The sequence below is a fragment of the Psychrobacter sp. 16-MNA-CIBAN-0192 genome, assembly GCF_040309565.1.
GTDB lineage: Bacteria > Pseudomonadota > Gammaproteobacteria > Pseudomonadales > Moraxellaceae > Psychrobacter.
The window spans coordinates 1-230,686 of the sequence record NZ_JBEOOX010000005.1; the positions used below are offsets into that span (position 1 = coordinate 1).

The 230,686-nt window shown below is 42.9% G+C and carries 193 protein-coding genes, 3 tRNA genes, 1 other RNA gene and 1 pseudogene (1 of these 198 cut by a window edge); 130 read left to right on the forward strand and 68 right to left on the reverse strand.

The window, feature by feature from the left end; all coding sequences use genetic code 11:
- Positions 1 to 76, reverse strand: a tRNA-Val gene (locus tag AAEY78_RS05695).
- Between the two features lie 401 nt (positions 77 to 477).
- Between AAEY78_RS05695 and AAEY78_RS05700 the strand changes: the two genes are divergently transcribed.
- The 7 genes from AAEY78_RS05700 (at position 478) to AAEY78_RS05730 (ending at position 10,916) form a co-directional block, all read left to right on the forward strand.
- The gene (locus AAEY78_RS05700; protein WP_502943678.1) at positions 478 to 2,115 is read left to right on the forward strand and encodes a cardiolipin synthase; all 1,638 of its coding nucleotides are present in this window, start codon (positions 478 to 480) and stop codon (positions 2,113 to 2,115) included.
- Between the two features lie 118 nt (positions 2,116 to 2,233).
- The gene (locus AAEY78_RS05705; protein WP_352338063.1) at positions 2,234 to 3,688 is read left to right on the forward strand and encodes a tetratricopeptide repeat protein; all 1,455 of its coding nucleotides are present in this window, start codon (positions 2,234 to 2,236) and stop codon (positions 3,686 to 3,688) included.
- Positions 3,689 to 3,790: 102 nt separating this feature from the next.
- Positions 3,791 to 5,314, forward strand: coding sequence for a 3-deoxy-D-manno-octulosonic acid transferase (locus AAEY78_RS05710; protein ID WP_352338065.1), 1,524 nt, complete (start codon positions 3,791 to 3,793; stop codon positions 5,312 to 5,314).
- Positions 5,311 to 6,093, forward strand: coding sequence for a 16S rRNA (uracil(1498)-N(3))-methyltransferase (locus tag AAEY78_RS05715; protein ID WP_352338067.1), 783 nt, complete (start codon positions 5,311 to 5,313; stop codon positions 6,091 to 6,093). The genes AAEY78_RS05710 and AAEY78_RS05715 overlap by 4 nt, the downstream gene beginning before the upstream one ends.
- Before the next feature lie 314 nt (positions 6,094 to 6,407).
- Positions 6,408 to 7,550, forward strand: coding sequence for an extracellular solute-binding protein (locus AAEY78_RS05720; RefSeq protein WP_352338069.1), 1,143 nt, complete (start codon positions 6,408 to 6,410; stop codon positions 7,548 to 7,550).
- Between the two features lie 269 nt (positions 7,551 to 7,819).
- Complete coding sequence (locus AAEY78_RS05725; RefSeq protein WP_352338071.1) at positions 7,820 to 9,484, forward strand: ABC transporter permease; 1,665 nt, start codon at positions 7,820 to 7,822, stop codon at positions 9,482 to 9,484.
- A 172-nt stretch (positions 9,485 to 9,656) separates the two neighbouring features.
- Complete coding sequence (locus AAEY78_RS05730) at positions 9,657 to 10,916, forward strand: ABC transporter ATP-binding protein (protein ID WP_352338073.1); 1,260 nt, start codon at positions 9,657 to 9,659, stop codon at positions 10,914 to 10,916.
- A 16-nt stretch (positions 10,917 to 10,932) separates the two neighbouring features.
- Here AAEY78_RS05730 and AAEY78_RS05735 read toward each other — a convergent pair whose 3' ends face one another.
- Both AAEY78_RS05735 and AAEY78_RS05740 read right to left on the reverse strand, forming a co-directional pair.
- Positions 10,933 to 11,778 carry a methyltransferase domain-containing protein gene (locus AAEY78_RS05735; protein ID WP_352338074.1) on the reverse strand — a complete coding sequence of 282 codons (846 nt, stop codon included), beginning with the start codon at positions 11,776 to 11,778 and terminating at the stop codon, positions 10,933 to 10,935.
- 59 nt (positions 11,779 to 11,837) lie between these two features.
- On the reverse strand, positions 11,838 to 12,113 hold the full coding sequence (locus AAEY78_RS05740; RefSeq protein ID WP_352338076.1) for a hypothetical protein: 276 nt from the start codon (positions 12,111 to 12,113) through the stop codon (positions 11,838 to 11,840).
- A 395-nt stretch (positions 12,114 to 12,508) separates the two neighbouring features.
- On the opposite strand from AAEY78_RS05740, the gene gyrA reads away from it, so the two are divergent.
- The 5 genes from gyrA (at position 12,509) to AAEY78_RS05765 (ending at position 18,954) form a co-directional block, all read left to right on the forward strand.
- Positions 12,509 to 15,241, forward strand: a complete 2,733-nt coding sequence (gene gyrA / locus AAEY78_RS05745) for a DNA gyrase subunit A (RefSeq protein WP_352338077.1) — start codon at positions 12,509 to 12,511, stop codon at positions 15,239 to 15,241.
- Between the two features lie 208 nt (positions 15,242 to 15,449).
- A complete protein-coding gene (rarD, locus tag AAEY78_RS05750) occupies positions 15,450 to 16,520 on the forward strand; it encodes an EamA family transporter RarD (RefSeq protein WP_352338078.1) in 1,071 nt (356 codons plus the stop codon).
- 230 nt (positions 16,521 to 16,750) lie between these two features.
- A complete protein-coding gene (locus AAEY78_RS05755) occupies positions 16,751 to 17,419 on the forward strand; it encodes a glutathione S-transferase (protein ID WP_352338080.1) in 669 nt (222 codons plus the stop codon).
- Positions 17,420 to 17,571: 152 nt separating this feature from the next.
- Positions 17,572 to 17,808: a hypothetical protein gene (locus tag AAEY78_RS05760; protein WP_352338081.1), complete on the forward strand. Its 237-nt coding sequence runs from the start codon at positions 17,572 to 17,574 to the stop codon at positions 17,806 to 17,808.
- A 54-nt stretch (positions 17,809 to 17,862) separates the two neighbouring features.
- On the forward strand, positions 17,863 to 18,954 hold the full coding sequence (locus AAEY78_RS05765; RefSeq protein ID WP_352338083.1) for a ribonuclease Z: 1,092 nt from the start codon (positions 17,863 to 17,865) through the stop codon (positions 18,952 to 18,954).
- A gap of 25 nt (positions 18,955 to 18,979) precedes the next feature.
- Here AAEY78_RS05765 and AAEY78_RS05770 read toward each other — a convergent pair whose 3' ends face one another.
- The gene (locus tag AAEY78_RS05770; protein ID WP_352338085.1) at positions 18,980 to 19,906 is read right to left on the reverse strand and encodes an ATP-binding protein; all 927 of its coding nucleotides are present in this window, start codon (positions 19,904 to 19,906) and stop codon (positions 18,980 to 18,982) included.
- 71 nt (positions 19,907 to 19,977) lie between these two features.
- Here AAEY78_RS05770 and AAEY78_RS05775 point away from each other — a divergent pair, with 71 nt between their 5' ends.
- Positions 19,978 to 21,012, forward strand: a complete 1,035-nt coding sequence (locus tag AAEY78_RS05775; RefSeq protein ID WP_352338087.1) for a serine/threonine-protein kinase — start codon at positions 19,978 to 19,980, stop codon at positions 21,010 to 21,012.
- Between the two features lie 98 nt (positions 21,013 to 21,110).
- Here the strand turns inward: AAEY78_RS05775 and AAEY78_RS05780 are convergent.
- A tRNA-Leu gene (locus AAEY78_RS05780) sits at positions 21,111 to 21,195 on the reverse strand.
- A 378-nt stretch (positions 21,196 to 21,573) separates the two neighbouring features.
- On the opposite strand from AAEY78_RS05780, the gene rimO reads away from it, so the two are divergent.
- The 12 genes from rimO to AAEY78_RS05840 all read left to right on the forward strand — a co-directional run bounded on the left by rimO (position 21,574) and on the right by AAEY78_RS05840 (position 36,465).
- A complete protein-coding gene (rimO, locus tag AAEY78_RS05785) occupies positions 21,574 to 23,154 on the forward strand; it encodes a 30S ribosomal protein S12 methylthiotransferase RimO (RefSeq protein ID WP_352338089.1) in 1,581 nt (526 codons plus the stop codon).
- A 175-nt stretch (positions 23,155 to 23,329) separates the two neighbouring features.
- The gene (pyrH, locus tag AAEY78_RS05790; RefSeq protein ID WP_062535841.1) at positions 23,330 to 24,055 is read left to right on the forward strand and encodes a UMP kinase; all 726 of its coding nucleotides are present in this window, start codon (positions 23,330 to 23,332) and stop codon (positions 24,053 to 24,055) included.
- Positions 24,056 to 24,187: 132 nt separating this feature from the next.
- A complete protein-coding gene (gene frr, locus AAEY78_RS05795; protein WP_352338091.1) occupies positions 24,188 to 24,742 on the forward strand; it encodes a ribosome recycling factor in 555 nt (184 codons plus the stop codon).
- Between the two features lie 203 nt (positions 24,743 to 24,945).
- Entirely contained in the window at positions 24,946 to 25,698 is a 753-nt protein-coding gene (gene uppS / locus AAEY78_RS05800; RefSeq protein ID WP_352338093.1) for a polyprenyl diphosphate synthase, read from the forward strand.
- Between the two features lie 76 nt (positions 25,699 to 25,774).
- Entirely contained in the window at positions 25,775 to 26,584 is an 810-nt protein-coding gene (locus tag AAEY78_RS05805; protein WP_352338095.1) for a phosphatidate cytidylyltransferase, read from the forward strand.
- Between the two features lie 104 nt (positions 26,585 to 26,688).
- Positions 26,689 to 27,894, forward strand: coding sequence for a 1-deoxy-D-xylulose-5-phosphate reductoisomerase (ispC, locus tag AAEY78_RS05810; RefSeq protein ID WP_352338097.1), 1,206 nt, complete (start codon positions 26,689 to 26,691; stop codon positions 27,892 to 27,894).
- 124 nt (positions 27,895 to 28,018) lie between these two features.
- Positions 28,019 to 29,407, forward strand: coding sequence for an RIP metalloprotease RseP (rseP, locus tag AAEY78_RS05815; protein WP_352338099.1), 1,389 nt, complete (start codon positions 28,019 to 28,021; stop codon positions 29,405 to 29,407).
- 263 nt (positions 29,408 to 29,670) lie between these two features.
- Positions 29,671 to 32,097, forward strand: a complete 2,427-nt coding sequence (bamA, locus tag AAEY78_RS05820; RefSeq protein ID WP_352338100.1) for an outer membrane protein assembly factor BamA — start codon at positions 29,671 to 29,673, stop codon at positions 32,095 to 32,097.
- 132 nt (positions 32,098 to 32,229) lie between these two features.
- Entirely contained in the window at positions 32,230 to 33,246 is a 1,017-nt protein-coding gene (gene lpxD / locus AAEY78_RS05825; protein ID WP_352338397.1) for a UDP-3-O-(3-hydroxymyristoyl)glucosamine N-acyltransferase, read from the forward strand.
- A 109-nt stretch (positions 33,247 to 33,355) separates the two neighbouring features.
- A complete protein-coding gene (gene fabZ, locus AAEY78_RS05830; RefSeq protein WP_182405401.1) occupies positions 33,356 to 33,865 on the forward strand; it encodes a 3-hydroxyacyl-ACP dehydratase FabZ in 510 nt (169 codons plus the stop codon).
- Between the two features lie 167 nt (positions 33,866 to 34,032).
- Positions 34,033 to 34,812 (forward strand): acyl-ACP--UDP-N-acetylglucosamine O-acyltransferase, encoded by a 780-nt coding sequence (lpxA, locus tag AAEY78_RS05835; protein ID WP_352338103.1) that lies wholly within the window; start codon positions 34,033 to 34,035, stop codon positions 34,810 to 34,812.
- Between the two features lie 300 nt (positions 34,813 to 35,112).
- A complete protein-coding gene (locus AAEY78_RS05840; RefSeq protein ID WP_352338105.1) occupies positions 35,113 to 36,465 on the forward strand; it encodes a sodium-dependent transporter in 1,353 nt (450 codons plus the stop codon).
- A 139-nt stretch (positions 36,466 to 36,604) separates the two neighbouring features.
- Here AAEY78_RS05840 and tgt read toward each other — a convergent pair whose 3' ends face one another.
- Entirely contained in the window at positions 36,605 to 37,756 is a 1,152-nt protein-coding gene (gene tgt / locus AAEY78_RS05845; protein ID WP_352338107.1) for a tRNA guanosine(34) transglycosylase Tgt, read from the reverse strand.
- A 270-nt stretch (positions 37,757 to 38,026) separates the two neighbouring features.
- Between tgt and AAEY78_RS05850 the strand changes: the two genes are divergently transcribed.
- Complete coding sequence (locus tag AAEY78_RS05850) at positions 38,027 to 38,623, forward strand: SOUL family heme-binding protein (protein WP_352338108.1); 597 nt, start codon at positions 38,027 to 38,029, stop codon at positions 38,621 to 38,623.
- Positions 38,624 to 38,723: 100 nt separating this feature from the next.
- On the opposite strand, the gene asd is transcribed toward AAEY78_RS05850, so the two are convergent.
- Entirely contained in the window at positions 38,724 to 39,857 is a 1,134-nt protein-coding gene (asd, locus tag AAEY78_RS05855) for an aspartate-semialdehyde dehydrogenase (protein ID WP_352338110.1), read from the reverse strand.
- A 437-nt stretch (positions 39,858 to 40,294) separates the two neighbouring features.
- Between asd and AAEY78_RS05860 the strand changes: the two genes are divergently transcribed.
- A complete protein-coding gene (locus tag AAEY78_RS05860) occupies positions 40,295 to 41,422 on the forward strand; it encodes an endonuclease/exonuclease/phosphatase family protein (RefSeq protein ID WP_352338112.1) in 1,128 nt (375 codons plus the stop codon).
- 509 nt (positions 41,423 to 41,931) lie between these two features.
- Here the strand turns inward: AAEY78_RS05860 and AAEY78_RS05865 are convergent.
- Both AAEY78_RS05865 and AAEY78_RS05870 read right to left on the reverse strand, forming a co-directional pair.
- Positions 41,932 to 43,410 carry a peptidylprolyl isomerase gene (locus AAEY78_RS05865; protein ID WP_352338113.1) on the reverse strand — a complete coding sequence of 493 codons (1,479 nt, stop codon included), beginning with the start codon at positions 43,408 to 43,410 and terminating at the stop codon, positions 41,932 to 41,934.
- Positions 43,411 to 43,664: 254 nt separating this feature from the next.
- On the reverse strand, positions 43,665 to 46,523 hold the full coding sequence (locus AAEY78_RS05870) for an LPS-assembly protein LptD (protein WP_502943694.1): 2,859 nt from the start codon (positions 46,521 to 46,523) through the stop codon (positions 43,665 to 43,667).
- 728 nt (positions 46,524 to 47,251) lie between these two features.
- Here AAEY78_RS05870 and AAEY78_RS05875 point away from each other — a divergent pair.
- Positions 47,252 to 48,394, forward strand: coding sequence for an aminoglycoside phosphotransferase family protein (locus AAEY78_RS05875; RefSeq protein WP_502943695.1), 1,143 nt, complete (start codon positions 47,252 to 47,254; stop codon positions 48,392 to 48,394).
- 84 nt (positions 48,395 to 48,478) lie between these two features.
- The gene (gene murU / locus AAEY78_RS05880; protein WP_352338117.1) at positions 48,479 to 49,207 is read left to right on the forward strand and encodes an N-acetylmuramate alpha-1-phosphate uridylyltransferase MurU; all 729 of its coding nucleotides are present in this window, start codon (positions 48,479 to 48,481) and stop codon (positions 49,205 to 49,207) included.
- A 113-nt stretch (positions 49,208 to 49,320) separates the two neighbouring features.
- On the opposite strand, the gene AAEY78_RS05885 is transcribed toward murU, so the two are convergent.
- The 7 genes from AAEY78_RS05885 to AAEY78_RS05915 all read right to left on the reverse strand — a co-directional run bounded on the left by AAEY78_RS05885 (position 49,321) and on the right by AAEY78_RS05915 (position 59,145).
- Positions 49,321 to 49,437 (reverse strand): DUF2474 domain-containing protein, encoded by a 117-nt coding sequence (locus tag AAEY78_RS05885; RefSeq protein ID WP_352338119.1) that lies wholly within the window; start codon positions 49,435 to 49,437, stop codon positions 49,321 to 49,323.
- A gap of 61 nt (positions 49,438 to 49,498) precedes the next feature.
- A complete protein-coding gene (gene cydB / locus AAEY78_RS05890; protein ID WP_352338121.1) occupies positions 49,499 to 50,515 on the reverse strand; it encodes a cytochrome d ubiquinol oxidase subunit II in 1,017 nt (338 codons plus the stop codon).
- The gene (locus tag AAEY78_RS05895; RefSeq protein WP_352338399.1) at positions 50,515 to 52,038 is read right to left on the reverse strand and encodes a cytochrome ubiquinol oxidase subunit I; all 1,524 of its coding nucleotides are present in this window, start codon (positions 52,036 to 52,038) and stop codon (positions 50,515 to 50,517) included. Before AAEY78_RS05895 ends, cydB begins: the two co-directional genes overlap by 1 nt.
- A gap of 760 nt (positions 52,039 to 52,798) precedes the next feature.
- Positions 52,799 to 55,261 carry an esterase/lipase family protein gene (locus tag AAEY78_RS05900; protein ID WP_352338122.1) on the reverse strand — a complete coding sequence of 821 codons (2,463 nt, stop codon included), beginning with the start codon at positions 55,259 to 55,261 and terminating at the stop codon, positions 52,799 to 52,801.
- 203 nt (positions 55,262 to 55,464) lie between these two features.
- The gene (locus tag AAEY78_RS05905; RefSeq protein WP_352338124.1) at positions 55,465 to 56,589 is read right to left on the reverse strand and encodes a tetratricopeptide repeat protein; all 1,125 of its coding nucleotides are present in this window, start codon (positions 56,587 to 56,589) and stop codon (positions 55,465 to 55,467) included.
- 265 nt (positions 56,590 to 56,854) lie between these two features.
- Positions 56,855 to 57,493, reverse strand: a complete 639-nt coding sequence (gene coq7 / locus AAEY78_RS05910; RefSeq protein ID WP_502943696.1) for a 2-polyprenyl-3-methyl-6-methoxy-1,4-benzoquinone monooxygenase — start codon at positions 57,491 to 57,493, stop codon at positions 56,855 to 56,857.
- A gap of 329 nt (positions 57,494 to 57,822) precedes the next feature.
- Positions 57,823 to 59,145, reverse strand: coding sequence for an MFS transporter (locus AAEY78_RS05915; protein ID WP_352338128.1), 1,323 nt, complete (start codon positions 59,143 to 59,145; stop codon positions 57,823 to 57,825).
- Between the two features lie 426 nt (positions 59,146 to 59,571).
- On the opposite strand from AAEY78_RS05915, the gene AAEY78_RS05920 reads away from it, so the two are divergent.
- Both AAEY78_RS05920 and AAEY78_RS05925 read left to right on the forward strand, forming a co-directional pair.
- Entirely contained in the window at positions 59,572 to 63,000 is a 3,429-nt protein-coding gene (locus tag AAEY78_RS05920; protein ID WP_352338129.1) for an autotransporter assembly complex protein TamA, read from the forward strand.
- Between the two features lie 187 nt (positions 63,001 to 63,187).
- On the forward strand, positions 63,188 to 68,185 hold the full coding sequence (locus tag AAEY78_RS05925) for a translocation/assembly module TamB domain-containing protein (protein WP_502943697.1): 4,998 nt from the start codon (positions 63,188 to 63,190) through the stop codon (positions 68,183 to 68,185).
- Between the two features lie 130 nt (positions 68,186 to 68,315).
- Here the strand turns inward: AAEY78_RS05925 and hemP are convergent, their stop codons facing one another.
- Positions 68,316 to 68,474 (reverse strand): hemin uptake protein HemP, encoded by a 159-nt coding sequence (gene hemP / locus AAEY78_RS05930; RefSeq protein ID WP_502943698.1) that lies wholly within the window; start codon positions 68,472 to 68,474, stop codon positions 68,316 to 68,318.
- Positions 68,475 to 68,704: 230 nt separating this feature from the next.
- Between hemP and AAEY78_RS05935 the strand changes: the two genes are divergently transcribed.
- From AAEY78_RS05935 to AAEY78_RS06025, 19 genes are all read left to right on the forward strand, one after another.
- On the forward strand, positions 68,705 to 69,772 hold the full coding sequence (locus AAEY78_RS05935) for an NUDIX domain-containing protein (protein WP_352338135.1): 1,068 nt from the start codon (positions 68,705 to 68,707) through the stop codon (positions 69,770 to 69,772).
- 315 nt (positions 69,773 to 70,087) lie between these two features.
- Entirely contained in the window at positions 70,088 to 71,257 is a 1,170-nt protein-coding gene (locus AAEY78_RS05940; RefSeq protein WP_352338137.1) for a lipocalin family protein, read from the forward strand.
- Between the two features lie 315 nt (positions 71,258 to 71,572).
- Positions 71,573 to 73,018: a glyceraldehyde-3-phosphate dehydrogenase gene (locus AAEY78_RS05945; RefSeq protein ID WP_352338138.1), complete on the forward strand. Its 1,446-nt coding sequence runs from the start codon at positions 71,573 to 71,575 to the stop codon at positions 73,016 to 73,018.
- Between the two features lie 312 nt (positions 73,019 to 73,330).
- Positions 73,331 to 74,563 carry an Obg family GTPase CgtA gene (gene cgtA, locus AAEY78_RS05950; protein ID WP_352338139.1) on the forward strand — a complete coding sequence of 411 codons (1,233 nt, stop codon included), beginning with the start codon at positions 73,331 to 73,333 and terminating at the stop codon, positions 74,561 to 74,563.
- A gap of 187 nt (positions 74,564 to 74,750) precedes the next feature.
- Positions 74,751 to 75,920: a glutamate 5-kinase gene (gene proB / locus AAEY78_RS05955; protein ID WP_352338140.1), complete on the forward strand. Its 1,170-nt coding sequence runs from the start codon at positions 74,751 to 74,753 to the stop codon at positions 75,918 to 75,920.
- Between the two features lie 161 nt (positions 75,921 to 76,081).
- On the forward strand, positions 76,082 to 77,218 hold the full coding sequence (gene hemE / locus AAEY78_RS05960; RefSeq protein ID WP_352338141.1) for a uroporphyrinogen decarboxylase: 1,137 nt from the start codon (positions 76,082 to 76,084) through the stop codon (positions 77,216 to 77,218).
- Between the two features lie 110 nt (positions 77,219 to 77,328).
- Complete coding sequence (gene argC / locus AAEY78_RS05965; RefSeq protein ID WP_352338142.1) at positions 77,329 to 78,396, forward strand: N-acetyl-gamma-glutamyl-phosphate reductase; 1,068 nt, start codon at positions 77,329 to 77,331, stop codon at positions 78,394 to 78,396.
- Positions 78,397 to 78,726: 330 nt separating this feature from the next.
- Complete coding sequence (locus AAEY78_RS05970; RefSeq protein WP_352338143.1) at positions 78,727 to 79,674, forward strand: hypothetical protein; 948 nt, start codon at positions 78,727 to 78,729, stop codon at positions 79,672 to 79,674.
- Positions 79,675 to 79,808: 134 nt separating this feature from the next.
- Positions 79,809 to 80,219: an ATP-dependent Clp protease adaptor ClpS gene (locus AAEY78_RS05975; protein ID WP_352338144.1), complete on the forward strand. Its 411-nt coding sequence runs from the start codon at positions 79,809 to 79,811 to the stop codon at positions 80,217 to 80,219.
- Positions 80,220 to 80,908: 689 nt separating this feature from the next.
- Positions 80,909 to 83,467 carry an AAA family ATPase gene (locus AAEY78_RS05980; protein ID WP_352338145.1) on the forward strand — a complete coding sequence of 853 codons (2,559 nt, stop codon included), beginning with the start codon at positions 80,909 to 80,911 and terminating at the stop codon, positions 83,465 to 83,467.
- Between the two features lie 183 nt (positions 83,468 to 83,650).
- Positions 83,651 to 84,406, forward strand: a complete 756-nt coding sequence (locus AAEY78_RS05985) for a uracil-DNA glycosylase (protein WP_352338401.1) — start codon at positions 83,651 to 83,653, stop codon at positions 84,404 to 84,406.
- A 94-nt stretch (positions 84,407 to 84,500) separates the two neighbouring features.
- The gene (tadA, locus tag AAEY78_RS05990; protein WP_352338403.1) at positions 84,501 to 84,995 is read left to right on the forward strand and encodes a tRNA adenosine(34) deaminase TadA; all 495 of its coding nucleotides are present in this window, start codon (positions 84,501 to 84,503) and stop codon (positions 84,993 to 84,995) included.
- A gap of 171 nt (positions 84,996 to 85,166) precedes the next feature.
- Entirely contained in the window at positions 85,167 to 85,928 is a 762-nt protein-coding gene (gene cmk, locus AAEY78_RS05995) for a (d)CMP kinase (protein ID WP_352338146.1), read from the forward strand.
- 345 nt (positions 85,929 to 86,273) lie between these two features.
- Positions 86,274 to 87,965 (forward strand): 30S ribosomal protein S1, encoded by a 1,692-nt coding sequence (gene rpsA / locus AAEY78_RS06000; RefSeq protein ID WP_352338405.1) that lies wholly within the window; start codon positions 86,274 to 86,276, stop codon positions 87,963 to 87,965.
- Positions 87,966 to 88,243: 278 nt separating this feature from the next.
- Positions 88,244 to 88,549 carry an integration host factor subunit beta gene (locus AAEY78_RS06005; RefSeq protein ID WP_352338147.1) on the forward strand — a complete coding sequence of 102 codons (306 nt, stop codon included), beginning with the start codon at positions 88,244 to 88,246 and terminating at the stop codon, positions 88,547 to 88,549.
- A gap of 110 nt (positions 88,550 to 88,659) precedes the next feature.
- Positions 88,660 to 89,100 (forward strand): lipopolysaccharide assembly protein LapA domain-containing protein, encoded by a 441-nt coding sequence (locus tag AAEY78_RS06010; protein WP_352338149.1) that lies wholly within the window; start codon positions 88,660 to 88,662, stop codon positions 89,098 to 89,100.
- Positions 89,101 to 89,215: 115 nt separating this feature from the next.
- On the forward strand, positions 89,216 to 89,935 hold the full coding sequence (gene pyrF / locus AAEY78_RS06015; protein ID WP_352338407.1) for an orotidine-5'-phosphate decarboxylase: 720 nt from the start codon (positions 89,216 to 89,218) through the stop codon (positions 89,933 to 89,935).
- Positions 89,936 to 90,103: 168 nt separating this feature from the next.
- Positions 90,104 to 90,901: a metallophosphoesterase gene (locus AAEY78_RS06020; protein WP_352338151.1), complete on the forward strand. Its 798-nt coding sequence runs from the start codon at positions 90,104 to 90,106 to the stop codon at positions 90,899 to 90,901.
- A gap of 251 nt (positions 90,902 to 91,152) precedes the next feature.
- Positions 91,153 to 91,890 carry a histidine phosphatase family protein gene (locus AAEY78_RS06025; protein ID WP_502943699.1) on the forward strand — a complete coding sequence of 246 codons (738 nt, stop codon included), beginning with the start codon at positions 91,153 to 91,155 and terminating at the stop codon, positions 91,888 to 91,890.
- A gap of 211 nt (positions 91,891 to 92,101) precedes the next feature.
- On the opposite strand, the gene rpsT is transcribed toward AAEY78_RS06025, so the two are convergent.
- Entirely contained in the window at positions 92,102 to 92,368 is a 267-nt protein-coding gene (gene rpsT, locus AAEY78_RS06030; RefSeq protein ID WP_182405470.1) for a 30S ribosomal protein S20, read from the reverse strand.
- 412 nt (positions 92,369 to 92,780) lie between these two features.
- On the opposite strand from rpsT, the gene AAEY78_RS06035 reads away from it, so the two are divergent.
- The 5 genes from AAEY78_RS06035 (at position 92,781) to AAEY78_RS06055 (ending at position 100,257) form a co-directional block, all read left to right on the forward strand.
- Positions 92,781 to 93,479 (forward strand): NAD-dependent epimerase/dehydratase family protein, encoded by a 699-nt coding sequence (locus AAEY78_RS06035; protein ID WP_352338154.1) that lies wholly within the window; start codon positions 92,781 to 92,783, stop codon positions 93,477 to 93,479.
- A gap of 99 nt (positions 93,480 to 93,578) precedes the next feature.
- A complete protein-coding gene (gene rraA, locus AAEY78_RS06040; protein ID WP_352338156.1) occupies positions 93,579 to 94,112 on the forward strand; it encodes a ribonuclease E activity regulator RraA in 534 nt (177 codons plus the stop codon).
- Between the two features lie 271 nt (positions 94,113 to 94,383).
- Positions 94,384 to 98,034 carry a transcription-repair coupling factor gene (gene mfd, locus AAEY78_RS06045; RefSeq protein WP_352338158.1) on the forward strand — a complete coding sequence of 1,217 codons (3,651 nt, stop codon included), beginning with the start codon at positions 94,384 to 94,386 and terminating at the stop codon, positions 98,032 to 98,034.
- Between the two features lie 154 nt (positions 98,035 to 98,188).
- Positions 98,189 to 98,620 carry an HIT domain-containing protein gene (locus AAEY78_RS06050; RefSeq protein WP_352338159.1) on the forward strand — a complete coding sequence of 144 codons (432 nt, stop codon included), beginning with the start codon at positions 98,189 to 98,191 and terminating at the stop codon, positions 98,618 to 98,620.
- A gap of 248 nt (positions 98,621 to 98,868) precedes the next feature.
- The gene (locus tag AAEY78_RS06055) at positions 98,869 to 100,257 is read left to right on the forward strand and encodes an adenylate/guanylate cyclase domain-containing protein (RefSeq protein ID WP_352338161.1); all 1,389 of its coding nucleotides are present in this window, start codon (positions 98,869 to 98,871) and stop codon (positions 100,255 to 100,257) included.
- 93 nt (positions 100,258 to 100,350) lie between these two features.
- On the opposite strand, the gene fdx is transcribed toward AAEY78_RS06055, so the two are convergent.
- The 8 genes from fdx to AAEY78_RS06095 form a co-directional block, all read right to left on the reverse strand.
- A complete protein-coding gene (gene fdx / locus AAEY78_RS06060; RefSeq protein WP_352338163.1) occupies positions 100,351 to 100,689 on the reverse strand; it encodes an ISC system 2Fe-2S type ferredoxin in 339 nt (112 codons plus the stop codon).
- Between the two features lie 101 nt (positions 100,690 to 100,790).
- Positions 100,791 to 102,662, reverse strand: coding sequence for a Fe-S protein assembly chaperone HscA (gene hscA / locus AAEY78_RS06065; protein WP_352338165.1), 1,872 nt, complete (start codon positions 102,660 to 102,662; stop codon positions 100,791 to 100,793).
- 112 nt (positions 102,663 to 102,774) lie between these two features.
- Positions 102,775 to 103,371, reverse strand: a complete 597-nt coding sequence (gene hscB / locus AAEY78_RS06070; RefSeq protein ID WP_352338166.1) for a Fe-S protein assembly co-chaperone HscB — start codon at positions 103,369 to 103,371, stop codon at positions 102,775 to 102,777.
- A gap of 156 nt (positions 103,372 to 103,527) precedes the next feature.
- Positions 103,528 to 103,848, reverse strand: coding sequence for an iron-sulfur cluster assembly protein IscA (gene iscA / locus AAEY78_RS06075; protein WP_352338168.1), 321 nt, complete (start codon positions 103,846 to 103,848; stop codon positions 103,528 to 103,530).
- A 230-nt stretch (positions 103,849 to 104,078) separates the two neighbouring features.
- Complete coding sequence (iscU, locus tag AAEY78_RS06080) at positions 104,079 to 104,465, reverse strand: Fe-S cluster assembly scaffold IscU (RefSeq protein WP_182405488.1); 387 nt, start codon at positions 104,463 to 104,465, stop codon at positions 104,079 to 104,081.
- 162 nt (positions 104,466 to 104,627) lie between these two features.
- Entirely contained in the window at positions 104,628 to 105,854 is a 1,227-nt protein-coding gene (locus tag AAEY78_RS06085; protein WP_352338170.1) for an IscS subfamily cysteine desulfurase, read from the reverse strand.
- Positions 105,851 to 106,348 (reverse strand): Rrf2 family transcriptional regulator, encoded by a 498-nt coding sequence (locus tag AAEY78_RS06090; RefSeq protein WP_352338172.1) that lies wholly within the window; start codon positions 106,346 to 106,348, stop codon positions 105,851 to 105,853. Before AAEY78_RS06090 ends, AAEY78_RS06085 begins: the two co-directional genes overlap by 4 nt.
- A gap of 309 nt (positions 106,349 to 106,657) precedes the next feature.
- Complete coding sequence (locus AAEY78_RS06095) at positions 106,658 to 107,302, reverse strand: hypothetical protein (RefSeq protein ID WP_352338174.1); 645 nt, start codon at positions 107,300 to 107,302, stop codon at positions 106,658 to 106,660.
- Between the two features lie 528 nt (positions 107,303 to 107,830).
- Here AAEY78_RS06095 and AAEY78_RS06100 point away from each other — a divergent pair.
- Together AAEY78_RS06100 and AAEY78_RS06105 are read left to right on the forward strand one after the other, a co-directional pair.
- A complete protein-coding gene (locus AAEY78_RS06100) occupies positions 107,831 to 108,103 on the forward strand; it encodes an HU family DNA-binding protein (RefSeq protein WP_182405496.1) in 273 nt (90 codons plus the stop codon).
- A 415-nt stretch (positions 108,104 to 108,518) separates the two neighbouring features.
- Positions 108,519 to 110,393, forward strand: coding sequence for a SurA N-terminal domain-containing protein (locus AAEY78_RS06105; RefSeq protein ID WP_352338176.1), 1,875 nt, complete (start codon positions 108,519 to 108,521; stop codon positions 110,391 to 110,393).
- A gap of 114 nt (positions 110,394 to 110,507) precedes the next feature.
- Here the strand turns inward: AAEY78_RS06105 and purH are convergent, their stop codons facing one another.
- The 6 genes from purH to mrcB form a co-directional block, all read right to left on the reverse strand.
- The gene (gene purH / locus AAEY78_RS06110; RefSeq protein WP_352338178.1) at positions 110,508 to 112,088 is read right to left on the reverse strand and encodes a bifunctional phosphoribosylaminoimidazolecarboxamide formyltransferase/IMP cyclohydrolase; all 1,581 of its coding nucleotides are present in this window, start codon (positions 112,086 to 112,088) and stop codon (positions 110,508 to 110,510) included.
- 272 nt (positions 112,089 to 112,360) lie between these two features.
- Entirely contained in the window at positions 112,361 to 112,633 is a 273-nt protein-coding gene (locus AAEY78_RS06115) for a helix-turn-helix domain-containing protein (RefSeq protein WP_352338409.1), read from the reverse strand.
- Between the two features lie 192 nt (positions 112,634 to 112,825).
- Positions 112,826 to 114,094 (reverse strand): DUF3426 domain-containing protein, encoded by a 1,269-nt coding sequence (locus tag AAEY78_RS06120; protein WP_352338180.1) that lies wholly within the window; start codon positions 114,092 to 114,094, stop codon positions 112,826 to 112,828.
- A gap of 162 nt (positions 114,095 to 114,256) precedes the next feature.
- Positions 114,257 to 115,183, reverse strand: a complete 927-nt coding sequence (gene prmA / locus AAEY78_RS06125) for a 50S ribosomal protein L11 methyltransferase (protein ID WP_352338182.1) — start codon at positions 115,181 to 115,183, stop codon at positions 114,257 to 114,259.
- 107 nt (positions 115,184 to 115,290) lie between these two features.
- The gene (locus AAEY78_RS06130) at positions 115,291 to 116,013 is read right to left on the reverse strand and encodes a tetratricopeptide repeat protein (protein ID WP_352338183.1); all 723 of its coding nucleotides are present in this window, start codon (positions 116,011 to 116,013) and stop codon (positions 115,291 to 115,293) included.
- 114 nt (positions 116,014 to 116,127) lie between these two features.
- A complete protein-coding gene (gene mrcB, locus AAEY78_RS06135; protein ID WP_352338185.1) occupies positions 116,128 to 118,593 on the reverse strand; it encodes a penicillin-binding protein 1B in 2,466 nt (821 codons plus the stop codon).
- 290 nt (positions 118,594 to 118,883) lie between these two features.
- Here mrcB and AAEY78_RS06140 point away from each other — a divergent pair, with 290 nt between their 5' ends.
- A complete protein-coding gene (locus AAEY78_RS06140) occupies positions 118,884 to 121,697 on the forward strand; it encodes a heavy metal translocating P-type ATPase (RefSeq protein WP_352338187.1) in 2,814 nt (937 codons plus the stop codon).
- Between the two features lie 123 nt (positions 121,698 to 121,820).
- Here AAEY78_RS06140 and AAEY78_RS06145 read toward each other — a convergent pair whose 3' ends face one another.
- The gene (locus tag AAEY78_RS06145; RefSeq protein ID WP_352338188.1) at positions 121,821 to 122,543 is read right to left on the reverse strand and encodes a Bax inhibitor-1/YccA family protein; all 723 of its coding nucleotides are present in this window, start codon (positions 122,541 to 122,543) and stop codon (positions 121,821 to 121,823) included.
- Between the two features lie 371 nt (positions 122,544 to 122,914).
- Between AAEY78_RS06145 and AAEY78_RS06150 the strand changes: the two genes are divergently transcribed.
- Both AAEY78_RS06150 and AAEY78_RS06155 read left to right on the forward strand, forming a co-directional pair.
- Positions 122,915 to 123,916, forward strand: a complete 1,002-nt coding sequence (locus tag AAEY78_RS06150) for an NAD(+) kinase (protein WP_352338190.1) — start codon at positions 122,915 to 122,917, stop codon at positions 123,914 to 123,916.
- A gap of 66 nt (positions 123,917 to 123,982) precedes the next feature.
- Positions 123,983 to 124,294: a YeaC family protein gene (locus AAEY78_RS06155; protein WP_352338191.1), complete on the forward strand. Its 312-nt coding sequence runs from the start codon at positions 123,983 to 123,985 to the stop codon at positions 124,292 to 124,294.
- Between the two features lie 230 nt (positions 124,295 to 124,524).
- Here the strand turns inward: AAEY78_RS06155 and AAEY78_RS06160 are convergent, their stop codons facing one another.
- From AAEY78_RS06160 to AAEY78_RS06180, 5 genes and pseudogenes are all read right to left on the reverse strand, one after another.
- Complete coding sequence (locus AAEY78_RS06160; protein ID WP_352338193.1) at positions 124,525 to 124,875, reverse strand: HopJ type III effector protein; 351 nt, start codon at positions 124,873 to 124,875, stop codon at positions 124,525 to 124,527.
- Positions 124,876 to 125,078: 203 nt separating this feature from the next.
- Positions 125,079 to 125,246: pseudogene (gene csrA / locus AAEY78_RS06165) on the reverse strand (carbon storage regulator CsrA); the annotation flags it as partial.
- Positions 125,247 to 125,639: 393 nt separating this feature from the next.
- Positions 125,640 to 126,926, reverse strand: coding sequence for an aspartate kinase (locus AAEY78_RS06170; RefSeq protein ID WP_352338195.1), 1,287 nt, complete (start codon positions 126,924 to 126,926; stop codon positions 125,640 to 125,642).
- 327 nt (positions 126,927 to 127,253) lie between these two features.
- Positions 127,254 to 129,926 carry an alanine--tRNA ligase gene (gene alaS, locus AAEY78_RS06175; RefSeq protein WP_352338196.1) on the reverse strand — a complete coding sequence of 891 codons (2,673 nt, stop codon included), beginning with the start codon at positions 129,924 to 129,926 and terminating at the stop codon, positions 127,254 to 127,256.
- A gap of 158 nt (positions 129,927 to 130,084) precedes the next feature.
- On the reverse strand, positions 130,085 to 131,788 hold the full coding sequence (locus AAEY78_RS06180) for a DUF389 domain-containing protein (RefSeq protein ID WP_352338198.1): 1,704 nt from the start codon (positions 131,786 to 131,788) through the stop codon (positions 130,085 to 130,087).
- Positions 131,789 to 132,177: 389 nt separating this feature from the next.
- Here AAEY78_RS06180 and AAEY78_RS06185 point away from each other — a divergent pair, with 389 nt between their 5' ends.
- Complete coding sequence (locus AAEY78_RS06185) at positions 132,178 to 132,390, forward strand: hypothetical protein (RefSeq protein ID WP_352338199.1); 213 nt, start codon at positions 132,178 to 132,180, stop codon at positions 132,388 to 132,390.
- Between the two features lie 107 nt (positions 132,391 to 132,497).
- Here the strand turns inward: AAEY78_RS06185 and AAEY78_RS06190 are convergent, their stop codons facing one another.
- Positions 132,498 to 133,907 (reverse strand): L,D-transpeptidase family protein, encoded by a 1,410-nt coding sequence (locus AAEY78_RS06190; RefSeq protein WP_352338201.1) that lies wholly within the window; start codon positions 133,905 to 133,907, stop codon positions 132,498 to 132,500.
- A 502-nt stretch (positions 133,908 to 134,409) separates the two neighbouring features.
- Between AAEY78_RS06190 and prmB the strand changes: the two genes are divergently transcribed.
- Together prmB and aroC are read left to right on the forward strand one after the other, a co-directional pair.
- Positions 134,410 to 135,597 (forward strand): 50S ribosomal protein L3 N(5)-glutamine methyltransferase, encoded by a 1,188-nt coding sequence (gene prmB, locus AAEY78_RS06195; RefSeq protein ID WP_352338203.1) that lies wholly within the window; start codon positions 134,410 to 134,412, stop codon positions 135,595 to 135,597.
- A 64-nt stretch (positions 135,598 to 135,661) separates the two neighbouring features.
- The gene (gene aroC / locus AAEY78_RS06200) at positions 135,662 to 136,765 is read left to right on the forward strand and encodes a chorismate synthase (RefSeq protein ID WP_352338205.1); all 1,104 of its coding nucleotides are present in this window, start codon (positions 135,662 to 135,664) and stop codon (positions 136,763 to 136,765) included.
- A gap of 30 nt (positions 136,766 to 136,795) precedes the next feature.
- On the opposite strand, the gene AAEY78_RS06205 is transcribed toward aroC, so the two are convergent.
- Positions 136,796 to 138,172, reverse strand: coding sequence for a glycerophosphodiester phosphodiesterase family protein (locus AAEY78_RS06205; RefSeq protein WP_352338207.1), 1,377 nt, complete (start codon positions 138,170 to 138,172; stop codon positions 136,796 to 136,798).
- 177 nt (positions 138,173 to 138,349) lie between these two features.
- Here AAEY78_RS06205 and AAEY78_RS06210 point away from each other — a divergent pair, with 177 nt between their 5' ends.
- Positions 138,350 to 139,021 (forward strand): alpha/beta hydrolase, encoded by a 672-nt coding sequence (locus AAEY78_RS06210; RefSeq protein WP_352338208.1) that lies wholly within the window; start codon positions 138,350 to 138,352, stop codon positions 139,019 to 139,021.
- A gap of 113 nt (positions 139,022 to 139,134) precedes the next feature.
- Positions 139,135 to 139,493: a transfer-messenger RNA gene (gene ssrA, locus AAEY78_RS06215) on the forward strand.
- An 81-nt stretch (positions 139,494 to 139,574) separates the two neighbouring features.
- On the opposite strand, the gene AAEY78_RS06220 is transcribed toward ssrA, so the two are convergent.
- From AAEY78_RS06220 to AAEY78_RS06255, 8 genes are all read right to left on the reverse strand, one after another.
- Positions 139,575 to 140,729 (reverse strand): tyrosine-type recombinase/integrase, encoded by a 1,155-nt coding sequence (locus tag AAEY78_RS06220; protein ID WP_352338210.1) that lies wholly within the window; start codon positions 140,727 to 140,729, stop codon positions 139,575 to 139,577.
- A gap of 199 nt (positions 140,730 to 140,928) precedes the next feature.
- On the reverse strand, positions 140,929 to 141,561 hold the full coding sequence (locus AAEY78_RS06225) for a hypothetical protein (RefSeq protein WP_352338212.1): 633 nt from the start codon (positions 141,559 to 141,561) through the stop codon (positions 140,929 to 140,931).
- Positions 141,562 to 141,581: 20 nt separating this feature from the next.
- Positions 141,582 to 142,088 carry a hypothetical protein gene (locus AAEY78_RS06230; protein ID WP_352338214.1) on the reverse strand — a complete coding sequence of 169 codons (507 nt, stop codon included), beginning with the start codon at positions 142,086 to 142,088 and terminating at the stop codon, positions 141,582 to 141,584.
- Positions 142,089 to 142,097: 9 nt separating this feature from the next.
- Positions 142,098 to 142,514: a hypothetical protein gene (locus AAEY78_RS06235; RefSeq protein ID WP_352338215.1), complete on the reverse strand. Its 417-nt coding sequence runs from the start codon at positions 142,512 to 142,514 to the stop codon at positions 142,098 to 142,100.
- On the reverse strand, positions 142,511 to 142,711 hold the full coding sequence (locus AAEY78_RS06240; protein WP_352338217.1) for a TraR/DksA C4-type zinc finger protein: 201 nt from the start codon (positions 142,709 to 142,711) through the stop codon (positions 142,511 to 142,513). Before AAEY78_RS06240 ends, AAEY78_RS06235 begins: the two co-directional genes overlap by 4 nt.
- The gene (locus tag AAEY78_RS06245) at positions 142,712 to 143,281 is read right to left on the reverse strand and encodes an HNH endonuclease (protein ID WP_352338218.1); all 570 of its coding nucleotides are present in this window, start codon (positions 143,279 to 143,281) and stop codon (positions 142,712 to 142,714) included.
- A gap of 108 nt (positions 143,282 to 143,389) precedes the next feature.
- Entirely contained in the window at positions 143,390 to 143,665 is a 276-nt protein-coding gene (locus AAEY78_RS06250) for a hypothetical protein (RefSeq protein ID WP_352338219.1), read from the reverse strand.
- Positions 143,665 to 143,868 carry a hypothetical protein gene (locus tag AAEY78_RS06255; protein ID WP_352338221.1) on the reverse strand — a complete coding sequence of 68 codons (204 nt, stop codon included), beginning with the start codon at positions 143,866 to 143,868 and terminating at the stop codon, positions 143,665 to 143,667. The genes AAEY78_RS06250 and AAEY78_RS06255 overlap by 1 nt, the downstream gene beginning before the upstream one ends.
- 174 nt (positions 143,869 to 144,042) lie before the next feature.
- Here AAEY78_RS06255 and AAEY78_RS06260 point away from each other — a divergent pair, with 174 nt between their 5' ends.
- On the forward strand, positions 144,043 to 144,195 hold the full coding sequence (locus AAEY78_RS06260; protein WP_352338223.1) for a hypothetical protein: 153 nt from the start codon (positions 144,043 to 144,045) through the stop codon (positions 144,193 to 144,195).
- On the opposite strand, the gene AAEY78_RS06265 is transcribed toward AAEY78_RS06260, so the two are convergent.
- The gene (locus AAEY78_RS06265; protein ID WP_352338225.1) at positions 144,170 to 144,394 is read right to left on the reverse strand and encodes a hypothetical protein; all 225 of its coding nucleotides are present in this window, start codon (positions 144,392 to 144,394) and stop codon (positions 144,170 to 144,172) included. The genes AAEY78_RS06260 and AAEY78_RS06265 overlap by 26 nt on opposite strands.
- Positions 144,395 to 144,553: 159 nt before the next feature.
- On the reverse strand, positions 144,554 to 145,279 hold the full coding sequence (locus AAEY78_RS06270) for a helix-turn-helix domain-containing protein (RefSeq protein ID WP_352338227.1): 726 nt from the start codon (positions 145,277 to 145,279) through the stop codon (positions 144,554 to 144,556).
- Positions 145,280 to 145,424: 145 nt separating this feature from the next.
- On the opposite strand from AAEY78_RS06270, the gene AAEY78_RS06275 reads away from it, so the two are divergent.
- The 47 genes from AAEY78_RS06275 (at position 145,425) to AAEY78_RS06505 (ending at position 177,952) form a co-directional block, all read left to right on the forward strand.
- Positions 145,425 to 145,649, forward strand: a complete 225-nt coding sequence (locus AAEY78_RS06275) for a transcriptional regulator (RefSeq protein WP_352338229.1) — start codon at positions 145,425 to 145,427, stop codon at positions 145,647 to 145,649.
- Positions 145,650 to 145,703: 54 nt separating this feature from the next.
- Entirely contained in the window at positions 145,704 to 146,156 is a 453-nt protein-coding gene (locus AAEY78_RS06280) for a phage regulatory CII family protein (protein WP_352338230.1), read from the forward strand.
- Positions 146,146 to 146,307 carry a hypothetical protein gene (locus tag AAEY78_RS06285; protein WP_352338232.1) on the forward strand — a complete coding sequence of 54 codons (162 nt, stop codon included), beginning with the start codon at positions 146,146 to 146,148 and terminating at the stop codon, positions 146,305 to 146,307. The genes AAEY78_RS06280 and AAEY78_RS06285 overlap by 11 nt, the downstream gene beginning before the upstream one ends.
- Before the next feature lie 40 nt (positions 146,308 to 146,347).
- Positions 146,348 to 147,070, forward strand: coding sequence for a phage antirepressor KilAC domain-containing protein (locus AAEY78_RS06290; protein ID WP_352338234.1), 723 nt, complete (start codon positions 146,348 to 146,350; stop codon positions 147,068 to 147,070).
- Complete coding sequence (locus AAEY78_RS06295; RefSeq protein WP_352338235.1) at positions 147,070 to 148,098, forward strand: hypothetical protein; 1,029 nt, start codon at positions 147,070 to 147,072, stop codon at positions 148,096 to 148,098. The genes AAEY78_RS06290 and AAEY78_RS06295 overlap by 1 nt, the downstream gene beginning before the upstream one ends.
- Positions 148,095 to 148,232 carry a hypothetical protein gene (locus AAEY78_RS06300; RefSeq protein ID WP_352338237.1) on the forward strand — a complete coding sequence of 46 codons (138 nt, stop codon included), beginning with the start codon at positions 148,095 to 148,097 and terminating at the stop codon, positions 148,230 to 148,232. The genes AAEY78_RS06295 and AAEY78_RS06300 overlap by 4 nt, the downstream gene beginning before the upstream one ends.
- 40 nt (positions 148,233 to 148,272) lie before the next feature.
- Entirely contained in the window at positions 148,273 to 148,509 is a 237-nt protein-coding gene (locus AAEY78_RS06305; protein WP_352338239.1) for a hypothetical protein, read from the forward strand.
- A complete protein-coding gene (locus AAEY78_RS06310) occupies positions 148,506 to 148,661 on the forward strand; it encodes a hypothetical protein (protein WP_352338240.1) in 156 nt (51 codons plus the stop codon). Before AAEY78_RS06305 ends, AAEY78_RS06310 begins: the two co-directional genes overlap by 4 nt.
- Complete coding sequence (locus tag AAEY78_RS06315; RefSeq protein WP_352338242.1) at positions 148,658 to 148,828, forward strand: hypothetical protein; 171 nt, start codon at positions 148,658 to 148,660, stop codon at positions 148,826 to 148,828. The genes AAEY78_RS06310 and AAEY78_RS06315 overlap by 4 nt, the downstream gene beginning before the upstream one ends.
- Positions 148,818 to 149,207, forward strand: a complete 390-nt coding sequence (locus tag AAEY78_RS06320) for a PDDEXK family nuclease (RefSeq protein WP_352338244.1) — start codon at positions 148,818 to 148,820, stop codon at positions 149,205 to 149,207. The genes AAEY78_RS06315 and AAEY78_RS06320 overlap by 11 nt, the downstream gene beginning before the upstream one ends.
- Positions 149,204 to 149,449 carry a hypothetical protein gene (locus tag AAEY78_RS06325; RefSeq protein WP_352338245.1) on the forward strand — a complete coding sequence of 82 codons (246 nt, stop codon included), beginning with the start codon at positions 149,204 to 149,206 and terminating at the stop codon, positions 149,447 to 149,449. The genes AAEY78_RS06320 and AAEY78_RS06325 overlap by 4 nt, the downstream gene beginning before the upstream one ends.
- Before the next feature lie 2 nt (positions 149,450 to 149,451).
- On the forward strand, positions 149,452 to 149,658 hold the full coding sequence (locus AAEY78_RS06330; RefSeq protein WP_352338247.1) for a hypothetical protein: 207 nt from the start codon (positions 149,452 to 149,454) through the stop codon (positions 149,656 to 149,658).
- 57 nt (positions 149,659 to 149,715) lie between these two features.
- Entirely contained in the window at positions 149,716 to 150,009 is a 294-nt protein-coding gene (locus AAEY78_RS06335; protein WP_352338248.1) for a hypothetical protein, read from the forward strand.
- A gap of 40 nt (positions 150,010 to 150,049) precedes the next feature.
- A complete protein-coding gene (locus tag AAEY78_RS06340; protein ID WP_352338250.1) occupies positions 150,050 to 150,556 on the forward strand; it encodes a DUF6378 domain-containing protein in 507 nt (168 codons plus the stop codon).
- Positions 150,553 to 151,350, forward strand: coding sequence for a hypothetical protein (locus AAEY78_RS06345; protein ID WP_352338252.1), 798 nt, complete (start codon positions 150,553 to 150,555; stop codon positions 151,348 to 151,350). The genes AAEY78_RS06340 and AAEY78_RS06345 overlap by 4 nt, the downstream gene beginning before the upstream one ends.
- Positions 151,351 to 151,480: 130 nt before the next feature.
- A complete protein-coding gene (locus AAEY78_RS06350; RefSeq protein ID WP_352338253.1) occupies positions 151,481 to 152,320 on the forward strand; it encodes a hypothetical protein in 840 nt (279 codons plus the stop codon).
- Complete coding sequence (locus tag AAEY78_RS06355; RefSeq protein WP_352338255.1) at positions 152,317 to 153,897, forward strand: DEAD/DEAH box helicase; 1,581 nt, start codon at positions 152,317 to 152,319, stop codon at positions 153,895 to 153,897. The genes AAEY78_RS06350 and AAEY78_RS06355 overlap by 4 nt, the downstream gene beginning before the upstream one ends.
- The gene (locus AAEY78_RS06360; RefSeq protein ID WP_352338256.1) at positions 153,894 to 154,505 is read left to right on the forward strand and encodes an RsmD family RNA methyltransferase; all 612 of its coding nucleotides are present in this window, start codon (positions 153,894 to 153,896) and stop codon (positions 154,503 to 154,505) included. Before AAEY78_RS06355 ends, AAEY78_RS06360 begins: the two co-directional genes overlap by 4 nt.
- Positions 154,495 to 154,758: a helix-turn-helix domain-containing protein gene (locus AAEY78_RS06365; protein WP_352338258.1), complete on the forward strand. Its 264-nt coding sequence runs from the start codon at positions 154,495 to 154,497 to the stop codon at positions 154,756 to 154,758. Before AAEY78_RS06360 ends, AAEY78_RS06365 begins: the two co-directional genes overlap by 11 nt.
- Before the next feature lie 72 nt (positions 154,759 to 154,830).
- Positions 154,831 to 155,184, forward strand: a complete 354-nt coding sequence (locus AAEY78_RS06370) for a hypothetical protein (protein ID WP_352338260.1) — start codon at positions 154,831 to 154,833, stop codon at positions 155,182 to 155,184.
- Positions 155,185 to 155,317: 133 nt separating this feature from the next.
- Positions 155,318 to 155,396 (forward strand) — tRNA-Tyr (locus tag AAEY78_RS06375).
- Positions 155,397 to 155,417: 21 nt separating this feature from the next.
- The gene (locus tag AAEY78_RS06380) at positions 155,418 to 155,567 is read left to right on the forward strand and encodes a hypothetical protein (RefSeq protein ID WP_352338261.1); all 150 of its coding nucleotides are present in this window, start codon (positions 155,418 to 155,420) and stop codon (positions 155,565 to 155,567) included.
- A gap of 34 nt (positions 155,568 to 155,601) precedes the next feature.
- Positions 155,602 to 155,943 (forward strand): HNH endonuclease, encoded by a 342-nt coding sequence (locus AAEY78_RS06385; RefSeq protein ID WP_352338263.1) that lies wholly within the window; start codon positions 155,602 to 155,604, stop codon positions 155,941 to 155,943.
- Positions 155,944 to 156,067: 124 nt separating this feature from the next.
- Positions 156,068 to 156,532, forward strand: coding sequence for a phage terminase small subunit P27 family (locus AAEY78_RS06390; RefSeq protein ID WP_352338265.1), 465 nt, complete (start codon positions 156,068 to 156,070; stop codon positions 156,530 to 156,532).
- A 22-nt stretch (positions 156,533 to 156,554) separates the two neighbouring features.
- Positions 156,555 to 158,273, forward strand: coding sequence for a terminase large subunit (locus AAEY78_RS06395; protein WP_352338267.1), 1,719 nt, complete (start codon positions 156,555 to 156,557; stop codon positions 158,271 to 158,273).
- Between the two features lie 17 nt (positions 158,274 to 158,290).
- A complete protein-coding gene (locus AAEY78_RS06400) occupies positions 158,291 to 159,565 on the forward strand; it encodes a phage portal protein (protein ID WP_352338269.1) in 1,275 nt (424 codons plus the stop codon).
- Positions 159,540 to 160,388 carry a head maturation protease, ClpP-related gene (locus AAEY78_RS06405; protein WP_352338271.1) on the forward strand — a complete coding sequence of 283 codons (849 nt, stop codon included), beginning with the start codon at positions 159,540 to 159,542 and terminating at the stop codon, positions 160,386 to 160,388. Before AAEY78_RS06400 ends, AAEY78_RS06405 begins: the two co-directional genes overlap by 26 nt.
- Before the next feature lie 57 nt (positions 160,389 to 160,445).
- Positions 160,446 to 161,672 (forward strand): phage major capsid protein, encoded by a 1,227-nt coding sequence (locus tag AAEY78_RS06410; protein ID WP_352338273.1) that lies wholly within the window; start codon positions 160,446 to 160,448, stop codon positions 161,670 to 161,672.
- Positions 161,673 to 161,784: 112 nt separating this feature from the next.
- On the forward strand, positions 161,785 to 161,985 hold the full coding sequence (locus AAEY78_RS06415) for a hypothetical protein (protein WP_352338275.1): 201 nt from the start codon (positions 161,785 to 161,787) through the stop codon (positions 161,983 to 161,985).
- A 5-nt stretch (positions 161,986 to 161,990) separates the two neighbouring features.
- Positions 161,991 to 162,443, forward strand: coding sequence for a head-tail connector protein (locus tag AAEY78_RS06420; protein WP_352338277.1), 453 nt, complete (start codon positions 161,991 to 161,993; stop codon positions 162,441 to 162,443).
- Between the two features lie 222 nt (positions 162,444 to 162,665).
- Entirely contained in the window at positions 162,666 to 162,992 is a 327-nt protein-coding gene (locus AAEY78_RS06425; protein ID WP_352338279.1) for a phage head closure protein, read from the forward strand.
- Positions 162,992 to 163,474, forward strand: coding sequence for an HK97-gp10 family putative phage morphogenesis protein (locus tag AAEY78_RS06430; protein WP_352338280.1), 483 nt, complete (start codon positions 162,992 to 162,994; stop codon positions 163,472 to 163,474). Before AAEY78_RS06425 ends, AAEY78_RS06430 begins: the two co-directional genes overlap by 1 nt.
- A gap of 2 nt (positions 163,475 to 163,476) precedes the next feature.
- A complete protein-coding gene (gp17, locus tag AAEY78_RS06435; RefSeq protein WP_352338282.1) occupies positions 163,477 to 163,848 on the forward strand; it encodes a tail completion protein gp17 in 372 nt (123 codons plus the stop codon).
- Between the two features lie 10 nt (positions 163,849 to 163,858).
- Positions 163,859 to 164,311, forward strand: a complete 453-nt coding sequence (locus tag AAEY78_RS06440; RefSeq protein ID WP_352338283.1) for a hypothetical protein — start codon at positions 163,859 to 163,861, stop codon at positions 164,309 to 164,311.
- A 60-nt stretch (positions 164,312 to 164,371) separates the two neighbouring features.
- Entirely contained in the window at positions 164,372 to 164,782 is a 411-nt protein-coding gene (locus AAEY78_RS06445; protein ID WP_352338285.1) for a phage tail assembly chaperone family protein, TAC, read from the forward strand.
- Between the two features lie 29 nt (positions 164,783 to 164,811).
- A complete protein-coding gene (locus AAEY78_RS06450) occupies positions 164,812 to 165,123 on the forward strand; it encodes a phage tail assembly protein T (protein ID WP_352338287.1) in 312 nt (103 codons plus the stop codon).
- 77 nt (positions 165,124 to 165,200) lie between these two features.
- Entirely contained in the window at positions 165,201 to 165,887 is a 687-nt protein-coding gene (locus tag AAEY78_RS06455; protein ID WP_352338288.1) for a hypothetical protein, read from the forward strand.
- A 70-nt stretch (positions 165,888 to 165,957) separates the two neighbouring features.
- Positions 165,958 to 169,329: a hypothetical protein gene (locus AAEY78_RS06460; RefSeq protein ID WP_352338290.1), complete on the forward strand. Its 3,372-nt coding sequence runs from the start codon at positions 165,958 to 165,960 to the stop codon at positions 169,327 to 169,329.
- Positions 169,330 to 169,333: 4 nt separating this feature from the next.
- Positions 169,334 to 169,816, forward strand: a complete 483-nt coding sequence (locus AAEY78_RS06465) for a hypothetical protein (RefSeq protein ID WP_352338291.1) — start codon at positions 169,334 to 169,336, stop codon at positions 169,814 to 169,816.
- Complete coding sequence (locus AAEY78_RS06470) at positions 169,816 to 170,322, forward strand: DUF1833 family protein (RefSeq protein WP_352338292.1); 507 nt, start codon at positions 169,816 to 169,818, stop codon at positions 170,320 to 170,322. The genes AAEY78_RS06465 and AAEY78_RS06470 overlap by 1 nt, the downstream gene beginning before the upstream one ends.
- A 26-nt stretch (positions 170,323 to 170,348) precedes the next feature.
- Positions 170,349 to 170,672, forward strand: coding sequence for a hypothetical protein (locus AAEY78_RS06475; RefSeq protein WP_352338294.1), 324 nt, complete (start codon positions 170,349 to 170,351; stop codon positions 170,670 to 170,672).
- A complete protein-coding gene (locus AAEY78_RS06480; protein ID WP_352338295.1) occupies positions 170,662 to 173,349 on the forward strand; it encodes a host specificity factor TipJ family phage tail protein in 2,688 nt (895 codons plus the stop codon). The genes AAEY78_RS06475 and AAEY78_RS06480 overlap by 11 nt, the downstream gene beginning before the upstream one ends.
- 53 nt (positions 173,350 to 173,402) lie before the next feature.
- Positions 173,403 to 174,887 carry an SGNH/GDSL hydrolase family protein gene (locus tag AAEY78_RS06485; protein WP_352338296.1) on the forward strand — a complete coding sequence of 495 codons (1,485 nt, stop codon included), beginning with the start codon at positions 173,403 to 173,405 and terminating at the stop codon, positions 174,885 to 174,887.
- Positions 174,888 to 174,926: 39 nt separating this feature from the next.
- Positions 174,927 to 175,538, forward strand: a complete 612-nt coding sequence (locus AAEY78_RS06490; protein ID WP_352338298.1) for a hypothetical protein — start codon at positions 174,927 to 174,929, stop codon at positions 175,536 to 175,538.
- 573 nt (positions 175,539 to 176,111) lie between these two features.
- On the forward strand, positions 176,112 to 176,912 hold the full coding sequence (locus tag AAEY78_RS06495; protein WP_352338299.1) for a hypothetical protein: 801 nt from the start codon (positions 176,112 to 176,114) through the stop codon (positions 176,910 to 176,912).
- A complete protein-coding gene (locus AAEY78_RS06500) occupies positions 176,912 to 177,181 on the forward strand; it encodes a hypothetical protein (protein WP_352338301.1) in 270 nt (89 codons plus the stop codon). Before AAEY78_RS06495 ends, AAEY78_RS06500 begins: the two co-directional genes overlap by 1 nt.
- 66 nt (positions 177,182 to 177,247) lie before the next feature.
- On the forward strand, positions 177,248 to 177,952 hold the full coding sequence (locus tag AAEY78_RS06505) for a glycoside hydrolase family 19 protein (protein WP_352338303.1): 705 nt from the start codon (positions 177,248 to 177,250) through the stop codon (positions 177,950 to 177,952).
- A gap of 238 nt (positions 177,953 to 178,190) precedes the next feature.
- Here AAEY78_RS06505 and AAEY78_RS06510 read toward each other — a convergent pair whose 3' ends face one another.
- A complete protein-coding gene (locus AAEY78_RS06510; RefSeq protein ID WP_352338305.1) occupies positions 178,191 to 179,054 on the reverse strand; it encodes a DMT family transporter in 864 nt (287 codons plus the stop codon).
- Positions 179,055 to 179,197: 143 nt separating this feature from the next.
- Here AAEY78_RS06510 and AAEY78_RS06515 point away from each other — a divergent pair, with 143 nt between their 5' ends.
- Complete coding sequence (locus tag AAEY78_RS06515; protein ID WP_352338307.1) at positions 179,198 to 180,577, forward strand: aminotransferase-like domain-containing protein; 1,380 nt, start codon at positions 179,198 to 179,200, stop codon at positions 180,575 to 180,577.
- Between the two features lie 103 nt (positions 180,578 to 180,680).
- On the opposite strand, the gene rplI is transcribed toward AAEY78_RS06515, so the two are convergent.
- The 5 genes from rplI to ppsA all read right to left on the reverse strand — a co-directional run bounded on the left by rplI (position 180,681) and on the right by ppsA (position 185,781).
- Positions 180,681 to 181,184, reverse strand: coding sequence for a 50S ribosomal protein L9 (rplI, locus tag AAEY78_RS06520; protein ID WP_352338309.1), 504 nt, complete (start codon positions 181,182 to 181,184; stop codon positions 180,681 to 180,683).
- Between the two features lie 20 nt (positions 181,185 to 181,204).
- Positions 181,205 to 181,435: a 30S ribosomal protein S18 gene (gene rpsR / locus AAEY78_RS06525; RefSeq protein WP_062536005.1), complete on the reverse strand. Its 231-nt coding sequence runs from the start codon at positions 181,433 to 181,435 to the stop codon at positions 181,205 to 181,207.
- A 16-nt stretch (positions 181,436 to 181,451) separates the two neighbouring features.
- Positions 181,452 to 181,859, reverse strand: coding sequence for a 30S ribosomal protein S6 (gene rpsF, locus AAEY78_RS06530; protein ID WP_182405539.1), 408 nt, complete (start codon positions 181,857 to 181,859; stop codon positions 181,452 to 181,454).
- Positions 181,860 to 182,163: 304 nt separating this feature from the next.
- Positions 182,164 to 183,141, reverse strand: a complete 978-nt coding sequence (locus tag AAEY78_RS06535; protein ID WP_352338311.1) for an RDD family protein — start codon at positions 183,139 to 183,141, stop codon at positions 182,164 to 182,166.
- Positions 183,142 to 183,399: 258 nt separating this feature from the next.
- Positions 183,400 to 185,781, reverse strand: a complete 2,382-nt coding sequence (gene ppsA / locus AAEY78_RS06540) for a phosphoenolpyruvate synthase (RefSeq protein ID WP_352338312.1) — start codon at positions 185,779 to 185,781, stop codon at positions 183,400 to 183,402.
- Between the two features lie 465 nt (positions 185,782 to 186,246).
- Between ppsA and ppsR the strand changes: the two genes are divergently transcribed.
- Positions 186,247 to 187,143 (forward strand): posphoenolpyruvate synthetase regulatory kinase/phosphorylase PpsR, encoded by an 897-nt coding sequence (gene ppsR / locus AAEY78_RS06545; protein WP_352338313.1) that lies wholly within the window; start codon positions 186,247 to 186,249, stop codon positions 187,141 to 187,143.
- A gap of 154 nt (positions 187,144 to 187,297) precedes the next feature.
- Complete coding sequence (gene sthA, locus AAEY78_RS06550; protein WP_352338315.1) at positions 187,298 to 188,947, forward strand: Si-specific NAD(P)(+) transhydrogenase; 1,650 nt, start codon at positions 187,298 to 187,300, stop codon at positions 188,945 to 188,947.
- Between the two features lie 127 nt (positions 188,948 to 189,074).
- Here the strand turns inward: sthA and AAEY78_RS06555 are convergent, their stop codons facing one another.
- The 4 genes from AAEY78_RS06555 to AAEY78_RS06570 form a co-directional block, all read right to left on the reverse strand.
- Entirely contained in the window at positions 189,075 to 190,274 is a 1,200-nt protein-coding gene (locus AAEY78_RS06555; RefSeq protein ID WP_352338317.1) for an ABC transporter permease, read from the reverse strand.
- Complete coding sequence (locus AAEY78_RS06560) at positions 190,274 to 191,563, reverse strand: ABC transporter permease (protein ID WP_352338318.1); 1,290 nt, start codon at positions 191,561 to 191,563, stop codon at positions 190,274 to 190,276. The genes AAEY78_RS06555 and AAEY78_RS06560 overlap by 1 nt, the downstream gene beginning before the upstream one ends.
- 3 nt (positions 191,564 to 191,566) lie before the next feature.
- A complete protein-coding gene (locus AAEY78_RS06565) occupies positions 191,567 to 192,826 on the reverse strand; it encodes an HlyD family secretion protein (protein WP_352338319.1) in 1,260 nt (419 codons plus the stop codon).
- Between the two features lie 125 nt (positions 192,827 to 192,951).
- Positions 192,952 to 194,595, reverse strand: a complete 1,644-nt coding sequence (locus AAEY78_RS06570) for a TolC family protein (protein ID WP_352338320.1) — start codon at positions 194,593 to 194,595, stop codon at positions 192,952 to 192,954.
- A 395-nt stretch (positions 194,596 to 194,990) separates the two neighbouring features.
- Between AAEY78_RS06570 and glpK the strand changes: the two genes are divergently transcribed.
- The 4 genes from glpK (at position 194,991) to AAEY78_RS06590 (ending at position 199,699) form a co-directional block, all read left to right on the forward strand.
- Entirely contained in the window at positions 194,991 to 196,619 is a 1,629-nt protein-coding gene (gene glpK / locus AAEY78_RS06575) for a glycerol kinase GlpK (protein ID WP_352338322.1), read from the forward strand.
- Between the two features lie 251 nt (positions 196,620 to 196,870).
- Positions 196,871 to 197,383, forward strand: a complete 513-nt coding sequence (locus tag AAEY78_RS06580; protein ID WP_352338324.1) for a hypothetical protein — start codon at positions 196,871 to 196,873, stop codon at positions 197,381 to 197,383.
- Between the two features lie 326 nt (positions 197,384 to 197,709).
- Entirely contained in the window at positions 197,710 to 198,762 is a 1,053-nt protein-coding gene (locus tag AAEY78_RS06585; protein ID WP_352338325.1) for an endonuclease/exonuclease/phosphatase family protein, read from the forward strand.
- Positions 198,763 to 199,006: 244 nt separating this feature from the next.
- Positions 199,007 to 199,699, forward strand: coding sequence for a TetR/AcrR family transcriptional regulator (locus AAEY78_RS06590; protein WP_352338327.1), 693 nt, complete (start codon positions 199,007 to 199,009; stop codon positions 199,697 to 199,699).
- A gap of 123 nt (positions 199,700 to 199,822) precedes the next feature.
- On the opposite strand, the gene AAEY78_RS06595 is transcribed toward AAEY78_RS06590, so the two are convergent.
- The 4 genes from AAEY78_RS06595 to AAEY78_RS06610 all read right to left on the reverse strand — a co-directional run bounded on the left by AAEY78_RS06595 (position 199,823) and on the right by AAEY78_RS06610 (position 209,089).
- Positions 199,823 to 200,839 (reverse strand): hypothetical protein, encoded by a 1,017-nt coding sequence (locus tag AAEY78_RS06595; RefSeq protein ID WP_352338328.1) that lies wholly within the window; start codon positions 200,837 to 200,839, stop codon positions 199,823 to 199,825.
- A gap of 139 nt (positions 200,840 to 200,978) precedes the next feature.
- On the reverse strand, positions 200,979 to 206,249 hold the full coding sequence (locus AAEY78_RS06600; protein WP_352338330.1) for an SdrD B-like domain-containing protein: 5,271 nt from the start codon (positions 206,247 to 206,249) through the stop codon (positions 200,979 to 200,981).
- A 214-nt stretch (positions 206,250 to 206,463) separates the two neighbouring features.
- Positions 206,464 to 208,581, reverse strand: a complete 2,118-nt coding sequence (locus tag AAEY78_RS06605) for an autotransporter outer membrane beta-barrel domain-containing protein (RefSeq protein ID WP_352338331.1) — start codon at positions 208,579 to 208,581, stop codon at positions 206,464 to 206,466.
- Between the two features lie 43 nt (positions 208,582 to 208,624).
- Positions 208,625 to 209,089, reverse strand: a complete 465-nt coding sequence (locus AAEY78_RS06610; protein WP_352338333.1) for a hypothetical protein — start codon at positions 209,087 to 209,089, stop codon at positions 208,625 to 208,627.
- A 1,514-nt stretch (positions 209,090 to 210,603) separates the two neighbouring features.
- On the opposite strand from AAEY78_RS06610, the gene aceE reads away from it, so the two are divergent.
- Both aceE and AAEY78_RS06620 read left to right on the forward strand, forming a co-directional pair.
- A complete protein-coding gene (aceE, locus tag AAEY78_RS06615) occupies positions 210,604 to 213,420 on the forward strand; it encodes a pyruvate dehydrogenase (acetyl-transferring), homodimeric type (protein WP_352338335.1) in 2,817 nt (938 codons plus the stop codon).
- Positions 213,421 to 213,441: 21 nt separating this feature from the next.
- Entirely contained in the window at positions 213,442 to 215,166 is a 1,725-nt protein-coding gene (locus AAEY78_RS06620) for a 2-oxo acid dehydrogenase subunit E2 (RefSeq protein ID WP_352338337.1), read from the forward strand.
- A 163-nt stretch (positions 215,167 to 215,329) separates the two neighbouring features.
- Here AAEY78_RS06620 and AAEY78_RS06625 read toward each other — a convergent pair whose 3' ends face one another.
- Complete coding sequence (locus AAEY78_RS06625) at positions 215,330 to 215,965, reverse strand: OmpW/AlkL family protein (RefSeq protein ID WP_352338338.1); 636 nt, start codon at positions 215,963 to 215,965, stop codon at positions 215,330 to 215,332.
- An 880-nt stretch (positions 215,966 to 216,845) separates the two neighbouring features.
- On the opposite strand from AAEY78_RS06625, the gene AAEY78_RS06630 reads away from it, so the two are divergent.
- Positions 216,846 to 217,826 (forward strand): ion transporter, encoded by a 981-nt coding sequence (locus tag AAEY78_RS06630; protein ID WP_352338340.1) that lies wholly within the window; start codon positions 216,846 to 216,848, stop codon positions 217,824 to 217,826.
- A gap of 85 nt (positions 217,827 to 217,911) precedes the next feature.
- Here the strand turns inward: AAEY78_RS06630 and AAEY78_RS06635 are convergent, their stop codons facing one another.
- The 3 genes from AAEY78_RS06635 to AAEY78_RS06645 all read right to left on the reverse strand — a co-directional run bounded on the left by AAEY78_RS06635 (position 217,912) and on the right by AAEY78_RS06645 (position 222,601).
- On the reverse strand, positions 217,912 to 218,565 hold the full coding sequence (locus AAEY78_RS06635; protein WP_352338341.1) for a TerD family protein: 654 nt from the start codon (positions 218,563 to 218,565) through the stop codon (positions 217,912 to 217,914).
- A gap of 11 nt (positions 218,566 to 218,576) precedes the next feature.
- Positions 218,577 to 219,704 carry a helix-turn-helix transcriptional regulator gene (locus AAEY78_RS06640; RefSeq protein WP_352338343.1) on the reverse strand — a complete coding sequence of 376 codons (1,128 nt, stop codon included), beginning with the start codon at positions 219,702 to 219,704 and terminating at the stop codon, positions 218,577 to 218,579.
- A gap of 104 nt (positions 219,705 to 219,808) precedes the next feature.
- Entirely contained in the window at positions 219,809 to 222,601 is a 2,793-nt protein-coding gene (locus AAEY78_RS06645) for an AAA family ATPase (protein ID WP_352338345.1), read from the reverse strand.
- A 324-nt stretch (positions 222,602 to 222,925) separates the two neighbouring features.
- On the opposite strand from AAEY78_RS06645, the gene rsmG reads away from it, so the two are divergent.
- The 7 genes from rsmG to AAEY78_RS06680 form a co-directional block, all read left to right on the forward strand.
- The gene (gene rsmG / locus AAEY78_RS06650; protein ID WP_352338347.1) at positions 222,926 to 223,648 is read left to right on the forward strand and encodes a 16S rRNA (guanine(527)-N(7))-methyltransferase RsmG; all 723 of its coding nucleotides are present in this window, start codon (positions 222,926 to 222,928) and stop codon (positions 223,646 to 223,648) included.
- A gap of 143 nt (positions 223,649 to 223,791) precedes the next feature.
- Complete coding sequence (locus tag AAEY78_RS06655; protein WP_352338349.1) at positions 223,792 to 224,577, forward strand: ParA family protein; 786 nt, start codon at positions 223,792 to 223,794, stop codon at positions 224,575 to 224,577.
- A 214-nt stretch (positions 224,578 to 224,791) separates the two neighbouring features.
- Positions 224,792 to 225,931 (forward strand): ParB/RepB/Spo0J family partition protein, encoded by a 1,140-nt coding sequence (locus AAEY78_RS06660; protein WP_352338351.1) that lies wholly within the window; start codon positions 224,792 to 224,794, stop codon positions 225,929 to 225,931.
- Positions 225,932 to 225,941: 10 nt separating this feature from the next.
- Positions 225,942 to 227,726, forward strand: coding sequence for a lipid A export permease/ATP-binding protein MsbA (msbA, locus tag AAEY78_RS06665; RefSeq protein WP_352338353.1), 1,785 nt, complete (start codon positions 225,942 to 225,944; stop codon positions 227,724 to 227,726).
- Positions 227,727 to 227,893: 167 nt separating this feature from the next.
- Positions 227,894 to 228,988 carry a tetraacyldisaccharide 4'-kinase gene (lpxK, locus tag AAEY78_RS06670; protein ID WP_352338355.1) on the forward strand — a complete coding sequence of 365 codons (1,095 nt, stop codon included), beginning with the start codon at positions 227,894 to 227,896 and terminating at the stop codon, positions 228,986 to 228,988.
- A gap of 133 nt (positions 228,989 to 229,121) precedes the next feature.
- Entirely contained in the window at positions 229,122 to 229,940 is an 819-nt protein-coding gene (gene kdsB, locus AAEY78_RS06675) for a 3-deoxy-manno-octulosonate cytidylyltransferase (RefSeq protein WP_352338356.1), read from the forward strand.
- A gap of 117 nt (positions 229,941 to 230,057) precedes the next feature.
- Positions 230,058 to 230,686: the 5' portion of a DNA polymerase III delta subunit-related protein gene (locus tag AAEY78_RS06680; RefSeq protein ID WP_352338410.1), read on the forward strand. It continues 499 nt past the right edge of the window; 629 of the gene's 1,128 nt are visible here — the first part of the coding sequence; the start codon lies at positions 230,058 to 230,060; the stop codon falls past the right edge of the window.

The following is a 230,686-nucleotide window of genomic DNA, read 5'->3' on the forward strand; positions in this document are numbered from 1 at the left end:
TGGTGGGTGATGACGGGCTCGAACCGCCGACATTCTGCGTGTAAGGCAGACGCTCTACCAACTGAGCTAATCACCCTGAGAAGCATTTTAAAACTGTAGTGCAATTTTAGCTTCGCAAAAGAAAATACTTTAAATGATATTTTCTAAAGCTTCATTCAATAAAGGAGTCATTCTTTAATGAATATTTGAGATATCATAATGATAAATCTAACAGCGTAGAACTCATTAAGCTCCGTTGCTGTGGGTGTGTAGTATATAGATTTATGATGGGCTGTCAAACATTATTTTCATTATTTTATAAATAAATTAACTATTATAAAAATTCTAACAATCAAACCGTCAAAGGGATTATAGCGTTGGCGACTTGTAAGCCTACTAAAAGCCACTATACTAGGCGCACTTTTACCGTAGTATGAGTATGATACTTTTAATATAGACAGATAATAAGAGAGTTATTTTGAACCGAGTTAGATACGGATGGAGATGAGGGTAGACACATTGGCGGCTGATTCACAGATGGTTAGCTGGTCGTGGACGGATTTTGCAGGATTGGGCTTAATTCTGCATATTATTCTGATGGTGGTGCTCACGCTGCGCATTGTTTCCGTTCAGCGCAATATCGGTGTGGCCATTGCTTGGATAGCAATGCTGTTTACTTTGCCGGTTGTTGGGCTGATTGCTTATATACTGGTGGGCGAGCCGATGGTTGGTAGGCGTTATCGCAAGCGGGTGCTACAGGCACGGCAGCTGATGAATGAGATGGCGCAGCGTGAGCGCTTGGTGTTTGATAAAGGGCAAGAGTTACTGCCCGTGCACTATCGCGGCGTGAGTCAGATGGGCACGCGTTGGACAGGTTTTGGTGTGTTTCCTGAGCAGCAGATGCAACTATTAACTACCCCCGATACTATTTTTAGGCGTCTCATTGCAGATATTGAGAGAGCGCAACGCACCATTTTGATGGAATTTTATATTTTATATCCAATGGGACAGGTATTAGAGGTTGTTCATGCGTTGATGGCGGCGGCGCGGCGCGGTGTAGAATGTCATATACTGATTGATAGTGTGGGCAGTTTTAGCTTTTTTAATAGCGATGCGCATAAGGCGTTAGAAGCGTCCGGTGTTTTTGTTCATCAGTCGCTGCCAGTAGGCTTGTTTAAGACGTTATTTCAGCGCTCAGACTTGCGCAATCATCGCAAAATGGTGGCGATTGATGAGCATGTCGGCTATATCGGCAGCTTTAATTTGGTCGATCCGCAGTTTTTTAAGCAAGATAAAGCGGTTGGGCAATGGATTGATGTGGCAATCCGCAGTGTCAGTGAACATGAAGTTAGTATTACGACAGCGATGGCTAAGGTGGTCGTGACTGATATCAGTGCGGAGAATAATGATAATCTGGATGCACTAGAAAAACGCGTGAATAGCTATACGCGCAAACTTTATGTGCGTACGCCGGCTATTAATGAGATACATAGTCGAGTCAAGCTGCTCGATGAGTTGGCAGACTATTATGATCCGCCTACGATGGGAGCCACGTCCATTGTTATTCCGCAGATGCCGGTCGTCCATGGGGTGGTGGCGCAGCTGATTCCATCCGCACCGCAGCTGACAGCCCATGTGATTTACAATACCTTAGTGACGGTCATTCATCGCGCTAATACACGCATTTGCATCACGACCCCTTATTTTGTACCAGATGAGGCGTTATCAGGCGCACTGATTATAGCGGCCAAACGTGGCGTTGAGGTGACCCTCATTATTCCTGAAAAGGTCGATTCGTTTTTGGTTCAGCATGCCTCTCAAGCGTATTATCAAGAGCTGTTAGAAGCAGGTGTGATAATTGCACTCTTTAAAGGGGGATTGTTACATGCCAAAACGGTGGTGATTGATGATGACTATTGTCTATTTGGTACCGTTAATATTGATATGCGCAGTTTTTATTTAAATATGGAAGTCACGTTGGTCATTTATACACCGGAGATGGTGGCGCAAGTGGCACATTGTCAAGAAACCTACTTACAAAATTGTCGCTTTTTAGGCTTAGAGGAATGGCAGCAGCGTAGTAGTTACGAGCGCTTGTTTGATAATGTCGTGCGCTTATTCAGTCCTTTATTGTAGCGTTATAGATTTTAGGTTAAGGTGATTGGCTCAAGAACTATCTTTGTCAGCTAATCATTGTTTATTTCATTATTTATTTATCGTTGAGTCAATATTTTTATAAGGATAAGCTTGCCTTATGCCGCTTCCCTCTACTGAGCCTACGCTAATAACCTCACTTGATTATATGTCTGACGGCTACTGGCAAGATTTTTTAGCCAAGCGCTCTATTGCAGGCGGTATCGCTTATGAGTCAGCATTACAAGACTGCACCCTCGATGAGTCGTTGCTGAGCTTGCAACGGGTTGATATGCTGTTGTCGCAGCTGCGCCGTGATTTAATTCAAACGGATAAGTGGCATGAGCAGGCAATACTAGCGGATAATAGCTATCGCAATTTATTCGTATTTTTAGCGTTTTATGCTGGGCGCGTGCTGGCAAGACAGAGTGAGAATACTGCTCATTGGTACGGGAAATTTGAATTACGCGAGCGTTATCCGCAGCTGCATATGATAACTGATAATTTTTATCAGCATATGGCGTTGTCTATTGAAAGCAGCTCTTTTGATACGTCCAACAAAAATTCTCTCGCGCCTATATTTTTTGCATTAGAGCCTATTGGTATGCGCATATTTGGGCATATTGATCGTCAGTTTCATACCGTTTTTGGTGGGCAAGTTGCGGGCGGCTTGTATCAAGCCGTAACAGAATTTTTATCTGATTCTACAGTCAGCGTTCAGAGTAATTTTAATTCTGCCTTTAAATCACACTTAAGCTCTAAGCCTCAACTTGAGCCAGTAGTGAGCACAGTATCATCATTGTCACAAGTATCAAAATTGACTCAATCAACGCCTGAAATACCTATGGCAGCCACTCAGCAATCAATGATAGAGCCAGTTGCTCAAACTGTTTCGGCTGTTCCATTATCTCCAACAGTTGAACTTCCAAATGTTGAACCGCTAAGGTCTAAGAGTTTAGTAAAACCAATTATTGTCACGCCAGAAATATTTACTCAGTTGCTTATTGAGCTTGACGAAATAGAAGTCGTGCAAACCGCTGGCAATAGTGAATATCAGCAAGCGTGCAAGATTCTTGATCAGTTTGAACGGCATATTGCTAAGCAAGATAAACCTCGGGCTCAAGTGATGTTTTCTGAAACGCATCAACACGCACGCCAACGTGCCCTGCAACTATTAGTAGAAGCAGCAACCGCTGGCAATAGTGCAGCAATGGCGCGACTGGCGATGTATGAGCTGTTGGGTGAAGGGCTGACAGCGGATAAAGATGCTAGTGAGGTAGCAGGAATAGAGTGGGTCAAGCAAGCAGCTAGTGCCAATGACAGCCGTGCCCAGCGCCTGCTCAGTAAGCTGTATTATCAAGGCGTAGGCGTATCGCAAGATATGGATGCAGGTAAGTTATGGCTTGAGCAAGCCGCTAAAAATGGACATCCGGAAGCGGCAACGGTCATAGCGCAATGGCAACAAGCGCAAGCATTGATATCGGTGCAACAGAAGGAGCAGCATAGTATAAAGCGCTATCAGCTGTTGATAGCCGCTATTGCTATCGCTGCTTTATTGCTGATTATCTTCGTATAAGTTTTTTAGAATATATTGCTGTAAATAATAGCTATTTATGTCTATTCATATCTATTTATTATTTAACTACTGTCTAGCCAATTATTAATCTGAGTTTTTTACATGCCTCCTTCTTCACTACCTTTTTCATCTACTACTAAGGATGCTGCGCCTCTACAATTGTGCGCGCGCGCGGTCAGTCCGCCGCCTTGGTATTACCGGCTGATTATTGGTCTATTAAAACCCTTGTATCGTCTCCAAGTCTGGCGGCGCTCGCATCAGCGTGATAACTATCAACAAGAAGTGGCACAGCGTTTTGGCAAATCCTATCCACCGCGCCCAGTCAATAAACATACTGCTGATAGTAAAGTCATTTGGTGCCATGCCGTCTCGTTGGGTGAGACCAATACGGTAGCGCCGTTGTTGGATCAATTATTACAGCAGGGCTATCAAATTTGGCTGACCAACACCACGCAAACTGGATTTGCGCGTGGTGCTAGCCGCTTTGCCGATGCGATTGCTCACGGAAAAATGAGTCACAGCTATGTGCCGGTAGACAGTCCAGCAGTGATTAAAACGTTCCTAGCGCACGTGCAGCCTGTTGCTGTTTTATTTGTTGAAACAGAACTGTGGGCAAATATTTTATATATGCTTGCTCAGCAAAAAATCCCCAGCATTTTAGTAAATGGACGGCTATCGGCAGCGTCTTTTAGTCGCTATCAAAAAATTAGCGCAGTCAGTCGCAGTATGATGCAGAATTTAACATTGATTATTGCGCAAGATGACGATTCAGCGCAGCGTTTTCGACAATTGGGCGCTGAGACGTCGCAAGTACAAGTTGCAGGCTCGCTAAAATGGGTCATTAATGCGCCTAAGATGAATCATGGTAATGAAAAGCGACTATTGAATGATAAAAAAATAGCACCGAAGGTAAAAGGGCTAGAGCGTTTAAAACGTTCTATTTGGGTAGCTGCGAGCACTCATAGCGGTGAAGAAGAAATAGCTTTGTCATGGCAGCAGCAGTTACTCACGGTAGCGAGTGGTCAGAATCCTTTATTAATTCTAGTGCCCAGACATCCAGAGCGCTTCGATGAGGTCGCAACTTTAATTCAAGAATCAGGGTTAAGGATGGCGCGGCGTAGTATGGACGAGGCAATCACTAGCGACACGCAAGTCTATTTGGCGGATAGCATGGGTGAGCTGATGATGTGGTTTGCAGCGGCAAATGTAGCGCTGGTTGGTGGCTCATTGATCGATATTGGCGGACACAATCCGGTCGAACCTGCCAGCGTCGCAACGCCTATCTTGATGGGACGTTATACGCAGTCGTGCCAAACGGTCGTGGATAAACTCGCTGATGTGGGTGCATTATATCAACCTCACAACGATTTTTATCGACCTATAGTTGCTGATGAAATAACTGCTGAGCAAGGTAAAGCTAAACCTATTATGCAACTTTCAGCTACTGACGATAATGTCCTTATTTATGAGCAATTGCAGTTTTGGCTAAGTGAGCCGACCCTTGCCAAGCAAGCAGGTCAAGCAGGTGCAGAACTGGCAGAACAAGAGCAGTCAGTACTGCCGCGTCAGTTGCAATTAATAGAAGCCGTAATTGAGCAATCTTCGAATCAGGAGCCTGTACTGTGAACTGTCTTTTATTACCTGCCGCTGACATTACTGCGAATATTGCTCAGATTCATGATACTGGTCAAATTAAGCATATCAAAGACATATTGGGTGCGACAGTAGGCGATACACTGAAAATAGGTCAACTTGAAGGTAATTTAGGTACTGCAATCATTGCAGAAATGACCGCAGAGAAGATTCAGTTAGGCGACGTTAAGCTGACAAATGCGCCACCAAAAAAACTTGATGTGACCGTCATTTTGGCATTGCCGCGCCCAAAAGTATTACGCCGTTTAATCATGGATATGACCGCACTCGGGGTACGCGATATTATCTTAATTAATAGCTATCGCACTCAAAAAAGCTATTGGCAAAGTCCGTTACTTGCCCGCCTTAACGAGTTTGTTTTAGAAGGGTTACAGCAAGGGGTCGATACCATCGCGCCGCGAATTAGATTACAAAAACGCTTTAAGCCTTTTGTTGAAGATGAGCTGGCAAGTCTTATCACTGGGGCTGCCATTGTTGCTCATCCTTATAGCGAGCTGTCACTTAAGCAGTATTTCAACAATCTTAACGCCGTCCATAATGACCATACGGTACAACTTAATGGTCTCTGTAAAATGTCTAAGCCCATATTACCGAGTGTGGTCTGTATTGGTGCGGAAGGCGGTTGGATTGATTATGAGATTGACCTATTAACGGCTCATGGATGCCTGTCCGTCAATATCGGTAGTCGAATACTGCGTACGGAGGCGGCAGTTAATGTGATTTTAGGACAATGGTTATTGCATAGCAATTAGTAGGGTTTAATTGGTCGGATAAAGCATTATAGAACTGTCATATGACATTTATATCTATACATAAGAGCGCCTTTATCTGGCTTCTTCATACATTTAGCCTCATTTATTATCCATTAATCAGGCTAAAGGCAGGTGTTTATTCCTGTTATTAGCGCAGTAGATAAATGTATTGATAATTACTATCATTTCTATTAGTATGTTGGCTTGTGTTTTTAGCATGAATTTATCAGCAAATTTTCAGTTTTTCTTAGTCATTCGCAGTTGATTGTATCCTTCCTTCTCATTTGTTCATTGTGTTATTTACGGAGAAAACCATGTCGTTGAATGCGGTTGCAGCACCTCTATCTTTTACTCGCCCTGTTAAAGCCACGTTATCTGTAGTGGTGTTTAGCTTAATGTTAGGGTTGGTTGGTTGTAATAAAGCAGAAACGCCTGAGCAGGGTGCAGCGACTGACGCGCCAGCTGACACTACCGCAGCGGCAGGTAAAGCTGCAACTGATAGCAAAGCAACGACAGGTAGCGACCAAGTTGTGACCATTTATTCATCACGTAATGAGCAGTTGATTAAGCCATTATTGGATAAGTATACGGCAGAGACGGGCGTAAAAATTGAGCTAGTAACCGATAAAACGGGTCCATTGATGGCGCGTTTAGAAGCGGAAGGTAAAAATACGCCAGCCGATATGCTGTTGACCGTTGATGCCGGTAATTTATGGCAAGCAGCAGAGCAAGGATTGTTGCAACCAGTGGCTTCTACTGTGTTAGATGCTAACGTACCTGCTAAATATCGTGACCCTAAAGGCATGTGGACAGGACTGTCATTACGCGCGCGTACGATTTTTTATGACCCAAGCAAAGTTGATGCCGCGCAGTTGTCTACCTATGCCGATTTAGCCGATCCAAAATGGAAGGGTAAGCTATGCTTGCGTTCATCAAAAGCGGTCTATAACCAGTCATTGGTTGCCAGTATGATGGAAAACTTGGGCGTAGAAAAAACCGAGCAAGTGATTCGTGGCTGGGTTGCTAACTTAGCAACTGACGCCTTTAGCGATGACACCAGCATGTTAGAAGCCATTGCTGCTGGTCAGTGTGAAGTGGGTATTGCCAATAGTTATTACTATGGTCGCCTGCTTGATGAAAAGCCTAATTTCCCAGTAAAAATATTCTGGGCGAATCAAGACACTACTGGTACGCACGTAAATATCTCAGGCGCTGGCGTAATTGCTAACTCTGACAATCCAGATGGCGCGCTTAAATTGATGGAATGGTTGTCTTCTGATGAAGCGCAAGGTATCTATGCTAGCTCTGATAAAGAGTATCCCGTGAAAGAAGGTATTGATGAGTCAGAGATGCTAAGATCTTGGGGTCCATTCAAACAAGATGGTATCAGCGTCCAAAAATTCGGTGCCCTGCAAACTCAAGCCATTCAAATGATGGATAAAGCCGGTTATAAATAAGTAATTGATTGGTTAATTGATTAATTAATTAATAAGCGTCTATCTATCTTGCATTATTGATAGACGCTTTTATACTTACTCTTAACCTACGTTATAGTGCGCAGTCTTATTTGATGAGTATGTTTGCTAACTATATTTGCTAACTAAATTTGAGAGTCATATTTAATAATTATCGATTGCTCTAATAAATATACTCTAATAGGCAAGTACAATATAATACGGTTTTGATGCGCCTGAGATGGTAATACTTTTATGATGACAGTAATTCAATGATAACAATACCAAAAGCGTCTGTTCGTGAAGGCAATGAAGGTGAGCACGACCGTGTTGTGCCTAAAGACCATACCGTTACCAAACGTATTCTTTCAAAATCAGTCTTAGGGCTGATTTCGTTGTTTATGCTGGTGCCAATTGTTATTGTGCTGTTGTCATGGACGCAGCCAGTAGCCGATATTTGGACGCATATGCGCGAGTATATCTTGCCGCAAGTGCTCAAAAATACGGCTATTTTGCTATTAATGGTTACGGTTATTTCTGGAGTCATAGGGACGGCGCTGGCATGGGTAACGAGTATGTATCGTTTTCCCGGTCAGCGTTTTTTTGCGTGGGCGCTGATGTTGCCACTGGCGATTCCGGCATATGTGATGGCATTTGTGACGGTGGGAATCGTTGATTTTAGTGGTCCATTGCAGACCGCATTACGTGATTTTGGTATCACCACAGCTATTCCTTCGGTGCGTAACGTTTGGGGCGCTGGCATTGTGCTATCGCTAGCATTTTATCCTTATGTATATTTGCTGGCACGTCAGGCTTTTTTATCTCAAGGTCGACGGGCAATTGAAGCGGGTCAAATGTTGGGCTTAAGTCGCAGTCGGGTATTTTTTCGGTTGGCACTACCGCAATCGTTGCCTTGGGTCATTGGTGGTTTATTACTGGCAGCGATGGAAACGCTGGCGGACTTTGGGGCGGTATCGGTATTTAACGTGGACACCTTTACCACGGCTATTTATAAGGCATGGTTTGGCTTTTTTAGTTTGACGACGGCGGCTCAGTTGGCAGCATTGCTCATTGGTGTGGTATTTATTGTTGTCTTATTTGAACAATATTGGCAAGCCAAGCGCGGTCAAGGCAGCACACAAGGCAGTAATCGCCGTTTTGAAACCAGTAAACCTGCCAAGTTTGGCATGACGCTATTATGCACCGTGGTATTTTTGCTGGCATTTTTAGTGCCATTTTTACAGCTTATCTATTGGACAGCGGTAAATTTTCGCCAAGATTTTGATGCGCGTTACATTGATTTTGTTATTAATAGTCTTTTGCTGGCGAGTATGACTACGCTATTTATTGCCGTGCTTGCGATTGTTATTGCGTGGATAAAACGACAATATCCTGATAAATTGACTAAATTAATGACCACGTTAGCCAATTTAGGCTATGTGGTGCCCGGTACAGTATTGGCAGTTGGGGTATTTATCCCGATTGCGTGGCTCGATAATCAGTTTATTGCCTTTGGGTTAACGTCGCATACAGTGCTATCGGGCAGTGTGGTTGTGATGCTATTAGCATTATCAACCCGTTTTATGACCGTGAGTTTTCAGCCTGTTGATCGTCAATTGCAGCGCTTGACTGCCAATCAAGAAGCCGCAGCGAAATTGCTTAGCGACAGCCCTTTTCAGCGATGGCGTCAAGTAGTGCTACCTGTATTAAGCCCTGGCGTACTTACAGCTTTATTAATGGGGTTTGTTGAAGTCATGAAAGAGATGCCCATTACCTTAATGACGCGAAGACAAGGCTGGGATACGCTGGCAGTACGGGTATTTGAGATGACCAGCGAAGGTATGTGGGCACGTGCCGCCTTGCCAAGCTTACTTATTGTGCTGGTCGGGCTGCTACCAGTTTGGATATTGCTACGCCAAAGTGATAAAAACGGCTAGCCAAATCTGTTAAAATAAGTCATGAGTAATATGTATTAATTTGCCCATTCTTAATAATTGTTATATGAATAATTGTTATATGAATAATTTTTAGAGAACGATTTATTTTTTAATTTTTACTTGTCCTCGTTACTGTTCGCGTCATCCACCGCCTATTTTATTGGTACTGTCTATGTATACTAACCTTGTAAACGAAGCCGCAGACCAGCCCGAGCATTCGTCAACTGATACTAAAGCGCAGCATAACTTTCAGCATAATAAAGTAGCGTTAGTATCAGCCGAACTATCCACTAGTATCACGGATACCTCTTATTTTAGTATTACAGATTTGGTCGTTGGTTATGATGACACCACGGTCGTAAATGGGCTGTCATTAACGTTGCAACAAGGTGAAATTGGTTGTTTTTTGGGCTATAGCGGTTGCGGTAAAACCACGGCATTGCGCGCTATTGCTGGATTAGAGCCGACGCGTGCTGGTACGATTAGCTTAAATAATCAATGTTTAACGGAGCAGACGGCATCACAATCTTATGCGGTATCGCCACCAAAGCGCGGTATGGGCATGGTATTTCAAGACTATGCGCTGTTTGGGCATCTAAGCGTGGCTAAAAATATCGCTTTTGGGCTAAACAAATGGTCGGCTGCTGATAAAAAAGCACGGGTTGCAGAGATGCTTGAGCTTGTTGAGTTGACAGCGCATGCGGACAAGCGTCCAGCCGAACTATCCGGTGGTCAGCAGCAGCGCGTTGCGTTAGCACGAGCGCTAGCACCGAAGCCTAAATTATTGTTACTTGATGAGCCGTTCTCTAACCTTGATGTGGTCTTACGTGAGTCGCTCGCTATGAGCGTACGCGATATTTTGAAACGTACCAATACTACTGCGATTTTGGTGACGCATGATCAAAATGAAGCCTTTGCTTTGGCTGATAAAGTGGGCGTCATGCATGAAGGTAAACTGGAACAATGGGCAACCCCGACCGAGCTATATCATCAACCGGTTAGCCCGTTTGTGGCGGAATTCGTTGGTGAAGGCGCGATGATTGATGGCGTGATTAAAGAAGGTCACGTAGAAACCGCGCTTGGCGATATTTACCGCCGAATGGAATGCCATAATGAGTTGGGACAGCCACAGTACTGCGATTATGATTACCCTAATGGTACGCTGATTAAGGTGTTAGTGCGTCCTGATGATATCATTCATGATGATGACAGCACGCAGACGGCATTGGTGATTGGACAAGTATTTCGCGGAGCAAATTATCTGTATCGCTTGCAACTGGACGATGGACAAACGGTATTGGCGTTGGTATCCAGTCATCATAATCATGACGTTGGCACGCGTATTGGTATCTTTCCCATGCTTAAACATGTGGTGGTCTTTGATGAAAAAAATATCAATGCCACCACTTGGTCAGATTATGATCGTACCTAATGAATAAAAACAGAGATTAACGCGCAGCTAAAATATGTAAATAACGCCCCAACCATTTATACGGCTCTAGCTGAGAGTAACGCAGTTCCATACGAATTACCGCTTCTGGATCGTTATGACCACCACGTTTTAATGGCGCATAATCATGAAAGACACGCAGACCGCTACTGACGATGGTCTCATAATGATGCTTCTCTAACCATGATTCTACTTCTTGCTTGGCTACCGGATGATTCGGCGTCAGGCTTTTTTTATTGTCGGCTTTATAATCTGTCTTATCGAGCAGATTAAAATTGCCCATAATCAGATTACGATAATCAAAGCTTGCCGGATTATAAAAGCATAATGATAGCGCTCCAGTGTCGGTCAGATGTCGATTAAAAAAGTCCATCACATCCGCAGGTTCGGCGAGCCACTCGAGCAGCGCATGGCAGAGAATTAAATCAAATTTTTCTACCTTGTCAGCAGTAAATTGTTGCTCTAATGTTTGGTACGGGCATACATGCCAACTAATATTGTCCAATACTTGAGCTTGTTCAGCACTGATTTTTGCCTTATCAAGCATATTGGCTGAGATATCATTGATAACTACATTATGACCTTGCGCCGCAAGCTCGATGGCTATTTGTGCCAGTCCTGCGCCCACATCTAAGATACGCAAAGGACGTCCAAGCGTTTGGCTCATCTCATAAACATACTCAAAAATATCGCGACGCAATACTGCCAGCCGTATTTCACCTTTTAAACCGCCATAAACTTTTTTTTCAAAGTGATCGGCGATGGCATCAAAGCTACGGTCGGTACGCTTGTCTTCTTGTTCTATTAAATTTTGCGCGTTGCTATCTTTATTATTAATTTGCATAAGGGTTTACATCGTCTTTACTAGGTTGATATCAATTAGGTTGTTTGCTTGCTATGACTTTAGCGTCGCCGTTTGATGACCCATTTAAATACCAGCTTTGATAAGGTAATAATCACAAACACCACTGCAATAAATACCCAGATACCAGTTCCCTGCAAGTTCTTTTGATATACTTGCGCCAAATAAGCGGACAATGCCATAGCAACCAGTAGCGAGCCCCAGCGTATGAAAGGTAAGGCGCGGTTATTATGATTGGGAAAGCTGACCGCATAGTCGCTAGAGAAGCTATAAAGCACCATTGCCAACATCCAAACGATAGCTAAAATGATGTCCATAAGAATAAAAGCCTTTATGTAAGTTGCCGATTTTAAAATTGTGCTTAGTGTAGCGGGTAGAAATATTTTGTCTACAATAATTGAAAATCCGCCTAAATTACAGTCAAAAAAACTTCCTTAGACCTCATGCTTAATCGCATGCAAATGCCCCTAAATAGGCAAATTTGTGCTAAAATAGCTTCTTTTATTCAACATTACTTTTAACAAAAACAGTATCGCCATTTCCCCTTTGTTTTGCACGCTTAGCAGTGCTTTTTTATAGTTTGTATATCGATAATTGCTGCATGTTTAAGCAGCTTTATTTTTGTATAACGATGAAAATTATGGTTAATAATCATATTAATACTAGCTAAGAAGTGAGACGGTAGGAGATGGAGGCGAGTGAAGGAAGGTATATGAGCGAATCAGTCAGTCCTATTGGCATCGTCGAAGAGTTAAAACAATCCTATTTGGATTATGCGATGAGCGTGATTGTCTCACGTGCGCTGCCTGATGTGCGTGATGGGTTCAAGCCTGTACACCGCCGCGTGATGTATGCGATGCATGTGTTGTCTAATGACTATAATAAACCGTATAAGAAGTCGGCGCGTGTGGTCGGGGATGTCATTGGTAAGTACCATCCCCATGGCGATAGTGCAGTGTATGATGCGATTGTGCGCATGGCGCAGGATTTCAGCTTGCGTTATCCTATGGTTGATGGTCAAGGTAACTTTGGCTCGATCGACGATGATCCACCGGCGGCAATGCGTTATACCGAAGTGCGTATGACCAAGCTGACCCATCAGATGCTCGCGGATTTAGACAAAGATACGGTCGATTGGGAAGACAACTATGATGGCTCTGAGCGTATGCCCAGCGTCATGCCAGCGCGTGTGCCAAATCTATTGATTAATGGTGCGACTGGTATTGCCGTTGGTATGGCAACCAATATGGCGCCGCATAACCTGACTGAGGTTATTAATGCGTGTTTGGCTTATGCCAGCAATCCGCAAATCTCGGCTGAAGAATTGATGACTTATATATCAGGTCCTGATTTCCCTACAGGCGGTATTATTTATGGTCGTGCAGGCATTCAAGATGCTTATCGCACCGGTAAAGGTCGCTTGCATATTCGTGGTCGTTATCATATCGAGGCGATGGCAGATACGGGTGTCAACCGTGACCGTGAGCGCATTGTCTTTACTGAAGTGCCGTATCAAGCCAATAAAGCCAAGCTGATTGAGCGTATTGCTGAATTGGTGCGTGATAAAAAAATCGAAGGCATTAGCGAGATTCGTGACGAGTCTGATAAAGACGGCATGCGTATCGCTATTGACCTACGTCGCGGCGAAACGGCTGAAGTGATTGTTAATAACCTATTCTTACAAACGCCTCTTGAGTCTAGCTTTAGTATTAATATGGTGGCGCTCGATAACGGTCAGCCAAAGTTACTCACTTTACGTCAACTGATTGCGGCTTTTGTCCGTCATCGTCAAGAAGTGGTGACGCGCCGGACTATCTATGAGCTAAATAAAGCACGCGTGCGTGGGCATTTACTTGAAGGCTTAACGGTAGCATTGGCAAATATTGACGAGATAATCGCTGAGATTAAAGTGTCTGCTAACCGTGGTATGGCGCGTGAAAGCTTGCTAAATAACACATGGGGTTCAGGTAGCGTACAAGCGATGCTTAAAGCCGCTGGTAGCCAATCTGTACGTCCAGACTTTATTGAAGGCGAAGATCCAAAAGCACCGTTTGGTCTGATTGAAGGCGCTGAGCGTTATCGCTTATCCCTTGAGCAGGTCAATGCTATTTTAGATATGCAATTGCACCGTTTAACTGGTCTTGAGCAAGATAAATTAACTGAAGAATATCAAGATTTGCTACGTGAGATTGCTAATTTAGAATCTATTCTTGGCGATTTTGATAAGCTTATGACGATTATCTCGAACGAGATGATTGAGATTCGTGACAACTTTGGCGATGAACGTCGTACGGATATTGTTGATTCACGTACTGACTTTAGCCGTGAAGATTTGATTCCAGAGCAAACTGTAGTCATGACCGTATCGCGTACCGGCTATGCTAAAACTCAGCCAATCGATGACTATGTGGCGCAAAAACGTGGCGGTAAAGGCAAATCTGCTACTGCGATGAAAGAAGATGACGTGATTGATCATTTATTGGTCACTTCAACTCATTCAACGGTACTGTGCTTTACTGATACCGGCCGTGTGTTTAGCTTACGTGGCTTTGAGGTGCCAATTGCCAGTCGCGGTGCACGTGGTCGTCCATTAGTAAATCTAATCGGTCTGGTTGGTGATGAATCAGTCACGACCATTCTACCGATTCCACAGACGACGGAAGAGGTTACTGGGCATTTCGTATTCTTTGCGACTGCTAATGGTACGGTGAAGCGAGTTGAGCTTGAACAGTTCGCCACTATTCGTTCTAACGGTCTGATTGCAGTTGGTTTAGAAGAGGGTGATAAACTGGTCAGCGCGCGCATTACTGACGGAACCCAAGACGTGATGTTATTTGCCTCTAGTGGTAAAGCCATTCGCTTTGATGAAAATGATGCACGCTCGATGGGGCGTACGGCAAAAGGCGTTCGTGGTATGCGTCTTGCTGCTGATGATGTTATCAAGTCATTGGTCGTGATTGAAGATGATGTACGTGAAATCCTCATTGCTTGTGAAAATGGCTTTGGAAAACGTACCTTTATCGAAGAATTTAATACCCAGCATCGTGGCGGTGGCGGTGTGATTGCCATTAAAACTAGCGCGCGTAATGGTGCATTAGTAAGAGCTACTGATGTTAACCCTGAAGATGATATTATCTTGATATCGGATAAAGGCACATTAGTACGTACACCGGTTGAGCATGTTGCCAGTGCTGGTCGTAATACTCAAGGTGTCACCTTGATTCGTCTTTCAAAAGATGAAAAGCTGGTCGCTATGGCATGCGTTGAGCATGAAGAAGACGATAATGAATTAATTGATGCGTTAAAAGAAGACGGTACTTTTACCGTGGACGGTCAAGCGCAAAGTGATATCAATGATGCAGTTGATAACGTCGTTAGTGGTGATATTGATGACAGTATTGATGATAGCTTTGATAATAGTCTCGATGATACGGACGCAGAGTAAGTATCTAGATATCTGTAAATAAGCTTTTATGACTATAAGTTGATTTAGTTTTCATTGTTATTGCACCATTATTGTTATAAAAAAGCCTCCGACGTTATCGTCTGAGGCTTTTGTTTTTCCTAAATAATAGCCGCACTTATTGAGTTAAGTGTTATTTTTAAAAGTTATATTTAAGGGTTTTTTAAATTTATTTTTAAAGGCGATGGTTATGTTAACGACTAACCCAACCGTACAAGGCACGCTAGCATCGGTATCATCAAGTCTACTGTTTTCCCTGATGTTTTTATTCGGGCTATTTATGCAGCCTTTGTCAGGAACGCAGGTAGCTTCTTGGCGCATTTTAATGATGCTACTAAGTTTGGTGTTATTGGTCAGTGCCACTAAGCAATGGCAACATGTGTTTGACTATCTTAAAACGCTAAAAACCCCAAAAGAGTGGCTATTATTTGTGCTGCCAACGCCGATTTTGGGTGGGCAGATATGGCTGTTTATGTGGGGACCGGTCAATGGTTTTGGTCTTGATGTCACACTAGGGTATTTTTTATTGCCACTGGTCATGATACTGATTGGGCGGTTTTTTTATCGTGAAAGTATGAGTCGATTACAGTGGGTGGCAGCGATATGTGCCGCGATGGGCATTGGCTATGACTTATGGCAATATGGCTCGATATCGTGGGTGACCTTATTTACTTGTTTCGGTTATCCGCCTTATTATCTATTACGGCGCAAGCTTGCTGTACCACCGATTACCGGTTTGTTATCAGACTTAACATTGCTGACGCCAGTGGTGTTAATCATGCTGTACTTTAATGGCGGCTTTGGTATGGCAGCGCAATCTACTACTTTGTGGTATTTATTGCCGCTATTGGGCGGTTTTAGTGCGCTTGCGATGTCATTAACCATGGTTGCTAGTAGCAAATTGCCAGTCTCATTATTTGGCGCATTAAGCTACCTTGAGCCTATGCTGCTATTTGTATTTTCAATTACCGTGCTCAATCAAAGTTTAGACGAGGGCGGTTCTTTGTTTATGTATGTCATGATTACGCTGGCATTAGTTTCTATGATTACGGAAAGTGTCCTCGCCTATATCACGCGTAAACGTAATAATCGGCTACATGGTTATCACGAGCCCCAAGTTGATAGTTTCCCGCCGCAGCGCCGCATTAAAAAGCGCCGTATTAAAGGCGTATTGGCAGCACATCGTTTTCGTAAACTTAAACGCTATCAGCGAAAAATTGACAGAATCAATCGCAAAAATGATCAGTTGCCGTTTAAATAAATTTTTATAGTTCCTAAATATGATAACAATGCCAACAATTCTGAGCAAATGATTCAGGATATATGCTGAGCGTTTGTATTTGGTGAAACTGACTGTATAGGCACTATTTTTCGTAACCAGAACCTAGTGCAGCAGTATTAAATGCTAGGTAATTACGCTATGATTCTTTGCAAAAATCATCTGTAACGCTATGTTTGGACGATTTTACCCTTTTAGTATTAGGATCAATTATGTTACATCTTCATCATTTAGAAAATTCACGCTCATTTCGCATTTTATGGTTATTAGAAGAGTTGAATGCGGATTATAAATTAACCTGTTATCAGCGTAATAAAGCTTACCTTGCACCCAAAAGTCTCAAGAAAATTCATCCTTTAGGGCACGCGCCTATTTTAGAAGTTAATGAGCGCGCATTGGTTGAATCAGGATTTATTATCGAATATCTGCTTAAAGAGTATGATTATGCGCATCTGTTTAAACCGACCGAAGACGATACTGCGGCTTGGGAAGACTATACGTTTTGGATGCATTTTTCTGAAGCCTCGGTGATGCCTTTATTGGTCATGCGATTGGTGTTTACTAAAGTGGTTGAAAAGTCACCGATGGTTATTAAGCCAATAAGTAAAGGCATTCGTAAGCAAGTTGAAAGCAGTATGATTCGTGATAATCTGACCACCATGCTCGACATGATGGAGCACCAGCTGCAACACAATCATTGGTTTGCAGGAGCGGCGTTTAGTGGCGCAGATATCCAAATGTATATTCCAGTCGTTGCTGCCAACGCTGGCGCTGGATTGGACACTACCAAATATGCTAATCTGCTCAATTGGCTAAAACGTTGCCAAGAACGGGCTGCCTTCAAAATCGCTGTTACCAAAGGTGGGCAAGTGCGTTTTTAAGAGTAAATGGTCGATAGGATTAATAATAATATGTCAATAATGTTGATCATTCATCAACTAAAACACTAAAATAAAACCGCCTTTATTCAATAACTGAGGCGGTTTTTGTTATTATATGGCTTTATTAAGTAAGTTATCTAAAAGGCAGTATCATGAGCAATCGCAATGAGTTAGATCCTAATAAGGCAGCACCGCTATCAGAGGCACCTATTAATCCTCAGCAAGTGTCTATCAAAGCCTGGTCGCAGAAGCTACTGGTCGCTTTATTATGTGGTGCCAGTTTTTATGGTGGTTATAAGTCGTATGAGTCGCGTATGGTCAATCAATGCTTTGCCAATGGCGGGCAGATTATAGAAGCTGAAAAGACGTTATTGTGCAAAGTATCGTAAGTGACGTTTCATAAACCAAGCATGATCACTCTTAATCAAAATGAATAATACTATATGTTACAACTGACTTTTTTAGGAACATCGGCAGGTGTGCCTACCAAACAGCGCAATGTTACCGCGCTGGCAGTTGAGTGCTTAAACCCTTATATCGCAGGCGGCACGCAGCAACAGAAATCACGTCCGTGGTTACTAGTAGATTGTGGGGAAGGCACACAGCAGCAGCTTTTACATACTAAATTGTCTTTGCATCAATTGACTGCTATTTGTATTACCCATGTGCATGGTGACCATTGTTATGGTTTACCCGGTTTACTGGCAAGTGCCGCAATGTCCGGACGACGTCACGAACTTACCATTATTGCCCCAAAAGCCATTGCTAAATTACTAGAATCAGTAAAGATAACTACTGAGCTTCATTTCCCATTTGCTATCAATTTTATGGCGATTGAAGATGTGTTGATGGAACAAGATGGCACAATTACTATCGCCCTAGATAAGCAGCAACAGCTTGATATTGCTATCACGCCTTTATCGCACCGCGTGCCATCGCATGCCTTTACTGTCACGCAAACCATCAGTCAGCGTACTTTAGATACTTCGAAATTAATAGCAGATGGCATTCCAGCCAGTGCGCTATGGGGTAAGCTGCAACAAGGTCAAGACGTTGATACCGAAGAGGGTCAGCATGTACGTTGTGCTGATTATGTGCATGATAATCAACTATTGACCAAAATCATTGTCGCTGGTGACAATGACAATCCTGGCTTGCTTGCTCAAGCGGTGGTTGGGGCAGATGCTCTAGTACACGAGGCGACCTATACGTCTGACGTGTTAGCGCGTATTCAAGCTAAAAATCCTGAATTTGACCCCATGCATAGTAGTGCACAAATGGTAGGTAGATTTGCTCAAGATAATGGTATTAAAAATCTAATATTAACCCACTTTAGCGCTCGTTATCAGAGCTTTGATAATCCGCAAAGTGCAACCCCAAATATGGGACATATCCGCCAAGATGCGCAAAGTACCTATCAAGGCAATCTATGGCTAGCCGCTGATTTTGCTCAATATGTTATCAATGGCGCTAAAGAGGGTGAAGCGGATAACTGTGTACAGTATCTAGGTTCTGTACGCGATAATAAAGAATAGCTGCTAGAGAATAGACGTTTAGGATTTATAGTAGGTTATCAGCAGCTTTTAATTGAGCTTGACCAACCCAATAGCGACTAAACTGATAGGCTACACGCCCTGAACGTCCGCCACGCTCTGATGCCCAGCGTAGCGCATTGGCTCTAATATCTTCAGCAAGCTCAGCATTTTTAATATTACTGGCTGGCATTTGTTTTTGTTGAATGACTAAATAATGCTGCACGATTTGCAAATAGGTTTGCTGATTCATTGGATAAAATGACAGCCATAAACCAAAGCGGTCAGACAGCGACACGGTTTCATCAATGGTCTCGTACGGGTTTACCTCATCGGTTTGCCCATTGTAAATATTAACATTGTCTTTCATTAATTGTGGCAATAAATGGCGACGGTTACTGGTTGCATAGACGAGTAACTTGTCTTGTTCTGAATCGAGCGACCCATCCAGCACACTCTTTAACGTGCGATAGCTCTCATCTTGTCCATTAAATGCCAAGTCATCACAGTACACCACATAGCGACAATTAGAATCCGCTGGAAGCGCATTAATCGCTGCGCGGATTTTATCCAGCACCAACAAATCATCGCGGGCAATCTCAATCACTCGCAATCCTTCAGCATGATAAGCTTGCAGCAATGCACGAATCAGCGACGATTTACCCGCACCGCGTGTTCCCGTCATTAACACATGGTTTGCTGGATAGCCTTTAAGAAATTGGCGAGTATTTTGTACCAGTTTTGCCTTTTGCGTATCAATACCATGTAAATCATCCAAGCTTAAAAATAAATTAACTGACAACGGTTCTAGATGACCAGTATGTCCACCAACCCAGCGATACGCCAGCTGAGCGGGATCAATCTCAATAGTCGGTGTCACTTGTTGCTGTAAGTACTGAGTCAATAAGTCAAGTAACGGTTCAGGTAAGGCGTAAGAAGATGAAAGTTCAGACATAATGGCTCTATTAATAAATTGATATTATATTTAATGGTGATATAACGTTTTCATAAAGGTTTGACTGTAGCATGAAAAATAGTAGCAAAGACATATCAGTAGCAGAAGTAAACACCCAAAAATTGCGCACCCAAGCGGAGCAGATATTGCCAAGCATAACGACTGCGTTAACAGATTTGGGCTATTATGAATTATCCCATCAACGTATTAGTCAGCAGTTTCTTACTCAAGAACCATTCAATAAAAAAATTATGTATGAAGGTTTAACGCGTGCCGAGCATCTAAAGTTTGGGTACGTGATGATTAAATGGACGTTCGTGCATAGTAATAAAAACCTGTCTAATTTAGATATCACATCTGCTAGCTTACTTAATCATGAAGTTACTGTTTTAAAAGCTTTGAGTACCACAAAACACTTTCAAGATAGTTCTGTATCTATTGCACCAGCATTGTTAGACAGTCGCACATTACGCTGGCAAGTATTGGATAGCACTTACCAGCTTACTTTTATGGTCATGCCTTATTATAAAAACGGTAGCTTAGTAAATTATTTACCCCAACATAAAACACTATCCCATAAGCAAAAATATCAACTTATTTTGCAAAGTGCGTATCTGATTGCTCATTTACATCAACATGGCTGGCTACATAACGATATCAAGCCAAGTAATATATTGCTAGAGGATTTTGCACCCAATCATGCCGATAATAGCAAAGTGACCCCAAGATTATTATTGACGGATTTTGCTTTAGCTCAACGTTTTGATGGGGTTAAAAGCGATAAACCCGCAGGTACGCCCGCGTATCTTGCACCTGAACGCTGGCAAGGACAGGGCGCAACAGTGCAAAGCGATATTTATGCTGTTGGAATTATGATATTTGAGATATTAACCGGTAGTAGACCGTTTAAAGTGAGCGGACAAAAAAGTAATGAGGTGTTGCATGATTGGGCAATTGCACATTGTCAAAAGCCCATGCCAAAGTTACTTGAAGCATATCAGCAGTATCAAGATATCATTAATAAAGCATTAGCAAAGCGAATTGAGAAGCGCTATAAGAATATGAAAGAGGTGTTAAAAGATTTAGAAGAAATAGTAAACAAGTAAAGTAGCGTCATTTAAAGTTAAAATACTAAATTTTAGACACAAAAAAACCTGCTAAAAAGCAGGTTTTGATATTTGGTCTAAGATGTACTATCCGAAAATGGTGGGGCTGGAGAGACTCGAACTCTCACACCTTGCGGCGCCAGAACCTAAATCTGGTGCGTCTACCAATTCCGCCACAGCCCCATTTTCGTTACCTTATCATCTTCAGCGTTTAAATTCAAACCCCATTGAGATAAATAACTGATTCGGTAGTGCGTCTCAGTGGTTGGCTATTATATAGAGTTCGCAGGGTTTGGCAAGCCCTTTTTGTAATTAATTTTAATTATTTTGCTAATTTTTACTATTTTTCTTTTAACTGTTTGATAATTAAAGGTTTTTAAAGTGATTTTTTATAAATAAATTGAGGCAGCTGAGCACTATCATCCTATAGTAAGCGTCGCTTTTAGATATGCTGATAATAATATATAACTAAAAATCAATACTATAGCGCCTCAAAACTGGTGATTATGACAAAAAAAACGTACAATGCGCTCAGCCAATTTATCTCTAGCAAGGTCAGCTATGCTCAAAACGTCTACCGAATCCGCCACTATTGTTCCGCTTTCATCGTCAGCAACGCTAAAAGATACGGCGACTGTGTTTAATCCTGCGCAAGCACAAATGCAAAAACAGGAAACAAAACAGTCAGCCGTGACAGATAGCAGTGAGCCTTATCATCATAAAGCCAATCATAATGAAAACCGTAGTATTGCCCAAAGTGGCGATGCAATAGCGCAGGCAAGTGTTGTCAGCCCCACAATAAGTGCGCCAAAGATTGGATTTGTTTCACTGGGTTGCCCTAAGGCATTGGTCGATAGTGAGCGCATTATCACTGAGCTGAGCCGCGATGGTTATCAAGTTGCCAGCGATTATGAAGGTGCTGATTTGGTCGTGGTTAATACCTGCGGCTTTATTGAATCTGCTGTGCAAGAGTCGCTTGATGCGATTGGTGAAGCCATTAGTAAAAACGGTAAAGTCATTGTCACGGGCTGCTTGGGCAAAGAGGCGGATAAAATTCGTGAAATGCACCCTGCTGTGCTAGCCGTGACCGGTGCTCATGCCTATGATGAAGTCATTAGAGCAGTCGCGCTGCATGTGCCTAAGCCTGACCGTAGTTTGGATGCCAGTTATGATCCAAAAATAGATTTGATTAATGAGGCGGGTATTAAACTCACGCCCAGTCATTATGCTTATTTAAAAATATCAGAAGGCTGTAATCATCGCTGTACGTTCTGCATTATTCCGAGTTTGCGTGGTGATCTGGTATCGCGTCCGATTGATAGCGTAATGAATGAAGCCATGGCGCTAAAAAAAGCGGGCGTAAAAGAGTTGTTAATCATCTCGCAAGACACCTCTGCGTATGGTCTAGATTTAAAATATAAGACCAGTTTTTGGAATGGTATGCCGCTAAAGTCAAAGTTTTATGACTTATGCCAAGCGTTAAATGATCTGGGTATTTGGGTGCGGTTGCATTACGTGTATCCATATCCGCATGTCGATAAAGTCGTTGAATTGATGGGCGAGAAAAAGCTGCTGCCTTATCTTGACATCCCATTTCAACATGCCAGTCATAGTATCTTAAAAGCCATGAAGCGCCCTGCGCATAGCGAAAACACCTTGGCGCGTATTCATGCGTGGCGTGAGATTTGCCCAGACATCGTTATTCGCTCTACCTTTGTTGTTGGCTTTCCGGGTGAAACGGAAGAAGATTTTCAGTGTTTGCTAGATTGGTTAGTCGAAGCGCGCCTTGATCGTGTTGGTGCGTTTACTTATTCAGAAGTAGAAGGCGCGGTGGCGAATGACCTGCCCAACCACGTACCCGAAGATATTAAACAAGAACGTTACGAGCGTTTGATGACGTTACAACAAGATATCTCTGCGCAAAAACTGCAAGAAAAAATCGGCAAAACCTTAATGGTATTGGTCGATGAGATTGATGTTGAAGAGGGCGTTGCGATTTGTCGTAGTTACGCTGATGCCCCTGAGATTGACGGTCACGTCTATGTCGATGATATTACGGCAGCTGTGCAAGTCGGTCAGTTTTTAACCGTGACTATTGATGATGCCAGCGAGTATGACTTATTTGCCAGTTATCAAGGCTAAAAGTAAGGTATAGAAAAGAGCTAAGCATCTGATTTGCAATTGTAGTAAAAATTGCCCAACAGTGGGCAGTTTTTGCTACAATTAGCGCAATTTAGCCAACGCTGGTCGATAGGCTATGTTTATCTGGGTATTCACACGCATTTTAATGATAATTTAATAAGAGCAAGGTGTCTTCATGTCTGATAAAAATCCCCGCTATTCTCGTATATTACTCAAACTCTCTGGCGAAGCCTTGGCCGGTAGTAAAGATATGGGTATTGATAGCGACGTGCTCGATAAAATGAGCTTGTCTATCGCCCATTTGCGTGGTCTTGGGGTACAAGTCGGGATTGTTGTTGGTGGCGGGAATTTATATCGTGGCGCACAATTACAAAAAGAAGGCTTGGTCGGTCGTGTGACTGGCGATCAAATGGGAATGCTTGCGACTGTAATGAACGGTTTGGCAATGCGCGATGCTTTAGAGCGCCGCAATATTAAAACGCGCTTGATGTCAGCGTTGCCGATTGGCGAAGTGACCGAAAGTTACAGCAGCCGTAATGCGATTCGTTATCTTAAAAATGGCGAAGTTTGTATTTTTGTTGCCGGTACAGGTAATCCGTTCTTTACCACCGATACAGCCGCTTGCTTGCGCGGTATTGAAATTGAAGCCGGCTTGATTTTAAAAGCGACCAAAGTTGATGGCGTTTACGATAAAGATCCAAGCTTACACAGCGATGCGGTGAAATATGATGGTCTCACCTTTGATGAGGTATTAGAGCAAAAGCTTGGCGTGATGGATTTAACCGCCATTGCCTTATGCCGTGAGCACAATGTACCGCTGCAAGTATTTGATATGACGAAGCCTAATGCGTTATTAAACGTCATTATGGGCGAAAATGAAGGCACACGCGTTTTTCACTAAAAGGCACACGCGTTTTTCACTAATAAGCTATAAACCTATGCAGTTAAGTTAACAATGGTAAGCGTTATAAAAAATAGTATTAACAGCAATGAATAAATAAGATATATCGGTAACGATAAATAAGGATTGATGATGATTAAAGAGATTAAGCAAGACGGTGAAGCGCGTATGCACAAAACGCTAGAGGCGCTGGACAGCACCTTTAGTAAAGTACGTACGGGTCGTGCCCACCCAGGTATGCTCTCAGGTGTGATGGTTAGCTACTACGGTTCGCCTACACCGTTGAATCAAGTGGCGAGCGTCAACGTTGAAGACTCACGTACATTGTTGGTACAGCCTTTTGAGCGCACCATGATTCAGGCCGTCGATAAAGCCATTCGTGAAGCAGATTTGGGTTTAAATCCTATGACTGCTGACGTCATTCGGGTACCCATGCCAGCATTGACCGAAGAAACACGCCGCGATATGCAAAAAATGGCGCGCGGTGAAGCTGAAAATAGTCGCGTATCTATCCGTAATATTCGCCGCGATATGATGAATGACATTAAAGAGTTGGCAAAAGAAAAAGAAATATCAGAAGATGATGAGCGCCGCGCCAGCGATGATATTCAAAAAATTACCGATAAATTTATTGAAACCATCGACAGTCGCTTAACTAAAAAAGAAGCTGATTTGATGAACGTTTAAGTTATGGTGTTTTCTATGTTATAGCGTCAAATTGGCAGCCAATGATGTGATATCATTGGCTGTTTGTCGTTACTATTACTGGTTTAGTTTATGATTAATAGCTACACCAGTAATAGATTGATTTATTGTTTTTGATAAGTAATTTTTAGCATTTTTTCACTGAGCACCACTCACATTTTTCTCAATAACGAGCACTACAGTCCATGTCAACTTCTGCCCCTTTGATACCCAGTCCGCTTCCTCATCATATTGCTATCATTATGGATGGCAATAATCGATATGGTAAAGCGCAAGGCTTAGGGCCCGGGGCAGGGCATATTGCTGGTAAGGATGCGCTTGATCCTATTGTTGAATATTGCCGCGAAGTAGGCATTGAGGTATTGACCGTTTTTGCATTTTCGAGTGAAAACTGGCAACGTCCGCCTGCTGAGGTGGCGCTATTGATGCAATTGCTGGCATTGACCATTAATGAACAACTGCCGCGTATGCAAAAGTATGAGATTCAATTGCGTTTTATTGGTGACCGCAGTTTACTTAGTGAAGAGTTACGTGTGCTTATGGCAGATGCAGAAGCACAAACTGCGCATCATACTGCGATGACGCTAGTGATTGCTATCAGCTACGGCGGACAGTGGGATATTGCTCATGCGGCTCAGCAATTGGCACAACAAGTATTGGATGGACAATTAACCGTCGCTGATATCAATAAAGAAAAACTGAGTGAGTATGTACAGCTAGCCGATGCGCCTGCTGTTGATATGTTGATTCGTACCGGCGGTGATTATCGATTATCAAATTTTCTATTGTGGCAATCGGCATATGCCGAACTGTTTTTTACTGATACCTTGTGGCCACAGTTTAGCGTTGCTGAATTGGCTACTATGGTGACTGAATTTGGTCAACGCCAGCGCCGTTTTGGCAAAGCCAGTGAGCAAGTAGAAATGCCGTCAGTGTAGTCATTAATACGCAACTCATATTTGTTATAATCGTTTTTTAAGTAAAAATATCTCGTCATCATAAGGTCTAATGGATATGTGGCAACGGATTAAAACAGCAGTCATCCTAATTATTATTGTTGGGATTGCTCTATTTGCGAGTCATTCGCCCATCCTTTTTGCCCCTTTATTAGCAGTTGGGGTGACGATTGCGGCACATGAATGGACAAAGCTGATGCCAAAATGGCGTCAGCCGGTGGTTTTTGTGCTAATGGTATTGGCAATAACGCTGCTGTCTTTATGGTTTAAAGTGACATGGATAGCATGGTGGGTCGCATCGTTAATCATCTGGCTCATGGCTCTGTCTTGGGTGACTAAGTTTCCAACGCACACCAACTGGTATGGTCGCCAGCTGGCGTTAATGGGCGTGGTGATATTAACTGGGTCAATTACTGCCATGTTCTATTTATGGCAGCTGTCGCCATGGTGGTTGCTCTATGTGTTTTTATTGGTGTGGTGTGCAGACAGTGGCGCATACTTTGTTGGGCGCAAGCTGGGTCGACGCAAAATGGCACCGAATGTGTCCCCTAATAAGAGTATGGAAGGTCTGGCAGGTGGCTTAGTAACGGGTTTATTGGTGGTCATTGGTATTAGTGTCTTTAAATTGCAGCTGACGGGTACGGCTCTGATAGCCTTTGTATTGCTATCTGCGCTTACAATATTAGCGTCAGTGTTGGGTGACTTATTTGAGTCTATGCTTAAGCGCCGTGCTGGCGTGAAAGATTCTGGTACTATTTTGCCGGGGCATGGCGGTATTTTAGACCGTATTGACTCTTTATTGTCAGCGACACCAATATTTGCGCTTGGCTTTTGGGGATTACAGCAGCTAGGTATTTTAGTTATCTAAAGGATGCTGCTTCCTGACTGGCTGGCTGCCTGAATAATATATTTTATAATTAATCTGCTTTACTCTTTATTTTCACTGTTAATAATATATGGGCATAACTGGTTATGACGCAACGCATCGCAGTACTTGGCGCAACAGGCTCAATTGGCGACAGTACTTTGGCAATTTTAGCGACCCATTTACAGGATTATGAGGTATATGCCTTATCCGGATATCATCGTTTAGATAAATTATTGGCGTTGTGTCAGCAATTTATGCCAAAGCGCGTGTGCGTGCCGCTTGAGTCAGTTGATTTATTTGCTAAGCGCTTAGACGCTGTAGGTTTAAATATTGACGTAGTGGGTGGTGAAGCTGGACTCATTGATATTGCTATTGATAGCCAAGTCGATACCGTCGTTGCTGCGATTGTTGGTGCTGCTGGTCTACCTTCAACCTTAGCTGCTGCGCGTGCGGGTAAACGTATATTACTGGCGAATAAAGAAGCATTAGTGATGGCAGGTCAAGTGATGATTGAAGCGGTGAAGACTCATAAAGCCACTTTATTGCCAATTGATTCTGAGCATAATGCGATTTTTCAATGTTTGCCCTCGATTATTCAACAAGACAATACCCAAATTCATGACCGTTGTCATGGAGTACGCAAGTTATGGTTAACCGCGTCAGGTGGACCTTTTTTACAGCAGTCATTTAGTCAGATGCAACAAGCTGGCGTCGCAGAAGCGGTCAAGCATCCAAATTGGTCGATGGGTCAAAAGATATCGGTCGATTCAGCAACCATGATGAATAAAGGGTTAGAGTTGATTGAAGCTTGCCATTTATTTGATTTGTCAGAAGATAAAATAAAGGTGGTGATTCATCCACAAAGTATCATTCACTCAATGGTAGAATACAGCGACGGCAGCTTTTTGGCACAGCTTGGCAGCCCAGATATGAAAACGCCGATTGCCCATGCGCTAAGCTATCCGCAGCGGATTGACAGTGGCTCGCAACCGCTCGATTTATATGCGCTAAGTGGACTGGAGTTTATTAAGCCTGATTTGCAGAAATTTGCCTGTTTGCGGTTGGCGCGCGAGGCAATGCAAGCGGGGACACAAGCGACGATTATCCTTAATGCGGCTAATGAGTTGGCAGTTGCGGCATTTTTGGCAGGAAAAGTACGTTTAACGGATATTGCCGAGATTAACGAGCAAGCACTTGGTCAGGTTCAAGTGCCGCAACTGGGCTTAGATGCGGATATAGACGATATTTTAGCGATTGATACGTTAGCTCGTCGCCATACCGATGCGATTATCGCAAAAATGGCTGGCTAGATATAAAGTTGCTTATAATCAATCATGATTAAGTGCCTTTAAGAAATGAACGCAGCATAATTAGTTTGTGTACCTATCATTTACATAGCTGTTTAACCACCTGTAAGCTGAGCGAGACAAGGTAATGACGTTTTTATTAACGCTATTGGCAGCGATTTTTGTATTAGGACCTTTGGTTGCCTTGCATGAGTGGGGTCACTTTATTGTAGCGCGCTTGTGCGGGGTTAAGGTGCTTACTTACTCTATTGGTTTTGGTCCTAAAATAGCAGGTTGGACAAGTAAAAAGAGTGGTATTGATTATCGCATCTCAGCGTTACCCCTTGGCGGCTATGTCAAAATGCTTGATGAGCGTGAAGGAAACGTGGCAGAGCATGAGCAGCATTTGGCATTTAATCGGCAGCATCCGCTTAAGAAAATTGCCATTGTTGCCGCTGGTCCATTAATGAACTTTATCATTGCTATTGGGTTGTTTTGGGTCTTATTTATGACCCCCTCTGAGCAATTAGCAACTAAGATTGGCACTGTGTTGACCGATACGCCAGCAGCAATAGCACAGTTACCAGTTGGTGATAAAATCGTTGCGATTGATGGGCATACGGTGCAAACGTGGGAGGGGATTAATTATCGTCTCGCTGGACGCATGGGTGAGACCGATAATATCAGTGTGACTTTACAATCGGATAAGACTAATGCGACCGCTTCTACTGATAATTTAACAACCTATCAAGCCCCTGTGACCCAATTTATGCAAGGTGATGCGCAAGGTAAAGACGCCTTGACCAGCTTTGGGATGCTACCGTGGCAACCAGAAATCGCGCCTGTAGTCGGTGGTTTAGCGCCTGATGGTGCTGCGCAGCGTCAAGGTTTAAAGGTGAATGATCGAATCACGGCTATTGATGGTTCACCGATAACCGATTGGATTAGCGCTACTCGAATTATCCGTGATAATCCTGAAAAGTTGTTAAATTTTACCATTTTACGAGCAGGCAAAACCGTACAGCTACCAATTATGCCACAAGGTAAAAAAGATACCTTGGGTAATACTTATGGGCAAATAGGAGCGAGGGTTGCTCAAGCTGATATCGTTATTCCGGATGCTTATAAAACCACGGTGCAATATGGTGCAGGCGAAGCGTTGGTTAAATCGTTTGAAAAAACCGAGCAGCTTGCAGTGATGACCGTCAGTTCAATGGGCAAAATGCTATCTGGTATGATTGGGCTTGAGAATTTATCAGGTCCGATTACCATTGCTAAAGTTGCTAAGCAAAGCTTTGATATCAGTTGGCAAATGGTATTATCTACTGCTGCGCTTATTAGTTTAAGCTTAGCCGTACTCAATCTATTGCCTATTCCTGTTCTCGATGGTGGTCATATCGTGTATCATCTGATTGAGCTGATTCGTGGTAAACCACTGTCAGAAGGGGTTCAAATGATTGGATTAAATATCGGCTTACTCTTGCTGGCAGGTTTCATGGTGTTAGCAATTGGTAATGATATCAGTCGATTGTTTTAGAGTTATCTTGCCCATTGATTGCAGTAAGTAGCGTCATACTAACGTTTTAGCCGTGATTAATTGGTAATTAGATATTTGACACGCTGGCATGGCTAGAGTGTTGCTACTATACTAATAGTAAGTTTTAGTTTATTTTATGATACGTTTTATATAAAGTGTGTTTGGTCAGCTGGCATTAAGTCAAATCATTCTTAGGAATTCGGCTAGACAAAACACCTTTTTTACCTTAACTTAAGCAAGTTTTTTATTGACGGATAGTGTTTATGCGTACGCCTTTATATATGAGCGCGGCTGTTTTGCCGTTAGTGGTCGCGATGATCAGTATGCCTGCACAAGCGGCAAATTTTGTGGTAACAGACATCGGCTTTAATGGTCTACAACGCCTAACCGCTGATAGTCTCTATCCGGTTTTACCTATTTCGGTGGGTGATACAGTGACAGACAGCAGTCTTGCTGCGAGTATTAAAGCACTGTATGCCACTGAGAACTTTGCTAATATTCAAAGTCGCGTTGACGGTGGTAAGTTGCGTTTTGATATGGTTGAGCGCCCGATTATTGCTGAAGTCAGTTTCGATGGTAATAAACTGATTCCGAAAGAAGGTCTGCAACAAGGTCTGAAAAATGCCGGTCTTGCTGCAGGTGATGTGCTCAAACAAGCAACACTACAAGGCGTAGCCAATGAGCTACAGCAGCAATATATTAGCCAAGGCTACTACAATAGTAATATTGAAGTTGACCAAACTTTATTAGATGGCAACCGCGTTAAATTAGACGTGCGCTTTATTGAAGGCAAGCCCGCTAAAGTGGTCGATATCAATATTATCGGCAATAAACATTTTAGCGACTCGCAAATTAAAGACGTGTTTGCAGTAAAAGAGTCATCATGGACACGCCTATTATCAAAATCTGACCGTTATGCGCAAGAAAAACTGGCAGCCAGTTTAGAGAACTTAAAAGCACTCTATCTCAATGATGGTTATGTGCGTTTTTCTGTCGATAATGCGGTGCTTAATATCAGTGAAGATAAGCAAAGTGTATTCATTGAAGTCAGCTTAACCGAAGGTGAAAAATATCAGTTTGGTGACATTAACTTCTTAGGTCAGCCAAAGTTTGATAAAGAAGAGCTGCGCAAGCTGGTGTCTTTTAATTCTAAAGAACAGTATTCACAAGCAAAACTGGATGCTACTACGGCGGCACTAAAAAACCGTTATGGTAATGAAGGTTACTATTTAGCTCAAGTGCGCCCAGTGCCACGCATTAATGACGTCACTAAAGTCGTTGATGTTGATTATTATATTGATCCTGCCCGTCCTATTTATGTGCGCCGTATTAACTTTAATGGCAACTTACGCACAGAGGATGAGGTATTACGTCGCGAGATGCGCCAGCTAGAAGGCACATTGGCATCTAACGAGAAAATCCAGTTATCACGCACGCGTTTGATGCGTACTGGCTTCTTTAAAGCGGTCAATGTTGATGTAAAGCCAGTGCCTAATCAGCCTGATCAAGTTGATATAAACTATACCGTTGAAGAGCAGCCATCAGGCAGCTCGACGATTGCTGCTGGTTATTCGCAAAGTGGCGGTGTGACTTTCCAGTTAGACTTGACTCAAAACAACTTTATGGGCACAGGTAATAAAGTAAAAGCCGCATTATCACGCTCTGAAACTCGTGATTCTTATAGCTTAGGTTATACCAATCCTTATTTTACGGAGAATGGCGTATCACAAGGTGTGAGCGCCTACTATCGTGAGACCAAATACGACGACCGTAACGTTAATAACTATGTGACGGACTCGTACGGCGGTACATTAAACTACAGCTATCCTGTCGATGAAACCAAACGCGTGAGTGCTGGGTTTAACTATGATAATACTAGCGTACGTGGCGGTAATCGCTTAGGCGTATCAAGTGTACAACAGATTATCGATGGTGGCGGTACGTTTGAGCAGTATAATAATGATGATAATGAGTTCTCAGGACGTACCGGCTTTAAAAACGATTATGATAGCTATAATCTGCTCTTAGGCTGGGATTACAGCACCTTAGATCGTCCTGTATTTCCAACCAAAGGTATGAGTCATACCGTTGATGCCACCATTGGTTTAGGTGGTGATGCCAGTTATCAAAAGCTCACTTACCGTGGCAACGTGTACTATCCTTTTTATAAAGACTGGGTTGCACGCGGTTATACCAAATTAGGCTATGGTAATGATTTACCTTTTTATGAAAACTTCTATGCCGGTGGTTATGGTTCGGTACGTGGTTATGAATCATCAACCCTTGGACCTAAATCGCAAAGCTATTTTGATGCGATAAACGATGATGTGCGCTTTAAAGACGAAGAAGTTGGTGGTAATGCGCTCGTCAGCTTCGGTACTGAGCTGATTTTACCCATGCCATTTAAAGGCGACTGGGCAGATCAAGTCCGCCCAGTACTCTTTGCAGAAGGTGGTCAGGTATTTGATACCACGGATAAAGAAGACCGCACTTTCTTAGATCCTGTGTCAGGTAAAGATACTGGTGTGCGTTTATTGACGCAAGATAATAAACTGCGCTTTAGTGCCGGTGCGGGTGTGACTTGGTACACGCCTATTGGTCCAATTTCACTCAGTTATGCCGTGCCCATTGGTGATAAAGATGGCGATGAAACAGAAAATGTCCAGTTCCAGATTGGTAGCACGTTCTAATAGCTTTTACTGCGCTTAGCCTTAACACGACCCTTAATAATATGAATTATTAAGGGTTATATTTGCCGATTATTTGTATTTATAAGTCATGGTAATTTATTTAATAGTCACTAAAATATAGTAACTTAAATGATGATAACGATTGAGCAACTGATTACTCAAATTGAACAGCGCCAGCCCGTACTAAATAAATCGGAGCTTAGCGCTGCGCAGTTAAAAATACCGCTAAAAGGTATTGGTAGTTTGACTGATGCAGATTCTATGCAGCTAAGTTTTTTAGCAGATCCGCATTATATATCGAGTTTAGCAAAGAGTCAGGCAGGCGCAGTATTGGTTACAGCACCTTATCGCGAGCAAGTGCCTTCTACTTCGCTAGCATTAGTCGTTGCAACACCGTATTTGGCTTATGCTAGTAGCAGTCAGTTATTTGTCGTCACTAACTTTAATGAGGGTGTTCACCCAACGGCGGTGATTGCAGACAGTGCCATTATTGGCGAGGACGTCGTTATTGGTCCTTACTGTGTTATCGGCGAGCAGGTGCAGATAGGGGCGCGTAGCCGACTTGAAGCGCATGTTGTTATTGAGGAAAATACTTGTATTGGTGCCGATGCGGTTATTAAGCCACACGTGACCATTGCTCATGATTGTATCATCGGTAGTCATGTTCGTTTACATTTTGGTGCTAGTATTGGTGCGGAAGGCTTTGGTTTTGCACCGACACGCGACCCGAGTGTGAGTGGCTGGGAGCGTATCGCGCAGCTAGGTCGCGTGATTATCGGTAATCATGTCCGTATTGGCAGTCATACTTGTGTTGATCGCGGCGCTATTGATGATACGGTTATTGGCAATCATGTAATTATTGATAATTTGGTACAAATTGCTCATAACGTGCGTATCGGTGACGGTACGGCTATTGCGGCAAAAACCGGCATTGCAGGCAGTACCATAATCGGTAAACGTTGTATTATTGGCGGCGCTGTTGGTATCAACGGTCATGTTGAGATTACAGATGACGTGACTTTATCAGGTATGACCATGGTGACCAAAACAATTAAGGTGTCAGGCTCTTATTCTTCAGGAACGGCTGCGATGCCCACTGCGAAATGGCGACGAGCTGCGGTACGCTTTCGCCAACTTGCTAATGATTAGCATTATTTTTCATGTTGGAAGTTTTATCTTTTAGTCTGACTTGTTTTTTTAATACAACTTACCTTTACTACCATTTACAAGCCTGCACTTGCAGCAAGGAAGCCACTTTATGAGCGCCATTGATATTGATACTTTAACGGACGATGACATCAAAGCCTTATCTGACCAAGGTCTTACGCTACCGCTAACTTACCATACCCTAAAGCATTATTTACCGCATCGTTATCCATTTATGTTGGTAGATAAAATTACGGCTTGTAAGCCGGGTGAATGTATCACGGGTATCAAAAACGTGACTATTAATGAAGAGTTCTTTAATGGTCATTTTCCGGATGAGCCTATTATGCCGGGTGTGTTGATGGTGGAATCAATGGCGCAAGTATCGGGCGTATTAGGCTTTATTAGTGCCGGCTTAACCGCTGAAGATGGCTATTTATATTTGTTTGCAGGGGTTGATAAAGTGCGTTTTAAGCGTCGCGTGATTCCAGGCGATCAGCTCATTATTCGTGCCAAAACGGTCATGCAAAGACACGGTATTTATAAGTTTGATTGTACCGTACATGTAGAAGACGAGCTTGCTGCCAGTGCGCAAGTGATGATTGCTCGTCAAGAGCAATAGCCAGTAAATAATAGTATTGTTATAATAGCCCGTATAAATTATTGCCTTGTTTACAAATGATTCAGATAAGTGATTCGAAGATAAGGCAAGAAAAGTAGCAAGATGTCTGTCATAGACATCTTTTGTTTTATCATTTACCCGTATTCTATGATACCAAGGCCTGCATTATGAGTCAGATTCACCCTACAGCACTCATCTCTCCGTCCGCTATAATTGATGACACCGCGGTCGTTGGTCCGTATTGTATTATCGGTGATGAAGTGACCATTGGTGCCCATACTGTGCTGCATCGACATGTGGTGGTATCTAAGCATACGCGCATCGGGCAACATAATGAGATTTATCAATTTGCAAGTATTGGTGAAGACTCACAAGATCTAAAATATGCCGGCGAGCTAACTTGGTTAGAGATTGGCGACCATAATACCATTCGTGAAGCCTGTAGTTTTCACCGTGGTACAGCGCAAGATAATGGTTTAACTAAGATTGGCAGTCATAATCTATTCATGGTGAATACTCATGTCGCCCATGACTGTATTATTGGTGATAACAATGTATTTGCTAATAATGTCGGTATTGCCGGTCATGTGCATATTGGCAATCATATTATCGTTGGTGGTAACTCAGGTATTCATCAATTTTGCCGTGTTGATGACTACAGTTTAATCGGTGGTGCCAGTTTGATTTTAAAAGATGTGGCAGCCTTTACCATGGTATCAGGTAATCCTGCTCGTGCGCATGGACTCAATATTGAAGGGATGCACCGAAGAGAGTGGTCGGCTAAGACTATTGAGGTTCTGCGTAAAGGATATTTAACTGTATTTAGATCTGGAATGACCACCGCGCAAGCACTTATTATATTACAAGAAGATCTGCTGTTTAAAGAGCCTAAGATTCAGCTATTGATAGATTCGTTACAACGAAGTAAGCGTGGGGTCGTGCGCTAACTTTTAATATTATTTAATGTATGTCATTTAATATAATATATAAATAAAATCTTTATAAGCCATAACTATTTGTTATGGCTTTTTGTTTTTCTGATAGCTTGACTTTTAATGTGGCTTAGCAGAAACTGAGCGCTTATGAGATTGTAAGTATTTCTTTCTTAATGTTACCGAATTTCTGATAGTGCTAGTGCTCTTATATGGCAATATACCATTCAAGACCATACTAAGACGTCACATTGAAACCAGTTTACTATCAGACGACTAAATATTTCTTGTTGAGAAAGATAAGAGGACGGCGAAATGGCTATTAATAAACAAGATCATGCGCAGTGGAGCTCGAGTTTCGGCTTTACGCTAGCAGCAGTAGGCTCAGCAGTCGGGCTGGGCAATATTTGGAAGTTTCCTTATATGGTAGGAGAGAGCGGTGGTTCCGCTTTTGTTATTGCTTACTTATTCTGCATTGCGCTGGTCGGCTTTCCTATATTGGTGGCTGAGTGGCTCATCGGTCGTCGTGGACAAAAAAATCCTATTAATACTTTTAGTGATGTAGCAGCCAGTGAAGGACTGTCGCGCAGCTGGGGCATTGTTGGTTTCACAGGTATTCTTGGAGGATTTTTAATCCTATCGTTTTATAGTGTTATCGGTGGTTGGGCACTTAACTATATTACTAAAGCTGGCTCAGGTAGCTTTGCCGGTCAAGACAGTACAGCGGTCAGTGCAACATTTGATGGCATGCTAGCTTCAGCAAGCACATTGTCTATTTGGCATACTGTCTTTATGGTTATTACGGCGTTGATTGTTGGTATTGGGGTAACCCGTGGTATTGAGATGACGGCAAAAGTATTAATGCCGTTATTAGGTGTGATTTTATTCGTTATTGTTGGTTATAACGTAGTAAATGGCGGCTTTATGGAAGCCGTTAACTATCTGTTTGCGCCTAACCTAAGTAAAATAACCAGCGATGTTATGCTAGCTGCATTGGGTCATGCTTTCTTTACGCTATCTGTTGGTATGGGCATCATGGTGGCGTATGGCTCATATTTGGGTCGTGAAGTTAGTCTATTAAAAACCGCGCGTACTGTGGTGATTTTAGATACCGTGATTGCCTTAGCTGCTGGTTTGGCTATTTTCCCGATTATTTTTAATAATGGTCTTGATCCTGCATCAGGTCCGGGGCTTATCTTTGTGAGCTTACCGATTGCGTTCGGTAGTATGACTGGTGGTGCGGTCATTGGAACACTGTTTTTCCTATTGATTACCTTTGCTGCCGTGACCTCATCTATCTCATTGCTTGAGCCGTCTGTTGAGTTTTTACAAGAGCGTACGTCATTAAACCGTACCCTGTCGACCATTGTGGCAGCAGTTGTGGTATGGCTGCTAGGTATTGCAGCGCTATTGTCGTTCAATCTTTGGACTGATTTTACCATTATGGGTAATGGTATTTTTGATGCGCTTGATAAGTTAACGAGTAAGTTCCTATTACCATTAACCGGTTTGGCGGGTATTATATTTTTGGGTTGGAAGATGGATCAACGCAGTATCCAGCAAGAGCTTAATTTATCCAACGGTAGCTGGACATTATGGCAAATTATATCGAAGTTCGTTGCGCCAATTGCCGTGGTTGTGGTATTCGTAAGCAGCTTATTAAGTTAAGGTTCTTTGGTAATATTTCGCTAAGATATAATTAATCGCTTTGATTAAGAATAGCGATAAAAATTAGAAAAATAAAAAAGGCTTAAGATGTTCTTAAGCCTTTTTTATGTCAAAAGATAGGAATAACCGTCAATCAGAACTAGCGCATGCGTAGCTCAGGAACACTTTGCCCACGCTTGCTATAAAATTCAATGACAAAGGCATCAAAGTTGTCTTGCTCAATGGCGTCTCTAATACCTGCCATTAATCGTTGGTAATAGCGTAAGTTATGAATAGTACCTAGCTGTGCACCAAGCATCTCTTTACACTTATTCAAATGATATAGATAAGCGCGGCTAAAGTTTTGACACGTATAGCAGTCACATTCTGGGTCTAGCGGACGCTCATCATGACGATACTGACTGTTGCGAATCCGAACCACGCCAGCATTATCTAAATCACCAGTGACAAAATAGTGACCGTTACGCGCATTACGGGTCGGCATCACGCAGTCAAACATATCTACGCCGCGGCGTACAGCCTCAACGATATCCTCAGGTTTGCCAACGCCCATCAAATAACGGGGCTTATCCGCTGGCATAAGATCTGGAATATAGTCCAATACTTCCATCATCTCATCTTTAGGTTCACCAACGGACAAACCGCCAATGGCATAGCCATCAAAGCCAATATTAAGCAAGCCCTCTAGTGACTGTCTGCGCAAATCTTCATACATACTGCCTTGAATAATGCCAAAGAGGGCATTGGTACTGCCTAGCTGCTTGTGTTCATCTAAGCAGCGTTGTCCCCAACGTAGTGATAGCTCTAATGATTTTTTTGCTTCATCATGAGTGGCAGGATAGGGCGTACATTCGTCAAACTGCATGACGATGTCAGAATTCAAGCTGTATTGAATCTGCATGGATTTTTCAGGTGATAAAAATACCTTAGCACCATCAATGGGAGATTTAAAATGCACGCCTTCTTCAGTAATTTTACGCATAGCGCCCAAGCTAAATACCTGAAAGCCACCTGAATCAGTTAGGATAGGCTTATCCCAATGCATAAATTTATGCAAACCACCGAACTTATCAATAACGTCAGTACCCGGACGTAGCCATAAATGAAAGGTATTACCCAAAATAATATCAGCACCAATGGCTTCAATATCGCGCGGCAACATGCCTTTTACTGTACCGTAAGTACCAACAGGCATAAACGCAGGGGTTTGCACTTCGCCATGATTAAGGTGAACCGTACCACGGCGCGCTCGGCTCTCACCACTGGCGGTTTTATGTAGTGTAAATTGCATATAAGAATCGCTATCTAAGCTATGAAAATGGCGTTAATTATAGCATTGCCACGCATTTTTGGGCGCAGATATTTAGCTAGCCTTCAATAGGTGTTGTTTTGACACTCACTAAAAAATACAGACATAGCGCCTCGTTGATTGGTAAAGTGAATCATTAGTTTAGCAAACAGTAATAATCGGTTAGTAAATATCTTCTATATGCGGAGATAAATTATGAAAACCGCAATTTGTTTATCACTTTGCTTTCTACTATTCATACCGGGAATTGCTATGGCTACTGAAGAACCTCATTATACGATTTTAATGCAATCGGAAGATTTTGAACTGCGCCGTTACGATGCACAACTTGTCGCGCAGACATGGGTTAGCGGTGACCAAGATGCCGCCAGTCGTCAAGGATTTAAGGTTTTAGCAGATTATATCTTTGGTAATAACAAAACTGATAAGGGCGACAGTAGCAAAATAAGTATGACTGCACCTGTCACTATGCAACCGCAAGCGACTGCTGATAATGATACTCGTAAAAGTGAATCAGCTAAAATCGCGATGACCGCACCTGTGATGATGAAAAAAGAGGATAATAAGTGGCGCGTGCAGTTTGTTATGCCAAGTCAATATACAATGCAAACGTTACCTAAACCTAATAATCCTGATATATCCATTGTTGAAATACCAGTAAAAACGTATGCCGTGATTAAGTTCTCAGGGCTTGCAGGTAGTAACAAAGTAGAATTTAAAACCAAAGAGCTGCAGACATGGATGCAAAGTCAAAAGTTAGTGGGTACAGCAGTTCCAGAGCTGGCACGTTATAATCCTCCGTGGATATTACCATTCATGCGGCGTAACGAGATTATGATTGCCTATTAGCCACAATAAATATTTTTAGTTTTAAAATGGATTACTTATATATGTCCCATAAAAAAGACAGCTTATGCTGTCTTTTTTATATCTTGGAAGGTAAAACTGCTTAGTTTTTTGGCTCACGGATGATATTTAGCATCCGGCGTAGTGGTTCAGCCGCGCCCCATAGTAATTGGTCGCCTACGGTAAAGGCACCTAAATATTCGCCGCCCATATTAAGTTTACGTAGACGTCCGATGGCAACGGTTAAGGTACCAGTAACGGCAACGGGCGTTAAGCGATTCATACTGGCTTCTTTATCGTCTTCAACCACATCCAACCACTGATTGCCGCTATTTTTTAGCGCTGCTTCGATTTCCTCTAACGGAATGTCTTTTTTAAGCTTAATGGTCAAACCCTGAGCGTGGCAACGCATGGCACCGATACGCACACACATACCATCGATAGCAATATTATTTTCTGCATTATTGCCAAGGATTTTATTGGTTTCAACACCGCCTTTCCATTCTTCACGTGACTGTTTGTTTTCCAGTTGTGAGTCAATATAAGGAATCAAGCTGCCCGCTAATGGCACACCAAAATACTGCTTAGGGAAGTCAGCTGAACGTTGGGTTACAGCAATTTTCTTATCGATGTCAAGAATAGCGCTGGCAGGATCAGCAAGCTCATCTTTAACTGCATCACGTAGCACGCCCATACCATTAATCAGCTCGCGCATATTATTCGCACCAGAGCCACTGGCTGCTTGATAAGTCATGGCGCTAACCCATTCAACCCAACCTTTATTAAACAGCTCGCCAATTGCCATGAGCATGAGCGAGACCGTACAGTTACCGCCGATAAAATCTTTTTTACCGTCAGCGAGCGCACTATCAATCACACTGCGATTGACTGGGTCTAAAATGATGATACTGTCGTCTTCCATACGTAAAGTGCTTGCCGCGTCAATCCAATAGCCTGTCCAGCCGCTATCACGTAAAGGCTGGTGCACTGCTTGGGTATAATCGCCACCTTGGCAGGTAATAATGGCATCACACGCGGCTAGCGCTGCAATATCATGAGCATCTTGCAATTGACTTGGGCTAATGCCATCGAAACTTGGCGCTGCGCCGCCAGCATTACTGGTCGAAAAAAACACCGGAGTAATACCGGCAAAATCGTTTTCTTCGCGCATCCGTTGAATGAGCACTGACCCAACCATGCCGCGCCAGCCTACCAAGCCTACTGTTAAATTACTCATGAAGCTCTGTCCTTAATTTTGGTTATTTATTGTCATACCAACCAATAACAATGCCGGGAATGCAGATAAAATGCAAGGCATTTTGTATTATTTAAGCACATAAATACTCAATGATTACTCCTATTACCCTAACTTTAAGTTATGACGCTAAATATAACTACGGTAAATAACTACAGTCGTCGCTAATGCTTAATCAGTATAGTGTGTAATAAACCGTGAGGGACGGTAAAAACAATCTACACGGCTTCACAAAATGGCTATCGTAAATTCAGATAATTATGACTATAGTACGTAAATAATTTCATTTAACTAATAGTAATGAATAACTCGTGCATAGATAATCATTATTATTAATAACTAACCAAGATTTTTCTGAATTATTTAATCGCAACTTTTTCGTTTTCAGTTCTTCACTCAATAATAGGCTAATAACATTTATGGACTTATCCCTTGTATATTATGGCGTACAGCTACTGGCAGGGCTGGTGGCTTTTTTGACGGCTTGGGGTTGGTTGCCACTTGATAACTGGTGGGTGCGCGGCGTTGAATTCCCTCGTATCCAAATTCTAGTGCTAGGCATAATTGCTTGGGTCGGGATGGTGCTGTTTGGTTCAGAATGGGAGCTTGCGCAGTGGTTGTTATTTATCGCCCTGACGAGCACCTTGATTTTTCAGCTGCGTATGGTATTGCCTTATACCGCGCTGTGGAAAAAAGAGGTTAATAAAGCCAATATCACCGCGAAAAGTATTGATGATCAGATAAAAATCATGGTATCAAATGTCCTGACCACCAATAATAAAACCCAAAAACTGGTTGATTTGGTGCATAAAGAACAGCCTGATATTTTGATTACGCTTGAAAGCGATAAAAAATGGCAACAGGCACTTAGCGTTATTGAGCCAGATTATCCTTATAGCGTTAAAGTACCGCTTGATAATCTCTATGGAATGCATCTTTACTCAAAGCTTGAGCTCATTGACCCTCAAGTTAAATACCTCATAATTGATGACATTCCCTCAATTCATACCCAATTGCGCTTAAGAGATGATTGTATTGTTTGGTTATATTGTCTGCATCCAATGCCACCAAGCCCGACAGAAGCGGATAAATCTACCACGCGTGATGCAGAGCTGTTGATGGTAGGGCGTCATATTAAGGAAAATAATCAAATAGCAATATTGGCTGGTGATTTAAACGATGTGGCATGGTCAAAAACCACGCGTCGTTTTCAGCGCATCTCAGAATTACTAGATCCCCGTATTGGTCGACATTTTATCAATACCTTTCATGTCAGTTATCCATTTTTGCGCTGGGCGCTTGACCATATTTTTCACAGTCCCTGCTTTACACTAGTAGATATGAAACGGTTACCTTCTATCGGCTCTGATCATTTTCCTGTCTTAACGACTCTACAGTACGAGCCTGAAAAAACCCAAGAGCAAGAACAAAATGCACCAACGGCAGCACCTGAGGACATTGAAGAGACCGAGCATAAAATTGAGGAAGGTAAAAAGGAAGGTTGTAAAGTTTCAAGAGAACATTTAGAAGGGAAAACTGTTAATTAGGGATTAATCAATGATGAGGCTTTACAACATAAAATTGAGCTAGAATCTGTGTAAGCAAAAGCGTACAACAAATAGCGCTTTTAACGTCTATTCCCCAACTTAGGTTTGCCTTATAATACCCTCATCAGCACAAGGATAAGTATGGATGCAGTGTTGAGAGCATGGCTATATCAATGAATAAGCTAAAATCACTTTGGATTTGATGTGGATATGTTGTATGACTTAGAACAAGTCATCAAGGAAGATAACTAACAATAATAATATGAAGCGTCAAAAGCCCGAACCAATCGCCCTAGGTTCGGGCTTTTTATTTTTTTAATAATAAATTGTCAGTAATCATGGAGCTACAAGTACAACTGTACTAATAATAAATCATAAAGAGCAAGTGCTTAAAAACCAATACTTTTTACAAGATTAACATTCTAAGTTGATAGTAAGAAAAACGGAGCCTATAAGAATATAAGCTCCGTTTTTCTTAATTTACTGCATTATTTATATAAGATTATCTGCTATTCAAATACTTTAATATAAGCGCCAGCGCGTAACTCTTGCAGCCAATCTTCTTGCGCTTGCGGGGCTAGGCGCTGATATAACGCTTGTTTTGCCATTGCACGGCGAGATTGCTCGCTCACATCATGTTGACGTTTGCCTTCAACCTTTAGAATATGCCAGCCAAATTGTGTCTTAAAGGGTGCTGAATAATCACCAACTGCGGTATTTTTCATCACCGCTTCAAACGGTCCAATCATATCTGCTTCGCTAACCCAATCTAAATCACCACCGCGTCCTGCTGAACCGGGATCATCTGAATAAGTCGCTGCAAGTCCAGCAAAGTCTGCGCCTTGGCGCAATTGGCTGTATAAATCATTGATTTTCTGTTCAGCAAGGGCGTCAGTCTGTAGCTCATCGACTTTAATCAAAATATGACGGGTATGCCACTGCGGAATAATAGTGGTGTCGCTTGATTTTTTATTGGCAAGTTTGACGATATCAATTCCTTCAGGGGTCACCAGTGGGGCGCTAACGGCACCAACAGCGAGCTTGGTAATCTCACTGGCAAGCTCTGTCGGTAATGCTGAGGCTTTATGAAAGCCCATATCACCACCTTGCAGTTCGATAGGGTAGCTGCCGCGCGCACTGGCAATGGCTGCGGCAACGTCGACATTATCCGCTTGTAATTTTGTACGTAAAGTCTGGGCAACTTTCAAGGCTGTTGCGCGCTGGGCATCTGACAAGCGGCTGTAATCATCAATGTACGGCACGCGCACATGAATGGTTTGATATTCAGTTTGATTGAGACGTTTGGCTTCAGGTGAGGCTAAAAAAGCATCGATATCTTGCTCACTGATACGCACGCGATTAGATATTTGGCGCTGTTGTAAAGCTTGAATAGCAGCATCTTCAATCAATTGAGCACGAAAAGCAGCATAGCTACCCGCCTTATTGCTGTCCAAACGCTGCTGCAGCGCTGTTAAGCTGCTCAAACCTTGTGCTTGTGCTATCTGTGCTAAGCGCTGATTAATGGCTGCTTCGTCAGGCTTTAGTCCCATACGATTGATCAGCGATAATTGTAGCTCACGTAAAATTAGCGAGTTCAGCACTTCAGACTGTAACTGAGGTGAGTTGCTTAATGGTTGCCCAGCGGCTTGAGCACGTGCTTGCGTTTGGGCAATTGCTGCCATCAAATCACTTTTTAAAATAGCATTATCATTCACTAACGCTAGAATACCGTCTGTACTATTAGTAGGCGTCAAGCGGTTATTGATGCTTTGAGTAGTAGGCGTCAAGCGGTTATTGATGCTTTGAGTATTGGTGCTTTGAGTATCGGCACTCTGATTGCCTGTTGCCACAGTATTTTGGGCGACAACAGTTTTAGCTGGCTGTTTAACCGTGGCCGCATGGGCGCTAACGCTAAAAACAAGACCTGTGCTCATGCCAATGGCGACAAGTACCGAACGGTGGGTCTGGTGTAAAGAAAAAAATCTCATGATGCTCCTCATCAATATCATTACACTGGAAGCTAGTTAATCAACCAAGCTTACCTAATTGTAATGATATTGTGCGTAATATAGTAATGTAAATGTTCATTAGCGCTGTGCACGCAAAACGTTTGGATAAAAAGGTTTTGTATGATTCTAAAAAGAATGATTCTAAAAATACTTAAATAAAAGTATTTAAATTTTTGCCAGTTAGATGGTTTTATTGATTGCACCACATTTTTACTGGCAAAATAATATATTTACTAATCTTTCCATGCAGTTTGTACTGGCTCAAACCCTAATACTTTATCTGATAGCAAACGCGTCAAGCGACTGCTGCCACTGCCTAAGCCATTAAGTCTAATCTCTGCCATAATCGCTTGCGTCGGTTTGTCATTGACATTTAAGTCATTGTAATAACGGCGACCATAAACTGCAAAACCAAAGCAGCAATCTTCATAATCAATACCGACTAAGGAATCAAGTACCTTGTTATCGCGGTAATCATATTGCCCTTGTGCCAACACTCGCCAGTTATTATTAACTGGGAAAATAGCAGAGGCAGTTAATGCTGATAATGGCAGCTGATTGGTATTATTATCTAGCTGGCGTTTGACAAAGCCCACGTTAAACAAACTGTTTTCTGATGGCTGATAACGCAGCTCAGTGGTAATAAAGTTTAAATCATACCTATTATTAAAGGCACCACTGACATCGACCCAGACATTATTATAAGGCTGGGCGCTGGCGTTCCATACCATGCCAGAAGAAGAGGAATTAAAGACTGGCTTTTGATCCTCTAAAGTAACGCGTCCATCATTGACATAAAACTGCTCCGCAATGCTACCATCGAAACGTGTCACGCCCGTTGCGTCGATGTAACGATAGTTAACCCCTGGGGTAAAGGCATGCAAATCTTGCAAGCGATCGTGACCCAAAAACCAGCTGTCCGAAAATAACTGCTCATAGTTGATAGAGGCAATACGGGTATTAAAGTTGGGAATGTCGTTTTGGTCTTTATACGGTGAATAGGTATATTTTAAGCGCGGGCTAAGCAGTTGATAGCCGCCCATCGTGTCATCAAATGCGCCAAACGGAGAGCCGGGACGATAAAAATATAGACCGGCATCAATACTGGCTTGCGGTACAAATACAGACTGGCTGCCGTCTTCTTTATTGAGCTCATTATCCTCTAAGCTGTCTTGGTCGTACGAGGTATATAGATGCTGTAGGCTCACTTTAGGCTTAACATAACCCCATGCTGATTCGATTGGATAGGCAGCGCTTAACTTGTTATAAACCCGTATACCGCTTTTTTCATCTTCTGAACCATCATCGATAGACTTCTTAAAATAAGCCGAATCATGCACACCCGTAATGTCGAATTTCTCTGCCCACGGTAGGCGATAGTTTAAGGTCAGCTGCGGCAGGCGTGAATAAGGCTTGTCTTTATCTTGAAGGGCATCTCCTTCATTAGTAAAAGCATCAAGGGTCTGGAACGTTTCAACCTTTAGCTCACCATCGACATAATCATTGTAATAATTTAGACGGGCGCGACGAGGCAGGTTTAATGTATTGTCAGACAATCCCAATGTATCAAAATCATTGAGGTAGTCAGAGTCGGAGACATAACTGTATTTGGCATCGCCACTCAGGCGTGGGATATTCTTAGATGCCCAGTAATGGTCATAAAAAAAGCTGCTACGATTTTCGCCATCATACTCTTTATCGCTTGGTAAATAGGAGCCGTTAAAGATACCTTCGCCATAGCTTTCAGTTAAATAGCGGAACTCACCAGAGAGCATGGGATTACGATTGGTATAAACGTGAGTGTTAATTGTCGCATCGTAGTTGGGCGCTAAATTTAGATAATAAGGAATATCGACTTCAAGCCCACTTTTGCTACCAATACTGGCACTTGGCAGTAAGAATCCGCTGCTGCGGCGACTGTCGATCGGGAAGTTAAAATAGGGCAGGTAAAATACGGGAATATCGGCAATTCGGAAAGTAGTATCGTAAGCTTTGCCACGTCCAGTATCGGTATCTAAGTCGATACTTTTGGCTTCTAATTGCCATTTACGGTCTGTGGGCGGGCAGGTGCTAAACATGACATTGTCCAGCTCATACTGGCTTTCATTAGGACGATTTAGACGTTTGGCATAGCCATGCGCTTGCAATGGTACGCTGGCAAAAGCCACGCCATAAGCCGTTGACTGACCCGTTTCAGTGCTATAAGCCAAACTGTCCGCGACGCCAATTAAACCGCCTTGTGAGGTTTTTTCAACAAGCGAGGTATTGCGATTGCCACGTGCATCTTGGCTAGTATTTAATCTACTATTTAAGTTGCCATTACCCGTGTTATTAACGGCTTGATTGGTAAATAGCACTTTACCCTGCGCCCCCGCCACGCCAGTCGTGAGATCCAGCACGATTTTATCCGCTTCTATATGCTGAGAGCCTTGGTCAATAATGACATTGCCAGACAGCTCAGCATAATCGACATTGTCATAATATCCGTAATCGGATTCCGAAAATAGCGGTGCTTGATTATTAGGAATACCGTTAGGCGTTGGATAGCCGTTTTCAGCAATAGCACGCTGATAATTGGGGTTGCTGTTAGGATAAACCCATTGACCCTCACAGCGCTGGGCACTATCTATCGAGCTGGCTGCGGATCTAGGCAGTAGATTTAAGGTTGTGCCTGTTTTTGGAATTGTCTGTGCATTATGAAAACTGTTGCCAGTATTGTTATTGTCTGTGTTATTGCCAGCATTATTTTGATTGTTATCAGACTCACTTTTACTTGGTTTTAATGCGTAAAATTCTGCTAGGCGCGTTAAGCTTTCTTGAATACTCTCGTCGCTAACATTGATACGGCTGTTATCGATGGCAGGGTCGGAGGTTGCCCCTTGTGCCAAGCGCGTTTTTCTACGTTTGGTTGCACTGCCACTGTCACTATTAATCTCGGTAGACAGTAATTTGGGTGTCACGTTATTAGCCGTAATTTTGCTAATCGCCACTTTATTGTTAGCATTAGCGTTAGCAGCAGTATTAATATCTGACAGCGGCCCAGCACTTCCATTATTTCGCTCATTAATTGCGGTGATATTCTCTGGAAGCATTTCGTCAATAAGGTTAGGCTCAAAGTCAGCATTAGCATCACTGACACTATTATTAACCTGATCATTAACAGTTTTTAAAGACGTATTAGCGTGAGGCGCATTCGTCTGAACGGTGGCGGCTTTATCTTTCGTCATACCACTACTGGGCGTGATGACTGATTGGCTCGTTTTTATATCAAGGCTAGCTTGGGCGCTAATCGCTGTGACGCCAGTCAAGCTTAAGGCACCAAATAAAATCAAACGGATGCTTTGGTAAAGCGGAGAATATAACAAGGGCACACCTATGATTGCAGAGCCTAATGGGCACGCTGGAGTTTGATTGATATGACTATTATGACGATAAAAAAATCGTATTAATAGCAAAATAATGGCATCAAACCACCAGCGCACGAGCATAATCCGGCATATGATAATAACTGACGATTACTTTTAAATACTTATTAATAATGTTCGCTAAAAAAGGGTATTCATTGGCTTATGTTTATATAAAGCTATATCTAACTGGTAGTAATGACTTATCATAGTCAAAAAAAGTCAAATCAGCTACACTATTCAGTAAAATTTATCACTAAGCCACGCGTTTGTATCTTCTTAACCTGATAAGTAGAAATTTAATCCGCTATAAAAGGGATAAAAAGCATTAACCTGCTGCTATGATGGGTTATTTTACCAACTATTTGTCTGATTTATTACCTTTTTAATGATTGACCTCTCTTTCCTTATTTGCGATGCCTTTTATGACTCATCAAACCTTATCACTACCTGACGTGACTGCCAATTGTATCGACCTGCGTGAGGAAGAATTACGAAATTGGCTGGCGCAAGTTTTTGTGAACCAACCCTTTACCCTTGAGGGCTTACCCGGTGATGCCAGTGCTCGTCGTTACCACCGTATTCAGCTGGTAGCTGATAATGCGGATAATACGACAAAAATAGCGCGTTATATTGTCATGGATTCTGCTGACGAGCAAGATGCGATGCAGCAGTTTATTAATGTGGCAACGTTGATGTCGCACGCGATAAATGTACCAGAACTTATCGCGCAAGATATTGAAAAAGGCTTTTTGGTATTGCAAGATTTTGGCGCGGTAGAGTTCGCTCATCTATTGGTTGGTGCGACCTCTGGACAAGTGAATGATTATTATCAATCTGCGATGCAGACTTTAGTGGCACTGCAACAGATACCGGTAAAGACGGCAAAATCTCAATATCAATTGCCTGTTTATGATACTGAACTGCTTAACCGTGAAATGAACTTATTTAGCGAATGGTTTATTCCACATATTGGCGTGACACTTGATAAAGCCTTGTGGGAAAATCTAAAATCAGCCTTGATAGAAGAGATTTTATTGCAGCCACAAGTCATCGTTCATCGGGATTATCACAGTCGCAATCTAATGCAAGATCAGGCAGAAAATACGCGTTTAGGGGTGATTGACTTTCAAGATGCCGTGATTGGCGCGCACAGCTATGACTTGGTGTCACTACTGCGTGATGCGTATGTTGAATGGTCAGAGCCGCAAGTGACGCAGTGGATTCATGACTTTTGGCAACTGCAAAAACAAGCAGAGTTATTAACAACAGACAGTGCTGAGCAGTTTGAAAATCAGGTCAATATCATGGGCGTACAGCGACATCTAAAAGTGCTGGGTATTTTTATCCGGCTTTATGAGCGCGATGGTAAAAGTCGTTATCTAGCGGATATCCCTAAAGTGATGCGTGATTTACTATTTGAATTGGATTGGCTAGGCAGTCAAATAAATACGCAAGGCAATGCGCGCCTGCAACAAGCTGTGCTACCTTTTAATGAATGGGTAAGAGAGCATGTATTGCCAGCTTATCAAACCAAGTTTGTGCAGCAATATATTTAACGCTAATACGTTTAATGTCGATATCTTTAAAACTATTGTTAAACAGTCGCCTCTTATAAATTTCGCCAAGAATAAGGATTATTTATGTCGGTAATAACTCAAGCCATGATTTTGGCAGCAGGTAAGGGCACACGCCTGCGTCCATTGACCTTAGAGACGCCAAAACCGTTGGTGGAAGTGGGCGGTCAGCCGCTTATTGTTTGGCATATTAAAGCGCTACAAGCGGCTGGTATTACCGACATTACCATTAATGCTTCTTGGTTGGCTGATAAGTTGATGAATGCGCTTGGTGATGGCGCGCAGTTTGGCGTACAGCTGCATTGGTCACTTGAAGAAGATGAGCCGTTAGAGACAGCTGGCGGTATTTTTCAAGCGTTACAAACCGGAAAGTTAAAAGACGCACCGTTTATATTGGTCAACTCTGACGTGTGGACGTTGTTTGATTTTACTAAGCTGACCACTTATGAGCTAAGCGCAGACCAACGCGCCCATTTATTATTGATTGATAATCCTGAGCATAATAATGGTGGCGACTTTGCTGTTAATAATGGTTTGGCAAGCGAGCAAGCCATTGGTGAAGCCGATAAATATACCTTTGCTGGTATCAGTGTTGTGTCGCCACGATTGGTCGATGGCTTGGTATCAGGTCAATCTGCTGCTTTAGCGCCTTTACTCAAACAGGCTATGATAAAATTTCAAGTGACCGCAGAAGTCATAACGGATAATTGGATTGATGTAGGTACGCCTGAGCGTTTAGAGCAGATAAATAGCTTTATAGAAACCAAAGGCGCAGGCATGCATAAAGGTGCCTAAATAACACTTTGTACACTATTTAATATTTGTACTAAAAATAAAAGCCGATAAAAAACCGCAGCCCTAATTAATTAGCGCTGCGGTTTTTTATTAATAGCGAACGGGTTAGATAGTTACACACCCATTGCCAATTTAATTAGCTGCGCAATGGTAAAAATCGTTAAAAAACCTGCAAGATATAAGCCGATAAACCATGCCCATTGCGACTGCTTTTGACTAAGATTTTTCATGATATTCTCCCGAAAAATATCCTTTAGAAAACTTAGGATATAAAATGCTGCTTAATAACTATTAATACATGTGCTCGTGATCGGTTTTACCTTTGAACGTATAGTAGGCAAACGCGGTATAGCTCAAAATAATCGGTAGCATAATACCAGCACCAATCAGCATAAACGACAGTGAAGTATCCGCAGCTGCTGCCTCATAAATCGTCATTTGATACGGCACGATATAAGGGAATAATGCAAAACACACACCAATATAACCCATCAAAAACAGCGCGACGGTCAATAAGAATGGACGATATTCACGCTCACCACTTAAGTCTTTACGCATAAGGAAAAATAATGCCACGACAATAATTGGCATTGGCGCAAGATATAATAAACCTGGGAAACTAAACCAGCCTTTAAGCGCTTCAATCCCTGAGAAATACATAAAGGCAGTGACGACAATCATCGCGACTACTAGCGCTGACAACATCCAACCCGACACTTTACGCGCCCAAACTTGCAGCTTATGCTCAGTTTTGATAATTAACCATGTGGAGCCTAGTAGCGCATAACCGATAATGAGGGCGATACCGCAAACTACAGAGAATGGCGTGAGCCAGTCAAAAGGACCACCGCTATATAAGCGATTGCTCGCCTCCAGCCCTTGTACCAAAGCTCCAAGCATAATGCCTTGGAAGAAGGTAGCAACCACAGAGCCAATAAAGAAAAAAGTATCCCATACATAGCGATGTGAGGTTGCTTTAAAACGGAACTCAAATGCCACGCCGCGCATAATCAAACCGAATAGCATAAAGGTCACTGGCAAATAAAGCCCTGTCATAATGATGCCATAGGCGACTGGGAAGGCGGCAAATAAGCCGCCACCGCCCAATACCAACCAAGTCTCATTACCATCCCAAAAAGGCGCAATAGAGTTCATCATACGGCTACGGTTTTTATCGGAGCCGGCAAATGGGAATAAAATACCGCAGCCCAAATCAAAGCCATCAAGTAACACATAAACGAAGACAGCTAGGGCAATTAAACCGCCCCAAATGAGGGGTAAATCTAATACGTCACCAAAGTTAAACATTAGCGTAACCCTCCATCTTCGACGTCATCGGCAGGTTTATCCAAATCTTTTACTGAATTATCTTTAGCTGAACTGTCTTCAGTTGGGTTTGATTCCATATTCTCACTGGCATTACTATCGCCACTTAACGTACGACCTTGACCTTCAGTAATAGAATGCTCATAGAAGTTATCGTCAGCAGGATTCTCATACGGCTGTGGACCTTTTGCAATCAAGCTTAGGATATAAAAACTGCCTGCACCAAATACAAAGACATATAGCACGATAAAGCCAATCAGTGTCGTTGCCACTTGTTGTGCCGCAACCGGAGACATGCTTTCAGCCGTTCGAATCACGCCATACACTGTCCACGGCTGACGCCCAGTTTCGGTCACGAACCAACCAGCTAGTAGGGCGATAAAACCCATCGGCGTCATCAACATCCATAAGCGGTGGAACCAGATACTATCAGAGTTAAATTGCTGTTTTTTAAAGTACTTATACAGACTAAACAGTCCAACCAACACCATAAGCATACCAATGGCAACCATAATACGAAACGCCCAAAAGACAACGGGAACAAATGGTCGGTCTTCTGGTGCCCAGTTTTTGAGCCCTTTTACTTCTTTATCAAATGAGTGGGTTAAAATTAAACCGGATACATAAGGTATTTTAACTTCATAGTGGTTTTTCTCTGCTTTTTGGTCTGGAATACCAAATAATACCAGTGCAGCCCCGCGCTCATTTTCCCACAGCCCTTCCATCGCTGCGACTTTAACAGGCTGATGCTCTAGCGTATTAAGCCCATGCATATCGCCGATTAATACTTGTGCTGGCGCCACAAAAATCGCCATCACCATCGCCATACCGAGCATGACACGACCATGTTTGCGGTGCTCAACATGTTTTTTAGATTGTAGATAATACGCACCGATGCCGCCGATAACAAAGGCCGTCGTCAAGAAAGCTGCGGTCATCATATGGGCATAGCGGTAAGGAAATGATGGGTTAAAGATAATTTCTAACCAATTAGTAGGGTAAAGTAGACCGTCAGCGCCCACCATAAAGCCTTGTGGTGTTTGCATAAAGCTGTTGGCAGCTAAAATCCAAAAACCTGATATCAGCGTACCGATTGCAACAATCGCTGTTGCAGCAAGATGCATACGTTTACTGACGCGACCCCAACCAAAGAGCATAATCCCTAAGAACGATGCTTCTAAGAAAAAGGCGGTTAACACTTCATAGGCGAGTAGTGGACCTAATACGTTCCCCGCTTTATCGGAGAATACTGCCCAGTTTGTGCCGAATTGGTAGGACATCACCACGCCCGATACCACGCCCATACCAAACACGACGGCAAATATTTTTACCCAGTGTTTATAGACTTCAGCATAAATAGGTTCACCGGTTTTAAGCCAGCGAAATTCTAAAACGGTTAAAAAGCTGGCAAGTCCGATAGAAAAAGCCGGAAACACAATGTGCCATGAAATAACAAAAGCGAACTGGATACGCGCAAGCATCAGCGCATCAAGTTGGTCAATCATAAACGTAGCGAACATAAGCGGTTACCCTTATCTGTTAGCCAACTGGCGCTATATTCCATGAGACGCTCAGATAATTGTCCATCATATTATTGTATTTCAGACAATGCGCTGAAAATAAGTTCAACAATATAACGGATAATAGCCAACTATTATTGAGCGGTAAATGTACATTGGCTAAGGATTCTCATATAAGGGACTCTTTAGCTAAATTGAATAATTTATATCCATATAAACTATTAAACATTTATTAATTAAATCGCAAATACATATCATTTAAAGTTCATATATTATGCGCCACACCTAGCACGTGCGCAACAAACCTCTTATAAACATTTTGTACCTAATGGTCACTATAATTTGACGAAAATCTACAGCCATAAATTGAAAAGCTAATTTTTATTAGCAATTATTGTTTAATTTAATTTACCAATAGATTGTAGTGCTCCACTGAATCATGCATTATTTAATATAAAAATTGACAGCATAAAACCATATAAAGCTTTATTTGATTTTTAATCACAGTCTCAACTTGCTTATAACGTTATCTTTACGAATGAATGTCTCATTGTGTAGTCATTAAATGGTGTCCAAGTCATATTGTATTGCTAGGCTAAATCTAATTTGTCCTGAGATGTATGAATTTACGAGTGTTCGTAATTTTTCAGTAGGTAAAATAAGCCCATTAATCGCTTGTCATTCCCGTTTTAGAGGTATGCGATTAATGGGCTTATATGATTAAGAAGTGAGATTCAAACAAGATTTATTGTTTAAGTTGACGGTGCAAAATGCGTCGTAAGGTAAGAATGGTTTGCGGGTTGGCTTGGATACTATGACCGCCACTAATAACCGTCTCTGTTGCAGCGCCGTCCAGATGAGCGCTGGTATAAGGCACGATGCCATCTGACAGGCGTTCAGTGAGCGCTTGGCTGATATCTTCATTTACTGTAACAGCCGCAACGAGTGGCTCGTCTTTAATTTCGTCTCTATTCTCTTCACTATCTGCGGTTAATGCTTTGGACAAATCAATTTTTGCGCCATTTGGCTGCATTTGTGCCAAACCTTTGGTGATATCTGAGTCGTTATTGGCAATAATAGAGTGAAAAGTAATGCGCTTATTGATAGCGATGTCTTTGGTAAGCTGAATAAACGAAGATTTGTTGCTTAATTGACTGGCACCATTTTGCAGATATAACGCGCCTAAGGGATTATTTGCTAATTCCCCTTGAGTGGCAATGGTTGCCAAATTATCAGTAACCGTTTTAACCACACTTAACGGCAGATAAATAATACGGCGCAGAGCACGAGTAAACCAGCGGTCAGCGTAATCTGTTCCTTGAAATGGAGCGGATAAAAAGACGGCAGTATCCACTTGGGGCAAAGTTTGTAGCTTAAAGCGCATACTCAGCTCGTCACCACCAAAGGCTTGGGTAAGGCTCTTAGCAATTTCACGCTTATTGGCATTGGTTAGTAAATCCTGATCCTCAAGTGTGCTTAATTTATTGGCTAAATTATCATCAGAGAGCATCATGCGGGTAATGATAGCGCCCATGCTATGACTGATAATCACACTGTTTTTGCTGGCGCGATTTTGTCCACTCGGGTCGGTTTGCTGATAAGTGGCAGTGAGTAACTTTTGAATTTGATAACGATTTTCTAAAATTGGCAAGTTGGTGGGATAAAATATTTGCCATACTTGATAGTTATCGCGCAGCTTATCATCATTAAAAATATCGTTGGTCAAATTAACCCACGTTGCTGGGCTAGAGGCGAGACCATGTATCATCACCAATACTCTCTTATTGGGGTCATAAGGTTCAAGCATAAAGAGTTTCGGTAAACTGGCTTCTTGTCGACGCGTTAATAAACTTAAATAACCGACCCCATCAAGCTGATTTTCTGCCAGCCATAGTCCGTATCCCGCCGAAAAGTTCGCAGCCAATTGATAATCATCACCTAAAATATTCACACTTTCACTACGATAAGGGTTGTATAAATGAATGTCGAGCTGCCGACTGCCAAGCACATCAAGTACGCTTTCACCGTCAGGGATAATCAAACCAGTCATTAATAAATGTCCGGTTGGATAAATGCGGGCGCTGGTCTCGCTATCATCCATACTGCCATTGCTGGCAGCTTTGGATAACTTGCCTGACAGTGACGACACCAATAATTGCCGTATAGTAGTGGTATAACGATCATCAAGTGAGGCGACCAAACTGACCCCAAGACCGGGGCGTTTACTGATAGAGTTCAGCCCTGATAAACGCAGCTCATAAGTTGAAACCAAATCGGCTAATGCCGAAGCTTGTTTTTGTGCGTTCTGCAGATAGTTATTTTCATTAGGCAGATGGATATTAAGCTGATGATTGTCCATTTGCATGGTCATGACCTTAATTTGATCGGTCGGCTTACCACGCAGCGCGGTCGCATTAGCAAGCGTTGCCTGTGCATTATCTTCCAGCGTCTGGACGGGTGGCATATAGGTCACTTTAATATCCGCGGTCTTGCCCAGCATTTTATTATTATTGTCTTTGGATTCATATAACTGAGTGATGACATCATTACTGGCAGCGTTATAAATATCTTGGGTTTGAATATCAAGGTCATCAGGAATACGATTTGGCTTCTGACGTCTGGCTTCTTTTGCCTCAGCGCCATCAAAATCATGATCTAATTGGTCATAAAATAAATAGGTATAACTGGATTTAATCGCATCAAATAGCCGCGCTTGGTAGGTATTAATACAGACTTCGGTATTTTGGCGCTGAGACTCTGATTCTGTTTTGGTTAAACTGGCATTGGCATAATAAGGGTCGATAGGTGGGCGTGCTAGTGCATCCCGGCAGTCGGGCGTAATTGCTAATTGTTTGGCTTTGGCGTAATGCAACTCAGCAAAGATGGCGAGCGCCGAGCGGTAATGCTTATTGAGCATACTATCAGTCAGCTGATCTAAGCATAAATCAAATTGCTGCAGACAAGCTTGCTCATTCAAACCTGCTGATAATAGGGTCGATGCCGTATCACTACTTAGCGTGTTCCCCGTCACAATATTGCCACGCTGCGCCGCAATGGTTTTGGAGGAGGCTTGCTTATTTACAGAGACCGTACTACACGCAGTCATCATTAGCGCCATTGCCACAGCTATGAATGTTGCAATGACATTGACATTTGGCTTAATAGGGGTAGCTGCAATGCTAGCCGTGACACAGCGGACAGACGCCATAAGAGTCTCAGTGAAGGGTAGTTAAAAGGGAATAGGAGAGCTTAGATATGAAAATATATAAATTTAAAATAGGCAGCTGGAAAAATATTAAAACATAAAAAAACGCCATCATTTTATGAGTATATCTTACCTCACAAAACAATGACGCTTAACAGCATTTTTATATCATTAGCAAATATTATTTATGCCTTTGATTCAGCACTTTATGTTGCAGGTTTAGCACTAGTATTGGTTGATAAATCCCAAATATAATATTTGCCATCTTCAACAAGCTTAATCTGCTGCGGAATAATAGCATTGTCTGGATTTTGTTTTTCAAGACGACGCAAACGATCTAATGCTTGGCTGCGACGATCACTCAATAAGTCTGACTGTGCCAAACTTTGCTCTGCCTCTGTATAACCGAGCGCAACGGCACGGTCAAGATATTTTTGCCCTTCTTTAAATCCGCCGCCTTCTGATAGCATCATACCGTAAAGGAAATTCGCCTCAGCACTGTTAGGGTTGATTTTGATAGCGCGGTCAATATATTTGCCACCTCGCACCGTGTAATCAGAACCTAAGTCTAAGTTGCGTCCCATACCATTTAACTTAGCGGCACGTAACAGCACGTCATATGACGCATCTGATGCGCTAGCATAAGGCTCAATCCAATCAGTCAATACTTTGATTTTTTCACGAGCGGTATGGCGCTGAGTACGGTTAGGGAAATTTGGTGGATAATGACGGGCATGTGGAGAGGTGTCTTTAATAAAGTCGTCAAGCAAGCTAACATCTAGTTTTTCGATATCAGAGTTACGTTTTTGCGCAACGATAATGGTTGGCACAAAGCTAACATTGGCAATGCTGGCTTGTGGCATTGGAATATTACCCAATTGACTGTTTCTAATATCATTGCCTGCTTTAGTGCCCGTATTCGCGTTGTTTGCAATAATAACCGGTGCTGGCTGCACTGCTGAACCTGTGGTTGGCTTTTGCGCAAAAACGATAGGCAATGGTTTAAGAACCGTTACCTTTGGCGCATACGCAATGTCATCAGTAGCAGCGTCAACTACAGCGTTGCTCTCAATAGCGGTATTTACGGTCTCAGGTGTTCCAACTGCGGTAGCAGTAGTGCTGGAAACAGAACCAGCACGGCGAACCACACGCTTGCTAGAATCAATGGCGCTAGGCGCTGTACTGGTTACCGTTGTAGCGGCTGGTGCTGATGTACTTTCAGCCGCGACTGCTGGCACAGCAAACATCATAGAACAAGCAGCTGCTAGGGCAGTAACTGTCGCAATCTTATGCGATTTTTTAAAGGAAGTAGGCTGGCTAATGGTCTTCATAAAAATAATTACCTTTATTGATTTGATTAACTTAATGTAAATAATGGAATGGGACTGATTACGTATGCTGATTCTAATAAACAAATACTATTGTCTATCGTTATAAAAATTGTACAATCTTGATGACTTTATAGATAGTGACCTTAACAAATGCGTAATAATATTGGCAAGTAATTGTTAAATGACATCATTAAATAAGCATCATTAAATAAGCATCATTAACAAGCAGCGTATCCTATCTTGAATGTCTGCTATAAGTAAAATATTATAAATGGTAAGCGGTAGCTTTCATCACATTTGCCATCCAACGCATGACGAGACGTACGGGCGCAGATAGAATCGAGCCACCATTTTGCAGTGCTAATTCCCGATGATGTAATTCTTCAATATCCATTTGCGCCAGTATCTCACGTGAGCGTGTATCCTGCTTCGGCAGCTGTCCAATATGGTCTTGTAAATGTTCGCTGACTTGCGCTTCCGTTTCTGCGACAAAACCTAAGCTAAACTCATTAGAAATTGCGCCTGCGACCGCTCCTAGCCCAAAAGACATTGCATACCACAATGGTGTAAAAAGACTGGGATGGCTACTAAGCTCACGCAATCGAACCTCACACCATACCAAATGATCGACCTCTTCTTCGGCAGAATGTTGCATGGCTTGCTTGACAGCGTCGTCTTTAGCGCTAAACGCTTGCCCATGATACAAGCCCTGCGCGCATACCTCACCAGTATGATTGATACGCATCAGTCCAGCCACATGGCGCGCCTCTGTAATACTCAATTTAGGGATAATATCCGTACTGACAGGTAAGGGACGAGTACTTGGATTTGAATGCGGAATAATCGCCCGCAGCGCTCTATCGACGCCCAGTAACCAATAATCCGCCGTAGACAAGGAACGCAGCGCCATAGTTAGCTCCTAACTAAAATAATATATGACAGTAAAAATGACAGCAATAATGGAAATAAGAACAACAACAATGGGGTTTATAAAGCAACAGCAATGGGATTTATAAAGCTTAAAATTACTCAAAAGTCACGCCATTGCAAATAGTCTTCGGTAAGAAAGGCAGTAATAATCCTAATTTTAGCCGACTAATTTTGCTCTACTATAACAAACAATCTGAAATATCGGCACAAGAATTGTTAGCATACCTACCATTTAACTGACACGTCTGTAACTGAATGTCATATAAAACCTTGTAACTTTAAACTAAGTCTTTTAGCCCCACCTTATTCATCTTGCGTCTCAATAGTTGCCTGACCGATGTGACTTTTTAGCTTCAAGTATAAAAATACGCCAAAGACAATATTTAGCAATCCAGTGACTAAGAATAATTGCGGTAATGACATCTTTAAGCTGTTTAATATGACAATTGCAAAGATAGCAGAGCTGACCATAAATATGGCGTTAAAAATATTGTTCGCGCCGACAATACGAGCGCGATGACTTTTGGGCGCATAAGCCTGCATTGACGCATATAAAGGCACGATATATAAGCCGCCGCTAAAGCCTAACAAGAATAAATCGGCGAATACGCGCACCGTACCCGGTATATTAAAAAGCTGCCCAATGCCTAATAGTGAATTCTGATTTATATCAATGCTCAGTCCCGATAACGAGAAATATAAGTCAATGGCAAAGATACTTAAGCCTGCTATGCCAAAGGGCAACAGCTTGAGGCTTACCTGATTTTTGGTCAATGTTTTACATAATAGTGAACCGATGGAGACACCTACTGAAAACAGGGTCAGTAGAAAAATCACCACAGACTCATCACCATGCAAAATCACTTTACTAAATTCAGGGGTTTGCGTTAAAAAGGTCGCGCCATAAAACCAAAACCAGCTATTACCCAAAATCACAAAGAATAAAAAAGGCATCGAATATAAATAACGTACCGCTGACATACTGGTGGTAAAAATATTCCAATTTATCTTTAGGCTTGGCTGCATCGCTGGCATGTCAGGAATAGCGCGTGACGCAAGGTAGCCTAATACGGCGACTATTAATACCACTCCGCTAATCCAGTACAAGGGTTGATGCAGCTGTGTCAGCACCCCTGCGATAATCATACCAAGTAAAATAGCTAGCGAAGTGCCCATTTGGAACAAACCATTGGCACCGACCAATTCATCTTTTTTCATTGCTTGAGGCAAATACGCATATTTAATAGGACCAAAAAACGTCGATTGCGTCCCCATCAAAAATAAGGCAACAAATAACAAGGCATACCATTCAAAAACAAAACCAACGGCAGCAATCACCATAATAGACAGTTCAAGCAGCTTAGTAAAACGAGTCAATTGGGACTTCTCATACTTATCTGCCAGTTGCCCCGCCAACGCTGAAAATAAAAAATACGGCAAGATAAATAACATTGCCGCTAAGTTATTTAAGATACTTACTGCCACCCCAAGCTGGCTGGCGGCAGTATAAGTGAGCACCAATATCAGCGCTTGCTTAAAAATATTGTCATTAAAAGCACCCAAAAACTGGGTTAAAAACATGGCGCTAAAACGGCGACGCTTGAATAGTTGAAACTGGTTTGCCATGAGGGCTCCTGCAAGCGGACAATATTGATTAACTTCACTTACTAATATTAAAAAAGTAATAAAAAAATAGGTTAACGGGTTATGATTTCAAATCAGCCATAACGATAAACGAATCATAAGTTAGGCAATTGATAAGTTATTTGAGCATTCTGATAAGCGTGTCTAACGGTATTTTTACGCCCTCATGTCGACATGACGCGTTGTTATAACAAATGGGAGCATAAACGTAGCATTACTTAACATACGCTTTACAGAGATTAGACCGTATAATAGCAAGGCTGTGCCAGAAATACATGCGTTAGACCTATGATTTAGCACTTATCTCAGTTATGATTTGTAGATTTTATGCATTTATTTTCACCCCATGCCATAACACGATTCATCGGTAACTTATGATGCCGTATGCAATGATAGGAAAAAGTGCTCATGAGTTGTCCGCCTTCACCGCCATCGTACCTACAATCAGCCGTATCACACTGCGCTTATCCACCAAAGAAGTGTGACAGACGGTGGCAACAGGGTTATTCTGCCTATCCACGCCGCCATTTCGCTCATACGGCGTTATGTACTGCTATTGCCAGTGGCATGGTTGGGTTGGGTGCAGCACCAGCCATGGCATCTGAAGCTGATCCGCTCGTTAATAGCCGCCAAGCCAGCTTAGTAAAGGGTACTAAAACCGGCGGCGCTAGCGCAGATAGGTCTCAGCTCGATACCGCTCTTGATGCATTACGTTTAAAACAAGCGGTGGATCAAGGCATTATTGAGCCTTCGGTATTAGAGGAGTATAGTGCGCAAAATTTTGGGAGCGGTAGTAAAGAGAAGGGCAAGCAAGAGAAAAATGCTAAAAGAGCATCTACCAACCCAGCAGAAAATCCTTCGCAAAGTACTTTAAAGTCATTTACCGATAATTTGCATCAGCAAGCCCTTAATGTACAGCAGCAAGGTTATCAGATGCTGACGCCTGCACAAATTGAGCAAGAGCTTGCAGCAGTCAATAACGCTACTCGGCAACGTAGAAATGGACAAGGTGATAATGGCAGTAACAATAATAATGCCTTTAATGCCCCGACTGCCACAATAAATGGCAGCGCGCCCCCTATTGGCTTCGATGTGACGCTCGATGCAGCCAATCTACCAGCACCCACTAATTTGGAAACATTAGCTTCGAACAAGAGTGACACAGCAGAGATAATGGCGCGTCCTGTTAGTGTCAGCGATGCGGTGTCCAGCAGACCAGTTGATAGCAGTCGCGATATCTTGCAGCAGCCTGACGCATTGCAGGCATTAGCAGAACAAAATCGCAAGCCTACTCGTGAGCAACCGACTGTCCCAGATAAGGCGTTAAATCCAGAGGATTATCTGCCAAGTTATCAGCCAGCAACAGGAACCCAAGTCGTCGTTGGTAGCATGGTTGAGGCGTCAAAACCCAAACCACGCGCTCGTAGTAAGGGCAGCTTTATTAAACGCGCGTACAATCGTTTATTTAATGGCGGCTACAAGGCATTGCCACACGTTGAAACCACCGTTTACTTACAACAAAGTGTCCCTAATGCTGCGCCGATACTGATAAAAGCTGACAGTAGTGTCCAGCCGATTAATAACATTCAAGCCGCGCTTGATGACACCACGGTACAGTCGGTACAAGATTTTACTGCCGCCTTACCACGCCTGCGTCAAATAGCAATGGATGCGGCAAAAGCGGTCGGTTATTATGATATTACCCTGCGCTTACGCCAGCCAAACAGCGATTCAATTGACGTGATTATCGAAAAGCTTGGTGAGCCTGTTTGTGTTGATAGCAGAGTGATTGATATTCGCGGCAAGGGTAGTGAACAGGCAGAGTTCATTGCCCTTAGAGAAAAATTAGAAAAAATTAATACAGCTGATACCTGTCAACCAGATAAAAAAGGCGAAGTCTTTAATCATGGTATCTATAAAGACAGTAAGGCGGCGCTCGAATCGTTAAGCAGGACTTATGGTTACTTTGATCAATATTGGCTTAATAAATCGGTCGAAATCATTTTACCGGATAATATTGCAGACATATCACTGGTCTATAACACCGGTGAGCGTTATCAGTTTGATGATGTAGTATTTTTTACTTATGATAAGGCATCAAAAACACTTACCACAGACCCTGATAAGTTACCGGTCGAACCGTCTTTATTACGCCAGCTTTATGATTTTAATGCAGGTGACCCTTTCTATCGCCCTGACATTACCAAATTTACGAATGATTTATCGGCAACCCGTTACTTTAATACCGTTAACGTCGAAACCATTTTGCCACCTGATGGGCTCAGCGCCACCACAACATTAGCTTTCGATAATGCACCTATAGAGGCGGCGTCGCGTAGCCGTGATGATAATGATGGGGCTGATAATGCCTCTACTACCAGCAATGGCGATGACGCTGCGATTTCCAGTGCAACAGATAATGATTTAGAAGGTGCTCCTCAGGTCAAAGATAGCAGAGCGGTGAGCAATGCTGAAAATGATGAAGGTGCTAACAGTACAACAGGTGCAGATACGGTAAATGCTGCAGATATTGCGCCCATTGAGTTTGAAGTGGATGAAGAAACCTCTGAAAAGCTGGCAGCGATTAAGAAGAAAGCCGATCGCTTAAGCCGTTTGCCCAGTGATCGCGTGTTGGATGAAAAATCGGCAGACGCAGACAGTATTTTAGGCAAAATTAGTGACTCTGTAAGTAGCGTAGCCAAAAAATTATTCCCAGATGATGAGCTATTAATCGCGGACGAGAATTTTGTACCGCCAACCCTTGAAGGTCGTATTAGCCCTGAACAAGTACAGCAAACGAAGAAAGTGCCACTTTATGTCTTTGTATCAGCGGACAAGCCGCGTGATGCGCAACTGGGTATTGGTTATGGTACCGACACAGGCGTGCGCGCAACCGGCAAGATTGACTACAATTTAATCAACCGTAAAGGCTATCAGGCAGGTGCTGAGGTTGCGCTCTCACGGATTAATAAAAACGGCACCGTATATGCCAGCCGACCGTGGAAGCATCCGCTCAATGATAAATTAGAAGCACGTTTAACTTATGAAGAGGAAACGATTGACCAAGGTGAGGGTAACTTTGACTTATCCACCAAAACTTTAAAAGCAGCATTAGCCCGTAATATCCACCGTGAAAATGGTTGGGATAGTAGCTACTTTATGCGTTATCGCTTGGATCAGTTAGAGACCGGCGTAGATGCAGCCGCTTTTGAAGATTTACCTGTGCGTTTTGCCTCATCTAAACCCAAGCAGCAAGCGTTGCTATTCGGCTACGGGGTTAGTAAAACAACGGCTGATAGTGCCACCAATCCAACGCGCGGCTATCGTCAATATTATGGGATAGAGGCGGGGGCAGATAAAGCATTTAGTGATACCAATTTAGCCATCATTCGTGCTGGCGTCAGCGGTATTTATACCTTTGGCGAAGATAAAAAGCATCAAGTTTTGGGTAGCGTCAATACTGGATATATTTGGGCAGATGATTTTTATAATGTGCCGTACAAGCTGCGCTTTTTTGCTGGGGGCGATCAAAGCATACGTGGCTATGATTACAACAGCTTGTCACCAATAGATAAAGGCTATTTGTCAGGTGGGCAAATACTAGCCGTTGGTAGTGCCGAATATAACTATGAAGTGAAGCCTGGTCTGCGCGCGGCAGTATTTAGCGACGTGGGTAATGCTTATGATAAAGATTTTAAAACGGATACCAAAGTGGGCGTGGGTGTCGGCGTTCGCTGGGCGTCACCGGTCGGTGTGGTTCGTGTTGATGTGGCAGCTGGCGTGACAGAAGACGAGATTCCAGTTAGACTGCATCTCTTTATAGGTTCACCGTTATAAAGTGTATATTATGAATAATAGCGTCGCAATGACGGCGCTACTATATAAGTAGTAGCCCTATAATTACTAGTATTACAAAAACGTTAGCACCAATTGTTGATATTGTTGATGAGGCTAATTTAACAGCCGATAATACATACCGTTATTTTTAATTTATTCATACACTTTTTAAACCCAGTTGAGAGTCATATTGAATCATACGACCCCGCCGCCTGAACCGCCATTGGTTGAAGATCCTGCCCAACGAGATGCGCGCGCGGTACGCCGCTGGTATCCGCTGTCTTTTGTGATTAAATTACTCATACTAATGCTCATAGTCTTGGCTATTATGTTTGCAATATTCTTTTATATGGCAGGCACGGACGCGGGTACAAAGTTTATTTTAGATAAAATCAGCGATGAGTCCGGTATTGAGATTCAGTATGGCGCAGGCAATCTGCGCGATGGCTTATTGGTCACTGATATTGATATTAAGGTAAACGAAGATTTAGAAGTACTGGTGGATAAGGCGTATGTCAAAATTGGCTGGCGGGCAATTTTTGCCAAAGAAGTACACTTGCGTGACGCGAATATTCAGCGTATTGAGATTATCAATAAAAAACCGCCTACTGGCGAACCATTTGATTATAAAACCCTTAAGCTACCGGTAAACTTGCGCCTTGACCACGCGACCATTCAATCTATTGTCTATAAACAAGATCCGAAAGAGCCTATTATCATTCATAACATTACTGCGCGCGATGTGACTTGGGTTGATAGTCTGGTCACAGTTGGACGCGGTAATTTGTTATATGGTGATATCGTCAAAGTCAGTGCATTACAGGGCAATATTGATTTGCAAGGCGATTATCCGCTCGATTTGACCGCCATTGCTGAAGTTAGTGCTTTAGAGAAAATTTATGTCGCCCCGCTTGATATTACGGCAACCGGTAGCTTAAAGCGCACAGTAGGTAAGGTGCGCAGCCGTTATAATGAAGGCGATGTGCGCGGCGATGTGGTAATACAAGGCTTGGATGCCAATGCACCATTCCAAGCCAGCTTACAATGGGATGATATTCTCATTCCTTATGCTGATGCGCAAAACATTCGTCTAAAAAGTGGGCTATTAACCGCGGATGGGGTGCTCTCAGAAATTCGCCTGCGTATTAATACCGATATTACTGCTAAAGACATTCCTTCAGGGCATTACCGTGCGCGCGGCGTGATTGCCGACAGTCAGCTGCGGATTGATAGACTGAATGCCAATGTGCCCGCTGGGCGCTTATTTGCGCAAGGTATCTTGGACTGGAAAGACAGTTTTGATGCCAAAGTATTGGCGACAGGGACTAATTTTGATATTAGAAAGGTTATCCCCAAAGACTATGCCGACTATAAGGTGTATGCGCCGCAAAAGCTCAATGGTGATTTGTCCGTTCATTATCAACAAAAAAATAGCGCAGGCAATCTACAGTTGAATGCCGATTTGCGCCAGCGTGATGGCGAGCATGTCAATGCTAAGATTATCCGCGGTAAGACTCCAGTAAAATCGAAACAAAAAGCCCCGTGGTATATTGATGCCACTTGGCAAAATATCATCCGTAAAAACCTACCAAATATTGGCAATGTTGATAGTCCACGCGGTCAAGCCAGCGTTATTCTTAGTGGCTCGCAGCTATCGGTTGATGCCAAAGCGTTGGTAAATGAGCTGAATGTCGCGCCCAAAGGCAATTATGATGTCAAGCTGCGTAAAGCAGGCACAGTAATTGACATCAATCGTCTCAATTATAATGGTATTGTTGGCGATTTATCCGGTAGTGGACAGATTCAGCTGGCAACCAAGCAACGTCCGTTAACCTGGCAGATTGATGCAAAGACTAACGGTTTACTACCCAAAAAATATCGCAGTGATTTACCACTTGAACGTCTAACGGGTCGCCTCAGTGCACGCGGTCGCTTGCTGAATATCAGTAAAAATAAAGTCAAAGGTCAGCGCCATATTATCAGCTTTACGAATACAGATATTCAAGCAAAGCTGGATGCCAGTCAAGACAGTCGTGCTATTGGCATTACTGGCAGTGGGGATGCCAGTGTTGATATTATCGGCGGTAAGCTGTCGATGTTTGATGCGCGTTTTGATGGCAATATTGATACCAAAGACGTGCCCAAAGGTCGGTTATCAATTGATGCGGCGGGTACGCCTGAGATGGTCAGTTTCCGTAAGCTAAATTACAACGGGGAAGCAGGCGCTGTACAAGCCAAAGGCGCGCTGGATTTACGCAACAATATCGGCTGGACGTTAGCCGGACGTTTTGATAACTTCAATGTAGGTTACTTTCTGCCAGCTTATGCCGCCATTGTTAGTGGGGATTTGACCACCAGTGGACAGTGGCAACCTGCGCCCAAAAACAATCCAAAAGCTGCGGGTAAATTGCAGCAATTTGCAGTAGATTTTGATGGCGTTTTAAAAGCGGAGCAGCTGCCTGAGGGTAAACTAAGCATTGCGGCAAATGGTGATGATAAGCGTATTCGTATAGAGCGCTTTCGTCATGTGGGTGCAGCAGGTAGCATTGATGCCAGCGGCAACGTTGATTTGACCCAAGGCATTGCTTGGAATATCCAAGCTAAATTGGATAAATTTAACCTTGGCTATTTCCTCAAAGATACCCCAAGCGTGATTACAGGTTCGGTAAATACTGACGGCATTTGGACAAAGGCACAGCAAATCATTCATATAAACCAAATGAATCTAAGCGGTATTTTGAAAGGTCAGGCAATCAGTGCCCAAGGTAGTTTAGCTGCTAAACTGCGTTTGCCAGAAGATTTAGCCAGTTATTTTAAACGCTTGCAAGCTCAAGAAGCTCAAGCCCAGTATCAACAAGTTAACGCCTTAATTGACAGTTTGGTTGCAGATAATTTGGTCATTCGTTGGGGTGATAATTATGTCACAGCAAACGGTGATGCGCGCCAGCTACAAGCAAAAATTAATATTACCAACCTTGATCAGTTATCAGAGAAGCTAAGAGGTAAAGTCACAGGCGGTGCTACGTTATCGCAGCCTGCCGGACAGGCGCTACCGACCATCTATATTGATTTAATAGGTGAGCGTATCTCGCTACCTGGATTTATTTTAAGCCAAGGACGTATTCGCGGTAAACTGGTCAATCTTGCCAATAGTCCAAGCCAATTGCTCGTAGATGCTCAAGGCTTGCTGGTGGCAGGACAATCTTTTAAAGATATCTCCGCCTATTTTACAGGCACAGAGCAGGCGCATACTGTTGATATAGAAATGGCAAATGAAAAGCTGGAAGTGGCGGCGCGGCTACAAGGTGGCTTTAATCGTCAACGTCTCGATTGGTCGGGGGTCATTGGTAATGGGCGCGTACAGTCTAAATATGCCACCTTAAACCAGTTACAACCAGCGCAATTGATTGTGAATTTACCGCAAACACAAAAAGGCGCGGCAGGCGACTTAAAAGTACAATTGGCAGCGCATTGCTGGCAAGCAGAAGACCAAACAGGCAAGCTATGTTTGCGAGAAAATCTCATTGCTTCAGCAACATCAGGTCAGGTTAATCTTGCCGTGCAAAAACTGGATAGTTCGTTATTTGCAACCTTTTTGCCGGACGATATTGATTGGCAAGGTAAGATTGACGGTAGAGCCATACTTGGCTGGCAACGTGGCAAGCCGCCAACAATTAACACCACTTTGTACTCTGATAATGGCAAAATCAGCTTGATTCAAGATGGGGACAGCGTCCCTGTTACCTTGCCATATAAGCGGGTGTCACTGATTGCGTTGTCAGTAGAAAATGGCTTGAAGTTGCGTACCGATATCAATACTGGCGGCGGTGCACGCGGTTATGCCGAAGTGCTGGTCGACCCTTATAAAAATCCAAAACCTATCTCCGGAGCGCTGGTACTTAATGAGCTAAATCTGGCTATTTTTAAACCTTTCTTCCCCGGTATGCGCGTGCTAGAAGGCAATATTACCATGCAGGGCGGACTTGGCGGTACGCTCACTCAACCGCAAGTTTATGGTAATGTGAAGCTGGTCGATGGTCGCATTGCCTTGTTAGATTTGCCGGTGAATCTATCGAATGTGAATGCTGAAGCTAAGATTGGCGGTACGGAAGCCATCATTGATGGCAAGTTCAATAGTGGTGCTGGCACAGGTACGTTAGCAGGTACCATTAATTGGCAAGAAAAACTGCAAGCCAAGCTAAGCATTAACGGTGAGCGTCTGGTATTGACCCAGCCGCCATTATTATTGGCAGAAGTGAATCCAGATATTGATATCATCGTGCGTCCGGGTGATCGTTATGTCAATATTGAAGGCGCGATTAGCGTGCCTTCTGCCACTATTCGTCCGCCTGAAGCCAGCGAAGATATTATCACCCAGACGGAAGATGCCGTGGTGCTCGATCGTAGTTTAATCGGTAATATTGAAGAAGTACTGGCGATATCAAAGCCGTGGTCTATCAATGCTGATATCGGAGTTGATTTGGGCGATGATGTTAATTTCCGCGGTTTTGGTGCCGTCATTCCGCTGGCAGGTGCACTAAATATCAACCAACGTGGTCAAGGTGTCATGCGTGCCAAAGGCGTCATTCAAGTATCACGCCGTACCAATGTTAATATCTTTGGGCAAAGCTTAGAGCTCAATTATGGACAAGTACGTTTTAATGGCGATGTGATGAAGCCCAATCTTAGTATTGAGGCAGTTAAAAACATCAGCGGTAAAACTGTTGGTCTGCGCGTTAAAGGCAATGCCGAAAGTCCTAATATCGTAGTCTTTAACAATGCAGGACTTACGCAGCAACAAGCGATGAATGCCTTGGTTACTGGACGTATTAATAATACTGGTGCTACCCAAATCAGTGAGCAAGGATTTAAGTCAGAAGTCACTAATAATCTAGCAGCAGCAGGTTTGAGCTTTGGCTTAAGTGGGACGCGCAGTTTGACCAATCAAATTGGGCAGGCACTTGGACTGCAAAGTCTAACCGTTGATGCGTCAGGTACTAGTGAGGATACTAATGTCAATGTCACAGGCTATGTAACGCCAGACTTATACATTCGTTATGGTGTTGGTGTCTTTAATGCGCAAAACAGCCTGTCCATTCGCTATCAGCTCACGCGACGCATCTATATTGAAGCCACATCAGCAGCGGAAAATGCAGTGGACGTGGTATATAGTTGGCAGTTTTAGTGAAGCAATGATTTGAATCTGTTTGTGTCATTAGAGATTTTGCAAATAAAAAACGCCTTATCGAAGGCGTTTTTTATTATGCGTTTTTATTATGTAAGAGACGTATCGTCAATAACTAATGCATTAAGCGCTATTTGGTTAAAATTAAACGATTATTACGGGTTAAGCGTAGGCGATATTCTTCCCCTTCATGCTCAATACGCACCTCTTTCGTCAATGCAAATAAATGCTGAGATTGTAATGTCGGTAAACGGTTGTCACGGTGATTTAAATAACGAGAGATAACCATGCTCATAATCAATTCCTTAATATAGGCAGTATAGACAGCCAAATAATAAATAACAAAAAGATAGAATGTAAGGTCTTATTAACGATAATAATTATCATTTACATTCATATTTTTTGCAAGTCATTAATAAATTAAAAGACTGGTTTTATGTAAACTTGTGTAATTTAGCATTCCATTACTAATCCTAAATCCTCGCCGTTGTTTTCCAAATCCAAATATGGGACATTCATATGCTCAGTAACCTTAAACCTGCATCCACTAAAATTGTTAACGTTGCGATTGCTGTTATTTATTATCAAGATAAATATTTGCTTGGCTTTCGTCATCACGCGCAGCATCAAGGCAATAAGTACGAGTTTATTGGCGGCAAAATAGAAGCGAATGAAACGGCGACCAAAGCGCTGATACGAGAAGTGGGCGAGGAAGTTGGCATTGATATCAGTGCTAATGCAGTGTTCAAACTTGGACGTTTGCACCATGATTATGGCGATAAGCAAGTATGCCTACAGGTCTATAAAGTTGCTCTGACAGATACCCAATTTACCGAGAATCAGCATAAAAGCTGTGGGTTAGAAGGACAAGCGCTGATTTGGGCGGATAAAAATGAGTTACTGTCGGGAGTATACCCACTGCCGGCTGCCAATAAAACAATCCTGACTTGGTTGCAGCTGCCGACTCAGATTGTCATTACTTATCCATTAGCGCATTTTACAGCAAAACCAAACGCAACAGCGGCATGGCTAACGTATCATCAGCAACATTTACCACAACAGGCGTGGGTTTACCTGCGCATTAAATTAAATGAGTCCACAGACGTTAGTGATGAAAGTCCGCTGATAGAAAGCCAACTTATGGAGCAACTATTAACGTTGCGTCCAGACATTCAAAGTATCGTACCGCATAATAACAACGCTTCATTCGCAACCAATGCTCAATGTAAAGCCTACCATCTTACCCAAACCGAACTGATGAATAACGTGCTACGAGATTATGTTATTGATCGACCGCTCCTTATCAGTTGTCACGATGCCGACAGTATTCAAGCCGCCAACCAACTTGCAGCCAGCCGCTTAACAAAGCAGCAATCACCCGTTATTGGAATTTTTTTATCGCCCGTATTAGCCACTCAAACTCATCCTAACGAGCAGCCACTGGGTTGGAAAGCTTGGTCAATATTGGCGCAATTGGCGGATATGCCAGTTATAGCCTTGGGCGGATTATCACCTTCCATGTATCAGCAAGCTACTAATTATGGCGCTACAAGTATTGCTGGTATAAGGCAGTTTATGAGCAGTTAACTGCGCTATAAATATAGATATCAAGCGCGAAATATACAATTATGCTCGAAATAAATGACGCATATAATGCGGTCAATAGCCCATCTATAAACACAATATTATCGCATAAATAGTTGTTTTCCATATAAATTACACAAGCGTTACACTGTATGTAATCTGCTCAATTACGAGAGTATTGCTTACAAACCGTTGCGTTTTCCTACACTGCCACACTGTATTAACAGTGACCATGCCCTTAAGATAAACTATAAATTTTTAAAGTATATTTATTAAGTATCTTTCAAAATATAAATCATAGCTAACAATGGGACACCTATGAAAACCACCAAGTTACCTCAGTCAGCATGGAATGACGCACAGGCAGCCGGTTCTCAGTCGCAGTCGGTTAACCAGTCAGAATCTTATTATCCTACTTGCGATAAAAACAAGCAGACCGGTCGTGCCAGTAATGATGATCTTTATAAAAATTCGTTTGGAAAAGATTCATTCAATAAAGGTTTATTTAATAAAGTGGTTACGGTTAATATGCTTATTAATGAAACAGCACCGCCTACTATCAGTAGCGCTTATAAAAAAGCAGCCAATAAAAACGCATTTAGTAAAAAGGCGTCGCAGCAAATTGAGGGGGTATCAACGGCGGCTATGTATTCATCTAGCGCGCTATTATCTAATGAGCAATTGATGAATGACCGCGTAGCGAACAAAGCGTCTAAAATCGCTCAACCTTCATCTGATATCCATATGCCTATCAAGAACCTTAATATCGGTAAACAGCAACACGATAATATTTCGGCAGACATAACTGCCCAAATTCCGGAACGTGTTTTTATGAATGGTCTTATTAAACATACTGCGATTGCCTTAGCGATTATTATCCCGTTAGCTGCTTTTTCTGCCTATGCTGCGCCGCAAAATATGCCTATGAATGCAATAAATGAAAGTAAAAATCAAGTTATTGAACCGTCCTCAGTTATCCATAACTCAGCAAGTACGCCAACGACTGTGGATAGCGTTGATCTTGAACAATATGCTGGTACATGGTATGAGATAGGGCGTTTGCCTATGTATTTTCAGCGTAAGTGCGCAAGTGACGTGACAGCGACGTATACTGGTAAAGCAGATGGCTCAGGTATTGATGTACTGAATCAATGTCGTAAACAAGATGGCTTGATGATGAGCGCCAATGGGCTAGCAAAAGCCGTTGATAACTCAGGTAGTAAGTTAAAAGTTACCTTTTTACCGTCATGGATTCGCTGGTTGCCGGTAGGGCGCGCGGATTATTGGGTACTAGCACGTGATGCCAATTACCAAACGGCTCTTGTTGGTACGCCTGATAAAAAATATTTGTGGTTGCTGGCGCGTACGCCAAATATCAGTCAGCAAACTTATAGTAAATATAGTCAGATTGCACAGCAGCAGGGTTATGATTTAAAAGAGTTTAAATTGACGCCCCAAACTAACCAACACGTAAAACTGGTTCCTTAATAGCACAATGACTTATTTATCATTTAAACCGCTCATTCGCTCTAATATATTTGCAAGAAGAAACCTGTCATCTGCATTATTGGCAATAATAACGGTTATCACTAGCAAAATAGGGCATTTTACGCTAGAATCTAGACGATTTACACGCAACAATGCTAAGCCGTTTTTATTGCTATCTCTTGTTTATAATCAATAAAGCGCCATTTTGATTGCGTCTCTGTTTAGCCTCAGTTTTATTGATTGTTTTATTCTACTTATATTTTCTTATTCGTTTGTCATCATTTCTATTGATCTTATCTTTTACTGACTATAAGGATGTTCCTCGTGAGCAACGCTGATACCTTACGCCAATTACATCAAGACCATTTAAGCCAATATAATAATCAAGAACAACAAGCCATCGAATTGATTGGTTTATTAAATAAACTCTATAACGAGCAAGATGTTCAAGTAACCTTGTTCGGTGAGACTCTCGACACCACTTCAGTAAGCAAAGTATTGGCATTGCACCAAAAAGCTGCCATACGTGAATCAGGCGCTGAGCCGCTTGCTATTGCTGACACTTTAGATATGGTAAAAGCGATTGCTGAGCATACTGAACTTCAATCAACCAGCATTGATGTTGGTCAGCTTATTGTGAATAACAGCGACCTAGCAGCGGCATTGCAAGCAATAAATACCTCTGAGCAAGCGCAAAATGGCGCAACAGATGTTGTGCTCTATGGCTTTGGTCGTATCGGTCGTATCTTAACTCGTCTATTATTATCAAAAGCGTCAAGCGTTAAAGGCTTACAATTAAAAGCCATCGTTGTACGTCCAGCAGCAGCAGGCGACCTTGCCAAGCGTGTGTCATTGCTTGAGCGTGACTCGATTCATGGCAGCTTTTCTGGTGGCGTGAGCATTGATGATGACAATAACGGCATGATTATTAATGGTCGTTTTGTGCAAGTTATTTATGCAAAAGACCCAAGCGAGATTGACTATACTGCTTATGGTATTGATAATGCATTAGTTATCGATAATACGGGTATTTGGAAAGATGAAGACGGTTTAGGTAAGCATTTACAGTCTAAGGGCGTGAAAAAAGTCTTATTAACCGCGCCAGCTGGCGGTGAGATTAAAAACGTCGTGTATGGTGTCAACAACAATACCGTGGGCGACGACACGATTGTCAGTGCGGCAAGCTGTACTACCAACGCGATTACGCCTATGCTAAAAGTCTTAAATGATGAATACGGCATTGAAAATGGTCACGTTGAGACGATTCACTCGTTCACCAATGATCAAAATTTGATTGATAATTATCATAAAGCTGATCGCCGTGGTCGTAGTGCCGTATTAAATATGGTTATCACCAGCACTGGTGCTGCAAAAGCAGTGGGCAAAGCATTGCCAGAGTTAAGTGGTAAATTGACAGGCAACGCCATTCGCGTGCCTACGCCAAACGTTAGCTTAGCGATTTTAAACTTAAATTTAAAAACGGCGCCACAAAGTGCGGATGCGTTAAACGAATTTATGCGTAAGATTTCTAACAGCAACCAGTGGCAGTCACAAATTGCTTATACTGATTCAACAGAAGCAGTCTCTACTGACTTTGTTGGCACCACGCACGTTGGCGTTGTTGATGCTCAAGCGACTATTTTGACCGATAATCATGCTATCGTTTATATTTGGTATGATAACGAAGTTGGCTATAGCACTCAGGTTCTACGTCTAGCGACGCAAATGGCAGGTATTAACTATACTCAGGTGCCAGCTTAATCGTCTGGTTTATAATATTTTTAATATTATTGTTGATAGCAATCTGGTAAAAAAATAAGCGATATTTACTATCGCTTATTAACCACCCTTAGTAGGTAACGGTTAATCGTTAGTATCGAGTGGTTAAATGCTATACTAGTCGTCGTTAATATGACATACACTACCCGATAGTCTGATTGGTTATCGGGTTTTGTTGCCATAATGAGCACTGATATTGGCTTTATTTAAGGGTGCACTTTTCATTAGAGCATCTTTACATATAGGCAAAATTAGTCCGAGCTGTAACCCAAATTGTAAATTAAGGAACGTAACATGCGATTTATTGATGAAGCCATCGTAACCGTAAAAGCAGGCGATGGTGGTAACGGTATCGCCAGTTTTCGCCGAGAAAAGTATGTCCCACGTGGCGGACCGGATGGCGGTGATGGTGGTACTGGTGGTGACATTTATGTGATTGCTGAAGATAATACCAACACCTTAGTCGATTATCGCTACACCCGTCGCTACGATGCCATGCGCGGTGAAAACGGTCATAGCCGAAACTGCTCAGGTAAAGGCTCAGACGATGTTTTTCTACCAGTACCAGTTGGGACTACGGTTATTGATACTGAGACTGATGAAGTGTTGGGTGACATGACCGAAATTGGTCAGACCTTCCTGATTGCCAAAGGTGGCGATGGTGGTTTAGGGAATACTCACTTTAAAAGCTCAACCAATCAAGCCCCGCGTAAAGCAACATCAGGCTTTGAAGGCGAGCTAAAAGTACTCAAGTTTGAGCTAAAAGTGGTGGCAGACGTTGGACTAATTGGTCTACCGAACGCAGGTAAATCGACTTTTATTCGCCAAGTATCAGCCGCGACTCCTAAAGTTGCCGATTATCCGTTTACTACTTTAGTGCCGAACTTAGGCGTGGTTGATATTGGTCGCCATCGCTCATTTGTCATGGCAGATATTCCTGGTTTGATTGAAGGCGCCTCAGAAGGTGCTGGTCTTGGTATTCGCTTTTTAAAGCATGTGGCACGTACACGTCGCCTGCTACATATCGTTGATATTCAACCGCTTGATGGTAGTGACCCAGTACAAAATGCGCGTATTATTTTTAATGAGCTTGAGCGCTTTTCACCAGAGCTGGCGAATTTGCCCCAAATTTTAATTCTAAATAAAATCGATCAGATAGTTGATACAGATGAATTAAATGAGCTGTGCGAACATATTATTGCCGAGCTTGACTGGACAGGCGCTGTGTTCCGTACCTCAACCCTCACAGGTGAAGGTGTCGATCCGGTTAAATATCATTTGATGAATGAGATTGAGCTTGAGCGCGAGCGCGAGTTAGAATTTCCGGAATTTGCTGAAGCGCAAAGAGCACGCTTTGAGCGTTTAGAAGTAGAAGTGCGCCGTAATACCGAAGCGCAGCGTGAAGCCTATCGCGCCGCTCGTAAAGCCCAGCGCGAAGGCACTGATTTGCCAGATGATGATAGCTTTGATGGTGAAGCCTTTGACGACGATGACGATGATGGCGTGGAAGTGGTATACGCCCCTTAAATTGTCTGCTATCACTCTGACAGTTTAAGTATGATTTTGTTGGAGAGGAAGTCTGCTAGTTTGCAGTTTTCTCTTTTGATAATACTTTATTGATATCTAATTAATGAGGTACGATTTTTTTTAAATGCGTTATGTTTTAGATAATGTAATGTATTTTACACCCATCCCGCAATATACAGGAGTTTTTATGGCAGGTGACATGGAACAGACGACAGAAGCAAGGTTTGTGAAGCAAACTCGCAACTTTGATATTAAGCGCGTTATTGTCAAGATTGGCTCATCATTATTAACCAATAATGGTCGGGGTCTCGATCGAACTGCCATTTACGAGTGGGCAAAACAGATTGCAAAACTGCATAATAAAGGCGTAGAAGTATTATTGGTATCATCGGGTGCCGTCGCCGAAGGTGTCGTACGTATGAACCTTGAGGAGCGTCCCAAAAAGCTTGCTGCATTGCAAGCGTGTGCCTCTATCGGTCAGATGGGCTTGATTGAAACTTGGTGTTCAGCCCTTATTCAGCACGGTATTCAAAGCTCACAATTGCTATTGACCCATGATGATTTATCCAATCGTAGCCGTTATCTGAATACCAGTAGCGCGCTGACTCAATTGCTAGAATGGCGTGTGCTGCCAGTTATTAATGAAAATGATACCATTACCATTGATGAGATTAAGTTTGGCGATAATGACACGCTAGGCGCAATGGCAGCAGCAATGGTCAATGCGGATTTATATATCATCTTAACTGATCAAGAAGGTGTGTTTACGGACAATCCGCGTCACAATCCCAATGCAAAAATGATTCGCCAAGAGCGTGCTATGGCAGATTATTTGTTTGATATTGCTGGTGATGGCGGTAAGCTTGGTCGCGGTGGTATGTTAACCAAAATCCGCGCTGGTCGCTTAGCCGCTATGGGTGGCTGTCCGACTGTGATTGTTAGTGGCGCTATCGATGATGTGATTACCCGTGTAGTCTCAGGCGAAGCAGTCGGCACGTTATTAACCACTAATGAGCACGATAAAATTATCGCTCGCAAGCAATGGATAGCTGCACATTTGCGGATGTCAGGCACGCTAATAGTCGATGCTGGTGCTGCTCGCGCTGTCATTGATAATAATAGAAGCCTATTACCAGTTGGCGTGGTAGAAGTGCGAGGCGACTTCGATGAAGGCGATGTGGTTGAAATTGTCCATCAAGATACGGGCGAGCGCTTAGCCATTGGTCAGGTAAATTTCTCATCAAACGATGCGCGCCGTGTGGCTCGTGAACGTACAGAACAGTTTGGTAAGATTTTCGGCAATAAAGAGGAGCGGGTAGTGATGGTACACCGCGATAATTTAGCGTTGTCAATGTAAAGTCTTGTCGATGTAAAGCATTACTAATGCAATGATACATGCCTAATTATATATATAGTTATATAGCTATACCTTGTTTTAATATTCATATCGTTATTTTTATCTCACCCTATGTTTAACACTGACAATAATACATATTGTTCTATTTTGGAGATTGGTGCATGAGCTTCTCGGATACTGTTAACTCGCCTCAGCAAAATTTTGCTCCCCTAAAAAATGATAGATTGTTACGGGCGTTGCGTTTTGAGCCAGTAGATACCACTCCAGTTTGGATGATGCGTCAGGCAGGGCGTTATTTACCAGAATATAAAGCCACCCGTGCTGAAGCGGGCGACTTTATGAGCTTATGTAGAGACACTGCGCGTGCGACTGAGGTAACGTTACAGCCGTTACGTCGTTTTGATTTAGATGCCTCTATTTTATTTAGTGATATTTTGACCATTCCTGATGCGATGGGATTGGGCTTATATTTTGAAGCTGGTGAAGGTCCTAAATTTAAATACCCTATCCGTAACCAAGCAGATCTCGATAGAATACCTACTATTGATGTCAATGATTCGCTAGATTATGTCATGCGTGCAGTGACCAGTATCCGTACTGAGATTAATGGAGCAGTGCCACTGTTTGGTTTTTCAGGCAGTCCGTGGACGCTTGCTACTTATATGATTGAAGGCGGCGGCTCAAAAGATTATCGTTATACCAAAGGTATGCTGTATGGCAATCCGCAGTTTTTACATCAATTGTTAGATAAGCTTGCCATTGCCGTCATTGACTATTTAGATGCACAAGTGATTGCTGGGGCGCAAGCGTTACAAATATTTGACAGTTGGGGCGGCGCATTGGGTCATCGTCAATTTATTGAATTCTCCCATGCATATAATAAGCGCATTGTGGCGGAGTTAAAGGTACGTCATCCCACTATTCCGGTGATTTTATTCACTAAGGGCGGGGGACTGTGGTTAGATATTCAAGCTGATAGTGAAGCGGATGCGCTAGGACTTGATTGGACAATGCCAATCGACCGTGCTCGCCAAGTATTACGCGCAAGTGAGCGCCAGTTAAGTGAGCAGTATCAGCAGCCACAGCGCCGTAAAGCCGTTCAAGGGAACTTAGATCCAGCGACGCTATACGGTTCACCAGAAACCATTCGTAAAGAAGTTAAAGCAATGTTAGACAGTGCTTATGCGTGTGGCGAAAAGACAGGCTATGTGGCAAACTTAGGTCACGGCATTACCCAGTGGGCTGACCCTGAGCGAGCTAAAGTCTTTATCGATGCAGTGCATGAATATCAGCTGTAATTAAAATTATTGTAGTTAGAATCACGACCGTTATCTATGACGGTCATTATTGGCTCGTCAAATAGTTTTTGATACTATCCCAATTGGTATAATTAGTAAAAGGATGTCTTATGATTTCAGCAGCGATTGTCGGTGGCACAGGATATACAGGTATTGAGCTGATTCGATTGTTATCAGCGCATCCTAAAGTGTCCATTGATTTATTGACCTCACGTAGTGAAGCTGGTACGCGTGCTGATGAGATATTTCCAAGTTTGCGCGGTATCTCTGACTTAGTATTTAGCGATTTGGGTGATGATACCTTATCTATGCTCCAGCGCTGTGATGTGGTGTTTTTTGCCACACCGCACGGCGTAGCGATGCGACAGGCAGAAGCCTTGACCCAAGCGGGCGTTAAAGTGATTGATTTGGCAGCAGATTTTCGCTTGCAATCTTTATCAGATTTTGAGCACTGGTATCAGCAGTCGCATACCTGTCCTGAATTACTAAAAAAAGCCGTTTATGGTCTGCCTGAAATCAATCGCCATAAGCTTGCTACTGCAAACGTGGTCGGCAATCCTGGTTGCTATCCGACCACCGCTATTTTAGGGTTAAAGCCCATTATTGAGCTGCAAAATCAACAAAAAACGCAGCTAATTGATGCTCGGATTGTGATTGATGCAAAATCTGGCGTGTCAGGTGCAGGTCGTCAAGCAAGCCTTGCGCTAAACTATGCTGAAACTACAGATAATTTTAAAGCGTATGGGGTAACAGGTCATCGTCACTTACCAGAGATTGAACAAGGTATTGCGCAACTATTAAACAGTCAATTTACCCATCGCGTGCGTTTTTTACCGCATTTAGTGCCGATGATTCGCGGTATGCTAAGCTCAATCCATATGGAGCTGACTGAAGTAGGAAAAAGTATTGACTGGCAGCAAGTATTTGAAGCAGCTTATGAGCGCGAACCTTTTATCGATATTTTACCAAAAGGCATCTATCCAGACACCCGTAGCGTGCGCGCCAGCAATCGTCTGCGTATTGCTGTGCATCAGGACAATGAACGCGCTGAGCTAACAGTACTGGTAGTACAAGATAATCTTGTTAAAGGCGCAGCAGGGCAAGCCGTTCAAAATATGAATGTTATGTTTGGACTTGATGAAACCTTAGGGCTAAACGATGCGCCTATAGTTCCTTAATTAATGTATTCTGTAATCCGTGTGTTCTTCAATTCGTGACTTTTAAAATAACGGTTTCAAATTATTTTTCTTAAGGTATTGTAAAGATGGCAGTGCGATTATCATCAACTGCCTATAATCACGAATAATACGTAAATATGAAGTTATTTAACCCATTATTCATCATCATTAATCCATAAATAACCTTTAATCGAGTATTGAATAGACGGTTTAACGCTGACATATCACAGCATAGTTACTGTAAAGTCAGCATCCTGACAGCGCTGTGCTAGGTATTGACACTAAATTCCGTTATAATATTTCGCTTTACTGTTAAGAGATATTGTCTAGATGCGTGTTAAGACTGCCCCCCGCTTGCGCTTGCAACCAGCACAATTATCGTGTCACCTGCCAGCTTCTGAATCCGATACTTTGCTGGGTACTCATCAGTTGCCTGATATTAACAGTGCTGAAGACATAGATATGACTCAGAGTATCGCGAATAGTCAACGAGGTGCGGTCACAGTAACTTGGCTACTGGCACTATTTGTAGCAGCGGTACTGGTCACAGCGATTGTTGCCTTGATGCTTGGTCATAAGCTTGGGTTCCAACGTGGTTATTATGCCTTGCAAGATGAGACTAAGCTGTCGGCAGTCGATATCGAGCAGACCAGTAAATCGTTAAAAGATTTAAAAATTAAAAATAAAGTTTTGACCAATCAAGTGGCAACTGCTAAGCAAGAGTTGCTTATTAGCTTGACTAATTTAGATGAGCTGCGTGAAACTCAAAAAGAGGTTAAAGTAGAGAGTCAGCAGGTTTCTCAGTTAAATGAGCTATATGCTAAGCTAATCACCAAGCAAGGTGGTATGCCACTACAGATTCTCGGAGCTAAAATTGACCCTCTTCCTGAAAATGCATTTGAGTTTGGTTTTGATGTAGGGATGTTGAGTGAAGACGGTCAAGCAAAAAATCTAGCCGTAACCTTGACGCTACAGGATAAAGATAACTTTATAGAAGTGCCACTTGAGCCAGCGAATTATGCGATTGAAGGTATCGTTCGTATTCGTGGTCGCTTTGTAATGCCAGCAGGTTTTAAACCATTACAAGTTAAGCTGAACTTGGAAGCGGGCGAGCAAAAAGTTGAGCAGCTTTATGATTGGAATTTAGGTGCTATGGTAGACAATATGCCGTTATCATTATTAGATTTGCCAGAAGTAGATAAAAGCCCCATTGCTAGTAATGCTCCAGTCGTTACAAAAAAAGCGACTACCACTAGTAAGGCAGACAGTATCAAATAGTAAACCAGCTCCTCAGTAACTGTTGCCAATATGTTATTACTTATCTAGATTCATCGTCTATACAAAGAGATATAGTCTTCTTTTTGTATAGACACATTAGCCCTTTTTACATACCTTATTGAATACTGATTGCTATGATAAAAAATACAGTAACTGATACGCATTTAATGATTGATGATTGGCACTTTCCAGCGTTGCCAGTCGGTCATCGTGCGCAGGTCGATAATCCGGAAAGTGAAACCACGCCGCACACCGATGTACTGGTTGCGGAGCCTGAAATCGCAAAACCACCAATGTATGCGGTGGTTATGTATAATGATAACTATACGCCGATGGAGTTTGTGGTTTATATTCTGCAATCAGAATTCCGACATGAAGTTGAAAAAGCAATTGAGATTATGATGACTATTCATAATAGCAATAAAGGTATTGCTGGTATTTATCCTAAAGATATCGCTGAAACTAAAGCGAAAAAGGTCAATAGTTTGGCGCACCGTGAAGGCTACCCTTTATTGACTCAAATTGAACCGCATCAAGGTGAATAAAGAAGCTGTTTTCATATATAAAGGCTAGGCGGTCATTTTGACGTTGGCAACTCTATACTGTCAGTTGAAGGTTAAATTACTGTCCTGCTACCACTTAACTATACCCTTTTCAATTCTATATTTTTAATCCCTCATTATCTATAGTCTGCTTTTTAATACTCTATATACGTTTATTTTTATTATTCTAGTCTTGCTACCGCTGCAGAACTTGTCAAATACTAGGCTATAAATTTTACTATTTATCATTCTTTAGCGCTATAAAAAAGCCTCGTTGCTAAGTTTATATTTAGCTACCTGCGTTTATTTCCCTTATTACTTCTTATGCCTCGCTTATAAACTACTTTATACATGCATATCTTTATTCATTATGAGCATTTTTACGGCTCTATTGATAACCATTACAGTGGACTTTAAAGTTTTTCATGATGCCTATAACAGTGAAAGTAAGCCTTGATACATTTTACAACGTGTTAATGGATTGACTATCTATGTTTATCATGTTGATATGAAGTCAAGCGGTAAGTAATAACCGTGGTAATGGTAACAATGGCTATGAGCAGAGTAAGTAGGTCATTATTAGTCTTATAACCTTTGCAACTTGAACAATGTAACGCATGGCCTAATATAGTATTCATGTGATTCATCATACTATCCCAGTATTGAGATAGGTATAACCGTAGGAACTCCTTATGTTAAGTCGTCATCTTGAAGTCTCTTTGCGTTTAGCCATGACACTTGCGCGTCAAAAATCGCATGAGTATCTCACGGTTGAACACTTATTATTGGCATTGTTAGAAAATACGCATGCGGCTAATACCTTGACCGCATGTAATGCGAATGTATCCAGTTTGCGTACTGAACTTGAGGCATATATTAATAAGCATACACCAACGGTAGATGTGGATATGGAGCAGTCGCCACAGCCGACTCAAAGCTTTGATCGTATTTTGCAACGTGCAATATTTCATGTGCAGTCTATTGGCGGCGGTCGTTTGGTAGAAGGTTCAGATATCCTTGTTTCCATGTTCTCAGAGCATGATACCTATGCGGTTTATTTGCTGAAAAAGCAAGGTATCAGCCGTTTAGAGTTGACGCAATATCTATCCCATGGTCAAGATAAAGAAGAGCCCTCTGAGCCACGCGCATCTATGACGGGTGAACGTCGTAGTGCCTCTGAACGTACCAGTAAAGATCCATTAGTCGAGTTTGCTAGCAATTTAAATCAACGCGCAGCAGAAGGCAAAACCGATCCGTTGATTGGTCGGGGTCCTGAGATTGAGCGTGCCGCGCAAGTATTGTGCCGTCGCCGCAAAAATAACCCGCTATTGGTTGGGGAGCCGGGTGTTGGTAAAACCTCTATTGCCGAAGGGTTAGCGTGGTTGATTATTAATGATAAAGCGCCAAAACCATTGAGTGGTTGTGTGATTTATAGTCTTGATATTGGCGCGTTAATCGCTGGTACTAAGTATCGCGGTGATTTTGAAAAACGTATGAAGTCACTACTTGATGCACTCAAAAATAAGCCAAATGCTATCTTATTTATTGATGAGATTCATATGATTATTGGTGCGGGTTCATCTATGAGTAGTAATATGGATGTATCTAATTTAATAAAACCTGCGCTTGCCAATGGTGAGCTACGCTGCATAGGTTCGACTACCTTTACTGAATACCGTCAAGTATTTGAGAAAGACCACGCCCTATCACGTCGGTTCCAGAAAATTGATGTTAAAGAACCGAGCATTGATGAAAGTATTGACATCTTACGTGGTCTAAAATCACGATACGAAGAGTTTCATAATGTTGAATATACAGATGAGGCTTTGGTAAGCGCGGTACAGCTATCGGCTAAGCACATTCATGAACGTTTTTTGCCTGATAAAGCAATTGATGTTATTGATGAAGCGGGTGCCTATAAGCGTTTGGGTGTTGTTCCTGACGCTGATGACATCAATGCCGAAGATGCCTTGATTGAAGATTTAGAGCAAGTACTTAATGGGGATGAGCTTACTGATATCGATGTTGACATTGATAATGAAATGCAAGATGAAGTTGATGCTGCCAAAGCTAAAGACAAATCTAAAACTGATAACGATACGCGTAAAGCAAAGAAACAAAAGCCGCCAATGAAGATTGATGTGGTAGATATTGAAGCCATCGTTGCAAAGTTAGCGCGTATTCCGCCCAAGTCAGTATCTAGTGATGATAAGAGTGTTCTTGAGCATTTAGACCGCGATCTTAAGCGTTTGGTCTTTGGACAAGACGAAGCTATTGCGACGCTAGCAGATGCGATTAAGTTGTCACGAGCAGGGCTTAAAGCACCAGAAAAACCAATTGGCTCGTTTATGTTTGCAGGTCCAACCGGAGTTGGTAAAACAGAAGTGTCGCGTCAACTGGCAAATCTGTTGGGTGTTGAGTTAGTACGTTTTGATATGTCAGAGTATATGGAAGCACATACGGCTTCACGCTTAATTGGCGCACCGCCGGGTTATGTCGGTTTTGATCAAGGTGGTTTACTCACTGAAAAAATTAATCAGCATCCACATTGTGTCTTGTTGTTTGATGAAATCGAAAAAGCGCATCCTGACGTCTTTAACTTATTATTACAAGTCATGGATCATGGCACGTTAACAGATAACAATGGTCGGATTGCCAGCTTTAAGCAAGTGATTGTCATTATGACGACTAACGTGGGCGCTGAAAGCATCAGCCGCTCGTCTATGGGCTTCACCGAACAAGACCATAGCCGTGATAATAATGAGTCGTTAAAACGTGTATTTAGCCCTGAATTCCGTAACCGTTTAGACGCTATCATTCAATTCAATCCACTTGATACGTCAATTGTTGTATCAGTTGTTGATAAATTCTTAGTTGAATTGCAAGTTCAGCTTGATGATAAGCAAGTGACCTTAGAGATTGATGATGAGGTACGTGAGTATTTAGCCGAAAAAGGCTATGATCGTCTAATGGGCGCGCGTCCAATGCAGCGTCTGATTCAAGATGAAATCAAGAAGCCTTTGGCAAATATGATTTTGTTTGGTGATTTGATAAATGGTGGCGTTGTTCATCTGACACTAGAGCCAAAAGAGGAAGCAATAGCTAAAGAAGGTGTCTCCATTACTAAATCTCTTTCTGATACCTATGGTAATAGTATCAGTAGTGATAAAGGTTCAGCCGATAGCCGAATCATCTTAACGGTGGTTGAAACTCATGAGCCACGCTCAGACTCTGAATCAGTAGCCAGCTAGTATAATGCGCTCTTTATAAAAAACGGTTACTGTGTACTATGGTAGCCGTTTTTTTATGCCGTGCTTTTTGGTTTGGTTCTTTTTGGCACAGTTCGCAATGTTTATACTGAATTTATGCCTTATTTTTTGTTACTATCATTTAATATTTATAATGACTTATTATTCATAAAAAGGTAACGCATGATGCAGTTATTTGAGAATGAAAAAACGATATCTGGTACGACTACCAAAACAGCAGCAGAAAGGCAGGCAATTTTAGATAAAGTGCGCCTACCAGAAGATTGGAAGCAGGCGCTTGCAGAGGAATTGACCTCCGAAAATATGGATGCCCTACGAGGTTTTTTAAAGCTCGCTTATCAGTCTGATGTTAGTGTCTATCCACCGACACCGTTAATGTTTAATGCCTTTAATTTAACGCCTTTATCACAAGTAAAAGTAGTCATCTTAGGTCAAGATCCTTATCATCGGCCAGGACAAGCAATGGGTTTGTCTTTTTCGGTTCCCAAGGCGATTCCTAAGCCACCATCATTAAATAACGTGCTGAAAGAGATGGCAAGTGATATCGGCACCAAGCATTCTGCGCATGGAGATTTGACTTCTTGGGCGCAGCAAGGGGTATTGTTACTTAATAGCTCGTTGACGGTGAATGAGGGAGAGCCAAACAGCCATCAAAATGCAGGTTGGGAGCAGTTTACGGACACAGTCATTAATATTATTAATGAACAAACGGAGCATACCGTATTTATCCTGTGGGGTAGTAAAGCGCAAAAGAAAGGCAAGTATATCAATACCGATAAGCATTTAATTTTAACCGCTGTGCATCCATCACCACTCGCTGCCAATCGGGGCGGATTTTTCGGCTCTAAACCCTTTTCTAAAACCAATGATTATCTCGTGCAATATGGTAAAACACCGATAGACTGGCAGTTGCCACAGTAGTTTATTTGTAATAAATATAGTAATGAGTTGAGCAGTAATAAACATGCATTCTAACAACCGACTAAGACATCCGCCCCTTATCTCAACTGACAGTATGAGTGCTACTAAATTTTGGTCTAGCCAAGATGTCAAATGGATGGAATATGCGCTAGAGCTGGCAAAACAAGGTGCTAAATGTGGCGAAGTCCCCGTAGGCGCAGTGCTGATTCATGAGCAAGCGATTATTGGCGAAGGGTATAACGAGCCGATTGGGCGTTGTGATGCCACAGCTCATGCTGAAATTGTCGCATTGAGGGACGCGTGTCAACGTTTACGCAATTACCGGTTGCCGCAGCACACGACTTTATATGTGACTCTAGAGCCATGTACCATGTGTATCGGGGCGCTGATTCACGCGCGGGTAAATAGGCTGGTTTATGCGGCTTTTGAGCCGAGAGCAGGTATGGTCGGTAGCCAAATAAACTTACCGATGCAGCCTTTTTATAATCATGCGATTGAGGTGCAGCAAGGGTTATGTGCTGAGCATAGTAGCCAGATGCTAAAGACATTTTTTCGTAAGCGCAGACAACGCGCAAAAAATAAAGTATGAAAAATAAGTGGTAAATAATGAACAGACATTGGCAAACTCTTAAGATAGCGGTCGAAGTGCTAGTGATAGTAAGGTTTATTTGATATAATGGCGCTCTATTTAGCAATGCTTGATTCTGTTAGTTATTAAGTATTTGATAAATAAACCAATATTGTTTTATAAGTGCTTACTATGACCCTTGCTAGCCCTTCTTCTAATTGTCTATTGAATGCTGATAAGTTACAGTCTGCACGTTATCCTGTTATATGCATTGATGGACCGAGTGGTGCGGGTAAGGGCACTGTGTCGTGGCGTTTGGCGCAGACTCTGGGGTATCAGCTTCTCGATTCAGGTGCTTTATATCGTATTGTTGGCTTAAAGGCGTATGAGGCAGGACTGATTAGTATTGATGATCAGCGGCCGATTGATGAAGATGCTTTATTGCTATTGACGCAAAGTTTAGACATTGTGTTTAAGGCTAATATGGATTCAGGGCGGGTCGATATCATTGTTAATGATGACATTATAGGCGAGCAAGTACGGAATGAAACGGTTGGCGGCTATGCCTCACAGATAGCTGTTTTCCCAAAAATTCGTCAAGCATTATTAAAGCTACAGCAGGATATGGCAACTCGCTCAGGACTGATTGCTGATGGTCGCGATATGGGTACAGTCGTTTTTCCAGATGCCGATGTCAAAGTATTCTTGACTGCCAGTGCTGAAGCTCGAGCGCAGCGCCGTGTGACTCAGTTAATGAATGCCGGACAAACGGCTGATTTTTCCGCTATTTTAACGACGATTAAAGCCCGCGATGAACGTGATGAGAATCGTACAACGGCACCCTCAAAACCTGCCGATGATGCACTTGTGATTGATAGCTCATATCTTGACGCCGACAAAGTATATCAGCAAATTAAAGCCTATTGTCAGTCGCAAGGCATTTGTTTTCTGTAAAAACAGAGTATATTAGAAGAGCGTTATTAAAGATAAATCAGCTTTTTGAATCATAGTGGTAAGATATAATGGACAAAATCGCCCTTTATATCATTTTTTAGTATAAAATTGCGATTATTAAATAACTATCGAACAATATAGCCTTATTAGGGAATGTTATTCGATAGTTATTCAAGACATGTGTTGCTAGCAAGTGCTATTGATAAGTAGCATTAAGAGTTTGCTTATTAGCAACAACTGTTTTTTTATATGAAGATATAAGATATAAAACCAGTATCTCGTTTTACATCTTCATAAATTTGATCCGTACTGTGCTGGACAGGATACGGCTATACAAAGGTAGACATAATGGAATCATTTGCTGAACTATTTGAAGCAAGTATTGAAAATCAGGGTCTGGATATCGAACGTGGTTCGGTTATTACCGGTACTGTTGTTGCGATCGATAGTGATTGGATTACAGTAGACACTGGTCTGAAATCTGAAGGCATCGTTGCACGTGAAGAGTTTTTAAGCGACGAAGGCGAGCTTGAAGTAGAAGTTGGCGATAGCGTTGATGTCGTGGTTGAAGCGGTTGATAACGGTATGGGTAACACCTTACTGTCACGTGAAAAAGCCAAACGCGTCGAGACGTGGAATATCCTTGAAAAAATCTATGACAACAATGAAATTGTCAAAGGTATTATTTCTAGCAAAGTAAAAGGTGGCTTCACAGTAGATATTGGTACTGTGCGCGCTTTCCTACCAGGTTCATTGGTAGATGTTCGTCCTATCCGTGATACGACGCACCTAGAAGGTAAAGAGTTAGAATTCAAAGTTATCAAACTTGATCAAAAGCGTAATAACGTTGTGGTCAGCCGCCGTGCCGTTATGGAAGCTGAAAATTCAGCTGAGCGCGAAGAGCTATTGAATAAACTCGAAGAAGGTATTGAGATCGAAGGTATCGTTAAGAACCTCACTGATTACGGTGCATTTGTTGATCTTGGCGGTATTGATGGTCTGTTGCACATCACTGATATGGCATGGCGCCGTATCAAGCACCCATCTGAAGTGGTTGAAGTGGGTCAAGACCTTAAAGTTAAAGTACTTAAATTTGACCGTGAACGCAATCGCGTAAGCCTAGGTCTAAAACAATTAGGTACTGATCCTTGGGATAACGTTGGCGGCACTTACCCAGTAGGTAGTGTGGTTAAAGCACGCGTTACCAACCTGACTGATTATGGTTGTTTTGCTGAAATTGCTGAAGGCGTTGAAGGTCTAGTTCACGTATCAGAGATGGATCATACCAACAAAAACATTCATCCATCAAAAGTTGTTCAAGTGGGTGATGAAGTTGAAGTAATGATTCTTGATATCGACGAAGAACGTCGTCGTATCAGCTTAGGTATCAAACAAACTCTAGCAAATCCATGGGATGAGTTTGATAAGAAACATGAGCGCGGTGATAAAATCACTGGCACAATTAAATCAATCACTGACTTCGGTATCTTTATCGGTCTAGATGGTGGTATTGATGGTCTAGTACATTTATCTGATATCTCTTGGAACGAAACTGGCGAAGAAGCTATTCGTAACTACAACAAAGGCGACACCGTAGAAGCTATGGTATTGTCTGTAGATTCAGAAGCCAATCGTATCAGCCTAGGCGTAAAACAATTAACTTCAGATCCATTCAACGAATACCTAGTCAACAATGACCGCGGTGCTATCGTTAATGGTAAAGTAAAAGAAGTTGATGCTAAAGGTGCCACAATCGAACTTGCTGACGAAGTAGAAGCTTACTTACGTGCTTCAGAGATTCAACGTGACCGCGTTGAAGATGCAACTAAGCATTTAAATGTTGGTGATGATGTTGAAGCGAAAATCATCAGTGTTGATCGTAAAACACGTAACATCAGCCTGTCAATCAAAGCAAAAGACGAAGCTGAAGAACGCCAAGCGATTAAAGAGCTAAGCAGCAGCACTGCGCCACAAGCTGCAGCAACTGATGCACAGCCAAAAACAATTGGTGATTTGATTAAAGAGCAAATGCAGTAAGTTTCACGCTCCTAAAAACCAGTAGTAATAAAAAAAGCGACTTCGGTCGCTTTTTTTTGTCTGCTTTTTACCGATGCTTTAATCGCTAGGTAATACCAACCAACATTAGACTTAAGTACTCTCTTTATTTATTACGCGCTAATATTTGCAACCTTGCGTTACAAAATGTAAAATGATGCTAAGTGCTTGAAACATTGTGAAGTTTTAAGTATTGGCTACTAGATTTATATAATATCCTTTCGTTTTAATAATCATTAATCATTGAGGCAAGTGTAATAATGCAACAAGCTATTAATAAGTCGGATTTTATTAACAATTTGAGTGCTAATTGTGATCATATGACCGATATGGTCATTGATGATGCTGTACGTGAGATTTTAAATCTCATGACAGACACGTTGGCAAATGATGGCCGAGTAGAGGTTCGCGGTTTTGGCAGTTTTTGCTTGCATCATCGCCGAGCACGCACAGGTCGTAATCCGAAAACAGGGGAGAGTGTACCCGTTCCTGCTAAGGCAATCCCACATTTTAAACCTGGTAAGGCTTTGCGAGAAGCCGTCAATGACAATCTCGCTTTATCATAAAAGCGGATAGATAATAACTACAATTGTTCAATAGAATGAATGCTAATATTTATTACTAATCCGAGCGAGTGGCTTACTCGTTACTATAAATTTTAGGGGAGGTAATTATTATGCGCATTTTATTATTGATATTATTGTTTTTAAGCTTCGCTTATGCACTAGGTCTCGTATTGGCTAATAATACAGAAATTGGGGTTAATTTATTGTTTTCGCAAGCCCCGACAATGAATTTAGGTCTATTGTTAATCCTGTGCCTGATCCTAGGTATTATTATAGGTATTCTTTTAGCTTTATTGATATTCCGTGTATTACAGAATAAGTGGGAAATAGCAAGATTGCAAAAGCTTAATAAAAATTTGGAAGAACAGCTGACTCAAGCACATGTGGTAATTGACCGTCAGGCGAATGCTCCTACTATAGAAGAAGCGGTTTATGGTAATAATGCGGTGCCTTCTAATACGGAAGGTTTGCATTTACACGAAACCAAAGGGCAGCTGACGACTAATTATGCTGACGACCCTACGATGCTTACTAAGCGTAAACGTGACTAATAGTAATAAAAGTTATCTTAATAAGAATGATTAGAGTAAATATGAGCTGAGTGCTATTCATGGAATAGCGCTCAATAATGAAATTTTGAGATAAAATGGTAAATTCATGATAGATATGACCGCTACTAGCACAGATCGTAATAGGGTAACTTCACCTATTATCGTGGCCTTAGATAACTTAACGGTAGAAGCAGCACTGACGTTGGCTGATCATTTGGATCCTGCTTTGTGTAGGTTGAAGGTCGGCAAAGAGTTGTTCACCCGTGCTGGACCTTCTATTGTGCAAGCGCTCCAGCAGCGTGGTTTTGATGTATTTTTAGATTTAAAATTCCATGATATTCCGAATACGACAGCTCAAGCGGTGTTGGCAGCGGCTGACTTAGGGGTATGGATGGTGAATGTCCATGCTAGTGCTGGTAGCGCTGCAATGTCATTAGCGAAGCAAAAGCTGGTTACGGGTCATTATGATACCTTATTGATTGCGGTGACAGTGCTGACTTCGATGGGTCAAGAAGGCTTACCGGAAGTTGGTGTTAATGACTGTGTAGATGTACAAGTAAGCCGTTTAGCGCAGCTGACTCAGCAATCAGGTCTGGATGGCGTTGTCTGTTCTGCTCAAGAAGCTAAAGCATTAAAAGTCTTGTGTGGAGCTGACTTTAAATTGGTAACGCCGGGTATACGTATGTTAGAGGATAGCGCAGATGATCAGCATCGTATCTGTACGCCTGCACAGGCACTACAGGACGGTTCTGACTATTTGGTTATTGGTCGCTCTATCACGCAAGCTGATGACCCTTTAGCAAAATTGCAGACTATATTGCGAAGTATAGCGTAGCTATTTACTAAGTTATTAGGTATAGCAGGTAGTGACAGCAGTGCTAAAGAATGTCTTTACCTATAAAAAAGCAGCCTTGAGTTGCTTTTTTTTATTTTTTGACCGGCAGTTATTAAATGCTACACTGAGTATCCTAATTTATTAAATCCATTACCTACCCTGTATCCTATGAAAGTACAAATATTAAGTGATTTACATATTGATAGCTATGTTAGACAGTCGCATCCGATAGGTTGTATCCCGAAAACCGAGGCAGATATCGTATTGGTAGCGGGTGATACCGCAAATAGTGATAGCGGTATGGCATGGTTGCAAGAGCAAGCTGCGCGCTTAGCAGTGCCTATTGTTACTGTTGCTGGCAATCATGAGTACTTCAATGAAGATGTGCTGCATTTTGATAAAAAGCTGGCAACGTGGGATAATTATGATGCTGCGTCTAATCAAGGGCTTAGAGTACTTCAGTGCCAGCATATAGATATTGGAAACATTCGCATTCTAGGGTGCACCTTATGGACGGATTATCAATATCAAGCAGATGCGGACACAATGGAAGTTGCTAAGCGTTTTATGCGTGATTACAAGCAGATTTATGCGGGTAATGAGCTGTTCTCACCTGAATTGTCCATGCAGCTACACGCCAAGCAGCGTCATTGGTTACAGCAAGCACTAATAGAATCGAAGGAATTGGGTAAAACTACTGTGGTCATGAGCCATCATAGTATCAGCCCGTTATCGGTATCAGAAAAATATGCCAATTTGCCAAGTAATGCCGCATTTGTGAGTGATTTTTCAGCGTGGATGGCAGAGCCTTGGGCACCAAAACTATGGATTCACGGACATACGCATGAGGCATTTGACTATCGGCTGCATAATACGCGTGTGGTCGTTAATCCGCGTGCGTATCCTAATGAAGTGAGCAGTACTGCTTTAGCATTTTCTTGGGATAAAGTTGTGACTCTTGATTAAGTTTTCACATAAGAGCTCGATTACATGCTGATTGAAATAGTGGTTTTAATGCTAACCAGTTATACAAATCCATTTTAAGTTTGAATGTTCTAACGCTATAAAGTTTGTAATCTATACTGTGTGCCTAAAAATTTGCTAGTCTATCCTTTATGACAACATTCTCTACTGATTCTTCTTATGCTCTTACGCCATTTGAGCGCAGCAATGCATCAAAATTAGATGTGCCTGTACCAGCGCATTTGCCGGATAGTATGATCTCCTCGGTGAAGTTATTGCCGGAGAACAAGCGCCTTATTCTATTTACCAGACATTCTTTACGCGAGCGCTCTGACGGTAATGGCTTTGCTGGTTATCAGTTGCCGTTGACTGCTAAAGGACGTGTACTGGCGAAGGCTTGGGGACAATGGTTGTCCAGCCATCTGCCTTATTCTCTTGATGTTGATAGTCTGTCGAGTCCCATTGGTCGCTGTATCGCTACAGCGCAGCTGATGCAGGAAGGCGCAGGGCTCCAGCGCCCTATTACCGAGCAATCCTTGCTGGTTGAACCGGGAAGCTTAGTGACGGAACCCGAACTTGCCAGCGTGGTATTTAAAGAAATCGGCGTACTTAATTTTATCAATCGCTTTTTACGAGGTAATCTTGAAGGCACCAAAAATGCTTATCAAGGCGGACTTGATATCTTATCGCTGTTTTATCAGTATCAACCACAGCCGGGGCAGTTAATGCTCGCGGTCAGTCACGATACTTTGTTATCAGCTTTTTTAGCGGTCATGTTGGATGTACCTGAAATTGATTGGAGTGATTGGCCAAAAATGATGGAAGGGGTCTTCTTGTGGTTCGATGACAAACCATTTACCGAGGCAAGTGCGTATTTTGTATGGAGAGGGGTGGTTTATCAGCGCCCGATTGGTACTTTATTAGACGGTTATCGGGCAACGGGCTTTGCACCGAGTAAGCTGTTGCTGCCACCAGAAGTTAAATGGACTTAACGAGGCAGGGTTAAATTAAAGTCAGGTAATAACTAAAGGATGAGTAGAGAACGGTTAGAAAGTAACGTTAAAGAAATCATATATCTGATTATTTACCTTTAATGCCATTAAAATACTGCGTTCTAAAAGTGATGGTATAAAAGTACTGCCATAAAAAAACCTTGCCACGAGGACAAGGTTTTTTATCTAGACGAGCTAAACTTTGCTAATCTTAAGCTTGTAGCGCTTTGATTGCTTTGTTTAGGCGGCTCTTACGACGAGCAGATTTATTCTTATGAATAATACCTTTGTCAGCCATACGGTCAAGAACTGGTACTGCTTTTTTGTACGCTTCAGTTGCCGCATCATAGTCTTTAGCTGCGATGGCTGCATCAACACGCTTCAAAAAAGTACGAACCATTGAGCGTTGTGAGGCAGAATGTTGACGAAGTTTGGTGTTTTGACGGGCGCGTTTACGAGCTTGTGCAGTATTAGCCACGCGTATCTCCTTTATAAAAGACAGGTAAGAATATGAAAGTTGATTGCAATAAATAATGGATTGTACAATCATCGGTGACGAGTAGCCGTCTCGTCAAACATGATATCGATGCTAAATACTAATAAGTCATCGCTTGCGTCAAAGCTGTTTGGAATAATTAAATAGCTTTGACGTGTAAAGCCGGATATCTTAGCAAATTATTGCGCTTAGGACAATATATTTGATGAGCAATGGCTAAAGAAGTGTGGAGTTTGTGATAACAATAGGCAAACTGATAAGATATCTTACAATATATTATGAATAATCAGCGCTGTTATAGCGTACCTTTATAGTATATTCAAAAGTTAAGTCAGGCATAATCGTTATATAACGTATTCACAAGCTATTCTATAAATAAAAAAATGGGTAAGATATGCAGCGAAAAGCAATTGTTATCGGCGCAACAGGGTTGGTTGGGCAACACCTGATTAAGCAGCTCAGTGAGCTTTATGAGACTCTAATTGTGATTGCTCGGCGTCCACCTCGCTATATCAACGCCAGTATGCGCTTTTATCAGACAAATGATTTTGATAATCTACCAGAGATATTTGCTAGCGTAGGCGCTGATCGGACCACTGATGCTTTTAGTTGTTTGGGTACCACGAAAAAGCAGGCCGGAAGTGATGAAGCGTTTCGCAAGGTTGACTATGGCTATAATGTGACTTTTGCCAAATTATGCCGTGATAAAGGCGTTGAAAACTTCTTTTTACTGTCCTCTATGAATGCCAAAATCGACAGCCGTTTTTTGTATAATCGGGTGAAAGCAGAGACCGAACAGGCAATTGAAGCCCTTAATTTCGCTCAATTATTAGTTTTTCGCCCGTCATTATTGTTGGGTAAACACAAGGGTCGACCCCTTGAGAGTATCAGTCAAAGAGCATTTCAGCTGATTTCACCTTTAGTATCTGAGTCGTTGCCCCTGCATCCGATTTCTGCCCAGCGTGTTGCCGTTGCTATGGCAATGATGGCTCAAGACAGCTATGAGCGCCGTAAATATCATACTGCACCGGTGCTTGAGCGTTTAACTATTATTGAAAATAAGCAGATGCTTGCGATGACGCGAGCAAAATAGTAAGCTAGCTGACGATAAAAAAGGGTGCTAGCCATCCATAATTATTCATCATCTACCAACTTATTAACTACTAAATAAATACCAACAAGGAATGTGATCATGTCAGAAGCGACCACGATGGATAAAGAAAACTTTGTAACCTGCGATTTACTCGATGCCAATCCTGAATCTCAAGTTTGCTTGCCCAATATTGAAGGCAAATCCTTTTATAGCTTTGGTGGTAAAGATAAATTCTGCGGTGAGATCGTCACGGTCAAATGCTTTGAAGACAATAGTCGCGTCAAAGAGCTATTAAATAGTGACGGTAAAGATAAAGATGGCAACGGCAAAGTATTGGTCGTTGATGGTGGTGGTTCGATGCGCTGCGCTCTGTTAGGCGATATGATAGCTGAATCAGCGATTGCTAATGGCTGGGCAGGGGTCGTGATATATGGCTGCGTCCGTGATGTTGATGATATGGCTCAAATGGATTTAGGCGTTATGGCACTTGGCTGTATCCCGCGCAAATCCAATCGACGCGATGAAGGTCAAACCAATCTTGAAATTAGCTTTGGTGACTTGACTTTAAATTCCGGTATGTTTATTTATGCGGATAATAACGGTATGATTGCTAGCGATAAACCATTGATTTAATTTTTTATTAACCCTTATCAATAACTTTATAAGAATAAGTATGTTTATCAAATATGCTTATAAAGCAAGCCTCAGTAAATATACTGGGGTTTGGCTGTAACTATCATTTATTACGCTATTGTCTAACCATATTCTTTTAATAATATCTAAAAAATTGCGGTCATATTATGATCACTATGCCTGATGACAAACCGTTACGGCATAAATTTTGGTCAATCCTGAAATTCTTCGTATAATAACATTCTGTCCCTCAACTTCGATCCTATATGCCATGCCTATTTCTGCTTTAACTGACGCCTTTGCCCCGATTAATCAGCAGTTATTCCCCATTCCGCATACGCAGCGGCGCTGGCTGGCACCTGCTCATGGTGCAGCTGGGAGCTTATGGCTGGCAAGCTTACTACAAACCCCATTGTGGGAGGTTTCAAGCCGTCTAAAGGTAGTTGTAACGCGCGATCAAAACCAGCTCAATCAAATAGAAACGGAGTTGGCATTTTGCGGTGTGGATGCTTATGTGTTTCCAGATTGGGAAACTTTAACCTATGATGAGTTGTCGCCGCATCAGGATATTGTCAGCGAGCGTATTAATCTGTTAACTGATATGCCGACCTTCGGCGTGCTGCTGATTTCAATACAGGCGTTGATGCACCGCGTTGCGCCGCCCAGTTGGTTGATAGGTCAGCACTTTGATTTGAGCGTTGGCGATCGTTTTGATATCAATACCCAGCGTGAATTGTTGGCAAAGGCAGGTTATCGCGCGGTAGATAATGTGTTTGAGCCGGGCGAGTTTGCGGTACGTGGTAGCATTATTGATATCTTTGCGATGGGTCAGCCGTTTCCATTACGGCTGGATTTATTCGATGATGAGATTGAAACCATTCGCTTTTTTCATCCGCAAACGCAGCGTACGCTCACCGAAGAGGATTTAAAAAATCTGGTTGCAGGCAATGATAAAAGTATGGGGCAAGAGTCCTTGTCGCTACTGCACAAGCTTCCAGATATCTCAAAGTCGATTGAGCAGTTTCAAATTTTGCCAGCAAAGGAATTTCCTTTAGAAGACGGTAAAGAAACATTTCGGACGAACTTCGCCGCGATGTTTCCTAATACCAGTAGCCGTAAGTTTGAGCTGTATAAAGATGTGATGGCAGGGATTGCGGCAAGTGGGCTTGAATATTATCAGCCGCTGTTCTTTGATATGAACGATTGGACGCAAGAAAGCAGTCTGTTTGCGTATTTACCCAGTGATGCACTATTTATCACCGATGAATCTATCGCTGAGAAACAAGCAGAGTATTGGTCACAAATTCAGCGCCGTTATGAAGAACGCCGCCATGATATGGATAAACCCATTGTTGCCCCTGAGCTATTATATTTGCTCTCTAACACCTTAAATGAGCACCTAAATCAATATCCCCGTGTGATATTGAGCGAGCGTGACGAATTGGTGGTTGCAAGCAGTCAGCAACAAGGGCTGGTAACCTTGCGTGCTCAAGTACCGCCGCAGCTATTTGTTAATCATCAACAAGCCGAACCGTTAACCGCCTTATTGGATTTCCTACAATTACAAGCAGAAACGGCAACGCCAGTATTAATTGTCGCTGAAACTGCGGGTCGCCGTGAGATTTTAATTGAGCTGTTTAAAGGTAAAATCGACCTTACCACTTATAGTAATTTTAAAGCATTTTTAGCAGCCGATAAGATAACGGGCATTGCAAACGGTCGACCGCATGTTGGGCTTACTGTTGCTCCCATCGAGCGTGGCGTCTATGTCCCTGAACGTTTGGTGCTGATTAGTGAAACACAGCTATTCGGACGCCAAGTGCTACAAACGCGCCGCCGTCGTCAAAGTGGGGTCTCAGAAGAGTTCTTGGTCAAAAGCGTCACTGAGATAACCGAAGGCAGTCCTGTCGTTCATATTGAGCATGGTATCGGTCGCTATAGCGGTCTCATTATCTTGGATGTGGGCGATGGTGAGCAAGAATTTATTCTTCTAAAATATGCTGATGATGCCAGTATTTATGTGCCAGTGGCGCATTTGCAAGTGATTAGCCGCTATAGCGGTGGCGATCCGGCGCTTGCCCCTTTGCATAAAATCGGTAGTGGAAAATGGGACAAAGCCAAACAAAAAGCACTGGAGCAGATTCATGATGTCGCGGCTGAATTGCTCAATATACAAGCTAGGCGTGAAGCTAAGGTCGGTATCCATTTTACAATTGATAGCTCGCAATATGAGTTATTTGCCAGTCAGTTTGCATTTGAAGAAACGCCCGATCAAGCCAATGCCATTTATGCGGTTATGCATGATATGAAGCAAAATCAGCCGATGGATCGCTTGATTTGTGGTGACGTGGGCTTTGGTAAAACGGAAGTGGCAATGCGTGCTGCCTTTATTGCCGTGAGTGCCGGCTATCAAGTGGCGGTATTGGTGCCAACCACTTTGCTGGCAGGGCAGCATGAAGACAACTTTTTAGATCGCTTTGCTGATTGGCCTGTACGTATTGAGTCCTTATCAAGGTTTGGTGGTAAAAAACATCAAGAGATGGTGCTAGCGGATTTGGCAGCGGGTAAAGTTGATATCGTTATTGGCACTCATAAATTACTGCAACCTGATGTTAAATTTGCCAATTTAGGCTTAATGATCGTCGATGAAGAGCACCGTTTTGGTGTCCGTCATAAAGAGCGTATCAAAGCCATTCAGACCAATGTTGATAGTATGTCGATGACGGCAACGCCAATACCGCGTACCCTGAATATGGCGCTATCTGGTATGCGTGATATGTCGATTATCGCCACACCGCCGGCTCGACGACTGCCTATCAAAACCTTTGTCATGCAAAAAACCGATGCCTTAATGAAAGAGGCGATATTGCGTGAGCTATTGCGTGGTGGGCAGGTTTATCTATTGCATAACGATGTGGCGAGCATTGAACGTATGGCAGAGACTATACGTGAGTTGGTGCCAGAGGCGCGCGTTGGCGTGGCACATGGGCAAATGCAAGAGCGGCAACTTGAACAAATTATGCAGCAGTATTATCATAAAAAATTTAATGTGCTTATTTGCTCGACCATTATCGAAACCGGTATCGATGTGCCCAATGCCAATACCATTATCATTGAGCGCGCCGATAAATTTGGCTTAGCGCAACTGCATCAGCTGCGCGGGCGAGTAGGTCGCAGTCATCATCAAGCCTATTGCTACTTGCTGGTGCCCTCGATTAAAGGGCTTAAAGGTGATGCTAAGCGTCGCCTACATGCCATTGAGCGTGCCAATACATTGGGCGCAGGCTTTATGCTGGCAAGTGAAGACTTAGAGATTCGCGGTGCTGGTGAATTACTGGGTAAGCAGCAAAGTGGTAATATGCAAGCGATTGGTTTTAGTCTGTATATGGATATGCTGGAACGCGCTACTAAAGCGATTAAGGCTGGCAAAGAGCCTGATTTAAATACGCCATTATCGCTTACTAGTGAGATTAATTTACACGCCTCAGCGCTTATTCCTGAAGAATATGTGCACGATGTGCATCAGCGTTTATTATTTTACAAACGTATTGGCAATGCCGATGATAAAGAGTCTCTGATTGATATTCGTACTGAGATGATTGACCGCTTCGGTATCTTGCCAGATCAAACTAAGCAGCTCTTTGCCGTTCATGGTTTACGTCTGCAAGCTGAACCGTTGAAAATTAATAAAATTGATGCCAGTAGCAGTAGTATGACGCTAGAATTTGCTCCTGATACGCCCGTTGATGCGCTCGCTATTATTAAGTTAATACAGTCAGACAGTCAGCGCTACCGGATGAATGGCGCATCTGGTATTCGCTATAGCGATGCGGACAAGCTTGAGACTGCGCAACAGCGTGTTAAGACAGTAGAAGAGCTGCTACATTATTTTAGTAAGCACATGGTGGCAGAGACTGTTTAAGCCATGATAAGCCTTATACGATAGTTAACCTGAAGCTAAATAATGATGGCGCTATTTTATCCTATCGATACCTGATAAAATGGCGCTAACTTCTACTTTTTGTTCGCTTATTCTTTAATTTTATTGCTACTTTATAACAAGAGAAACCGTCATTATGTTCCAATTGCATCCTAAGCTTGCTGCTGATAGTTTTTTGGTGGGCGATTTTCCACTGTCAACGTGTCGCCTGATTAATGACTGCCAGTTTCCTTGGTTAATTTTAGTGCCACGTGTTTCTGGTATCAAAGAGTTATATGAGCTGTCAGAGTCGGACCAGGTACAGTTTTTGCGCGAATCGAGCTGGTTGTCTAGTCAATTGGCAAAAACGTTTCAGGCAGAAAAAATGAATGTCGCCGCGCTTGGTAATCAAGTTCCGCAGCTGCATTTTCATCATATTGTCCGCTATCAGAACGATATGCAATGGCCAAATCCGGTGTGGGGCATACCAGCGGTGCCTTATACGCAGCAAGTTTTGGCACAAATGCAACAAACACTAATGATGGCACTGCGCGGACATCATCAAATGCCATTTGATTGGCAAATGTGAAATATAAGTTAAAAAACTACTATCATATCGACTTTACTATATTTGCAACGGATTAACCTGCGCACTACTATCATCCATAGTAGTGCCATTATTTTATCTTTTCTAAAATAATAATGACTGTCATTAAGCAAAATACATAGTAAATGCTTTGTGTAATGAACTTTTAACGTATTGCTCTCAGTCTATAAAAAATTATTAACTATAGCCTTCTTTTTATCTACCTTATCTGATCTACGCGGACGCCTCGCATGCTTTTATTAAATAAATTGACGGCATTCTATAAAGTAAAAGAGGTCGGTAACAGTCGCTTTCCCTATCCCGAAACTTTTGTCTTAATCTTAACCGTATTCTTAATCGCTGTTGACTTTAATTTTAGCGCTGTTTCTATCGCTTTGATGATCGTTATTGGTTTGCCAAGTCTTATCATTTTAGCCAGTAATTATTATCAGTTGCCTAGCTTTTGGGCATCTAATGGCGTTATTGTATTGTTAGCGATGGTTATTGGGGCGCTACAGTTTTGTAGTACGGTTTCTTTAAGCCTAGTATTGTTAATTGCAACACGGATAATTGTTAGTCGTCCTGAACATCGGATTAGACTTATGATGGTTGCCGTGATTACTAGCATCATGTTTTATTACGTTAGCATCACTTTAAAGGGTGTTGAGGTACATTGTAATCAAGGGTTTCTACCGCCTGTTTTACTACTCATGAGTATCATAACGGTGTTATGGCAGTTTTGGCATACTCATCATCGTTACCTAAACCAAGATGACGCGGTGCAGCAAGCAACCGGACGGATCAATACTATGGTCTCCGTTATTAATAAGTTAACTCGATTTATTCCACTCCAAATTTGGCAACCTATCGTAAAGACCAATGCCCCTGTTCTTGTCTCTAATAAGCGGGCAAAGCTCACGATTATGTTCTCAGATATCGTTGGATTTACGGAGTTATCTGATAGCTTAAGTGCGGATAATCTTGCCGATATTTTAAACACTTATATGCATACCATGACCTTGATTGCCGATAAACATGGAGCAGTGTTAGATAAATTCATAGGTGATGGTATGGTTTGTTTTTTTGGCGAACCTAACAGTCGTGGTACGCGCCAAGATGCGATTGATTGCGTGGCAATGGCGATTGATATGCGCCGAGAAATGCGCTCGTTACGGCAAACATGGCGTTTAATGGGGTTTGAGGGCTTGTATGTGCGTATCGGTATCACAACGGGATACTGTCATGTGGGTAATTTTGGCAGTAACAGCCGCATGAGCTACACTTTAATTGGTAAAGAGGCAAACCTTGCCGCACGGCTTGAATCAGCAGCCGGAAAAGGCGAGATATTAATCAGTCAAAGTACTTATGATTATATCTGTCATGAGTATGAGTGTGCGTATTCAGGCGCATTTTCCCTAAAAGGTTTTGACAATAAGATTCAAGCGTGGCAAGTACTTGACCCAGATGATAATAAAGAACAACTGTCTAAGTGGGTCGATCATAAGCTGCCTGGTTTTAATCTCCATTTGAATTTTAAAGATATAAAAAACTATGATTATAAAGACATTAAAAATCATTTGAATTTCGCACTTGAACGTCTTGATAAAGAGCAAAAGATTAATTTTACTAAAGATGAGTAGTTTAGCTGTTTCATAGTAATTTATGTCATAAAATTGGCGCAAAAAAGCCTGTTAACATAACAGGCTTTTTATTCTCAGAATAAAGAGAAAGTATTAATGATTTTCTTTGGCATGATTAAGCGTATATTTAGGGATTTCGATTACCAAATCATCATTCTCAATAATAACTTGGCAAGACAGACGCGAATCTGGTTCCAGTCCCCAAGCGCGATCCAATAAATCGGCTTCAATATCGTCCATTTCTTCTAGACCGTTAAAACCTTTACGTACCACAATATGACAAGTGGTGCAGGCTTTCGACATCTCGCAAGCATGTTCGATTTTGATGCCTTTTTCTAATAGGGCTTTACATAAGTTGCTACCAGCTGCTAGTTCAACTTCAGCACCTTCTGGGCAAATCTCAAAATGGGGTAGTACTGTAATTTTTGGCATGGTTAAAGGGTCCATTGCTAATCAATACAAAAAAATAAAAAGAGAAACATCATTAATATTGTCGTTCAAGCCCAATATTAATAAAAAATATTCAGAGCAGCTTACCAATCTTGGGCACTGGTTCCTGCCATACTGGTTTTCACGCTTTGATTCATAATTCTAGCGGCAAACGCATTACTATACGGTTTGAGCTGAGCTTTTTGGCTGTCAATAATACTTAAGTCGTCAGCCGTTAAAGAGGTTTGCAAAGCTTGCATTGCTTCCTTCAAGGCAAGCTGTTCTTCAGCCGTCAACAGGGTAGCAAAGTCAGTAAGGGCAGAATGCAAAGCAAGCAGTTCACGTTCGGCTTCAACTTTGGTTTCAATCAACGAGCGGGTATTTTTGTCTTCCTCAGCATGCTGGAAGCCTGCAATCAGCAGCTGCTCTTTTTGCTCATCCGATAAACCATAAGCGGGTTTAATCTTAATTTCGCTCTCAGTACCGGTTGTGGTTTCTTGTGCGCTCACGGTCAATTGACCATTGGCATCAAGACTAAAAGTGACTTCAATTCGTGCAAATCCGGCTTTCATGGACGGAATACCATAAAGCTCAAAACGTCCAAGCGAGCGACAGTTATCGACGGTTTCGCGCTCGCCTTGAACCACATGAATCACCATGCCCGTTTGACCATCTTGATAGGTGGTAAAAACTTGGCGCTTCTTAACAGGAATGGGCGTATTACGTGCAATGAGCACTTCAACTAAGCCGCCCATGGTTTCAAGCCCAAGGGAGAGTGGAGTGACATCAAGTAATAATAAATCGCTATTACCATTAACCAACTGGTGTGCCGCTTGAGCCGCACCTAGAGCGACCACTTCATCAGGATTTAGACGACATAAAGGCGGTTTTGCAAAAAAGTCTGTGACCACTTGTTGAATGGCGGGCATACGTGTCGAGCCACCAACCAAAATAATCTCATCCAAGTCTTGCGCGCTTAATTTAGCATCGCGTAATACTTGCTCACACACGCTAATGGTGCGGCGGCTGACAGGCTCTGTAATGGCTTGTAAGTCTTCACGGCTTAACTGCCCTTGGAAAGACTGACCATTAATAGTAAGATTAATGTCCACTTGGGCTGAATCGGTTAATACCTGCTTATAGCTTTTGGCTTGTTGCGCTAATATCGATTTATCATGCAAGCTGACATCGTCTGGGGCAATACCCAATTGTTTAATCAACCAATTGGTTAATAAACGGTCAATATCATCACCACCAAGCGCGCTATTACCGCCGGTAGCCAGTACTTCAAACACGCCATCGGTTAGCTTTAAGATGGACACATCAAACGTACCGCCGCCCAAATCATAAATTAAATAATAGCTCTGCTGCTCATTGATATGCTTTTTATCCAAACCATATGCCACAGCTGCGGCAGTCGGCTCATTAAGCAAACGTAACACATTAATGCCAGCCGCTTTAGCGGCATCCTTGGTTGCCTGACGTTGCGCTTCATCAAAGTATGCAGGCACTGTAATCACTGCACCCTCAATACTATCTTCAGGCAAAGCACCCAGCGCGCGCTGCTTAAGGGCGGCTAAAATACGGGCGGAAACCTCTACCGGCGACACTTCACCTTGATTAGTAACAAACGCAGGCATCGCATCGGCAGCACCGCTTAACTCATAAGGGTGCGAGAACTTAATATCCGCTTGACTGCGACCCATAAAACGCTTGGCAGAGACAATGGTATTTTTTGGATCGTCGCTAAGATGTGCGAGCGCCTGCTGTCCAATGATAGGCGCACCTGTCGTTGGGTAATAGACCACCGAAGGCAATAAGGTATCTGAATCAGCATCTGCCGCTAAGACTTGCGATTTTCCTGAACGCACGACCGCGACCAGCGAGCGCGTCGTACCCAGATCGATACCAATACCAAAACGATGTTGATGAGGCTGGGCACTTTGATTGGGTTCAGCAATTTGCAATAGAGACATAAGACAACTCAAAGTTAAAATGAATAAAAAATAGATGACAATAAAAACAGGACTGGCTATAAAATTTTAGCCTAAGCAATAAAAAGACATAATAGTCATTAAAAAAGCACTATTAAACATACAAATCATCATCGTCAAGATGTGCAGCACTGGCAATATCGTCGAGACCTATTGTGATGTCGGCATTCAGCTTCACTAAAAATTTTAGCTTTTGGGTAGCATCAATAGCCACTTGCCAAGTATTGCTATCATAAGCCATTGCAAAACGATTACATTGTGATTGTAAGCGTTCAGTAACTTGTGGATGCAGTTGCTGCAATGCTGCACTATCTTTAGCTTGTATCGCATCATCTAAGTCAATGCGCATCTCCATAGCATCTTCTAAGAAGTCCAAATCAGCAATAGAATGCTCCAAGTTTTGCCCTTGTTCTGCCATATCGAGCAGGTAAGCGGCGCGACTATCAGGCGCACTCAGCGTTTGATAGGCTTGATTAATCAATGCCGACGCTTGTTCAGCATGTAGCTGGGTTTGCTTGATTTGTTGCGCGTCACTCTCAGTGTTCTGTTGTGACATATTATCAGGATGGTATTGCTTTTGCAGAAGGCGCAGACGATGATCAAGCTGTTCTTGAACCAATTCAAATTGCACAGGTTGTTCGAATAAGGCAAAGAAGTTATCAAATTGCGCTTCTTGAGTAATATTCGTCATGTCTTACGCCTTACATTACATTTGGATGTTTATCTAATGGTAACTAAGAAAGATATAATTGTTAAATAAATATTGGAATTATCCACCATTAAACTATTATAAAGCTATTTACGATATACGCCGAAAGACCTTGTATATAATGCCTTTTTCATACCTTTAGACAGTAAACGATTCACCGCAACCACATTCACCCTTTTGATTAGGGTTAGAAAACTTAAAACCTTCGTTTAAGCCTTCTTTTTCATAATCCATTAATAGCCCATCTAAGTACACTAAGCTTTTAGGATCAATAAAAATACTGACATTATGACTGTCAAAACGCGTGTCATTGTCATCTGGTATATCTACAAATTCTAAGACGTAGGCGAGACCTGAACAACCCGCTGTACGAATACCCACTCTAATTCCTGCACCCTTTCCGCGATTGTCCAAAAAATCTCGGACATGCTGAGCGGCGCGTTCTGTCATTTCAATCATGCCAACTCCTATTGCCGGCTGCTAATATAATGTTGGTGTATTCATTTTAACATTACCTTAGCGCTGCCTAAAGTATTTAATACCGCTTACTACTGGGAAACTTTATAAAATAAAAGGCGACAATCACATCAAGGTTATTGTCACCTTATAGAGCTATTAGGCTTTACTACTGCCAAAATAAGAGACAGTCACAATCAAAGCGTGTTCGCACTACGCATTTAAGTTATTACTTAAACGGCGCTGTGTTTGCCTTTGTAATCGCTAATTGCTGCTTTAATAGCATCTTCTGCTAGTACTGAACAATGTACTTTTACAGGTGGTAATGCCAATTCTTCAGCAATATGACTGTTTTTAATTTCGCCAGCTTGGTCTAAGCTTTTACCTTTTAGCCACTCAGTTACAAGTGAGCTTGAGGCGATAGCTGAACCGCAGCCGTATGTTTTAAAACGTGCATCTTCAATGATACCATTGTCATCAACTTGAATTTGCAAACGCATCACATCGCCACAGGCTGGGGCACCGACCATACCAGTACCAACGTTTTTGGCATTTTTATCAAGATTGCCAACGTTACGTGGGTTTTCGTAATGATCAATAACTTGGTCACTATAGGCCATGAGTTTTCTCCTAGTTAGATGATGAGTACGTATTACTTATCACTGTACTCATCGATAATTGGGGTCAAACACTTAATTTATAATTGTCTGATGTCTAAGTTAATACTGATATGCTGCTTAATAAATATAATTCAAAGGCTTAAGTCAAAAACTTAAATATTCTTAATGTTCTGCCCATTCTACTGAATCTAAATCAACGCCTTCTTGATACATATCCCAAAGAGGAGATAGGGCGCGTAATTTATCAACGGCTTGATGCATCTGCGTAATAACAGTATCGATATCTTCTTCAGTGGTGTAACGACCAAAGCTAAAGCGAATAGAGCTATGCGCTAATTCATCAGGGCGACCGATAGCACGTAGCACATAAGAGGGCTCAAGAGTAGCTGAGGTACAAGCTGAACCTGAAGATACCGCCAAGTCTTTAAGCGACATCATAAGTGATTCGCCTTCAACAAAGTTAAAGCTAATATTAACGATGTTTGGAACGCTGTGTTCTAGGTCACCGTTTAAATAAATTTCTTCGATATCTTGTAAACCATCCCACAGTTTTTGGCGTAATTTTGCTGCGTGGGCATTGTCTTCTTCGTAGCTGTCATTAGCTAATTTAAATGCTGCGCCCAAACCAACGATTTGATGCGTAGGTAATGTTCCTGAACGCATACCGCGCTCATGTCCACCGCCATGTTGCTCAGCTTTTAGACGTACACGTGGTTTACGGCTTACAAATAAAGCGCCGATGCCTTTAGGACCGTAGGCTTTATGACCTGAAAAGCTCATTAGATCAATTTTAGTAGTTGCTAGGTCAATTTTTACTTTGCCAACTGATTGCGCGCCATCCACATGGAAAATCACGCCCGCTGCACGAGTAATCTCACCAATAGCAGCAACGTCGGTCAATGTGCCAAGCTCGTTATTCACCATCATAAGTGACACAAGAATAGTATCGTCACGTAAAGCGGCTTTAACTTGTTCAGGTAAAATCAGACCTGTGCTTGGTTGTGGCTCAAGATAAGTAATCTCAAAACCTTCTTGCTCAAGCTCACGGCAGGTATCCAATACGGCTTTATGCTCAATCTTACTGGTAATAATATGCTTACCGCGTGATTGGTAAAAATGCGCTGCACCTTTAATCGCTAAGTTATCAGATTCTGTAGCACCCGAAGTGAAAACAATCTCGCGAGGATCAGCGTTGATAACATCAGCAACTTGACCGCGCGCGGTTTCAACCGCTTCTTCAGCTTGCCAACCATAACCGTGTGAACGTGATGCTGGGTTACCAAAGATGCCATCTATTGTCAGATATTCGCTCATTTTAGCAGCGACCGACTTGGCAACTGGCGTAGTGGCGGCATAATCTAGATAGATAAGTTTGTTATGTTGGCTCATGCTGGGTTTGCCTCGCTGGTCGATAAGGTAATAGTAGTAATGTCTTTTAACGCCGAAAGATGCTGTCGTTCGGAGATGGATTGAACATTTTCCATATTTAATAATTGTGCTAATGTAATATTTTTCAAGTACTGCTCAATATGATTTGACAGTGCACACCACAAATCATGGGTCAGACACATGGTACCGCCTTGGCAGTCGCCGCGCCCTTCGCATTGCATGGCATCAACCGATTCATCGACGGCTGAAATAATGCTCATTACATCAATCTCATCCAAAGGCTTGGCTAAACGATAACCACCGGCTGCACCACGAATACTGGTAACAAGACCACGTTTGCGTAGTTTTGAGAATAACTGTTCTAAATAAGAGATGGAGATAGACTGACGTTTGGCGATATCGGATAATGATACAGCACTGTCGTGTTGGCTGGTTTGTAGAGCCAAATCTAATAATGCGGTAACCGCATATCTGCCTCTAGTCGTTAAGCGCATAAAATATCTCCAAACTGACCAGTGATGTATCAAATATTATCGAAATCTAAAAGCGCGCTAAGCATAATAATATTAAATCTGCTTAGTCTATAACACGCAGTGTGCGCTGCAATATCTTCATTATACTCAATCCTGACTAATTTAGTCAAGATTGAAATGGGATTAAATAATTTAGCGGCTATAACGCTATGATTGGCAAAAGTCATCATAGCGTTATAGCCGCTAAAGTTTGGATTTTTATCTGTTTATTTAGCTGTATTTATTTGGATTCGTAAAGTGCATGGGCTTATTAATGAAATTATTACAAGCTTATCTAATCCATAGAGTAATTATCAAACCTATAGCCACAATAATTGCAACAATAGCGGTAATCATCCATGTTTTTTGTTTGCTTTGCAGCTCTTTTACTGTGGTTTCAAGCTCACGGTTTTTAATGGTTAATGTATTAATTTGCGTTTGCTGTTCGCTGATACGGCGCTTGTAATCTTCTTTTTTTGTCGCTAATTCTGCTTCACTAGGCTTTGATTTACCGCTGCCACCTTTGAGTTTTTTAAGCAGACCTTGGATTAAGCTGCCAAAACCCATTTGCATAATAAACTGCTTGACCAATTGAACTTGCACAGAGTCGCCGCGCATCTGTAGTTTATCTGTGGTTTCAATATCATGGCTGGTTAGGGCGCTAAGCACTTGGATGCTATAGGCATTGATAATCACATCAGGTTCGGTACGACCTACGGGCAAATTGGCATCTAATAAGACGCCTTTATAGCTAAACGTGGCGTAGACTTCGACATGCGGTAAATACATGCGCACACAGACCACTGTGCCTTGCTTAGCAAGCGGATAAGCTGCCTTGCGCAGCTCAGGGTCTAAGCGTAGCAGCAGCGTCAGAGCCGATTCAATGAACACTAAGATAATATTGAGCAGAGAATGAGACAACGTAGAACGCTTCATGTAAATAATCCATTGTTATTAGATAAGTATAGTTATTAGAGAAATAAAATTAAAAGATTGCCGTAAAAAAATTGTAGAAATAAGCATAACGAGAAATATAGGGTGGTCTCACATTTTTTTTATTACATTTTAAGATAACTATCATAGAGCATAATTAATATGTTTCCATCATAAAAACTATTCACTATGGGTGTCAGTTAGCAAATTGTTGCGCTATTGCAGTGGTTAGTTATCCATACTCAACAATTTCCTTTGCTCAGCGTAAATAATCGTAAAAATACTCTAGTAATGGGGTAAATCGCAAATTACAGGGGTTTTGCGTAATATTAAGTGTCAAATACGTAGCGCTGAGCGCCAAAAAGTGTAAAATCGCTTGCGCTCGTTATGCTGCCTTGATATAAAGGCGTTAATAACGTGCAACCCATGAATACGTGAGTCGAAAGTTGTTTTTATTGCTTAAATAATATGAGAGCGATACAATGCCTGACACTAGCGTTTATTTTAGACCTTAAACTTGAAGGAATTTTTATGAATAAGTCAGAATTAATTGATAGCATCGCAGAAAAAAGTGGCCTAAACAAAACTCAAGCTGGTGATTCTCTAAATGCAGTGATGGAAAGCATCGGCGAAGCGTTAGAAGCTGGCGAGAGCATCTCATTAGTTGGTTTTGGTACTTTCAGCGTGAAAGATCGTAAAGCTCGTACTGGTCGTAACCCTAAGACTGGTGAAGAGCTATCTATCCCAGCAAGCAAAGTACCAAGCTTTAAAGCCGGTAAAAACTTAAAAGAGCGCTTGAACTAAGCCGATTATATAGACTAACAGTTTATTGAATTGCTTTATGACTAGTAGCATAAGCGGTAGCTATAGATAGACGATAGCTACTGATAATAAGTTTTATACTTCATAAAGCAGTGATAAAAAAGCACCTTATTATGGGTGCTTTTTTGTTATATAAAATTTATAGGCTAGATGACGTGAATATTTTGAGTCTCGACACAAATTCACGTATCATAGGGCGCGTAGAACTAGCGCGCATGATTGCTTTGCTTCCATTTATTGCTTTTAGCAAAGTTTAATTACTTTTCACTAAGTCTATAAGTAATAACAGTCATTACAAAACCAGTTCTATTATTCTAACGTCCCTCACTTTCCATTGCCTGCGCTGTTAGTGTTGCAATGGTTCTTAATCAATATAGGTTAATAAGCAGAAATAATTATGGATAAAATGCGCGATTTTTTAAAAAGCTGGCCTGGTCGCCTTTTATTGATTCTATGCCTATCGCCGCTTGCTTTATTAGGTATTGAAAGCTACTTTCAAAGCGGTGTTGATCCCAATCAAATTGCGCAAGTCGGTGAGGCAAGTGTGGGATTGTCAGAGTATCAAACCGCAGTTAATAGTCGTCGCTCAGAGATTTTGGAGCAAGTTAAAGATGCCAGTTTGTTAAATGAAGATGTGCTTCATGAACAAGTGCTCAAAGGTCTGATTGATAGAACTTTACTTGAGCAACAAGCAGGCAAGCTTGGCATGACGGTATCCGATGACACGATTAATCGTCTGCTGCGCCAAGAAGACATCTTTAAAGATGAAAGTGGTGAGTTCTCTAATGACCAGTTTTCAAACTTCTTGCGTCAGCGCGGCATGACAAAAGATCAGTTATTCGCAGAATTTCGCAATCAGTTGAGTCTCGATCAGCTTAATGCCAGTATTGTAGGCACGGCAATTTATCCAATGAAAGCGGTGAATCAGCTTATTGATTTACAATTAGAAGCGCGTCAAATTTGGCTGCATCGTTTTAACTGGCAAGACTATCAGCAACAAGTTAAGGTGACGAAAGCGGATATCCAAGCGTATTACGATGCCAATAAAGCTCGCTTAAAAAGTAAAGCAATGGTTGATTTGGCTTATATTGAGCTGACGCCTGCCGCCATTAAAGTAAATAGCGTGACGAATGAAGAGTTGCAGCAACAGTATGATGCCTTTAAACAAGGACTTGCTGTTGTTGATGAGCGTAAAATCAGCCAGATTTTATTGACTGGTAACAATGCCAAAGCGCAAGCAGATAAAATAAAAGCCCGCTTAAATAAAGGGGAATCGTTTGCGGCTATTGCCAAAGCTGAGTCTGATGACCCGTCAGGTGCCAGTGGCGGTGCGATTGGTAGCTTTAACCCGTCTGTGTTTGGTAAAGACGCCGTTGCTGTTGAGAAAGCATTAAACGGTTTGAGTGTTGGTGGCATTACCGCACCGATTAAAACCAGCTTTGGCTATCAGATATTTACGGTAACAGAAGATAATGGCAGTAAAGCGCCAAGCTTAGAGAGTATGCGCGCTGAGCTGACGGCAAAAGCTAAAGAATACAAGCGTCAATCATTGTATGCGGATAAAGTAACCGCGATTAATGACTTGGCAGCAGATGGCTTTAGTATTAATGATATCGCTCAACAAGAAAATGTAACGCTAAAACGTATTAAAGGGTATCGTAAAGAAAATAACACATCGGTACTGGCGCAGCCCGCAGTCATTAAACAAGCCTTTGATGAGTTTACGATTCAAGACCAAGCAGTTACCGCAGGTATTAAAGTAGGGGACGGCATGGCATGGGTACAGCCTAGTAATTATCGCCCAACAACAACCCTGAGCTTAGCTGCCGCAACACCAAAAATCACTCAAACCTTACGTCAACAAAAAGCCAGCGCCTTGGCATTAAAAGACGCTAAGCAGTTGGCGGCTGGTATTAAAACCGTTGCAGATATCAATGCGCAGTCGGTTAAGTTTCAAGCGTTGGGCGAAGTGAATCGTCAAACACCATTGCTAACTGAAAAAGAGCGTGGCTTGGCATTTAGCAAGCAAGCGCCTGCTAATGGCGTAATGGCAGTAGCCAGTGAGACAGAAATGGGTGCGACGGTTGTGGTTGGTGGTCCTATCAAAACTCAAAACCAATCTCAATTATCGGCGGTAGAAAAAGCGCAAACGGCAGCGATTATCCGTGATAACTTAGGACAAGACCAGCTGCAAGATTACCTAGATTATCTGCGCTTGGTGTATAAAGTTGAGATTAATGAAGCCAATATGGCAGATGCAAAAGGGCGTTAATATTTAAAAGTTGTTAACCATAAAAAAGCCACTGTTATTATGACAGTGGCTTTTTTATTATTCTATAGGTTTACCAATGGTGAGATTTAGTCTTTAACAGGACGAAACCTTAGCCTAATGACGGAAATGGCGCATACCGGTAAATACCATAGCAATACCATGCTCGTTAGCAGCAGCAATGGTTTCATCATCACGCATTGAACCACCTGGCTGGATAATAGCGGAGATACCTACAGCTGCCGCATTATCAATACCATCACGGAAAGGGAAGAAGGCATCTGATGCCATAACTGCCCCTTCGGTAACCAAGCCCGCATGCTCCGCTTTAATCGCAGCAATACGTGCTGAATTGACTCGGCTCATTTGTCCTGCACCAACGCCAATGGTGCGCTGATTTTTAGCATAAACGATGGCATTAGATTTAACGTATTTCGCCACATTCCAGCTAAAGAGAAGGTCAGCAATTTGGGCTTCTGTTGGCTGCACATCGGTCACGATTTTTAACGCAGATGCACCAATAATTGCTAAGTCTTGTTCTTGAACTAACAAACCGCCATTTACACGTTTGTAGTCAAGTTGAGTCAAGCGCTCAGCCGGTAATGGCAGCTCACCGCACACTAAAACGCGTACATTTTTCTTACCAGCAGTAGCTTCTAAAACGCCGTCTTCTAAGCTTGGGGCAATAATGACTTCTACGAATTGGCTATCAATAATGGCTTTTGCTGCCGCAACTGTTAGCTGACGGTTAAAAGCAATAATGCCACCAAATGAAGACTCAGGATCGGTACTAAAGGCGGTACGGTACGCGGCTACTTGATCGTTATCAATAGCGACGCCGCATGGGTTAGCATGCTTAACAATGACACAGGCAGACGCGGTAAAAGCTTTTACGCATTCAAGCGCGGCATCAGTATCAGCGATATTGTTATAAGACAGCGCTTTGCCTTGGAGCTGTTTGGCAGTAGCAATAGACGCTTGTGGATTTTGAGCCGTATGACTGTCGACATAAAACGCCGCTTTTTGATGCGGGTTTTCACCGTAGCGTAGGTCTTCTGCTTTAACAAGATGTAAATTTAGCGTGCGCAAGAATTCTTCTGGTTGCTGCGTCTCATTCACACGGCTACCTAAGAAATTAGCAATCATGCCATCATATTGGGCGGTATGTTCAAAAGCTTTTACTGCCAAGTCATAACGCAGGGCAGTGCTTAGAGTAGTGCTATCACCAAGCGCATTTAGCACGCGCTCATAATCAGCTGGGTCAGTAATGATACCTACGTGCGCATGATTTTTCGCAGCAGCGCGTACCATCGTTGGACCACCAATATCGATATTTTCAATGGCATCATCCATCGTTACATCACTACGGGCAATCGTTTCAGCGAATGGGTACAAGTTGACCACGACCAAGTCAATACGTTCAATCGCATGCTCGCTCATTACTGCATCATCAATTCCGCGACGACCTAAAATACCGCCATGAATTTTCGGATGTAAAGTTTTGACCCGACCATCCATCATTTCAGGAAATGCGGTATAGTCTGATACTTCAGTGACCGCAACGTCATGTTCTTTAAGCAGACGATAGGTACCGCCAGTAGACAGTAAGCCAAATCCTGCCTTGATTAAGCCTTGAGCGAACTCAACAATTCCGGACTTGTCTGAGACTGAGAGTAGTGCAAGTGGTGTGGTACCCATAAATCAATTCCATAAAATAGCCTGACGTTACCGTCTGGCGAGATAATAATGACAATCAAAACGCATATAAAAATACGTCATTAATTGCCGCCCATCAACTACATCATCAGCACAAAGGCTGATTTAAAAAATCACTATTTAGAATGTTGCTTATCATTATCTAGCACGATAAACGAGTAATATCTTAAAGCATCTAACTCATTTATACAAAAGCCTGTCTCAATTATCCTGAAGATAACTTATAGAGAGTACATAAAAAATGAGATATAAAATTAAGACATAAGATTATATGTTTTAAGTTTTTTACGTAAAGTGCCACGATTTAAGCCCAAAATCTGCGCGCATTTACTCTGATTACCGCGTGTTTGTTCAAGGGTAACAGTTAATAAAGGCAACTCGACTTCTCTTAAAATAAGCTCATATAAATCGGTTGGCATATCATCGCCTAGAGCCAAAAAGTACTCACGTACGACGCGCTCAACATGAACTTTTAACGGTGCATTTAACGATTGTTGTAAGGTGGTGGATGAGTGAGAGCCAGTAATCTCTACTGCTATAGGATCAGAATAATCATCTAGGTAGGATGAGTCGATTGAGTTGTAACTAGCAGGTGAGATGGTGGGGTGTGCCATAAGGCGGTATCCTTACAAATATCAATACGTCTATAACAAGGAGAAAATGGATAGATAATAATGAGTGCCATTATCTTTATTATTTAATGAAAATACTTAACAACATTAATAAAAAGGTTCAATCACCACTCTAGAGATTTTCTTAGCGGTAATCGGAACCGTAAACATAACTGATTTACGTCGCTCAGCTGCCAGTTTGGTTTCACTGCTCAGCAAATAATCCGATGGCTGGGCTATAAATTCTCCAATAATCTTATCCTGAGTATATATACTTACCTTAAGGTTCGGCAGCAGTTGCGTTTGGGTACTCTCATTGAGCAATTGCGCCTGAATATCACTAAATTTTCTCGCGTTTTTAACTTGGCTGGCTTTGACGGTCGGCTTGGTGATGATAAATGCATTGATATCAGCGGGCGGTATCGTGCAAGGAAGGACAGAGCATACCGGTTGCAAGCGACTCGCCAATGCTGGATTTTTAGCCAAGTTATCGATATTAAAAATCATATATTGCGTTAATAACAGAAGGATTAATAATCCACTGCCTACTGTCCATAATACAGTAGAGGTAGCGGGCATAGTAAAATCAGAACCGAATCCTGTCGAAGATTGTTGCATCCGTGCTCGGATTTTACTGACACGGGCTTGTGTGTTCTCTTCTGTGTTGATGGTTGATACGCCCATCTCAGTCAATTGTTTAGCAAGCTCAGTATCCTCATGATCATCAAGAACACTATCAACCGCAACATTTTTTTCACGGAGTAAATCTTCAAGCCATGCATTTTCATTGACAGGATCAGAGGTATTATCAGCCACGCTCGCATGAATATTATTGGCTGCTGTTGAGCTAATCGTCGTGCGGGTAGAGGGCTGGGTATGCTTATATAGAGAGGAGGGCTTGATAGGTGTAGTATGCTGCTGAGCATCAGAGGAAGTGTTGTGTGGCGTGATGTTATTGGTAAGTTTAGTCTGAGTAAAATGATGTAGCGACGCTTTTGGGTCAGTCCTATGCTCATCAATGGCGTGACCGTGACTCTCATTATTAATAAGTTCAACGATAGGGGGTGTTGGGACAAGGTCTGACTTCATGACCCACGCATTCATACCCTCAAGTGAATCATATTCAGCAATAGGGTTCTGGGCAATAGTGTCATCGATTTCCATATCGTCATGAATCAACATATCGCTATCAAAACTCTTATCTGTCCTGATAGCGTCATTATTTGTATCAATATTATTAGCAATAGAGCGCTCTACTATAAATGTCCGTTGACAGTGCGCGCAAAAAACCTTGGCGCCAGAGTCAGGGAGCATCGCCTGTGGCGTATTAATAGGGCTATTACAATGTGGACATTGAAGATTATTGACTGTGGTCATAGGTTGACATCCAAAAATGTAGGACCGTCGTTATACCGCTATGTAATGAAGCTGTCTCTTTACTACCTATTTGCATCTGCTAAGACACGCTATGCATAGGAAATAAAAGGACAGGCGAAAAAGCTGACTATCATCAATCGTAACAGATGTCATAATCGCTTGCTAGTTGATAAATGTGCCTGATAGACGTTGCCAGTGGTGGTCTTCTTGCGCCGTAAAGGCATGCTTAGCATCGAGTGTGAAATAAGGGCTATAAGCATCGCTTACTTGCTCGGTTTGCGACTCAATGAGTCCTGCCAGTACGATACGCCCTTTAGAGGCAATCAAAGTTGCGAAATAAGGCGCCAGACCAATCAGTGGCTTGGCTAAAATATTGGCTACGATAACATCAACAGGTTGAATATTCTGTTCAGTACAATACGTATTAAAATCTTCCGGTAAAAAAGCTTGCAGCTGGTGTGCAACATTATTGCGCTCAGCATTCTGATTGGTTGCTAATACGGCTTGTGGGTCAATATCTACCGCATATACATGACGCGCCCCAAGCAATAAAGCCGCGACGCCCAAAATGCCAGAGCCACAGCCGTAATCAATTACGACTTTGTCCGTAAGATCTTGCTCGGTTAGCCAATCTAAGCAGAGACGCGTCGTGGCATGATAACCCGTACCAAAAGCCAAGCCCGGATCCATGATAATATTAATCGCTTCAGGATTTGGCGGTGTGAGCCAATTTGGTACAATCCATAGATTATTGGCGCATTCAATAGGCTTATAATGCGACATCCATTCGCGTTCCCAATCTTTATCCGCAACGGCAGTCACCCAAGCACGACTGGCATGGACTTGTGCGGCTATATCGTGGCTTAACTGCTCAACGGCTTGCTGACTGCCCATATCGGTACTGGCATCGAACAATCCCGTCAAAATAACCTCGTCCCAAAGTGGTGATTCCCCTGGTAATGGTTCAAATAACGGCTGATCGCCAGCATCATCGAGCGCGATAGAGAGCGCACCTGCCTCTAACAATAATGCTTCTGCCAAATCAACATTTGCTTTTTCACACTGTAAGTGCAGTTGGTGCCATGCCATAATCATAACCTTGGTTTAAAGTAAAAAATAAGTAGAAAATAAGAAGAATTCGTTATTAGCCATCGCTAACATAGAAGGTAACTAAACAGTTGTTAAAGGCTAATACGTTAACGTAGCGCCTGCTGTGCCTCTTTTATCACTCGTGCATTATTTTGCTGCTGTGCTGAGCGTAAAATAACTTGCCATAAAGCGCGGCGATTGCCTGTATCTTTAGTAACGCTCAGTCCGCGCCTTGCCATGGCTTCCGCCTTACGGGGCTGATCCTTTTCTAATGCCACTTGAGCTAAATAAAAATACACCGCCGATGATTTTGGTGCTAAGCGCTGCGCCTGAGTAAAGCTGGTTTCTGCAGCGCTTAATTGCCCTGATTTTAGCTGGCTTATTCCTGCTTGCATGAGGCTTTGTACGGCTGGCAAGTGACTGTTATCAGAGGTAGCAGTGCGGCTTTGCTGCTGTGAATGTTGTCGTGCTTGCTTGAGCAGCTCATTGTGCGATGGCGGTATCGGCGGCTGTGTTGGCGGCAAAGGATGCGTATCACGCGCAGGTGGCTTATTAACGCCCGTATTAGGAATAATGTCTGGTGCTTGTTCCATCTTGGGGATTACATAAGGTTCAACAGGGTAGTATTCCACTTCGTTCACATAGTCGTCATCGCTAATGGCAGGCATTTGGCTGGCTGGCGTTGAGGGTTTTTGCGCCGAGCTGGTGTGAATCGGCACAGTCTCACAGGCGCTTAGTGCTAACAGACTGACGATACAAAATGGCGTCATGATTGTAGACCGTAACGTACGCTTCTGCTTTATCACCACTACTTGTCTATGTAACGCCATAATACGACCTTTTATATTCAGTTAGTTAAACATAAGCGCTTTGTTAATTATCAGAACATAGCGCTCTAAAACCAATCATTTAGCACTAAAATTGCGATCAGTCGCTAAAGCTATTTAAAACCATTCAAGGGCGCGCTCGACCAATCTACCAAGTGTTCTATTAGTATCATTATTGTCTGATTCATTGCTACCTTCGCCATTTTGATTGTCAATCCCTTCACGTTGTCGCTGCTGATTGATAGCACCTTGCTGACGTTGCCATGCCATTTGTTCACGCGCACGGTCTTGTTCATATAAACTAACGGCACAGCTACTGGCTTCATCGGGTAGATGGGCGGACAAGACTGGTAAATAGCGGGCATCAGGACAGCGTTCATTGGAGAGTTTCCCTGAGTTGTTCTCTAACCACAACCATTCAATACCTGCCGGTTCTGGCATCGAAACCGGCGTCAACTTGAGCCGATCCATATAGTCGACCCAAACAGGTAAGGCACCTGTACCACCGCTTAACCCAATCGGCTTATTGTCATCACGACCAACCCAGACCACGCTGACATAGTTGCCACTGTATCCTGCAAACCAAGCATCGCGGTAATCGTTGGTTGTACCCGTTTTACCAGCAAGGTTCAGGTTGCTACCAAGCGATTGTACCCGTTTGGCGGTACCACTTTTGACCACTTGTTGTAAGGCATAATTGGTCAAATAATTGGTTTCAGGAGGTATGCTGCGCTGGGTATTCAATCCCGTCCGTTGCAGGATGCGTCCTTTATCATCAATTACTGTACGAATACTATGAATCGGGGTGCGAAAACCGCCCGTTGCAAATACTTGGTATACACCTAGCATATTCATCGGGCTTAAATTTACTGAACCCAATAGTACAGAAGGGTAATTGGGGATTTTTTCCTCCACACCCAAGCGTCGTAATTGCTTAATATAGGTGTCAATACCAAATTCCATGCCCAGGCGTACCGCACTTTGATTATAAGATTGTGCCAGCGCTGTGGTTAGAGAGACATAGCCGTGGTCACGACCGTCGTAGTTTTTCGGTGTCCAGTCGCCATCTTTTAAGTTAACGGTCATTGGTGCATCATCAACTGAGCTTGCCAAATTATAACGACCACTTTCTAATGCCGTCATATAGATAACAGGTTTTAGTAATGAACCGACTTGGCGTTTAGCATCGACGGCGCGGTTAAAACCAGTAAACTCGCTACCACTACCCACCACTGCCACCAGCTCGCCAGTTTCAGGATTAGCACTGACCAATGCGCCTTGCAGCTCTTTAGTTTTGCTGCTCTTACGGCGTAATTCACCCAGCTTTGTAGCGACCGCTTTATCTGCTGCTGTTTGGGCAATAGGGTCAAGGGTACTGATAATAATCAGACCTTCATTCTTTAAGTCGTCGGAATAATAAACGTCATTAAGCTCGCGCTTTACAATATCTAAAAAGTCCGGAAAGCGACTTTTACCATCAACGGGTTTATCCACCACGCCAAGCGACTTACTAATCGCGGTATCATAGTCTGTTTGCGACAGTGTGCCCATGGTCAGCATATTATTCAGCACTGTATCGCGGCGCGCTTTTGAATCATTAGGGTTGCGGCGCGGGTTATAAACGCTGGGTCCTTTTGCCATACCCACCAATAACGCTTGTTGGTCAATACGTAGCTCATGCAGAGGTTGGTCAAAATAAAACTCTGATGCTAAGGCAAAACCATTAATCGAGCGCTTGCCATTTTGTCCCAGATAAATCTCATTAAGATATGCTTGCAAGATTTCTTCTTTACTATAATGCAGCTCAAGAAGTACCGCCATAATGGCCTCATTGGCTTTACGCTTCATCGTGCGGTCAGAATTAAGATAAAAGTTCTTAATCAGCTGCTGAGTAATGGTCGAGCCACCTTGACGCGCGCCGCCCGTAAAGTTGTTAATCACCGCGCGCCCGATACCACGTACCGAGACGCCTTTATGCTCATAGAATCCGCGGTCTTCGGTAGCAATTAGCGCATCAATCAATGGCTGCGGCACATCATCTAACGATACCACCAAGCGGTCTTCATTATTATCGGGATAAATACCACCAATACTGACGGGCTCTAAGCGGATGATGCCCGAAGCACTTTGCTGGGTACTCTGTACCGATTTTATTTTATTATCAGCAATGGTCAGTTTAATGACTTGTTGTTTATCGACATCACTTGAGCTATAGGTAAAGCCGCGCGTGTGAATGGTATAGTCATTGCCTGATTTATGATACGTACCGGTGCGCTTATAGGCGCTATCACTGCGATAATTGAGCAGCTCAAGCCACGTTTTGATAGTACTGTCATCCACTTTGGCATCTTGATACAATTCAAGCGGCTGCGAGTATACCTTTGCCGGAATATCCCAGCGCTTACCCTCAAATTTATGGGTAATGGTACGATCAAGCTTGACCAAATATAGCGCCAATAGCACCATACCAGCGATGACAATAAGAAGTAAAATACTGCTAAACACAAACCCGCGCTGCTGCGACGGTAAGGCATTAACAGCAGATTTAGGGGATGGTGATAGCGTGGAAGGAGATTTTTGCACTGATAAGGCACCGTTTGGGGATAAAAAAACTGCTCCATAATGACGCAAATTGACAAAATTTTCAATCTCTCATCATCAACGCGATGAATCAGTAATGGCAGGCGCGTAGGGTGTATACTAATCGGAGTCTCGCTTTATCCTAAATATCTATATTAAGTTAGCTAGGTATCCTATCGGTAGTTCTAGTAAACAGCTTATATAAGTGCTTTATAATAAGGGCGAATTCATAATACCGATTGTCAGTCCGTATTAGCATCAAGAACGTCTGTCTAAAGGAAATTATATCTGCCATGTCCAGCGCCTTATCCTCTACTAATACTTATGATGACCACTCTATTATCGTAGGATTGGTGTTACCGCCAGTCGGACATTGTTTTCACTGCGGTGATCCGGTGCCACGTCCGCCTTTTCATACAAATATATTGGGTGCATCACGTGAAATGTGCTGTATGGGCTGCCAGCTGGCGTCACAAAGTATCGTAGAAGCAGGACTTGAGCAATATTACCTTGATCGCTCAGAGATTAACCGTACCGCGAGTTTGCCAACTGAGCTTAATCGGTTAGAGGCGTATGATCACGATGAGATTAAGTCGCAATTTGTATATGCTCAAGATGGCATGTCGGTGGCTGAATTATCTGTTAATAACTTGCGCTGTGCAGCATGTACGTGGCTGATTGAATCGCGATTGTATGAGATTGATGGGATTGAAAAATGTCAGGTAAATTTGACCAATCAGCGCATGCGTATTGTCTGGGATGAAAGTAAATTACCCATTAGTCGTATTTTAGCAGTGATTAATGCGATTGGTTATGAAGCCAAACCGTATCGGCAAGATACTCATGAAGCCATGCTGGCAAAACATACCAATAAGATGCTGTTGCGCCTAGGTATTGCTGCACTTGGGGCCATGCAAGCCATGATGTATGCTGTTGCGCTCTATTTTGGTGAATATAGTGACATGCTGATAATGCAGCGTGATTTTTTACGTTGGGTGTCGTTATTCGTCAGTATTCCTGTATTTTTTTATTCAGGTGTACCGTTTTTTACCTCAGCATGGTCAGCCATTCGCGTGCGCCAAGTCAATATGGATGTGCCGGTTAGTATCGCCTTGATAGTGACCTTTTTTGCCAGCCTTTATGCCACGATTGCTGGACATGGACAAACTTATTATGATTCGGTCAGTATGTTCATCTTTTTCTTACTGGCAGGGCGGTATATTGAACACAATGCGCGCTTAAAAGCAGCAACCATGGCCAATGACTTAGTCGTGGTTGAGCCAATATTAGTGCAAAAAATTGCTGAAGATAAAGAAGCTGCCGCGCAAATCATTCAGCATTTAAAAACGTATGATAATGAGTCCATTGTTAATAATAACGCTAATACACTTGCTACTAAGACGGATCCTATACCAGCGTCTATGCCGGATTTTATGCAAGGTATAGATGCCAGTACGTTTGCACTAACCTCTACGATTGCTAGCGCATGGCAACAGTCGGTTGACCAAAAGTTAGATCGTCAATTAGATAACCAACCGACAGAGAAATTAAGCGATTTAACGACAGAATTAAAATCAGCAGGGCAACAAGACACTAAACATATGGTCACCGCCCAGAGCTTACAAGTAGGCGATATCATCATGATTGACGCCGGTGCTGAAATCATTAGTGATGGTATTTTACTCAGTCAAACTGCCACCGTCTCGCAAAGCTTGTTGACGGGTGAGGGCGATTTGATTCTTAAAACTGCAGGTGATTATATCGTTGGTGGCTCACAAAATGACAGTCAGCCGTTTGTGATGCTGGTCACAGCATTGACAGAAGACAGTCAAATTGGGTTAATTGATAGGCTAATGAACCGTGCCTTGAGTGAAAAGCCAAAGCTTGCCCAACAAGCGGATAAGTTGGCGCGTTGGTTCGTGGCGCGAATTCTTGTGTTATCCGTACTGGTCTTTATCGGCTGGTATATCGTTGACCCAAGCCAAGCGCTTTGGGCAACGGTTGCCGTCTTGGTTGCGACCTGTCCTTGTGCGTTATCACTTGCCACACCGATTGCGCTGACGGTGGCAACCAATCGCTTAGCAAGTTATGGCTTTCTAACTACGCGCGGACATACCTTACAGACCCTAGCAGAAATTACTCACGTCGCTTTTGATAAAACCGGTACGCTTACTTATGGTAAGCCAAATTTATTAAACATTGAGCTGCTTACGTCTTCTGTCATCGATATTGAAACTGAAATCGAAACATCAATACAAACAGACAAATTATTGTCCATTGCTGCTGCCCTTGAAGTGGGCAGCCGTCATCCGATTGCTCACGCGCTGCTCACTGCTGCTTATCAATTGCATTTGCCTGCCACTCAAAATCTACAGCATTATCCAGCTGGCGGCGTAGAAGCTTTAATTGATGGCGTGTTATATCGAATTGGTCATGCTGATTTTGCTTTGAATATTGATAATGCTATTGACGGCAGAGTAAATATTGACCTAACCAAGAATCGAGCCAGCTCAGCAGTGGTGCTATCTTACCAGCACTCCTCTGAAATCTGGCAAGGACTGGCATGTTTTTATTTTAATGATAAAGTACGTGATACCGCGCAGCCGATGATGGATAAACTAAAAGCATTGGGTATCGAAACTGTCATGCTAACTGGTGATCCCAGTCCGCAAGCATTGACGATAGCCAAGTCGTTAGGCATGCCAGCCGCCTATAATGGCTTATCACCGTCCGCAAAGGTGGATCATATTCAGCAGTTACAAGCGCAGGGTGCGGTGGTATTGATGGTGGGCGACGGTATCAATGATGCGCCCGTCCTTGCTGCTGCAGACGTATCGACGTCTATAGCGGGTGCTGCCGATTTGGCGCAAGTTTCAAGTGACAGTATTATTTTAAATGGTCAAATTGAAGCCATTGCCAAAGCTAAGCATATTGCTGATAAAACCGAACGTATTATTAAGCAAAATTTCCGCTGGGCATTGGGTTATAACTTTACCGCTCTAATACCAGCAGTATTTGGCTATGTGCCACCTTGGCTTGCCGCTATTGGCATGTCACTCAGCTCATTATTGGTAGTTCTAAATGCATTGCGTCTTAAACGTGCTTAGTAATTATTTAAAATGATATTCATAATTCACATTATTAAAATATATAAAGCCTAAAAAAACCGCCTATCATATTTAATGACAGGCGGTTTTTATTATAAGAAACATTTTGCTTTAATAAGCGTTTTAGTCTTGTAAGTAGCTTAGAAGACGCATAAATTCAATATACATCCAAACAAGTGTGGCAAGAATACCAATACTAAATAACCATTCATAGTCTTCAGAAACGCCCATTGCAACGCCACGGTCAATATTGTCAAAATCCATTAGCAGTGTAAATGAAGCAATTACAATTACAAATAAGCTAAAGCCAATAGAAATCATGCCACCTTCAAATAAAAATGGCAGACTTGAACCAAAGGCTAATGACAATATCCACTGCGCAACATAAACCAGCATAATTGCGATAAGCGCCGAGGTCACAATCGAGCGGAACTTCTGCGTTACTTTAACCAAACCCGAACGGTATAAACCTAACATAACTGCCGCGGTAACGAAGGTCGCACACATCGCTGTCACAGGAACGCTAGGGTACATGCGCATAAAGAACAGTGAAATGCCACCTAAAAAGATACCTTCCAATATCGCGTAGGGTATCGCAAAAGTCTTAGCTTTATGTGGTTTAAAAGTAATAAACATTGCCAAACCAAAGGCAGCAAACATACTACCAAAGGCTGCTATGGTGATAAAACCTTGCGACAGCCCTGCCATTAAAGCATAAAAGAAAAACCCCACACCGGTTAGGGCAGAGAGCCCTAATAATAGACTGGTTTTTTGGATTACACCTTTGACGGTCATCGGCGCACCGCCGATTGCAAGCTCTGCGCGACTGACAATAGGATTAGCCATATTTGTATCCTCAATAAAAAATATAAATAAAATAAAATAGATATTCGCTACTCTAACAAAACCGCGATTATTGTCAATTGTGTTTGCGTGACGGCTTAAATCTAAAGCGTTGTGAATTGATTTTAATGATTGTGGTAACTGTAATAGCTGCCAACATAATTTGTAAAAAGGATAATTAAGTTCTTATATTATGAGGTAGCTGTAAAATAATAGACTGGTAAATAGCGTAGTATTATTAAAAATACTGCATCATTGTTGATATATAGGGGCAATTAACACTGTTAACAACCAAGATTAGCAAAACATGCTAGTTTAAGCGCTCATTTATCGCTATCATTGTCGCCTATTTTAACGTCATACTGGGTCGTTTTATGGAAAACTCAGAGCAATCAGACAGATTGCCACCTTTACATGAATCAGAGCTGCTTCATGCTATTAAAAACCCTGCTTTTCGGCGCATCGGTCTGATGGGACGCGCAGGAAAACGTAGCGTCATTCAAAGTCTGCTAAAAGTTGCCCAAACTGTTAATGAGATGGGTTTAACATTGATAATGGATGTGGATACGGCAAGCTTGCCAACGTTAGACCTCAGCGAGATAGAAAAAGTAAAAATCGTTGAGCGTAATGTGCTTGGGGAGATTTGCGACTTAGTGATTGTGGTTGGTGGCGACGGGTCAATATTGCATGCTGCAGAAGCGCTGGCACGTTATCGTGTGCCGGTGCTAGGTGTCAACCGTGGTCGTCTGGGATTTTTAGCAGACGTTAAGCCGACTGAAGTAGGATTAAAACTGCGTCAAGTATTAATGGGTGATTATAAGCTTGATCACCGGTTTTTATTGACGATGGAGATTCGAGAAGGGCAAAATATCATTCATCAAGATATGGCGTTGAATGATATGGTGTTACATGCGGGTAAATCGGTACATATGATTGATTTTCAATTGAAAATTGATGGTCATGATGTTTATCGTCAGCATAGTGATGGCTTGATTGTGGCAACACCAACCGGCTCTACGGCTTATGCCTTGTCGGGTGGTGGTCCTATTATTCATCCTAGTATGGATGCGATATGTTTGGTGCCGATGCATCCGCACACGTTATCGAGCCGCCCTATTGTGGTCAGTGGTAACAGTGAGATTATTATTCGCATTCATGAGGACAATCGCACCCAGCCTATGGTCAGCGCAGATGGCAAGCAAGGTATACCAATCGAGAAAAATCAGCGCTTACATATCCGCAAGCATCCCGACAAGCTGACCCTTTTGCACCCGCCAGGATTTGATTTTTATGAGGCGTGTCGTACCAAATTGCACTGGAACGTCCATGCTGAAGAGTTCAGTCTTGATAGCGATGATGATATTATTGATGGATAATAAGCCAGCATTAATTGGTGTCATAGTGAAAAAATTGTAAAGCAAGGGCAGAGGAACCTTAACGTTATGAATAAAGACACAATATTAGCAACGTTAACACCAGAGTTGGTCGATAAATTTCGCTTAGCGATTGAGATTGGTAAATGGGACGATGGACGTCGGCTAACGAGTGAGCAGCGCGAAACCTGTCTGCAGGCGGTGATGATTTGGGAGCATGAACACTTAGCGCCCAGCGAACGCACCGGTTATATTCATAAGCCAATAAAGAATGACGGTACGGTGGTTGGTGCGGAGTGTGATGTTGAGCATGAACATCATTATCCTAATATGCCCAATCCTAAAGGGGCTACGCAACCGGTCAAGTTTCGCAATAAATAAATATTAGAAAGAGAGTTGCTAGATTTGATACTAATGGTACCAAATCTAGGCGAATCAGCTTTGAAAATACTGACTTTAAAATGAGTTAAAAGCAAAAAGCCACGCTAGTTAGATAGCGTGGCTTTTTTATTACTGGTATTTTCTATGTTTTCTACACTTTATAGCATAATAAGTGATACTTTGCTGATATCAGCTTAGCGCTAATCAATGAGCATCAGTCACTTATAGTTCTATATTTCTGAAAGCGGATTATGCTGCATTAAAAAGCCTTGCCAGCCCCAATGTAAAAAATTACGGATATTGGCGTGCTCAGTACCATTTGGCATAGCCTGTACATTGGCGTAATGCTCAGCAAACAATGCTAAAGTGTCCAACTGATTTAATCCATGAAGTTTAGCAAAACCAAAAATCTTGGCACTGCCTTCATTTTCGCCCGCAGCATTATGTAGCATACCATTCACAAATGGTGCAGGCTCATAAAGATAGAAGTCATCAATAAAGCTGATAACATCACTAAATCCAATGGCTTTTTTATGTAAGCCATTAAGTAAAGCCGAAACGTCTGATTGGCGGATACCCATAAGTAAATGACCTTAAAGCAAAACGAAGAAGCGATATTTGCTTACTCTATGCTTAATGATTAACAGTGAAAGATAATAGTGCCTGTGCCTATAATTGAAGGCTGAAAAGCCAAACATGCGACACTTTAGCGATTAAAATAGTCTTCATCATCAAAGGATGGTGCAAAGCTACCTTGCTCAAGATGCTGCATCTGCGATTGTACCGAACGCTCATGCTGAATACGCTGATAAATCTCTTCGCGATGCACAGCAATGTCTTTTGGCGCATTCACACCAATTCGTACTTGATTACCCTTAACTCCAAGGACAGTCACGCTGACCTCGTCGCCTATCATCAAGGTTTCGCCCACACGGCGTGTTAAAATTAACATGCGTCACACTCCTTATGTCGCATTAAACAAATATTGCTCATTACATTATATCTCAGTTGCAGGATATCACTTATTCATGACGCTTGTGTCTTTTCTCAAAAAATAATGCCTAGAAAAATCTACAATAGTCAAGCACTCACCGAGATGGTGCGAATAGGGGTGATAAAAGGTGAATTCATTAGCCCAAATGAACGAGTCATTATAAGTGTCAGAGTAGGGACTGTCACGGTTTTTAATAAAACTGGGCGGTAAATACCTACCCATCTACCAAACACCTTAATCCTAGCAACAAAGAGACAAAAAAATAGGGTCGAAGTAGACCCTATTTAATGGAAAACGGTTAATGATAGTGAAGGAACTACTTTAATATTTTTAAATTACTGTTTTATTAAATTATTGTCCAGCAACTTTACTTTCACCGTCTTCACGATCAAGTCCAAAGGCAGTATGTAAAGATTTAACTGCTTTTTCTAGATGCTGCTCTTGGATAAGAACGGACACTTTGATTTCACTGGTCGATATCATCTGAATATTGATGTTATTTTCAGCCAGCGTTTGGAACATAAGGCTAGCAACGCCTGCATGTGAACGCATGCCAACACCAACAAGAGACACTTTTACCACATCGCTGTTACCAAGCACTTCTTTGGCACCGATTTCATTTTTAACTTCTTCATTCAATACTTTCATGGTTTTTTCCATGTCGGTACGATTGACGGTAAAGCTAAAATCAGTCATGCCATTGGTCGATAGATTTTGGACTATCATGTCAATTTCGATATTTGCGCGACCGATTGGGCTTAAAATTGCAGAGGCGATACCTGGGTGATCAGGCACATCGCGTACCACAATTTTTGCTTCATCGCGATTAAAGGCGATACCTGAGATGATTGCCTGTTCCATGTTGTCTCCTTCGTCTATCGTAATTAGGGTGCCGACATTGTCTTGAAAGTCTTGATCAAAGCTGCCATCGGTGTCTTCATCAAAGCTGGATAGCACACGTAATGGCACACCATACTTGCCTGCAAATTCTACAGAGCGAATCTGCAAAATTTTGGAGCCAAGACTTGCCATCTCTAGCATTTCTTCAAAAGTAATTTTTTCAAGTTTTTTGGCTTTTGAGGTGACACGTGGATCAGTGGTGTATACGCCATCAACGTCGGTGTAAATCTGACATTCATCAGCGCCCAAGGCAGCGGCAATCGCCACACCAGTGGTATCTGAGCCGCCACGTCCTAAAGTTGTGGCATTACCGTGTTCGTCCATGCCTTGAAAACCTGCCACGATAACGACATTTCCAGCATCTAATTGCGCTCGGATATTCTGACTATCGATGCTTTCAATGCGCGCTTTATTATGGGCGCTGTCGGTTTTAATCGCTACTTGGCGACCGGTAAAGGAATGTGCACCAACGCCAAGCTCTTTAATTGCCATGGCAAGTAATGAGATAGAAACTTGTTCGCCCGTCGATACCATTTGATCATATTCACGTGGATCAGGCTGGCTGCTAATCTGGCGCGCCAAATCAATCAGACGGTTGGTTTCGCCACTCATGGCAGAGACGACAACGACCACTTGATGACCATGATCATGCCAGCGTTTGATACGCTTAGCGACATTTTTGATACGGTCAATACTGCCCATTGACGTGCCGCCGTATTTTTGTACGATTAATGCCATAAAGAGATTACCTATTATTCATCAATGGCCATCTGCCAGTCTTGCCTCATGATGAATGTCATAATGAGAAAAGCTGACCTTGATAAAGCCGAATTAGCAAAAGTATCACGATGATAAAAACGATGTTATAAATACAATGTCGTCTGGTGAAGCTATAAGGTAGAACCAAGCGCTGCAATCACGTTTTGACTAACTGTTACACGTTATACCATATTTGACCGATAAATTTAAGCCACGAGAGCGGTTAAATAGATGGTAATTAGTTATGACACTCATAATCAACCGTAACATTCAGCCAAGCCGTGACAGTAACGTCTACCGAATTTTCTAACCAAGTTGGCTTTCAAGCCAAGTGGGTAGCGCGTTAATCACGGCAGCACTGTTATCGACTTTTGGCGCACCACCTTGGGCGTAATCTGGCTTACCACCGCCTTTACCACCAAGCTCACCTGCCAAATGACGAATGATGTCACCTGCTTTTACGCTTGCCATGACGGATTTCGCTACGCTCGCTGCTAATGCCAATTGTCCGTCTTTATCGCCGATAAGTACAATCACGCTGTCAGGCAGTTTGGATTTGATATCGTCCATTAAGGTACGAATAGATTTGCCATCGACACCGTTCAAGGTGCTGATTAATACAGGTGTACCAGCAATGGTTTGTACGTTGTCGAGCAAGTTCGCTGCTTGGGCACTGGCAATTTTTTGTTCTAAACGTTCAAGCTGTTTTTCAAGCTCACGTTGTTTTTCGCTCATAGTGCGCACACGCTGAGCGACTTCTGGACGTTTAACTTTAAGCTGACCAGCCAACTCACTTAATTGCTGCTCACTTTGCTGAATATATTTTACCGCATTCATGCCAGTAACGGCTTCGATACGGCGAATACCCGCGGCAATACCGCCCTCGCTGATGATTTTTAACAGTCCGATATCGCCAGTACGCTCAACGTGCAAGCCACCACACAGCTCAATAGAGAACGGCTGCTGCTTACCATCAACGATAACATCCGTACCCATGGTTAAAACGCGAACATCGCTACCGTATTTTTCACCAAATAAAGCCATGGCACCTTTGTCCATCGCTTTATCAATAGACATATTTTCGATACAAGCAGGGGCGTTGGCTTGGATTTGCTCATTAACTAAGCGTTCAATTTTGCTGAGTTCGGCAGGGCTAACAGGCTTGTCATAAGAGAAGTCAAAACGTAGGACTTCACTGGAAACCAATGAGCCTCTTTGCGTCACGTCGCTGCCCAATACTTGACGTAAAGCTGCGTGTAATAAATGGGTCGCAGAGTGATTTTTGGCACTTGCCGCACGAGTACTAGACAGAACTTGTGCATCAGCCACTTGCTTGGCATTTATTTCGCCCATGGTGACGACACCATAGTGAATAATGGCTTGTCCGGACTTTTTAGTATCTTGAACCTCAAAGACGCCTGACGCGGTACGAATCTCGCCAAGCTCGCCGACTTGTCCGCCACCTTCAGCATAAAATGGCGTACGGTCAAGAACCACAACGCCTTCCATGCCTTCGGCTAAGCTATCGACAGCTTTACCATCTTGATAGAGCGCAACAATATTAACATTATCATCATGCAGTTGCTCATAACCAATAAAGGTCGTTGGTGTCTCGACTTGAATTACGCTGCTATAATCAACGTCAAATTTACCTGCATCTCGCGCGCGCTCACGTTGCGCTTGCATATGCGTGTCAAACTCCGCCTCATTGATGCTAATACCACGCTCACGGGTAATATCTGCGGTTAAATCGACAGGGAAGCCGTAAGTATCATACAACTTAAATGCGGCTTCGCCAGATAACACATCGCCTTCTTGCAAGCCTTCAAGCTCAGTGGCTAATAAACGCAAACCCTGCGCCAATGTTTTGGCAAATTGAGTTTCTTCTTTTAAAATGGCGTTTTCAATCACGTTTTGTTTGGCGATAAGTTCAGGATAAGCAGTGCCCATCTCAGCAACCAATGGCGCAACCATTTGATAAAAGAAATCACTTTCCGCGCCAAGCTTGTTACCATGACGCACCGCACGACGAATAATACGACGTAGCACATAGCCGCGACCTTCGTTACTTGGCATCACACCGTCAGCAATCAAAAACGAGACAGCACGGATATGGTCAGCAATTACTTTTAGTGATGATTGCTGTTCATTTTCAATATTTAAAATTGCCGCCGCAGCATCCATCAAATGGGTAAATAAGTCAATTTGATAGTTGCCATGAACGCCTTGCATAATGGCGCTGATACGCTCAAGACCCATACCAGTATCGACGCTAGGCGCAGGCAATGGCAACATCGAGCCGTCTTTTTGGCGATTAAACTGCATAAAGACGCAGTTCCAAATCTCAATATAGCGGTCGCCGTCTTCTTCAGGTGTACCAGGCAAGCCGCCTTCGATATCGGCACCGTGGTCATAAAATACTTCGGTACAAGGACCACAAGGACCCGTATCGCCCATCGTCCAAAAGTTGTCTGAGGCGTATGGTGCGCCTTTATTATCGCCAATCCGGATAATACGCTCTGCTGGCAAGCCGATATCATTATGCCAAATATCAAACGCTTCATCGTCAGTATGATAAATGGTCACGTATAAACGCGTTTTATCAATCGCTAGCCACTCAGCGCTGGTTAAAAATTCCCAGATATAGCCAATACCCGATTGTTTAAAGTAGTCGCCAAACGAGAAATTACCTAGCATCTCAAAGAACGTATGATGGCGTGCGGTGTAGCCTACGTTATCCAAATCATTATGCTTGCCGCCGGCACGGACACATTTTTGTGAGGTGACAGCACGCGTATAATCGCGAGGTTCCATGCCCAAAAAGGTTTCTTTAAACTGATTCATACCCGCATTGGTAAATAACAGGGTAGGGTCATTATGCGGAATGAGGCTTGATGAAGCGACGGCAGTGTGTTGCTTGCTCACAAAAAAGTCTATAAAAGCTTGGCGAATATCGGCTGAGCGAAAAGGCTGGCTCACAGCGGCTCCTTACTGGCAATGGAATGATTGAGTAAATGATAGATAAAATATTTTGTCAGCGATTTTAGCACACTCATTAGCGCACTTGGCAAACGATATCCGTTGGACGGTGTTATTCATTAAGACTTAATAGGATTAAGTCGTGTTATGAGCCAATACTAATTGGTCAGCATAGTCATATCTTTTTTATTCAATTTTTCTTGAATGAGCGGATCGGACTCAATAACCTGTATCGGCATATAGCGTAGTTGAAGCTTGATAGGTAAGTGATTCGGGTCATTCTTATTAAGGTCTTGACTGATAGTGTCTTCAATCTGCTGAACATCGTAGGATGTTGGCGTGGTTTCCCCGCGAATGACCGCACGAATAATTTGATTGCCGTTGGCTTCATTAAACTGGGTGTTGGTCAGCACATTGCCTTTATCTTCAAAATGCCGATTAATAGTGGCTTCCACCATATTCTCAAAAGCTTGCTGCTGCGCACTATTATTTAGGTTAATGGTAAGATAAACCCCTAAGCCAATGAGTAATAATAAAGGCACCGCATTACGCTTTAAAAATGTCCAATAGGTATTGGACTGATAATCATCATCTACCAAACGCCTAAACCCTAAAAACCACAATACCATCGCATTGGTAAATTGAATGGCGATAATATTGGTTAAAGCCAGTAACGCCGCACCGAGCCCTAGCGTTATCTCACCATGAGCAAATAAAATACCACTTGAGGCGAGTGGTGGCACCAGTGCGGTCGCTACTGCTACGCCAACTACAGCCACCGATAAATGTGGCGATACCATCGCATAAGCCCCCGCTGTACCGCCGGCAAGTGCAATCATTAAATCCATCGACGTTGGTTGGGTACGTGATAATACCTCAGCAGTAAGCGGTTGGTCTTGGTGCAGTAACCCTATGATAAAACCTACCATAATGACCAATAACGCGCCAGCTGCGACCGTAAATAATGATTTCCGCAGTAATGGCATCCGATAATCAATAATCGCTAATGCCACACCGGTGATAGGTCCTAGCATCATAGCTACCAACATCGCGCCAATAACCACAGCAGCTGAATTGGCTATCAGTCCATAGCTGGCAATAATAGCGGATAGCACATTCATCATAAAATACATTTTACTGGGCAGCGCATTGGCTTCAATAGATACCCGAACCTCTGGATAATCTACTTTTTGATGGCTAAATTGCTCAGCGACAAATTGCTTATAAGACTCAAGTTTGGATTCTTTTTTGTCCTCGATAACCTCCTGTTTTTTTTCAATAATCTCATCATCGGATAAGTCTTCTGCGCGTAAGCTTTCCTCTATTAACCTCGCTTCTTCTAGGTTTTCTTCGAGTAATTCTGCGTCACTAGTTTTGGCACTAATATCATCATTAACATAACTACTTGTATCTGTATCGCCAAAATCTGCCGACTTCTCAGAGACAGTTTCATCAGAGGCTTTAGATGAGGTGTCTTTAGACTGTTCTATGTTTTTATCGCTCTTTATAACAGCTACAGTATAGTTAGGAGAATCAGCATCAATAATTTCTGTAGCAACCACTTCAGAATCAGCAGTCTCTAATGTTGCAATCGCCACATCAGGACTGGGAGAAGATAAGGTTATTTTGGCTTCTAGGGGCTGAGCAGCTTCTGTTTCTATATCAACATTATCTAAACCGGCAGTAAGGGCAATATTGTTATTACCGCGGTCTCTGTTAGTACTTTCACTGTTAATCGTATTTTCATTATCTTGATATCCAGCAGAATCAAGGTCTCTATTATCATCAATAGAGGCTGGATGACTATTCTTTTGATTACTCTTTTGATTATTTGAATCGGCGTGGTCAGTAGGTATTGGCATAGTAGTAAGGCTGGCTAGATAAAAAAGACAGGCTATTGTACTGAAAATTAGCCAAGAACCCATTACTTTTCGCCGCTATTAATATATAGCAAGTAGTACACAGCAAAGCTTATGTTTTTAAAAAAGGATCGTATACAAAGTAGAGAAGGAGGTAGGTATAGAACGGAGAGGCATATAGCAAGGTAAATAAGAGAATTGGCAAAAGACATCATTTATTAGTGCTAAAAAGCCAATTATTACAAGACTTCAATTAACTCCATGATATTAACATGGTTTTAAACAAAAGTCAGCCTTTATAAATGGCTAAGCGGTCTATAATAAAAGCTTACTATAAGTAGGGATATAGCGTATAAATGAGTTATACCCACACAAAGTATGAGGATTATATTATGAAATGGCCCCTTTTCTCTATGATTTACTCAATGGCAGCTACCGTTATCGTCGGTATCTTCATGATTGCTGCATTATTATCAGGATTCAATGAAATTCCGCATATCCAAATTGCCGTTGCCATTGGTATCTTAGTCTCAATACCTGCTGGACTGTTCTTCACTAAAAAAATAGGTAATATCACAGGTAACGAGGAAGGTTATAAAGTTTAGGAGCACATAATCCTCTATAAATAACATGAAATTAAGTACAAAGCGTCAGGCATAAAAAAAGACCCATATTAAGGGTCTTTTTTTACGTTTAAAATTTTAAAAGTATTTTATTTTAGCTCAACCGTTGCGCCATTTTCGATATTGGCATAAACCTCTAGCACATCCCAGTTGGTTAAGCGCACACAACCAGCGGATGCTTGACGACTGATGCCTTCAGGTTTTGGTGAGCCATGCAGACCGTAAGAGGGCTTAGATAAACCCATCCATACGACGCCAACTGGACTGTTTGGACCTGGCGGTAACATATGGACTTTTTTCTGAGCGCCTTCACCAACGGTAGCTTTATACCAAGGTAGTTTTACTTTATTAACAATTTTAAAGCTGCCTTGTGGTGATGGCGTGCTGTCACTACCAACGGTGGTTGGGTAGGTGGCAACCAATTTATCGCCATTATAAGCGTATAAGGTTTTGTCGGCTTTACTGGCAACCACACGGGTAATACGCTCTTTTAATGGGGCGCGAGTATTCAAAACGGTCACAGTTTCACCGGCTTGATAGGTTTTATTTTGGTTCAATTTATCAAGATAGCGCACATCCATATGGAAGCGTTCGCCGAGCATCTCTTTGATATCTTGATAATATAACCCTTTCATTTTAGATTTTTCTTCAGCGCCCGCTGGAGTCACAGCAAAGTTGGTATTAAGGTCTTCATCGGTCAACGTATAGGTCACTAAAACTGGTTTGTTCGCTGGAATATTTTTATTAAGGGTATCCCACGTTGCTTGATCCATTTTTCCAGTAGCGGGTAGACCGCGCATGTTTTGGAAGTTAATCAATGCTTTTTTACTGTTCATGCCCCAACCGCCATCAATAGCGCCCGGAGAAGCATGGTTCCAATCGAGCAAGGCTTGCATTTTGATGGTCATTGCTGAGTTGACCTTCATGTTTGGTGACCAAACTGACTCATTCACTTGCTTGGCATAATTAGATAGGTTCAGCGTGGTATGTTTTTTACCATCGATACTTTCAATGCTTTTGATAGCGGCATCGTTATTGGCATCATTGATAGCGAGACGTTGTCCACCACTTGGCAAGGAAAAGTCATGCGTGGCAAACGGATCATAAGAGGCGGTGCTGCCAGGGTCAGCGACTGCTTGACCACCATTGATATCATCAGACTGATCATCTTTACGAGTAAGCTCTGTCACACTCATATTGTCAGCGGCAAGCTTTGTGCCTGCCTGAGCCGCTGCTTTGGGTTGAGTGGCAGCTTTGGGCTGGGTTGTGGTCTTGTATTGATTGATTGATTTTGCAGTTGCCGTATTTTTACTGGTGGCGTGGCTGCGGTTTTCTTGGACACTCAGGCTGGCTTTTACGGCAAGGTCAGACATTTTATCTGCTGTACGTACTGGTAGCGGGCGACTGTTGTCAGTAGGCGCAGCAAAAGCACTGATACTAACGGTTGCACTCAGTGCAGCAATGGTCATAGAAATAACAAGAGGTTTTATGGTCATCATAATGAGTCACAGTTAAAAGTTTAATGGGGCTATTATGCGCATAATTTAGGCACTGCGCAAATTTTTGATGACTGTTTTTGATAGAATCGGTGATTGCGTAGCAGTTGCTGACGTATAACGTACAATACAGTAATGATTGGGTTAAGCGCTATGTATAGTAGGGCAGACATTCTGGCAATATTTATTAGCATAGTTTTTATAACCTAAATAATTGGTTCAATATTTTTATAACGCTTTATTGCTTTTTATCACTCTCTTTATAAAAGTTAAACTAGATTAAGGAAGGGGCAGTAATGAGGATTTTATTGATAAAAAAGTGGGGAGATAGCTTTAATATGTTTAGCAAAGGATTTTGTCGCTAGAGTTTTTATTAAACTAACGGTGACAGTTATTGGCGCTACATAACGTTTATGTCTATAATGCGCTAACAAGTTTTAATTAATCCATTAGCATGTCGCCAATGAATCGCTAGTCAGTGTGCATGTAACCAATAGGGTGAGATATGTCAGAACACCAAACCATCAGTGCAGAAGATTTTCAGAATCAGTATTTTAGCGGTCATGAGTCGCATGAGTTTGACCTTGATTCCGATCATGACTTTGCAGCGGACGAAACGGGATCGCTCACAGAGCACAGTCAGTTTGCCACCCTGCATGCAGAGCTTGAAGAAGCTCGTGAGCAGTTATTTAGCATTCGCGATTTTATCCGCTTTGGTGTCACTCAGTTGCGCAACTATGAGGTAGTCGTGGCGCAAGGAACAACTGACGAGTTCGCTGAAGCTTCAGCCATTGTCATGCATTCGTTGTCGCTTGATTGGTCAGCTGATGAGCAGATTTTGGATTGTCGTTTGACTTCTTCAGAAAAGCAGGCGGTATTGGCATTATTAGAAGAGCGTATTGCTGAACGTAAGCCGCTTAGCTATTTGATTAATTTAGCTTATTTCTGTGACTTGCCGTTTTATGTGGATGAGCGCGTCTTAATTCCACGTTCACCAATTGCTGAGCTGATTCAACAGCAGTTTTATCCTTATTTCGATGCTAACGAGTTGGCAAAGCCGCTTGGCAAAAAAGGCACTGAACAGGCGTCCAAATTTTATGAACACGGGCTTGAGGTGATGCAATTGTCACAGCCTGAGCGCATTTTGGATATGTGTACGGGTTCTGGCTGTATTGCGATTGCACTGGCAACGCGTTTTGTCGATGCATTGGTTGATGCCGTTGATATTGATAAAAGTGCTTTAGAAGTAGCAATGGTCAATGTGGATCATCACGACTTAAACCATCAAGTAAATGTGATTGAATCCAACCTATTTGATAAGCTGCCACCTGAGCATCAATACGAGCTTATCGTGACCAATCCGCCGTATGTGGATGCCGCTATCATGGCAGACTTGCCGCCTGAGTTTTTATATGAGCCTGAGCATGCACTAGCTGCTGGACAAGACGGGCTAGATTTGGTGCATCATATTTTATATAACGCTGCGGATTATTTAAGTCCTGAAGGCTTATTAATTTGTGAAGTCGGCGACAGCGAGTGGGCATTGAACCAAGCTTATCCTGATATTCAATTTGATTGGCTCAAATTTGCCAATGGTGGTCATGGTATATTCGCCATTACCTTTGATGAATTGATAACCCATCGTCATTTATTTGCGCATTATGTTCAATTATTAGAGTCTCAAGCTCAATAAATAATGGCGTAATAGCTCTTAACCCCAATGATTAACAATAGGTTTTACCCGTTTAAGGACAAACATGGCTGGCAATAGTATTGGAAAAATTTTTTCGGTGACCACGTGCGGTGAGTCACATGGGGCAGGCTTGATGGCTATCGTCGATGGCGTACCGCCAGGCTTAGCATTATGTGCTGAAGATTTGCAAATAGATTTAGACCGCCGTAAACCGGGCAGCTCAAAATACTCAACCCAGCGCCGTGAGTCTGACGAAGTAGAGATTATCTCTGGTATTTTCGAAGGTAAAACTACCGGAACGTCTATCGGGTTACTGATTCGCAATACCAATCAAAAATCTAAAGACTATGGCGAGATAAAAGATACTTTTCGCCCCGGTCATGCGGACTATACTTATAGTATGAAGTACGGTTTCCGCGATTATCGTGGTGGTGGGCGTTCTTCAGCGCGCGAGACAGCAATGCGCGTTGCCGCCGGTGCGATAGCTAAAAAATACCTGTTTGAGCGTTTGGGCGTACAAGTGCGTGGTCATGTTACTCAAATGGGTCATGAGCGTACGCAAGTATTGGATTCAAAAGCGATTGATTGGGATTTTGTAAATAGCAATCCATTCTTTTGCGCGAATAAAGACGCGATTGGGCGTTTTGAAAGCTTAATAGACAATTTGCGCCGTGAAGGTACGAGTTGTGGCGCACGTCTAGAGATTATTGCCAGTGGCGTGCCTGTAGGCTTAGGTGAACCTGTTTTTGACCGTTTAGATGCCGATATTGCTCATGCGATGATGAGTATCAATGCCGTAAAAGGGGTTGAAATCGGTGATGGTATGGCAGTCGCTGAACAATTTGGACATAGCGCCCGCGATGAAATGACCCCAGATGGCTTTACCGCCAATCATGCTGGCGGTATCTTGGGCGGTATCTCGTCTGGGCAAGATATTCGGGTCAGTATTGCGTTAAAACCGACATCGAGCATTACCACCGCTGGCAAAAGTATTAATGCTCAAGGCGAAGCGGTCGATATGTTGACCAAAGGTCGTCATGACCCTTGTGTTGGTGTACGTGCCACGCCCATTGCCGAAGCGATGCTGGCGATTGTGTTGCTTGACCATTACTTGCGTCATCGTGGACAAAATGCCGATGTCACGCAACCGCTAGTTTCCATTACTTAATTTATTTATGAGTAGAGCTCGTCCCTTATATCACTTGAAACCTTTGCAATTGGCATAGTAACTCACGGTTGCTGGCCAATCTGAGAAGATACCTTTAACCCCAACTTCTTGCGCCAATACATCAATAACATTCATAATATCTCCATCGTTATTAATGGCATCGCCAAGTCCACTATAGTACCAACCACCGCCATTCTTTAATGGTCCTGACCGTTCAAGCGACCAAGTAATAATGTCGAGTCCGTTGGCTTTGGCTTGCAAGGCGTATGCCGATGGTAGCAGCTTGCCATTGCCGTCGCTGGTAACCAATAGCCAAGATGCTGGGGCAATAATGTTAACGCCGCGCGCTTTAATATCAGCTAATGAATGCTTCCACGTCGTTGGGTCATTTTTATCAAATATTTTACCTGCTGCGGTCTCATTGCTATCATCGATGAGATAGACGGCATTGGTCGCATATTGTGGCTCGTTATTCAGCCAGTAGTCAATATCTTCAAGGTTAAAGGATTGCGGGTATACATCACTGGCGGGCACGCCTGCAACTTTATAAGTGTCAATCAACTGTTGACGATAAGCATCTAAACTATAGCCATTAAAGGGCATGGCAACCACAGGCGCTTTGAGCTCAGGTGTGTGTTTCATACCCAAGCTAGTAGCAAGCGCTATATGTTCCTTTAAGGTCAACACTTCACCATTTTGTGAATACAAGTCCGTCCGCCATGGTGCCGTAGCATTCATGTAGGCGCTAATATTGCTTGCTTTTGGGTTAGCAGCGTCCATTTTTCCCTTTAAACTTTTAAAGTCTCTGACGCTAATATCTGAGGTTCGACATTCGATATCGGCAGCATTTGTGAGCGTGCCATTAACGTCTATTATAGGCGGAACACTACACTGATTTGCTAATGGCGTGGCGACGATATTAGTCGTGGTATGCAGATCGTTTTGGGCATGGCGACACACAAGTTCACCATCGTTGGTAAATGCAACATCACATTCTAAGATGCCTGCTCCCATCTGTGCTGAGGCGACATAACTGTCATAGGTATGTTCAGGAAATTGTAGAGGTGCGCCGCGGTGGGCGATAGAGAAGTCTGTCTTGCTAGGCGTTTGCGCTTTACAGGACAGTAATTCATCTTTTAGCGGGCTTTCATCCATATCGTTGACCAAATAAAAGGGACGAACGCCATAGGTAAAAGCTTGCGACTGTGTAGGTTCAGTCTTTGGTGGTAAAGTAGGTGGTACGACAGTTGATGAACTATCATCTTCATTACAACCCAGTAAGAAAAAGGTACTGATGACGGCTAAAGGTATATTCAGACTTTGGTGTCTAATTTTGCTTATAAGTTTACTTGGTATCGCGCTGTTCAATGGCTTAAGCGAAGTCCCTGAATTATTTAAAATTGTCATGTAAACTGTCCTTATAAATAGGTATAAATCATCGTTATCAATTTTAATACTGCTAAATTAGTACCTAAACTATCGGGTTATGTTTAAGGAATGATGACAATCAAAGCAATTTTATAATTAAAGTAATTTTAGAAGATGAATCCTGTTTAAATTTTTGAATATCATTAAGGATAACCAATGAGTAAATATCTAGATGCTGTTATTGTCGAGCACAGTCCTACTAACAAAGCGATTAATCGAGCGGTCATTTGGTTGCACGGTTTGGGTGCTAGTGGACATGATTTTGAGCCAGTCGTATCTCAACTAGGTCTGGCTAATGACATGGCAGTTCGCTTTATTTTCCCTCATGCACCTGAGCGCGCAGTCACCATCAACGGTGGTATGGTCATGCCAGCATGGTACGATATCTTGGAGATGAGCATTGAGCGCAAGGTTGATGTTAGTCAAATTGAAACATCATCGCAGCAAATTGCTGACTTAATTAGCCGTGAAATCGAACGTGGCATCCAGCCTGAACATATTGTAATTGCTGGATTTTCGCAGGGCGGAGCAGTAGCGTATCATTTGGCGCTTAGCTATCCACAGCGTTTGGCGGGGCTGATGGCACTGTCTACTTATTTCGCTACCAATGAGACTATAAGTTATAGCGCGGCAAATAAAGACATGCCCATATTGATTGAGCACGGTACGCATGATCCTGTGGTTCCGGTTGTACTGGGCGAACAAGCCGAGCAGCTATTATCGACCAAAGGCTATTCTGTTGAATACCATACTTATCCAATGGCGCATCAAGTTTGTATGCCGCAAATTCAAGGTATTGGTAAGTGGTTAAATCAGGTATTAGCGTAAAACGGTGAGTTAGATACATCATGATGATATAAGTAATGTGTAACGTGATGTAATAGGCATGGCTTATATATTGTCATACCCTTCATGTTTACTATATAATAGCGACTTCAATTGGGGATGTTCTGGCTTCGACGCTGGTGATGAAACTCAATGATGCATGTCGAGAGTATATGTCCTCTCGTTAATCAAACATATATTGTTATAGTCGCAAACGACGAAAATTACGCTCTAGCAGCTTAAACCCTGCTTACTTGGTTGCTGATCATCTACAGTTGGTCAACTAAGTTGAAGCGTCCGCATGTAGAAGCGCCACAAGTGATTGTCTCAATTGCTTGGGTTTAAAAGTAGAGAATCGTCCAATCCATCCTGACTGTCGGATCGGTGCGGACTAAAACCAAAGACAGAAACTAAACATGTAGAGTCATGAGCGTAATGCTGGCGGACGCGGGTTCAACTCCCGCCATCTCCACCATATTTTATGAGAAAAGTCAGTAACTTAGGTTACTGGCTTTTTTTATGACATGATTTTGACATGATTGGCTGGCAAGACCAGTTAATCAGTCGTTAGTTTTGACATCTCAAGCTTGTTTTGGTCGCCATGAATCCAGCGTCCATATCGTTTTATTAGCATTTGCAAACTATGGCCAAGTTGATTTGATACGAATACTGGATTCACATCAGCCATTAATAACATGGTCGCATAGGTATGCCTAGCATTATATGCTGGTCGATGCCTTACTCTAGTTTGTTTCATTGCATCAGTTAAGCGCAGGCGTGACGGCTTCTCATTGTAGAAAGGTGCATTGGTTTCTGGGCATATCATTACGTATTCTGTACTGAGACCTAAATCATTCAGCGCTTCAAATGCGCGCTTGGACCTATCGTTTAAATACACTTCTCTTGCCGTATGGGTTTTGGTAACTTGCTTCTCAATACCACGTACACGGCTTTTATTAATAATGACTGAGCCATTAAACCAGTCAATATCATTCCATCTTAGAGCAGTCAGCTCACTAGGACGACATCCAGTCCAAAACGCCACTTCAAAATACCAATAATAAAACCTGTCTTTACCTTCCAAATTTTTATCAAGCCAATTAAGTAGCGCGTTCATTTCGTCGCGGGTAAAAGGGTCGGGCAGTCCTGTTTGTACTTTTTTATTCTTAATCATTGCCATGGGGTTATCCGCTGGCGTGACCAGTCGCAGCTCAATCGCTTTTTCAAACACACCGCGCAATGGCACAAGGCAATTATTCAATGTCTTGTCAGATTTAAACTCACTATCTGCAATGATATCTCTGATCATGTCTGATGTGATTAGATGCACCGGTACCAGCGCCAAGTTTGGCATCCAATGTTTGTTTAATGCGCTGACGTAATCCTTTTTGGAGTCTAAGTTGGCGTCGCAGTGCTTTAGGTACTTTTGTGCGACTTCTTGGAATAACACGCCATCACTGACGATGACACTATCATCAACAACAAAATCGCCCTTTGCGTGGGCGATGTCGTTATCAGTCAGTATTCCCCATTCAGCTTTGGTAATTAAATCACGTCTAATTTTAGCGGCTGCATTGATGCCTTCCGCAGTGACCGGGTGCGGCAATGTGATGTGATGGGATTTACCGTTTCTGCTGAAGTAGATTTGAATGCGCCCCGATCTAAGCCGGACGCCTTCCGGTAACGTTGGTCTGCTTGCTGAGTCATCCACTTGTTATATCCTCTGATTGAGTAATATAGGTTACCACTCTCCTTCATCCAAACAACGTTTTCTGGCCATGCCTTCTTACGGTCGGTGAGCTTTTGCACTGCAATGCCAGTCAACTCTGCAAATCTCTCCGCGTCTACCCAGTCAAGCGGTGTTAAGCCTAACTGGTGGAGCGCTTCAATGGTTTCATTCGGCTTGGTTGTCATGCTCCGACCTCGCTTGCTGTCAATTCATCACCATAGCTATTAACAAGTGCAGCGTATGGGAAAAACTCGTTATAACTGGTTTCAAATCCCGTATCATCAGTATAACCAATAACCATTGCTACTACTAAGTCACTCAAGCACTCGTCGTTATCTTCACCAACAAAACAAATTCTAGGGCAGCAACCGCGCTTAAAATAGTCTCGAGCTAAATCACTGCCTGTTAGCTCCTTGCTCTCACGCTCAATTAGTGACTCAAACCAGTTTCCAGTGCGGTTGGTTTTACCCACAAAACAATTACCACCTATTGCAGACCACTTTTGACCGCATACGCCCAACGTGGGTTGAGCTGTGGATATAAATACATCACCATTGAGGTCGGAAAAAGCCCATTGGAATCTTTCGCTATACCCATCAAAAATACTTTGGTCTAGGGTTATGGTTTTTTGTATTGGGTCAATCAACCCAGTATTCTCAGCAAGTATCTTTAATTGCGACTGCTGAACCTGTAACTGCTTTTTAATCTCGATAATATCTTGCTTATTCATCGTAACAAACTTCATTAATTCGATGCCGATTTCCGCCTGACTTTTCATAAACTTAATCAGGTCTTTTGGAGATGGTTTTTTCATAATCCGGTATCCTTTTGCGTTCATTTACTTCTTAAACTGCGCTTATAGTCACTAGCAATACAGATTGACTTGCCGTACTTGGGCATCACACCTTCAGTCGCTGCGACCCAATACCCAGCATTATCTAATTTTGGACGCTGCGCAAAGTAGGCGACCGTGCCGCCTTTATCAATACCGCGCCAAGTCATATCGGGATACTCCCAATGCACCTCTTTGATTGATACCGGTATTCTTGCACCGCCTTTTGATTGTGGTGGCTCTAAGAATATATCAGGCTGAGCACTGGCAAAACGTGCTGCAAAGTAATGCATTAAGTCTTCAGGATCAGCATTCAGGTTCACTGGCTCAGACAATTGATGCTGAACGCCATTGAGTGTAAGTACGTTATCTTTAACATTGAAGCGCTGTGATAGTTCGTGCTGCACATCACCTGACTTGGTTACATCATCAAATACAGCGAGCATGCGTACAGATTCAATGCCTTTTTGTGCCTTGCGTACGACTGAGCTGTGATTAAGTCTTAACATGCGATTCCCCTACGCTCTAATACAAACATAAACCTGCGACATATCGATATCTTTGAAGTCTTCCTGCGCTTCATTGAATGCTTGCTGGGCGCAGGGGATGATGTCTGGCTCTTTTATCTTATGCTTGATATAACTGGTAGCGACTGCTTCGCCCATAACGCCATGTCTGAATAAGTGCGCCGTTACTCTATAGCGCCGGGCATTTCTAAATATTCGATGCCGCATGATTGCCCAATCTTCATGGTACGTTGACCGGTCGCTGATTTCTTCAGGCGTAAGGCTGGTATCAAGTGGTACCATCAAATAACCTTTGAATACCAACGGATAAATACCATGTTCTTTTTGGAAGAAGGCAAGACGCTGATTACGCTGGCGTGCTGCAATCTTTTTGCGCTTATCACGATTGTTTTTACTGTTGATGCTCATCTGTTTTTCACCTCATAATGATGCTGACAATCAACACATCGCTTCACACCGCCAATTATCTGACGCGCATAAGGAATATCCTCACCACATTCGATACATTCAGCAAGCGACTTAACGTCAAATCTTGGTAATACCTTCAATCGAGCAGCCATCTCAGCATCAATGCGCTCATCTGCCAAATCAACAATATCAGCCATTTATACGCACTCCTTATTAAGTCTTTCACGATCATTAACCATTGCGTTCAGCGATTCAGACAGCATGATTACTTTATTGAGTTCGGGGTTGGCAGTGTTTGCCCTGTTTCTATGATTGATGACGATGCCAATCGAATCACGCACACAGACCAGATTGTCACGAGATAGGTTATCGCAGTCACCATCAGCAAATACAATCATGAATCCTTCTGGTATCTTTTTGCCGTGATACGATTCCCACTGGACGCGGTGCATCACCTCCCATTTATCAGGATTAGCAGTCTTGATGCATAAGAACTTACCTTGACGGCTGACCGTACCAATGGGCTTGCGGTTACGGGTGATTTCATCAGCCTTTAAACCACGACGGCGACAATAGCTAGTGAGCTGTGAGATACTAAAAGATGTGCCAAACCGATTATTAAAGCAGGTAGTCAGTTGGCGTCTGCTCATGCCAGCTTGATTATCAACAATCCATTGGCGCTGCTCATCTGTAGCAATCATTAGCTTGATAATTCTATTCAAGCCCTTGCGTTTGGCATAACTGCGCACACGTTCTTCACTAAGCATCAAACCAAACTCTTTATTGAGCCTTGCTGTGAGTTCAGCACGACTGATATGCGCCTGATGCTTAGTAATAAAGTTATGTTGGGCAGACGTGATACGCCAGTAAGGGTTTTAGTGACCACGGCGCACCTCATCACTGATACTTAGTGAGCGACTACCACCAATACTGATCATGTCGTCATCAACACGAACTTCTTGACCAGTGTGATAGGCGAACCTGCCAGCGTCCAAGCTTAGGCGGTAGATATCAACGACTTGCTTGCTGACCGCGGTAAGCTGGCGTGTCTGCTCATTGATTGCTTTTAATTCCGCTTCTGACGGACTGTCTGCCATGATGTTATTCATTTGCAGCTCTAGGTTGCTTAGCATTTTTTGCAAGGTGCTCATTAGTAAACCCCATCATCAAAGTATTTCTTATTGCCAGAGATAAACGCCTTATGTTCCTGAATCAGCGCGTCATGTGCTGCTTGTTCGCGGTCAAACGCTTCCTTTATCATGCCAGAGCCAGCGCTTGCACTATTTAGGATTAGTACCGCTAACGCTACGATTCCAACAGCTGCCAACATACGTTTTGCAAGTTTAGCGAACATAGATTATTACTCCTTAGTTTCGACTTGATGTGTAAATTATAGTTTTAACTATAGATGACTGTCAATAGTTTTAACAATAAAAATAGTCTTAACTTTAAAATATTGTTATAATTATTATTAATCAAACACAAAAAAACCGCCATTTAGGCGGTTTGATTTAACAAAGGAGTTTATATGAGCCATGAAGCTGAGCGTGAAGCCGAAATAAGACTAGAGGTTGTGAAGCTATTAAAACCTAATCCAGCAAACACTAAAGAACAGCGAGATAGTTTTATTGAAACTGCTCATAAATTAGCAGAGTTTATTTTGAAAGGTCAGAAAGACTAGGCGCGCCTCTGTCTTTAACTGCATCTAAGCACTGAGAATAAAGCTCCAAGTAATAATGTCTTTTATTTTCAGCCAGCTTAGGATGCGTTTCACTATAATTTTCAGCTGTGCTTATTCTAGCCATTAAATCAAAAGCAACACGCTCGGCGCTGTTGTCTTTGATTTCAATAGGTCCTTTAACTTTTAAATCGTTACTCACTTCCATTCTCCTTGCAAGCCAGTCTCAAGCGTGCTGGCTAGTACGCATTAAAACTAATCCCAATCCAATGGTTCACGATATACACACCAACCTAGCGGCAATACGTCGACTGGCTTAGCATGTTTTAAAAAATGGCATATCCATATGTATGCCCAGTCATTAGTATTCGACATATTTACCCACCACTTTGCCTACCAAGTTACAGTCGCCCATCGGCATCATTTTTTGCTCATGCCAGTTTGGGTTAAGAGGTCTGAGGTACATATCATCTGATGTCTCACCTAATACCAGCTGCTTAAACGTAGCTTCGGTATCATGGTTACATTGAACTATCACAAGATCGTTATTTTTCAATGCGAATAATCCTGTTTCTGGCTCTACATAGATAATATCGTCAGGGTCAAATTTAGGAAGCATGCTTTCGCCTCGAACAATCAAGGCAAAGCCATTCTTCGATAAATTGCGTGGTCTTGATACTTCGCCAAGAGCATCGCCAAAAGAAACAGAATCCACATTTGACCAGCTACCCGCAGCTACCCAACTAAGAATAGGGACTTTATCTGAACTCTCAACCATAGTTGCATTTACGGTGCCTTTGGGAGCATTACTAGCATCCCTTGCACCGCCGTCCTCAATATCTCTTATTCTCTGCATTAATTCATCACGGCTTGGCTTAGGCGTATTATCGCCTTCTCCGTACATCAACCAATCTGCATTTGTCTTTAGCACCTTCGCGATATCGTTGATAAAGCGTGAGCGTTTCGACTTGCCTGCTTCAAGCTGATAATAACTAGGCTGCTTCATACCTACAGCGTCGGCTACCTGTTGTTGCGACAGGTTCAGTTGCTCTCGAGCAAACTTCAATCTATCCGGTAGCGTATTCATACGTCCCTCTGTATTAAAAATAATAGTGATTAGCGTTTATATGGACTTTATAGCTGAAACTATACTATTGCAAACAGTTAAAACTATTGATTATTTATAGTTAAAACAATATAATCTTATAAAATCAATAGTTAGGACAATATAAATGACAGCTTCCCAAAAATCATACAAGCGGTTAGTAGCCCATTTTGGTGGGCAGCAAAAAACAGCCGCCGCCCTTGGTTGTACTCAGCCTTCTGTTTGGGCTTGGTTGCAAGGGAATGCTCATATGTCTGCGGTATTGGCTTTAAAGGCAGAGAAATTGACCAATGGCGAAATATCTTCTTCTGAGCTTTGTCCAGCATTAGCATCTCTTGAAGACGTTGAATAGATATTACAACCAACCCTTAACCAATAAAACGTTTTTATAAATAGGTAGAACACGATGAACGTAACAGACGCAGCACACAAGACGGTACACAACATTAAGCATGGCGGTTCAATCGCTTTGGCTGCACGTATGGGCATGTCGAGCACCGTACTTAATAATAAGGTTAATCCAAACACCGATAGTCATCATCTGCGTTTAGATGAAGCGGTCACTATCATGGAATACACCGGTAACCACAGCATCATTCAATCCATGGCTCAGCGTCTTGGTGGTGTTTATTGCGTGGTTGATAGTGAGCCAACGCAGGCAAGCATAATGATGACCGCATTGTCTACTTCAGCACGCCAAGGTGACGTGATGGCAGAGATACATAAGGCATTAGAAGATGGCCGTATTGATTGCAATGAGCGTGAAGCTATGCAAACCAAGATACAAGACGCGATGCAGATGCTGCGCACATTGAGCGTTCAAATCGCTAATCATTGTGGGGATGGTAATGAGCTGTAATAACACCCAATGCAAACTTTGCAATCTACGCAAAGCCACTCAAGTGATCGGCGATAAGAACAGTATTGACCGTGAATTTGACCGCATCGAAAAGCGACAAAAAGCGAGCGCCCAAACAAAAACCCCATCAGCGGGAACTGATGGGGTTTAGGCGTTTCTTTGATAAACAAACTTCACAAAAGGATTATGACATGCACTTACCTATTATACAAGACCATAAAGATTTGCAGCAGGCTGTATCAGCGCGTGAACTTTACAACTTTTTAGCACCAAGCGAGCGCTTCTCAAGTTGGTTTGAGCGTCAGCTTCAATACGGATTTATTGATGGTCAGGATTATTTAGGGTGTGAAGTCTTTAACGCCCTAGCAAGACAGATGCTAGCCGACTTCCTTGTGTCAGTAGATATGGCAAAAGAGATATCTATGATTCAGCGTTCAGATAAAGGCAGGCAAGCACGCCAATACTTTATTAGTTGTGAGCGCCAAGCTCAGTCCAACACGCCAGCATTCCAAATTCCAACCACATTATCTGAAGCATTACGCCTAGCAGCTGATCAGGCAGATGTGATTGAGCACCAACAGACACGCCTAGCAATAGCAGAACCTAAAGCGGCTGCATTGGATGTTATCGATAGTGCCGTTGGTGACATCAACGTGCGTGACACTGCCAAAACTTTAGGTATTCCGCAAACCAAGTTTATCAACTGGTGCTTGGCACATAACTGGCTATACCGTGATAACGCTAAGAAGTTACAGATGCACAGTCAACGCATGAAGCAAGGCTTTATGAAACAGCGTCCAGCAACCTTTCTAGGTAGCAATGGTGAGATACGCGTCAACATGCAGCCATTATTCACCCCTAAAGGCTTAACCCATCTAGCGGGCATATTCGCTATTGTTCATGAGGTGGCGTAATGAGCATCCTACTAATCAATGAACCACCTTTACAGGTACTGCCAAGCCTTGCCTGCGCAATTGGGCTTAATGAAGCTATTTTGCTGCAGCAAGTACATTACTGGTTGCGTCATGCAAAAGTTAAACATAATGACAAGATGTGGATTTATAAAACAGTAGATAAATGGAAAGAGCAGGACTTTCCGTTTTGGTCGACTGACACTATCAAACGTGCAATCAGAAGCTTAAGAAAGCAGGAAGTTTTATTGGTAAGCAAGCTGGCTAGTAACTCATTCAATCGCGTCAATCACTACTCTATTGATTATGTGAAATTAGATGAAATAAGCCGTAATCAGCCTGTAGCCCAAGTAAATACCGATAAGGGCAATATGCACCAATCGACAGTAGCAGAATGCACCGAGCATAAGGGCAATATGCACCAATCAGATAAGGGCGATATGCACCAATGTTTAAGAGAATACAAAGAGACTAAAAAAGAGAGTAATAGTAATAATAAAAACCCTTCTATGGTTGATTCAATTCAAAGCTGGAAGCAACCAAACCTTAGTGAAATAAACAACATGCTAAAACAGGGATTATCAGCAGTACCAGATATCACTCAGTCTCAGTATGAATACCAAGTAACTAAGTTTAAGAACTTCCATACAGAACAAGAATTAAAAGGCTCAGTAATCCAAACAGAAGCAAGACGTAAAGACTTATTAGCAGAATGGATTGAACGTGATTATCAACATCAGAAGAAAAACAAGGCTAAAACTAAACCTACAGCCAACAGTAAAACAGATTGGAGCAGCGTAGGAGTTAAACCTAGTGATTCAGATAACGATTTTCCAGATGTATTCCATCCTAGTCATAGCAGTCCAGTTATCACCAACCAACCGTTATTTCTTAATGGCTTAAAGCGTGAGCCGTTCTCTGGCATGACCACTGATGAGAGTTACGCGCTTGTTGATAAGAACACTCAGATTGGCGAACCACGTGTTGCCGCCTATGACAGATTACTTAACCAAATGCAGGAGTCAGTATGAGCATCAAAACCATCAGCAATGCCATTACAGAAAACCGCGCCAATGGAAAAGTGGTGCAGCAAACTGAATACACCAGCAGCACCCAAGTTGTCGTGACTTATACCGATGGCACGATGGCAGTAAAGAGCCAATGACCCGCGATATATTTAATCGTATGCACAAGGTTGTTGAGAGATGAGCACGCATGAGCAGAACTTTAAAACACGCATTGCAGTCTGTCGTCACCTTGCACACCGTTATCCAGCTTGGGTGGGTCGTATGGAATTAGAGCAGCACTTGGTTGGCTGCTCACGTACTCACCAGCGACTGCTTAGCGGATTGGTTGAGATTGGTTACTTAGAGCGCAGGAATGACAACCCGGTTGGCTGGCGTGTCGTTAAAGATAAGGTGATGGGGTTTAGGTTGTTATGAATAAAATATTATTTAGCGCGGGCATGATTGCTGTATTGGTCAACGTTGTATTTGGAGAGACGCAAGGCAATGGGTTGGCAATGTTTGGCGTTGGCTTGATGTTCGCTATTGGCTTTAACTGGTTGTATGGATACATGGGATTGCAGCAATGAAAGTGATATTGATTGTTTTGGCGGTACTTGGATTTATGGCCAATGTTTATTTTGCATTCTTTCATGGCTCAGCTTGGGCAGGAATGGGCGCTGGCTTGATGGTTGCTGCAGTATTTGTTGAGCCGGCAATAAAAATAACGAGATACGAGCAGGGTTATGACAACTAGAAAAATACACGTAGGCACGTCTGAAGACTCAATTCAAAAAGCAATACTGATATGGGCAGGTTACATCAAGCATAACGGCCGCTCATTAGCTGATTACTTGGTGCATACGCCCAATGGCGGCGGTCGCAGTCTTGGTGAGGGTTATAACTTTAAAAAGATGGGCGTTAAGAAAGGCTATCCGGATTTGATTCTTGATATTGCCAAAGGTGGTTATCACGGTTTGCGCATTGAGCTCAAGAAGGTGAAGGGCAGCAGAACCACACCAGAACAGCTTGAGCGCTTAGATATGCTGAACGCTGAAGGGTATTACGCCATTATTGCTAAAGGATTTGACCATGCCATACAGATTATCACTGACTATATGGCGGGCACGTTATGAGTAGTAGTACAGGAAATTACGCAACGACATGCGGTAACTGTTATGAGTCCATATCATTTACCGTTACTGATTTGGAGTTAAGGCAGCGACCTGATAATAGTGATTATCCTGACGGCTTCCTTATGATCCGTTGCCCTAAGTGTGAATGCCTAAATGCACCAACCGGCTTACTTGGATATGAAGCAATCAAACAAGAATGGGCAGACATGCCAGCAACTCAAACCAATAATGAGCAGGGATAGTTATGGACTTACGATATTGGCCAGAATGCTTCCATGCATTATTAGCAATCATTTATAACATCGTATTGGTGTTCTCAGTATCAAAGGTAGTGTTGGCAATCTATGAGTTATCAGGTTCGCTTTGGTCATTGCTTGGATTCTTAGCATTGTTGGCTGTGGCTCGCATTAGCTTTACACTTCGTGTTAGTTTGTCGCCACCAAATTGCTGAGTTGGCTGTGGCTCGCATTGGCTTTACACGCGATTAGATAATCAAGGGCATAAGGATATGGCAAGGCAAAGTATGTTTGAGAGATTGGCAACTTGTACGATAGGTGTGAACGGCTCAGCGCAAAGCGTGGTGTCACAGTCTGGCTGCTCACATGATGAGAAGTTATCACCTAAAGATGAGTATCAAAATTTGGTACGTTCCCGCCACCGCATTGAGCTGGTGTTAAGAGGTCATTCAAAAAGCTGGGTACATCGTGCTGAGTTTGTGCGGATCTTAAACGATATCAACGAGCAGCAAGCGGCGTTACGCAAACAGCATCCAAGACTTGGGCGTAATAAAAAACGTAGATAGTGATTGTTTCTTTTCATTGAATTGTATTTTGGAGGTTGGCGTGGGTATTGAGATTGGTAGTGTTTGGGTTAATAAGCGCAATGAATTGCACACCGTGACAGTAACGAGTTTCGAAAATGGCGTGGTTAAGGGTTTTGAGAATGTCGATGGTTGTTCTAATGTTCCTTACACAGCATCTAAAAGCGACCTCCTTTATTTCTTTGATGAGCGCTTGAGTGATAACGTTACACAAACACATGAGCCTTATGAGGAAGCAGCGTGTCAACCAAAAGCCGTACAGATACTTAATGAAGCTGTACAAATAATGTCAGAGCGTGGCAAGTCCTACGATAAGACAGGCAACAATGCTGAACGCTCCATGCCAAAGATAGTGGCAATGTTTAACGCATTGACTGGTCATGAGCTTACGCCTACGCAAGGTTGGAAGTTTATGGCGTGTGTAAAGCTGGCACGTTCGGAACAAGGTGAGCACCGTGAAGATAATTACTTAGATGGCGCTGCTTACTTTGCGCTGGCAGGTGAAGAAGCTGGGGAGAGTGATAAGTGAGTAAGGATATTGAGCCTGACAGCGAATGGTTGGATGCAAAAGGCAAGGTGGTTAAGGTGGTGTCTATCGACCATGACAGCGGCACACTGATTTTTAACCGACCAGAAGCACCAAAGGTTGAGAGGACTGTCAGTATTGAAAAGTTTATCAGTCAAGTTATGCCGGTTGGCCATAAGTCTGAGTCAGCAAACAAGATGCCTAACAAGTTAGTTACTCATGTATGGGTTGATGATTCGCATAACGGTTTTGGTAAGTCGCTAACTCTACAGCTTGCGCATCAAGACTGGCTTGAACGTGGTATGCATGCTAAGACCGTCAAGTTTGATATCGGACAAGGTGGGCTGGCGCCAGATGTGAATTGGGAAGATAAGTGTGCAGCAATAGCAGGGATTGACCACGCGCCAGCCAAGGCGCTGGCAAGTATATTACTATGGGGTAGTGATGATAATTGGGATTGGTCACGCTGCTTTGATGAGGTGGTTCAGTATTTGGTTGATATAATGATAAGACGATGCTCGTGGGATCAGCGTTCTGAACCGAAAGCCTGTTCACATAGCTTGGCTGAACTAGCACGACTGATGGCGCGCATGGTATTACACTTTGAGTTATACGCTTTGTGGGATGTGTACACGGTCAAAGGTCGCCTGCGATATAGTGGCATCGAGATTAACGCCAGCACTTATACCAATGCATGGCTGACTTACCAGCGCCAGATGATACATGACGTGCATGATTTGATTGGTAAGATTGATCATTCGGTTAGTGGTTATCGTCATCAACTGTCTGCAGTATAATGATTTTAGAGCCTCGCAATAGCGGGGTTTTATTTTGCTTTTATTTTAAGAAATAGGTTGTATTAATACGCAATGCGTACTATAATAAAGCATAAGTTAAGCAATAGTGCTAAACGACTGGAGAGATAATATGTTTATTTGTGAATTATGCGGAAACACAGTAGCTCATGTTAATCATGCTGATGTATGTAAATCATGTGCAAGCATGACATTTAAAGCAGTTAAGCAAGAAGTAAAAAAAGCAGTTGAAGATAAAAACAACCAAGACTTTATGCTTGCTTACTTCGGTATCTCTCTAGCTCAGTTTGAAGCGGTTACTCACGACAACTTATCTGACATCGTTGATAGCAAATTTGTTAATTTTTATAAAGATGACGCTAAGCGTGTTTTATGGCATGACTACCGCGAAAACGCTTTCACTAAAAAAGGTGATCTACGTAAAGTAGCTGAAAAACAAATCAATGATTTTATCGCTAACATTGAAACTGCGATTGAAGAAATCGAAATAGCGCAAGAGATCGCAGTTATTGAAGTTGCTCAAGAAGTCAAAGCAGAGCCAAAAAAAGTGGTTCGCAATGAGCGTGAGCAATACGCAATTAACAAAGCGGCTGAGCATCGCGCTACCGCAAAACTACTAGGCGCTAGTGCGTTAACCGGCTCGCCAAAACAAAAGGCTTGGGCTGAGAAAATACGCAAAGGGTTTATCGAGCAGACAGATAGCGAGGCCGTGCTTTATGAGGTGCTTAACAACCCAAGGGCGCAAGGTTCTGATTTTTGGATTCAGCTCAGAGATTGCGATTACATGGACATTGTAAAAGTGCTTGCGGGTGTCTTGAGTTACGATAGATTTAAGTTGCAGGCAGCAGCGGTTAGAAATGCTAAGAAAGCGATAGATAAACATGGGCGTGATGTTGGATCTATACAGTTACGACTGTCCGAAATCAAGACGAGATATGGAGTAGAGCTATGATATTACGAAGTTATCAAAGCTCGATACTCACGCAAATTATAGCGAGCAATACGAACGACTTAGTGCAGCTTGATACTGGGGCAGGTAAGACTCCGATTATTGCTAAGCTGGCAGAACACTACGAGCAAGCAATCATTGTTTGTCATCGCAATATCCTGATTAAACAAGCGAGCGAAAAGCTAGCAATGTGCGGTTTGCATCATCGCATTATCGCAAGCAATACAACCAAGCGCATTAGTGCAAATAACAATATCGCTAAAGTGGGTCAGCATTTTATTAATCCACGATCAACGATAGAACTGGTATCTATAGACACAATCAACAGCCAGCTTAAAAGCGGTAAGTTATTAATCAATAAGAACGCTAAAATTATGCTGATTGATGAAGCGCATCACTTAGCGGATGACAATAAATGGGCGGCATTGGCGGAAAAGATAGGTATTAGGTGCGTTGGCTTTACAGCAACACCAATTCGCGGCGATGGTTTCCCGATGATAGCAAAGTATGGCGGCTTCTTTGAGCGCATACTGCAAGCTGAGGGGTATCAGATTAATGCAACTGAGCGACTGATTAGCGAGGGCTATCTTGCTGAATACAGCGCCTACTTTGCACAGGCTAAGTATGACTCAGAAAAAGGAGAAAGCGGCGGTAAGCGATTATACATCGGTAATACATCGGTTGACGCTTATATCAATCACGCAAACGAATTGCAGACTATTTGTATTGAGCCACGCATTATTAACGCCGCTGATACAGCGGAAGCGTTTAAAAAGGCAGGTATCAGCGCAGAGGTTATTCACAGTCAGATACCACAATATGAGATTGAGCGCATACTGCAAGCGTTTGAAAGCAAGCAGATCAAAGTGCTGGTCGCAGTCGATATGATTAACGAGGGTTTTGATGTGCCTGATGCTGATGTGCTCATCTTATCGCGTGTTGTTGCTAGCTTTGGCTTGTATCGTCAGTTATGTGGTCGCGTACTAAGGCCGCGCAAAGGTAAACATGCGCTGATACTAGACTTAAACGGTGACTCAATAGCTAGGCATGGATTACCAAGTGATGCCGTTGATTGGACGAAGCGACAAGGCAGGGTTAAGCGCAAGAACTTAACGACTTGCGAGGCTTGCGGTTTATTCTTTAAAGCAACATTAACAGCGTGTCCAGCTTGCGGTTATGCTCATGATATAAAATTGCGGGGTGAGAATACATGCTCAACAATAGAAAAGCGTTTGTTTGATGCGTCAATGATCTTGCGAGAGCGTCAAAAGATAAAAGAAGCTGAGGTTCGCATATTACGTGAGCGAGAAACGCTAAAAGAGCAGGAAGAAATGGCGCGTACTTACTTTGAGTACAGCACGACATTTCAAAGCGGCATACTCGGCAGACGCTGCAAGCACTTCTACGACACGCTGCAATCTTATTTAAAGCAATCACTTAGCGCTGAGGACTTCAATTTGTTTTACAGACGCTATAACAGCCGCATGGGTAATGTTGATTTCTACACAAAGGCGATAACAGCGAGTTTTGACAGTAATAAATTAGCGCAATGCAAAAAACTATATGAGGTTTACAGATGATACGAATAATTAATGATGACGCAAGGAATCATGGCGCTAAGTTTGATATGATTTTTACCGACCCACCTTTTGAGATGAGCGGTAGTGAATTAAAGGCGATATTCGATTGCTATGACTTCGATCATTTATTGCTAATATGCTCAGCACATCAAATGCTTGATTTTTACAAGCATAGCAATTTAGATTTTGCGTGGCAAATGGTGCTTGATTTTAAAACACCTACAAAAAATCGTAGTTTTGCACAACCTCATATTACTCATGCGAATATTGCCTACTTTAGAAAAAAGGGCGTTAAGTCTGCGTTTGATAGACGCAAGATAGTGCGCCAAGATCACTACTCAGATGACAGCAATCATTATTATCCGTCTGTGTTTCATGCGCCTAAAATCGGTATGCAGTACAAGTATCAGAAAAATCAGGCGATGATAGATGATCTGCTGGGCGCGTTTGATGTAAAGACGGTGTGCGATATGTTCGCAGGTAGCGGAACGACTGGGCTTGCAGCTTATGAGCATGGCATGGATTGTACGCTGATAGAACAAGATAACCATGCTTTTACAATTATAGAAAAAAACTTTCAAATGCTGGGGTTATGTGATGACAAATAGCTATTTAGATTATATCGACAAGCCAACGCCCGAGAACATCAAGGCGGTGCATCGAGCGCACGGCATGATACAGCCTGTTGCTGCGGTGGTAGCAGGTATCGGGCTACAAACATATAGAGGTTGGTGTTCAAGCGCTGACAGCGTTAATTTTAGAACGCCACACGCTACGACATGGAATCTCTTTATGTATGAGCTTGAAGCAAGGCGATTAGGTTATGAAAGTGTTTTTGATTATTTTAAATCTAATAGTTGACATGATACGCAATGCGTATATAATAGGACGTAACAGAGCAGCAATGGTGCTACTCGAAACAAGGTGAATGTCATGAAAAATACTAAAGTTATTATGCGCGGAATAGTCGATGCAAACCTAGCGGAAAATTTTGAATTAGGGTCACAAAAAACAATTAGCGCGTTAGTTGATGAGTTAACTTTTGGTGGTAGTGTTTATGATAAGACGGATGACCATGCTGACGCTGTTATGACGCTGATGTTACGTGTGATTGTTCGCGAGCTATCAGGTTTTGATATTCGCGCTATGACTGATAAAGAGATTGACCGCTTGGCTTTCCGTATAGCTGTAGAGACAAGCGTGCAAAGGCAGCTTGGTGATAACGGTGTTATTGCTATTGAGGATGCTATTAAAGATTTGCGCACCAAGCAAGGTGATATAGCTTGACCCTTGCTGCCCAATAGGCTATTGTATTGTCATACTGGCTTAAGTTATAGATAAGTCCAGACAATATAAAGAGTGATAAATAAAAGGCGACGTGTTTAATTACACGACGCCTTTTTTATTGCCAACCATTTATTCGTAGGTAGCTCAGTTGGTCAGAGCCGTGGTGATACTTGCCACTAGGGTCGCAGGTTCAAGTCCTGCCCTTCGAGCCACATAATTTGGTGCCTTCATCAATGAGGGCACCAAAGCAATCCTTACCCACGTTAGCAATAGCGTGGGCTTTTTTATGGGCGCTGCATGGTGCAGGCGTGACGGCTACGGGTTCGATTCCCTTTCCTTGGTGTCTTGGTGACAGCGCGTCCGCATTGGTTCGAGTCCAATAGCGTCCAACTCTATTGATATACACAGGTTATGCACATGCCATCCACACCATGCAGAAGCCATCGTTGTCCTAACTTGGTTAAAAGTCGTTTGATGAAAGGGTATTGTGATGACCATTCAGACCAAAGAGGCAGTTGGGGAAACAGACGTAAAGGCAGTACAACCGAACGAGGTTATGGTCATGCTTGGCGCAAGCTACGCGAAGAGGTACTACGCCGTGATGGTTATCTATGCGTATCTTGTAGCAAGTCAGGACGTCACGTGCCAGCCACAGACGTTGACCATATACTAAACAAGGCAAGTGGCGGCAGTGATGAGCTGAGCAACCTACAATCACTTTGTAGCAAGTGTCACCGCACCAAAACCGCCAATGAATAATATTTTTAGGGGGAGGGCGGCCTCGGAGTTCAGAGAGACAATCCCCAGTGACCGCCTCCAAAGTTCATTTTTACGAGCGTTGAATTAAAAGTTTGCCCTATTGACCGACTAAGGATTTTTTGCTATGGGAGGAATTGCTGCGGTACCGGGTCGCGGTCGAAAGGCGGATCCCAGAAAATCGAAAAATAAAAATATTAATATTCCAACATTTAGTGAAGTGGTCGATATCGAGCCGCCAGAATATATGAACGATTTAGAGTTTGCACCGATGATTTGGCGGTCAATAGTTCCAGAGCTGCTTAAGAATGAGTTGCTAAGAATTACAGATATGACCAATGTCGAAGTTTTCTGTATAGCGTATGACACTTATCGCCAAAGCCAGAAGGAGCTTGCGAAAGAAGGCGTTACTGTTATGGGCGCATCAGGTAGTCCGATTAAAAATCCAGCATTGACCGCACTCAACGAGGCAGTAAGACAGATGGCAACTTTTGGTAGCTTACTAGGATTAGATCCTTCATCTCGTCAACGCTTAACTGGTGCTGGTGATAAAAATCAAACCAACCCATTTGCAGGTGTTCTGAATATGTGATGAATGCTCAAGCGAGATAAATATGGTCGATTATCCCAATGTTGATATCGCCAATAAGTGGGCAAGAGCAGTCGTCAAAGGCAAAATACCAGCATGCAAATGGGTGATTCTGGCTTGCCAACGTCACTTAGATGACTTAAAAGCATCAAAAAAGCGTGACTATCCATATAAATTTGACCCAAAAGCCGCCGAAAAGAAGATACTTTTTGTTGAATTGCTGCCTCATACCAAGGGTGAATGGGCTTTAAAGCGCTTAAAGATTCAGCTTGAGCCTTGGCAAAAATTTGGTATCGCGGTCATGTTCGGTTGGATGCGTAAGAAAGATGGCTTCAGACGCTTTCGTGAGTCCTATTGGGAAGTGCCACGTAAGAATGGTAAGTCAGCAATCGCCGCGGGCGTCGCTCTTAATATGTTTGCCAATGATGGTGAGTTTGGTAGCGAAGTTTATTCAGGCGCGACAACCGAGAAGCAAGCGTGGGAGGTTTTTAAGCCGGCACGTTTGATGGTATTGCGATCACCCGCTTTGGTATCAGCAACCGGCATACAGATTAACGCGGCCAGTCTCGAGCGCCCTGATGACGGTTCTTTGTTTGAGCCAATTATTGGCGACCCGCCAGATGGTCAGTCGCCACATTGCGCCGTCGTCGATGAATATCATGAGCATCCCGATAGCCGTCTCTATGACACGATGCAAACGGGTATGGGTGCGCGACGCCAACCAATGATGTTTGTCATTACTACGGCCGGGCATAATATTGAGGGCCCTTGTTATGAGCTCCGTAGTCGTGTGCAGGACGTACTATTGGGCAACGTACCTGATGACGAGTTGTTTGGTTGGATATGGACTATCGATGACGGTGATGACTGGGCAGACCCAAATGTACTGATCAAAGCAAATCCCAATTACGATATATCTGTATATGCTGACTTCCTGGAGTCGCAACAAACCAAAGCAATCCATAACGCCAGTCGTCAAAACTCTTTTAAGACCAAGCATCTAAATGTCTGGGTATCTGCAAAATCAGCGTTCTTCAATATGGAGCATTGGAAAGCTTGTGCTGATAAAAGCCTAGACATCAATGACTTTGTATCAACTCCTTGCGTGATGCCAATAGATTTGGCGTCAAAAATCGACATCGCAGCTCGCATCAATTTATTTTATCGGCATGAAGATGATGGACGATTGCATTACTACTGCATCGCACCATGGTTTTATTTGCCAGAAGACACGGTTTATAAGGGCGATGAGAAACAAGCAGTTGAGCGGTACCAGAAGTGGATGAACCAGGGTTTGCTTGAAGTGCACGATGGTGCTGAAAATGACCTGAATGCTATTGCTGAAGACTTGGTAGCAGATGCAGGTAGATTTCCATTAACCGAAGTGCCTTACGATGAATGGGGCGGATTCCAAGTCGCTGCTACTATTGAAGCTGCTGGGTATGACGCTGTGAAGATACCTAAGACGGTCAAGTCTTTTTCTCCAGCTATGCGTGAGTTAGAAGCTGCAATGAAAAGCGGGCGGTTTCATCATGACGGCCATCCGGTCTTATCTTGGATGATTGGTAATGTCGTATCACGCGAAGATGCAAACAACAACGTATTCCCGCGTAAAGAAACCAACTACAAAAAGATTGATGGCGCTGTTGCTTTATTAATGGGCATCAGTCGCGCCATGGTATTGGCTGGTGAAGGCGGTGGAGACAATGGGTTCTACGATGACCCAATCATAATCGGCGTTTAATATTTAAGGGATTCAATGTGCTTAATCTAATCAAGCCCCAGCGTTTTGCAAAAGCTGCAAAAGCCGCCATTAGTTTTTTAGGCTTGGATGGACATCTGAGTCTAACGCCTAGCGATACTGTGTCCACCAGAACAGCCAGTGGCAAAAACGTTACTGTTGATAGCGCCTTGCAGCTTAGCACTGTGTTTTCATGTGTGCGCTTAGTAGCAGAGACAGTATCAACGCTGCCGCTTAAGGTTTATGAAACTAAAGCAGATAGCAGTAGAGTGGTGGCGAAGGGTCATCCTCTATACGATTTACTGTGCCGGTCGCCCAATTATGAGATGACACCTAGTCGCTTCATGCAGATGATTGTGGCAAGCCTACTGCTGTGGGGTAATGCCTACGTTGAAATTAAGCGCAATATAACAGGCAAGCGGATTATATCGCTTGAGCCGCTTTTGCCGCAGCATGTGAAAGTGTCTCGCAATAAAAACAATGATCTGCTTCAGTACCACTACACAGATGGCACAACCCACCGCGAAATTAACCATAAGGACATCATGCATATTCGCGCTTTTGGCATCGATGGCGTGATGGGTATCTTCACTATTAATAAGGGCCGCGAAACGTTTGCGACGGCTGCATCAGCTGAACACGCCGCTGGCAAGTTTTTTGAAAATGGATTGCAAACGTCTGGGTTTTTAACCACTGAGCAAAAGCTTACAAATGAGCAGCGTGACAAACTACATGGCCACATCACTAAGTTTATGGGTAGCAATAATGCTGGTAAGACGATGGTGCTTGAGCATGGTATGCAGTATAACGGCGTGACAATGAATCCAGAAGCTGCGCAGATGTTAGAGACGCGCGCATTTGAGATTGAGGAGATTTGTCGTTGGTTCCGCGTATCTCCAATCATGATTGGTCATTTCAATAAACAAAGCTCATGGGCAGCATCTGCTGAAGCTCAAGATTTACACTTTTTAAAATACACATTTCGACCGTTACTGGTAAATATTGAGCAAGAAATTTTACGCTGTCTTATCGGCAAGCTTGATAGCGACAAGTATTACGTTGAGTTCAATGTCGAAGGCTTGCTAAGAGCAGATAGCAAGACGCGCTCTGAATACTACTCATCTGGCCTTAACAACGGCTGGATAAACCGCGATGAAGTAAGATCCAAAGAGAATATGCCGCCGATTGAAGGTGGTGATAAATACACTATCCAATCAGCATTAATCCCGCTTGATAAAGTGGGCACAAACTACAACGGAGGTGCCAACGATGGGCAAGCGAACACTGATGCCTAAGGCGGATTTTGAGGCAACACATGATGTAAAAATGCCGCTTGCTTTGGATCGATGGAATCCAGGCATCAAAGCGTTAGATGATGACACTGAAAACGTTATTAATATCTTAGAAGTTATCGGATATGACTGGTGGACCGATGGTGGTGTCACCGGCAAGTCTATTAGCGCGCAACTTAAAAGATTTAACGGCGCAGATATTGTAGTCAATATTAATTCCCCTGGCGGTGATGTGTTTGAAGGTTTAGTAATCTACAATATGCTGCGTGAATATGGCGGTCATGTGACCGTTCGTGTGCTTGGCATGGCAGCGAGCGCCGCGTCATTTATTGCGATGGCTGCTGATGAAGTTAAGATTGCGCGCGCTGGTTTCTTCATGATTCATAATGCGTGGACTGGTGTTGGCGGCAATCGTAACGATATGCGCGAAGTCGCTGACTTCTTGGAGCAAATCGATGCGACCATCGCTGATATTTATCATGTAAAAAGCGGTATGGAGGCGACTGAGCTTTCATCGCAAATGGACAAAGAGACTTGGATTAATGGCAAAACAGCCGTTGAGACAGGTATGGCTGATAGCTTCTTAGACTCCGATGTGATTGCAGAGCAAACCAATAATACTGCTAAAGAGCGCATTGCCGCTCATAAACTAGATTTAATCATGGCGCAGGCGGGTATGTCTCGCAAAGAGCGCCGAAGCCTTGTAAAAGATTTAAAGAGTACGCCTAGCGCTACTCGAACAGATGCTACGCAAAACGCTGGCGTTGACTTAACGGGCTTGATTGACGGTCTGCAAAACGCGATTGCTTCAATCAAACTGCAATAAACAAACTTAAACATTCACCTCGCTGCCTATATGGCGGCTTTTTTGTGAGAAAAAATTATGGATCCTGAAGATATCAAAAAAGATGATGTAGCCAATCAGCTAAAGCTGGTCAATGCTAGCGTCAAAGAGCTGACTGAAAAAGCGCTGCCGGCAGCCGAAAATGCTTTAAAAGAAGCAAAGAAAGCTGGCGATCTGTCAGAGAAAACCAAAAACGATGTGGATCAGCTACTTACTGACTTAAATACTCAGCGTGACCTGCAGAACCAACTAGCAACCCAGTTGGGCGAAGCTGAGCAGATGTTTGCCCGCCTTGGTAATAATGGCGGTCAAGCGCCAGCGCGTAACCGCGCAGGTGACCTTGTTATTGCTAATGACAGTATCATCCAGTTTAGTAATTCAGTGGTTGCTGGTCGTCGCATTGCGATTGATGTACCGCGCAATGCGCTGACTTCATTTGCTATTAATCCGGTTGATGGTACTACTCGAATTGTCACCAATCCAAATCAGCGTTTGACCGTTCGTGATTTGTTGGCGCCTGGTGACACTGAATCAAATGCGGTGGCTTATCTGCGTGAGACACTGTTCACCAATAACGCTGCGCCGGTCGCTGAAAATACAACCAAGCCATATTCAGAAGTCACTTTTGAAGAAGTGCTTTCTGGTGTTAAGACGATTGCGCACTTGATGAAAGTTGCTAAGCAGACGCTTGATGATTTGCCACAGCTACGCAGCATTATTAATGGCCGTTTACTTAATGGCTTGAAGCGTGTGGAAGATACTCAGCTGCTATTTGGTAGTGGTGTGGGTAATAACTTGCACGGTATCTATACGCAAGCGACTGCTTTTGCTAATCCTAGCACTAAGACGACGCCTTCAAACAGCTTGGACATTATGCGCTTGGCTATGCTGCAAGTCACCTTGGCGGAACTGTCAGCAACTGGTCATGTGATGCACGATATTGATTGGACTGATATTGAGCTGATTAAAGATGCTAATACCAAAGGCTACTTGTTCAGCAATCCGTTTGGTACGTTAGAAGCGCGCCTATGGGGTCTGCCAGTCGCCCAAACCAATCAGGCAGGTATGCTTGGTAAATTCTTGACGGGTTCATTTTCTGACGCTGCGCAAATCTTTGATCGTGAAGATGCGAACGTCGTCGTCTCCACTGAGAACGCTGATGACTTTGAGAAAAACATGGTGTCAATCCGTGCTGAAGAACGATTGGCGCTGGCAGTTTATCGCCCGCAAGCATTTGTTAAAGGCTCGCTTACTGTAGGACCATAAGTTAAAAACTATCGTTAATAACACAAAACGCAACTTTCCTAACAGGTTGCGTTTTTTTATTAAGCCAAAAGCAATTTATAAGTTGTTTTTGTCTTACTAAAAGGAGCAAGTCATGAAAGTTAAATTTAAAGATGTTATTTGCATGGGCAATAAGACCTATATGGCAGGTGAAGTGAGCGAATTTACTGATATCACTGGTCAACAGCTCATAGATAAAGAGTATGCGGTATTGGCTGTTAAGACAGATGCAAGTGATGATGAATCTGAAGCTAAAGTAAAAACAGCCAAAAAAACCACCACCAAAGCTGAGTAACCACCATGTATATAGTCAGTATCGAAACCGCCTTGCATCACCTGCGTGCTGATGCTGACGATAGCGTCGATGTTCAGCACAAGCTGGATGCCGCGCAAGAGATTGCTGAGCAATTTATGGGTCGTCGCATCTATGCCAACTTCCCTGAATTACTGGTAGCGATAAATGTCGCCGCTGACAGCATGCCTGTATTAATGGCAGAAAAAGAATCTGTTAAAAATAGTAATATTGATGCTTATATTAAAGCCGCTAAACTTGAGCGGATTGACAGTCAATGGTATGAGACGTTAATGGTTACACGCGGCATTGCTACTAATAAAGCTATTGAAATCGCTATTCTGCTGATACTTGGCACGTTGTACGAGCATCGGGAAGATGTGGTGGTTGGCGCTAGTGTTGCACAGCTACCACAAGCAGCTGAACATCGTTTGCAACCGTACCGAATTATGGGGGTGTGATGTGTTAGGTCGAATAATAAAAGCGATATTTTGCAGCGATTGCAACAAACAAGGTTATACGCCTGATACTCCAAAATGTAATAAGTATGCGCCGTGCTTCCGCTATGTTTATGGAGATAAAAAGTACAGTTATGCAGATTGCGCTGCAAAAGGCTGTTGCGAGTGCTTGAAGTTATCACGAGTTCGACCAACGCCACCAGGCAAAGAATAAAGGGGTTTGATATGCGCGCAGGCAAGTTAAGAAACCGTATCACAGTTTATAAGTCGCAATCTGGGCGCTCGCCAACGGGCGCAGTATTGCCGCCGCAGTGGATTCCTTGGATTGTTCTGTGGGCTTCTCTTGAGCCATTATCAGTTAAAGATGTTATGTCGGCACAAGCAGCGGGTAGTGAGATAACAGCTCGCTGTACGCTGCGTTACCGTACTGATATTACTACTGCCATGCAAATTGAATGTCGTGGTCAGCGTTACGAGATTAATGGCAATCCACTGCCAGACGCTAAAAGTGGCAGCGAATACATGACGTTGATGCTACGAGGTGTCAAATAATGGCAGATGATTGGGCACGAATGGAAGTGCAAGGCTTGGATGAGTTGGATCGTAAGCTTGGCGAGCTTGAGAATCAGTTGGCTGGCAAAGCTTTATTTGGTGCGCTGAACTATGCATTGACGCCTACAGTCAAAGACGCTAAGCTGCGCGCCGCCAAAGCCATTGAGCCTCACATTATGACCAAAAAGGGCGGTGGTAAGGTTGAGGTTCAGCCGGGCTTGTTGGCATCTGCGATTCGTAAGCGCCGTTTACCAAAATCTGAGCATACAGGTGAGTTTGCCCAGGGCGCGGTGATGGGTATTTATATAGGTAAAGGCACTAAGCAAAAAGAATATCCAAATTATTGGCATTTTGTAGAGTATGGCACGGTTAATATGCCTGCAACGCCATTCATTCGACCAGCTTTTGGTAATAATGTTGAGCTAATGATTAGTCGTTTTAGTGAAAAGCTTAATGAGAATATTGATAAATACTCGGAGTGATCATGATAGCTGGTGCTCAGCTTTACCCGATACTAAGCCCTTTAGTAGATAGCGAAATTTATCCCTTGTTTGCCCCTGAACTGGCTGAAGGCCAAGTACGAAAAACACCTTATATTGTTTGGCAGGTTATCAGTTCTCAGCCAGAAAATACTTATGACGGTATCACAGGTCATGAATGGGTGCGGGTGCAAATAGATGTGTACGACAAAAGCTATGATAATTGTGTCCAGCTATCACATGACGTTGTAAGTGCCCTAGATAAATATATAAAGCCAAGTGTATATGACGGCACACAGCAGTTATACGATAGCGATGCCAAATTATTCAGGCAGTCCATAGATTTTGAGTTTAATCAAACAACCCCAACCACATAAGGAGCCAATTATGGCGATTGTTGACGGCCTACCAGACAGCCAACATTTCTTGAAAATCAGTACCGGTGTCGGACCTTTAAACTTTGTTAAAGTGCCTCTACTGACCAATATCGATATGATTGAGCAGAAAAAAACGCTTGATGAAATTACAACAACGGACGCGCGCAATAAACAGCAAGCAGTCGTTGATTTCATGGAGATTAATGACCTCAACTTTGAGTTGGTCTACAAGCCGACTGACCCGCAGCATATGGCACTAAAAGCTGCATTTGATAATAATACAGTGGTCCACTGTGAGTTACATTTTGCTGATGCAAACGTGAAAGGCTTTAAATTTGATGGTCAAGTTAGTGAATTTACCTTTGTGACTGATGTCAAAAAGAAACTACGGGTTAAAGGCGCTATCGTCGTCGGTGACGATGTGACTGAAATTACATCTGTGCCGATTGTAGTTGTTCCTTAAATATTAATTAGCCCACATATTGTGGGCTTTTCTTTATCTTATTATCTTGAGACTAATATTATGGCCAAAGCACCAGCACCAAAATCTAAAACCACTGCATTCAATAAGGCTGCATTGCTAGCAGCAGTTGCCGCCTCTACAATGCTAAAACCTGAACGAATTACTATTGAAGAAGCGGGTGGTGATGTATTCGTCAATCGCATGACCCTTGGCGAGCGTGAGCAATATTTTGAAGATATGAAAGAAGTCGGTCAACATGGCACTGGTAATGCTGAAGCCTTTATTTATGCCATTTTAAATGAAGATGGTACGCCCATGTTTACACGTGATGATGTTGAAGTGGTCAAATCATTACCACCAGAGCTGACTGCCCGCGTCATTACTGAATTCAATAAAATTAATCGTTTTATTGATGTCAATACGAAATCTAATGGCAACGACGAAGAGAGTGAAGATCTAAAAAACTCCTAAGCCAGCCGGATAGGTTATTTAAATTCAGGTTGGCGGGACATTTAGGAAAAACAGTTGCTGAGCTTAATGAGACTATGACGATAGATGAGCTGCGCGAATGGCAAGCATTTGACAGCGTAGACCCGATTGGTGGGCATCGTGGCGATGTACAAGCAGCGATGATTGCGCTGGCAAGTTGTGGCAGTAAAGACGCGAAGCTATCAGACTTTATATTGTTTGATCGTGCGCCGATGACGACTGAACAGCGTGCAATAGTTAAAGAACGACAAGATGCCGCACGTAGTGAAGCATATACGCAGGGTTTGATTGCAAATCTGCAAAGTCGGGTTAAGGGTAAATAGTTGCTCTTATATTGCTGAATTATTGTTGATGATTTATAGTGGTGCCTTTATCATTATGAAACCAGCAAGGACGGGGTATGTCTAAACTCATTAACTGTAAAGATTGTGGTAATCAAATCAGCAAGAACGCTAAGAGCTGTCCCAATTGTGGTGCAAAAAATAAGCGGACGTCCATCATTACATGGCTTGCTTTAATATTTCTAGGTATACCTTTTTTGATGGGAATTTTTGGTAGTATCTCTGATAATTCTAGTGCCGATGAGGAAGAAACAGGTAGTGCGTCATTACTCACATCAACTGCAGACGATACGAGCGAACCATTGCCTGATGAAGTAATTACTAACTGGGATTATAGTAAATCTGAAGATGCAATGCGGGGTACGGTGACAAGTTTTGCCCAGTCGAAGTCATTAGACGCCATACAGTTGGATTTTCCTTATCAGGGTGGTACCAATCTATATCTCATGCTTAGAAATTCGCCAGAGAGTGGTAATGAATTAATGATAAGTACCGATAATGGGCAGCTTTGGTGTGAGTACAGTAACTGCTATATGAGTGTTAAGTTTGATAATGATGCGATTAAGACATACCCTTTAGCAAAAGCTGCTGCTGGGACAAGCGATCTAATGTTTTTAGATGGTTCTGTGGATCAATTCATTAATAAACTCAAAAAATCTGAAAACGTTATGATAGAAATTGGCTTTTTTAATTATGGTAACCAACAGTTTCGGTTTGATACCGGTGGGCTGGAATGGTCGTATTAAAGTAGGTTAATGTTTTGAAAAACCCCGTCATCCGATGGGGGTTTTTATTGCCCAAATTTAGGAGGTCAGCATGGCAAAGGTATTACAACGGTTAGATATTCTACTCTTTGCCAATACTGCGCAATACCGTAGCGAGATGCGAGACACGCAACAAAGTACCTCTACTTTATTTGGTGCTATGAAAGCCGATGCTATGGAGCTGGGCAAAGTAGGTGCTGCGGCGCTGGCTGGTATGGCTGCTGCTGGGACAGCGGCTATCGGCGTCATGATCAAAGAACAGATTGAGATGACTAACGAGCTCGTAAAAACAGCACGCATTGCTACCACCAGCGTTGAGACTATGCAAAAGCTCACTATAGCCGCTAAATCTTTAGGCGTTGAGCAAGATAAGCTGGGTGATATTTACAAAGACGTCCAGGACAAAATCGGTGATTTTTTGAGTACCGGCGGTGGCGAGATGATGGACTTCTTTGAAAATATGCCGCCTGAATTAAACATGACGGCTGACGCATTTAGGCAGCTATCAGGTCCTGATGCGCTACAGAAGTATTACGATGGACTACAGAGTGCAAACCTCAGTCAATCTGAAATGATTTTTTATATGGAGTCCGTTGCAGATGAAGCGTCGTTGCTTATGCCACTGCTGCATAATGGTGGAGAGGGGTTTGATATTTGGGCAAAAGCCGCTGAAAATGCTGGCGCTATCATGGACGAAAAAACCATTCGTGCCACAAAAGAGCTTACTGCAGCTAACGCCATAATGATGCTGTCAGTTGATGGCGCTAAAACGCAGTTCACCAGTGCTTTTATACCTGTCTTATCTGATGTCGCGGCACATTTAGTCGGTACAGGTAGTGCTGCAGATATCGCACGCAGATCTGGCGAAAGTTTGGTCGTCGTATTTAAGACAATCGCGGCAACTGGCGTCGGTGTTGTGACAATTGTAAAAGTGATAGGCAAAGCGCTAGGCGGTTTAGGAGCAGCAATCGCTCAGCTTGGTAATGGCGTTGACTGGGATAGTCCGTTTGCTTTCTTTCAGCTTGGCCGTAATTTTATTGATAATAATCGCGCTGCTGCTGCTGTCTTTTCCGATGTAGGTCAAGACATCATGAGTACCATCTCTCAAGCCAATAAGCAGATGGACACCATCTACGCGCTTGGAACCAATGGCACTAATCAAACGGTTTCGGCAGTGGTCAAGTATCAAGAGCAACAAGCCGAACTTAACCGAATATTGGGTAAAACAGGCGCACAAATTCAAGAAAACAAAAAAGCTGCTGAGGAGGCTGCGAAAGCTGGGGAAAAAGCAGCAGCCAAAGAAGCAAAAGCAAAAGGTGACGCCGCTAAAGCGCAAGCCCGTCTTGTAGGTATTACTGGTGATTCAGGTATCGGTAAAGCTCACGTTGACTTTAGGTATGCACGCGGTTCAGCTTTGTTCGGCAAGGAGATTAGTAGTGCTCACCTTGCACGCTTTCAAGCCGATGGTAAAGCAGTTACCAGTTATCCAATGACCAGCGGTTTCGGACCACGCAATATAAAAACAAAGGGCGCGTCAAAATATCATCTAGGCGTTGACTACGGTACACCGCTTAATACTAAAATCACCACAAAAGTACCTGTAAAAGATGTAAAAGCTAGATTCGACTCAGGCGGTGGTGGTTATGTCACCGATGTCACTTTTGAAGATGGCGTTAAAGTCAGTATCTTGCACCAAATGCCTGCGTCAAAGAATATTAAAGGCGGCTCATCGGGCACGTCCAATCCATATAATGCAGCAAACAGCCAAGCCGAACAGCTATTAAACCAACAAGCGAACGAAGAGAAACAGCTATTAAAGAAGCAAGCCTCTGAAGACGCGCGCGACGCAGCAGAACTAACTCGATTGTTAGAGCAACAAGCCCAGCAACGCGCCACCATTCGCATGGAATATGCAGACGAAGTTGTCCGTATTGATATGCAGCTTGCCGATAAAATTGCCAAGATTGATGCCAGTGGCTTCAGTAAAGAAGAACGTGATGCTTTTGTCATTGACGCTCAACAACGCGCTGCTACTGAAGTCGCTAACTATGAAGACGCACAAGCTAAAAAGCTTGCAGCATTCAGTTCGTTTAAGCAGTCAGAGCGCGATATCGTCACCCAAAACGCTATTAATAGTGCCACAGCGGTGGTTCGTGACCAAGAGTTGACGGCTGAAGCGCGGACTGAAGCCTTGGATTCTATTAAGCAAAAAGAGGTTTATGAGCTGAACTTGCTTGACCAAAAACATGCACAAGAAATGCAATCTGCAAATCAATATCAGCAAACTGAAGAAGAACGTATTAAAGCGCAATATGAGCTTGAGCGCCGTGAGATCATCCTAACGATTAACATGGATGAGGAGCTTCGCCAAGCTAAAATGGATAACCTTGATGCAGCAGAACGGCTGGCACTAGATGAGCTGCGTTACTCGTATGAGCGTGAAATCCGTGAGCTGGTCAATGTAGGTCAAACTGAGCTTCAGGTATTACGCGATTCTTATGCGCAGCAACGTGCAGAGCTCGACCGCCGCACTGATATTAGCGCTGCCCAAAAGTCTGACTTGCGCAATGCGATGGCTGGCGCGCAGGTATATGATACCAATCAGATGCAAAAAGGCGCGCGTGACGGCTACAACGCCCAGCAGTCAGACATGAACGGTACAGGCGCAAACTATGGCTTGGCACAACAGTATCAAGCACGGCTTGATGTTATTAAGGCTGCGCTGGATGCTGAAGTTATTGCAGAGGAAGAAGCAGCTCAAGCTAAGATGCAAGCTCGTCAAGAATTTGAAAGTGCAGCAACGCAGCTGACGCTGGCAAGTGCTGAAAGTACAGCCGCTTCTTTGGCAGGTTCGTTTGCAACCATGCTTGGAGAGCAAAACGCGTTCTACAAGCTGGCGTTTGGCGCTCAACAAGTCTTTGTGGTTGCGTCAGCTGGACTCAATATGTACGAAGCATGGGGCGATATGATGGCGCAGGGCGCAACACTAAGTCAAAAAATTGCAGGCGCAGCAGTTATTGCCGCACAATTTGGACGCATCATCAGCGCCGCATCCGCTATTAAACTCAGCTTACCGAAAGTACAGGGTCAGGCGCACAATGGTTTGGATTACGTTCCACGCGAAGGCACTTACTTGCTCGATGAGGGTGAGCGCGTCGTCAAGCCAAAGGACAATCGTAAGCTTAGCGACTTCTTAGACAATGCTGACGGCTACCAAGGTAAAGCATCAGCACCAATCGTCAATATGGTCATTGAAAATCACGCTGGCGTGCCAGTATCTCAGCGCGTAGATGATGACGGCCGTATTCGCGTTATTGTCGGTGAGGAGCTTAATAAGCAACTACCGAATCAAGTCAATGAACCGTACAGTGGGTTTAGGCGGGCATTGGAAAACAACTATCAAATGCACAGAAAACTAGGATAGCGCGATGAATGAAATGCCAAAGCTTATGCTGACACCCTTTCGTGATGGTTATAACTTTAACCTTGCGCGCAATGTGGTTACTACTGAAACTGAAGGCGGTATGCCACGCTCGCGTAAGGATAGTATTGGCAAACCGCATCGAGCCAATCCCACTTATAAATGTACCCGTGCGCAGTGGCAATATTTCTTAGCATTTATGCGCGTGTATGAAGGGTTGCCGTTTTTAGCTGAATTGATAGTCGATGATATTAACCACCAGTGGTATGAGTGCAGCATATTGGACATGGTATTGCCAGTGTCCACATTGGGCGATCAGATATTTACGGTGCAGCTGTCGTTGGTAGCCAAGCCCATTAAATACAATGTTGAATCTGATATTGCATTTTTAGATATTTATAAAATGACTGATGGTCAGGTTGAGCAATATTTTAAGCTGTTAGAAAAGTTGGTCAACGAAGATTTGCCGAGTGCATTAGGGGGATTGTAGTGGCAACCGAAAAAGAAATGAATTTTTGGCTAAGGGGTCGCCATGATGATGCCCGCCATGAGTGTATCGAGATTAAGCACCCTTCATTCAGTCGTGACTACCGATTTGTGCGTAATCATGAAGGCGGTGTGCGCGTGCGTCATGAAGATAGTGTGTACCGCGATTATGATTACTTGCCGCTAACCGTCAAAGCCGCTAAGGCGGCAAGCGACTTGCAGCAAGCGCTTACCATCGGCATTGGTGATGTGGGTGAAGTCATGCCAATGGAGATTGACCGATTGCGCCGTGGCACCCATCGCACAGTTAGACCGACGGTTAATTATCGCGTTTATCTGAGCAGTGATGTCGCCAATCCCATGAGTAGTGTGCGCGGTTTAGAGGTCACGGATAATCAGCCGCAAAAACAAGGCGCGGTATTTGTCTGCAAGGCGCGTGAATTAAACAAGACGGATACCAGTGTGATATTTACGCCCAATCTATTCCCATCACTTGCGGGGTTCTTCTGATGCTTGATTTAGCTAAGTACCAGGATATGCGCTATGACGATGACGAATATAACTGCCTCCATTTTGCGGTAGATATTTATCGAGACATTACCGGCAAAGATATGGGTATCTATGTTGGTGAACTATTGACCGGTCGCAAAAAACGCAAGATTAATACCGATAAACTCAAAGAGTTTAAGCAACTAAAAGCGCCAAGCGACCCATGCCTAGTAATCATGCACGGCGCTGAACTACATACTGGCATTTATCATCAAGATAAAATCATGCACTTTAATGATTTAGGCGTCCACTGCGCGGCGCCACATATTGCTGAGAGTAGATACGGACGGATAACCTATTATGCAATCTAATATTAAAATAATTATTGTCCGAAACCCTATGGCGTATGCTACTGATAGTGCTGAGTGTGAAATATTGCAAGGTGATGACTTGTTTGAGTTGGTCACCAGCGTTTACCCAAAAGGGCAGCCGCTTAACACGCATTGGTATCATGATGCATGGAATACGGAAAACGAAGTAACGCCTACGTCTGCTGCTGACATTGTGGCGCTTAATGAGCAAGGCGGCACGTTTTATATTGCTACCTATCCTGCCGGTCCCGCTGTTTGGATTCCTATTTTAGTATCGGCATTTATTACGGTTGCGGCTGTTTTGTTAATGCCTATGCCAACCATACCGAATAATGCTGCAAACACGCCGCCAAGCCCCAACAATGCGTTGGCGCAGCGTACTAATCGACAACGTGTTGGCGGGCGAGTCGCTGAGATATTTGGTGAAGTGTGGGCGGTGCCTGATTTGGGCGCGGTCACGTATACCGTTTATATCGACGGTCGCCAAGTTGAAATGTCCTACATGACTATCGGGCGCGGCTGGTATCTGGTGACTAAAGCGATGGATGACACCACGCCGATCAATCAGGTATTTGGCAGTAGCGTACTTATTTTTAATTCAGATGCAACGCTGGATGATACCCCGTCTTATCAGTTTGGTAGCGCCTTTAGTGCTGAAGAAGCAGCATTGTCGCGGTTATCGGTTAAGCGCTATACGTCCGTTAATGGGCAGATTTTAACTGCCCCTGATGAGTATATCCGAGCAAGCACTGTATTTAAAAACCCAAACATCATTGAAGCTAGTGGTAGTAATGACTTTAGAGACACGTTTAAAGTCGGGGATTTGGTGCTGATAGAAGGTGCTGATAACTTAGCGTCTGCAAATGGCGTAACTACTGGTGTGGAACCTGATGTAACGCCAGTGACCTACACTTTAAATGGTCAATATGAGGTATTGGAAGTAACCGCAAAACAGATAAAAATATCAAGCCCTGCAACTATGAACACTGATTGGCAAGCGCTGACTGATAACGTGGACTTTACAGCGGTAACTGACTCAGTAGCATTGTCTAAAGAATCTGACGCCCTTTGGCAAGGCTGGTTCTACACCAACTCCAAAGAGCATGATAGCGCCTATATTAATGTCGTGTCGCAAGCGTTATACCGAATGGGTAAGAATGGGGATTGGGTCGGAATTAGACTTTATGGTCAGATTGAGAGCGAGATAGTAGATAGCAATAATAATCCGATATCAGGAACATTGCATACACAGGATTTTACTATCTCAGCGGCTGGTGCTGATAAGTATGGCTGGCAGGCTGAACAGGGCTTATATGATGAAAACACAAGATTTACTAGGGATGATAAAGTTCGGAGAAGCGCTGGAAAGACCGTGAAGATTGAGAATCCAATGTTCTTTATTGGTAAGCGCTTGCGATTTAGAGTGGCAAGAAAATCAAAAACCGTTCCCAGTGATGTTGGTTCGGTTGCCGATGAAATTCGCATTGCTGATTTTTATGGTGCGCGTCTGATGACCGCTGCTGATGCGCCAAAAGGGTTCACCAAAGTTTACAGCAAGACATTGGGGACAGAGGGCGCGTTATCACTCAAAGAGCGTAAGTTGTTTACTCTCTCTCAGCGCTTAGTACGCGATTGGCAGAACAATGATGTGCTAATACCCTCTAAGCGCATTGACGATATTATCTATCATATCGGCACCGATTCAGTGACCAGTAATTTAAACATCGACGATTTTGATATGCCGCAAATCAAGGCGGAGGTCGATGCACAGATCGCTTATTTCGGTACGGACTTATGCGCGCAGTTCAGCGGCACGTTTGATATGCCCATGACCACTGAGGAGATGATACAAACAGTGGCGATGACTGGGTTCTTTATCGCCTACCGTATCAATAATAAAATACGGCTGCATTTTGAGCGCGAAGAACCGTTTTCAGTCGCCACCTTTAACAGCCATAGCATCACGCCAGATAGCTTTGAGTATAGCGAGTCGTTTGGTCCCCGCAATAACTATGACGGTGTTGAAGTCTCTTATACTGATCCAGTCGATGATGCCAAGGTGTCGCTATATTATCCGGCTGATCAGTCCGCAATCAATCCTGACACCAAAGATAAAGAGCTGTTTGGGGTGCGTAACAAGGAGCAAGCGCATATGCATTTGATGCGTAGGCATTGGAAAAACCAACTGGTTTATAGTACCTGCTCAATTACGGCGGCTGATGAGTCGGGCATTGTCGTCGTGAATAATCGCATTGATATTGCCAATCAGACCCGCGCTGACACGCAGCAAGGCTCAGTTGAGTCGTTGAACGTTAATGAGCTTGGGCAAGTAATATTATCGCTTAGTAGTCCGGTTGACTTTGGTGCTAAAACGCAAGGCACTATCTTTGTGCAAACAGCAAGCGCAACGGTGGATAATATCCGTTGTATGCCGGGCGATAATCAATATGAGGTAATATTAAACCGTCCTCCCAATCAGCCAATCAGTACCGCTTGGGATGCCGTTGTGCGTGCGACTTATAACTTGGTGCTGCATGATGATGTTGATCGGGACAGCTATATCGTTACCGCTAAAGAGCCTGGCAACAATCCACTATCCCACCGGCTAACTTGTATCAACTATGACGCTGGTTATTATCAGAATGATGCCGACTTTAAGAAAGGCTTAATCGCCTAATTAATTACTACCTTACACCCGCTTAATTGCGGGCTTTTTTTGGAGCTGAAAACATGTCTGAGCCGATAAAAATACAAGACTTAATCGACGGTCGATTAGATGTACAGTCGCTTGGCGAAGCTGCCAACGGCGATGAAAATACTACAGTTGTCACACGCACTGGTGAGACCTACCCGTCTGCTAAAAAAGCAATTAAAACAATGTTTGAGGCAGGCGGACTGCCAGCTGTACCATTTACTACTAAAGCGTTGATGACAGCTAGTGCACTTGCAGATAGCCAGTACGCCATCGTTACAGATGATGCTGTAGATAGCAATAACGGTCTATATAAAAAAACAGCAGGGGCTTGGTCTAAGAGTGCGTATGACACAGCTGTACAATCCAAGATTTATACTGATAGTCAAATAAATAATCTAGCTAGATTACGCGCTAATATAGTCAGACTAATGGGTGCTGCTAACAGTAATTTACTAAGCAGTGTGTCAAAAACAAATGGATATTATCTTGATGCCAGCGGCAACGCAGTAGCTTTTAGCTCTTTTAGCTACACAGATTACATCACAATTGATTACAACGCCGAGTACCTAATAAGTCAGTGCGGCAATTTTGTCGGCGCATATTATGATGACAGCAAAACTTTTATTACACCTATTACTGCTCCGCTCCAAGTTAATAACAACTTTAGCTTCAAGCCCCCGTCATCTGCCAGATTTATGCGTATCAATGTAGACACTACTGTACAAACGACCTTGGTTAATAAGTCTGTCGCTGATGTCCAGCCGATAGATTTTACTGCTGATGTAAAGCCGATGTCTGCGTGGCGCGACAAAAAAATTGCATGGTACGGCACGTCAATACCAGCTGGCGCACCTCAGAGCAATAGAGACATATGGTCATACGCTAATCTTGCCGTTCATGATTTGGGCGGTGAGATTATCAACAACTGCGTTGGCGGAAGCGGTGTTGCGTCTACAACAACTGGCTCGTTTTTATCATTATCGAGCTACGTCAATTATCAAAACTCATTGCTCAATATCATTAATACGCCGCAGCACCCTGATTTGGTCGTATTCGATTTTGGCGTTAATGATTATGTGCAAGCAGCAAAAGCAAGTATTGATAAGTTTGACCATTTGGATCCTTTTGATAAAAACAACTTGGGCACAAAGACAAAGATTGATACGAGAGATATCACAACATTTATCGGCGCTTACAATACAGTTGTCGATATGATGCTGACAAAAAATCAAACCATCAAATTTGCATTTTTAACGCATTTTAGTCATGACAACGCTCAAAGCACAGTCAACGTTTATGATGATTACTTTAAGCCGCTAAATATCTGTATCGAAGCAGTAGCAAAATACTGGTCAGCGCCATGTCTTAAAGTGTACGAGCATACAAATTTTAGATGCCGCAATGGATTTAACTCTATTACACCCTTTATGCCTGATGACATACACCCAGCCAGTGGCGACGGGCGCGCAGTACAAACGCTACGTAACGTAGTGCGGGATTTTTTAATTTCAATCGGGTAAATCTAAAGGGGTTAGGATGGTTAAAATTAAGGAGGGTTTATGCAGCAAGATATGGCGATTGCCACAGTAAAATATTTTGCTATATCGGGGTCAGGGGCGATTGCTGCGGCTGCAAGTCTAGGGGCGCAGTTAAATACGCCACACGTTTATTTAAACCTGCATTTGCCGTACTGGTTTTTTTTATTATCAATGGTGCTGCTAAATTTCATCGGCGCTTTTTTTGCACTCAAAATTGACTACATGCAGGTGAGTGGGAGCGCGACAAGTAACTTTTTTACGGCGGTGACAGTTGGGTTAATTATATCATTTATCTTTATACCAACTATCAGTCCAACATCCGGCGTGGGGTTAATGCAGATAGCGTCATTCGTGTCAGGCTTATGCGGCACGATTTTTCTACGAGTGGTTATCAACATACTTAATCGTCAGGACTTGCAAGAAGCTATCGTTGATTTAATTGTTAGCAATAGCATTAAGCTTGCAAACATCGTTATTGGCTTAGCTGTAGACCATACCGCCAAACTCATAACCGCGCTACTGACCACTTTGTTTGCGTCGTTTGTATTATTACCAACCCTGAATGACAGGCTTAATGATAACTCAGTGCCACCGGCACCGCCATCGCAAGTAACGGAGGTAGCAAATGATTAGTATTGTTGGTTATCTCGCGCCATTTTTCGGGCTGATGGCGTGCTTGATAGTGGTTTTTACACGCAAGATTGACACCAAGTGTCCAATCAGGGCTAGCAAGGTGTGCATGTGGCTTACAGTTTGGACGCTAGCTTTACATTATGATTATCCTTACGACTTGGTTAATGAGATGTTTGATACGGCATTTAGATTGCTTTTGTTAGCAATTAACTGCTTGTATATCGCAGAATCTATATTAGAGAGACGTAAGCGCATTAAAAAAATAAACCCAGCCCTTTAATTGAGGCTCTTTTAATACCAGTTAAAATTAGGAACACAAAATGGCTACTACCACGCAGTTAACAATTACAAAAACATGGCAGAAAATCAGCGATTCAGATTGTACTGTGCAATCTGTTTACAGCTATGAGCAATTTAAGTTTGCGAGCGGATTAACAGCGCCAGCTGACGGCGCTGGGCTACTCATACAGATTAACGAGCCAGTTAATTTTTCGTATAAAGCGCCAATTTGGTGTCGATTAATAAATCCGTCTGCGACAACGGCGGTTATTAATATCATTAAGTGAGGCTAACATGTTTAAAACGTACGGACTCAATCGAACAGCCCTTGCTATGCGGCGCTTTGGATTTGGGGTTAGCGATGCGCCCAAACTGTCTGCAAACTTTGTCACTAATGAGTATAAACAAGATGGTTCTATCAGTAATTTTGCAGACCTGTTTAATTTCAGCCGCGCAGGTAAGGCGTGGCTCGTTAAAGATGCTGGTTTGCAAGAGTACAGTATTGATGTGCCGAGATTTGATGAGGGGTTGTTGATAGAGAAGAGCGCTACAAATTATGCAGCGTGGAGTTTTTTACCCCCTGAAGGCAGCTACGCAAAACGAGGCGTGGTTTTAAATCCTAATAGTAAATGGGTTTATGACGGCGTTGAACCCGGCTTTGCATTTCTATATCCATTACCTTTTGCTGCCTTATCACAAGGCAACCGTATATTTTCGACTGTCGGCATAGTAGCTAGTTTTAGTGTTATGCGGACCGGTACAAATGGTGCGACACCACTAAATCACATTGGTATGGTTGATTATTTTGTTAAAATTCCAGCAGATGTATCGTCTATAAATGGACTGGTTTATCCAAACGTACCAAATCAATATCCTTTATATTATCAGGTTGAAAGTATCAACACTCAAGAACTACCAACCAGCCCAATTAAAACAACAACAGCATCAATCACACGCCCTGCTGATCTCCTCTCCTCCAAAATCTTAGGTACAAAATTAACTGGAGATTGGGACAGCACCCTAAACCTATCTATCGTAAACGGTCAGCTAGTACATAGCGGCTACGGCAAGATACGATATCTGGAGATTAACTAATGTTTGATTACAATTTGAAGTTTGATACCGAGCAGAAAGCTAATGAGTCTTTAAATCCTATTTTGGAAGCACTGCATCCCAGCCAGTACGTACGCTATGATATCGGTCAGATTAAAAACTATGAATATGATGCGAACGATTTAGAAGCGGAGCCAGTCGTTACTATCGTTGATGATAAGTGGCATGTAAATATTAGATTACGAACTGAGAACAGTTTATTAGATGAACATAGGGTATATCCCGAAACACCTAGTCATGAATTTAGTTAAAACTATTTCATGCAATACCGCCCCGATTTGGGGCTTTTTTTATATCTAAATTTTGAGGTAAGGATTATGGCTGTAATTGATATGCAAAAAGAAATGGGTGTGCTCGCTGACGGCTGGTGGGGCGATGCATCACACACCGTATTTTTAGAAAAGGAGCTTGAGCTTGACTTTAACTGGCCATATTTGCGCCGTAAGCTTGGCGGCTTTAGCCAATCACAAGTGGATGGTTTTAATTTTATTATGGACGCTTGTAATCGCGCCAAACTACGACCCCAACACGCAGCATATATTTTAGCAACGACATGGCACGAAACGGCTTTTAAGATGCAACCAATTGCTGAGTACGGTAAGGGTAGCAAAAAGCGATACGGTCAATGGTTTAAAAATAGCAAAGGTGTCGAATATGGTATCCGCAATGGCGCCAAGCATCATCCAGCTTATCTGCGGTCTGAGTATCCGCATTTGTATTATGGGCGTGGCTATCCGCAATTAACTTGGTTGGATAATTACATTAGAGCTAGCGAGGAGTTGGGCGTAGACTTTGCTAACAAGCCTGAACTAGCATTACTGCCTCACCACTCAGCAGATATTATCGTTACAGGCTCAATGCAAGGCTGGTTTACTGGGAAAAGCATTCCTGATCAGATTGCGCTTGGCACATACAAGGAATTTATTGCAGCGCGTTGGGTAATTAATGGAAGTGACAAGGCTGCTGCAATTGCTAATTATGCTCAAACTTTCTTAACGGGCATGGATTTGAAGAAGTATTAATATTAGCCTGTGACATGATTCTTGGCAGCCTATAGTCATACGCTATCACATCTAATCACATTCTGTTATCATAAGTCATTGATATTGTTAGCCATGAATATGATAGCGTGTGATAGTGTAGGACTGGTTCGGGTTCAACTCCCGCCATCTCCACCAAACATTAAAAATCCGATCACTTAGGTGGTCGGATTTTTTTATGCATTTAGTACTGAAAGTTAATGTTATTTATCAATATCATTTAGACTGCGAATTTTTTAGCGCCTACCATGCAAGCTACTGCGCCTAATGTACTTATTAGCATACCGATGCTTACTGTTTCATGAAGCAAGATAGCCGCTAATGTTAAACCTAGAAAGGGCTGCATCAGTTGTAACTGACCTACTGCTGCAATACCGCCCAAAGCTAAGCCGCGATACCAAAACACAAAGCCGATAAACATACTGAATAGAGACACATAAATTAAGCCTGCCCATGCTGTTATGCTTATTCCTACCAAAGATTTTGGCCATGTTAACCACGCGATAGGTAACATAATAGGTAACGATAGTACCAATGCCCAACTAATGACCTGCCAACCCCCTAATACTCTTGATAAACGTCCACCTTCTGCATAACCAAGAGCGCAAGCCACGACAGCGCCCATCATAAGCAAGCCTCCTACCAACGAGGTGTGTCCACTGCTTAATGCGGCATAACCGGCGACAAAAAAGCTACCTAATAAAGCAAATAACCAAAATAGGGCAGAAGGACGTTCGCTCCCACGCCAAACCGCAAAGATGGCGGTAAATAACGGTAATATTCCTAGAAATACTATCGCGTGTGCAGAGGTGACATATTGTAATGCCAATGCGCTTAGTAGAGGAAACCCAATGACCACGCCCAAAGTCACAATAGCTAATGCCGGAAAATCAGCTTTAGTCGGCATACGTTGTTTTAATAATAATAATACTGCGCCGCCAAGTAAGGCGGCAAGAATTGCTCTTGCAGCGGTAAGAAATACAGGATCAAATCCCATAATCGCTAGGCGTGTTGCTGGCAGCGACCCTGCAAAAATAACCACGCCAATAAAACCGCTAATCCATCCTTGAGTTATCTTTTTCATCGTCATCTCACTGTATGTTTAATGCAATGATTAAAACAAATTTATGGTAGGCATATCTATATACAGTCCAGTACAATTAGAAAGAACTGTTTGGCATCATTAACCCATACAGTAAAGTAGAGAGAATAACAGATGAGTGAAAAATGAAAGCTACCTTAACTCGCATTGAGACAGTCATGGCAGATGTGAAAGCAAAGATAGCAACTGTTATCTATATGCCGGGCACCCGCTTGCCTTCTGTTCGTGCCGCTGCTAAAAGCCATGGCTGTTCACCGTCAACAGTCGTAGAAGCTTATGAGCGGTTGCAAACAGAGGGGGTCATATACTCTCGTCCTGGCGCTGGTTTTTACGTTGCAGATATTACGGCACCGCTGTCTTTGGCAGATATGAGTCCAAACCTTGATCGAGCGGTAGACCCATTATGGATATCGAGACAGTCTTTAGAGCCTTCTAATAGTGCTTTAAAACCGGGTTGTGGCTGGTTACCACCAGATTGGTTGTATGAAGAGGGTATGCGTCGCGGATTACGGCAGGTCGCAAGAGCTGATTCTCAGGTGATTAGTGAATATGCGACGCCATTGGGGTTGCTAGCACTACGGCAATTACTGGCACGGCGTATGGCTGGCTTAGGTATTGATGCGGAACCATCGCAAGTGATATTAACGGAATCCGGCACACAGTCCATAGACCTGATTTTTCGCTTTTTATTGAGCCCAGGTGATACTGTAGTCGTGGATGATCCCTGCTATTTTAACTTCCATGCCTTATTGCGCGCGCATCGGGTCAAAGTAGTGGGCGTGCCTTATACGCCAACTGGTCCAGATGTGGATACCTTTGCAACAATTTTAGAAGAGCATAAGCCACGTCTTTATATTACCAATGCGGCGATACATAATCCAACTGGCGCAACGCTATCGCCAGCAACGGCATATCGTGTACTGCAATTGGCGCAGGCAGCAGGGCTATATATTATTGAAGATGATATTTTTGCAGATTTTGAGACCACTCCAGCGCCTAGGCTTGCTGCATTAGACGGTTTGTCACGAGTGTTTTACATAGGTAGTTTTTCTAAAACATTATCGGCATCCCTTCGCTGTGGTTATATTGCGGCTCCTGTTGAATGGGTAGAAAGCTTATTAGATTTAAAAATAGCGACGGGCTTTGGTGGTGGACAATTGGCGGCAGCAGTCGTGCTGTCTGCATTAACTGATAGTGGTTACCGTAAGCATATGAGTACGATACATACTCGTTTAGCACGTGCACGAGCGCAAACGGTGCCACGCTTGGCTACATTGGGTATTGTGCCGTGGCTGATACCTCAGGCTGGTATGTTTCTGTGGTGCAAACTCCCTCACAATAATAGCGCGGCTATATTAGCAAGCCGATGCTTGGCGCAGGGCGTAGTCCTAGCTCCGGGTAATGCGTTTAGCCAATCACAAAATGCAGAATGCTTTATGCGTTTTAATGTGGCACAAGCAAATGATGCACGTATATTTAAAGTGTTGGCTGGGGCATTAGATTAAAAATGCTTGCCGACAATATTTCTTAGCTATAAAAACAGTCACAAAAAAAGCCAGTAACATAAGCTACTGGCTTTTTTCAGATTTGAATCTGTTACGCTAAAGATTACTCTTCAGAATAGTCATCTTCGCTCTGATCATCTTCTACTGCTTGGTCATCACCATCTTCAGAAAGAATGGTAACTAAGATAGTGGCAGTAACGTCATGATGTAGTTGAATATCAACATTATATTCGCCCACTTGACGTAATGCACCTTCAGGAAGCTTGATCTCAGCGCGATCTACTTCTAAACCTGAGTTGGTTAATGCTTCAGCGATATCGCGTGTACCGATAGAACCAAATAATTTACCTTCGTCACCTGATTTAGCACGCATGATCACATTAACGTCAGTCAATGCATCAGCACGTTCTTGAGCGGTATCGAGCTCTTTTTTCTCTTCAGCTTCAAGTTCAGCACGACGTGCTTCGAACTTTTCAATGTTAACTGCAGTTGCAGGTAACGCTTTGCCGTGAGGGATAAGAAAGTTACGTCCGTAACCTGGTTTTACATCGACAGTTTCACCGAGTTTACCAAGGTTGACGATACGCTGTAACAAAATAATTTGCATGAGTCATTCCTAGTTAACGGTTAACCCTGATGGTTATCAGTGTATGGTAATAGCGAAAGATAACGAGCTTGCTTGATAGCAGTCGCTAGTTGACGCTGATATTTAGTAGATGTACCAGTAATACGGCTAGGTACGATTTTACCATTTTCACTGATATACTGTTTTAGCAATTCTACATCTTTATAATCGATGTGAGTGATGCCTTCAGCAGTGAAACGGCAGAATTTGCGACGGCGATAGAAACGTGCCATAAGTATTCTCCTTTAATTAGTCTTCACTGTGGTCGTTGTCGTCATTATCGTTTTCACGACTGTCTGGACGACGAGTAGTTGTTGCTTTGCGTGCACGTTTTTCATCGGCATTCTTAGCTAACTGCGACTCTTCAGTGATTGCGTCGTCACGGCGCATGACTAGGCTACGAATGATCGCGTCATTATAACGGAACAGCTCTTCAAGCTCAGCTAAAGTCTCACCGTTAGTTTCGATATTGAAAAGAACGTAATGAGCTTTATGAATCTTGTCGATTGGGTAAGCCAATTGACGACGACCCCAGTCTTCTAGACGATGGATGATGCCGTTGTTGTCTTGAACCAACTTGATGTAGCGTTCAACCATACCGACAACTTGGTCGCTTTGGTCTGGGTGTACAAGTAACACCACTTCGTAATGTCGCATAATGGACTCCTTACGGATTAGTAGCTATCAACCCTATGTTAATAGCAAGGAGATCTATGAGGTAAACTTAATCTTAAAATACTGAGTTTCGAAATAATAATTCTCAAAATGATAAGCCTCAAAATAATGAGGGATAAGCTTAGCTTATAAAGCGCCGTATTATAGCAGCAACTCTACCTGAACACAAAGGGTTATCGCCTGTACGCATTTAATAAAATTATAAAATAAATAATACAGGCAAATAAAAAAGCAACGTTTGAACGCTGCTCTTTATATGACTAAGGATAATCTATTACTAATGGCGTTATTTTTTGCGTTTTACCAATTGGCTATTATCTGCTTTGACTACTAGGGTTTTAGCAAGTTTGTCATGCCAGCCGATATTTTGTGGGCTTTTATATGCTGCATAATAATGCATCCCAATTACTATAAACCCTAAAAAGCTGGTAAAGGAAAACAGCAAATTATAAATGATAAACAGCATTAGGGTACGCATGCCGACCAGTTTAATAAATGATGGCAAGCGATGGGTGGTTTGATCTACCACACGGATACCAGTTAATAGCTTACCAAGTGACTGACCACGCAGCATAATAAACAACAGCTGCAAGGTAAATAGCCCAAAAACCATCACCTGTGACATCATCAAAGTGGCGCTTGGGATGTTCTCCATTAGGGTCATGGAGTATTGATACGCAGCATCTATATTTTGGATATCTTGAAACTTAGTATAGTCAATATTCATCTTAGTTAATGCCATTACCAATGGAACGATAGATAGCACATATAGCAAACCATTGATCGCAGTCGCTAATAGTCGTGACATGATAGGAGCTAAGACCACATTTCCAACCACTTTATCTTTGGCAGAAATGGGCGCGTTATTCGACTTATTTAAGGAGACATTATGGGCTGGCGTTTGCTGACGATTGCTCGTCATATCCATCTTGGCATTATCTGCTGGACGCTCTGCTTTGCCATACAATCTATCAATAGAGACTTTATTATCTGAATTGCTTTGAGCGTTATTGGTGTCTTCTGGAAACACAGTGACATTATTAATAATATGGTCATCGGTGCTGGTGTTATTCATTGTGGCAGTAGGAAGTGGACGATACACGGTTTGATTACCGGTTAAATCGCCAAGACGCTGCCATTGATCTAAACCGTCATGCCATACTAAGTCATCAAGTGTCACTTCACCCGATGCCAGCATGATGTTCAGTTGTTCTAAATTATAAGGTCCGGCTTGTACGTTATTTCGAGCAAGGAAAATCTGCATAGTTGCCTACATTCATTGGGAGTTATGTCTTATAGTATTATATTAGGATACGGTTGCCATTAACAAGTGAGCTTTATTAACACATTTAGTAAAGGCTAGAGACAATTTTAGCATCCGCCATATACGGCTTAGGGTTTGTCTGGTCACTCATCAGTATAAATGATAAATGGCAGACAAACCCTAAAATGTACGCTAATACTTATTTATTAATAATAGCTAGCTGTAGCCTATTGTTTTTCTAGCAATGATGACCGTTTATTATGCTTCTTCACCTGCTAGGAAGAACCAAGTATCAAGTACAGAGTCAGGGTTCAGTGATACTGAGCTAATGCCTTGTTCCATTAACCAAAAAGCGAAATCTGGATGGTCGGATGGACCTTGACCACAGATGCCGATATATTTATTGGCTTTGCGGCAGGCTTCAATCGCCATAGACAATAGTTTCTTCACTGCAAGATCGCGCTCATCAAACAGATGCGAGATGATGCCTGAGTCACGGTCAAGACCTAGCGTTAACTGAGTCAAATCGTTTGAACCAATTGAGAAACCATCGAAGTGTTCTAAGAACTCATCAGCAAGTAAACAGTTGGTTGGTAGCTCACACATCATGATGACGCGCAGACCGTTTTCGCCACGTTTTAAGCCATTTTTCTCAAGTAATTCAAGTACTTGCTTGGCTTCATCAACGGTACGTACGAATGGAATCATAATCTCGACGTTGGTCAAGCCCATGGTATCACGTACGTGTTTCAGAGCTTTACATTCAAGCTCAAAGCAATCACGGAAGTTGTCCGACACATAACGGCTGGCACCGCGGAAGCCTAACATTGGGTTTTCTTCTGATGGCTCGTATAACTTACCACCAAGCAAGTTAGCGTATTCGTTTGATTTAAAATCAGACATACGTACGATAACTGGCTGATCCATAAAGGCAACGGCTAAGGTTGAGATGCCTTCAACCAATTTATCCACATAAAAATCAACAGGTGAGGCATAACCAGCGATGCGCTCATTAATAGCTTGTGCCACTTCGCGTGGTAAGCTGTTCATGTTCAGTAACGCTTTTGGATGCACGCCAATCATACGGTTGATGATAAACTCAAGACGGGCAAGACCAATACCTTCATTTGGCATTTGAGTAAATGAGAAGGCACGGTCTGGATTACCGACGTTCATCATCACTTTGAATGCCAAATCAGGCATAGATTCGATAGAATTGGTTTGTATTTCAAAGTCAATTTGGCTCTCATAAATAAAGCCAGTATCGCCTTCGGCACAAGATACGGTGACGTCTTGACCATCAACCAATAATTCAGTGGCGTTACCACAACCAACGATAGCCGGTACACCAAGCTCACGCGCAATAATGGCGGCATGACACGTACGACCACCACGGTTGGTGATAATCGCTGCCGCACGTTTCATAACCGGTTCCCAATCTGGATCGGTCATGTCTGAAACCAGAACGTCGCCTTCTTGAACCTTGTCCATCTCATTTAAGTTGCTAACGATACGTACTTTACCCGCGCCAATACGTTGACCGATTGAACGACCTTCGCATAAGATTTTGGCACCTTTAGTATCGATGACATAGCGTTCCATCACGTTGCTGTCTTGACGGCTCTTAACGGTTTCAGGACGGGCTTGCACGATAAAAATCTCGTTGCTATCGCCATCTTTTGCCCATTCGATGTCCATCGCTTGACCGTAATGCTTTTCAATGGTCACAGCTTGCTTGGCAAGATTGGTCAGCTCTTCAGTAGTCAACGAGAACTGCATACGCTCTTGCTTTTCAACGTCAACGACTTTAACCGATTTGGCAGTGCTGCCTTCTTCGCCATAAATCATTTTCTTTTGCTTACTACCAAGGTTACGGCGAATAATCGCAGGTTTACCATTGGCTAGTAATTGCTTTGAGATATAGAACTCATCAGGGTTAACTGCGCCTTGCACAACCATTTCACCCAAGCCATAGCTTGACGTGATAAAGACCACTTGGTCAAAGCCACTTTCGGTATCTAGAGTGAACATCACGCCAGCTGCGCCCGTTTCTGAACGTACCATACGTTGTACGGCAGCAGACAATGCGACGCCTTCATGCTCAAAACCTTTATGCACACGATAAGAGATTGCGCGGTCATTGTATAAAGAGGCAAATACTTCTTTAATAGCAATAAGAACGTTATCAATACCGCGAATGTTTAAATAAGTTTCTTGCTGACCAGCAAATGACGCATCTGGTAAATCTTCAGCAGTGGCAGAAGAACGTACGGCAACTGCAATTTCTTGTCCATCGCTCATTTCTGCAAATGAATCACGCACGGCTTGCTCTAAATCTTTTGGTAATTCTTGCTCAACAATCCAGTTACGGATTTTTTTACCGGTTGCGGCAAGTTTTACAACGTCATCAACGTCAAGCGATTTCAGCTCACTGTTAATTTTGTCCAGTAAGCCAGTTTCGTTTAAAAAACGATAAAAAGCATTTGAAGTTGTGGCAAAGCCGCCTGGAACACTAACGCCCAAATCAGATAAGTGACTGATCATTTCACCAAGTGAGGCATTCTTGCCACCGACCATTTCGATGTCGTCTTTTCCTAACTGATCAAGATTAATTACAAGTGCTGTAGATTCCGCTGCCATGATAACTCCAGAAAATAAGGTTATTTAGTAAAGATTATAACGCCAGATTATACCCGTATATTTGGACGATTTCGAGTAATTTTGGCAAATATTTTCTAAATATGGACAATACTTCGCTTGTTTATGAAAAATAATCGAGTTTTTAAGGAAATGCATATTTTTCACTATTGTGGATGATAGATGACTAGACATTTTTATAGGACGATAAAACGTTATTTAAGGCGTATTAAAGGCTAATAAATAACGATAATAAAGGGTAACGCGGCATTATAAAAATAAATGATAGAGAAATAGAGATAGATAAGTCTAAAATGATGACTAAAACGCAGGCTTAAGAGTTATGCTAACATTGATTTCTATTGGCTGCCTATTGTGAGTATAATGTCAGTCATCAATGCTTAACCTATGTTTAACTTATGCTTAATAAGTCACCTATTCAAAGGCACCTATCGAGGTTTTTCAGTTATGTATTCAAGCAATCCGTCTGAGCAAAACAAACCCACGATTCAAAATCACCATGCGCTAAGCTTGGACAATTCACAAACCCTCCGTAGTGCGTTTTTTATCTCTGATGGGACAGCGATTACTGCTGAGACGTTGGGTCGTTCGATATTAAGTCAATTTGCCTCGGTGCCATTTGAAACGCGTGTGTTGCCTTACGTCGATACCTTGGAGCGCGCCGACGATGCGGTTGAGCAAATTAATCTTGCTTATCAGCGTGATGGTCTATTGCCTTTGGTATTTGATACGATTGTCAATCCTGAGATTCGTGAAAAGATAAATGCGGCTCGCAGTTGTAATTTAGATATGTATGAAGGGTTGATTGGGCGTATTGCAGAAGAAATAGGTGTGGAACCGGATGGTGATTCTGGGCATGCGCATGATCATGTAGACTCTGAGACTTATAAAGAGCGTATCGATGCGGTGCATTTTGCACTTGATAATGATGATGGGGCGCGCACTCGTCATTATCATGCCGCCGATATTATTTTGATTGGCGTATCGCGTTCGGGTAAGACACCGACATCGTTATATTTAGCGCTACAATTTGGTATTCGGGCGGCGAACTATCCGCTGACTGAAGATGATTTATACGACAATCAGTTGCCAAAAGCGTTGCGCGAGCATAAAGATAAGCTCTTTGGGCTCATCATTGATACCGATCGCTTGGTTAAAATCCGTCAAGAACGCCGCGCTGGCAGTCGTTATTCAAGCTATCAGCAATGTCAGCAAGAGCAGCGCGCGATACAAGGCATCTATACCTCACAAGGTATTCCAAGTCTCGATGTATCTGAGATGTCCGTTGAAGAGATTGCCACGCGTATCTTGCAGATGACTGGGCTAAAGCGCCGCATTGGCTAAAGTTTCCGTACCCTATAGCATTAACGTTATACGGTATAAAAACAATTTAATATTAGGCTCAGCTAAAAGCCATAAAAATTCACTATAGCGAACACTATAGTATGTAACGATTATTTATTAACCCGCTGAAAAATCATAAAGTAAAGAGGATACAATGGGAAGAAAAAGTAAAGGCGATACCACTAATGATACCGGTCGTGATGTGACTACTGAAGTTTCTAATAAAAGCAGTGGCAGCGCACCTGTTGCACTGCCTGAAGTGACTGAGCCTGCTAGTAAAAATGAGCGTATTGAACAAACGCATGAGCAGATTAATGACGATATCATGCATCATCCAGATTTGGTCAATCCACTAGACGATACCCGTATCGATGTAAAATCTGGCTTTACCAAGGACTCACAACGTCTTAAAGGCGATAAGCATGAGTTTGAATATGATGCAGTCGTATTAGGCGCAGGTCCTGCTGGTGAAGCCGCTGCGATGAAGCTGGCGAAAGCTGGCAAGAAAGTTGTGGTCATTGATCCGCGTGAACAAGTCGGTGGTAACTGTACTCACGTTGGTACGATTCCTAGTAAGGCGCTGCGTCAATCCGTCTTTAACTTGATTAACTTTCGCCGTGACCAGATGTTTACTAAGGCAATGGATTATCATCAAGTGCCACTTAATATCGTGCTTGCCAAAGCTCGCAAAGTGATTTTGCAACAGGTGCAGACGCACACTCGTTTTTATGAGCGCAACCAAATTGAAGTGATTCACGGTTGGGCAAATTTCGTTGATAAAAACACCATACGTATTGAGATTGATGACAATACGTTTGAAACCATCACTTTTAATAAAGCGATTATTACGGTAGGTAGCCGTCCGTATCGTCCTGATATGTTAGATTTCAATCATCCACGTGTATTTGACTCTGACAAAATCTTACAAATGGATTATGTGGTCAAAAAAATCATTATCTATGGCGCAGGTGTGATTGGCTGTGAATATGCTTCTATCTTTACCGGTCTTGGTTATAAAGTCGACTTGATTAATAATCAAAATCAGCTGCTAAGCTACCTTGATAGTGAAATCAGTGATGCGATTGCTCATGACTTCCGTCAGTTCGGTGTGGTTATCCGTAGTAATGAGGAAATTGACCATCTAGAAACGCATGATGACTGTGTGATTTTGCATCTAAAAAGCGGTAAGAAAATCAAATCCGATGCGATTTTATGGTCAAATGGACGCTCAGGTAATACTGAAGGCTTAAACTTAGAATGTTTAGGTCTAGAAGCCAATAGTCGCGGTCAGCTCAAAGTTGATGATACTTATTGTACTGAAGTTGAAAACATTTATGCGGCGGGCGACGTTATCGGATGGCCGTCATTGGCATCTGCCGCTTATGACCAAGGGCGCTGTGCGGCAGCATTCATGGTCGGTGATCTTGATGCAGAACCAGTATCAAGCGTCCCAACCGGCATTTATACCATTCCTGAAATTTCATGCATTGGCAAAACCGAGCAAGAATTAACAGATGCCAAAGTACCTTATGAAGTGGGTCAGGCATTCTTTAAACACTTGGCGCGTGCCCAGATTATAGGTGAGCGCTCAGGGGTTCTAAAAATCTTATTCCACCGTGAGACGTTAGAGATTTTAGGGATTCATTGCTACGGCAATCATGCTTCTGAGATTATTCACATTGGGCAAGCGGTGATGAAATGTAACGCCACGCTGGAATACTTTGTTAATACCACCTTTAACTATCCAACCATGGCAGAAGCCTATCGCGTTGCGGCATTAAATGGTTTGAACCGTATATTTTAAAGGTTGCAAGGATTAAAGAAGGATGTAAGCATTAAAATGAGCTAATAAAAAAGCGTCTGTCATAGTACAGGCGCTTTTTTTATGCATTTTTTAGGAAGTTAAAATGAGTTTTTTATTTTAATGCTTATCAAGCCTTTCTATTTTCAACTGTAACATCTTTAATGGGGCGAGCATCCTGCATACGCCAGCGAAATAATAACAGTAGAATAAAGTAAAATACCCATAATCCGGCAAGCACGTAAAAACCCGTAGCCACTTGCGTAATACTGGCACCCATTTGATTTAATTGTACCGAGGTATTTAGCCCGGGCGTGGTCGGCACCAGCCAGCGTATGACTTGCAAAACTTCTGGCAACTGGTTGGCAGGCCAAGGATAGCCACTTAAGAAGAATATCGGTAGCGAGCTAAAAATTAATATCTGCAAGCTGCGTTCGCGCTGGCGAAACCATAAGCCAAGTACGCAGCCAAGAGTTGCTACTGTTGGGCAAAATAGCGCTAAAAACAGCAAGCTGCCAAGCATATTCTGCCCGCGTGGATAATCATGCAGCTCAAACATCCAGCCATAATAAAAACAGCCAATCAAAAAGCTGAGCAAGCTTAACCCTGTAATGCGCCCAAGCCAGCCGCGGATACTGGTCGCATGGCGGCGCTCTTCATACCACGTGCCAATGAGCATTGCCGTCGCCATTAATAATGTCTGCTGCAAAATAAGAATTGCAACCGCCGGCACAACATAAGCGCCATAACCTTGAGTTTGGTTGTATAACGGAATAATTTGTAACGGCACGGCTTGGGTATTTTTTGCAGCCGTAGGCGAATATGCCCCTTGTGCCACGTTTTTCTTTACCTCAATGCCTGCTGACACGGTACTGACCGCCTGCAAAAATCCCAGTTGCACGTTTCTATTTAAAATAAAGTAACCACCATTGCCAAGCACGCTGACACTGGCGGCTTTTCCTGATAATACTTGTTGCTCAAGCCCACTTGGAATAATCATATAGCCAGCAATGGCACCCGACCAAATCGCTGTTTTTGCTGCTTGCTCATTATGAAAGGTTTCGACATCAATTTGTGGACTGGCGCTTGAATAATGGACAATCGTACGTGATAGCGCACTATTATCATGGTCAATAATACCAACGGGCACATGATTGACCACTTCTGCTGAATACGGCCACGGATAAAAAAAGCCATAAATAATAGGTGCAATAATGAGCATTAATAGCACACCTTTATCTACAAAGATGTCTTTAAGCGTTTGTATAAAACTACCCAAAAAAGTCTGCGCTGAGAGTGTATGTTGTGGGATAAGATTTGATTTCGACATTAGCGAGCGCCCCAACGTTCAGGATGCGCCAAAGCGCGTTTGGTGAATAAAGTGGTTAAGCTCATTGCCACAATAGTTGCCAATGCCAAGCCATAAATAATAGGCATGGAAATAGCAACGGGTGCTTGCATTTGTAATTGTGCGATATGCAGCTTTAAATAATGGGTGAGCGGCAGCGCATCTGACCAATGCTGGGCACTGTCACTAATCGCAATATAAGGAAAAGTGACCCCGGCAAAGGCGTAAGAGGGTGCTGAGATAAAACCAGTTGCGGACAAGCCCGTGCGTAAAGAAAACGAGCCAAGGGTAAAGATTGCTCCCAGCCAAAAGGAAAGTGCCATCAATAATAATAAACCGCAATATGTGATTATTAACGAGTCAACAGCAACCGCTTGCTGTCGAGTAGCAAGCCATAACGCCAACGCTGCCCAAATACTATAGGCAAGCATTGCCCAAACATATTTACCTAACAGACCAGCTGCTATGACAGTTAGCTGTAATTTTTTTGGCGTTGATACTGATTGATATAAAGTTTTATCCGCGGTTTGTAGCGCATTACTGTTTAAACTATTGCTATTTTCTAACATTAAATCAGGATAACCAAGCGCTATAAAATGATACCAGCGTCCTAGCCGCTTATCGCGCAGCTCGCGCCCGATAGTGGTTGCACCAATTACCATCGCTAATATATGCAATAACGCTGGAATGACGGTTGATGCTAAAAATTGCTGGTAGTTGGTTGCCGCATTAAACAAGCTGATACGCTGAATACTAATGGGTGAATAGGCGATTGCCGCTTGCGACGGCGCCATGCCTTGTTTAATTAAGCGTTTTATCTCAACGCCTGCAGATAAGGTGCCGGCTACGGATTGCACGCTTTTTTGGATAATACCTGAATGGGTGCCGTATTGGGCATTAACTTGCAATATCAATGGCGCAGGTTTACTGGATAAAATATTGCGCTCAAAGTCTTCAGGAATAATAACCAGCGCATAAATATCGCGTTGTAATATTGCCGCTTTTGCAGTGGCTGGCAAGTGATAAAATTGCTGAATGGTGATATCAGGGCTGGCTTCTAAGTAGCGCGCGACTGTATTAGAGATAGGGCTGTTGTCTTGGTCAATTACGCCAATCGGCAAATCAGTGATTTGAGTTTGGGAAAAAATCCACCACACCAGTAAGACAGTTGCAAGTGGTAACCATACTATCATGGTCAAATCCCACGGATTTTTGGCTAAAAACCGCCACTCATAAGCGCTACTGCGACTAAAAGCCTGAATAAGGCGCATTGCTTACCCTTTAACTTTATTAGATTGAGCCGTATTGGACACTTGCGGTGTGATACGCACGATGACGCTCATACCTGCGCGAATTCGAGGGTCAGGCGTGGTAGGGCGTGCTTTGATTTCAAAGGTACGCACATCAAAACCATCCTCACTGTTGGTCTGTCGCCATGTCGCAAAATCTGATAGCGTTGAGGTTGCATAAACCGTAAATGATCTGATAAACGGTTGGTCGGGCGATGACAGCGCAGGAATAGTGCCGGTAAATTGCTGACCAATGGCAAATTGATTTAGGTACGTCTCAGTAACGTTAAGCACCACCCATTGCTTATTGGTATCGACTAGGGTTAGTAGTGGCACGCCTTCACCGATGACCTCACCAGGACTCACAATCACATTATCAACAATACCGGCAATAGGGCTTTTTAAGTTTGCTTCTTCTTTGGCAACCAAGGCTTCATCAAGCTTGGCATCGACTTGCGCCACTTGCGCCGTGGCAGCCGACTTGTCTTCGCTACGCGCGCCTTCCATCGCCAAATCATATTGCAATCGTGCGGCTTCGGTTTGACCTTGAGTGGCTAACGATTGGGCAAAAGCTTCATCGCGTTTTTGCCGCGCCATTAAGCCTTCTTCATAAAGGCGATTGACGCGCTCATAAGTGTTGGCTGCTAAGTCAGAAGCCGCTTTATTGGCAAGCCATGCCGCTTTTGCTTGAGCAATCTCTTGAGGACGTGCGCCATTTTCAGCTTTATCGAGCTGACTTTGTGCCATTTGCTTACCTGCACGCGCCTGATTAATCTTGGCATTAATCTCAGGAGAATCCATCTTAATCAGCTGCTGACCAATAGTGACCATGTCGCCTTCGGTAACTAAAATCTGAGCGATACGCCCCGGTACTTTTGCTGCGATAGAGGTTTGTTGCATCTGCATTTGCCCTTGCAAGGTAATCACTTCGGGCTCGTTATGTTGCGTGCTTTTTAATAACCCATAACCGATAGCACCAAGAATGACGATAATAAGCAGTGCCACAATAACTTTTTTAATAACAGCGGAAGATTTGGTTTTTGATTGGCGACGCTGGTAGGCAGGTATGTTTGACGTGTTTTCAAGCGCGTCATCGTGCTCAACTTCATTGTCTTTAATATGGGTTTTATTTGTTTCTGTTTCCCTAATATCTGTAGATAGGTGCTCAGCGCTTTTCCCGCCATGTTGCTCGGTAGCATCGTGAGAGTTTTGAGCGTTGTCTACATCATTCTTAGGGTCGTGCATGGTTATGAGATTCCTAAAGCAATAAAATCAGGGAGTAGCAAGGCAATGTTTTATTTTTAATAACTTAACTATAAAATAATAGCAGTGATAAAAATTTAAAATTTATTCCTTTACGGTCTTAAAAACTATTCGCTATATAAAGTCGGCAATCTGATATCGGCTGCATTTAAATAAGCGTTAAAGGCGAGGGGTGTGCCACAGCTTTGCATTAATGCTGACAGTCCTTGCACATAATTGTTTGCCGCTTGTGCTTGTTCGGTGCGCGCTTTTAAATACTGAGTTTGCGCTTGTACCACATCAACGGTGGTATTAACGCCTTCTTGGAGACCCAAGCGGCGCAAACGTAACACTTCGGCTGCTAAGTCAACGTTGCTTTGCAGCGCTTGATAACGGGATTGGGCGTTATTCACATCGTGCCAATTTTTTTCAACCAGTAGTAATAAGTTATCACTAAGCTCAATCTCTGATAAATCCGCTTGACGTATTTTGGCACTGCTTGAGGCAAGCAATGCAGTTTTATCAAGTCCACCCCATAGTTTCCAACTTGCCGATACGCCAGCAACCCAGCTGGGCTTTGCTTCTAATTCGCCATAGCCATATAGCATAACAGTAGGTTTATGACCGGTGTCTGATAGTGCATGTAGATGCTGCGCTTGGGCTCGTTTGGCTGCGAATTTTTGCAATCCTGGATGGTGATGCAATGCCAGATCTTGAAAGTAGCTGACATCAGGTAGCTGGCGACTAGAGACAAATAGCGGTGTGGTCGGTTTGATAGGATAGTCGGTACGCAATAGACGTTGCAGCGCAATCATCGCGAGCCTAGCGTCATTATTGGCATTGACCGCCTCGCTACTGGCATCTGCTAAGGCTGATTGAGCTTCTAGGCGCTCAACCCGAGAGATAAACCCTTCTTCAAACAAGCGCTTTGCCATATGATCGGTCTGCTGCAAGGTATCATAGGCATCTTCACGTAAGTAGGCAGCAATAATCGCCAATTGCGCTTTAAAATAACGCTCAGTTAAGGTGTTATATAGCTCGTTTTTATCCAAGACACTATCCGCGACTGCCTCTTGGGTACGTGCATCCGACAATCCTGTTAATGCTGTGGTACGCCCTGCGGTATAGACTGGCCAAACCACGCCAACGCCCGCACCTGTCCGTGTGCCTGAACGTTTAAAATCATAGCTGTTTGGCAAACGCTCACCCACCAACTCCCCAAAATTCGGTAAGTTAGGGAGAGAAGGAATAATATCGCCAACGTTCGCACCGACATTATTGACCCCATTAATAACGCCATTTTTCAAGTTAGATAAATCAATGTCTTCCTGCAGCGTATAGGCACTAGCAGATACTTGGGCAAATACAAACGGATTGTCTATCGTTTTTAGCGCATCTGTTTGATAATCGCTTGCAGCAATGGCAGCTTGATTAGCCGCCAGTTTCGGTGAGACTTGTAATAATATATTTTGCGCTTGTTCGAGGCTTAAAAAACTGGATACTTCTAACGGATAGCTGTTATCAATATTTTTATGGGTAATAGGGTCAGTTATAGTACTAAGCGTGTGCGTATTCTTGCTATCAGGGCGGCTTATTTCTGTCACTGCCGACTTATTCATGCTGGCAATTTGGCTGGTTTTCACGTTATCTATATTAGTATTGCTATCTTCAGCCGCAACTTTATTTTTGACCTCTGCAACCGTAGGTGTAGTCAATCCCATTACTAAGGTAGCAATCATGGCAGTAGATAAAGACGACAACGTAAATTTCATAAGTTCAGTACGCCATTGATAAGAAAGGTTGAGAGGACAACAAGATGCATACTGTAGAGCCACAATCATGACGGGTCAATGCTCATTAAAAACTTGTATTATCTTTTATAAGCCATTAGCGATTTAAATATAAGGCATTAGCTATGCAAAAACACCTGTAATATATAAGGGTACTATCATTTTTAGGCTAAAATTATACAAGATTTGTCCCTGTTAGCCGTTATTGTTTTGGTGCATTCAAACGAATAAGTAAATTAAATAGAGTAATAGCTTATAAAAACGAGTATTTAAAAGGTTAATGATTTATAAAAATAAGCGCCAAGACGCACATTTCAAATTTAACATCTAAGATTTTAACGCTTAAAACACAAGCGGGCAGGAAAAAGGGAACCGTAATGGCAGGATATATTTTAGCCTTAGACCAAGGCACTACCTCAAGTCGCGCAATCTTGTACGATGATCAAGCGCGTCCAATAAAAATGGTGCAAAAGCCCACCACTCTGCAAACCCCAAAAGCGGGGTACGTTGAACAAGACGCCCGTCAAATTTGGCAAACTCAAATCAGCTGCGCTCATGATGTGATTAATCAAGCGGGATTGCTAGCAACTGACGTGTCAAGTATCGCCATTACCAATCAACGCGAATCCATCGTCATCTGGGACAAGCAAACCGGAAAGGCACTCGCACCAGCGATTATTTGGCAAGACAGACGTACTGCAAGCTATTGCGAGAATTTAGCCCGTGCTTATGATACTGAAAGTAATGGTAATACCAATCATCAATTTAGCCTAGCAGATAATGTGCAAAAGATGACCGGTTTGCGCCTTGACCCGTACTTTAGTGCCAGTAAAATCGCATGGTTACTTGAGAATTACCCTGCACTTAAGGCACGAGCAAATAGTAGTCAAGGTGGGCAGATAGCGGTTGGAACGATTGACAGTTGGCTTATTTATCAGCTGACCGGCGGCGAACATGTGATTGATATTACCAATGCGTCGCGAACCTTGTTATATGATATTCACAAATTACAATGGTCAGATGAGTTGTGTGCCATCTTTGATATTCCACAGGCGATATTACCCAAAGTGTTACCGTCAGATGGCGACTTTGGTAAAACTAAAAAAGGGCTGTTTGCGAAGCAAATCCCTATTCAAGCCGTGTTGGGCGACCAGCAAGCAGCGCTGTTTGGACAAGGTTGTCTTGAAGCGGGAATGGCAAAGAACACCTATGGAACGGGTTGTTTTATGCTGATGAATATCGGTACCACCCCAAAGCTTAGCGAGCATCAATTGTTGACTACCATTGCTTGGCAACGGAACACGTCATCTAATCATACTGCACCGAGTTGGAAAGAAAAACACCTACTTGGGCAATTGGTACAATCGGGCACGCGCATATTACAAGACTCTAACTCCAAAACGGGTCGTGAGGTGACTTATGCGCTCGAAGGCAGTGTTTTTATGGCAGGTGCCATCGTGCAGTGGTTGCGTGATAATCTAGGCATAATTACCAACAGCTGCGATATTGAAACCTTAGCCCAGCAAGTAGACAGTAGCGAAGAGGTGGTATTGCTCCCCGCGTTTACTGGACTTGGCGCACCGTATTGGCGCTCGGATATTAATGCCAGTATCAGTGGTCTTAGTCGTGGTAGCACAAAAGCGCATATCGCTCGTGCAGCGCTTGAAGCCATTGCCTATCAAACCTATGACGTCCTAACCGCCATGCAAAAGGATAGCCCGTATTCGCTAACTGAATTGCGCGTAGATGGCGGTGCTGCTCATAATAATATTCTTATGCAGTTTCAAGCCGACTTGTTAGGTGTTCCAGTATTGCGTCCAAAGGATACAGAAATCACCGCAAAAGGCAGCGCATTATTGGCAGGACTGAAAAGCGGTTTGTACGATGACACAATAATGGCAGACTCTTGGCAAGTGGAACGTATCTTTGAGCCAACTATGTCGGCTGACCAACGCGAGCAGCATCTTTATAAGTGGCAACAGGCGATAAAGAGAGCCTTGTTATAGAAGTATTATTAGGCTTGATAAGTGTATATTTTTCAACAATATCCAATAAATAATAATTTAAGTCAGCTACACGTTGTAACCTAAGCTAATAACAATATGGACACAGATTACATAATCAAGCTATTAGCGACTTCCTCGATTTTCTATACTACAGATGGTTCGAATAAGTAGGCTATTGTCAATTAATAGCAGCCAAGTTTTTATTCATTAATAATAAAATTATAATACAATCCATTGATAGGAATAATAATATGAGTAACTATGACGAAATCGATCGTAATGCAGTAAAGAACTTATCTAAAGAGTCAAAAAAAGATTTGAACGCAGATATCATTACCGGTGAGCCAGGCTCGCATCCTGTTGGTACAGGCGTAGGCGGTGTGGGTGGTGCAGTAGCTGGCGCCGCAATTGGTTCAGTAGCTGGTCCATTAGGAACGCTTATTGGCGGTGCAATCGGTGCAATCGTTGGCGGCGGCGCAGGACATGCAGCAGCTGAAGCCATTGATCCAACCCTTGAAGAAGCCTACTGGCGTGCAGAATATGCCAATGCTGATTATTATAAAGATGGTGTAGACTATGACCGTGACTTGCACCCAGCCTATGCCGTTGGTTATGCAAACCGCGCCCGTTATCCGGTTGATGCCCGCTTTGAAGACCATGAGTCTGAACTAGAGCAGTCATGGAATGAGGTAAAAGGGGAATCGCAACTAGCATGGAATGATGCGCGCCTAGCTTCTCGCGATGCATGGAATCGTATTAAATAGTTCGTTTACTGCAAAATCTGAATAAATAAAGTGCTAATGATGTTAAAAGCCTCTGACGTAAGACGTTAGAGGCTTTTTTTATTTTAATAGCAATTTTAATAGCAATTTTGATAACACTAAAGACAATAAGCGTTAATTAGAAACTTAGTAAGGAAAAATTTATTTAATAGATAATTAAAAGAATAAAGGTTGTTACATATTAACTATTAAAAAATCTACCATTAATAACAGATACCTTTAGAATAATTATATAACCAATAGATTGTTTGGTTAATAATTCACTAAAGTTTTATCTTATTAGAATAATAAATAACGATAGGTCATTTATGTCCAATTTTAATCAAAACCATTCTACAAATAATTCGAAACGTCAGGCATCGAATAGCTTTTATATTGCTACCGCAAACTTACTTAACCTTGCCAACCCCAATCGTATCTATTATGAAAATACGCCCGCTTATGATAACAAAAGCTACGAGAAAAAAGTACGCGGGATGACAGATTTACTCGCTAAAGCCCATGCCGATATTATTGCGGTACAAGAAGTGTGGGACAGTCAAGCATTAGAAGCCGTTGCTGAAGGTTTGGGGTTTAAACCAGAACATATCGTGATACCGCTTGCCAGCAATGACATCGCAAGCCCTTATACTCAAGGGCGCGGTGCACAAAATACGCCAGCGGTTGGGATTATCAGCCGTTTTGAGCAGTTAGAGAGCAGCTTACTTGAAGATGTTGCGGACAAAGCAGTGATCGATATTCCAGATATCGGACCTTATCGTCGCTTTGTTCGTCCGCCACTGGTGCTACGCGTTAATGCTCATGGGCAGCCGATAACCATTATCACTGCGCATCTTAAAAGTAAACGTGCCTATTTCTTAAGAGATGCGTCAGGTCAATTATTAGAAGATATGGACGATCCCAATATTCGTATTCGCGCTAAGCTACGTAGTCTATGTATGCGTGCAGCTGAAGCGGCATCGATACGTTTGTCTATCATTGAGCGTTTGTACCATACGCGTGAGCCGCTTATTTTATTGGGTGATATGAATGATGTCACTGACAGCGTCACGACCCAATTGATGACTGAGACCAGCGAAGTGCATTATGATAAAAGCATGCGAGATGTTGCCTTATATGATGCTGCGCGAGTGCAAGCACGCTACGGTTGGATGAAGGACGTGGCTTATACTCATATTTATCAAGGTATGCCTGAGGTTATCGATCAGTTATTTGTCTCTGAAGAATTTTTGCCTGAGAGTAAATTTGCGCTCGGTCAAGTTGAGCGTGTAGATTATTTTAATGATCATTTAAAGTGGGACTATGACGATAGAGTCACTGATCATGGTATTATACGAGCCAAGATTAAGCTGCACGTTTGATCAGGGTATTTGATTAAGACAGATATTGTTTTATCGATTGATTCACACATTATTATTTTAACCCATATCCGCCCTTGCTTAATAAGGTACAAGTATTTATGATGCGTTTTTATTGAAACGGATAGTAGTCGTATTGACTGTTAAGCTGCCGTAAATCTGCCAATTGAGTGCAATGATTAATCAATAAAAAGGTAGTGGTACGCATTGAGTAACAAATATAGGGCACAACATCAAGAGGTTCATCATGAGTGACAATAAAGACGAAAAAATTGAAGATGTATTGGTAGATTCGGAGCTGGCACGCAAGCTGGTACCAAATAAGTTTAAGTTTACCAGTCAGCAAGGGCGCGCGCGTCGCCAGAAGTTATTAATGGGCGCTAAAAAGCTGAGTGAAACACAGGCAATTAATGATATTACATTAGCTGCAGTGTGTGAAGAGGCAGATATTCCGCGCGCTTCAGCGTATCATTTCTTCCCGAATGTAGAAGCCATATTTTTAGCATTACGTTTTTTAAATGCGATTGAAATATTAGAAATCTTGGCAACGGTTGAGACAGAGAAATATGACAGATGGCAGGGTTATCTAACGGCACTAGTAGAGCGCTGTGTGCAAATCTTTCATAGTGACCAAACCAAAGCCAAATTGATTTATGACACCAATACGCCAGATTTTGAAGGGGATGGCTTTGGTGAAGACATGGATCATCAAATTGTAAAATTGGTTTATCAACGTTTGGACGAACGTTACGAGATGCCAAATTTTGAAGATATTGAAGACGTGTTATTGATTACTTATAGTATCGTAAACGCTATCTTTACCTTGTCTTATCGTCTTCATGAAGGCATCACGGATCATTATATTCAAGAAGCGACGACGGCGTCTATTGCCTATTTACGCTGCTATTTACCAGAAAAATTGCCTCGTAAGCATCGTTAATCTTTTTATAAACTTGAAAAAGCCGGATAATATTAATTCGGCTTTTTTGTGTGTAGATTTTAGGAATAATAAGTTTAGAGCTTAATAAGTTTTAACGGTGGTCAGTAACGCTGTTGATGAATATTACTGAGTGATACGATAAGTTGCTGTTGGTATGGGCATCGGTATAGGCGCTGGCATTACTATGACTGGTATTATATTAGGTGTCACTTGGACAGCAGATAAGGTGCGAGTAATTTCGATTTGTAGTGCGTCGGTGCGCATTACTGTGGTTATTGGCTGCGTATTTAACTTGGTATTTGACTTTAAGTTTCGCTCTTTTTTTAATAAAGTTGCTTCATGTGAAATGGATTCAGATGAGCTTGGCATGCTAGCTGGTAGTACTTGACCTTGACACTTATCTTCGCCAGTATCCAACGGCGAGTATTGTTTAAAATAACTGTTTATTCGTTCTTCAAGAGCGACGTTTGTCTTTGAGTCATGAGCATTAACATAGGCTTCACGTGCTTGCTCAAGCCAGCGCTCACTCATGCGAAAGTGAGTACCAGATTGTCGCCAACCATGCGCGCATTGTTCTGCTGCTGCCCAAATCAGTGCCACTTCACTAAAGGCTAACTCTCGGGGTGCCTGCGCAATACCACCGCTATCCTTTAATGCGTTTAGCACGGCCCATAAATCAGGACGCATTAATGCTGAGGTAGATGGAATACTAGGTGCAAGGTTGATTTGCTCATCTGTCCCATTTTTTAGCGCTGCCAGTATGCTGCTACCTTCCTGAAAGGCATGGCGCCCAGCCGCCGTTTCACTGTTAATGCTATGTTCATGGTTGGCGTAGTTTAGCCAAGCTTGCGCTTTATAAGCCAAATACTGCTGACGCGCGAGACGCTCTTTTTGCTGATACGGTTGTAATTGAGTGAGCATACAGTCAATCAGCTGCTGTTGTTCGCCTTTAGCGAATAGGGAGATTTTTTGGTCAATAGAATATGTAAGGTTACTGGCGCAAGCGGTAGCAGGACTATTAGCAGCTTGAGCTGGTGATACTGCTATCAGTAGTAAGCTGACCGCTAATGTTGATAACGGTAGCCGAGTTAGCAAACTGCCAATGGTGTCTTTGCTGGCTAAGAAAGTAGGGTTAAACATAGAGCTTGCCTTATCGTGCAGATATTTTATTGATGTACAAAACGTATTATGGAAATGTTGTAAAGATGAGGATAAATAAAAAGTCGTTAGAAAATAATGGGTTCTCCTAACGACTTTATTCTATAGGGTTTTGTAAAGGCTATAGGGTCTTTTTTGGTAACAAGCGCTTGTTATGGCGTGGCTTATCTTGTTTGAATAAGTCTTCATCGAACTTAAAGCGGACTCTAAAATAAGCACCTTGCTGGGTGGTATCTTCATAAGCGATGTCTTCATCTTCAAAACCCATCAGGTTGTAGCCAAGTGAGACCCATAAGTTGGTCATCGGACGATAGCCGACCTCAGCACCTAACAAATAGGCAATATCATTCGCCTGCTTATTCCAGTAACTGCCGGCTTGTAGACCCATATCCCAACGCTCGCTCATATCATACAAGCCCCTTGCATAAAGGGCATGGGCAGTATTGTCAGAGAGAATATGGTCGGCGCTATATTGAGTATATTTTCCTGCGTAGTGACCAGATAAAGTAAGGGGGCGCGTAGGATGGTAATTGCCACTCCATGACCAGACGAGCGCGTCTTTTTGATACGGGTCATCACCCGTTGCATTGTCATCCAGACGGTATTCAAGCTTAGTGAGCATATCAAGCTGATTACTGTCGTAGTCTCGATAAGCCGCGCCGAGTTGCATGCGGTTAATCGTACGATGTCCCTCGTCATAGTCGATGCGTGAATAGATGTCTTTTGCCAAAAAAGTCAGCTCATTATTATAGCGATAAGCCAGACCTGCACTGGCTAATAGGGTGTCACTGGTTTCCCCCCAACGCTGCTCAAAGCGTCCAGATGCTTTGTAGTTGTCTTTGGTCAGATACTCAATACCAACGCCTGCAGCCGTTGCCGTACTGTCTTTTTCACCTTCAAGCGATTCGATACGTTCTAACAAGGTATTGACGGTCAAGCCTTGTTGTACATACCATTTGTTTTTAAGACCAATGGCGGCTTCAGCTTCGCGTGCACTAATGGCATCGCGCATACGGTATTCGCTATAAACTTTACCATCTTTCATATACGTGGCATCAAAACCGATGACCGTGCGCTGTCGCTCCTCGGTGTCATCAAGCCCATAGCTGCCTGATAAGCTGTTGATGAGGTCATGACGGGCGTATAGACGACCCAGTTTGCCAAGCGGGGTTTCACCGCCGATGGAGGCTGCATTACGCGCGCTGTGCGCAATATCTTGCTCATATTCGGCAAATACTAAAGCATTATTAAACTTGGGTATGCGGGCGGTCAGACGGGCGCGCGCTGTGGTGCCTTCGATGTCTTTGACTGAGCTACTCACGCGATTAAGCGCTGATTGGTTAATGATGCTGTCATCCAATGTCGTGTTATCAGTGACATTCACGACATCGGTTGCCCCTTGAATGGCACGCACAGCCGCTTCTTGTTTATAATAGCGCATGCCGACTTCACCAACGACATTCTTGCTCAGTCGATGTTCCACGCTGGCTTGTACCCCTTCGATAGTAGCGTTAGTCGTGTGGTCCTCAGAACGAATACCCTCAAGCTTTAGCGCTGTTTTTTTATTAGTCAAGGTATGGGTCATCGTAATACCCGACTCGGTCCGCCCAGCAGTTAGGGGAGACGCGCCGGTAACAAAACCTTTATCCGCATCATTATAATAGGCTTTGGCACGAGTATTTTTCTTATTATCATAGTTCAGCTCGATGCGTAGCGCATTACCTTTGGTATCATTAGCAGTTAATGTGCTGGCATTAATTTGATTGCTAGATTGATAATTGGGGTTTTCTGAGTTATTTTTTGCGTATTCTGCCACTAATTTTAGTTTGTCATTGAGAGTGAATACACTGTTAATGCTGGCAAGCGCTTCTTTGTTAAGGGGGTCATCACTATAAATATAGCTGCCCCCTACGGCGAGCTTTTTATTTAACTGTTGTTTGATCGCTACGCCGCCCACCCAGTAGCTGTCACCGCCTTCATCAACTTCAACGGTAACGCGCAGATAAATGGGGTTGCCATCAATATCTTGACTGGCAATTGGAGATTTTAGATATAAACTGCGACTGATGGGATCAATTTCATAATCGGCAAAGCGCGTTAAGGGAGTGCGGCGAATAACCAAACCTGAATTATTAGCATCGCGCGTGATGACCTCGATGGTTTCAGAATTTTCAAGCACGGCATTAAAATTTTGTACCAGCGGATAAGGTCCTGAAATACCAAGACCACGTGTCTCATTTATCCGCTGTGATGAGCTGGTTTCGGCAGCAAATGCGGTAATGCGAGTATTGGCATCCTCATACTGAGCTTTAGCACCCGTCAACGTGCGATTATATTGTCCAAGTTTAATACCATCGTCATTATCAATTTGGGTTTTTAAATCGCCATACATCGCAAATGAGCGACCTTTGTCAAGGCGGACATAGAGCTTGCTGGTAGACTGAGCATCAAAGCCTTTTGCCGATGAGTCACCATAGACGGGGTAGTATTCGCCAGGTTCGATATCACGAAACAGACGCTCACCTTTTTTATCGCTGTCATAAGCTAGGGTTAAGAGGTAGTCACCTCGAACCTTACCCTTTAAGAACATAGCGGCGCGACCGGTTGCAGAGTAATCGTCATTACCGGAAAATTCTTGTAGTTCTTTTTCAAAAGCGCCTTGCGCATCGGTAATGTTGCTGCCATCGAAATTCTTTAACGAGATGGCACCTTCAATAAGACCAACGGCAAGCACAGGGCGTAATTTGGCGGTAAATTGTAGCGGAATAATTTGTTTACTGTTGCCCGTATCAATAATTAACTCACCCTTACCGGGTACGCTTGGGGCAGTGACAGGGATTAATAGCTCGCCACCGGTGACCGTAACTTGGGTACCTACCAAGTTATTGTCCGTATCAGGCAAGTTAATACGTCCAATATTGGTATCTATGGTAATGGGCGTTGAGGAAATATAAGGGCGATTGTCACTATCTCTTAAGCTAATCACTATTTGATAATCGCTGATTCCATCGGCTTCCACAAGATTTGGCTGGGTACGATAATCAATGGCTTGTAGGCTATCAGGTGCGATTACCTCGATGCTTTGTTCGGAGATGACTTTACCGTTAATATCAGTAGCAACGCCGCGTAAAAGGTTGCGCCCACGTTTAAACTCAACCGCATAATAGTCAAAAGCGGTAACCTGTTGTACTTCTTGCTCTGCAGTTTTACCTATTTTTTCTTCAGATACGGCTCTATTGTTAATGTATAGCGTAAACTGACCACCTAGTGGTGCTTGTACTTGAACCAACTGTTTATAAGTGGCTATTTGCTGTCCGCCACTAAGATTGATAAAACGGACATTATTGTCAGCGACGTCCTTTAAATACTCTTCCAGCTCTTTTTCCTGAGGCGGGGAGATGATGGTAGCTATCATATTGGGGCGATTCATATTGGCGTGTGCCATATCTGCTACGATTGCTGAGTCGCAAACCATGCTTTGGTCTAGATGGTCATTAGATTTGCAGCCGCTGGCATCAACATTGTCTGTGATATCGCGATTATAATCAGGCTCTAAGGTCAGCTCGCTTTTAACCGCTTGCTCTAAAGTATTGTTTTTGGCCGTGACGCTTTTGGCTCGAGCGATAAGTATCTCATTTAATCGTTGCGTACTGTCTGCCATACCACCGACAATTGCAAAGTCAGCGCGGTGCAATTCGCCATACTTTAAATCAACAAAGCGGCTGCCTGCATCACCTGCATGACGGTTGCTTTGCGTCACCAATTCAGTAGCAGCTGGTAGGGTGGTGCGGTCGACTTTTAACACATGCGTTTGCGCACTGACGCCATAAAAATTGTATTTACCTTCAGAGTCCGTAACGATAAAATTACCGTTCTCCATATAAATACGCACACCGGCAACACCAAGCTCGCCATCCTCTTTTTGCTGAATACCGTCGCGATTCATATCATGATAAACCTTACCAATAATGATGCCATTGGTATTCATAATCCCACGACTTATTTCAACCGCCCATTGGGCTTCTCTTGAAACTATCGGGTGTTGACGCTCGTCACGGGCGTGCGCCGTTGCGCGATTGATACCATCACCGCCCAATGCTGATGAGCCAACGAGGACGCGGTAGCTGACTTTTTTACTAGCACCTGCTGCCATATTGCCTAAGCCCAGTACCTGATACTGACCACTGCTTTTGAATTCGAGTGCTTGCGGTTTGCCTGTATGGATATCGCCATGATCTTGGCGCAGACTACCTGTTATATAAGCAAAGCCGCGCGGTAAGGCATCTTGTAGCTGTACATCATAGGCGGTCGCCGCGCCATCATTTTTAACGGTAATACTATAACTGACATAATCACCAAATTCCGCAGCTTTGACATCACCCTCTTTGATAACTTGTAAGCTTGGGCGCTCATTAATAACGGTCAGCATGCTGCTGATATTTTCTACGATATTTTGCTTGCTACCATCCGGCTTAATGCACGCATCTAAGGTGACGGTCAGCATATCACCTGTTAAAGTCTGAATGATGTTATCGTTCATTGGGTTGGCATTATTCTGCGTTGGCGCAGACAGCCGATATTTACCTGTATTGTTACCGGTTTCTATGGCTTTTAGTGAGTAGCTGTCTTTGGTTGTCGGAGAAGTAATCGTCACCCATACCTGATCGGGTTTGTCAGACTGCATGTTACATTGGGCATAACTGGCTTGGACATATAACGCATCACCTACCTGTGACCTCGTTTTAATCTCACCCCAAGAGTCGCTTAAAAAACGGATGCTGGGCGCCACCACAATCAAGCTATTGGTCACTGCTGCCACAACCGACATGTCTTCAGCGACAGTAGCGCCGAATGTAATGGCAGCGTTGTCGCCATCACGCCCCTGTGTATTTGATAGCGCCTCTACCGTCAACTCAACACTTGTATTTGGTCTCAGTTTGATTGTCTTAGTTTGGGTAAAATCAATATCGCCTGCATCAAAGATGCCATTGTTATTGATGTCTTGATAGACTTTAAAGTTAGATAAGGTATTTGGGTAGTCGTAGCTTAATAAGATGGTCTCTTCACTATAACTGTTATTGGTAAGCGTGTTTTTCCAGCGCACCGTATCGCCCGCTGTGATGGTTTGCTGTGATGCTTTGGTTAATAGAATATCGTGTTTTTGTAAGGGCGACGCTTGTACTTGTACCCTATTTGAGGTGGTGGTTAGCGGCATACGATCGTTTTGAAAATGGTATTTGGCGCTGGCAATATTATCAATACTTATGACTAGAGGCGATGATGCTGCCATGGCAAAGTTGGATTGCATAAGCAGCATAGCAGTCGTCAAGACAGAAAGCTTGATGACTGTCTTTGACAAACAAATAGACTGAGTAAAACGGTGAATTGTCATAGGCATGCTTATCCAATCAAATCTAACCATACAAAAAAGAGCTGACGATGTTCTATAAACACTATTGCTTAAAAAGCTGTCGTTTAAGACGCTTTAATTTATAAACATCATGTTTCACTCATTGTCAGCTCTGTATTGCTCTTTGCTGCCTAAACAATAAAGAGCAACAATTTAAACAACAATCTTAAAAATTGTGCTTAGAAAAAGCGTTATGTTAAGGCGTTACCGCTGCACCATCAGCATTAATCTTGACTGAGAACATTAAAGCGGCGTATTTTTGCGGTGCCAAAGTTGCAATAGTACCGCCAACTCTTGTTGTATCAATATTTGCGTTATATTTATTGCTAGTAGGTTGTGCTGTCAAACTTGTCACATCATCAAGTTTAATCGCAAATACTGGGGTAGTTGAATCGGTCAATACTTGAGCTTTGTTTTTAAACTGAACAATATCATCACTGATGGTGGTATTAGTAAAGGTGAATCTAGCATCAGCGGCACTAAAGTTGTTAAAAGCGGTGATTTTATAGACAATACAGTCGCTAGGTTTGGCTGCTAGTGCCGCATCGGTGAAGTTTAGCGTAGCAGTTGCGCTACATCCTTCATTTAGTGCCTGAGTTTTTGAAAGCTGCAAGCCTCTTACCTCAGACGTGTTTGTCACCTTGCGATTACCATTGGTTGGCACATCATTACCACCTGGTAAAAGCGTGATTGTTGCCTCTTCAGTGGTATTGATTACCGCATTATTTGACTCAACTGTATAGTTGATTGTTGCTGTTGAGTCTGGTGCCATCCCTGACCATGGACGGGTATGACCTTTAGGCTTAGCTGTGCTCAAATCATTATCACCATTACCATCACGTATAATAGTGTAGATAAAGTTTGGCGTTTTTGGATCACCATCAGGATCATAGATAATTTCCACAGAACCGGTAACGACTGTGACCTTACTGTTGGCGACAGGCGAGATAGTAAATTTGATTTCACCTACCACATCACCTTCAGTCTCTTTACCAGTATTACGAATAATGGCAGAATGCACCACTTGTGTAGTACCAGAGGTATTGGTTGGAATCTCTTTTGCAGAGGCAGTATCAATGGTAAGTGCGCGTTCATTGGCGGTCAATGGGGCAGTTGAGTCACCACCAGTAGCATTGTTTGCTGAACCATCTTCCACTTCGGTGTCATCAGTTGCTGGATAATATTGGGCGGTATTTTCAAGCGGATCTGTCGAATCGGTCGTATCATAAATCGTTCCAGCTTCGCCTAAGTTGAGCTTAACGGTAGCATGGTTAACGATGTTTTTAGGATCGGCTAAAACTTCATTGGCATCGCGCTGAACATCAAACAATATGGTCGCCGTCTCACCTACGGCTAGATTAAGTAAGGTGACCTCAATGCTGTCTTTTGCACTACCGCCACCTTTACCACCATTGCCTGAAGTGATACTAGCGCCATTACTGACACTCATTTTTGGTGAATCCGCTAAGCGTAACCCTGCAGGTAGCCCGTTAAATACCACGATGCCTTGAGCAGCAGTGGCATAATCGGCGCTGCCATCATTCAGTATCGTGACCGTATAAGTGGCTTTAGAGCTTGGGTCATTTAGATTTAGCGTGTTGCTAACGGTACTGCTAATCTTAAATACTGGTACCTTAGTGGTACTGTTATTAATATTTTGTAAAATGGCTTCATTAGGATTAGAAGGGTTGCGAGCAGCAAAGAAGCTACTTTTAGCGGATAGCGTCAAATTCTGCAAGTCGCCACCGATGTTGCCAATGGTTTTGGCTGAGATCGTAATTTTAGCGTATTGATTGGGTTTTAATGTGATGGCCGTTTCTTGAAACACAGTTCCTGTAACGGTTCGGGTGCTAAGCTGATTATTGTCTTTATCAAAAATAGTATAAGTAACATTGGTGCTGTCTAGATCATATGTGCCTGCACCCACAGTAGTAATACCCGGAATAGTGCCTTTTTGCGCTAATGATAAGGTATAGGTATCTTCAACGTTACCTGCGTTAGTCAAAGTGTGATTAAACGCGGTACGTCCCTTTGGCGTGACTGCTGCATTCTTATTATAATCATCAGTAATATCACCGTCAGCATTGGTGGCTGTCAAGCTAAATGCTGCGCTTTGGGTGATATTAACCGTGACTTTATTTGACTCTACCGGTGTTTGCGCCACACCGCCGATGCTATAAGTTGCAGTTGCAATATTATCAATGGTTGGAGCAGAATCAGCAACCAATCTGGCGGCATTAGCTGAAGTCGCAAGCCCCATTGTAGATACAATACCTACTGTAAGGATCGAATATTTGAATAATTTTGGCGTCATGCAAGAATGCTCCTAAAAGTAAAACAATTAAGTCTAATAATGTTTAGTTAACAATAGTATTGAGAGAGACATCTGCAGCTTTATTAGCAGGAAGCCATTTGATATTCCAGCGCAAGGCTTTGTATTCTGATAAAGGCACTTTAACGATTTTTCCATTGACTTTACGAACCAGCGGCATATCTGAGTAGTTTTTACCATCCACTGTTGCTTGAGCGCTGCTAGGTTTTGCCTCGCCGGTAAAAGTCATGTTAGCAGGGATGGGCAAGGTGACGGCTACATCACTAATCGGTTGACTAATGACGTTGGTATAAGTGGCACGGTATTGTACGATTTCGCCTGCTTTAGCATTGGAAGCTGCGACAGAAACTGACTGTCCATCTGCTTTTTTAATGATTTTATTGGCTTGTAACTGCATTTTTAAAGCATCTTTAGCGTGTGCTGCGCTAATCACACTGGTAGAGATTAAAACTGCCAATAGCAACTTTTTAACAGAAAATATTGTTTGCATAGTGAGCTCCTTATCTTATTAAAAGCTGCTATGAGTATCAGCTTTAGGTCGCCAGATAATAAAGGCGTCTAGAGGGTTTTGGTTGGAGGCAGGCTTTAGAGTAAACACAGCATCCAACGTAGGATGAATGTTATCTAGTGTATTAGAAGGGTAGATAAATTAACCGTGCCATTATATACAAGCTGTAAGCCATTGATAGGAAAACCTATATTAATAAACTAAAATCCGATAAATGGTTAATTATGCCCACTCAGTGGAATGACAAAAGCCATAGAGCATAACTTTCACGCTATTGTCGTTACTTTTATCAATATTGCGCGCCGTATTTACTATTGAAATAAAGTTTGGCTATATTGGCAGAAGCTGATAGCTTTACCAATTCAAACTCATCTGAGATGATTGAGCCATTACTGCCTAAGTTGCCGTGTTATTTGTGCCTTTAAACAAAGCAGTCGGGTTGCCTAGCGGTTTGGGGGCATAAAAGACGGCAGTAAGGGGTGTTTTTTGCAGAATATCAATAATTTTGATGATTTTTAAAGCGATATGACCGCGATTATATGACCACGATTACAAGTGGCAATGTCACCATTATTTCCACAACTATTAAATTTTTCAGTATTGATGATATAAAAATTGGCTTTACATGTTAATTGCTAGTAGCAACTTTAATCAGTTAAATATAAGGGGCGTCGCGATAGGAGGTCGTGTTTAACACCTATTTTAATAAGAGGTTTGTCAACGCTAATCTCTAAAATGCGATTGATTTTTGCCTTAGGTGATTCGTAAATATGCTGAAAATAGTCGATAGATAACAGAATATATGCGACTAATAGAGGTTATTTACCAATGTCGTTAGAGCCTTATCGTATATAGTGACCTAAAAAGTAATTTACTGTATCGTAAAAGCTGCTTAATATTATTATGAGACTGTCAATTGAATATTCCATAGTCTGAAAGGAGTAGATGTTTTAGTCAACAAAAGCTTATTGAGATTTGATACTATTACTTAGCAGCTATTTATCACATTGAGCCTGACATTATTTCATTTAAAAATACTTGTTATTTATTCATTTACTTATAGGAATAAACATTCCGGTAATAAACCTCTATAATGAACGGCTGTGTTTTGTTTGTACGCAGAATGTGTATTGAGCAAGCAGGCTTTATGCCTTCAGATTTTATGACCAATGAACGCTATGGCTTCGATAATGATTAGGTAGTGTATTATCAGTAAGGAGAAATTGACCTTATATATCTATACCTAACTTGCAATATTATGTTAACTTATGTCGCAGTATTGACGGCTATCACCTTAGAGTTAACGCTGTATATTGCTAATATGAGATGGCTCATTGGGTGTTTTTCAAAAATAATAGTGTGGTATCTGCTGTGTTAAATAATGGATTACTTAAATAGAGCACGGAAGTCATTAGGTAGTCCATGATATTATCACGCTATCCCATTCAATAATGCCCTGTCTTGTTGCAGGGATGACACATATAAAAGGATTCATCATGACGAATTACTATAAGGATGCTGATAGCTCCGAGACGCAAGAATGGCTACAGGCTTTTGAGTCGGTCATTAAGCATGCGGATAAAGATCGTGCTCAGTTCTTATTAAAAGCACTATATAACATGGGTGTGCAAGAAGGTCTTCCCTTCAATCGTTTGGATACCGCTTATATCAATACCATTGCGGTTGAAGATGAGCCGATGTATCCAGGGGACTTAGCGATTGAGCGTAAAATACGCGCGCTAATTCGCTATAACGCGCTAGCAATGGTGATGCGCGCCAATAAGAATGATGATGATTTGGGTGGTCACTTAGCCTCATTTGCCTCTAGTGCCACGCTTTATGAAACGGGCTTTAACCATTTTTTCCGTGCTGCCAGTGATCATTTTGGCGGTGATATGATTTATTACCAAGGTCACTCAGCACCAGGTATGTACGCGCGTTCTTATTTAGAAGGTCGCCTGACTGAAGATCAGCTGGATAATTTCCGCCGTGAAGTAGGTGGCAAGGGCTTATCAAGCTATCCGCATCCTTATTTGATGCCGGATTATTGGCAGTTCCCGACCGTATCTATGGGTCTGGGTCCTATCATGTCGATTTACCATGCGCATGTGCATCGCTATATGGAAAACCGCAAACTATTAGAAAAAGAAGATCGCAAGATTTGGGCGTTCTTAGGTGATGGTGAAACGGATGAGCCAGAAAGTTTAGGCGCAATCTCTCTTGCTGGTCGTGAAAAGCTTGATAACTTAATTTGGGTGGTTAACTGTAATTTACAGCGCCTTGATGGTCCTGTTCGTGGTAACGGTAAGATTATTCAGGAACTTGAATCCGTATTCCGCGGTGCTGGCTGGCGAGTGATTAAAGTTGTTTGGGGTGGTAACTGGGACAGTCTGCTTGCCAATGATCATACCGGTGTTCTAAAGCATCGTATGGAAGAAGCAGTTGATGGCGAATATCAGTTATATGAAGCACGCGATGCTAAATTTACCCGCGAACATTTCTTTAATAAGTATCCTGAATTAAAAGAGATGGCAGATGCGTTAACGGATGATGACATTTCACGTCTGAACCGTGGTGGTCATGATCCTATGAAGGTTTATGCCGCATTTAGTGAAGCCATGAAAACCAAAGGTCAGCCCACTGTTGTATTGGTTAAGACCGTTAAAGGTTATGGTCTATCCACCACCCAAGCGGTTAACAAATCGCATCAGGTTAAAAAGCTTGATCAGGATGCCTTGGTTTATTTCCGCGATCGTTTTGATTTGCCATTCACCGATGAGCAGTTAGAGACGCTACCGTTCTATCGTCCGGCTGAAGATTCAGCAGAGATGAAGTATCTAAAAGGTCGCCGCGAAGCATTAGGTGGTCATCTGCCAAATCGTCGTAGTGGTCATATTCCATTAAATATCCCTGAGTTGTCAATTTTTGACCGTGTCTTAAAAGGCAGTAATGGTAAAGAGCAATCAACGACAATGGTGTTTGTGCGTCTGCTTGCAGCGATGCTAAAAAATAAAGACATTCAAGATCGCGTAGTACCGATTGTACCTGATGAAGCGCGTACCTTTGGTCTAGAAGGTATGTTCCGTCAACTGGGTATTTACTCTGCTGTTGGGCAAAAATATACGCCTGAAGATAGTGAAGCGTTGATGGGTTATAAAGAAGCCATTGATGGTCATATGTTGGAAGAAGGTATTAACGAAGCGGGTGCGATGAGTGCTTGGATTGCCTTGGCAACCAGCTATTCTGTAAACGCATTACCGATGATTCCGATGTATATTTACTACTCAATGTTCGGTTTCCAGCGCGTTGGCGACTTGGCATGGGCAGCGGGCGATTGTCAAGCACAGGGTTTCCTATTAGGTGCAACAGCGGGTCGTACCACGCTAAACGGTGAAGGTCTACAGCATCAAGATGGTCATTCACAAATCTTGTTTAACGTCGTGCCTAACTGTGTGAGTTATGATCCATGCTTTGGTTATGAGTTGGCAGTCATTATGCATGACGGTTTACGCCGCATGTATGCAGAAGGCGAGCGTATTTATTACTACCTCACCTTGATGAATGAGAACTATGACCAACCTGAAATGCCAGAAGGCGTTGAAGAAGGCATCAAACGTGGTATGTATCTGTTAGAAGATAATGGTTCAACGCAAGTTCAACTGTTAGGTTCAGGTGTTATCTTACGCGAAGTTCAAAAAGCAGCACGTATCTTAAAAGACGAGTTTAATATCACCTCTAACGTGTGGAGCGTGACCAGCTTTAACGAGTTGACGCGTGATGGTATGGCGTGTGATGACTATAACCGTCTGCATCCAATGGATGAAGAGCGTGTGCCATGGGTTACTGAATTACTTGCACCGCACGAAGGTGTGGTCGTTGCCGCAACCGATTATATGCGCAACTATTCAGAACAAATCCGTGCTTGGTTACCAGATAGCCGTCCATATACCACTTTAGGTACTGATGGTTATGGTCGTTCTGATACTCGCGAAAATTTACGTAGCTTCTTTAACGTTGACGCCGCTCATATTGTTGTTGCTACCCTAAAACGCTTGGCTGATGAAGGCGAAGTAGAAATGCGTTTGGTGAAAGACGCGATCTCTAGCTTAAATATCGATATCGATCATCCGCCTGCATGGCAGCAGCAGCCTTATTATGATCATTCTCCAGATGCACCAGCGCCTGGTAATATCAATCCGATTCCTGTACCTGAGTTTGTCGCTGAAGATGATGATGAAATCAGCAGTGAAGGTCGTGCTGAAGATCAAGCCGATGCCAATTTACTCAATGATGATGACGTCAAAGAATCATAATCACAGACAAGGAGAATAAGGATGGAAATTAAAGCCCCCGATTTGGGTGTCGATAGTGCCGAAGTCAGTGAAATTATGGTGCAAGTCGGCGACGTTATTGCCAAAGACGATAACATTGTATTATTAGAGTCTGATAAAGCTTCGGTCGAAGTGCCAAGCTCTGCGGCTGGTAAAGTAACGAAAATCAATATCTCAATTGGCGACCAGGTTAGTGAAGGTATGGTGCTGATTGAATTGGAAAGTGCTGCGGCTGAAGAGACGAATGCTAAAAAAGATGACACAGCATCTGAGCAAGCGCCTGTTGAAAAGTCACCTGCTACTGAAGAAAAGGTAACTGGAGCAAGTCAAAGTGACACTGCTTCAACTAGTACCTCAAAACCTGCGCAAGCAGGTTCGGCAACGACATATGCGCTGCCAGATTTAGGTGTTGATGAAGCGCAAGTTGCTGAAATCATGGTCAGCGAAGGTGATATCGTCACAGCTGATCAATCTATAATCTTGATTGAGTCTGATAAAGCGTCGGTTGAAGTGCCTGCGCCAGTAGCTGGGCGAGTTGAGAAAATATTGGTCAAAGCGGGCGATATGGTCGCGAACGGTCAAGACTTTATCGTGATTGTTGGTACGGATACAGCGTCTGAAACGGATAGCTCTAGTAATGTTGCTGCAGATGATAACGCTTCTGACAAAACAGCGACAACTACTGAGGCATCAGCACCAGTAGCTCAATCTACTCAGCCAAAGCAAGCAGATACCAAGCCTGCCGCTAATAATCAAGCAGCGAATACTGGCAGTAAGCTGACTGAAGCTCAAGTTAACGCTAAGTTAACTGATGTCTATGCTGGTCCTGCCGTGCGTAAGCTTGCCCGTCAATTGGGTGTTGATATTACCCAAGTGAGCGGCTCAGCACTTAATAATCGTATCTTAAAAGAAGACTTATTTGCCCACGTTAAGGACGTCTTAACCAAGCAGCCTATGGTACAAGCAACTACTGGCGCAGCTAGTGCGAGCTTGCCAAAACTGCCTGATATGAGCAACGTTGAGATTTGGGGTGAAACTGAAACCCAAGACTTAACCCGTTTGCAGAAGGTATCTATACCGCAGCTTAATTATAATACTTACTTGCCACAAGTCACTCAGTTTGACGTATCAGATATCACTGAAACGGAAAAATTACGTAGCGAGTTAAAAGGTGGTATGAAAGCGCAAGGTATTGGTCTGACAATTTTAGCCTTTATCGTCAAGGCAACGGCTTATGCATTGACTCAGCATCCACGCTTTAACAGTCATTTAAGTGATGACAATACCCAAGTTATCTTACGTAAAAGCGTGAATATGGGTATTGCGGTAGCAACAGATGATGGCCTAATCGTGCCGGTCATTAAGAACGCGCATGAAAAAGGTATTACGCAAATCGCCATTGAAATTGGTGAGTTAGCAATCAAAGCACGTGATAAGAAACTGAGTACCAAAGATTTGCAAGGTGCAAGCTTTACGATTTCAAGCCAAGGTATCTTGGGCGGTACGGCGTTTACGCCACTGGTCAATTGGCCGCAAGTCGGTATCTTAGGTGCGTCAGAAGCTACTATGCAACCGCAATGGAATGCTGCAAAGCAAACCTTTGAGCCACGCCTAATGTTGCCATTGTCTTTATCGTATGATCACCGTGTGATTAATGGTGCTGATGCGGCAGTATTTACGCGCTATGTTGCAACATTACTTGCTGACCCGCGCCGTATTCTGCTATAGGCTTTATCATCCCTTAACTGTGTTATAAATAAAAAAGACTGTCTGCGGGCGGTCTTTTTTTATGACTTAACCTTTTTAATTAGCTATAAATAATACGCATAAAAAAACCAGCTATTACGCTGGCTTTTTTTATTCATAGTCTCTAGCTTACGATACTACTAAATTAAAACTGTTTAACAAAAGCTGCGCCATAAACCCAAGGGCTAATATCAATTTTACCGATATCTGTACCATTTAAGCTGGCATCTGTTTTGATGTCCATATAGCGTGCATCAAGACGGAAAGACTCAGTTGGCGCAAAGGGGATATCAAGACCGATATGTCCTGCAACACCGACGCTGTCATCAAGTTTTAATTCAGTACCTGCAACATTCGCTTTTTCTTTAAAGAAAGTGGTGTAGTTTACCCCAACCCCAACAAAAGGCTTCATATTCATAGGCATATTATAACCATCGAAGTGATACTGTAGTGAAAGCGTCGGCGGTAAATGCTGCGTTCTACCGGTTATCTCATTGCCAGTAGTATCCGTTAAGGTAAAGTCATGATGAAACGGAAGGGCTGCCAGTAGTTCTACACCAATGTTATTGGCGATAAAATATTCACCACTGATGGTTGGGCGCACATCGCCATCAACATCAACAGCGTAGTTTGTGCCACCTATAGTGACATTGCCATTATCACTTTTCGGATCAACATAGTGGGCGCCAGCAGCAACTGACCACGTGCCAGCAGGGACAGCGAAAGCCGTGGTCATCGTAAGGGCAGTAGCAGCAGCTAAAACTAGGGATTGTAGTTTCATTATTTCTATCCTAAATATAATTAACAAGTATCTGTCGACTCAATAAGGGATGATATTGGCGACAGATTATTAATGTTGTAGTGAAACAACAATTGCAGGCTTTCAAGCTCATTATAATACAAATCCCTTACAAACTGTAAGGTTTTATATAATGATGCCATATTTAATTAAAGTGAGTTATTCTTTACTGAGATACTATTTAAGCAGTATCGTCACTTTAAACAGCCGCGTTACCTTAAATGGCAGTGTTATTTAAGTAAAGTTACAGGTAAGATTATGCTGCAATATTGGCTTTTCATTGATAAAGCAGCTTTCTCATAGCCTCTATAATAAATAGTCTCTATAACAAAAATAGACACCGTAATGTTGATAAATAAAATAATGTAGCGACTATTAAGACATTATTATTAACTGAGCAAAACTATTAACTGAGCAAAATTATTAACTGAGCAAATCGAGATATGATAAATAGATATATGAGTAGCAGACAGAAGAGTAGCGGTAGAATGTTATGATGGGCTATTGCAGTAACTCGCCATTGCGCTGCACGCACGCACAATCAATGGAGCTGCTCAATCAGCCAAACCGTTGCTGCCCTGAGTGCGGCTTGTCGTTGGTGGCTGGCAGTAGTTTGAGTAAGAGTGCCTTTTTTGAGATACGGTTATTACAGGTGGGATTGTCCGTGACTGCGCTGCTATTATTAGTTTTAGTTTATGTTTACTATGTCATACTTCTCTAATGCTGGTAGATGGATACGGCTACTTAAGGGCTAATGATTGCCATGATTACGGCTAGTGATCTCATTGTTAAATTCTGCTATCAGTATGCTTCCTGATTAATCGAACCAAATACGCGCGGTGTGATACCGTAAAGAGGCGTGATGCTATTTAAGATGCTACGGCGCTTACGACACTTTACTTATAATATTTTACAAAATGACGATCACGACACTTTTTTTAGTCGCTGCGTGGATTATTTTTTGATTTTTTTGATTATGACCAATGTAGCAGCGGTTATCGCTGAATCGGTCGATCATTGGTATTACGGTCATAAAGACTATTTTGAATATTTTGAGAATTTTTCTATCGCGGTATTCTCGATAGAATATTTACTACGGCTGTGGAGTGTTGCCGAAGCTAAACCGGATAATACGACATGGCGACAGCGTTGGCAGTGGTTAAAAAGCCCATCGGCATTGATTGATTTAGTGGCGATTGCCCCAGCGTTTTTAAACTTCTTTGTTAACATTGATTTGCGTTTCTTACGGATTTTACGCTTATTTAGAATCCTAAAGCTCACGCGCTATTTTGTGTCGTTAAGAATTTTATTGGTTGTGATTAGTAAGGAGCGCGGCTCGTTTCAAGCGGTCATTTTTATCTTGTTAATTATGATTGTCACGGCATCAAGTGGCATTTATTTGGTAGAGAATCATGCGCAACCGCAGGTTTTTGAGTCGATTCCTAAAGCGATGTGGTGGGCAGTGGTCACGCTCACGACCGTTGGTTATGGTGATGTGACGCCAATCACAACGGCAGGTAAGATATTAGGGGCGCTGATTACGGTTTTGGGCGTGGGGCTGGCAGCATTACCAGCAGGTATCCTAGCAACCGGTTTGGCAAATGAGCTGGCGCAGCGCCGCGATGAGCTTGAGCAGCAATTTCGAGAATCTTTGGTTGATGGCGATTTTGATTTGGTACAAAATCAGAAAATGATTGATAAGATTCGTCGAGAATTGGGACTCGACAAAGAACAAGCGCAGGATATTGTGTTGCAGGTATTGCGTGAACAAGAGCTTGAACGCCGAGAACGAGAAGTACGTAAAAAGAATTTTTGTCCGCATTGCGGGGAGTCATTAGAATGAAAGATTGTCACTGACAATGATAATTAAAAATGGGTAATAAGCCAATTGTGGTTTATTACCCATTTTTATACCGATTTAAAATTTACTAGCTTCCTACACCTTGCGGAATAGGTAGGGCGCGCGCAAGCTCATGAGCCACTTGCTGAGCCGCTTTTGATAAATCCTTGTCCGTTAATGGCAAGTTTTGTAGGGTTACATGCCAGTCATCAACGACGCGGCGTAGACTTGCCACCCAAATAGCGTTACAAGAACGCGGCAATTGTTTTAAATTTACCTCAAACGCGCGGTTGCCTTCATCATCACTCAGATGCATCTCGCCATTATCAACGCCACTAAACGGCTGCCCAAAGTAGGAGCTGGCAATCAGTGCAATATGGCTAATATGAGTGGGTATTTTATGCAGATAAAGACGAATTTGCTCTTGATCGAGGGGCGCACGATACATGGCTTGTTCACCGCGGTCATGACCGTCCAAACTATCGCCCTGATGGCGTACTGACTCTGCTTCATCGCGCAATTGCTTAAACCATACCAAGTCCTGTATCGTGCATTGCTCATCATAGAGCATGCAGGCTAGATCGATATCAATGGCACCTTGATTTTCTTTTAATCGTGCCAGCATGCCTTTTGGTTTAACCGGGGTAAAGTCGTAATTTAAGGCAAACAGTAAGGTGTCGGAGGTCAATCCAAGCGCGTTTAGACTGTCTGAAAGTAAAGGCTTAGCGGCAGGCGTGGGCATAGTGATCCTTATTAATATTTAGATTGTTTTTCTAATGAGGCGTTATGGGGTTCAAAAGCAGTATCTAACACCGCCTGATACAGTAGCTCGGGTTTGGCGTCCAATAACCCTTTGCCAAAGCCGCGCAGCCACCAGACCAGCTGCGATGTCAAATTAACGGTTGTATGAATCGTTAAGGTGTCGTCTGCATTAATAGTCACTGTTTGATCGTAACTGAGCTTGCTTTCGGTCAAGCTTTTACCAGCCGCTTTGGTAAAATGCAATTCAATTGCTGTATTCTTACCATGATTGGGCAACTGACGGAATAAAGGGTGCGAAAACCCCATACCACCTGCGTCTAAATAATCATCTAATTGAAAGTTATCGGGTGTCCGTGCGGCACTTTCTAATATATCAACGCTAGCAAATCGATGCAGCGCAAAGGTGCGGATAACGGCATCAGCGTCGTCCGTACGGGTCGCAAGCAGATAAATAATGACGCCGCGCTGGATAATGGCAATGGGGTTGAGCACATATTCGCTGGCAGCAGATTTGTCGCCACGGGTATAGCAGGCTTTAATTTGTAATTGATAAAACAGCGCGTGATAAATATGGTCTTTACTATCCAAGTCGATATGTGGTGCAATAAGCGGTTGGGTCGCCGTTTCAATACGCACGCGATCAATCCATGAATGGGTGACTTTGCTGTTTTTAAGTTGCCGGCGTGCCAAGTCAAACCACGGAAACAGCTCATCTAAAATTACCGGCGGTAACAACTGGGTTAAATTGGCTTCCACCATATTGAAAGCGACGGCTTGCGATAAATTCATATGCGGCAAGCTCTGCAAAGGCGCATCATCACACCAGCGCCAACCTTGTGGATTGGCATTGTTTTTTTCGATAGGGAAGCGCTTGGCTAAGGCGTTTAAATCGCGCTGCACGGTACGCAAGCTGATATCAAAGCCTGCAAGCGCAAGCTGCTGATAAATATGCGTGGTACCAACCCAGCGGTTACGTTGTAATTGCGACAATACTTGCCATTGGCGCGCGGTGGTTGCAGCACCATGACGGCTGGCAGCGGTTTCACTTGCACTGTCCGAATTGTCAATAGGCGCGGCTGCTTCTTGAGGATTCTGAGGTTTTAGTTGTTGCGCAGTCATTAATAGTCACCCTGTATGAAGTCGCGTTACTATTGGATTTATAACGCATTATCTAATCCAATCTCATCTTACTATTAGCATTACGAACACATTTTTTCACCACGCTATTTGTCTTTACTTTTTTCCGTAAAGCGTCGTTTTTTCTTTCTTTTATCTTGCTTCTTTTTCTTACCTTTTTTCTTGTCAGACTCATCAACGATGTCATCTTCATTGCTTTGATTGCTGTCCCACAGCATGAGTTTTTCTAACACTTTGCCAAATAAAGTATGCTTACGGTAGCGTTTTTTCTTATTAAGCGTATCAATTGGTAGTCCGGTCATCAAGGTCAAGGCTTCACTCAAAGTGCGCACGCCATAAATATGAAAGGTACCGGCTTTTACGGCGGCAATGATGTCGTCACGTAGCATCAGCTGTTTGACGTTTGCCATTGGAATGACAACGCCTTGTTGCCCAGTCAGCGCTTGTTCGCGGCAAGCATCAAAAAAGCCAGCTATTTTAGAATTAATACCGCCAACGGCTTGGACTTCACCGAGCTGATTCATAGAACCTGTAATAGCATAGGATTGGTTAATGGGCACATCGGCTAGAGCAGATAATAGGGCACAAGCTTCACTCACCGTGGCGCTGTCACCGTCAATATGGGCATAACTTTGCTCAAATGCCAACGAGGCGCTAAAGTTAAGCGCATGATGGCGACTAAACAGTGCGCGCAAATAGCTGGTCATAATTAACATGCCTTTTGCATGTAAGCTGCCGCCTAAATCAACATCGCGCTCAATATCTAAGATATCACCGGCACCAATATTGGGCTGGATAACCGCCGTTAAGCGGGCAGGCATGCCAAACTCACTATCGGCATAGCTGACTACGGTTAAGGCATTGACCTGACCGACGGCTTGACCGGTGGTATTAATCAGCTGTTGACCATTTTTTAGCTCTTCCCAATATAAGTCGCGCAAATATCCCGAGCGCTCATCCATATCGGCAATGGCTTGATTGACATGCTGCACAGTTACAATACTTTGCTGTTCAAGGCGGGCATGGCGATTAGACTCGTGGAGTAATTTAATAAGTAAATCACTGTGTAAACTTAAGCGGTCTTGGTCTTCAGCTTGCAGACTTAAATGCTCAAGCAAAGCAGCCTGCGCGCTGCTATCAAACGGGTATAGCTTAGCAAAAGCAATAATATCTGCCATTTTTGCGACCAATGCCAATTCGTGTTCATCAGTACGGACAACGTCATCATGAAAGTCAGCACGTACTTTAAAGACAGCATCAAACTCAGGCTCAAGCTCTAACAGCTCGTAATATAAATCTGCTTCGCCTAATAAAATGACTTTGACATCAAGATCAATCGGTGCCGGAGAGAGTGATAAGCTACCGGTTAAGGTCAGCATTTGCTCAAGGCTTGATAGCTTGATTTTGCGCGATTGTAGTGCCCGTTTTAACCCTTGCCAGGCATAAGGATGTTCAAGAAGATGACTGGCTTCCAGTAGTAAATAGCCGCCATTGGCACGGTGTAATGCGCCTGCGCGAATCATACTCACATCGGTTGTCACGGTTCCTAGCTGAGTAATTTGCTCAACATGACCGAGTAAATTAAGATGGGTTGGCAAATCTTCAAAAATAACTGGCGCACCGCTATCAGGCTCGTGGCTTACCAATACGTTAACGGCATAACGACTGGGCGTAGTGGCTAACACTGCTGCAATAAATTCTTCGTCATCCCCATTCACAATGCGCTCGACATGGGTGACCATATCGGCAAACATCGCCTCCAAATACTCAAGTACTGAAGTATTGGTGGCAAATAACTTACGAATAGGTGCAAACAAAGGCTCTAATGCTCGGCGCGCGATATTATGATGCAAGTCTTCTATCGCCTCATTAGCTTCATCTTCTAACTGCTCTAAAGCAATAGTTAGTTGATTTAGCCGCTTTTGCATATGGTTTTTTTGCGCAAAATTATTCAACTCTGCTTCATGACTGCCTTGATCAACTTGTTCCGGTTCAGCAGAATTTGTATCGTTGTCAAAGTCTTCACTATCTAGCTTAACTTTCTTGGATTTTCCTTTAGCAGTAGTTTTCGCCTTAATGGTCACATTGTTAGACGGTTTTCCTAACGCACTATTATTATTAATAAGGTTGAAAGTTTCTTCAGTATCAGTATCAGTATCAGTATCCGTACTGTCATTAAACGCGTTATTGAGACCTTCTACGGGCAGTTGGCTTGGATGCACAAAGACCGCTTTATTATCAAAAGGTCGAAAGGTCAATGCTAAGTCGTACTGTTTACCTTCAGCACTAAGTGCTTCATACGCTTGAGTTTCTTGTTGATGGGTATCGTTTTTGATGGCTTCAATTTTGCTTTGATAATGATCACTACGAAAACGCTGATTGAGACGTTTTTTAGCGTGCTGCCATAAATTATTGACTTCTTGCTGCAGTAAATTAGCTTGTCCGGCAGGTAAGTGTAGCGCCATAGGCGTGCGTGGGTCAGTGAAATTATGCACATAAACCCAATCATCAGGCGTCGGCTGCGTTACTGCAATACGCTGTAATAAGCGGCTGATCACCGTGCGTTTGCCCAATCCATTTTCGCCCGCAGCAAAGACATGATAACCGCTGGCATGAATATCTAGCGCCGTCTGTAATGCTTTTAAGGCGCGCTGTTGTCCAAAACCAATATGTAATGCTGGGGCAGTACGGGTATCCGCAGGCAATTTAGCAACATCACTATAACGTTTTAATTGCTCAGCAGAAATAAGGCAGCGTTCATGTATCTTGGCTAAAATAGGGTCTGATAACTGATCTTTCTGACTGTCGTTTTTATGATCATTGTTATGGTCGTTATCTGCTGCTTGATAGGCGGCAGAATCAATTGTAATTTGAGTCATAAGGTCGGTTGGCTGTTGAGTCATAGGCGTAAGATACATCGTCTTAAAGTAGAGGTAAAAGTATAGGAGTATGTCGGTGCATTAAGCTAATTATCAAGCGTAAACTTGAGAAGTCTTGACTATCATGGATACATCATACGCTTAAAGCGAACCCTATTATGAGTCTAAAAGAGTGCTTTATTATACCTATACGGGCAGAATAAAACGTCAATCACCGTGCAGATAGTATAAGATGGCGGACATTGTGGCAATCTGCAACTATTCAATAGGCAGAGTGCATGATAAAATAGTCGATTCACCTGTCAAAATGGGATAACGTGTTGTATGTCAGATTCTGCTAAGAGCGCTACGGTTTTATCATCAGCTGGCACAGGGCTTGCTATTACTGACCCGACTGGGTTTGCAAAACTTGGGGCGCAGTTGCCAACACTTGCGACCATCTTGGCGCAATCGCTTGAAACATTGGCGTTACCGTTAACGGATAGTCAGCAGCGCACGTTATTATTGTACTTAGACCAGCTTTTATTATGGAATAAAGCGTATAATCTCACCGCCATTACTGATCCAGTCGAAGCATTAATCAAACATGTGGTTGATTGCTTGGCTATTATAGCGCATTTACCGGCTGGTTCTTTGTTGGATATCGGTACGGGTGCAGGCTTGCCGGCAGTGATTATTGCCATTTGTCAGCCTGAGCGCCATTGCACCGCCCTCGATAGTAATAAGAAAAAAATTCGCTTTATTAAGCAAATCAGTAGCGAGCTTGGACTGACTAATATGACCCCAATTGCCTCTCGCATTGAAGAGCATGACGGACAGTATGACGTGGTCACTTCAAGAGCTTTTGCCAGCTTAATTGATTTTGTAGACGCCGCGCAGCCGCGTTTGGCAAACGGTGGTCGCTTATGTGCGATGAAAGGCAAAGCACCTACTGAGGAAGAAATTCAGGCATTAGCACCGTATTGGCAAATTGATACGGTTAAGCTTGTTGTGCCGCGTTTGGATGAAAGTCGCCATTTGATTGAATTGTCGGCAAAAACTGTCTAAGCTAGGCGCGCATTTATTATTATTATCAAATATGAATCTTGGCGATAGTCTTGCTTGACAGTCAGTTGCTAAATTAGTAAATACAAAAGCCAGCAAAATTAAAATATATAACGTGATTTATATTAATTAAATTGAGTGAGTGTATGGAAATCATAGCCATTGCGAATCAAAAAGGCGGCGTGGGTAAGACCACGACGGCAGTAAACTTGACGGCAAGCTTAGCCGCTAAGCGTAAGCGTGTCCTGTTGATTGACTTAGATCCGCAAGGCAATGCCACGACAGGCACAGGTCTGGACAAAAATGATTTGGCATTCACCATGGCAGATGTGCTCCTTGATGGCGTATCGCTGCAAGACGCTATTGTCACCAGTCCGGCAGGCTTTGATGTTATTGGCGCTAATCGTGAGCTTGCCGGTATGGACATCACGTTGATGGGGCAAACTAATAGCCATGAGCTGCTGAAAACAGCCATGCAGGTATTAGTTGCCGCGCAAAAGACGGGTAAGCAAGACCCTTATGATTATATTATTATGGACTGCGCGCCAAGCTTAAATCTGCTAACTATTAATGCGCTTGTGGCAACAGATGGTGTCATTATCCCTATGCAATGCGAATATTATGCCTTGGAAGGGTTAGCGGATTTATCTCAAACGATTGAACGCCTCACCGAACTCAATGCTAAGCTGCATATTCGCGGTGTGGTTAGAACTTTATTTGATGCGCGTAATACCTTAGCTAATGATGTGTCGGCTGAGCTACAAACGCATTTTGGCGATATTATGTATGACACCCATATTCCAAGAAATGTACGCTTAGCGGAAGCACCAGCGCATGGTATGCCAGTAATAACTTATGACAGATGGTCTAAAGGTTCACGTGCTTATCAAAAGCTGGCTGCTGAAGTCATTGAACAAAGCCGTGCACTCTGATTAAAAACGAATAAAATAGCAATCTGTTAAATAGCAGTTATTTTGATGCTTGTTTAAATAATAAGCAGTTAAGCAGTTAAGCAGTTAAGCAGTTAAGCAGTAATTGATTAAGTAGTCATCAGCTAAAACGATTAGATAATAAGATATCAGATAAATCACTCAGTATTTTTAATCCCCATTTGGCTTTTATGTTAGCGTTAAAGGATAGGTAATCATGGCGAAGAAGAGAGGATTGGCAGCCAATCGAGGTTTAGATGCCTTATTGGGGTCAATCAAAAAAGAAAAGCAAATTACTGCTTCAGCCTTACAAGATGATATGGCTGCGCGTACTGCTGTTCTGCCAAATGCCGAACCAAATAACAAGACAGTGACTGCGTTAGAAGCATCAGACGCATCATCAACATCTGCAAGCCCAGTTAAAAAAGCGAGCGCTGTTAAGACGCGTGAAAAAACCAATACAGATATAGAGACCACTAACCGCATGCGCCCGTTGCGTAATAACGCTAAAGCGCGCAGTATTGACAATAGTGGTTCAGAAGATCAAATCAGCTTGATTCAAATTAATGTCATGCGCTTGCAAGCGGGTAAGTATCAGCCGCGCCGTGATATGAGTGAGACGGCATTAATGGAGCTGGCGTCCTCTATTGAGCAGCACGGCATCATGCAACCTATCGTGATTCGTCCGCTACTCGCAACTGAAGATAAAAGCACCGCCGATGTGACGCATGAAATTATCGCTGGTGAACGGCGCTGGCGTGCGGCAAAAATGGCTGGCAAATCTGTTATTCCAGCAATTGAGCGCGCGTTATCGGATGAGTTGGCAATTGCTTTAGCGTTAATTGAAAATATTCAGCGCGAAGATTTATCGGTGATTGAGCAAGCAGCTGCTTTGCAACGTTTTCATACTGAATTTGGTATGAGTCACGCCATGATTGCTGAAGTGGTGGGCAAGGCACGGACAACGGTATCAAACTTACTGCGATTAAATCAACTACATGACACAGTAAAAGACCATTTAGCGACCAGCGCCCTTGATATGGGACATGCCCGTACATTATTAGCACTATCATCAGATCAGCAGCCCATTATTGCCCAAAAAATTATTGATGGTGGGATGACAGTACGTGAGGCTGAAAAGCTGGTCAAATCTATCTTAAACCCTGCACCAAAGATTAGTGCTACTGAAAAGCTACAGTCACATGATACGGAGCGTTTGATTCAGCGCTTAACGGATGCGTTAGGGGCGGAAGTTAAACTTAAGCATAAAAAAGATGGTCAGGGTAGTGTTGAGATATTTTTCCACAATTCCGATGAATTCGCCGCGTTGCTGACGCGTTTAGAAGCACAACATTGATGAGGCTTTTATGAGCCAAGCTTATCCGTCTGACTCTACGAAAACTTCTGTCAATAGCACAGTGCTGCCGCTAACGCCGTCCAAATCCAAGACCTTATTACGTCTGCTCAGCTACCTCAAGCCGTATTGGTGGGCATTACTGCTGACCATTATTGGCTTTGCGATTAATGCTGCCACTGAGATTTGGATTGCAAAGCTCTTACAATACATAACCGATGCTATTAATCAAAACGACCAAAGTAAACAGGATTTATTTCCATTTATTATTGTTGGACTGTTTTTCGTGCGCGGCGTTGGCAGCTTTTTAGGTAATTATTATTCCGCTTTAGTATCACGTAACTTGGTTTATGAGCTGCGGGTTCAAGTGTTTAATAAACTTTTACGCCTGCCAAGCGCCTTCTATTTAGCCAATCCAGCCGGTACCATTTCGTCAAAGCTAATATTTGATGTAGAGCAAGTGACCGCTGCCAGTACTGATTCAATGAAAACCTTATTACGTGATGGTCTGACCGTTATCGCGTTGCTTGGATTTTTACTGTATAGCAATTGGCGCTTGACCTTAATTTTATTTGTAGTATTACCACCTATATTGTGGCTGATACGCATCGCCTCTAAGCGTTATTTGAAATTGTCAAAAGGCATTCAAGAAACGATGGGCGATGTCAGTCATATTACCAATGAAGTGATTGGTGGCTATCAAGTGGTCAAAAACTACGGCGGTCAGGCTTACGAGTCTAAGCGTTTTGATGTTATCTCCAAAAAGAATTTGCGCCAAGGTATGAAGGTGGTCGTCACCAATAGTATCAATACGCCAGCCGTGCAGTTGCTCATGGCAAGCGCAATGGCAGTCGTGATTTGGCTTGCGCTGCGTCCTTCTGTGATTGACAATATCTCAGCTGGCGAATTTATCTCTTATATTGCGGCGGCAGGTTTATTAAGTAAGCCAGTGCGCTCACTGACTGATGTTAATCAAAAATTGCAAAAAGGCATCGCAGCGGGCGAGTCTATTTTTGCGCTGTTAGATGAGCCCGAGGAGCAAGACAGCGGTACCCTAAATCCTATTTTAACAGGTGATATTCACTTAGATAATGTCGGTTTGGTATATCCAGATTCGACCGTGGCGTTGCAAGAATTTAGCTTGCATATTCGGGCGGGCGAGACGGTTGCCTTGGTTGGTCGTAGTGGCGCAGGCAAGTCTTCGCTGGTGAATTTGTTAAGTCGTACCCTTAACACAACATCGGGTCAGATTACGATAGATAGCTTGCCGATTGAAGACATTACTTTAGCGAGCTTACGCGCACAGATTGCGATGGTAGACCAGCAAGTGGTGCTGTTTAATACTACGGTGTTTAATAATATTGCTTATGGTAGCTTGGCAGATAGAACGCAAGCGGACGTTGAGCGTGCGGCAAAAGATGCCTTTGCTCATGACTTTATTATGAAAATGCCAAACGGTTATCAAAGTCAAATCGGTGCTGAAGGCTTACAATTATCAGGCGGTCAGCGTCAGCGTTTATCCATTGCCCGTGCCTTGTTAAAAGATGCCCCTATTTTAATTTTGGATGAAGCGACCAGCGCCCTTGATAATGAGTCTGAATATTATATTCAGCAAGCGCTCGATAATGTGATGAAAGACCGGACAACGTTGGTCATTGCGCACCGGTTGACCACCATTGAGTCTGCTGACCGTATTGCAGTGTTAGATGCTGGGCGTATTGTCGAGCTTGGTACTCACAGTGAGCTGATGCAAAAGCAAGGTCATTATGCGCAAATGTATGCGCGAGATTTTCAATGATGGCGATTTTAAACAATATTTAATTTAAACAATATTCAATTTAAATAATGCTTAATTTGGACAATTCTTAGTTTCAATAATCCTTAATTTTTAGATTAGAAGTACCGCCCTAAATTATTTAATGATTTAACATCAGTCGGTAAGCCGTCATAAATGAGCAATCAACCATGAGTCTTGAGACAATAGTTACCCGTGCATGGGGGCGACAAGCGCTTTGGTTGTGGCTGTTGCTGCCAGTTAGTTGGTTATATGGCTTATTAATAACGCTACGCAAATTGCTATATAAAACTGGTTTGTTATCAAGTTATCGTGCGCCCATTCCGGTGATGGTGATTGGTAATATTACCGTTGGCGGCAGTGGTAAAACGCCATTAATTATTGGTTTGGTAGAATATTTACAGCAGCATGGGATAAGTATTGGTGTTATTAGCCGAGGTTATGGCGGTGATAGCGCGCAGATGCCAGCGTTGGTTACCAAGAATAGTTTACCAACTGTAGTAGGCGATGAGCCTAGCTTAATTGTTAATGTGTCGGGCGTGCCAATGGCAGTCTGCCCCAATCGTAAGCACGCTATTGAAACACTATTGCAAGCGCATCCTGATTTGCAACTGATTATTGCCGATGATGGCTTACAGCATTATGCCTTGCAGCGTGATATTGAATGGATTGTAGTCGATGCAGCGCGCGGCTTTGGTAGTAAGCAGTTATTACCAACGGGCTTTTTACGTGAGCCACTGTCACGATTAAAAAATGCGACGGTGATTTATCATAAAAAACCAGAACAAGTGCGTAGTGAAGATAAACTTGGGTCTAATCAGCGAACAAAGCAATTAACGATGCATTTGCTTCCAGATGTTTTATATCCTTTATGGGCTGAGAGTGGGATTGAGCAAAACTCAGCACCAACTACGGGCAGTCAGGTTCATGCAGTTAGTGGTATTGGCTATCCGCAGCGCTTTTTTAATACCCTTGCTGATTTAGGCTTTGACGTCATCGCGCACCCTTATCCTGATCATTACGATTTTAGTGTTACTGAATTGCGGCAATACTCTGAGCAACCGATTATTGTTACTAGTAAAGACGCGGTAAAAATCCGTGCCTTATTTTTGCAAGCAGAAACGCATCAAGCGCAAACTAGTGAATGGCAAGCGCTGGCAAGCCGCTTATGGGTATTGCCAGTCACTGCTGTGCTCTCTGAATCTTGCTACTATACGCTTAATGAGCAGTTAAAAACATTGGGCATTTCGGTTGATAATAAGTAAATGAATAAAAAGTAACTGATTTCATTCTTCAATTTGTCTTTTTATTTTCAAATTTAGCTTGGTTTTAAACATAAATAGTAAGCAATAAATAATAAGCGTTAATCTATACGCTAAAAAGTGATAGGAAGATGCCATGTCTACTGCGCCTGCCAAAACTCATATTGTTATTCCTGCACGTTTTAAAAGTACTCGTTTGCCCGGTAAGCCATTATTAGCTATTCATGGTAAGCCGATGATACTTTGGGTGGCAGAAAAGGCACAAGCGGCGCACTTTGCGGATGATATGTGTATCGCCACGGACGATGTGCGTATTGCTAAAGTCTGTACGGATGCCGGTTATGATGTGGTGATGACTCGCGCTGATCATGCTTCTGGTACGGATAGGCTAGCAGAAGTTGCTGCTATCAAAGGCTGGTCAGATAATGATATTGTGATTAATATGCAAGGTGATGAGCCATTAGTGCCGCCGTTGTTGTTAGAGCAGGTTAAGACATTGTTGGTAGCAGACAGTCAGAGCGTGATGGCAACTTTATATGAGCCTATCGACGACTATGCGACATTTATGCGCCCATCAGTAGTAAAAGTGGTTAGCGCTAAGGTTACTGATACCCAGCGCGCCCTTTATTTTAGCCGTGCACCCATCCCTTGTGACCGTGATATGGCACTTGTGTTAGCGGAAAATCCAACAGATTTAGCAAAGATACCTGCGCCCAAAAATGCTTATCGTCATTTGGGATTATATGCGTATCGGGTTAGCTTATTACAGCAATTTGTCCATTGGCAACAGACGCCACTTGAGATACTTGAGAGCTTAGAGCAACTGCGTATTTTAGAAAACGGCGGCAGTATTGCTATTGCCGCTGCCGCTTTACAGTTGCCAGCCGGGGTAGATACGGAAGAAGATTTGATGCGCTTAAATAATATGAGCTTGGCTGAATTTCAAAATTATTGATTGCCCTTATAATAAATGTTCAATCAGTTAAAATAGCCTCAATATTTTAAAATAAGATATCACGTAATAATTGATTTTAAACTGTCTAAAAAATCGTAAGGCAATATATTGAATGAGATGACTGACAGTATTTATTTTGCACCGCTATTGCCATGGCAGCAAACTTTGTGGTCGCAGCTGACCGCACGCGTTTTGGCACCAGCGCAATCATTACCTCATGCTTTGCTTGCTGCAGGTATGCAGGGGATGGGTAAGCGCGCGTTTGTGTGGCGTTTGGTTGCGTGGTTGTTGTGCCGCAATCGTGAACAGTCTCCACTTAGTGCATGTGGCAACTGTGAAAGCTGCCAGTGGTTAAAGTCAGGAACGCATCCAAGTCTACAAGTGTTACCAATTATAAGTATGCCAATGAATGCCGCTACTCATGACAGCCATGAAGCGCTAAAAAGTAGCAATAAAACTAAGACGGCAAGTACGTCAAAAAGCTCTAATCAAGCGTCAAAAACAACAGTTAAAGTTTCATTAACAACCAAGATAGATGATATTCGTGCCTTACAGCCGTTTATTTATCAAGGCGGTCAGGGCATGCGTATTTGCGTGTTGGATCACGCCGAGCAAATGACCATTGCTGCTGCCAATGCGCTCCTTAAAACATTAGAGGAGCCGCAAGCACAAGTTCATTTATTTTTAATCAGTGATAGTCCTGCCAAACTGCTGCCAACGATTAAAAGTCGCGTGCAGCAGCTACC

Excerpts from the sequence above, each read along its gene's own strand:
- AAEY78_RS06145 (WP_352338188.1), bottom strand. The coding sequence starts at position 122,543 with ATGGCTAATCCTATTGTCAGTCGCGCAGAGCTTGCAATCGGCGGTGCG.
- AAEY78_RS06630 (WP_352338340.1), top strand. The coding sequence starts at position 216,846 with ATGCTATTTAAGATGCTACGGCGCTTACGACACTTTACTTATAATATT.
- AAEY78_RS06370 (WP_352338260.1), top strand. The coding sequence starts at position 154,831 with ATGAAAAATACTAAAGTTATTATGCGCGGAATAGTCGATGCAAACCTA.
- AAEY78_RS06660 (WP_352338351.1), top strand. The coding sequence starts at position 224,792 with ATGGCGAAGAAGAGAGGATTGGCAGCCAATCGAGGTTTAGATGCCTTA.
- AAEY78_RS06600 (WP_352338330.1), bottom strand. The coding sequence starts at position 206,249 with ATGACAATTCACCGTTTTACTCAGTCTATTTGTTTGTCAAAGACAGTC.
- AAEY78_RS05770 (WP_352338085.1), bottom strand. The coding sequence starts at position 19,906 with ATGTCTGAACTTTCATCTTCTTACGCCTTACCTGAACCGTTACTTGAC.
- AAEY78_RS05860 (WP_352338112.1), top strand. The coding sequence starts at position 40,295 with ATGGACTTATCCCTTGTATATTATGGCGTACAGCTACTGGCAGGGCTG.
- AAEY78_RS06565 (WP_352338319.1), bottom strand. The coding sequence starts at position 192,826 with ATGCACGACCCTAAGAATGATGTAGACAACGCTCAAAACTCTCACGAT.
- AAEY78_RS06405 (WP_352338271.1), top strand. The coding sequence starts at position 159,540 with ATGGGCAAGCGAACACTGATGCCTAAGGCGGATTTTGAGGCAACACAT.
- AAEY78_RS06055 (WP_352338161.1), top strand. The coding sequence starts at position 98,869 with ATGCTTTTATTAAATAAATTGACGGCATTCTATAAAGTAAAAGAGGTC.
- AAEY78_RS05725 (WP_352338071.1), top strand. The coding sequence starts at position 7,820 with ATGATAACAATACCAAAAGCGTCTGTTCGTGAAGGCAATGAAGGTGAG.
- AAEY78_RS06560 (WP_352338318.1), bottom strand. The coding sequence starts at position 191,563 with ATGCGCCTTATTCAGGCTTTTAGTCGCAGTAGCGCTTATGAGTGGCGG.
- AAEY78_RS06230 (WP_352338214.1), bottom strand. The coding sequence starts at position 142,088 with ATGTTAAGACTTAATCACAGCTCAGTCGTACGCAAGGCACAAAAAGGC.
- proB (WP_352338140.1), top strand. The coding sequence starts at position 74,751 with ATGGCAGGTGACATGGAACAGACGACAGAAGCAAGGTTTGTGAAGCAA.
- AAEY78_RS06585 (WP_352338325.1), top strand. The coding sequence starts at position 197,710 with ATGTCCAATTTTAATCAAAACCATTCTACAAATAATTCGAAACGTCAG.
- AAEY78_RS06255 (WP_352338221.1), bottom strand. The coding sequence starts at position 143,868 with ATGTTCGCTAAACTTGCAAAACGTATGTTGGCAGCTGTTGGAATCGTA.
- gyrA (WP_352338077.1), top strand. The coding sequence starts at position 12,509 with ATGAGCGAATCAGTCAGTCCTATTGGCATCGTCGAAGAGTTAAAACAA.
- AAEY78_RS06105 (WP_352338176.1), top strand. The coding sequence starts at position 108,519 with ATGGATAAAATGCGCGATTTTTTAAAAAGCTGGCCTGGTCGCCTTTTA.
- AAEY78_RS06160 (WP_352338193.1), bottom strand. The coding sequence starts at position 124,875 with ATGGGTATCCGCCAATCAGACGTTTCGGCTTTACTTAATGGCTTACAT.
- AAEY78_RS06640 (WP_352338343.1), bottom strand. The coding sequence starts at position 219,704 with ATGACTGCGCAACAACTAAAACCTCAGAATCCTCAAGAAGCAGCCGCG.
- AAEY78_RS06475 (WP_352338294.1), top strand. The coding sequence starts at position 170,349 with ATGCGCTATGACGATGACGAATATAACTGCCTCCATTTTGCGGTAGAT.
- ppsR (WP_352338313.1), top strand. The coding sequence starts at position 186,247 with ATGTATTCAAGCAATCCGTCTGAGCAAAACAAACCCACGATTCAAAAT.
- hscB (WP_352338166.1), bottom strand. The coding sequence starts at position 103,371 with ATGACGAATATTACTCAAGAAGCGCAATTTGATAACTTCTTTGCCTTA.
- AAEY78_RS05735 (WP_352338074.1), bottom strand. The coding sequence starts at position 11,778 with ATGCAAATTAATAATAAAGATAGCAACGCGCAAAATTTAATAGAACAA.
- AAEY78_RS06625 (WP_352338338.1), bottom strand. The coding sequence starts at position 215,965 with ATGAAACTACAATCCCTAGTTTTAGCTGCTGCTACTGCCCTTACGATG.
- hscA (WP_352338165.1), bottom strand. The coding sequence starts at position 102,662 with ATGTCTCTATTGCAAATTGCTGAACCCAATCAAAGTGCCCAGCCTCAT.
- AAEY78_RS06155 (WP_352338191.1), top strand. The coding sequence starts at position 123,983 with ATGAATAAAGACACAATATTAGCAACGTTAACACCAGAGTTGGTCGAT.
- AAEY78_RS06465 (WP_352338291.1), top strand. The coding sequence starts at position 169,334 with ATGAATGAAATGCCAAAGCTTATGCTGACACCCTTTCGTGATGGTTAT.
- AAEY78_RS05740 (WP_352338076.1), bottom strand. The coding sequence starts at position 12,113 with ATGGACATCATTTTAGCTATCGTTTGGATGTTGGCAATGGTGCTTTAT.
- AAEY78_RS06095 (WP_352338174.1), bottom strand. The coding sequence starts at position 107,302 with ATGAAGCGTTCTACGTTGTCTCATTCTCTGCTCAATATTATCTTAGTG.
- aroC (WP_352338205.1), top strand. The coding sequence starts at position 135,662 with ATGGCTGGCAATAGTATTGGAAAAATTTTTTCGGTGACCACGTGCGGT.
- cgtA (WP_352338139.1), top strand. The coding sequence starts at position 73,331 with ATGCGATTTATTGATGAAGCCATCGTAACCGTAAAAGCAGGCGATGGT.
- fabZ (WP_182405401.1), top strand. The coding sequence starts at position 33,356 with ATGAGCGCCATTGATATTGATACTTTAACGGACGATGACATCAAAGCC.
- AAEY78_RS06285 (WP_352338232.1), top strand. The coding sequence starts at position 146,146 with ATGAGCTGTAATAACACCCAATGCAAACTTTGCAATCTACGCAAAGCC.
- AAEY78_RS06085 (WP_352338170.1), bottom strand. The coding sequence starts at position 105,854 with ATGAGCCAACATAACAAACTTATCTATCTAGATTATGCCGCCACTACG.
- AAEY78_RS05975 (WP_352338144.1), top strand. The coding sequence starts at position 79,809 with ATGATAAAAAATACAGTAACTGATACGCATTTAATGATTGATGATTGG.
- hemP (WP_502943698.1), bottom strand. The coding sequence starts at position 68,474 with ATGGTTATCTCTCGTTATTTAAATCACCGTGACAACCGTTTACCGACA.
- AAEY78_RS06170 (WP_352338195.1), bottom strand. The coding sequence starts at position 126,926 with ATGGCATTAATCGTACAAAAATACGGCGGCACGTCAATGGGCAGTATT.
- gp17 (WP_352338282.1), top strand. The coding sequence starts at position 163,477 with ATGATAGCTGGTGCTCAGCTTTACCCGATACTAAGCCCTTTAGTAGAT.
- mfd (WP_352338158.1), top strand. The coding sequence starts at position 94,384 with ATGCCTATTTCTGCTTTAACTGACGCCTTTGCCCCGATTAATCAGCAG.
- AAEY78_RS06050 (WP_352338159.1), top strand. The coding sequence starts at position 98,189 with ATGTTCCAATTGCATCCTAAGCTTGCTGCTGATAGTTTTTTGGTGGGC.
- AAEY78_RS06555 (WP_352338317.1), bottom strand. The coding sequence starts at position 190,274 with ATGTCGAAATCAAATCTTATCCCACAACATACACTCTCAGCGCAGACT.
- AAEY78_RS05970 (WP_352338143.1), top strand. The coding sequence starts at position 78,727 with ATGCGTGTTAAGACTGCCCCCCGCTTGCGCTTGCAACCAGCACAATTA.
- AAEY78_RS05730 (WP_352338073.1), top strand. The coding sequence starts at position 9,657 with ATGTATACTAACCTTGTAAACGAAGCCGCAGACCAGCCCGAGCATTCG.
- AAEY78_RS06500 (WP_352338301.1), top strand. The coding sequence starts at position 176,912 with ATGTTTGATTACAATTTGAAGTTTGATACCGAGCAGAAAGCTAATGAG.
- AAEY78_RS06360 (WP_352338256.1), top strand. The coding sequence starts at position 153,894 with ATGATACGAATAATTAATGATGACGCAAGGAATCATGGCGCTAAGTTT.
- AAEY78_RS06330 (WP_352338247.1), top strand. The coding sequence starts at position 149,452 with ATGGACTTACGATATTGGCCAGAATGCTTCCATGCATTATTAGCAATC.
- cmk (WP_352338146.1), top strand. The coding sequence starts at position 85,167 with ATGACCCTTGCTAGCCCTTCTTCTAATTGTCTATTGAATGCTGATAAG.
- AAEY78_RS06510 (WP_352338305.1), bottom strand. The coding sequence starts at position 179,054 with ATGAAAAAGATAACTCAAGGATGGATTAGCGGTTTTATTGGCGTGGTT.
- AAEY78_RS06325 (WP_352338245.1), top strand. The coding sequence starts at position 149,204 with ATGAGTAGTAGTACAGGAAATTACGCAACGACATGCGGTAACTGTTAT.
- AAEY78_RS05870 (WP_502943694.1), bottom strand. The coding sequence starts at position 46,523 with ATGCTTCCAGAGAATATCACCGCAATTAATGAGCGAAATAATGGAAGT.
- AAEY78_RS05805 (WP_352338095.1), top strand. The coding sequence starts at position 25,775 with ATGTGGCAACGGATTAAAACAGCAGTCATCCTAATTATTATTGTTGGG.
- AAEY78_RS06620 (WP_352338337.1), top strand. The coding sequence starts at position 213,442 with ATGGAAATTAAAGCCCCCGATTTGGGTGTCGATAGTGCCGAAGTCAGT.
- rarD (WP_352338078.1), top strand. The coding sequence starts at position 15,450 with ATGTTAACGACTAACCCAACCGTACAAGGCACGCTAGCATCGGTATCA.
- AAEY78_RS05905 (WP_352338124.1), bottom strand. The coding sequence starts at position 56,589 with ATGAAGACCATTAGCCAGCCTACTTCCTTTAAAAAATCGCATAAGATT.
- hemE (WP_352338141.1), top strand. The coding sequence starts at position 76,082 with ATGAGCTTCTCGGATACTGTTAACTCGCCTCAGCAAAATTTTGCTCCC.
- AAEY78_RS05840 (WP_352338105.1), top strand. The coding sequence starts at position 35,113 with ATGGCTATTAATAAACAAGATCATGCGCAGTGGAGCTCGAGTTTCGGC.
- aceE (WP_352338335.1), top strand. The coding sequence starts at position 210,604 with ATGACGAATTACTATAAGGATGCTGATAGCTCCGAGACGCAAGAATGG.
- AAEY78_RS06185 (WP_352338199.1), top strand. The coding sequence starts at position 132,178 with ATGAAATGGCCCCTTTTCTCTATGATTTACTCAATGGCAGCTACCGTT.
- AAEY78_RS06250 (WP_352338219.1), bottom strand. The coding sequence starts at position 143,665 with ATGAGCACCTTGCAAAAAATGCTAAGCAACCTAGAGCTGCAAATGAAT.
- AAEY78_RS06350 (WP_352338253.1), top strand. The coding sequence starts at position 151,481 with ATGTTTATTTGTGAATTATGCGGAAACACAGTAGCTCATGTTAATCAT.
- AAEY78_RS06420 (WP_352338277.1), top strand. The coding sequence starts at position 161,991 with ATGTATATAGTCAGTATCGAAACCGCCTTGCATCACCTGCGTGCTGAT.
- AAEY78_RS06275 (WP_352338229.1), top strand. The coding sequence starts at position 145,425 with ATGACAGCTTCCCAAAAATCATACAAGCGGTTAGTAGCCCATTTTGGT.
- tadA (WP_352338403.1), top strand. The coding sequence starts at position 84,501 with ATGAGTGCTACTAAATTTTGGTCTAGCCAAGATGTCAAATGGATGGAA.
- AAEY78_RS05900 (WP_352338122.1), bottom strand. The coding sequence starts at position 55,261 with ATGGCGTCTGTCCGCTGTGTCACGGCTAGCATTGCAGCTACCCCTATT.
- AAEY78_RS06225 (WP_352338212.1), bottom strand. The coding sequence starts at position 141,561 with ATGAAAAAACCATCTCCAAAAGACCTGATTAAGTTTATGAAAAGTCAG.
- AAEY78_RS05705 (WP_352338063.1), top strand. The coding sequence starts at position 2,234 with ATGCCGCTTCCCTCTACTGAGCCTACGCTAATAACCTCACTTGATTAT.
- AAEY78_RS05920 (WP_352338129.1), top strand. The coding sequence starts at position 59,572 with ATGAGTTGTCCGCCTTCACCGCCATCGTACCTACAATCAGCCGTATCA.
- iscU (WP_182405488.1), bottom strand. The coding sequence starts at position 104,465 with ATGGCCTATAGTGACCAAGTTATTGATCATTACGAAAACCCACGTAAC.
- AAEY78_RS06290 (WP_352338234.1), top strand. The coding sequence starts at position 146,348 with ATGCACTTACCTATTATACAAGACCATAAAGATTTGCAGCAGGCTGTA.
- AAEY78_RS06485 (WP_352338296.1), top strand. The coding sequence starts at position 173,403 with ATGTCTGAGCCGATAAAAATACAAGACTTAATCGACGGTCGATTAGAT.
- AAEY78_RS06010 (WP_352338149.1), top strand. The coding sequence starts at position 88,660 with ATGCGCATTTTATTATTGATATTATTGTTTTTAAGCTTCGCTTATGCA.
- AAEY78_RS06260 (WP_352338223.1), top strand. The coding sequence starts at position 144,043 with ATGAGCCATGAAGCTGAGCGTGAAGCCGAAATAAGACTAGAGGTTGTG.
- AAEY78_RS06595 (WP_352338328.1), bottom strand. The coding sequence starts at position 200,839 with ATGTTTAACCCTACTTTCTTAGCCAGCAAAGACACCATTGGCAGTTTG.
- AAEY78_RS05700 (WP_502943678.1), top strand. The coding sequence starts at position 478 with ATGGAGATGAGGGTAGACACATTGGCGGCTGATTCACAGATGGTTAGC.
- purH (WP_352338178.1), bottom strand. The coding sequence starts at position 112,088 with ATGGGTACCACACCACTTGCACTACTCTCAGTCTCAGACAAGTCCGGA.
- AAEY78_RS06280 (WP_352338230.1), top strand. The coding sequence starts at position 145,704 with ATGAACGTAACAGACGCAGCACACAAGACGGTACACAACATTAAGCAT.
- AAEY78_RS06245 (WP_352338218.1), bottom strand. The coding sequence starts at position 143,281 with ATGCTTAGTGAAGAACGTGTGCGCAGTTATGCCAAACGCAAGGGCTTG.
- lpxA (WP_352338103.1), top strand. The coding sequence starts at position 34,033 with ATGAGTCAGATTCACCCTACAGCACTCATCTCTCCGTCCGCTATAATT.
- AAEY78_RS06385 (WP_352338263.1), top strand. The coding sequence starts at position 155,602 with ATGCCATCCACACCATGCAGAAGCCATCGTTGTCCTAACTTGGTTAAA.
- AAEY78_RS06535 (WP_352338311.1), bottom strand. The coding sequence starts at position 183,141 with ATGCAGATTTTCCTTGCTCGAAATAACGTACAAGCCGGACCTTATAAT.
- AAEY78_RS06410 (WP_352338273.1), top strand. The coding sequence starts at position 160,446 with ATGGATCCTGAAGATATCAAAAAAGATGATGTAGCCAATCAGCTAAAG.
- AAEY78_RS05940 (WP_352338137.1), top strand. The coding sequence starts at position 70,088 with ATGAAAACCACCAAGTTACCTCAGTCAGCATGGAATGACGCACAGGCA.
- AAEY78_RS05875 (WP_502943695.1), top strand. The coding sequence starts at position 47,252 with ATGCCTTTTATGACTCATCAAACCTTATCACTACCTGACGTGACTGCC.
- iscA (WP_352338168.1), bottom strand. The coding sequence starts at position 103,848 with ATGATTGAAATGACAGAACGCGCCGCTCAGCATGTCCGAGATTTTTTG.
- AAEY78_RS06320 (WP_352338244.1), top strand. The coding sequence starts at position 148,818 with ATGACAACTAGAAAAATACACGTAGGCACGTCTGAAGACTCAATTCAA.
- AAEY78_RS05935 (WP_352338135.1), top strand. The coding sequence starts at position 68,705 with ATGCTCAGTAACCTTAAACCTGCATCCACTAAAATTGTTAACGTTGCG.
- rpsR (WP_062536005.1), bottom strand. The coding sequence starts at position 181,435 with ATGGCACGTTTCTATCGCCGTCGCAAATTCTGCCGTTTCACTGCTGAA.
- AAEY78_RS06235 (WP_352338215.1), bottom strand. The coding sequence starts at position 142,514 with ATGAGCATCAACAGTAAAAACAATCGTGATAAGCGCAAAAAGATTGCA.
- AAEY78_RS06310 (WP_352338240.1), top strand. The coding sequence starts at position 148,506 with ATGAATAAAATATTATTTAGCGCGGGCATGATTGCTGTATTGGTCAAC.
- cydB (WP_352338121.1), bottom strand. The coding sequence starts at position 50,515 with ATGTTTAACTTTGGTGACGTATTAGATTTACCCCTCATTTGGGGCGGT.
- AAEY78_RS06335 (WP_352338248.1), top strand. The coding sequence starts at position 149,716 with ATGGCAAGGCAAAGTATGTTTGAGAGATTGGCAACTTGTACGATAGGT.
- AAEY78_RS06635 (WP_352338341.1), bottom strand. The coding sequence starts at position 218,565 with ATGCCCACGCCTGCCGCTAAGCCTTTACTTTCAGACAGTCTAAACGCG.
- AAEY78_RS05720 (WP_352338069.1), top strand. The coding sequence starts at position 6,408 with ATGTCGTTGAATGCGGTTGCAGCACCTCTATCTTTTACTCGCCCTGTT.
- AAEY78_RS06150 (WP_352338190.1), top strand. The coding sequence starts at position 122,915 with ATGGAAAACTCAGAGCAATCAGACAGATTGCCACCTTTACATGAATCA.
- AAEY78_RS06395 (WP_352338267.1), top strand. The coding sequence starts at position 156,555 with ATGGTCGATTATCCCAATGTTGATATCGCCAATAAGTGGGCAAGAGCA.
- AAEY78_RS05760 (WP_352338081.1), top strand. The coding sequence starts at position 17,572 with ATGAGCAATCGCAATGAGTTAGATCCTAATAAGGCAGCACCGCTATCA.
- ppsA (WP_352338312.1), bottom strand. The coding sequence starts at position 185,781 with ATGGCAGCGGAATCTACAGCACTTGTAATTAATCTTGATCAGTTAGGA.
- lpxK (WP_352338355.1), top strand. The coding sequence starts at position 227,894 with ATGAGTCTTGAGACAATAGTTACCCGTGCATGGGGGCGACAAGCGCTT.
- AAEY78_RS06365 (WP_352338258.1), top strand. The coding sequence starts at position 154,495 with ATGACAAATAGCTATTTAGATTATATCGACAAGCCAACGCCCGAGAAC.
- pyrF (WP_352338407.1), top strand. The coding sequence starts at position 89,216 with ATGACCGCTACTAGCACAGATCGTAATAGGGTAACTTCACCTATTATC.
- AAEY78_RS06415 (WP_352338275.1), top strand. The coding sequence starts at position 161,785 with ATGAAAGTTAAATTTAAAGATGTTATTTGCATGGGCAATAAGACCTAT.
- AAEY78_RS06380 (WP_352338261.1), top strand. The coding sequence starts at position 155,418 with ATGAGGGCACCAAAGCAATCCTTACCCACGTTAGCAATAGCGTGGGCT.
- rimO (WP_352338089.1), top strand. The coding sequence starts at position 21,574 with ATGCTCAAAACGTCTACCGAATCCGCCACTATTGTTCCGCTTTCATCG.
- sthA (WP_352338315.1), top strand. The coding sequence starts at position 187,298 with ATGGGAAGAAAAAGTAAAGGCGATACCACTAATGATACCGGTCGTGAT.
- frr (WP_352338091.1), top strand. The coding sequence starts at position 24,188 with ATGATTAAAGAGATTAAGCAAGACGGTGAAGCGCGTATGCACAAAACG.
- AAEY78_RS06490 (WP_352338298.1), top strand. The coding sequence starts at position 174,927 with ATGCAGCAAGATATGGCGATTGCCACAGTAAAATATTTTGCTATATCG.
- rraA (WP_352338156.1), top strand. The coding sequence starts at position 93,579 with ATGTCAGAAGCGACCACGATGGATAAAGAAAACTTTGTAACCTGCGAT.
- AAEY78_RS06605 (WP_352338331.1), bottom strand. The coding sequence starts at position 208,581 with ATGACGCCAAAATTATTCAAATATTCGATCCTTACAGTAGGTATTGTA.
- lpxD (WP_352338397.1), top strand. The coding sequence starts at position 32,230 with ATGATAACGATTGAGCAACTGATTACTCAAATTGAACAGCGCCAGCCC.
- AAEY78_RS05915 (WP_352338128.1), bottom strand. The coding sequence starts at position 59,145 with ATGGCAAACCAGTTTCAACTATTCAAGCGTCGCCGTTTTAGCGCCATG.
- rpsF (WP_182405539.1), bottom strand. The coding sequence starts at position 181,859 with ATGCGACATTACGAAGTGGTGTTACTTGTACACCCAGACCAAAGCGAC.
- AAEY78_RS06495 (WP_352338299.1), top strand. The coding sequence starts at position 176,112 with ATGTTTAAAACGTACGGACTCAATCGAACAGCCCTTGCTATGCGGCGC.
- tgt (WP_352338107.1), bottom strand. The coding sequence starts at position 37,756 with ATGCAATTTACACTACATAAAACCGCCAGTGGTGAGAGCCGAGCGCGC.
- pyrH (WP_062535841.1), top strand. The coding sequence starts at position 23,330 with ATGTCTGATAAAAATCCCCGCTATTCTCGTATATTACTCAAACTCTCT.
- AAEY78_RS05765 (WP_352338083.1), top strand. The coding sequence starts at position 17,863 with ATGTTACAACTGACTTTTTTAGGAACATCGGCAGGTGTGCCTACCAAA.
- glpK (WP_352338322.1), top strand. The coding sequence starts at position 194,991 with ATGGCAGGATATATTTTAGCCTTAGACCAAGGCACTACCTCAAGTCGC.
- AAEY78_RS05775 (WP_352338087.1), top strand. The coding sequence starts at position 19,978 with ATGAAAAATAGTAGCAAAGACATATCAGTAGCAGAAGTAAACACCCAA.
- rseP (WP_352338099.1), top strand. The coding sequence starts at position 28,019 with ATGACGTTTTTATTAACGCTATTGGCAGCGATTTTTGTATTAGGACCT.
- AAEY78_RS06130 (WP_352338183.1), bottom strand. The coding sequence starts at position 116,013 with ATGGCGTTACATAGACAAGTAGTGGTGATAAAGCAGAAGCGTACGTTA.
- AAEY78_RS05850 (WP_352338108.1), top strand. The coding sequence starts at position 38,027 with ATGGCTACTGAAGAACCTCATTATACGATTTTAATGCAATCGGAAGAT.
- AAEY78_RS05885 (WP_352338119.1), bottom strand. The coding sequence starts at position 49,437 with ATGAAAAATCTTAGTCAAAAGCAGTCGCAATGGGCATGGTTTATCGGC.
- AAEY78_RS06445 (WP_352338285.1), top strand. The coding sequence starts at position 164,372 with ATGGCCAAAGCACCAGCACCAAAATCTAAAACCACTGCATTCAATAAG.
- ispC (WP_352338097.1), top strand. The coding sequence starts at position 26,689 with ATGACGCAACGCATCGCAGTACTTGGCGCAACAGGCTCAATTGGCGAC.
- AAEY78_RS05980 (WP_352338145.1), top strand. The coding sequence starts at position 80,909 with ATGTTAAGTCGTCATCTTGAAGTCTCTTTGCGTTTAGCCATGACACTT.
- AAEY78_RS06020 (WP_352338151.1), top strand. The coding sequence starts at position 90,104 with ATGAAAGTACAAATATTAAGTGATTTACATATTGATAGCTATGTTAGA.
- prmA (WP_352338182.1), bottom strand. The coding sequence starts at position 115,183 with ATGGCATGGCACCAACTGCACTTACAGTGTGAAAAAGCAAATGTTGAT.
- AAEY78_RS05865 (WP_352338113.1), bottom strand. The coding sequence starts at position 43,410 with ATGAGATTTTTTTCTTTACACCAGACCCACCGTTCGGTACTTGTCGCC.
- AAEY78_RS06610 (WP_352338333.1), bottom strand. The coding sequence starts at position 209,089 with ATGCAAACAATATTTTCTGTTAAAAAGTTGCTATTGGCAGTTTTAATC.
- AAEY78_RS05985 (WP_352338401.1), top strand. The coding sequence starts at position 83,651 with ATGCAGTTATTTGAGAATGAAAAAACGATATCTGGTACGACTACCAAA.
- AAEY78_RS06580 (WP_352338324.1), top strand. The coding sequence starts at position 196,871 with ATGAGTAACTATGACGAAATCGATCGTAATGCAGTAAAGAACTTATCT.
- AAEY78_RS05755 (WP_352338080.1), top strand. The coding sequence starts at position 16,751 with ATGTTACATCTTCATCATTTAGAAAATTCACGCTCATTTCGCATTTTA.
- AAEY78_RS06035 (WP_352338154.1), top strand. The coding sequence starts at position 92,781 with ATGCAGCGAAAAGCAATTGTTATCGGCGCAACAGGGTTGGTTGGGCAA.
- AAEY78_RS06190 (WP_352338201.1), bottom strand. The coding sequence starts at position 133,907 with ATGATGACCATAAAACCTCTTGTTATTTCTATGACCATTGCTGCACTG.
- argC (WP_352338142.1), top strand. The coding sequence starts at position 77,329 with ATGATTTCAGCAGCGATTGTCGGTGGCACAGGATATACAGGTATTGAG.
- AAEY78_RS06270 (WP_352338227.1), bottom strand. The coding sequence starts at position 145,279 with ATGAATACGCTACCGGATAGATTGAAGTTTGCTCGAGAGCAACTGAAC.
- AAEY78_RS06025 (WP_502943699.1), top strand. The coding sequence starts at position 91,153 with ATGATCTCCTCGGTGAAGTTATTGCCGGAGAACAAGCGCCTTATTCTA.
- AAEY78_RS06180 (WP_352338198.1), bottom strand. The coding sequence starts at position 131,788 with ATGCCAATACCTACTGACCACGCCGATTCAAATAATCAAAAGAGTAAT.
- murU (WP_352338117.1), top strand. The coding sequence starts at position 48,479 with ATGTCGGTAATAACTCAAGCCATGATTTTGGCAGCAGGTAAGGGCACA.
- AAEY78_RS06100 (WP_182405496.1), top strand. The coding sequence starts at position 107,831 with ATGAATAAGTCAGAATTAATTGATAGCATCGCAGAAAAAAGTGGCCTA.
- AAEY78_RS06305 (WP_352338239.1), top strand. The coding sequence starts at position 148,273 with ATGAGCACGCATGAGCAGAACTTTAAAACACGCATTGCAGTCTGTCGT.
- AAEY78_RS06425 (WP_352338279.1), top strand. The coding sequence starts at position 162,666 with ATGCGCGCAGGCAAGTTAAGAAACCGTATCACAGTTTATAAGTCGCAA.
- AAEY78_RS06140 (WP_352338187.1), top strand. The coding sequence starts at position 118,884 with ATGTCCAGCGCCTTATCCTCTACTAATACTTATGATGACCACTCTATT.
- prmB (WP_352338203.1), top strand. The coding sequence starts at position 134,410 with ATGTCAGAACACCAAACCATCAGTGCAGAAGATTTTCAGAATCAGTAT.
- asd (WP_352338110.1), bottom strand. The coding sequence starts at position 39,857 with ATGAGTAATTTAACAGTAGGCTTGGTAGGCTGGCGCGGCATGGTTGGG.
- AAEY78_RS06505 (WP_352338303.1), top strand. The coding sequence starts at position 177,248 with ATGGCTGTAATTGATATGCAAAAAGAAATGGGTGTGCTCGCTGACGGC.
- bamA (WP_352338100.1), top strand. The coding sequence starts at position 29,671 with ATGCGTACGCCTTTATATATGAGCGCGGCTGTTTTGCCGTTAGTGGTC.
- AAEY78_RS06590 (WP_352338327.1), top strand. The coding sequence starts at position 199,007 with ATGAGTGACAATAAAGACGAAAAAATTGAAGATGTATTGGTAGATTCG.
- AAEY78_RS06460 (WP_352338290.1), top strand. The coding sequence starts at position 165,958 with ATGGCAAAGGTATTACAACGGTTAGATATTCTACTCTTTGCCAATACT.
- AAEY78_RS06295 (WP_352338235.1), top strand. The coding sequence starts at position 147,070 with ATGAGCATCCTACTAATCAATGAACCACCTTTACAGGTACTGCCAAGC.
- kdsB (WP_352338356.1), top strand. The coding sequence starts at position 229,122 with ATGTCTACTGCGCCTGCCAAAACTCATATTGTTATTCCTGCACGTTTT.
- AAEY78_RS06210 (WP_352338208.1), top strand. The coding sequence starts at position 138,350 with ATGAGTAAATATCTAGATGCTGTTATTGTCGAGCACAGTCCTACTAAC.
- AAEY78_RS05895 (WP_352338399.1), bottom strand. The coding sequence starts at position 52,038 with ATGATTGACCAACTTGATGCGCTGATGCTTGCGCGTATCCAGTTCGCT.
- AAEY78_RS06315 (WP_352338242.1), top strand. The coding sequence starts at position 148,658 with ATGAAAGTGATATTGATTGTTTTGGCGGTACTTGGATTTATGGCCAAT.
- AAEY78_RS06090 (WP_352338172.1), bottom strand. The coding sequence starts at position 106,348 with ATGCGCTTAACGACTAGAGGCAGATATGCGGTTACCGCATTATTAGAT.
- uppS (WP_352338093.1), top strand. The coding sequence starts at position 24,946 with ATGTCAACTTCTGCCCCTTTGATACCCAGTCCGCTTCCTCATCATATT.
- AAEY78_RS06430 (WP_352338280.1), top strand. The coding sequence starts at position 162,992 with ATGGCAGATGATTGGGCACGAATGGAAGTGCAAGGCTTGGATGAGTTG.
- AAEY78_RS06440 (WP_352338283.1), top strand. The coding sequence starts at position 163,859 with ATGGCGATTGTTGACGGCCTACCAGACAGCCAACATTTCTTGAAAATC.
- fdx (WP_352338163.1), bottom strand. The coding sequence starts at position 100,689 with ATGCCAAAAATTACAGTACTACCCCATTTTGAGATTTGCCCAGAAGGT.
- rplI (WP_352338309.1), bottom strand. The coding sequence starts at position 181,184 with ATGCAAATTATTTTGTTACAGCGTATCGTCAACCTTGGTAAACTCGGT.
- AAEY78_RS06005 (WP_352338147.1), top strand. The coding sequence starts at position 88,244 with ATGCAACAAGCTATTAATAAGTCGGATTTTATTAACAATTTGAGTGCT.
- AAEY78_RS06515 (WP_352338307.1), top strand. The coding sequence starts at position 179,198 with ATGAAAGCTACCTTAACTCGCATTGAGACAGTCATGGCAGATGTGAAA.
- AAEY78_RS05945 (WP_352338138.1), top strand. The coding sequence starts at position 71,573 with ATGTTCCTCGTGAGCAACGCTGATACCTTACGCCAATTACATCAAGAC.
- AAEY78_RS06355 (WP_352338255.1), top strand. The coding sequence starts at position 152,317 with ATGATATTACGAAGTTATCAAAGCTCGATACTCACGCAAATTATAGCG.
- AAEY78_RS06480 (WP_352338295.1), top strand. The coding sequence starts at position 170,662 with ATGCAATCTAATATTAAAATAATTATTGTCCGAAACCCTATGGCGTAT.
- AAEY78_RS06300 (WP_352338237.1), top strand. The coding sequence starts at position 148,095 with ATGAGCATCAAAACCATCAGCAATGCCATTACAGAAAACCGCGCCAAT.
- AAEY78_RS06570 (WP_352338320.1), bottom strand. The coding sequence starts at position 194,595 with ATGAAATTTACGTTGTCGTCTTTATCTACTGCCATGATTGCTACCTTA.
- AAEY78_RS06390 (WP_352338265.1), top strand. The coding sequence starts at position 156,068 with ATGGGAGGAATTGCTGCGGTACCGGGTCGCGGTCGAAAGGCGGATCCC.
- AAEY78_RS06205 (WP_352338207.1), bottom strand. The coding sequence starts at position 138,172 with ATGACAATTTTAAATAATTCAGGGACTTCGCTTAAGCCATTGAACAGC.
- rsmG (WP_352338347.1), top strand. The coding sequence starts at position 222,926 with ATGTCAGATTCTGCTAAGAGCGCTACGGTTTTATCATCAGCTGGCACA.
- AAEY78_RS05710 (WP_352338065.1), top strand. The coding sequence starts at position 3,791 with ATGCCTCCTTCTTCACTACCTTTTTCATCTACTACTAAGGATGCTGCG.
- AAEY78_RS06455 (WP_352338288.1), top strand. The coding sequence starts at position 165,201 with ATGTCTAAACTCATTAACTGTAAAGATTGTGGTAATCAAATCAGCAAG.
- msbA (WP_352338353.1), top strand. The coding sequence starts at position 225,942 with ATGAGCCAAGCTTATCCGTCTGACTCTACGAAAACTTCTGTCAATAGC.
- AAEY78_RS06645 (WP_352338345.1), bottom strand. The coding sequence starts at position 222,601 with ATGACTCAAATTACAATTGATTCTGCCGCCTATCAAGCAGCAGATAAC.
- AAEY78_RS06655 (WP_352338349.1), top strand. The coding sequence starts at position 223,792 with ATGGAAATCATAGCCATTGCGAATCAAAAAGGCGGCGTGGGTAAGACC.
- AAEY78_RS06240 (WP_352338217.1), bottom strand. The coding sequence starts at position 142,711 with ATGGCTGATATTGTTGATTTGGCAGATGAGCGCATTGATGCTGAGATG.
- AAEY78_RS06120 (WP_352338180.1), bottom strand. The coding sequence starts at position 114,094 with ATGACCACAGTCAATAATCTTCAATGTCCACATTGTAATAGCCCTATT.